We start from the raw sequence: 229,851 nt of genomic DNA, 5'->3' as shown, positions 1-229,851 counted from the left end.
CTGAAGACACTGTTTGTAGGCGTTTTTTCAGTTCCTCTTCGCTCTCGGCGATCGCAATTTTAAATGGGCGGCTCATGGTTCTGTTAACTTACCTAGTTTGCTTCTCCCCATTATATGCAGATTCATTTTTAATTGGTATTAGTTGAGCAGAGTATGGAGGAATTGCGATTAAAAACAGAAGCTCACAATAGTGCTTGGCGGCTCGGTGATTCGAGTTGGGATATCGATCAAGGCACTGGTACGGTTGTGTTCACCCGTCCAGATGGGATCGCGGCGAGATGTTCGGTGCAGATTATCGGCACTTACAACATAACAGACAGCAGTTGGTTGTGGGGTTGGAACCATCCATCTGTTGTCTCTGAATTACAGTCGCACGCACGTCTTCTCCGAAACTATGGAGAGGAGCATGGTATTGAATCTCTCACTACCCAGAAGCTCAGTTGTACAGAAAATCAAGCTTGGGAGTTTACAGCACTTGCTTGTAAGCTTTGTGAAGCAGAGGGTGCATATCGATGTCCAACAGGTTCAACTCTCGTTTTCATAACGTTTGATCGGGTGACATTAAGTCGGTTGTCAACCAAGCCAAGCATTACTCAATCAATCGCCCAAAGAGTCAATTCTCATGAGGCAGCAGTTGCAGCATACCAAGCTGGAGAGTTAGAGAAGCTATATCTTTTCCCGATTGAGTTAGGTGGGGTTGATGATGACGTTAACGTTGTTTACGTCCCATCGCCAGCAGTGGAAGAAAAAAGGGCTTTTGATGCAGAGGTAGGCAGACTGGCAGAACAAGGTAAGATTGGTCACTATGAGGCTTCTCCCGAATATGATGACGAGAGTTTTATTCCATCTAGAATAGTTGTTAAAGCATCTGGTGAAGAATCAATTCAAAAAACCATTGAAATAATCAGAATGAACGACGAATAAATCAGGCTTTAAAACAGTGGTTTGAATGCCAGCACCCACTGTCAAAATTTTATTAAACACTTAAACGTGCAGTAGTTTAACTCAACTGTGCCACAAGTTGATTTTCCAAAAGCGTGTCATTAGTTAACAAGTCTTCAACAGTGATTCGCAAAAAGCGTTGTTCATCAACTTGAAAGAGAATTTTGATGCGATCGCTTCCAGGATATCCGGCTGGTGTGAGTTGGGCAATTGTTTTCGCACCTTCTCGATCGTTGAGGGGTTTGACGCTGGTTTCATTACTGTCTAGACGGCGAGTAATCAAGCGATCGCCATCAAAATAAACTTCAGTACTACCCGTATCTGCTCCTAATTCTCCCATAATTAATTCAATGCTGGGCTGATTTTCTACAGAAGCGCCTAAGACTAATTCCACTGGCTGAGTCATTGGATATGCTTGTCCAGCTTTAATTAAAGAATGCCATTTGTGACGCTGGTTGCGGCGATCCCAGTAGCGGATACCATAACTATGGTAGAGAAAGTCTTTGATTTGCACACCTTGAGCTAACTGTAATGCACCTTGAGCGATCGCTTCAAAGGGACGTTCGCAACGGATTTTTTCTGGCTCAAAATACTGTTTGATCCATGTCTGCACTGCGGGTAATTGCACTGTCCCACCAACTAACAAAACTGCACTAATATCTGGAAGTTCTATTCCTTGCCGTCTTGCTTGCTGCAACAGTGTGGTCATCGACTCATCGAGTAACTCAAAAAATGCGTGTTCTTTGAGGATATCGTCAAAAGTATCGCGGTTTAGTTCCAGTTCATAGCTTTCAAATGTTTCATCGTCAAAATAAACTTCACTAGCTTGGTTTTGAGTTGATAGCTGAATTTTTACCCGTTCAGCCAATCGTGTTGTCAAGGGACTTACCGCCAATTCTTGAGTTTTAGCAAAGTAATCTACCAACCAATTATCAATATCAGTACCGCCTAGATTTTGCCCTGCTTTCGCCAGTACACGGGCAGTTTTGACTTTTTGTTTGGAATCTTCAGCCAAGGACTTATTACCCCATTTCAGGAGAAATCCCAAGGGCTTTGTGCTTGCCTGCACGCTTTGATCCAACCGAACAAGGGATAAATCCAAAGTACCACCGCCGAAGTCAATCACCAAAAGATTTTCTCGATCTGCCAAGCCATAACCCAAGGCGGCGGCTGTGGGTTCATCCAGCATTCGTACTTGTTCGACAGGGAGGCTTTGACATACTGTCCCCAACCAATGACGATAGGCTTCAAAACTGTCTACAGGTACGGTTAACACCAGAGAATCTAACCCACCTTCCAGGGGTGCTAGTTCTTCAATTACTTGAGTCAGGAACCATTGCCCTACTTGTTCAAAGGTGACAATTTGCCCATCTAGTTCGGGTAAGAAACCTTGAATATCTGCACCAATACCGCGTTTGAAGCTGCGGAAAAATCGCGTTTCGCCTTTGAGGTCAAAACCGCGATCGCGTACTTGTTGCCCGACTAAGACTTTATTTTCGGCTGCGTCTTCAACATAAACCAAGCTGGGAATCAGTGGCGGATTGAGACTTTGTTTAATTGACAAGCCTGGTAGAGTCAGGGTTTCTGGCTGCTGGGTTACAGGGTTCCAACGAGCAATGACTGTGTTGCTAGTACCAAAATCGATTGCGATCGCCATATTTTATATTTATTCTCTCGCACGAAGATGCTAAAGCTGCTTTATTTGTGATTATTCTCTATAAGCTACCCAGAAAGCAAATGCCCCTAGACGCAATTCTTCTACAGAATAGGCTACTAACTAATATTTCCGTTATGTTGCAGCTAATTTTTATCTGTTCTCTAATATCAAAACTAGTTTAGTCTGGCTTGCTTTGAAATCCGTCTAGTTATTTCAATTTCTTGCTTGATTTGATTTGCTTCATCTTGACATTCCTCTGCTAGTTCTTCAAGATTATTGGCTATTGATAATACCTCTTGCACCAACTGTTTTGTCTGTGCTGATTTTTGCTCATATTTTTGAGAGACTTCTGTAATTTCAGAAAAAATATCTTTGTATTCTTCCGGCGGATTTTCCAACCACTTCTCAAACTCGTCTTGTGGTTTTTGAAGAATAGCAAGAGTTTTTTCCCAGGAAGTTTTAAGACGCATATCTAACGTCTTAATCTCCTGATTTTTTGCCTTAAGTTGTTTGGTATTGTTTACTCCAGCTAACTCGTAGACTTTAGTTTTTAGCTCTTGAAGTTTCATGATTACTATCGAACATCCCAAATTTAGAGCATTTTATCAATTCAGTTATTTTAATTCTCGATTAAGTCTTTCATTCTCTTCACGAAGACGCTGACTCTCTTGAACTAATGTAGCAATTTGCTGTTTTTGCTGTTCAACTAAAACTCTTGCTTCATCTCTTTGCTGCTTATACCGTTTGGCATGGGCAACTCTTCCACCTAAACTCTTATTATTTTGAGCTAATTCCTGTCTTCGCTTCTCAACTTCATTGTATTTCTTTTTAAGCTGCTCCAGTTCTTTAACCAATTCCACCTGAGCTTTACTATTCTCGGCTTCAGATCGGAAGGCTTCATTTTCCGCTTTTAACGAGGCAATTCGTGCTTCTAATCTTTTAATTTCTTTGTCTTTACCAAATAGTTTCTCTTGTAATACTTTGATCAAACCCAGAAGCTTGGATTTTTGTTGTTCTTGTTCATTACAAGCTGCTTCAAGCTCATTAGCGCGATCGCGAAGACGACCAGCCCGATTCTGTAGAACTTGAGCTGTACATTCGTACTTAATAATAGCAATAACTCTGCTACGCTCTGGTTCATCCAGTTGTTGAACTTCAGGGCTACGCCAAAGATCATCATAGTTGGTACAATCATGGCGTAGATCCTGGGTTTTGACGTGTCCAGGAGATGCAATCAACTCAGAGTTTTTCAGCCGAACTCGGTCATGCCAGTAGTCAAACAATGCCCTGCTGTCTTCCATTAGTTTGCGATCGCTTGTAAAATAGCTATTTACCTTTAAACATAGAGTAACTGAAAGCTCAATAGGAGCCGTATTTACTCTGAACTGCTGTAAAATATCTTCACTTTGTTGAGTAATCTGCTATCTTCGCCATGATTTAGACGGGATTTGATAAAGCCTTACCCTGCAATTGAACTAGGAATTCTATTTTTGGGGAACGAGCTTAGGCAATACCTGCTCAAGGATTCGTTTTTGACCATTAGGAGTAAGAGCAACTTCATCCTCTGCAACAGGTCGAATATCCTTACTTTTGATTAGCCTAGATATAGCAACATTAACGTTTTGAGGGTTCTGGCTGACAGCATGTTCACGTAGTTCAGCCCGACTCAAGCGATTATTGGCGGCATGATACAGTAGCAACAGAACCTCATCCGTTGCATAAATATCCCTTGCCAGAACTAGAGGTTTTCCGTCCAATTCGTGAATTACTGAATGTTCTAGTTGAACAATTTGGGCAATGGTTTCTGCAACAATCTTTCGATCTCGATTCCAAACTAGGCGGAGAAATTCTGCAAAAATCCATTTGCTTGCATGAAGCACCAGCATTGAATCCATATAGTTTGCAGTGTACTCGGTTGATATGTGAACAGCACCGCGATCGGAGCGAAATCCATATACAACCTCAATCACTTTAGCCAAATGATAACGATCCTTCGAGCCAAGTTGATGAGGAATATTTTTGTTTAATAAATCCTCACGAATCTTACCAGGCAATTTTCGATGATCGATCTTTCCGGTATCCATTTGAAGCAAACAACGCGAAACCGCTTCACAAAACCGTCCACCGTCTAGTTCTGTTGGTTGCCAGTCGCCAGCTAGAAATCGTTGCTGCATTTCGACGTAGCATTCAACCACTGCATGAGCAAAGTGAGAGTCAATAATTGTCGAAAGTTCCTGAATTAGTTGCTCAGATGTCCTTCTCATGGTTACACCTCACCAGAATTTTCAGAAGATTCATCGGTGAATGTGTTACCTTGTCTGGAGCTTGTCAATCTCTCAACCTCAGACAAGCCTGGAGGTAGTAATTGGAAGCCACTTTGCACTTTAATCAAACTTCCTTGTCCTGAAGCTGCTTGTAAAGTGCGTTCTAAATGACGCTCATCTATCTTGATGCCAAATCCCAAATACAGAAATTGCTTTAGCTTGTAGCTTGAAACCACTATCTCAGGATTGCTTGTTGCCCTACCAATTGCCCACAGGCCAAACAATCCCTTCTGAATGACTGTGCAATCTTTAATGGCTGCATGAAAATCAATATTAGAGGCGAGTGGTTTCCAGTTGGCTACCCAAGACTCCACTTCTTTGGAAAATCCATTATTCTTGCGCTTGCTATTTTTTGTAGAATTTTCTGAATCCTCCTCGCTTTTGGCACTAGACTTCGAGCCTCGTGAACCTGAACCTGTAGTTAAATTCCACTTGTCTTCTATTGAGCGATCAAGCACCTGTGCAAGAACTTTTCGCGCTTGTTCTTGTCCCGACAGTCGCAGCCCAACCATATCTCTCTCAACAATCAAGTCAGCACTCTTGCCAATCCATGTAGCGGTATTGTTGTCATACAATCTGACGCTTTTGAGAGTTTCATTCAATTCAGTGCGGGGAACTTCCTCCCGCCCATCGACATCCAATGAGTACAAGAGAACTAGATAGGTTAGCCTGCGCGCAGCATCTAACCTGTTTGTAGCTTTGAGCCGCGTTTCCATTAGCTGTAATTGTTCACCGTTGTGTCGGAAAATCTGTTTTAATTTGTCAGCATCAATTCCATTAGCAGCAGAAAGTTGAGCAACTGTATCAATTGTAGATTTATTGTTCTCATCGCTAGATTCGTCGTTGAATAAGGAAAGTTGTTGAGTTTCGGCATTACTTAAATCACGAATCACAGGACGACCATTAGATGGTTTTCCTGGTGTCATTTGTCCACCAACGATCGCCGCGATTGCAGCACCACCCCAGCTAATACCTACTTCGTTGCTCAGAGATGCTTGAATCTCTCGTGAGTAGCCTTTGCTGGTTTCAACAAATTTTAATGTATTCATTACGGCAGGTAGAAGACCACTATTACTTGATGCTGATCCGTTATGCCCTTCACCTATTGGGGTTCCACACATTACACATCGTTTTGCGCCGGGAAGAAGTATTTCATAGCAGTCTTTGTTTTTACATCGAATCTGTTGAGGACAGTTAGAACAGTAGAATCCATTGCTAGACAAGGGATGTTGGCACGAGGGACATGTTTGCATATTTTTAAGTCTCCAAAACTCTATTTGAACTGCATTTTACAAAGACGTTCAGATAGAGCGCGACTATTTGGCAGTATTAGAGGCTATAAAATGAAATCTTTAGGAACTATACTTAGCAAAAGTTTTAAACTTTTTATAAATTACAGGTCAATACTTTTATATTATTGACTTTTCAGGGTGAAATATAGTTTATGGCGCATTCTTATGCTGCTCTTCCTGCCTTCGAGCGACTTTTACTATTAATTGCAACCTTTGTCCGATACCCTGGAGTTGGTTGTATTGATCCTATGCAATCTGACTCTAACAATCATGATACATTGCAATTAGTACAATTGTACCTACAAAAAGTAGCAAGCGAATTAAATGTAAAGCTACCGCCATATTCGCGTTATACCATCCAAAAAGATTTGAAGACTCTTCGTCGCTATGGACTTTTGGATAGGCGACCTTACCGATGGGGTTACTATGTTGGTAGAGGTCTAATGAATCGGGAGGAGTTACAAGTTGCGCTCAATGCCCTACACTCTCAGGCAAGATATCAGGAAGACCCTCAAATTAACCGGATCTATCAAAGACTAATGCGGCGATTAGGAGGGTTAAACCTGAAAGATGAGATGCTTTATCCGGTGAGAACCCAATTAGACCGAGTTATTGTCTACACCGATCCGGTGGAAATGATGGCCAAGGGCAAATATCAAAGCCGAGGTACGCTATTTGAAAAACTAGATACACTTGAAGCAGCAATTATTAAAGGACAAGCAGTTGAGCTTTATCGCTGTCGTAATCCGTATAATCCCAACAAAACCAGATATGAGCAAGTTTATCCTTTACAATTGATTTATGCAGACATTGCTTGGTATTTGTTGCTGGAAGATTATAACAATGGTCATCTCGTAGTGTCACGTATTGATCGCTTTAGCGATCACTTCAATGTTCTGGATAGCAAAGGCCGCGGCTTAGATAGCCAATGGAAAAGCTTACATATCGCTCATCGGCTCTTAAAGGCAGGTTGTGGCTTGAAGTTGGGTTTAAGGGAAGAGCAACAAAAAAAAATCCGTGGAGAACTGGAGCTTGTAGAAGTGAAAGTTCGATTTTTCTCTGAAGTAATGGGATTTATCCAAGAGGGAGAAAAGCGACATCTTCACCAAAAAATCAAACTAGGACCGAAGGGAAAAGATGGCAAACCTACTTACGTAGATTATATTGTTAAATTGCCTGAGCGATCGCTGGAGGAGTTTTGTCGCTGGGTGAACCGCTTCATGGGCAATGCTCAGTTTATCTATCCTCAACATCTAGCTGAACAACACCAGAAATCTGCTCGTGCATTAATAGATCGGTATTCTTCCAAAGCCATATAAATTAAGATAATTGACCCACATGACTTTAATGCTGGGCGACAGTCAAAGTGGAGGCACTGGCTAATTAGTACAAAAACCTAATCTAACCCGAAGTTTCGGGTTAGTAGTAGTTCATACTCAATCTTCATTGCGTAACTGCCAGACTGCACCAAAAGCAGCCCCAGCCCCAGCTAACAATCCAGTACTCATTCCTTGGATAGTTTTTTGGAATGGATCTTGGGTTAAGCACTCACTTGTAACCTTACTGTCTTCCAGGCAGAGACTACTTTCTGCCCAACCAGCAGTACCTCCTAAAATTACACCAGTAATACTACAAGAAACAATTAGCAGTAAAAGACGTTGTGTTTTTCTAGCCATAGATGGATGTTTTACTCAATTTTGTATTTTAGACTTTAAATTGGATCGGTATGTAAATACACTTGGGTCTAGATAAAAAATTTTAGATTTTTCCATACTTGAGCCACTGTTTAACCAGGCTGCTTCAGCAAAATTCCAAATCTAAAATTCTGTCAAAGGTTAGAAATTGTAGTTGACTTTAAACTACTTTACACATCAAGACAGCAAATGTCAGCTGGTTTATGGCTGGCGAGGTAAACTCATGTGCTTCGTCCTAGTAATCTATCTTTAAATTAATCGCTACACAATTTCGTAGCAAAGACTTTAGCTCTGAGAAAACAAGGACTAAAATCCTTACTACAAATCCTCAAAACTAGTTTGACGTAGTATTCGGTGAGTTGTTGCCCACTGATACTCAAAAAACATCTACTCAATCTTCAAGTTGAAAGGCAAGCGGGCGTAGACCCCTTGTGGATCGTTCATCTTTTGCAAAATCTCTACTTCCTGTTGCAATTTTTGGAATTCGGTGGTGAGGGGATTGGATTGTTTGAGTTGCGTCCCTTCAATCCCTAAAGCAGTCCGCACCTCTTCTGTTGCACGCCCAAAAAAGCGTTCTCCGAAGCTGCTAGTGCGAGGATATTCTTGCACTTCCCAGTTTTCTCCTAGTTCCGCCTCCTTGACAGCATAAGCGATCGCAGTATTCAAACCGCCAATTTCATCCACCAAACCAATTTCTTTGGCCGCTTCACCCGACCAAACCCTTCCTTGGGCAATTTCTGCTACTTTTTGTTCTGGGAGTTTCCGACCTTGAGAAACTTTATTCAGAAACATATTATAAATCCGGTTAACACTGCGCTGATAAATTTCTAACTCTTGAGGCGATTTCGGACGCGAAACTGTTTTACTGTCAGCATAGCGTGCGGTTTTCACCGAATCCCAAGTAATACCATTATTACTGGCCAGCTTTTCCCCATTGAATAAGATCCCAAACACTCCTATAGAACCCGTAATGGTATTTGGTTCTGCAAAAATGCGATTAGAGTCGCTAGCAATCCAATAACCACCAGAGGCGGCGACATCACCCATTGACACTACAACTGGTTTTACCTCACGAGTTAATTTCACTTCTCGCTGCATGACTTCAGCTGCGGTAGCGCTACCACCAGGACTATTAATTCGTAAGACAACAGCCTTCACATCTTTATCATGTCGCAGCTTGTTGAAGATTTTCGCAAAGCGATCGCCTCCTACTTGTCCATCTTCTCCTTTACCATCGACAATCTCACCCTCGGCATAAACAACGGCAATTTGATTTTTGGAGTTACGTTCTACACCCAAAGATTTACCAGAAACTTGTGCGTAGCTATTCAAGCTAATTTGTCGGAATGTTTTATCTTCTTTATCGCTATTTGTTAATTTTTTCAGGTCAGCGACAACTTCATCGGGGTATTGTACTAGATCGACTAAACCGTTAGTTTTAGCTTGTGTGGCTTCTAGTAAAGACTGATTATCTGCGATCGCTTGCAACTTGTTGGGTTCAATTTTCCGACTTGCGCCTATAGCAGTGCGCCACTCTCCCCAAACATCATCTAACAATTTCTGAGTTTGTTCGCGGTTTTCTGGACTCAACTTGTTGAGAATAAATGGTTCAACGGCTCCTTTAAATTTCCCAACTCGCACGACTTGAACGCCAATGCCATACTTCTGCAATGCTCCCGCTAAAAACATTGGTTGTGAACTCAAACCGTTGACTTCCATCATTCCTAGAGGGTTAAGGACAATGGAATCTGCCACTGAACTAACGTAATATTCCTTTTCACTCCAATCACTGCCGTATGCCACAATCTTTTTTCCCGCAGCGCGAAACTCTTCGAGCGCTTTCCGAATTTCTTTCAGGGAGGCATAGCCGACATTACCAGTTTGGCTTGTGTTCGTTGCATCCAGATAAATCCCGACAATGCGCGGATCGCGCCGTGCCTTTTCCAAAGTTTCCACAACTTTGCGGAGTGCCATTCTATCTCCATCCACACCTGAAATTGTGTTTTGAAACAGTTGGTCTGAACTAGGCTCGCCATCAGTAATTTTCATTGACAAGTCAAAAACCAACACTGACTTATTTTTCACATAAGGCCCAGTATCTTTAGAGGAGCTAGCAGCAAAAATCAGCAAGAACAGTCCAGTAGTTCCTAGACCAGCGAAAATAATTAGTCCTAATAAAGTGCCAACTAAACTAGCAAAAGTTTGTTTGATAAAATTACGCATTAGTTATTGGGAATGGGGAATGGGGAATTGGGCATGGGGCATTGACAAAGGACAAATGACTGATGACTAATGACTTACTTAATTTATTCTATGCGCTGTAAACTGCCAGAGTGCTTTAACTGATACAAGGTAGCATTGCCAGTACAGAATAAGACTGTGGTGATTTCAGCGATTAATACCTCAGCAAGTTCGGCTACTGCTGTCTCTGATATTACTGCTGCTTGCAAGAAAGGCATTGCTAAACCAGCTATATCTGCTCCCAAAGCGATCGCAGTTGCAACATCCAATCCATGACGCAAACCTCCCGAAGCAATTAAAGGCACATCTTTGGCGTAGGCGTAGCCCGTCGTAGACATCGCTCTAATAGTTGTAATACATTCTGCCGTCGGTAAACCCCAATCGGCAAACGTCCTCCCTAAACGACGTTGTAAGGGATTTTCTGCCCGTTCGCTTTCTACTTTTGCCCAAGAAGTGCCTCCTGCACCCGCGACATCAATTGCTGCTACCCCAGCAGCAAGAAGTTTTTGGGCGATCGCTGCTGAAATACCGTTACCAACTTCCTTCGCAATCACTGGTACTGGCAATTTTGAGCATAATGTAAAAATCTTGTCAAGCAAACCGCGAAAATTTGTATCACCTTTGGGTTGAATGCACTCTTGTAAAGGGTTAATGTGTAAAATCAAGGCATCAGCTTCTAAAATATCAACTACGCGCAAACATTCATCCAAGCCGTACTTGTAATTAAGTTGCACAGCCCCCAAGTTTGCAAGTAGCAGAACATCAGGGGCATACTTGCGGACAGCAAAAGTATCAGCCACCTGGGGTTTTTCCACTGCTACTCGCTGAGAACCAACACCCATTGCAATTTTGTAGTGTTGTGCGACTCGGGCCAAACGTTGGTTAATCATTGCGGCTTGTTCTGTTCCGCCAGTCATGGAAGAAATTAACAAAGGTGCGTCAAGGTGTTTCCCCAGGAAAGTTGTACTGATATCAATATCGTTGTAATTGAGTTCGGGTAAGCAAGAATGAGTGAAACGATAACGTTCTAATCCATTGGTGATGCGATCGCACTGAACATCTTCTTCTAAGCAGATGCGAATGTGATCGGCTTTGCGATTCTGAGTTTGTGCAGAGATATTGGTTGGGGCGTTCACTAGTGGGTATGGCTAAAAGTATTGGCTTGCGATCGCTATTGTTACATTGTCTGCAACCGTATTTGTATAACAAAAATATTTATTTTGCCTATCAATAGGGTACGTTACGCTATTGATAACAGAATCATTCCTTCATTTTATGAGTTAATTAATATGGTTTTACAAACAGAAAAGCGCTACACCCCAGAAGAATATTTGGAATTAGAAGAAAAGGCTGAATATAAAAATGAATACAGAAATGGAGAGATTATACCTATGACAGGGGGGACAACCAACCACAATAAGATTGCAGGTAATTTTTATAAAAGGTTTCCCTTGACAGTGCAAGGACAAGATTATGAGATTTACATAGGCGATGTAAAATTATCAATACCTCGTCATCGCATTTATACTTATCCTGATGTAATCGTCATCAAAGGTAAGCCTATTTACGAGGGAACAGGTACAACAATTATTACTAATCCCTTGTTAATTGTTGAAGTCTTATCAAATTCAACTAAAAATTATGACAAAACAGATAAGTTTAAATATTATCGCTCAATTCCTTGTTTTCAGGAATATATTATGATTGACCAGTATAGTTTTGCTGTAGAACAATTTGCAAAGCAAGCAGAAGGTCAATGGATTTTTAAGGAATATGAAGGTGAAGATGCAGTTTTAGTCTTAGATTCTATCGAATTTCAAATTACCTTGCGTGATATTTACGAACGGGTGAATTTTGAGTTGATTGAGGAATAATATCATATCCGCTTGCTGACGGGGCGACAAAATGGGCTAAAAAGCTTATCAAATAAAGAGTGCAGCAATATATGGTAAAAAAAGATAGGTCTACTTTTGTCAATAAGACCAATAAAATTGATAATTTTACCTAAATTTTACCAACACATCTGAAAAGTTAACTGAGTCTTGCCGAATATCTCTTACTGCAAATTTTGATTAATGTGCTGCAATCGATTAAATTGGGATTTCCAGAAAATAAACTATGCCATTAACAATTTGTTCAATTAGTCACTCAAACCTATGAAACTGGGGTCAAGCTGACAAAAAAATTTCTTCTTTGGAAGTCCCTGACATGAAACACCAAAAACATAACCCCTCTCCGCCACCGGAAAGGGGTTAATTACTGCTCAAATTCAGCAATCTCTAATAAGCGTCCTGCAACTCGTAGAAATCGGGTGAGACGTAATCTTTCCGCAAAGGCCAACCTACCCAATCTTCCGGCATCAAAAGCCGCTTGAGATTTGGGTGTCCTTCGTAGATAATGCCGAACATATCGTAAGACTCGCGCTCTTGCCAATCTGCGGTCTTCCAAATCCAGTACACAGAAGGCACTACGGGGTTTTCCCGTGGTAAGAACACTTTAACTCGAACTTCTTCGGGGCGATCGCTATTATCACCGACTTTAATCAAGTGATACATACTCACTAATTCTTGTCCTGGGCCAAGGTCAATCCCACCTTGACACTGGAGATAATTAAACCCATAAGCATAAAGGGCTGTAGCGGTGGGAAGCAAGAAATCTGCCGCTACCTTAATAATCTCTACACCATTCTTATCTGGTGCTAAAAACTCATGGTCAAAACCATTTTCCGTTAACCATTGGGAAACTTTACCCGCTTGTACCAATGCCTCTTCTTTCGCTGCTGGTACTGGTTTAGATTCTTCTTCAGCCACGGGTTTGTTCCTCCTTTTGCGCCTTTTCTGTCAGCAGTGCAGGTGGTATTGGCATACCTATTGCTTCCGCCAATTCCTTCGGTGGTGCAGAGCGAGTTGCTGACTGCAAATACTTACCAGTTAAGATTTCCTCTACTGGCTTCAGGTTATGAGTCGTGCTGTAATAGCGGTGAGTTTGCTTAATTTTACCCCGCTCTTGCATCGACTCGTTGGAGATTTTCTTCCGCAACTTAATGATTGCATCAATAATTGCTTCGGGACGGGGAGGACAACCAGGCAAATACACATCTACAGGAATTAGTTTATCGACTCCGCGCACTGCTGTAGGGGAATCAACGCTGAACATCCCGCCAGTAATAGTGCAAGCACCCATCGCAATTACATACTTTGGCTCTGGCATTTGTTCGTAAAGACGCACCAGTTGCGGAGCCATCTTCATCGTGATAGTCCCTGCCGTAATAATTAAATCGGCTTGGCGGGGGCTAGAACGGGGAATTAGCCCAAAACGGTCAAAGTCAAATCGAGAGCCAATTAAGGCTGCAAACTCAATAAAGCAGCAAGCAGTACCAAACAGCAACGGCCACAAACTAGAAAGCCGCGCCCAGTCGTAGAGGTCATCAACCGTCGTCAGAATGACATTTTCTGAAAGGTCTTGAGTGACATTGGTACGCTCAATGGGGTTGATGATTCGTTCTTTACCCTGGGTTGTTAAGTTAGAATTCAAGACCATTCCAAAGCTCCTTTACGCCATGCGTAAACTAAAGCGACTACAAGAATTGCAATAAAGACTAGCGCTTCAATAAAAGCCAATAGCCCCAAACGGTGGAAAGCTACCGCCCAAGGATACAAGAAAACAGTCTCCACATCAAAGACGACGAAGACCAGAGCAAACATGTAGTAGCGAATGTTGAACTGAATCCAGGCTCCCCCGATGGGTTCCATGCCAGATTCATAAGTGGTGCGACGTTCTGGGGCGTAACCACTGGGTCGTAGGAGCTTGGAAGCTGAGAGCGCTAAGGCAGGTACTAGGCTACAGATGATGAAGAAACCTAGAAGGTACTCGTAACCGCTGAGGACAAACACAATGAGTATCTACCGCTTATGGAGTATTTTAAGTAGTGAGTTTTGAGTGCTGAGTGCTGAGTGCTGAGTGCTGAGTGCTGAGTGCTGAGTAGGGAATCTCACTTCTTTACTCAGAACTTTCGGAACTCGGAACTGTTTTACCCAACGCCCAATCCCTTAACTGCGTAACTTTCTTTTACATTATATCTGTTTGGTTTTTCTGAAATCTGCGAAACAGACACACTTTAGGTATTTGATTCACTTTTGCTAGTGATAGAAAAGCCTAACAATTATGTCATAATTTTTAACGTATATTTAAGATTTCTCCTTTGCGAGGCCTTAGCCATGAGCGAACCAGCTGTTGAGACTACGGTGTTAGACCGCTACGAGTGTCGCGCCTGCGGTTATGTTTACGAACCCGAAAAGGGAGACGACAAAGATGATATTGCTTCAGGGACAAGCTTTGCAGAACTGCCCATAAATTGGCGTTGTCCAGTTTGTTCTGCTAAAAAGACTGCTTTTGCCAACATCGGCCCTGCCGGTACTGCATCCGGCTTTAAAGAAAATCTCGGTTATGGTTTGGGTGTTAACAACCTAACGCCAACCCAAAAGAATATCCTAATTTTTGGTGCTTTGGCTCTTGGCTTCTTGTTTTTTATCAGTCTTTACGGCTTACAATGACAGCCTTTAAGCAATTCCAAATAACGCTCTCTACCAGAGGCTTTACACTGCGCTAACAAAATTCAAAATGAAAAAGCCAGGACTTTACAGCATCCTGTCTGCCAACTGCTACCAAAATTTAGAAATAACTAAGAAATACTGATGCATTCAATTGTGAAAGGTTGGCAACGAATATTTGCCTTGTTAATAGTAGTCGTGATGTGCATAGGTTGTAGCCAAGTTCCCTCTGTTAGCTACAACCCTTGGAAAGTCATTTCTGTGCCAACAGACTCAAATTTATTGGATATTGCTTTTACTGATAACCTTGAGCATGGCTACTTAGTCGGTAGCAATGCCACACTATTGGAAACCAATGACGGTGGTAATACCTGGAAACCAATAACACTGCAACTGGATGAGCAAAAGTATCGTTTTGACTCAGTAAGTTTTGTCGGTAAAGAAGGCTGGATTGCCGGAGAGCCTGGACTTTTACTACATACTACCGATGAAGGTGCTTCTTGGTCGCGTATCCCCCTGAGCGAAAAGCTACCAGGTAGTCCGATCGCAGTTAAGGCGCTAGCAAACAATACAGCGGAAATGGCTACTAATGTTGGAGCCATATATAAGACCACAGACGGCGGCAAAAACTGGAAAGCCCAGGTGGAATCAGCAGTGGGTGTGGTGCGTAACTTAGAGCGTTCTGCTGATGGTAAGTATGTTGCAGTTTCGGCTAAGGGTAGTTTCTACTCGACTTGGGAACCAGGCCAAGATGCTTGGGTTCCCCATAACCGCAATAGTTCTCGGCGAGTAGAAAACATGGGCTTTGGTGATAATGGGCAATTGTGGTTGCTAGCTAGAGGAGGTCAAGTTCAGTTTAGTGACCCAACTAAACCTGAAGAATGGCAAGAGGCACAATATCCAGAGTTATCTACCAGTTGGGGTTTACTGGATTTGGCATATCGCACACCCAATGAAATTTGGGTAGGTGGCGGTAGCGGTAATTTGCTACGCAGTGCCGACGGTGGCAAAACCTGGGAAAAAGATCGTGAAGTGGAAGAAGTTGCGGCTAATTTGTACAAGATTGTGTTTTTGGAGCCAGAGCGGGGATTTATAATTGGCGATCGCGGCGTTTTGCTCAAATATCTACCAAACCCTGAAGCAACTTCCCCAGAAGCAGCTTAATGGGGACTGGGGACTAGGGACTAGGTAAGAGTTTTCTCAATGCCCAGTACCCAATACCCAGTACCCAGTACCCAATCCCCAATACCTATTTCTGAGAAGAACGTTGCAACTTGTAACTCTTTCTTAACTTTGTAGGATAATAAACTCAATAACACTCTATGTATAAGGTAGGGATCTAAATGTCAGGTACCACTGGAGAACGTCCGTTTTCGGACATCATTACTAGCGTTCGTTACTGGGTAATCCACAGCATCACCATCCCAGCATTATTTATTGCTGGTTGGTTATTTGTCAGCACCGGACTGGCTTATGATGCTTTTGGTACACCCCGTCCCAACGAGTATTTCACACCAGCGCGGCAAGAAGTGCCCATTGTGAAGAACCGTTTTGAAGCTAAAAAACAAGTTGAAGAATTTATTGGAAAGTAGTTTGAGATTATGACTAGCGGAAACAACATCAATCAACCAGTTACCTATCCAATTTTTACCGTTAGATGGCTGGCAGTACATACTTTAGGTGTACCAACTGTATTCTTTTTGGGCGCGATCGCCGCAATGCAATTTATTCAACGTTAGGAGCAATTATGGTAGAAAGATCCCCCAATCCCAATAATCAGCCGGTTGAACTAAACCGGACTTCTCTATACCTGGGATTACTAATGATTTTCGTTCTGGGTATTTTGTTTTCCAGTTACTTCTTTAACTAATTAGAAGTAGTGTTGTTAATCTTGGTTTATGAACGTGTGTTGATTTGTTGTTAAGGGAGGAGAGAAGCTGTGTCTGGAAGTGGGAGAATTCCCCTGTGGGTCGTCGCTACGATCGCAGGTTTAGGTATAATTACAGTCTTGGGCATTTTCTTTTATGGTGCCTACGCCGGACTCGGTTCTTCGATTTAACATTAGTTAGTTTGAACCGAATACTATAAGTTAGAACTTTCTAGCATTTGTTGAGAAATCAACGTTAAAAAAACCGCCTGTCTCTATGAGATGGGCGGTATTAATTTTGGTCATTTGTCCTTTGTCTTTTGTCCTTTGTCATTGTTTTTTACAAATGACTAATGACAATGACTAATGACTACATCAGTATCAGCTGATATCGCTGATATCGTCGCTTTCAATGTATAAAAACAGAAATGCGAAGACCACACCTGGCAAAATCCAACCAATTATGGGCACGAAGATCGCAGACAAGTACGAAGTACTAGCCAAGACAGTAGGCAAAAAAGATGCTGCCATAGTTAAAGGTTCCTATGAAATCACACTACAATTCAAGATGAGCTTACTGCAAATTCTGCCAAATTTTTGAAATTCTTTCATATTTTTAACACAGGGGAAATTGGGAGATGAGGAGCAGGGGAGCAGGGGAGCAGGGGAGAGCGGTAAGTCTTTTCTCCTCTGTCTCTTGTCCATGCCCAATGCCCCTCATACCTGAGTTACATACCCAGGAGTTCATCTAGCTGCAAGCTTGGCAAGTCTGGAGGAATCACGGTTCGCACTATTGTGACTTTGTGACTCTCCTGTTGGGTTGTTAGATCGAGTGCGATCGCTCCTAAACGAATTTCCAAACAGCCAAAGGGAATGTTTAATTGTGTCATCACTTCCAACTCTCCCGATGCATTAGGAAGTAAATTTGTCAATAAATGAGGCCCATCTAGTAAGCAGCGAGTTTGATAATCTTCAAGCCATAACTTGACAACAACTTGCAGAGGTACTTCTGGCAGTACTACGCGCACTATGACAGACTTGCCAGCAATTAATTCGCCTTCTGGCACATACAAATGTGGAGTTGGCAAAGGCTCAGTGGCTGCCGCAATTAGAGGTAAGGAAGAAAATGAATATAAAAGTGGTTGCTCCTTTTCTTCAAAGGTGTCACTCTTTTTTGCATCGCCTTCTAGTTCGGTATCTGTATCATCTACAACGATTTCTTGTGCCAACCAGGCTGACGCTATATTTATCTTTATCGGAGGAGGAGGGGGCGGTACTTGTGTTAACAGAGCCGATGAGATTGTTGATTCTTCTAGTACTTTTTCTATTTCCGTATTTTCTTTAATCCCCAGTTCCATTTCTTGCGCTGTGTCTATATCTTCCCCAAAGTTCTCCTGTTCAGGAGCCAATCCTTCGACTTCTTCCCATGTTTCTTGTCTCTTGGGCGTTTCAGCCAAGAGAAGTTGTGAACCGATCCAATCTTCGTTCAGATTATTTTCCGTGTTGGCATCTAGGTCTAATGGCAAGTTAACATCAACATTCGCATTTTCTGCACTAGGAGGAAGGGGTATTTGCTGTGGTGGAACATAGTTATTGTAATCTTGAGGTTGTAGATCGTTGATAGATTCAGGCAAGGAGTATCCTTGGCTCTGCATCCACTTCCTGAGCAGGGGAGATGAATAAAGGTTTCCGGTTGTAATTAATTGTGCATTTTGGGGGGCTTCGATTTCAGCAACAGATTCTTCCTGAAATTGTTCATTCTGCGGGGCTTCGATTTCAGCAACAGATTCTTCCTGGAATTGCGAATTTTGCGGGGCTTCAACTTCAGCAACAAATTCTTCCTGAAATTGTGCGTCACCTACTCCTAATTCAGGTATATTTTCATCTTCAGCCACAGTTGCGTCCAACTTTGGTAAGTCTTCAGCCGTTTTAACTTCCAATGTATCTGAAAGAACATTATTTTCTACTTTTTCTTCGGCATCATCTGGTAAAGCTTGTAGCCGTTTCAAGTATGGCAAAGTAGTCTCGATTATTGGGATTCGACGTTGCTTGATGACCAACTGCTCTAAATTGATGGTGGCTATAGTAGCATCCTTTTCTACAAGCTCCTCCGGTGTCTGTGGTTCTGCAATAACATCTGAGAGAATGTTGGCATCACTTTGAATAGGGGGCAGTTTCGGTAATTGAGGCAACGAAATACTTGAATTCTTGAGCTTAGATGTCCGCAAGTTAGCTTCTCGCAGAACTTGCAGGTTAATTTGCGGTGGTAAAGGTGTGTTTGGGGATGGATTAACTATCTGAGACTGGCCTGTTTTTGGAGTTTTGACCAGATTTAATAGTTTTAAATCGAGTTTAACAGGTGTCTCTGTTTCTGTGAAAGCAGCAGATGAGTCCGATGGTGTTATGAGGTCATTTAAAAATATGTTGGATTTTGCTACGGCTGTGATTGCCAGTAATTCTGTTACATCTGCTGTAATGGTGAAGGACTGGGTGGCTAACGGCATGACTTCACCAGCATCGGCGAATTTCCCATACAAACTGATATCTGCCAAAATTAGCTTAGATTCACAATCAGCAGGAATATCAATTGAGGTATTGATGGTAAAGGGCAACTCCTTATCTGATAAGGGTTGCCGTACTTTGGTCAATATTTTCGAGTTCTTGGGCGATCGCAGTTCAATTTCTACTGCAAGCGCTCGCAAGCTTTTTGAAGATGATGTTTCATCCCAATCTAGATTTGTCTTTTCTTGGAATTCTATGTACCCGTTGATTATAAGAGCTTGTCCCCAACGAGCAATATAATTATCCTGACTTAAAATTAGCAGTAATGGTGGCGGTAGTTGTGTTGCCGAAGAATCTGTAACTTTTTCATCTTGCGGCAGCAGTTCAGAGGTGGGTAAAGCTAAATCTATTAAATTTTGTAAAATCTGCTCTGCCGTCTCTCCTTTGAGCCATACAGGACTTACAGGCCGATCGATAACTATATCTTCATCTTCTTCCGTTTCATCTGGTGCAACAGTGGTAACAAGGTTGCTATCTGTAGTAACTGCCAGTCCTTCAGAAACTGCGATCGCATTATCTAGCTCAATTACAGTTTCTGCTGGGGCATTAGATTCCAAGTTTTCAGAAACAGTATCTAGGCGATCGTCGGGTGAACTCGATCCTAAATTTTTCCTCGGCTCTCTCTCTGCTAACAGCGAGAAGACTTGTACTTGCACGCTGTATTGCCAAGATTTACCGAGCAGATCCGACATCAAATCGCCGGAACACCGCAACTCCCAAACTCCCGGTTGGAAGTAGGTAAAAGGAATTACCGCCATTATGCCTTCTGAATTAGTGCGACGCGATCGCTTGAAAATTCGCCGCGTTGGTTGAACTTCCTCGGTTGAAGAGTGAGTTACCCGCACTTCCACGTCTGTATTAAGAAGGTTAGAACGAGCCAAAACTCTATACTGCCCTTCCAAAATTTCCAAATTTGGCGATTCTAGGATATGCCACGAGCGAGCGCCTTGTTTCTGTATCAGAAATTGCCAGTGTTCCATTGTAAGTGATGCCCAGACCGACGAGCCGCTGAGTAATATTGTGTATTAACTTGCTTGCAAGTTTACCTCAGTATTTTAGAAATGCCTCACTTAAATGACTATCAAGTTAACTCAATTTTACTGACTTGACTTCTCACACTTTAACTACTCACCTCAAGGGAATTTCGATAAGTCGCCGTGTTGCTTGTGCGTAAAGCTTTTGTTGTTTTCTAAATATTAAGTTTGATAGATCCTAGTGCTAAATTAACAGGGATGCAATGGATATCGTTAGTTGTCTTTGCTCAACTTAGTGCAAAAATTTTTGTATTATTTTTTACTAAAATTTCCACTTTGCAATAGACACAACGTACAATAAATTAAAATTCACTTGAGAATTGTTATTTAATCGTAATTACCCACATTTTTGCTACAAAGAGGTAGGATGTGATTCTTAAGTGTCCTCTGCGATCGCCCAAGTTAGGCGCAAAGCGAGATTGCAAATCACAACACTTAACCACAAAAAACGCATCCAATCTATCTGAAGTGGCTCTTTGAACCGCTACAAAACACGTCTTCCCTGGAGTGAAATGTGGGTTGACAATGAGAATTTACAGGAGGGATTCGATGCTAGTCATTTTAATGGACGAGCAAATCCTTGCCCCTGAGCAAGTTTGCCAGTCTTGTTTACTCGCTGACGGGAGCGGTCAACCTCGTTGGCGTGGGGGTCAACTGCGCTGTGGTCAAGCCATTCGCAAACTTACTCAACAGCAGCCAGACCAATATGAATGTATGATGGGCTTTCGCATTGCCCATATAGAATAGTTGAATTTCTCAGCAAGACCAGCAATTGCGTTATCCTATGCTCAAGTAACTATTAAAATTTAACCACAGGAGAACGCATAATGTCTTGGCGCGGGTCTACAACAGTTTCAGATCGGATTTTTGCTTCCTTGCCTTATTTGCTTCCTCTAATTGAAGTTTTTGTATTTGGTAGATATTTACTATCAGAGTTTCCACCGTTACAACTACTGTTTTTACCGCTTCTGCCATTATTAAGAATTTACTACGGCGTGCGTTATGCAGGAATGATTATTTTCTTTGCTTTATTTTTGCTGGTAGTAAGAAACGAAAAAATTAGTCACTTTATTCGTTTCAACACCATGCAAGCAATCCTTTTGGATATCATTATCTTTTTGTTTAGCATCCTAACTGATGTTGTGGGACTAGTTCCTTCCGGTGGTTTTGCAATCCAAACCCTATCCACAACCATTTTTATCGGCATAGTGGGAGCAGCAGCATATTCAGTCATCCAGTCTGTGAGCGGACGTTATGCAGAAATTCCAGCGATTTCCGATGCAGTGTATATGCAAGTGCGTTAGAAGTTAACGGGACGCTACGGTGTTTTCCAAGCGACCGATACCTTCAATTTCTACGCGGACGCGATCGCCTGGATGCAAAGCACTTACACCCTCCGGCGTACCTGTAAGCACCAAATCACCAGGTAGTAGCGTCATCACCTGACTGATATAGGAAACTAAAATATCGGGGGAAAACACCATCCGATCGATACAGGTAGATTGAACTGGATTAGCGTCGTCATTGACAAAAGTCTGCAATCTCGCTCCTGGATTTAATTCCCGGACAATCCAAGGGCCCAAGGGACAGAAAGTATCAAAACCTTTGGCTCGCGTCCATTGACCATCCTGTTTTTGTAAATCCCGCGCTGTTACGTCATTGGCGATGGTGTAGCCCCAAATTTTGGTTTGGGCTATCTCTGGCGTACATTCAAAGGCGTAATCGCCAATCACTAGAGCTAACTCTCCTTCATAGTCAACTCTATGTGACTGGGGAGGATATTTAATTTCCCTCTCAGATGGAATGATCGACGTAGGTGGCTTAAGAAAGATTAATGGCTCAGAAGGTACTGGAGTTCCCATTTCGGCTGCATGATCTGCATAATTCTTACCCACCGCCACAATTTTTGAGGGAGCGCAGGGAGCCAGAATTTGGTAATTTTCTGGTGTCAAAGTTAAATCAGTGGGTTGTCCTTGTAACCAGGGTGGAGCATCTAGCACCTGCACATTCAGGGATAGCTGTAGTAACCCATAGTAAATCTGTCCTTCTGGATTTTGAATTCGCACGTAGCGCTGCGCCATAACCTTGATGAATATCCTTTTTTCTGCTTTTTAGTTGCTGTGGGCAGGTAGCAATCGTCAGTTTGCTGTTTAGCAAACCGATTGAGCCTTGAGCAAAAAAGCGATCGCTATAAGATGCCCTTAAAGAAAGATACCCCTTAGCGAACCTGATAGCTCGATCAATCTTGTGAAAGAAATATCAGGCTTGCCTCCCAACCTAGTTTTCATTAGGGACATCCAAAAAATCCAAACTTCGGCGATTTGGCTAATGAAACAAAATTGAAAACTGGTAAGATTATAGTTCCTTGTTGCTTCAGATGTTGATTAATACTGACATTTTAAATAATAGTTAAGTATAAATTAATGTAAGCAGCCACTTTTGTCCATGAGGAAACTGAAAAATATGACTACAAATTACGAAACAATGTACATCCTCCGTCCTGACTTGGGAGAGGAACAGGTAGAGCAAGCAGTTACTAAATATCAGAATTTACTTCGCGATCAAGGCGCCGAGGAAATCCAAATTCAAAATCGTGGTAAGCGCCGTCTGGCTTACGAAATCAAAAAACACCGGGATGGCATCTACATCCAGTTAAATTACAGCGCGCCTGCAACTGCGATCGCCCCCTTTGAACGCGCCATGCGCTTAAGTGAAGAAGTGATTCGCTATTTGACAATTAAGCAGGACATTGAAGAAGAAAAACCCCCGAAAGAGGAAAAGGAAAAGCCCACTAAAGTAGCTGCACCTGCAACAGTGTAGGGAGGTGAGGGAGATGAGGGAGTAGGGGAAGCAGGGGAAGAATTCCTAACTCCTAACTCTCCACTCCCCAATCCCCACTCCCATTCAATAAAATTTTGTCTTTTTCTTTTTTCGTCACTTGTTTGGGAATGCTAAATTAACAAATACTTGCCAAAGGTAGTACTCCCGCAGTTATACCTAAAAGTGGACAAGATTCTGAATGGGAGCTTTAAGCTACTGTGAGCCAATCTGATACACCTAATATTCAAGTTCTCTCGACGGAAGTATCGCAGCTACGCCAAGAGTTGCAACTTCGCGATCAATTAGTGCAACAACTATCTCAAGAACTTTTCCGGCTGGTAAAGGGTAACACTAGTTTTATGCCACAGCAGCCGGAATTTGAGCGCGATCTGACCCAGTTACACGCTTTACAAGAACAACTCCAAGCTGTGGAACAGCAGGTGGCGTTCTACCAAGAGCAAATTACAACTCGTGACTCCGAAATTTATCAATTGCGACAGTCAGTTCAAGAACTTACCGATCGCACTCGGATGTTGGAGCAAGTAGTACAAGAGTTGCCTCAAATTTACCGTCGGAAGTTTGAAGAGCGGATGACACCAGTGAGAGAAAAGGTAGCAACGCTACAACGGGAAAACCGCCAACTGCAAGCAGAACTGCAAAGTGTGAGTTACCGTTTAGCACTCAAAACTCGCAATGCTAGTCACAGCGGTATTGATTTACCAAATTTTCCCCGCCCAGCATCCGAACAAACTAATATTTCAACTCCCCAGAATGCCTAAAATTATCATGATGGTGGAATCTAAGAGGTAAGAAATTGATGCATCAAAACATCTTGGAGGCATCCAAGTAGTAAATCGAGGCAAAAATAACTATAAAGTTAGAAATAATCTAAAAGCTGAGATTCTAACCTTTCTTACCTCCTGCTTCCTTTCACTAGTTACGTCCCATATAAAACAATTAGCTTAGAGTAATTTGCACAACCCTGGATTTAAAAGGCTGGGGAGTATCACAAACAGTTGCATTTGCTTTGATCGATTTTGGCAATTTCTGACTTTACTGCTTTAGGTAGATGACTTACAATAATGCAATTTATACTACCTAGCTCAAAGATATGAGTTTCCCTCAACATTCTTCTCTAGACAATAAAGAAAATCAGTCTGGTGCTAGCAGGCTGTTATTTTAAAGAGAATATGAAAGAATATGAACAAATGCAAATATTGCTTGACTCCGCCATCCTTCTGTAGGTAGATTTATTAGTTAGTCTGCTAGCATCAGACTGTTATCTTTAACGTTGGTAAAAATATCTTGGTAAGTGTTAAAAATTTCAAACACTGTATCGAGTTGGGTAAGTTCTAAAATCAACCGTACAGGAGCTTGTACGTTGCATAGAACTAAGCGGCAACCACTCTGACGTGCAGCTTTTAAGCCTTTTACTAAAGGAACTAACCCAGAGCTGTCCATGAAGTTAACTTCTGTTAGGTCGATAACCCAGAGTTGATAAGCTTGAGGGACTACTCCAGCCATCTGTTCGCTCAAAGCCTTACCGCCTTGCAAATCTATGCTTCCTTGGGGTTTAAACAAAATCACTTGAAGTTCTTGTGTGAAAGCCATGAATTTAACAGGGTAATTGGAACACTTGACAAAAAATTGAAAAAGACATCAATACTTCTTCTCTTTCAACGGTAAAATGACCTTTTACCCAGATATTTGGGCAATTTCAGTCCTACAGTTGAGAGAGATTATTTCAGTATTCATGTCGTATAATTTGTGATAACTTTCATCAATATAGGCATAAGCGCCTAACAATTTCGGTATCAACCGTATCTTTTACAAGATTTTCACAATTTAAACGGATATTTATAAATTTTCTATAAAATTTTTAATCTTTTTTTAATAAATTATGAACATGTGGTAACAATCCCAAAAATTGTATATTTAATAGTCATAAGTTAATAGTTACCATAGAGTAGAAGTTATGTATTAGTTTGATTGACACCCCACCCAAAAACAAGCAAAAATGTAAAAATATAGTAAAAGTAAAAATTTGTAAAGACGGCGGTGTGGAATGTCTTTAGAGCTGATTTCACTAGAAAATATCCAGGAAGTTGCTCATAATTACGGGTATTGGGCAATTTTTTTCGGAATTTTGCTAGAAAATTTAGGCATTCCCCTTCCTGGTGAAACCGTGACCTTAGTAGGCGGGTTTTTAGCTGGCAGCGATGAACTAAATTTCTGGCTGGTTCTCGGTGACGCAATTATGGGTGCTGTCATTGGTGGTACTTGTGGCTATTGGATTGGTAGAGTTAGCGGTTGGGCTTTTCTAGTAAAAGTTGGCAGCATATTTCGGATTTCTGAAGTGCGGCTGCTGAGTATTAAAGATCAATTTAGTCAAAACGCTGCTAAAGGGGTGTTTTTTGGACGTTTTTTGGCATTGTTACGAGTTTTTGCTGCACCACTAGCTGGTATAGCTGAAATGCCCTTTAGAAAATTCTTTTTATATAACTTTTTAGGAGCAGTTGCTTGGGCTAGTCTGATGGTGACATTAGCTTTTTTTGCTGGCAAAATAGTCTCTTTAGAACAATTGGTTGCTTGGGTGGGTCAATTTGCGATCGCAGCGTTACTAATCCTCGCTGCCTTAATTATTGTGCCCCTATGGCTGGAATCTCGCCAGGTTAAAGGTGCAGCAGAAGAGTAAGTCAAGCATAAACTAAGTCAGGAGTGAGGAGTCAAGAGTAAAGTCAAAAGTGAATTTTTTTTACTTTTGTATTTTGCTTTTTTAACTCCTAACTCCTGTACAGACAAGGGTTAATCGCGTCTCTACTTCTAACTTCTAATCTGCTTTGACCAAATGCGAGTCGGTAGTCCCCAAACGTAGATAAAGCCTTCAGCGGCTTTGTGGTCAAATTTGTCTTCGGCTCCGTAGGTTGCCAAATCGGGAGTATAGAGAGAATTATCGCTCGAACGCCCAACTATCGTAGAGTTGCCCTTGAACAACTTCACTCGTACAGTTCCAGAGACTTGCTCTTGTGTCTTTTGAATAAAGGCATCGAGTGCAACTTTGAGTGGACTGTACCACAAACCGTTGTAAACAATTTGGCTGTAAGTTTCTTCAATCCCACGCTTGTAATGGGTAACGTCTGCCGTTAAAGTCAAGCTTTCTAAATCTCTATGTGCCTGAATTAGCACCAACATTGCGGGTGATTCGTAGATTTCCCGCGATTTGATCCCCACCAGACGGTTTTCAATCATATCGATCCGTCCAATGCCATGATTTCCCACCGCCTGATTGAGTTCTTCAATTAGCTCAACTGGCTTTTTGGCTATACCGTTGAGGGTTGTAGGAATACCACCCTGGAAACCAATTTCGATGTACTGTGGCTCGTTAGGAGTCTGAGCGATCGCTTTGGTCATTTCATAAATTTCTTCTGGTGGCTCAAATGAAGGATCTTCGAGTAAACCAGCTTCAATACTACGACCAAGCAAATTTTTGTCAATACTATAGGGAGAAGATTTTTTAACTGGTGAGGGAATACCAAACTTTTCCCCATAAGCGATCGTTTCCTCACGACTCATTCCCCATTCTCTGGCTGGTGCGAGGATCTTCAGGTTGGGGTTTAAGGCGGTGACAGAGACATCAAAGCGAACCTGATCGTTACCTTTGCCAGTGCAACCGTGAGCGATCGCATCAGCACCATATTTTTCGGCTGTTTCTACTAATATTTTGGCAATCAGTGGACGAGCAAGAGCGGTTCCTAGAGGATAACGATTTTCATAAAGGGCGTTGGCTTGAATCGCTCCAAAGGCGTAATCTTTAACAAAGCTGTCTTTGACATCCGCCACTAGGGATTCACTTGCACCCGATTTCAGAGCTTTTTCTCTGATTGGCTCTAATTCATCTCCCTGACCTAAATCTGCTGCTAGGGTAATCACCTCTTCCACACCCCACTCCTGCTTGAGGTAGGGGATGCAAACTGAGGTATCCACTCCGCCAGAATATGCCAGGACAACCTTTTTGGCGCGACCCATTAATTTCTCCAGTTAGGACAACAAAGAATGAGTCATTATTATATCTAAACTAATCCACGTATATTTTATTCATACAATAACCTATAGGAGTCAAAATTACGGTTCACTCTCAATACGGTTTGGTTAAGCTCTAAGCAGTATTGAGTAGACCTCTTGCACAAATGAAATGTAAAATTTGCCCATCCTACGGGATCTTGCTACATCCCTCAACCCCTTCTCCCAATTTTGCATGAATAAAAAGTCTAGTTAAAGAAAATTTTCTTAGCTTGCTGCGCGTAGCATTGACCGTAGAAGAAGCCCCGATTATAAATGACAAACGGATTAGGGGGAGTTTACCTAAGTAAACTCCCCCTAATTTGTATTTAATATTAGCTCAGTTTTGAAATCCTTCTACAGGTTAAGGTTAGAGTATAGAGAAAATCTTACTGAGCTTAGATTGATATATTTAATGAGATTGTCTTACAGTTTGTAACTTCTCGTTCTTGCGCTTGCGTAGAAACATACCACCTACAGCCAGCATACCTAATGTAATACTAGGCTCAGGAACAGATTTAGGGTCAAAACCTGTAAATTTGTCAGTTCCTAGATGGAAAGAATGGTTGTCGCTTTCAAATCCACCACCACCTGTTTGGGTAATGACAATCTTGTTGAAAATATCGTTGCTACTATCTGAGTAGAAGTGAAGGTAGCCATTTCCTTCACCGCCATGCTGTGATGCACGAATTGGAGCAACGGGGTTCACATCCTCAGTTGTAAATGATTTGATTAGATTATCGCCATTGTAGAAGGAAAAAACGTTACCAGAACTAATAGCTCCCCAGTCAATACCGAAATAATTGAGGGAACTTGCAAGGTTAATTGTGACTTTATCGCCGTTGAAAACTGCCAAATACTTACCATTATTGACCTCACCATTTGCCCCAGCAGGTGCCCATACATCTGACCTCACACTGCTGGTTCCACTGTTATTTTCAAAAGAGTATTTAGCAAAACCAGTGGTTGGTGCTTGACCATTATTGAAGTTAACAGTTGTCGTACCAGGAAGTTGAGTAAACTCAGAAAAAGCACCTTGGTCAGTTTCTCCATTAGGGCCTGCAATGCCAGTAGTTATTTGGAAGGAAATAGCCTGGGCAGAACCTGCATAGATAAATGAGGAGATTGCAGATAAGGATAGAGCAGCGATACAAGCAATTTTTGTAAGAGACATAATCTTGAAATTCTGTATTTTTAATTGTTGAAAAGTTCGTTTGCGACTTGGATTCATTATGTAGTGTCTTCTAGAAGAAACAATAGGATGAAACTACTGGATTTGTATTTATCGAAAAATTCCTAGATTTAGCCAATAATTTGCCCTATTCTTGAACAGAAATCAGTAGTTTCACTTGCAGAAAAAGTGGATAGTATATCTGTTATTTATCTAAAAGTAAAAAAGTTGTAAAGTTAGCCTGTATATATTAAGAATTTGTATCTTCAGATGTTGTCCTGATTAAGGAACAATTAAGATAACAAACAAAATTTTTTTAAATTAGTTGTTTGCTGGTCAATATAAATAGATTCGTGGTATTGCTATTGGTTTTGAGATTCTTCTGTCGCTATATTTACTTTTTCTTCTGTAATTAACTATGCAACCTGAGTGTTTTGACATAGCTATTAACATGAATTAAACTAAACTCTTGCAATCAACAAAAGAATTTCGACCGATGCATTCAACTGAAAAAGCTGTTGTCCCTACTCACGTTATTGGTTTAATTAGTGGCACATCCGTAGATGGTATAGACGCTGCGTTGGTAGAGATTTCCGGTACAGAATTGGATCTCAAAGTTGAGTTGCTAGCCGGGGCAACATATCCTTATCCAGCCCAACTCAGAGAAAAAATATTAGCAGTTGGTGCAGGCGTTGCCATCTCAATGGCAGAATTAGCGGAAATAGATGATGCGATCGCCCAAGTCTTTGGCCAAGCCGCCCAAAATATTCAAATTGGTCATCAGCAGGCCACTCTCATTGGTTCCCACGGTCAAACGGTTTATCATCGACCACCTAAAGAGGGAGCAGGGGGAGCAGGAAAGCAGGGGAGCAGGGAGAGAGAAATGATCGCTACCCACGGACTAAACCCTAGCTATCCGTTAACAGCACTAGGCAGTCCCTTGGGTTACAGTCTTCAACTAGGGCGAGGTGCATTAATTGCACATCTTACGAACATTACGACTGTGAGCAACTTCCGCGTTGCTGATATTGCTATTGGTGGTCATGGTGCGCCTCTTGTTCCCAGAGTCGATGCTTATTTACTCAGTCATCCCCAAGAGGGGCGTTGTATTCAAAACATTGGTGGTATTGGCAATGTTGCTTATATTCCACCTCGGCATGGAGACTGGCTCTCAAAAATTCGTGGTTGGGATACTGGCCCTGGAAATAGTCTGTTGGATCTAGCGGTGGAGCATTTAAGCAGTGGTGCTAAAACTTATGATGAAGATGGCAATTGGGCAGCAAGTGGTACTCCTTGCTATCAATTAGTAGAACAATGGCTTAACCAAGACTACTTTCATCTACCGCCACCCAAATCCACTGGACGCGAATTATTTGGTATGACTTACTTGCATCAGTGTTTAAAAGATGCCCAAGCATACCAACTCAATCCTGCTGACATACTGGCAACTCTCACAGAACTTACAGCTGCTTCAATTTTTCATAGTTACCACACTTTTTTGCCAGAAATGCCACAACGAGTACTATTATGTGGTGGTGGTAGTCGCAATCTTTATTTGAAACAAAGGTTACAGTTGTTGTTAGGATCGATACCAGTCTCGGCAACAGATGAAGTCGGCTTGAATGCAGATTTTAAAGAAGCGATCGCTTTCGCAGTTTTAGCCTACTGGCGACATTTGGGTATTCCAGGCAACTTACCTACAGCCACAGGTGCACCTCAAGAAGTACTTTTGGGAGAAATTCACCAAGGACAGTCCTGAGTTAAGAACAATAAACAAGATAAAAAATTTCTTCATTCTTTTCTCGCAACTCATCACTGGCAACTTAGCACTGCTATAACTGTAGTTTTGGCGGCACTCGAGCAAGACAGGGAATAAAAGGTGGCTCATACTTTTTTATTGGAACCAGGACGCTGGGCAATGGAAGGAAATTGGCTGGAACGTAATGGTATGCCAATTAGCGTCAAGGGTATGACCTTGGTCGCTTGGAATCGAGATAATTGGTTTACTATGGCCACAAAACTGATTTTTCCAGGTAGCGATCGCTCTGAAATCTCTTTGCAATATAAGGGGCGGTTGCATGATGGAGAGCGTCAGTATACTTTTTTACTACAACATAATATTTTGGGGCAGGTTGAAGGCGAAGGCTGGATTGGTCTGGATACGATCGTACAGCGTTACTGGGTACTAGGCGATCGTCAGCGTCGTAGTGGTTTTGAAACCCTACACCGGATTTCGCAAGATACATATTACCTCAGTAGTGGTATCTTGGCTGGTCATTTTTTAACTAGCACAATGGAAGCTAGCCTAGAGCGTCAGTCAGCTTAAAAGCAGCCCTACCTCATCGCTTTGCTGTTCTTCTAAACCAAAAACTGCCGTTCAAAGAACTCTGGCAACGCACTGGTTTACCAACACCTAATATCTCCTACCCGACTTTAACCACTCATCGTATATTCTTACCGACCTACTGAGTTGTATAGTAAAAAAGAAACGATCAAATTATGGTTAGGATTTTAGTATTTTACCTAACCATGTAGTCAGGAGTTCAGTTTCGTGAATCCTAAAGTCTCCGTTATTATCCCTGCTTACAATACTGAAACTTATATTGGAAAGGCAATAGAGTCAGCCTTAAAGCAAACACTCACTGACATTGAAGTTATCATAGTCGATGATGGCTCAAGTGATAAAACTGTAGAAGTCGCTAAAAGTTTCACCGATCGACGTCTCAAAGTGATAGTTAATCAGCAAAATGTTGGAGCGGCGGCGGCACGTAATCGCGCCTTCAGAGCAGCCCAAGGAGAATGGATTGCTGTACTTGATTCAGATGATTGGTATGCTCCCAAAAGATTAGAAAATCTTGTGTCTCTGGCAAATCAAACAAATGCAGACATGATTGCTGATGATGTTTATTTGATCGAAGACGGTACAACAACTCCTTGGAGTACATTGATTCAAGAAAGTGGAGAACGTATAGATAAAACCTTCCAAATTGATATCGTTTATTTTGTAGAAACTGATGTCTATGGGCAACCAGGGTTGCATCTTGGCTTAAGCAAGCCTCTCTTCAAACGAGAATTCTTGATTAAGAACGGCATTGAGTACGATGAAGAAATTAGAATGGGTCAAGATTTTTGGATTGACATGAAATGCTTAATCAAAGGAGCTAGGTTTTTTATTGAGCCAAAACCTTATTATTTTTACCGTTCACGCCCTGGTTCTCTTGTATATCAAAGCCAATTACCACGTCTAAATCAATACTGCAAAACTACTACTTCTTTCATGCAACAAGACATTGTGAAAAAGAATTCTACTCTAATGCGTGCTCTATCTTATAATCTCTCAGTCTATAAAAAAAATTTAGCTTATCTTCAAGTTGTAGAACCTATAAAACAAAGAAAATGGTTAACAGCATTCACAGAAATCAGGAAATATCCGGGTTTCTTTTATGATTTTATGTCCCGATTTAATGGTATTGTCGAACGTCGAATTCAATACTATGTGATGAATAATAAATCAAGTTTTGATATATATCCTAATCAACAGAAAAAACGAAACAATCACACTTAAAGTATTACAGATTACCAATAAATAATGCATTATTACATAGTAATCATTAACTGGAAGGTGAGACAGATTGTTAGGCAATCAGAAAATGTTTTAAAAGTATTGGGTGAATGTAATTCGTTATTACATAAACTATGTCTACCTTCGTAAACTAATGCGAATTTAAGAGTTGGTTAATCTGTGAAAAATATGTTGCAAGGGCTTGTATATCAAGTTATCAAATTAAACATGGGTTGTTGTCAAATTATTTAATTGGGCAGTTAAAATGTCCAGATATCGCTATGTCAATAGCTTAGTTTTTAGGCAGTCGGCGCGCTCTGCACGCCATTGCTTATGCCAGTTGCGTAAGTCCTGGTGTAGCCAAACTAATGCAGTCTTCTCCCAACACAAAGCAACCTCTCGTAGAGAAGAGGAAATGCCAAGAGTGATAGCGCATTAGTCAAAATTGGGCAAACTAAAACTACACCACAATTTTTGAATGCACTTGTCCTCCCAAACATTTACAACCTGCTTTTGGAGTCGAATTTTCTATGTCAGACCCCAACATTGGTCGCTTACTCAGCAAACGCTACCAACTCCAAGAGTTAATCGGTACTGGAGCAATGGGTCGGGTTTATCGTGCTAAAGATACATTGTTGGGAGGTGTACCTGTTGCAGTTAAGTTTCTGGCTCTATCAATCCAAAATGAAAAGATGCGATTGCAAGACCGTTTTGAGCGAGAAGCAAAAACCTGTGCTTTACTAGGGCAAAAAAGTATCCATATTGTCCGAGTTATGGACTACGGCGTAGATGACAATAACACCCCGTTCTACGTTATGGAATACTTACAAGGACAAAGCCTGAACAATATTATTCGCAAGCAACGATTACCTTTAGCAAGATTCCTCAGTATGGCGCGTCAACTCAGCTTAGGGTTACAGTGCGCCCATGATGGCATCCCGGTTGATGGCGCTATTTGCCCAATTATCCATCGCGATGTCAAGCCAAGCAATATGCTGGTGATTCAAGATCCCAGTTTTGGAGAATTGGTCAAGGTTCTAGATTTTGGTATTGCTAAGTTATTACAGTCAGATGGCGACCATACAAAATTTTATTTGGGGACATTGGCTTATTCTTCTCCCGAACAGATGGAGGGTAAAGAATTAGACAACCGTGCTGATATTTATAGTTTGGGTGTCATGATGTTTGAGATGCTCACAGGCAAAATGCCACTGGTGGCACCAACTCACTCTTTTGGTGCGTGGTATAAAACACATCACTATCAAAAACCACGTTCTTTTGCTGAGGCTGTGCCTGGATTAGAACTACCAAAAGAAATTGAAAATTTGGTGATGAGTTGTCTAGCTAAAGTAGCACGCGATCGCCCCCAAAGTATTACTGAAATCCTCAGAGTTTTAGCATCTTTAGAAAAGCCTGAGCATACACGCAAAATTCAGCAAGCCAGCCATTCCCTCGTTCCTACTACTACAGCTAGCACTGAGCTTGAACAAAAGACCAAAGCCGATTTGCGGGTATCCTGGTCAAACGATGAAATCGCTCGTGCCATTTCCTGGCCCAAAAATAAACCAATTGCCGATATTGTGTTTCCCCAGCCCATTCATACCAATGGGGAGGTTTTACCAGCTTTGTGGGTGATGCTACCGCAAGAGGAAATTCAAAAACGCTTACTCTGTACCCGCTATAACCAATTTCTGTTCATCTCTATCCCCCATCCCATGCTGCTATGGATTACTGTCATCTACAATCGCAAGCATGGCGCTAAATGGTTGCCTTATTATCTCGATCTCAAAACCAGCCTCGGTCAAGAGATTGCCCGGTTACTACAGCACACAGGTTACTATCGCCTCTTATTCTTTGCACGAGAAGCACCAAATCCCTGTACCCACATTTTACTTTCCAGCGTTGCTTCTGCCCAGCGGCAACGACTGCAAGAGTGGGTCGCAATCAGCAATACGTTGATGTCCTCTGCCGACCCGCAAATTAGTAAAAGTTTACTCAAAAACGAGTACGAAAAGATTAAGCCTCAAATTATAACAAAACTGGAAAGTATAGATACAGATTCTCCATACGATCTTTCCAGCTAGGCATAATTTCTTAATGTTACGTGCTTCATCGGTGGTCGCTCTCAGAATGTAACGTTTTATAAACAAAAGATATATAAAGATGTAACTTCTAGTTATATGTATAAAGGGTGAAATCACTAGCTGCTAAAGCAGTGGTATATATAAATTATCTCTGAATCTTGCTCTGCAAATATTCCAGTGGATTGTTAATTTGTGTAGGTTTGATTCCCTCACTAGACGAAACAACAATAATTTTGGCTAAACCAAACAACAGTTTTAGCCTGCAATACTAAAGTTAGTCTAGACTCGATCGGATATGCCTTAGACAATGTTTACTCATTCTTAATTAATTTCGTGAATTGAACTTTTGCGCCATCTTGTGGAATTACTTATCGAAGTTGACGCCCCGGCATCCCCAGCTCTTTTCCTCCTTGGAACCAAGCAAGAGAAGGAGGTCGCCCACTGCGACATTAGAACGACTCTATGCCATAGTGGAACCTGAATCTAAGCCCCACTGGTGCTTCAGAAGCTCTTGATAAGTTGCCTCGCGCACGACCATTTGCTCATAGAGCTTGACTAAAAAATCTTTAGCTTGATCGTGGCTCATGTTTTGCACCTGAGTAGCAAATGAGCAGATGCTGAATTGCTGTTCCAAGGATAGTTTCATTGGTTGATTCATAATTACTCCGAAAAAACAAAGTGTAAAGGTGATATCGCTCACAGAAGTCCAAATGGGATAATATTTGGACTTATATCTGTCCAACATTTGTTCCTCCGTTATTACGAAAGATAACAATTGTTTGACAGATTGCCCACATCCAAAGTGTGGAATTTTTCTGCTTTGATATCTTGCACCTAATCCTACTGATATACCACCCAAGTCAGCTGAACCATATTCCGGAAAATAAGCTCTATTTGGTCTTAGATAGGTATAACTACCTCCCTAATTCCTTCCTGCTTTGCACAAATATCCTTTAAAAAGAATATTTGGTGCTATGCAAAACCCGTCTTAGTCTTTGTGTTTAAAAAGCCTAAGATGCTGTCTCCGCAAGCGTAGAAGAAGCTTCGGAGGAGGGAAATTGTAAGGAGGTTGGGGGATTAATGGTAATAAGCGTGAATTATAGTCGCTTTACCTTATTACGTGCAAGATGTCAATTTCCCAATTTATACAAATTTAGCCTCTTTGGGTGATTTTAGAGGCTAAAAATATTTGTATCAAATTGTAAAAAGGAAAAATGCTCACGCTGAACAAATTACTGAGTATATTTACCAGATTAGTTATTTGTCCTACCCTGCGGGAAGCTGCTGGCGCGTCTATGTCCTTTGTCATTTGTTTAAAGTTACTAAGCATTGACTAATGACCAATGACTAATGACCAATGACTAATGACTATTTTTTTCAAGCGAGACGATGACAACTGTGATGTTATCGTGCCCTCCATGCTCTTTGGCAGCCTCAACAAGAGATATGGCGGCTTTATCAAGCCAAAGACTATCTTGGAGGCAGTTAGCAATCTTCTGCTCGACAAGTTCTTCTGTAAGACCATCACTACATAAGAGCAAGCGATCGCCAACTTTTACATCTAGTGGTTGCACGTCAATTTGATGCAAGTCTTCGCGCCCCAGACAACGCGATAATACATGGCGAAAAGGATGTAATCGTGCTTCATCTAAGGTGATGTCACCGATTTTGATTGCTCGTGCTACCCAAGTGTGGTCTTCCGTCACCTGTTCTAAGTGTGACTCGCGGAAGCGATACAGCCGCGAATCGCCAACATGAGCGCACCAAGGCGACTCTGGGGAGCGAAAAATTACTGCTACAACAGTTGTCCCCATATCGGCGCGTTCGGGATGATTTTGCTGATCCTGCAAAATCGCTTCATTGGCACCCCACAAAGCTTGCTCTAGTAATTCTTGAGAAGATTTAGAAGTTTCCCAATTTGCTACCAAATACGCCTGAATTTCTTCAGTAGCAATCCGACTTGCCTCTTCACCTCCGGCATGACCACCCATACCATCGGCAACAACGAAAAATCGTCCTTCTGGGTCGATATAATAAGCATCCTGATTATTAGAACGAATAAGTCCCGGATCGCTAAAACCCGTGAAATTAAGTTTCATAAATTTTTTGCAACAATTAATACATACGATCGTAACGGTCGAGGCGTAAAAGTAATCGGATCATGATCGCTGAAAGCGCAACTGCAATTAAAGCAGGCAGCAGTGCTAACCATACATAATCCTTAACCACTAAAATAGTAGCTGAAAGCGTGAAACCGCTGATTAACAGAGCATAGCTGATTGAAAGCTGAATACTGCTCTGTCGCCGCAACAGGCGTTCGGTTTCTATAGACCGAACGCGCAAGCGCATATCTCCTTGCTCTAGCTTCTCTAATGTATCCTCTAATCTACGTGGTAGACCAAAGGCGGTACTACTTACCTGAGCTGCTTGGCGACTTAATTCGTTAAGAAAGCTATTCCCCTCAGAACCATTCATATCGGTCATAAGTTGCATTGCATACGGTTTGGCAACTTCCATAAAGTTAAACTCTGGATCTAAGCCTTTGCCTACCCCTTCTAAGGTAGAAAAGGCTCGCATCACGAAAGTGAAAGTTGCTGGAAATCTAAATGGCTGATTATAAGCTATTTCGTAAAGGTCGTCACTGATTGCTGCAACTGATTGATTTTCAAAGGGCTTATCCATAAAATGATCCAGCATATACTGGACGGAACGCCGTACTGGGCCCATATCATCAGTTGGGGCGATCGCACCTAAATTTATCAGAGATTGCACAACGCGATCGCCATCTTTTTGAGCAATGCCAAAAAGTGTTTCCATCAATCCTTCGCGAATGTTGGACTTAATCCGCCCCATCATGCCGAAATCATAGAATATCAAAGCGCCATTTGCACTGACGGCAATATTACCTGGGTGAGGATCGGCGTGGAAAAAGCCACTATTGAGTAATTGTAGTAAGTAGGCTTGAGCGCCTTGACGAGCGATCGCTTTTCGATCCAAACCCGCTGCTTCTAAAGCTTCGTATTGGCTAATTTTAATTCCAGGGAGATATTCCAAAGTCAGAACTCTGGAAGTAGCGTAACGCCAGTATATTCTGGGGACGCTCACCCAATCATAGCCGCGAAAGTTCCGGCGAAAAGTATCGGCGTTACGACCTTCGTTAAGATAATCAATTTCTTCCCAAAGAATGCGACAACATTCTTCGTAAATACCCAACCAATCTCGTCCACGTCCCCATTTGGGATGGTTTTGAAAGTAGCGAGTAATTCCTTTGAGAATTTGTAAATCTATTTCAAATAACTTCTTTAGCCCAGGACGTTGCACCTTAACAACAACTGATTCTCCAGTATGTAGTACAGCTTTGTGTACTTGCCCCAAGCTAGCAGCAGCTAAGGGAATAGGTTCAAAATTATGGAAAAGTTCAGGAATTTTCTTGCCTAGTTCTTTCTCAACGATCGCTTCTACTTGCTCATAACTAAATGCGGGTACTTTGTCTTGTAATTTGGCTAGTTCTTCTACATATTCACCAGGGAATATATCAGCACGGGTAGAAAACAGTTGCCCAACTTTGATGAAGGTTGGCCCTAAATCCAGTAGAGTATTGCGAATCCAGACTGCTTGGGTTTTGCGTCTTGCAGCTTGCTTTGCATCAGTCACACCTCCCGGATAACTCCAAGATTTGTTGTATAGCCAAAGTTTCAACAGTAAGGTCAAGACAAAAGACCAAATGTCCACAAAACGCCGTTTGCTAGAGTATTTTTCCCGATTCCAACGGTATGCCTTCTCTGAATAACCTTGTTCCATATACTTTGTTTACCGTTGGTTTGCGACCGAATCACTTGGAAGAAAAGACACTCTGATTCCTAAACTATTCTTTCTTAAGTGTCATTTGTCCTTTGTCCTTTGTCATTTGTGCATAATTCTTAGCCTAATGACTAATGACCAATGACCAATGACTAAAATTTATGCAGAAGTTCTACGATAATGTTGCAATTCTGTTCGTAACAGGGCAATTTCAGCTCGTAATTCATCAATCTCCGCTTGCAAGTCACCTGAATCAGAACTGGCTACCCCAGTACCTGGGGTAGGTTGACTGGCATTAGCTGTTTCTGCTGCCCGATTTGCTCGCTCTAAAACTTCTTCTGTAAATTGGCGCAGCTGCTCTCTAGCTTCTGCATCAAATTTGCCCAGATCGCTCAAAGCATCGGTCAAGGCGACCTCTAAACGCTCATTAACTACTTCTGCTACCGCTCTGCCTACGAAAAAGGCTTGTACAAGTGGGTTACTCATAAATTTTTGTTACGTTGCACCGCAAGAGAATTATAACTTGCCTGTATGCTTTACGGCTTCTATTGTTGAGGTAGAAATTTGCTAGAAATTTACATAAGGCGATCGCTCGATCGATCCTATTCCAGCAACTCTTGATAATATTGCTCTGGTGTACTTGGTAAATAAGTTGTCATTTGCAAAGTTTGTTCCCTTAACTTGAAACCTTGGCTAATGTTAATCCGGCTGAGGAAATCTATATCGTGGGAAATTACCCAAAGCGCTCCTTGGTAATCATTGATACCTAATACTATTTGTTCAACAGTTTCAATATCTAGGTTATTAGTTGGCTCATCGAGAATCAGTAAATCGATTTCTGAGATACTAATTATAGCCAGCGCTAATTTTGCTAATTCACCTCCACTCAGTACAGAGGCGCTTTTATGAACATCATCGTATTTAAACAAAAAGTGTCCTAACTGTTGGCGTAAAAGCTGATAGCTGAGATTGGGATTAGCTACTTGCATATTTTCCAGAATTGTGTATTTACGATTTACCAATTCATAGGTTTGATCGAGATATACAGCTTTCATGACTGGTGCAAGCAAAACCTCACCTGATTCTAAAACCGCCGTTTGGTTTTCCATCCCCAAAATTGCTTTGACTAAACTCGATTTACCAGAACCGTTTGCGCCGATAATGGCTATGCGATCGCCAGATGATATATGCAGTTGAATATTTTTAATCAATAGACGCTCTGATATTTTCAGATTTGCACCCTGAATATTAATTAAATTTCGGCGCTTGTGATTTTTTTCTTCTAGCTGAATACTCGTTACTTTGGTAGTTTTGACCTTTGTCTGTGCAACCTTTTGATTAGCTTTTGCTACTGCTGCTTCATGTTTCTTTTTTGCAGTTCCGGTAGACACCTCAGCTTTGGTTTTAATCAGTCCTGCTGCCATTATATCAATACTACCATTCAGAAACTTGGCGCGACCGTTGCGACTAGATTGGGCTGCGCGTTGCTGTTCTTGCATCGCTGTGATTTGGGTACGTTTGAGTTCCTTTCTGGCAACTTCGTGCGATCGCAATGCTGCCTCTAACTCTATTTCTTTCTGTTCTCGATAGTACGAGAAATTACCGCCATATATTTTCAAGCCAATAGGTGTAAGTTCCCAGGTTACTTCTGTTACTTGGTCTAAGAAAAAAGGCTTGTGAGAGACAATTACATACGCACCTGTGAAATTCAAAAGAAACTGTCTTAAGCTTTCTAAGGCTTGCAAATCCATGTGATTTGTTGGCTCATCGAGTAACAGCAAGTTTGGCTTTTGAGCTAAACCGATTGCCAAAAACAGTTTAGTAAGTTCTCCACCACTCAAGTTAGCAATTGGTAAAGATAAGTCAACTTTGGTGTGGAATTGTGTTTGCAAAATATCCTCAATCTTCCACCATTCATCAGAGATAGAAATCAAAAAATTAAGTACTGTATCTGCTGTAATTTTTTGTCTGATAGTGCTGATTTGTGGCAAATAATAGACAATACCATTGCAGCAAACTGAACCTGTATATCGGTTAATTTGACCTGCAAGTATCTTGAAAAGTGTTGATTTTCCTACCCCGTTGCGACCAACCAAAGCAATGCGATCGCCCGCGTCGATATTCACATGAACTCTTTGAAACAAAGTTCTATCTACGCTGAGGTCATAGGCTAAATTCTCAGCTAACAATATTGATTTTTTCGGCATTATTCTCAAACCTCAATTCCCAAACTTCCATCCGCATATTTCCAAAATTTACGGGTAAATTAGACACAAAAAAACTCAGCCGCAGACAATCGTCAAACGGTTCTAAATAGATAGGAATGATGACAATATTTTTAGTGCATGACTATGTGAAGTAACCCTGTCAAACTAGTTGCGTTTATTCTTCGTTGACATTTGTTGCTTTAGTGCAACAGGTGTTTGGTACTACTTCATTTGTGCTATCTCATTGGAGTTGTGATGAGGTTTTATATTGACTACAGTGTAGCACTAAGGTATTTCGGAACGGTAGCGATAATAATAGGCGATTACCTACAGTACACTAGGCCTAGTCAACCATAACACTGCTAAAATCAATCCATAACTACTTGATGCCGTATTTATTCTATGACTATTGCTCAAGAATTAGATTCTCAAGAAGGCATCTGTCAAGATGTTATATTCCCTCCTAGCGATTTATATAGCGATGAGCCTCCCTTGGAAAGCGAACTTCATCTAGAGCAAATCATGCTCTTACTCAAATGCTTAAAATGGCTGTGGCGAGATAGAAATGATTTCTATGCAGCTGGAAATCTGACTATTTACTACAGTCCACGCCAACGCAAATCAGAACACTTCCGGGGGCCAGACTTTTTTGTAGTACTGGGATGCGAACGTAAAACCCGTAAAAGCTGGGTAGTTTGGGAAGAGGATGGCAAATATCCGAATGTAATTCTAGAAATTTTGTCTGACTCAACAGCGAATACTGACAAAGATTTAAAGAAAACAATTTATCAAGATACCTTCCGCACACCCGATTATTTTTGGTTTGACCCTTACACACAAGAATTTGCGGGATTTCATTTAGTAGATGGAGAATATCAACCTCTACAAGCAAGCGAACAAGGATATTTGTGGAGTCATCAGCTAGATTTATATTTGGGAGTTTATGACGGTTTATTGCGGTTTTTTACAAGAGATGGGCAACTAATACCAACACCAGAAGAAACGGCAGAACAGGTACAGCAAAAGGCTGAACAAGCCGAACAAAAGGCTGAACAAGCCGAATACAAGACTGAACAAGCCGAACACAAGGCTGAACAAGCTGAACAAAAGGCTGAACGTTTAGCAGCAAAACTGCGGGAGTTAAATATCAATCCAGATACAATTTAGACCAGAGCTATTTCATTTAGGATAATGTCGCACTAAAAACTCCTTAGCTTCAGTCTGGTCTTTAATTACTCCATCTAAGGTAGCAGCAAGCATATCATCTAATATTTGCCGATATTGGGGGCCTGGTTTGTAACCAAGTTTCTTTAAATCATTACCATTCAATAGTGGCTGCACATTAGCCCAAACAGTTAAATATTCCCAAATTTGATGTCTAAGCGATCGCGGACTTTGCACAGCAATTAAAATCAGCATTGGTAAATCATACTGTCGCAACAACTGTACTACTTGACTAGGACTTTGACACTTAGGCAAAGATTCCATTACTTCAGTTTGGGCACAAGCCAAGTTTTGCAAGCGTTGAATGCCATCTTCTTGCAGTTGTAGATTCTTTGCAACTTTCGCCCGATATTGTGGTGTTAGATGGGCAATTAACGCTTCTAAACGCATTTCCCAATGAATCAGGGTTGGTTGCGGGTCAAATCGCCGCAAACAGCTTTCTAACAAACGTAATTTTCGCAGGAGTTCTGGGTCTAGCTTCAGGGTAGGATGGATGCATTGCAATGCCCCTAAGTTATCGAGTAACTGTAAAGCTGATTTCCAGTAGGTGGCTTCTAGGATATGTTTTAGTTCTGTTTTCAGTCGAGTTTGCAGGGCTGGAGTTTTGCTATTCTCTTGAGCAGTGCGATCGTAAACACCACTGTTGATGGCATAGCGGATAAACTCTTCAGTTTGCGGTTCTATCTCAAATCCGAAGCGCACCGCAAAGCGCACGCCACGAAAAATGCGGGTAGGGTCTTCGATAAAGCTGTTGGCGTGTAAAACCCGAATTTGTTTAGCTTGTAAATCTAGTAATCCACCAAAAAAATCGAGTAACTCACCAGTACGAGGGGAAGTCAGGCGCAAGGCGATCGCATTGATGGTAAAATCTCGACGATACAAGTCTTGACGAATAGAACTCGCCTCAACTTCTGGATTTGCCGCCGGATAAGGATAAAATTCTGTTCTAGCGGTGGCAATATCTACCCATAAAGAATCTAATTCTGGGTCTTTGTGCCACAATAAAGCCGCAGTTTGAAAAGCCCCGTGGATTTCTAAGCGGGCAGCAGGGTAAAGTTGTTGGAGTGCTTTGGCTAATTCCACACCAGCGCCAACATCTGCTGATTTGTGAAAGCCATCAACCACAAGATCGATATCTTTAATCATCAAAGTGCCCGATGTTGCCTCAGCTAACAGTAAATCCCGCACGGCACCGCCCACTAGATAAAGATGCCAACCCCGTTTTTCTGCTTCTTGCGATGCTGTAGTGAGTAATTGCCATAGTTGGGGAGCAAGGCGATTTTGCAATTCAGTGCTGAGAGGAATTTTAGATTTTGTTAGCGCAGCGTTAGCGAGTCTGTGAGCGTCATTTTGAATTTTGAATTTTTGTCCCTCTTGGTCTTCATCTCTTTCTTGATGTAATTCCCGTAAGACATCAGTACGGGTGACAATGCCCATTAACTGCTCATTTTCCAATACTGGTAAGCGTCCGATATCATAAGTCACCATCACCGACTCAATTTGTGGCAATGTCGTATCTGGTGTAATCGTTTTGAGATTCTTGGTCATGTAGCCCTTAACTGGCGCATGACTAAATCCGTGGTGTAAGGCGATATCAATATCCCGCCGCGAAATAATACCTACTAGTTGCCCTTGACTATCGACTACGAACAAACCAGAGTGTCCGTAGCGTAATAAAATGCGCTGGGCTTCGGCAATTGTCGTTTCAGGCAGAATCGTGCGGACAGGAGAAGACATCAAATCCCTCGCAGTCAGGGGATGGGGAATTTGTGCTTTTATCCCGTCAAGAAGTTGTTTTAATATTGCCTGCGAATCAACTTCTCTTAGATTTAAAGATGCGGCTTGCGAATGACCGCCACCGCCCAAGAGTTGGAATAATAGGTTAAGATTCGTTTTGGGAATTTGCGATCGCCCAATTACCGTTAAGCGTGAATCCTCTTCACCTAAAGGATACTCATTAGCCAATAGTAAGGCATCAATTTCAGTTAATTCCACAAGTTCCGAAGCAAGACTCGACAGCCCCGGCACAAAAGCCTCTGTTTTCAGAGTTACCCAAGCAACCGTATATCCATGTAGACAGAAAGATTCTAAACTTTCCAAAGATTCAGTTAATAGCTGCTGCAATTGCAAAGATAATCCGGGGTCGCGGTAGGTGGAAATTACTGATAAACTAGCCCCTTGTTGCATTAACCAAGCCAAAGCTAGGGCATCCCGTGCTGTGGACTGATCGTATGTCAAAGAGCCAGTGTCAACGTGGATACCCAAAGCCATCACAGTTGCTTCGGCAGCAGTCAAGGAAATTTCCTGTTGTTGCAACTGCTCGACGATTAAAGTTGTGGTGGCTCCTACCGAGTCAATATGCGATCGCGTCGCGGGAATATCTGATTCTTGTCCTAAGTGATGGTCATAAACTATAATCTCTTTTACAGCAGGTAAATCTAACCACTGGGCAGCTTTACCCAAGCGATCGCGGTGCTGTGTATCCACCACGGTTAGAGAGCGAATTTTTTCTGGACTCACCGAACGGCGTTCAATCAGCGGATATTCATCCCGATGCAATGCTAAAAAATCCCGTACAGGAGGATGAGAGCCGCCAGTTAGCACAATCTTGCTTCCCGATAGTAGGCGCGTCAACCCTACTGCTGCTCCTAATGCGTCAAAATCTGCTGTTGTGTGGCAAAGAATTAAATCCATAGTTATACAGTCATTGGGCACTTGTACTGACCGAACGCGAACAGCGTTTGGTAGAAAAGCCGTAAAGCCTGCGGCATAGCTTCGCTTAAGGCGCAGCCTCTCTAAGAGTTGTATTGGACATTGGGCATTGGTAACGGACAAATGACTAATGACCAATGACTAATGACTAAAATGTTGCAATTTCTGCTAGCTTAAAAATAATAAGAAAGTGTCAGTGTCGCCCTTTAGGATATTCTATCCTTAGTATTTCGCTGTATTGGGAGAAGCAAAAATGACCATAATATTCCAATTTGCCTTGATCGGTCTAGTAGTGTTGTCTTTTGTCCTCGTTGTAGGCGTTCCGGTTGCTTATGCCACTCCCCAAAACTGGAATGAATCTAAAAAACTGCTCTGGGTTGGTTCTGGGGTCTGGATTGGTTTGGTGTTTTTAGTTGGTTTGTTAAACTTTTTTGTCGTTTAGGCGACGGCTTCGCTCTGGCGCAGGCACATAATATAAGAACTAGAGGGGCAGAAAAGCCAAGGTCAAAGGTTAAGGGAAACAAAGGATTTTTTCTTTTTCCTACTAACTTCATTTTGACCGCGCTTTCCTGCTCCTCTACATTTAAATAAGAAATGTATATTGACCAGAAGTATAGTTGATAAAGAGGCAGTCATGGCAGTTTTCGAGGGAACTTTTACCCAAACGGAGCCTTTGCGGTTTGCAGTGGTGATTGGTCGATTCAATGACCTCGTTACCGGAAAGCTGCTAGAGGGATGTCAAGATTGTTTAAAACGCCACGGAGTAGACCCTAATCCCCAAGGTAATCAGGTGGACTATGTTTGGGTTCCGGGAAGTTTTGAGGTACCTTTAGTAGCTCGCCAATTAGCACTTTCCCATCGTTATGATGCTGTAATTTGTCTTGGCGCAGTCATTCGAGGACAAACACCCCATTTTGATTACGTATCCTCAGAGGTTTCTAAAGGCATTGCTGCTGCTAGCTTTCAAACTGGGGTACCAGTCATTTTTGGCATTTTGACAGTAGATACTATGCAGCAAGCCCTGGAACGGGCAGGCATAAAAGGTAATCATGGCTGGGATTACGCCCTGAATGCTTTAGAAATGGCTAGCCTGATGCGACAACTACGTTCTAACCTAGCAGAGCCATATTCTCGTAATAGCCAGTCTTTGCCACCCTCTTTTCCAAGTGCCAGCGTCGGCAATTTAACTGTCGAGTCAGAAGAACTCGGCTAATCCGTCATTAGTCCTCTCTTACAAAGTTCTGAACGGAGGAAACCTCCGTTCAGACTTTGCGCTTTGTCCTTTGTTATTCACTAATGACCATTGTACAGACGCGATTAATCGCGTCTGTACTGACCAATGACTAAATTAGAGGGTTGACAATTACAGATAAATCTGAGATATTGGTATTTGGGTGATGATCGCGGGTATAGCTCAGTGGTAGAGCGTCACCTTGCCAAGGTGAATGTCGCGCGTTCGAATCGCGTTACCCGCTTCCAACTAAAACCTCTTGAATTTAAAAATTCCAAGAGGTTTAGTGTTTTTAGGGTGCGTTGAAGTGTTCGTAGATTAGCTCTGCACTCTTGCAAACTGCTCTGAATGTGGACAGATCGGTTAAAATTAGCCACAATCTATATATTTGGACAAAGAGTTAGACACTAAATATGTTTTAGCAGTTTCGGCTCTGGAAACGCCTGTGAACTCCAAGGCATAGAGATTGGAGATAATCCCGTCTAACTTTGATAAATGATTGTAATATATAGTGACCCAAAGGGAAATTAGCGGGTTTGTTGATGCGTGTTGTTTACGAGCCTAGCCTTCCCAAAGGATTGGCTTTAGGAGTGGTCGCCACCTATGCTTAAAATTGTATCAGGTGTGTCAGCATACATAAATTCCCAAAAACGCAACCACATTACCTTGAAAGCGACAGATGAAGAGAAGGAAATTTTTAAACAAGATCGCCAGCTACGGGGAAAGATTAAAAATAGATAACTCCGTACTAATTTGGCAATTAGTAGAATACTTAAAGTTAGCTGCATCTACTGTTGGTAATCAGGGCAATGTTTGCATCACCTTTTTATGTATATAAAGACAGAAGCCTTTAAGGTGTTTACCAAGGCATTATATTCTCGTAGTTCGTGTAAAACACGCTCAAGTTATTAGAACGCTTGTGCAATCTCAAAAACCCGAAAAAATCGATTTCAATACCGAATACCCCTGTCCCTGTCGTCGCCGGGGTCAGTTAATTCCGATTACGCTGACAGAAGCATTTGGTTGCGATCGCTGTCAGCAAATCTTTGTTGTAGAAGATAATGGTCATGTCCTAGAACAGCTTTCCACCACCTATCCCTACAAACGGGCTTGGCGTTGGATGGGAAATAGTTGGCATGTTGTCCATCCCCGCTTGGGAGAAAGCTATTTGCCTATAGCGCTGGGGATTATTTTCGTGCTAGTGATTATATGGCTGCCATTAGCACTGCGATTGGCAAATGGTTCCAGCATCATTGCTTGGGCAATGGTGGCGGTGCTATTGGCTATCTTACCAGCACTAATGGTCTGGCTTACCTACAGACGTTAACTCAATGACTGTTGAATTGGATGACCACCCCGAACCGATTACTAGTGCCCAACGAGCCTATCAAGCTTCCCTAAAGCTGGCGCTCACAAAGGGAGCAGACCGGAGTCATGCAGTATTGGCAATGGCAAAGGCGATTGAGCGCTCATTTGACGACATTCTAGAAGCCAATACCTTGGATTTAGAAGCCAGTCGGGAAATGGCAGTGCCTGAGTTGATATTGGACTGGCTGAAGCTGACTCCCACAAGGCTAGAGATGACAGTAGACATTTTACAACGGTTGGGGGAATTATCAGATCCGCTGCGACGCGTCAGAACCGCTGATTATCAACTGGAAGATTCCCAAAGTTACACTCAGTTAATGCCTTTGGGAGTGATTGGATTTATTTATGAGGCCTTTCCCGATTTAGGAGCGATCGCAGCGGGTTTTTGTATCAAAACTGGTAATTGTATAATTCTCAAAGGCAGCACCGAAGCCAGCCATTCTAACGCGGTCATCGCTGAGGTACTGCAAAATGCGATCGCAGAAGTTGGTCTAGCTCCGGGTTGTTTAGAAATGATTACAGCAGAACATGGGGCTTCAGTTCGCGATCTTGTTACCCAAGACCAGTACGTGAATTTAGTTATTCCTTACGGACGTTCTAGCTTAGTGCAGCAAGTAGTCCGACAGGCAACTTGCCCAGTTTTAAAGTCGGCGATGGGTAACTGTTACCTTTATTGGTCGCCCAATAGCAGCTTAGAAATGGTACGCTGGATGATTCTTAATAGTCATCAAAGTGAACCCGATGGAGTTAACGCCATTGAAAAAGTACTAATTCATCGTCAAGCCTTGCCATCATCTTTAGCTGTCTTGTGGAACAGCTTGATAGAAAAAGGCTTTGAAATTAAAGGAGATGCAGAACTAGTCCAAGCCTTTCCTCAGTTGCAGCTGGTAAAAGAAGGCGAATGGGGAAACCCTTATTTAACGAGGACAGTAGCTTTTAAACTGGTGGATAGCTTAGAGAGTGCGATCGCTTGGATTAATGAATACAGCAGTGGTCATGCCGACTCCATCGTGACTGAATCTTATCAGGAAAGTCGGCAGTTTGTCTTGGGAGTTAACAGTGCCTCTACCTACATCAACACTTCCCCGCGTTTTTCCCGGAATCCTTCGCGGGGAGATTCAGTATTTCTCGGCATGTCTAATCAAAAAGGTCATCGTCGGGGATTTATCAGCCTGGAAACCTTGACCACCGTTAAGCACATTGTTCAGGGAAATGGTAGGTTTTAAATAATTCGTAATTTATACAGTGTAATTCTGAATTTTGAAGGAAAACTATCTCAAATCACCGTGAAAAATTAAATTCCCCACACCTCAACGGTGCTGTCTCCACTCCAAACAAATAGTTTCTGTCCATCTGAGCTAATTGCAAGGCGAGTAATTGACGATGAATGACTTGTGAGACTACAAAGTTCATGTCCTGTCCGAATATTCCACACTTTGATAATTCCATTTTCTCGACTACCACTAAGTAAAAAACGTCGATCGCGGCTGACAGTAATTACAGGCATATACCCTGAAAGACTTAAGGTACAAATTACTTGTTGGGTTTGCCAATCCCATATTTCATAGTTTTGGTCAAAGCCTTGTTCTTCAGTCACTAATATTTGCGAATTTGAGTAAATGGGATAACGGCGATGAATATTTTCGGAGATAAAAATAGAAGGTGTTATCTTGTGTTCATTAATATCCCAAAATGTTAGTTCATAGCCATCACGAGTACTTACAAAAGTTTGACCATCTGGGCTAAAAGAAACTCTCCAAAATTCCTCCGACTGGATATTTGTACTGAAAATCTTCTGCTCTATTTTTAAATCCCACACCTCAACCAAATCAAGACAATGCCAAAGTCCTAAAATGCGATTATTAGGTGCGATGTCTACGACGGGCTACGCCTACGCGATTCGATCAAATTCCTTCGTTGCTTCTGGCTGGAATGTGCATATTACCTGTTTTGTTTGCATATTACACACTTGAATTATGTTCTTATAATTACAAGTAACTAAGGTTTGTAACTCTTGGCTTATATCTACACAAAATATCCTACAAACTTCATCTGTATAACTCTCAATAGTAAAAAGATACTCAAAAAATAAATAGAAGTTGTATTCCCGTCATGCCAGTTTAGCTCTTGGCTCTGTACTTTCCTGAAGTAGCCAATAAGCTGCTTCTTGAACATCAACCTTTGAGTTTTGTAAAGCTTCAATAATCAAGTCTAAGCCAGCTTCTCTATACTCAAAAACATCTAGAAGGGCATCAATTTTTTGTTTAACCTTTCCATACGCCAGCAATTGCTTAACTCTTTCAATCTCTGCCAAAACTGTATTATTAACTGTCATAAATTCTTTAGTACTTTGGTGGTGGGTCTAAACGAGCCACAAAGTTTTTTTAGTCCCAATGCCCAATCCCCTAATTCAAATTTAAACTTAACAAAATCTTAATTTCTACTTGATCCTGGATTGCTAGGTTCCTTGTGTTTAGTTGAGCAGCAATTAGGAAACAAGTCAAATCAAGCCATTATTTGTGTTTTTGGCAATTGACCCTCCTGAATGCCAACTGTATTTACATCTGGGAAGGGGTGAATATGGAACTTATGGATGGTACACGCCTGCTAGCAAATCGGTGCAAACGGCGGAATTTTTTGTTAGGTGCAGGATTCTTAACAGGGTTAACAATCGCTAGCCAATGGCATCCGGTATTGGCTAAATCAAGGTTTTCTAGCTATCCGTTCAGTCTTGGTGTTGCCTCTGGCGATCCTTTGCCGGATGGTGTTGTTATCTGGACACGACTGGCTCCCAATCCACTCTCTGGAGGTGGAATGCCACTGGTAAATGTTCCAGTGCGGTGGCAAGTCGCCCTTGATGAAAACATGAGACGGGTGGTGCGGCGAGGAACAGTGCTGGCGACACCAGAGTTAGCACATTCAGTTCACGTTGATGTCTGTGGACTAGACCCTGACCGTTGGTACTGGTATCAATTTCAAGTGGGTAGCGAAGTTAGCCCCATTGGACGGACTCGCACAGCACCAGCATTTTATAGCTACACCCAACAGCTCAACTTTGCTTTTGTCTCCTGTCAAGACTGGCAAAATGGCTACTATACGGCTTATCAGCATTTGGCTGAGGAAAACCTCGACCTTGTGGTTCATCTGGGTGACTACATCTATGAATACGGGCCACAATCTGGTGGGCCCCGCCAACATAATAGTCCAGAAATTATCACTCTTAAAGACTACCGTGATCGCCACGCCCTCTACAAAACTGACCCAAATCTTCAAGCTGCTCATGCGGCTTTTCCGTGGATTGTCACTTGGGACGATCATGAAGTTGACAACAACTACGCTAACTTAATTCCCGAAGATAACCAAACTCAAGAGGCTTTTAGAAAACGCCGAGCTAATGCTTACCAAGCTTACTACGAACACATGCCCTTACGTCTGTGTTCATTGCCCAAGGGCCCAGACGCGCTGCTTTATCGGCGGTTGACTTTCGGTAATTTAGCTGAGTTCAATGTGCTAGACACGAGGCAGTATCGCACTAACCAACCTTGTGATGATGGACTTAAGCCTCGCTGTTCCCAAGCTTTCGATACAAATGCTACCATGACCGGCTCAAAGCAAGAACAGTGGCTACGAAAAGGGTTAGACCAATCGCGATCGCGCTGGAATGTGATTGCTCAACAGACCATGCTAGCCGAGTACAATTTCAATAGTAATCCAGGTGTTGGTGTCTTCAATGTGGATCAGTGGGACGGTTACGTGGCTGCGCGTAATCGGCTTTTGAGTTTTCTCAACCAGCGCCAACCTTCTAATCCAGTGGTAATTACTGGAGATATTCATTCTAGTTGGGTACACGACCTAAAGCTTGACTTTAATAACCCAAACTCACCGACGGTAGGCACTGAGTTTGTAGGAACTTCAATCACCTCTGACTTTCCCACCTCATTTATCGCTCCATCTCAAGCTGCCCTAACTAATAATCCCCATACTAAGTTCTTTGACGGTGCTTACCGAGGATACGTCCGCTGCAACCTGACTCCAAAACGCTGGCAAAGCGACTATCGTATTGTATCAAGCATCGTTGACTTGAATGCTTCAGTCAAAACCTTAGCTTCCTTTGTAGTCCAAAACGGACAACCAGGGGCGCATCCAAGTTAAGCAAATCTCACAAGTCATCAAACAAACCCTCCAAATATAATCTGGAGGGTTTCAATATAGTCTTAAATATAATTTCGACTATTAGAATATCTGAATTCGGAGCTTGTTATCCCACATTTTGCGGGTGTTCCGATAGAGTAATCCTATCTGAATTACTAAAACTGCAAAAGGCTTAAAAAGCTAGAGAATATGGGAAACTCAAAAGGAGTGTAGACTATATTAAGTGGGAAGCGAATCGCCTGTTAAAGGTTATACTAAATCAATTTTACTATAGAGTTATTTTGGCATTTATTTGCAATACTTAACTTATCTATAATTAATAAAAGTAAACATAGATTAAAAATAATAACTAACATCATAATTTATTAAGTTCATTAGACTAAGTTAAGAGTATGCTGAATAGTTGAAGTCTAGTTGAAAGTTTAAGTAACTAAGTGCAAATAAACTTAAATATTTGTTTAGTTTTTTATCCTTTGTCATTTATTTGAGTGTTAAATACTAAGAAATAAAGTTTATTTGTATCAACTTACTAACTAGGCTGTCAAACAAGGTGGTGAAAATCTGACCATAGCCAAGTACCAACAGCGAAAACAAAAGTAAACTTCACAAAAATTACGTAAAATGATCAGAAGAATTTTGCTGGCTGTATCGGGATTGGGACACGCAGAGGAAATGCTCAAAACCCTGAAAGAAATCCCTTCAATTCAATCTGCAAAAGTTACAATTTTGCATGTTGTTCAAGCACAAAGAACTGCTACTACCATGACAGCTAAATGGGAAAATGGTGGTAAAATTCTGGCGAATGCCATTCAAACCTTGAACTTAGATCCTAGCCAAGTTTCTTCAATTTTGCGTGAAGGCGACCCTAAAGATGTGGTTTGCCAGGTCGCTGATGAAATCGATGCTGACTTGATTATTATGGGTTCACGCGGACTGAAACGGCTGCAATCGATTTTATCGAACTCAGTTAGTCAGTATGTTTTCCAGCTATCTTCTCGCCCCATGTTGCTGGTAAAAGATGACATTTATGTTAAAAGAATTAAGCGCATTATGGTGGCAATAGACAATTCTGATTCAGCAAAAAATTGCTTGAAATTGGCATTGTTTTTACTGCGAGATATTCCAGGCGGCGAGTTAATTTTAGCAAATATTAGTACAGATTTTGGGGGTAAAAAATCGGAAATAACCCAGGTTAACCCAGCTAAAAATCCAGTTTTAGCAGCCGCTGTTGCAGAAGCTGAAAAACAAGGCATCCAATCTCGTTGTTATATCAGCAGTGGCAAACCTGGTGAAGAAATTTGTCGATTGGCAGAAGAGTTGAATATAGACTTATTATTGCTCGGTTCTCCAGATCGTCGTCCATCGATCGCTAAGAGTTTTGTTGATATAGATCGGCTCATCGGATCTTCTTTGTCTGACTATGTTCGAGTCAATGCCACTTGTCCTGTATTGTTAGCGCGGACAATCGCTTAAAGTAAACAGTGCTGAGTATAATAATTGTTGTCATAAAATAGTAAAGAAGTAAGATTTTTATTGTCTTTGCTATTGGGCACTCAGCACAGGCTACGCTAACAGCACTAAATGGATAGTTAATAAATAAAAACCCCTACACTATTGGCGCAGGGGTTATTTATTTTATACACAAACTCTTAACTATCTTTTCCACCTTCGCGGCTAGCAGTTTGGATGTACAGAATTAGTAAAAACACAGCCGGGACTAGTACGAACAAAATGCTCGCTATGAACCCCAGGTCATTAACTTGCATGGCAAGAAAGCCTCTCTTAAATTTCCAGTCAACAACATTAGGATAGCATTATCGATGACAGAGTTATACCAATTCAAAATTCAAAACTTGTACTGAGCTTGTCGAAGTATTCAAAATGTCCGCGTAGCGTCTCGTAGAGAGGAAACTCAATTTTGGTAAGTATTTTGACTACTGACTGGATACATAACAAGTTTGAGAACTTAAGGCTTCGTGACTACGCTGACTGAGCCATTCACTAAAGTTTGACAGGCAAGGCGGTAATTTTCTGGCTTTTTCTTGAATTTCCGGTTTTCTACATCTGTGCGGGGGGAAAGATTTTCTAGTCCTTCGACTATCTCCACAACACAAGTACCACACTGACCATAACCACCACAATTGGTCATCTTGCCAATCAATGTATATATGTCAATGCCATTTTGTATCGCCTTAAGCCGGAGATTAGCACCATCTGCTGCCACTACTTCTTTATTTTCTTTAACGAATTTGATATTACCCATAACTGATTCCTCCTTGACTGTAAGCTTGGCTTTCAAGGCTTCATATTGACATAGCTTGATTGATATCTTATTTATTATAATAATTCATTGCAAAATATTAATAAATATTAATTTTCTCAAATCCGAGGCTGCAAAAAAATAGGACAGGTAGTCTACCTGTCCTATAAATTGAACAATAGATTAACTTATCTAAATCCCACAGCTGCTTGCCAAACAAAAGCAAGCAACAAGAAGAATACAGGGATAACTGGGAGAACGTCTACCAAAGGATCGAAGATTTGGTAAGCTTCTGGCAGTTTTGCTAATAAAAGTGCTGCTTCCATGTTTGTTTAAATCCACCTATCCAACACAGCTTTCATAATTGAGAAGTATCTTAACATGGTTTGGTCATTGGTCATTGGTCATTGGTCATTTGTCATTTGTCATTTGTCATTAATCCTCTGCTCTTTGACTCTCTATTTCTCATCTTTGCTTTCTTCGGTGAGCCAGTGACCAAATTCTGCGACAAAGCGATCGCTTAATATTGCTTCTCTAATATGCTGCGTAAAGCGAATTAGTTCGGTGATGTTGTGAATGCTCAACAAGGTATAAGCCAAAATCTCCTGCGATCGCACCAAATGAGATATGTAAGCACGGCTAAAATTTTGACAAGTGTAGCACGGGCAAGTTTCATCTAATGGCGTAAAATCTTCACGAAACTTAGCATTTTTTAAATTCCAGCGTCCGCCTTGAACTATCGCTGTACCATGTCTTGCCCAGCGGGTGGGAATGACGCAATCAAATAAGTCTATACCAGATGCGATCGCGATCGCCATTTCCCGATAAGTACCTACACCCATCAAGTAACGCGGCTTTTCGGGGGGTAGAAGCGGTGCTGTTACTTTGACAATCTCAGCCATCAATTCTGGCGGTTCTCCCACACTCACGCCACCAATGGCATATCCGGGCAAATCTAACTTAGCCAAAGCTTCCGCCGCACGGCAACGCAAATCCAAATACACCCCCCCTTGCACAATTCCAAACAACGCCTGATCGGTGCGTTGATGAGCCGTTATACAGCGTTCTAACCAGCGATAAGTACGCTCAGTTGCAGTTTCAACCTCTTGGCGAGTGGCTGGGTAGGGCGGACACTCATCAAAGGCCATAATCACATCAGCCCCCAAAGTATTTTGAATCTGAATGGATAGCTCTGGTGTTAAGTTAATAATTTGTCCATCATGGGGCGAGCGAAAAGTTACGCCTTCTTCAGTAATTTTTCGCATCTCGCTTAAGCTAAAGACCTGAAACCCACCCGAATCTGTGAGCATTGGGCCGTTCCAACCCATAAATTTATGCAACCCACCACCCCCAGCCACGATCGCTTCTCCTGGTTGTAGGTGAAGATGATAAGTATTGGATAAGATCATTTGTGCCCCAGTATCTCGTAGCTGAGATGGAGTAATAGTTTTGACATTTGCCAGCGTTCCTACTGGCATAAATCTGGGGGTTTCTACAAGACCGTGAGGGGTGAAAAACACTCCTGCTCTAGCTTTTGTCTGACTACAGCAAGCAAGACATTGAAAAGAAAAATTCGCACTCATGCCATTTGGAATTTTAGATTTTAAATTTTGGATTGTGAAACACTAATCGGTAAAGAGTTTCAAAAATCCATAACTAGTACAACGCAGCAGAAATAAACCTACCATTTCATTACAGCCAGAAAACCCAAAATTCAAGCATGAGTGACTTTTGGCTTTTGCCTTGCGGTACTAGCAGCCATAAAACCAAATGGTATTAGGGCAAAATTAATAATATTTGGCTAAATTATGGACAAACATCAAGATTGGTAGTTGAGTTTTAGCGAACACTTAAGCATTCATTACTAACCTAGTTACCAACTTTACGAGTATATACTCTAAATAATTGTTATTTAGAAAGAATCAGAACAGTCATCGTCAATTTCTGCATCCCACTTGGCTGAGAGTACTTGTTCCATCATCGCTTCTATAGCGCTGACATTGAAGCTTCGCTCTCGTCGCTCTTGTAAAGGTGTCGATCGGGGAATCAACCGCAGACACAATCCTTCTTGCATCAAATCGAAGTAGGTTTCTTGTTGCGACGACTGTTTTAGTTCTAAGTAATCAAAACTACAAACATTCAGATATAGCGCGCGGTTAGCCACTAAGGTAGACCTTTGCGGATTGGCAAAAACTTCCATCACATCCCCTTCACCCTCGCTCAGTACCTTATCTTCTTGGGTGTAGATGTAGTGGACTCGACCTAAATCTGCCAGCAATCGCCGGATGTCGAGCTTATTCACAATGATGCCCGTGTTAATAATGCACGGAGCTGGTATCCTGGTGTCGGGTAGATGATGACTCATAGGAAAATTGCGATTGAGCTAAGGAGAGCAACAACATAGCTAAACTGTCATAATTGAATAGCTTGTTTACTCCCTACATTTAAAAAAATATCAATTTTATGGGGCAATCGTCTAATAATTTGGAGTAAGTTTTTAGTTAACGAATACAAAACACAAATTTTGCTCCTTGATGGAATTTTAACTTCCTAAGTTAATCATTTTTGTATAAAAACATACTCAAAATTATTTATTTACCACTTAGACCAGCATAACAAAATTTTCAACGAGAATGTTTAATAGAAGTAAATCTTATTTAAAGTTTTAAAGTCTACTGATGTCGGTTCTACCGAAATTATGACTATTATCCAGCAATTTCCCAAAAATTAATGTAATTCAGATGACGAAACAGCAACAGTGGTGGAAAAAGCTGCTGTTAAAGCTGGCAGCTAGTATTATTTTTTACACAGTTATTCCATTACCGTATTTGAACGGATTGGATTTTCAAAGAGTAGCACGTCTTGCTTCGCTTATCGGAGTGATGATTGGGGGAATTTTAGGGTTGCTAGATACGGGGATGAACTATATTAATATGCCCGTGTTAACTCGTAGTGCTTTAGTAGTAAGTGTCTGGATTGCCATAACTGGAGGATTGCACTTAGATGGGGCAATGGATACTGCCGATGGTTTAGCAGTGGGCGACCCAGATCGGCGACTGGAGGTGATGGCAGATAGTGCTACAGGAGCCTTTGGAGCAATGGCTGCGATCGCCTTAGTGCTACTGAAAATAACAGCTTTGACGGATATGCCAGAAAACCGTTGGTTATTGCTGATGGCTGCTTGTGGCTGGGGACGTTGGGGACAACAACTAGCGATCGCCCGATATCCTTATTTGAAAGCAACTGGTAAAGGCGCGCTTCACAAACAAGCCATTCGTTCTTACAAAGATTTGTTACCAGGATTGTTGTTGTTGTTTAGTTTGAGTGGTTTACTTTGGCTAATAGATAACCAGCAGCTATTTCTCGCACTGACAATCATAGTTGTTGGAAGTGCGATCGCCACTTTAACTGGTGCATGGTTCAACCATAAACTAGGCGGACACACTGGAGATACCTACGGCGCAGTCGTTGAGTGGACTGAAGCCTTATTTCTCTGCGTACTGACCGTTTTTTGACAAATGGGGAGCAGAGAGGAAAAAGGGAACAAAGAAGGACAAGGGGGAATTGTTAAATAAATCTCTCCCTTGTCTCCCTTGTCTCCCTTGTCTCTTCTCCATGCCCAATGACAAATGACCAATGACAAATGACCAATGACAAATGACCAATGACAAATGACAACTTTATTTAATCGGTTGCAACTTTGTCACTTTGAGTTTAAAAGCCCCAACTCCAGTTTCTCCAAAAGACCGGACACGAATAACATAATTCCCTGTCTCTACAATGCGAGTAAAGAGTAAGGAATTGCTACTACCATCAGGGCCATCATCGTTTTCTGCCAAAGTCGAACCATCAGGTGCCAGCAGTGTGATGATGCTGTCAAAGTTTTCCGATGACAGGTCAACTGCTAAATTATCGCCCTTCTGCAACTTCACAGTGTAATCACGGGCAAACCCACCTTGACCTGTGGGAATATCTTTGTCTGAAAGGCGATCGTCAATTTCAGTACTGTTAGATAAAGGAATTGGACTATACAATTTATTTTGAGCAAAAGCTGCACTAGTACTAATGCCTATTGCCAGCAATGTGGCAGGAATGATGATGAGTTGTTTTAAACCTGCCGCAAAAACTTTATTCATACATTTCAAGCAATTTTTCTACAAAAATAGGGTAATTAGGTCAATTTATGCACTTATCTGCCAAAGTTAGACTATTAACTCTTGATTTATCCGTCTTTGACAGCAGTAGCTACAGCTACTAATCCTAAGACCACAATTCCATACTGACGAAGTGTTTGCACAGCAGACCTGGCAGTAGCACCAGTAGTATAAATGTCGTCCACTAACAGCACTGGAACATTTGGAGGACGATGGCGAAATTCTTGCCCAATAGCAAAAGCTTGGTTCAAGTTTTTTTCTCGTTTAGATACCGACAAACCAAACTGCGCTTCAGTTTCTCGCACTCTTGCTAAACCGTTTAGTTTCAATTTTAATCCAGTTATTTCACAGAAACTTTGTGCTATCAGTGCGGCTTGATTGTATTTACGTTGTTTTTGTTTACTAGCGTGAAGTGGGATAGGAACTACTACAGGCTGGCTATCTCGCTTCGGTGAATTTAACAACCATGCTTCCCCTAACCATTGACCTAAAGGACGAGCGATTTGGGGTTGATTTTCGTATTTCATCGCTGCGATCGCTCGTTTCACTGGCCCACCATATTCCCCCCAGCCAAACACTGGTATAGGCTCTTGCCATAGAGAAATCGGGTCTTTACGTTGACATTTTTGCAGTTGTCTGGTGCAGTTATGACAGAATTCTTGGGAAGTTGTGCGTTGACATAGAGGGCAATGGGATTGAAGAAAAAGATTGAGTAAGCCTGTGAAATTTTTAATCCAAGCGTGCATTTAGAATTGTCCTTTGTCCTTTGTCATTTGTCATTTATCCTTTGTCCTTTGTCCTTTGTCCTTTGTTTTTAGCTAATGACTAATGACTAATGACTAATGACTATTGACCAATGACTTAACATAGATGCGATCGCACCTTGTTGTTTCCACTCCTGTTGCTGGAGTGTAGCCATTGCTTTCATACAGCTTGACTGCTTCCACCAAAACACTGGCGGTTTCAATCCAAATTTGTTGAAAACCACGCTTTGCGATCGCTGCTTCTAGCTGTTGTAACAAATATTTCCCTAATCCTAAACCCCTGATGCTGGGTAAAAGATACATTTTGCGGATTTCTACAGCTTTTTCACCTCGGTGTATGGGGTAGTATGCCCCAGTACCTACTAACTGACTTTGGTGTTCAATTACCCAAAACTCTCCCCCAGTAGCTAAATAACATTCCTCGACTTGCAGCACATCTTGGTCAGCACCCTTGGGTTCCCAACCCAGACCGTATTCTGATAATACATAACTGATGACTTCGGCGGCTCTTGTGCGATCGCTTTTCACCCAATCACGAATTAAAAAATCTTGATAATAGTTTTTCATTACCATTTGCTGGTCAAGTTTACCCAGAAAAATTTTCCGCATCTATATCCCAATTTACTCAGCAAATAGCAATTCTTGCAGAGTTCATTTCCAGCTGTAATCTCAAGGCGTGAATTATGTCCACAAATTCGGGAATTAATTCAGTCACTTTCCCAGGTGATTATTCAGGGAGATGGTATCGATCGGCAAGTGCAGAACCTAGCAATTTCACTTCTGCTGCAATTTAAAAGCACTTCTTGCAAAGTAGTTTCCTTTCCTAAATTCTAAATTAGATAATGATTCTGAAAGTTAGATTTATTTAAAAGTTTAAAAGCTATTTAGAATATTGAAGCAAACACCAATTGGCATTCATTTCTGGTGGCAAGGGCTGACTTTTCACAGTATTTGGAAAATTTTGATATTAAACAATCGCTTGCAACAGAATTTAAGAAATAAGAGGGGTAAAGGGAAAAAGGTTAATAATAGTCTCCCATTATTAGAGAAGCAATAGCTTTTTACTCTTTCCCTTGTCCCTTAGCGTTCCTGATAAATAACTGATGATACACTTCCTGCTCCTGCCTTCTTGTATTAAGGCAATGTTGCTTCAGAAATGCTCAAAGTTTTGTTGTCGTCGGCTTTCGAGGACTCATTTCCTGGAACGGATGCAGTTATCTCCCCAATGGCACTGTCATTTGTTCCGGTACCAGGACGCAAGGCACTTAAAGCAGTCTTAATCACAACAGCTGTAGGTACTGCCACAATTACACCCAACAGTCCGCCAATTCTTGCCCCTGTTAAGACCGAAATTAAAATCCAAACTGGATTTAAACCAGTAAAACTGCCTAAAATTCGGGGGGCAATTAAATTTTCGAGAATTTGCTGTACAATTACCGCTGCGATCAACACTCTCACACCCATTGAAAAATCTTGCAACGCTACCAACAGTGTAGTCAGGGCGATGCCTACAGAACCGCCAAAGGGAACGAGAGCCATCAGGCCAATAGTTAGTCCGAATAGCAATCCAAAGGGCACTTTCAGCCACAAAAAGGTAGGAATAAGGGCTGAAGCCATACAGGTAGATAAAATCAACTGGGTGATGAAGAAATTTTGGAAGCTGAGGCGGACTGTTTTGGAGAAAGGATCGCGGAATTTATTAGGTAGCCACTCCACTAAACTTTCCCAGAGTTCACCCCCATGCTGTAAAAGATAAAAAGTCAAAACCATAGTCAAAAGAATATCTAGCAGACTAGTAACTGTCAGTACAGCTAGATTTAAAACTTGTCCAGCGATCGCTTGTAATTGTCCTTTGACGCGATCGTTGATTTGCACCACTAAAGCATCGAGGTTAATCGGTATGCCAAAAGTCTCAGCTTTCCCGTTTAAGATCATTAACTGAGAGCGTCCAGAGTCGATTAAATCTGGCAAACGCGCCACTAGTTGTTGAGCTTGGGTAAGAGCCAAGGGAAAAAGTGTCACACCCAATGCCAATAAAATCGATAAAGCCAAGAGAAATACTAAAATAGCAACTTGCTCTCGCCTAGCACCATGATGCTCCATCCAGCTCACGGGGTAGTTGAGCAGAAATGCCAGCACTGAGGCTCCGACTAAAATGACTATGAGAGAATGGAAATAATTGAAAAATACCGAAATTGCCCAACCATTGAGAACTAGCAGCGGAGCGAATAGCGCGATCGCCCCGATTCGCGCTATTGGAGTAAATGTTTGCCACCAGTCGAGTAGCTTACGTGTCTGCATTTTGAGCTGATTGCGGAATAGAACTAAATGAAATTTTTCTTTACAGCTTATTATCTCTAACTATATGAGTCTTATTCATCCTTCTAGTTTAGGAGTTAGACTAACCCCAATGAAGAATTTTGAACCGAAAGACAATGGGGACTGGGGAATGGGGACTGGGGACTGGGGACTGGGGGAAGAAGAGGGACAAGGAGGACAAGGAAGAATTATTCCAGAAGTCTCTTTTTTGTCTTCTTCCAATTCCCAATCCCCAGTACCCAATCCCCAGTACCCAATGCCTAAAACACAGTTGCTTTTACATTTAGTTCCGATCGTCGGCTTTTTTCCATCCTTGTGGACGCTCTATCGAGGCCAGGGCAATCGGGAACAACTTGCTATTAGTCGTCTGTCTATTACTTTGGCACTTACTTGGCTGTTGAGTTATCTATTATTAGCTACCGGGGCAGCAACTTCAGATTTTTTTGGGCTACGTCTATTTATCCTCAATAGCTTTCTCACATCAGGTTACTTTTTAGTAAGTATTTGGTTGATTTTGCGCCTAATGCAAGGCAAATCTAGTCGTTTACCAGGGTTTAGTAGTTTAGCTGAACGAGTGCTTGGCAAGTATTTATCTTAATTTTTTCAGGCGATAAATTGTCGGTGTTTTTACTGAATTTTGGAAAATTTCTGGCAGATTTATTTATATATCTAGTCAAATCCAGTTTATTATTGCCATACTTCAGTAAAACATCTCCAGGTTGTCCCAAAAAAAGAATAAATGCTGCTATAAGTGTTGTGGTTGACACTACATTAAAAAAGTTAGCACCGATAATTAAGAGTTAGCTATTATGGGTTGATTTGTTTAGGTGTTTTTAGTCTGCAAAATTACTGAATTTGATTAGTGAGTAAGTGTGAGGAAGTCTGTGACCATTCAAAGAAGTTCGGCGGAAGAAAACCAGTCGGGAAAAGCCTCAAAGTCCAATAAAAAAATTCCCCAAAGCTCAACATCGGGACGGTGGCTGTGGTTTTGGGTAGGTATGGGTGGTATTGCGATGGTATCTGCAACTGCGGGGGCGCTTTTGGCAGTGTCTTTGACGAGTACGCCTTTGCAACAAGCGCAGCTAACTCCAAAGGATGAGGCGGCCTTTGATAGCGAGCGCATTTCTGGAGGTGTGCTGCGATTTTCAGAATTAACTCGTCCAGTGAATCTTTTGGTGATGGGAATGAGTGTACTTCCCCCAGATATCCAAAACCCTCCTGAAGATACCAAAAATCTCAGATACCTGCCCCAAGTCAACTCTTTTGATGGTCTTTCTGATGTGATGCTCTTGGTCAAATTCGATCCAGAGACGAAAAAAATAAATATGCTCTCCATTCCCAGAGATACCCGCACGGAAATAGAGGGGTATGGAGTGAAAAAAATTAATGCTGCCAATGTTGACGGTGGGCCAGCTTTGACTGCCAGAACTGTCAGTAATCTCTTAGGAGGAGCAGGAATCGATCGCTATGTCCGAATTAACGTTTTGGGAGTTGCCAAGCTAATTGATGCTTTGGGTGGCGTGACTGTCTACGTTCCTAAAGATATGAAATATCAAGATGATTCTCAGCATTTGTACATCAATTTGAAGGCTGGTAAGCAGCACCTCAATGGCGAGCAAACATTGCAATTGCTGCGTTTTCGCCATGACGAACTTGGTGATATTGGTCGGATTCAGCGCCAGCAAATGGTCATGCGTGCTTTGATGGAGCAAACACTCAACCCGGCTACTGTTGCTCAATTACCTAAAGTTCTTGATGTCGTGAAAGACCACATTGATACTAACTTGACGGTTGAAGAGTTAGTAGCGTTAATGGGTTTTGGGGTGCGGACAAATCGCTCTAATATGCAAATGTTAATGCTGCCAGGTCGCTTTAGCGAAAAGAATGAATTTGATGCTAGCTATTGGTTGCCCAACAAAGATGGGATTGCGAAACTGATGGCTCAACACTTTGGTGTGGAGTCAGAACAGGAACAGCTGGCAACTACAAGTAACCCACGCTCTTTGCGTGTAGCAATTCAAGATAGTACAGGTGGCGATCGCTCGAACCTCCAACCGTTAATTAGAGCCTTGGAAAAATCTGGATATCGCAATATCTATGTGGCCAAGGCATGGGGTGAACCTCTAGATGTAACTCATATTGTCGCCCAACAGGGAGATGGTGACAGTGCCGAATCAATTCGCAGCACTTTGGGATTTGGAGAAGTGCGAGTGGAAAGTACTGGCAACCTTGCATCGGATATCAGTATCCAAGTAGGTAAAGATTGGTTGGAACAAAAATCTATTTTGGAGAAGTCGTTGACACCCTAAAAGGTATATCTGCTGACACTGAATTTACTACCTGGCTCAGTTCTTGGAGTTTAGCTGCTGCTACACCATTGGTTAATAATTCTTCTGCTTTAGCTAAACCTCCTGCCATATCTGAACAAATACCACTGCGCCATAGATAAAATCCGCCATTCCACAAGGCTGTTTGCATCAATTCACCTGGTTTACCTGCCAAAACCTCTTGAATATCCGCCACCAGTTCTTCAGTAGTTCCAAGGGGTACGTTCTTGGTAGTAAAGCCGTAATCGCGCGGTACGAGGTGCAATCGTTCTACCTCTTGGGGTGCTACGGATGAAGATAAGCTGATGATTGCAGTGCGATCGCGCGGTAAGTCGCAACTACCTTCCAATCCTTTGATTAATGTAAATTTTGTTACTCCCCGCAGTCCTAGAGCGGTCTGAAACATCCCTTCTGTTGGTGGATGGACAAACCCAGCAATTACGTGAACATCACCAGCATAAGGACACCAAATTAGCTCCATTGTCGCCAACGGCGGACGTTTGCCAAGTTGGTCGCGGTATTCCCAAAGACTTGTAGTTAAGGGAAAATGCTGAGGTAGATAAATAAAGCCGATTCCTGTTTGCTCAAACACTTGTTGAGTTTGGGCTATGGGTAAAGTAGTCCAATCGACTCCTAAACCCTGCCAAATATCTATCAGAGGTAAGCCATACTTCGTTGGTAGGCGATCGCCACCATGCATTACCACTGGTTGTCCCACTGTGGCGAGTAGTAAAGCTGTGACGGGACTAATCGGTGCCGTGCGTGTTCTACCATCATAAGGGATGCCAAGAGCGATCGCTGGTCGCCCAGAGGCTATTGGTTGCAGTTTTGGCCCCAATTCCTCATAAGCATCCAACATTCCGGCTAACTCTTCTCCTGTAGGACGCTTGATTCGGTGAGCAATCAAAAAGGCTCCAATTTGGGCTGGTGTCGCTTCACCCAGCAGCATCATTTTAGTAGCGGTGGCTGCTTCAATACGAGTTAAATTCTTAGATGTGTGGTTTCCGCTGCCTACTTTTTGCAGAAATTCCCGAAATACATTGCTCATTTTTCCTTTGTCCTCTGTCTATCGTCATTTGTCCATTGTGCTTTGTCTTTGGGGATAACCGAAAATGACTAATGGCTGAATTTTAGATTTAAGAAGGTAAAAATGAGTCGTCAACAGCAGAGTTTACTAAATTATTTAGAGACCATTTATAAAGTAAATGTTTGAAATTTATCATCAGGTAAACCTGATTACGTTATTTCTGCAAACTCTGGTTATCCCAGTTCTGTCTCATTCAGTCTTGATGGTAAGATTCTAGCGAGTAATACCTATGAATACGAGATTCAATTGTGGGATATAGCAACAAGAAAGTTACTCTGTAATTTATCCGGCTATTCTGAACCAATAACCACCATATTATCTTTTCAAGATAAATTAATTAGTAGCAGTAGTGATAGTACATTAAAAATCTGGGCTAAGTCATAGTTGCTTCCGTTGAAGCAGCAAAGTTACACATTGCTCGGATTTAACTGCCGACATATTCTTACTTTTACTTTTTTTCAAACGCAGTAATAACAAACTTGGACATTTTTTGTTATTCTCGGTAGGATGATTGCTATTCGTTCACCAGAGGCAGAAACACGTTTCATCTGCTCTGTCAGACTTGCTCTGCGATTGAAGAAAAACAGGTAAGAAAGGGGGGAGCTTATTTTTGAAGAATTAGCAGAGTATAGGCAACAGCTTGGGCTTTTGCCAGCAGGTAGTGAAGATGACCGCTCCACAATCGCAAAGTTAGAAATAGGTGATAGTGTATTTTTTGGTATCAGTGCAGGCAGTAATCCCAATCGCAGAAAGATTACACTTAAAGTAAATCCAATTAGTCGCACCCACGCTGAAGCTGATGCCTTTCAACAAGCCTTTGATACAGGATTAAGAGGAGGAAAAGCCCGTTTAACAGTTGACCGGGATCTTTGTAGAGCGTGTGGTCAAAACGGAGGTGTGAAAGGAATGGCTAGACAGCTTGGTATAGAAGAAATAGAAGTTATTAGCCCTAGCGGTCGTCAGACAATTACACTGATGTGAGGTAATTATGTTTATAACAAAATTTTCAGTTGAAGATTGGATTGGTAATCAGAACAAGGATTTTGTCGAGCAAGCCCATAGTTGGCAAGAAATAGAATCAGCTATTAGAGAGTTAGACGGGCATCACAAAACACTTATTACCTTAGAAACAGACAGTGAAGCTCACATGGCTGTGGGTGGTGGTTTAGGAAAATATATAGTGTATTTGACATTTGACAATGAGAGTTTTCATTATCTTGTTGACCCATCTAAATCAGATATGGATGAATTCGTGATAGTTGGGGGGCAAGAAGGTGTTTATCCGGCTAAGTCCTGCGTTGACTTGAATACAACCCTTAAAGCTGCCAAAGCTTTTGCAGAGCTTGGGACAATGGAAGAATCAGTCCCTTGGGAAAAAGATGAAGTTTTTGAGCGAGTATAACAAAGTCCCCTGGAAGCATGTTCCATTGGCATCCCGTTTTCAAGTGATAGTAGATTGCATTGCATACTGCTCGCATATCAGTTGTGCGCGGATGTCCTCCTTCTTTGGGTGGTGGAATTAACGGAGCCAGGATTTCCCACTCCATATCATTTAAGTCTGTGGGATAAGACTTTCGTGCCATGAGTACCTATGTAAATATACTGTATATTAAGTATCTTACTCCTTCCGATAATCCCCTCCTACTCGCCTTTAGATTTACTTTATAAATAGCCTCTTAGCTCAGAAGTTTGTCTATCTTTAACAAAGGGCTTAAACTTCTTGTTAAGCCCCAAGTCTTGTTAACTAAAATTTATAAAATCAGCTTTCTACTACACAACATATACAGTGAAATTAACTAGATTATCCTGACCAAATCGCAGTGAATCACCGTTAAGTAGTCGATACTGCATACCGGGAGTCAAAGGATTGTTGTTTAAATAAATACCATTTGTACTCATATCAACAATCATATAGGAATTTTGCGACCAGTCCCAATCGACTCGCGCATGACGACGAGAGACTATTCCCTCACTGGGAATGCCGGTCAAGTCAATTTCTGGCGGCGCTATTCCTGGACTCTGACTGCGGCGACCGATATAACCTCCTTCTCCAATGAGGTGAAATTCCCTGCCGGTGCTATGAATCAGCTTTAAGGCTGGCGCTCTTTGAGGCGGGGGGGTATAAACAGGTGGTGTTGGTTGATAGGAAACTCGTGGCTGATAGACTGTTGAATAATCAATCGGGGCTTGTTGGGGAGTTTGGTAGTTAGGTTGGTCTGTAGGCGGCCGCTGATACTGAACAGGTGGTTGACTAGGTTGTTGTTGAATAGGTGGAGGTTGACTAGGTGTTTGTGGTGTAGGAGAAACTACATTACCCACTGGGGTAGAACACCAAGGACAAACCTTAGCATTGTTAGGCAGGGCGCGGTTAAAATATTCGCAACTAGGATTAGGGCACCGATTTGCAGGCATAAGACTTTATATCATCAGGCATAGGTTGTAAAGCTACAAGACCTACTTTACTAAGTAAACACTGACCCTGACGAGTAGTTAGCATCTGGGCAAATGTAGAACCACTAGGTAGGCGGTTGCTGTCTTTAGGGTACACTACAAAAATAGGGTATCCCAAGGGGTAGCTTTGGAAAGTTGTGACATCAACATAATAATCATCATGTTGACACAAATCATCTGAGGGATTAATTGAGCGCCGATCGCGTTTTTGAAACAGAGGTTGAATAGCAGACTTTTTAGCATCTGCGATCGCTAGAGGATAGCCAGTACACTGACTCGAAGTTTTACTGATAATCCCAAAACTGATAATACCAGTAGTTCGCCCATCTAAAGTTTCACTGCGTATCAGGTTTTGGGTTTTTGTTGTATCAAGTTTAGTAACTTTAGCTGCAAATAAAGCTTCGTCTTGAGGAGCATTTTGCAGAACTATTTGTTGAAATTTACTGATTGCTTCCGGTTCGGTTGGGGCAAAAGGTTTCACAGGCAGATTTGGAAGTTTAGGATTAATTTGCTGCCAATTAGTAATTTTACCTGTGTAAATTTGACGCAATTGCTCGAGATTGATTTGCCCCCCAAGAGCATTAGCAAGATTTGAGTCTCTTTTATTAAATGCGACAAAAACAAGTAACCCATCATAGGCTACTGCTTTTTTCGCAAGTTTATCTGTAATGTTGTCTACCAGACTAGTAATGGCAAAATCTTTTTTATTTGTTTGAACTTCTTCGATACTTTTAATCGGATTATTTATATTTGATGACAAAACAGATTTATAGTCAAATGTTGCTGTTGCATCTAGCTTTGGTCTGGTCAATAAATCTCCTAAACGGCTGTTGTCTACTAATTGCGTTAAAACAAAACTCCATGTACTATCTTTTTCTCCTGTGTAAGTAAATTGTCCAGAAGGAACGTTAGGGACTTCGGAAAAATTCTGCACAAGTTTAGACCATTGGATATATTGATTAGGATTATCTGTTTTCCTACCCCAAAGCCAATACCAAATTCCGCCACCAAGTAGTAATAAAAATAGGATTACTAGCAAGATTAAGGGCGTTGGCAAAGGCTTTTTTAGTTCTTGAGAACCTGGCGATGGCTGCGCCAACGTCTTTGACGAACGCACTGAACTTGAACTTTTAGCACGATCTTCTTGAGGAAGTTCTAGTAGTGCTTTACGAGCCGCTTCTGCACTTTCAAAAGGAGTTTCCAGCCCCATTAAGCGATAAATAAACTGCTTTAAATAGCTATCAGTATCCGGCCATTGTTGATGATCTCTAGGATTGAGAGGCTGGTTAGATGAAAAATTAGTTGTCCGTCCTACCCATAAATAAAAGGCTAATAATCCTAATGATTCTAAATCTTGCTCAGGTCTGGCGGCAGCAGGTTGAGGAATAATCGGGGGAATAAATAAGTTTTCCCAGATAGCTAAATCACAAAAATATATAGAAAACTTTTGATTATTTTCTACTTTAATTAAAATACTATCTAAATTGATATTGCCGTGAGTGATACCTAGTTGTATTTGATTGGAGGGAAAACGCAGTTTTTGAGTGTGGAGAAACTGGAGAGTTTGTAAACCTTGGTTTAGGACTTCACGCACCTCAAGAGATGTCATTGCGCCCTTTTCTATGAGATATTTACCTAAAGTTTGGGATGACTCTATGCCTTGAGTAATAAGATAACAGCGTTCTCCTTTTTCATCTGCGATCGCTTCTTTCGTTTCCACCAGACGGAAGTTTTGAATTCGACTATCGGCTAAACTTACCCCACCTACCCGTTTAAAAGTCTCTTTTCGCTTTTGAGTCTCACTTTCATTAAAAGAACGATTGGGGAGCAAATATTCTTTGATGATTACAGGTTGTTTGTCTTTAAGTTGAACACCTGAATATAAGCGGCCTAAACCGCGCACACCGACAAAACTAGTTATTTGATAAGTTCCCTGACTTCCTTTAATCTCACCCTCCTGTGGTAAAGTTGCTGGAAAACCACATTCCAAGCAAAACTTAGCACCCTTGATTTGCTGCGCCGTTTGGAAAGGGCGATCGCAACTTAAGGGAGAATTGTACGAGCAGGGGTATTCTTGATAAAAAGATTCAAATGAAGCCATATACACAGAGTTTCGTGAATTGCGCCGACTACTTCCGTCGCGCTCAAGCGTGAACTAATCCTAACTTGAGGGCAGTTACAATCGCTTGAGTCCGGCTAGTAACCTTTAATTTTTCAAAAATACTGGTGAGATGCGCCTTAACAGTAGCAACTGTTACATATAAATGTTTAGCGATTTTTTCATTAGAAGCACCTTGAGTTAACCAGTATAAAACCTCTTGCTCTCTTTCGGTTAAATGCACCTCATGACATGCTTTTACACAAGAATCTGAATAAGCCTGAAAAAAACGGAAAAATCGACTAGCAACTTCTGAAGGTAGATAAATTTCTGACCTAGTTACAGTATCAATAGCTTCACATAATTGGGTTGCTACACGATTTTTAAACACATAACCTGCGGCTCCTCCCTGCATCGCTCTAAAAATCCAGTCGTCTTCTTGATGAGCCGACAATACTAAAATTTTGCCACTGTAAGCAGCTTCTTTAAGACGTGCCAGAACTGTAATTCCATCACATCCTTTCAATTGCATATCCAGCAAAATTAAATCTGGACATTTCTGAGTTATAAACTTTAAAACCTGCTCAACAGAATCTGCATCACCAATAACTTCTACAGGTAAAGCAGAATTAATACTATAAAAATTTAGGAGAGTACGTAATCCTTGACGAAAGCGTTCTTCATCATCTACAAGTAAAACCGAAAGTTTATTATCATTAGCCATATCTTTAATTACGAATTACGAATTACGAATTATAAATTAATTCACGCTCCTTGGTCGAGGCAAAATCATCGAAAATTGTGCCCCACTTTCTGATAAAATTTGTGCCCAGATACTTCCTTGATGATCCAAAATAATTTTTTTAGCAATAGTTAAACCCAGTCCTGTACCTCCTTTACGTCGGGAATAAAATGGAGTAAATATTTTTTGTAAGTCTTCTTGAGACAATCCTGGCCCTCGATCGGAGATTTTAATTAAAACTTCATCTTGAAAAATTTGCCAGCTACAGGTAATAGTTCCTGAATGAGGGCTGAAATGAACGGCATTACTGAGGATATTATCAAAAACTTGTTTCATTTGTAATTTGTCTATCTTCAGTATTGTCGATGTATCGGGAATTAATATTTTAAGTTTTTTCTGATTAATTAGAGGTTGTAAATTTGTGATACTTTCAACCACTAAACTTCTTAAATCTTGAAGTGTTACTCTTAATTTTGCACTTTGACCGCAATCAATCAATTCATTTAAATTAGTATCTAAATCTTGTATACTTTCGCCAATGATTGTTGCTTGCTCTTGCCAAGGGCTATCTTCTAAACCTAAGCATAAATTATGTGCATACAATCCTATAAGTCCTAAAGAGTTACGCAATTGATGACCGACTCGATGTAAGATATCTTCTAAAAGTTTAATTTCAGTTTTTTGTCTGCCATAATCCAAGGAAATATCTACATACTTACTCAGTAGCATAGCAGAGCGTTTGACATATAGTTGTAAACTCGACGAGAGAGGTTCATGAGTAATGATTTGAATATATTCAGTTTTCTGATTTCTATAGGATATGGGGCAAATGTAAGAAATAGATGAAAAGTCCTTAAGCTGAAATTCCTGTAAAGTCAAAACAGGCGGAAAATCTGTAAGCCATGCTTCTGAACGCAAATAAGCTAAAGTTTTTGGGGAAAAAGGAACTTGGTCTTGACCATAATTTATTACCTCTTGATTAGCTCTTAATAATGAATCATGATAGACAATTCGAGCGAAAAAAATTGGATACTGACTAGTTAACTGCTCAGACTCAAGCTGACAAAAGCTTTGAATGTCAGAGGAACTCAAATAATTAGAGCCATTGTCTAGTTTTTGTACAGAAAAGCCTAGTGTCATAGCTTCACTCGCTTTTTGCAACTAAATGTTTTTACTCTTCTGCTGACCAGTATAAAATTATGCAGTCTCAGGAATGTTTATTTTTTTGTTAAGTTCTCTTTTAAGATAATTCATAGAAATAATTATTAAGGTTTGTATTCACACGTGTATTATCAAGCTAACTTTGCTGTGTAAACAAGTTTGTAGTAAAAACTTTAGTCCTAATGTTAAGCACTGAAATGCTTACTACGTACCCAAGCTTTCGTTAGCTTAATGGACTACTTGGGATGTCTTTTCAGCCATTAGTGTCAAGTTAAGATGAAATCACTGGGGTCAACTAGTATAGCTAGGGACACTTCGGCAAGCTCAGTGCATCGCTGGGGACTGGATGAAAAGTCTTTTTATGTTTAGGTTTTATCCTCCTCAATTTAAAATTGAACAAAAATAATAAACGACTGCCCGAATTCAATAAACGACTGCCGGAATTCGACGAACATACTTTTGACATTTGGGCTTCTGCCTTAACTTGACAACAATGCTTTTCAACCCACCCCACAAGAAAAAAATGTAGTGCGTCCAATTAAGAACTGCTCCAGATTAATCTACAAACTGAAGTTGCGACTTTACGGATTCTTGACCCAATACCCGATTTAAAAAATATCGACAAAAGTCTAATTAACTTTAGAAGCCCGATACATATACTGTAGATGCATCTGGATTAGCTACCAGCAGCACATCTTCATGCTTATCTTCGTTCTTCAAACTTTAGCCGAAATTCTCGCTGGAGGAACCTCACTTACCAGTACAGAGCAAATTGACTTTAGCCATCCTGGTAATCGTAGGGAAGAGGGAGCAGGCCCGACTCTCAATTTATATATTTTTGATATACGCGAGAGTAAGCAGGTACAACATTCTGGCAGGCAAGTAGAACGCAAGCTAACACGCGCTCTACAACCTGCCACTGTAAATTGGGCACCAGCTTGGTTTGATGTTTCGCTGCTATTAACAGCCTGGGATAGAACAGCTTTAGGTGAGCATCACTTTATTAGTGAGGCGTTGACTGTGCTGTTGCGCCATCGCACCTTGGAAGAGGAGTTTTTGGTTCCTGAATTACGGGGCTATGGTAATTTGAACATGACAGTTGCCTTAGAGCCGCCAATTGAGATTGGCTCTTTATGGAGCGCTCTCAATGTGCCATTGCGTTCAGCCTTATATTTGACAGTTACAATACCCTTCGAGCCACAACCAACTCCAGTGCCTTTGGTTTGGGAGCGAATTTTCAATTTGCGAAATCAATTGTCTCGCGATAGTGACAGTTTAGTATTAACTAGGCGAGTTGCGATCGCGGGTATTGTCAAAAGTGCGGTGACAAATTTGCCGCTGGTAGCAACAGAAGTAGCTGTGAGGGGAACTGACAAGTCCATATCAACTACTAAAGAAGGGCTGTTCTTCTTTGAAGACCTTCATTTAGGTAATTATGTTTTGACTCTGAATCATCCTGGCTATTTACCCCAAAACGTCAATGCATTGGTAGATAACCAAAGTAATACTTTCAAAGAAATATTTCTAACTCCTGAATAATTAGATTTTTACTGACTTGGAGAAACTTTCATGGCTAGACTTGATTACTTTGCTCCTGGTGTTTATATCGAAGAAATTGACCGGGGTAGCCGACCAATTGAAGGTGTTAGCACAGCAGTTGCCGGATTTGTAGGCTTTACAGAAGATGTTCGCGGTGGGGCTGAATTATACAAGCCCATGCTAGTAACCACTTGGACGCAATTTTTAAACTACTTTGCCCGTCCCAACTCTGACGGCTTCACCGACTTCAACGCCTATTTACCCTTTTCAGTCTACGGCTACTTTATGAATGGTGGCGGTCGTTGCTGGGTAACAAGTATTGGGACTCAGTTACCAGGCGCACCTAGACCTGCAACTCCAGAACCGGCTACCCTCAGAATCAACGCTCGAGGTAATCGTCCAGCCCTGCGCTTTACTTTGCGCCCTGAGCAAGCATCAGGTGGATTAGTAAATATTGTAATTATTGATGGTTCGCCCCGAGCTCTACCCGAAGGTACTGAAGGAGAAGCGCCTCCCAATACAGGCGAATATTTCACCATCGAAATTCGTCGGGGAGATGAGCTTTTAGAGCAATACGAGAACTTGAGCATGAACCGCGACCCTAATGCTCAAGTCGCAACTTATGCGCTGACAGCATTGAGAAATTCGATGTATGTCACTGTAGAAGACATAACTCAAAGCGGACAACCTTTAGCTCGTCGTCCGGTGAATGGTCAATATGAACTAGCGCCGCCCATTGTCGCCGCCACACCCGATAGATTTTCGCAAAATTTAGAAGGGGTTCGAGACGATCGCACCGGGGTACGCGGTATCTTTGAAGTTGATGAAATCACCATGCTGGCTTGTCCTGATGTGATGCGGGCTTATCAAGAGCAAGTACTGAATTTAGATCAAGTCCACGGTATCATCGAACTGATGATTAGTATGTGCGAGGGTTCTGCCAGTGGCGATATTCCCAATCCGCCCAACCGCATGGTTGTACTTGATTCGCCACCGGAAGCCGTCAAACCGCAACAAGTGGTGGAATGGTTGAATAGATTTAACCGTCGTTCGATGTTTGCGGCCCTTTATTATCCTTGGATTAAAGTACCGAATCCACGCGATCGCGGTAATCCAATTTTAGTACCTCCTTGTGGTCATGTGATGGGTGTTTGGGCCCGCACCGACGAAACCAGAGGAGTTTACAAAGCCCCAGCAAATGAAGTTCCCAGAGGCGTAATTGGTTTAGGCTATGACACCAACTTCCGCGAACAAGAACTATTAAATCCCTTGGGGATAAATTGTATTCGCAGCTTCCCCAATCGAGGTATCCGCATTTGGGGCGCACGCACTTTAGTTGAGCCAGATAAAACAGAGTGGCGTTACATCAGCGTGCGTAGATTAATTAGCTATATCGAGAAATCCCTAGAATTGGGGACTCAGTGGGTAGTTTTTGAACCGAACGACCAAGATTTATGGGCGCGTGTAACCCGCACTGTTAGCAACTTCTTAGAGCGCATCTGGCGTGAAGGTGCTTTATTTGGGGCATCTCCAGCCCAAGCATTTTATGTCAAGTGCGACGAAGAATTGAACCCACCAGAAACCAGAATTTTAGGACGTTTATATATTGAAGTCGGAGTTTGTCCCGTAAGACCTGCGGAATTTGTTGTTTTCCGCATCAGCCAATGGAATGGCATTGAAGATAGCGAATAGAGCATTGGGCATTGGGCATGGGGCATGGGGCATTGGGCATTGGGCATGGGGCATTGGGAAAAGAATTCTTATAACTCCTAACTCCTAACTCCTAACTCCCAAATCCCCATTTCAAAATTAATCACACACTAAGGAGTCTAAAAGCATGGCAGGCGAATTTTTAACCTCTTGTAAGTTTTACTTCGAGGCTGACGGAATTACTGATAAATTCATCAAAGAAATTAGCGGACTAGGCGTTGAAAATACACCAGCGCAAGAAGTTCACGGTTCATCTAAGGGCGCTAAACTCATGCGTCAAGCTACACCAACTGTTGTGAAATTTACCAATATTACAGTAAAAGTCATCGCCACTGATGATATAGACCTTTATAAATGGTATCAAGACTGTAACGAAGACATGGGAGACCCTCGCAAGTGGGCACAGAATCGTAAGACTGGTTCGGTGGTTGCTTACGACCAACAAGGCTCTGAAAAAGCACGCTGGAACATTGTCAATTGTTATCCCTGTAAATACACCGGGCCCACCTTAACAGCCTCTGGTGGTGATATGGCTAATGAAACAGTTGAATTGGTTCACGAAGGAATTAAACGAATCAAATAATTAGTATTTGCAGTAATTAACAGTGGTACAATCCGCAAGCCGAATTCCAGAAGTTCTGACAGCCCATCGGTTCTATTTAGAACTGACATTAGAAGGTCAAAACGATGCCAATTGTTTCTTTTTGGAGTGTCAAGGCTTTAAAAGAACACAAGAGGTTATTGAAATTACTGAAGTCACTTCTCAAACCTGGGGTACAAAAGGGCAATCAAAAGGTCAGGTAGTAAGAACCAAGCTTCCTAGCAATTCCAAGAGTGGTAATCTCATTCTGCGTAGAGGTACAACTAACTCTATGGATTTTTGGAAGTGGTTTGAAAAAGTCGAAAAGGGTAATTGGTCACAGCAACGTAGACTTGTTGCTTTGTCTATTTATAATCAGGCAAATCAAGAAGTGGCTAGATTTGAATTAGCCGGTGCATGGCCTGCAAGTTACAAGATTGCCGATGTCAACGCCCGCAGCCATGACATCGAAATTGAGGAGGTGGAGGTTGCTTTTGAGGAATTTAAACGCGTGAAATAATTAGGAGAATTATGTTTCCCACAGAGTTTGAATTTACACTGCCAAAGGGGTATCTAGACTCTGAAGGCAACCTCCACCGCAAAGGTGTAATGCGGTTATCAACGGCGATAGACGAAATTGCACCCTTGCGTGACCCCCGCGTTAAAGCGAATCCCGTTTATGCCACAATTATTATCTTGTCGCGAGTGATTACCTGTTTGGGTGCTTTATCAGAAGTTACTCCTGCAATCGTAGAAAACTTTTTTTCCCAAGATTTAAATTATCTCCAAGATTTTTACCGTCGAATCAATGGCTTGGAAGGCGAAACTTCCATACCGGAAGATACAGTAAATTCTCCCGAAGCACTTCTTCATAATTGAATTGGGCATTGGGTATTGGGGAATGAGGAGCAAGGGGCAGGGGAAAAAGTTCCAAGCTACGTCTGCAAGTATCAAAGACTCATTAAAGGAGTTCAAAGCTTCATTAATGAGTATCAAAGCCTCATTAAAGGAGTTCAAAGCTTCATTAATGAGTATCAAAGCCTCATTAATGAGTATCAAAGCCTCATTAAAGGAGTTCAAAGCCTCATTAATGAAGTTAGCCTCGTTCCCAGCCTGGAGGCTGGGAACGTATTCCCAGAGGTTCTACCTCTTGTCAACAAAGAGGAGGCAGAGCCTCCCAGAATGGGTTCCCAGCCTTCAGGCTGGGAACCAGTCAGAAAAGACTCATTAATGTAGTTTAAAGACTCATCCCCTATTCCCAATCCCCAATGCCCAATGCCCAATGCCCAAATAAAATTAACCTATGCGCCGTAAAAAGGATACTCTCTGCACAGAATTTGCTTTCACTCTTCCTAGAGGATTGAGTGATGGCGAACAACGAGTACATCGTCATGGAGTGATGCGTTTAGCCACCGCTAAAGATGAAATTTTGGTGCAACAAGAGCGCAAAGTTCAAGAAAATCCGGCTTACGGTGTCTTGGTAATGCTGGCACGGGTTATTACTCGCTTGGGCAGTTTCAATTCTGTTAGTCCTGATTTACTCGAAGGACTGCTTTTACATGACATTGCCTATCTTCGAGAATTTTACAATCGAATCAATCAACAAGGCAATGTACACATTCCGACACAATGTCCCCATTGCAATACTCAATTTTCAGTGGAGCTAGAACTAGCGGGGGAGTCGTAAGCTACCCCTCTGATACTTTATATGAGGAGGTAGCTTTTATTGCTTATCATTTCCACTGGTCACAAGATGATATTTTAAATTTAGAACATACTACCCGTCAGCGCTGGGTAGCAGAAATCAATAAAATTAACCAAAAATTAATATGAAAGTTAAAGTTAGCTACTCACCAAATTTAAGTGAAGTCAATGAAGTTGACCTGACCACAGAAACTCCAACGAGAGGAGAATGGGTAATAGGTCGTTCTCCTGATTCTGATTTAGTGCTAGACAGCCCTGATATCAGTCGGGTACATGCTAAATTTTTTGTTAAAAGTGGAAATTACTACTTTGCTGACCTTGGCAGTAGAAATGGTTCAATAGTTAATGGGAAACAGGCTGAAAAAGATCGACCATATTCTTTGAGTGATGGAGATATTATTCGGATTGCAGATTATGTTTTGATTTTGGAAGCAGTTGCTCCCGCTTATGAGCAACCAGAGACAGTCTTTAGAATTATAGATCCTTCACTGTTTTCTCGATCGCGATCGCCTGAAAATGTCAGCGCTGCCAATGTTGTTAATCCAGTCCCAGAGGTAGTTAGCGAAGTTCCACCGCCAATTAGTTCCGAAGTAGAAGCACCCCCTGCCTCAGAAATCAGCGAAATCTCAGAAGTTGTTTCCACTCAACCTGATGATGTTATCCCAGTTGTTGAGACACCAGAAGCAGTTAGCGAAGTTCCACACGATGTTCGTGATGATATTGTGGATTTGCGGACATTAGTTACACCAGAAGTCAGCGCCGATAGTGAAAAAGTTGAAGTTCCAGAAGTCAGCGAAGCCTCAGAAGTTTCTTTGACTGAACCTGATAACGGCATAGCTGCACCTGAAAACATCATTGAAACTCCTGAAGAGGAAAGTGTTCTTCCAGAAGCTAACCACGATGAGGCTGTAGATTTTGAAGCAACACCGGCGACAGAATCTACTTTCGTACAACAGCGTGATATAAGTGCTACTCCAGACACTACCTACGACGAGGATGCAGAGTTAGAGGCAGCACTAGCAGCAGAAGTTACCTTCGTACAGCCACGTGATATTTTGAACGAAGTTCCTGTACAAAGCGCCACTCCTGAAGCTACCTACGATGAAAATGCAGAGTTGGAGGCAGCACTAGCAGCAGAAGTTACCTCCGTCCAGCCGCGCGATATTTTCCACCATGTATCTGAGGAGGAAAGGGACATTCCCGAAACTACTCACGATGAAGTAGTGAATTTGGAGACGCCAGTAGTAGAAGAAACCAGTGAAGTTGTTGAAAACGAAGAGATTCAGCCACAAGCAGCAGAGGAGCAGAGCCAAGTTACACGGGATATCATTGATGAAGCAATAGATTGGGATAGTTCAGTTACAGCAGCAGACAGCGCAGATGTTGAGGAAGTAGAACCTACTTCTACGGCGGATGAAACAATAAGCGAAGTTCCTGAAGCATCAACTGCACCTGATGATGCCGTTGCGGAAGTTTTAAGCAATCAATACATTGATTTGAATAATGCAAGTGCTGAAGAAGTTAGTGTATATGTCGATGGTGTTGCTGCACAAATAAGTAACATTTCTGACTCAGCTGATATTCCATCTTTGGAAACAACAGAAAGTGGAGCTACTGATAGCATCAGTCAAACTATTGAAGAATTTCCGCAAGTAGAAGAAGCTCATTTTGATGAAACTCCAGAAGAAACAAATGTTAGTGAGTCTCCTCAAGCAATCATTGAAAGAAATATAGTACTGATTGCTCATGAAAGCAAGAAATCAGAACTTGCTGAATTGGTTTCTCAACATCAGGAATTTTTCTCGCAGAGTTTTACAATTACCTGGCCATCTGTTAGTGAAGTTTTACATCAGCAGGCAGGGATAACTATTAGTCAACAAACTCCCGCACCAACTTCTGGAGGATATCAAACAATTGCTTCATTGGTTGGAGCCGGAGAAATTGTAGCAGTTATTTTCTTGCGAGATTTGCTGCAACCTCAGCCTGGTCAAGCAAATGAAGAAGCACTGTTAAGATTATGCACTATTAATCAAGTTTTATTGGCTACTAATTTGTCAACAGCAGAGGCGATTGTGCATTATCTGAAACACATCTAGCAATTATAAATGAGTTATGAACAAAAAGATCCCCGATTTCGTAAAAGTTGTCGGGGATTTGAGTCTTTTGGGGTTTACAAGTAAAATATGATGACTATATTTTTTGAAAAGTTGCAAATTGCGTAGAATAATTTCGATATTAAAAATTAATCTTCAAATATACGTATATTTTAAAGTAAAATCTATTTAAGAAAATGGTTGTAACTTTTAAAAGTTTATTTAGACAGCCAGTTATTCTTTCAAGTGCGATCGCAACACTTCTATTAGTAGGAATTCAAAAACTGGGGGTTTTCGAGCCTCTAGAAATGAAAGTCTACGACCAAATGATGCAATTACGTGCCGACCCAGGTCCAGACACTCGTTTGTTGATTGTTGCTTTAAGTGAAAAAGATATCCAAAAATGGAATTGGCCCTTGTCTAGCGAACTTCTAGACCGACTATTAGGCAAACTTGAAGAATATCAACCGCGAGTCATTGGTCTAGATATTTTTCGTGACTTACCAGTACCGCCTGGTCATGACAAGCTACTGCAACGCCTCCAACAGAGCGATATCATCATTCCCATTTGCAAACATTCTGGTTCTAACAATCCGGGAATAGCGCCTCCAAAAGGCGTTGAACCAGAGCGAGTAGGATTTAATGATGTCGTCGAAGATACTGATGCCACAATTCGCCGCAACCTCTTATTAGTAAGTGCAGAGGAGTCTGATTCTTGTCAAAGTACCTATTCTTTTAGCTTACAACTAGCGCTCAAATATTTAGAAGTTGGAGGCATCCAATTAGAATTTACCCCCAAAAAAGAACTACAACTACGTAATACTGTATTTAAACCTCTGCAAAGTAACGCTGGCGGCTATGAAAAAGCAGATACCAATGGCTACCAAATCCTGTTTAATTACCGTTCTGGTCATCAGATTGCCCAGCAGCTAACTATTACAGAAGTGCTTACCAATCAAATTAAACCAGATTTAGTTAAAGACCGCATCGTTTTGATTGGTTCAACAGCTAATAGTTTAAATGATATTTTTAATACGCCCTTTGCTAGCGGTAAGTCAGATAATTCTGGCAAAATGGCCGGAATTGAAATTCATGCCCACAGCGTTAGTCAAATTCTCAGTGCTGTTCTGAACAAACAACCTCTATTTTGGTTTTTACCTGAGTGGGGTAAAGTTCTTTGGATATGGGCATGGACTGTAGTTGGTGGGTTGCTGGTATGGCGGATTCAACATCCGCTAGGTTTAGGATTGGCAGCATTAACAGCCCTAGCAGTATTATTTGGAGTTAATTTTGTCATTTTTACCCAAGCTGCATGGTTCCCAGTCATACCTCCGGCGTTGGGGTTAGTATTTACCGCCGGGAGTGTCCTTGCTTATAGTGCTTATCAAACCAAGCAAGAGCAAAAAGAAATTACCCAACGGGTTCAAGAACACCAACAATTAATTCTAGAATTGCAAAATCTTTTACGGCAGCGTGGCAACGCCTCAAATGAAGCGCCAACGGTAATTGTTGATTCCATCGGGCAAGAAATTGCAATAGGCACGGTACTAAATAACCGCTACAAAATTACTCAACCTTTGGGTTCTGGCGGATTTAGCAATACTTATTTAGCTGACGATATCCAGCGTCCTGGTAATCCGCAGTGTGTGGTTAAACAGTTGCGACCTCCCCGCCAAGATGCAGAATATTTAAATGTTGTCAGACGTTTATTCGACGCGGAAGCAGAAATTTTAGAAACTTTGGGTAAGCACCCACAAATTCCCCAACTGTTAGCTTTTTTTGAAGAAAATCGGCAATTTTCTTTAGTGCAAGAATTTGTTCGAGGGCACGCTATGGATAAAGAGTTAACTGCTGGGAAGCGACTAAAACAAGCTGAAGTTGTGGAGATACTCAAAGAAGTTTTAAATGTACTAGTTTTTGTTCACAGCTATGGCGTAATCCATCGAGATATCAAACCTAGTAATTTAATTAGGCGAGAATCAGACCGGCACATTGTTTTAATTGACTTTGGCGCTGTTAAGCAGATTCAACCTCAGCAGCAAGAAGCTCAGACTATTTCAATTGGCACTCCTAATTATGCACCTTCGGAACAAATGAGCGGGTTGCCAAAACTTAACAGCGATATTTATGCGTTGGGAATTATGGGAATACAAGCTTTAACTGGGGTAGAACCCAGAGAATTTCGCAGAGATACAAATACTGGTGAAATAATTATCCAAAGCCAAGCTGATGCTAATCAACAAATTTGGCAACATTGGCGCGAATTAACTGAGGCTACAGACGAGTTAGTGATGATTTTAAATAAAATGGTACATTTCGATTTCACTCAACGATATCAGTCAGCCGCAGAGGTACTTAAAAATCTTGAAAGTCTTTAGTACTTTTTTATCAACGCTAAATTACTTAGAAAAAAGCTTGGTCACTCGCATGACCAAGCTCTTAACTATTTCAATCAATCATTGCACGTAAAGTAGTGCGTAGGCGTAGCCCGTCGTAGACATCGCAAGCAAACCATTAATTAGCAGATTGTTCCAAATTCACCTTGACAACTTTGTTCTTTTCTTGCTCAGTTTTAGGCAGTGTCAGATTCAAGATGCCATCTTTATAATCTGCCGTAACGTCAGTATTTTTAATCCGAGCCGATAGAGGAATTACGCGTTGAAATTTACCGTAATGAAACTCACTTCTGGTAACACCTTTTTCCTCTGTTTTGGTTTCAGACTTCCGCTCACCGCTAACGTAAACAGCATTTTCTGTGACTTGTACATCCAGGTCTTTAGCTTCTATTCCTGGCACTTCTAGCTTTAGATGAATTGCATCTTCAGTTTCTTGGATTTCAGCAGCCGGAACTTTGCTTAAGCCTTTCTCAAACAATGCAGATGGTAGCCTGGTATCTTCAAATAAACTATTTATTTGGTGTTGTAGAGTGTCAATTTCTCTCCAAGGATTCCAACGAACTAGTGTCATAGCCTTTCCTCGCATCAGTTAATATTACTTAATAATTTTTGCACTTCAAATTGTGCTTACATATTCATATTATGTATAGTTAAAGCTGCTGTAAATTCGGTTTTTGACACCAGCTAATTGATGATTACCGCACAAAATTAGATAAAAAAATTTTCCAGTTTACTCTAATTTATCTGTTCGGTAAACTCGAATAGACAAATTAGATTCAATCAGACTAAATCAATAAATCTGCTGTTGAAGGGATAGCGTAGATATACGATGCCTCAGTTGAGCTATATCTACAACTGAGTAACAACACTGCATAAATTTTTAAATAATCTCAGTTAAATATATATCTGTTCAAGTTTGTCCTGAACTTAGCTCTCGATTTATTAACCAACACAGCATCAATGATGAAACTCTTTCCTTGGCTTAATTTTGCACACATTGTTGATTCTAGTGTCCTACCTAGAATCGCTAGGACTCAAGTAGCTACTTATCGCAAAAATGGCACATCAATCAACACAGCTGTCAAATCTAATACTTTACGCAACGATTCCACAGATATCAATTGCTTCAAAACCTTTGATACTGCTGTTCTTGCTTATCAGATGATGGGTCTTAGCAACTTTGAATGAACCGTAGGATGCAATCACCCGAATGGGTGAAGAGCAAATCAACCGTTCAGGTGAACTAGGTGCAGGAAGTTAAGACAAATAAAAAATAAGACTCTATTACTCAAGAATACTAATCGCACTTTACTATAACTAAGGATAATCCGATGAAACTCTCCATCTTGATTGATTCTGTACTCATTGTTACTTCTATTGCTTTATTGCCTAGAATGGGTGGCACGCAAATAGCTACTAACCATAATGGCGAACCTATAGCTATCAATTCTAACAATTCATCTAACCTCAGCTACATCAAACCCTTTGATGCGACATTTCTAGCTTATCAAAGTAATCTGAAAGCACAGGGTGGTCTTAGCAATAGCGCTTTGGTATCTCAATCCCAAACAGGAAACCTGACTGGATTAAATGTGGTTAAGACTGCTGTTAACGCTAAAAAGTTACCAGCACAAGCTTTGAATGATAAAGGTTATCTAAACGCTGTCGAGTTGCAGCTGATATCAGATGACAGCACTAATAATTTATCTTACTAAGTACAGACTTACAGAGGTTCGTAATGGATTTATAAAATGCTGTACTATCATTTGGTTGCTTTGATAAGAAAATGCGTAACCGAGCAGGAAAAGCTGCTGTCTCCCCCTAATTACCATCTCATTCGCAAAAATGACTTTAACCCCTCCAACACCTTGGAGGGGTTTTTAGTTGGTGCTACGGTTGCTACTTGCTCTAGCGTCGTCCCATGCATAGTAGCACTAGAATGCTTTCTGCTCCGACAACGGCGTGACTCATCACACTTTTAGAAATAAGGGACGAGTCATAAATTATTTACTGTTCTATCAAATTAACGTTGTTAAGTTACTCAGCAGGTGTAGTTTTCACCTCCAGGCTGTGTTAGATATTGTGACGCGAAACCGGAGTATAGATACGTTGCTAAAGCTTTCTCCCGAATCTCCTCTATTTATTGTATTAATCATTATTAGTTTTCTAGTAGTAACTTTGTCAACTTGGTTATCATCTAAACCATTCGTTTTAAAACCATTTGGAGTTAATGATATTGTCCAATTACTCACATTACAATTATTTATTTCTTTGTTATTAGAGCGTTCTTTAGAAGTTTTTATAACTACTTGGCGTGGCCCATTCGTCGAACAATTAGATATTAGTATTCAGCAAGAAAAGGCTCTAATCTCTGAGAAAATAAAACTTATGGAAGGACAACAGCAACAATTTCCTTCTTGGGAATCAAATCAAATCAGTGGACTCCCACCAGAAGGAATGAGTTTAGAACAGCAAATCATCCAAAATTTTACACAAAATCAACAAAATTCATTAAAAGTTTTCCAGCCACAAATGGATGATATAAATGAAAAAGAGCGCCAAAGAACAGCTTATAAATCTGATACACGAACAATTGCTCTATGGACATCTCTTTTATTCGGTCTTTTAATGAGCGCAATAGGTATTCGCTCAATCGAACCACTTGTAGTTATTGATTTAGATAATCCCATACAGGTAATTATTTTCCGTTGTTTAGATGCATTACTGACAGGAGGTTTAATTGCCGGAGGTAGTGAGGGAATTCATAAGCTTATAAAAGTTTTTATCGATTTTATGGAAGCTACATCTAAACAAATCAAAAATCAAGGCTCGTCTTGATGAAACTCTCAATGCAGGAGAATATTGCAAATATTATGAAAATTATAGTAATATCTATTCTGTTTATCTCTAACTATTTTTCCACTGGGAATTTTGATAATAAAATTGACTCAGATATATAAAACGGGTCGCAAAATCACAGGAAATTTCAAGCAAAGAAGAGAAATTGGATGAATGTAAATTCAGTACCAGTACAGCGATCGCGCCAATTTTTAGAACAAAAGAGAGCGACACTGAGCAGTACCTTAAAGTGGAGATCGCATACAAAAAAGCCCAGTCATCTCTAACTGGGCTTTTAGCTATCTCAATCAATTATTGAAAGTGAGTAGTTTTGCACTATGCAGCAGGTTGTTCTAGATTAACCTTGACAACTTTGTTCTTTTCTTGCTCGGTTTTAGGCAGTGTCAAATTCAAGATACCGTCTTTATAATCTGCGGTGACATTGGTATTTTGAACCCTAGCAGATAAAGGAATTACACGCTGGAACTTGCCGTAATAAAATTCACTCTTGGTAATACCCTTGTCTTGGGTTTTAGTTTCAGATTTGCGCTCACCGCTAATGTGAACAGCGTCTTGGGTGACTTGAATATCTAAATCTTTAGCTTCCAGTCCTGGCAGTTCTAGCTTGAGATGAATCGCATCATCAGTTTCGTGCAACTCAGCAGCCGGAACTCTGACAAAGCCTTTTTCAAGCCGTGCAGATGGGACTTTGGTATCTCCTAATAAGCTGTTGATGTGACGTTCCAAAGCGTTCAATTCTTGCCAGGGGTTGTAACGAACTAGTACCATAACTTTTTCTCGGAAAAATTCAGCTATTGTTTAATCGTTTTTGCACTTGGTTTTGTGCTTATGTATTCATAATAAGTATGGTTCCAACTCCTGTAAATTCGGTTATCATCACCTAATTAAATGATGATTACCGCACTTAATTAGACCTAAAAAAAGATTACGGTTTACTCTAATTTATTAGTTCGGTAAACCAGAATAAGAATTTTTAATATCAATAATCAACTACCTAATCTGCTGTTAAAGGAGATATGCAGTCAGGCGATCGCTTATATTTCCAAAACAATAGCCAAGCTCTACTCGCCTCACCATCGCACTATTCAATCAGCATTTCGATTTAGTCATCGGGAAACCATTAAGATGAAATACTCTCTACATCTTTGCGACTGCATTGAATACAAGTAACATCAAATGCTAAATTCATCCACTCATAACCGCAAGCACGACAATGACAGAAAATATTATTGCGATTGGGGTGTGGTCATTGTGCAGGAACTCACGGGAGAATAAATAAACTATTGCGCCGTGTATTCCTAAAACTTTAGACTAGAATCCCCTAATCTAAAGGCAAGGGTGTTGACAAGGGATTTATGATTTTTGGCTCATCTCACCTGATAATTCAGGTTTTATAATTAAAGTTAACAGGCTTAAAGCATTAAGCATAAATGAGGTTAAAAGCTGTGAAGAAAATAGTTGTTGCTGCAATATTTAGCTTAATCGCTGGCTCAACGTCTTTACTTTTTCCCCAAGCCGCTAAAGCTGATAGGGTTGTTTACTGTCGTCCTGTTATTGATAATAGGGTACTCAACTCGTCGGCTAACCATCCCAATGCTTATACAAATGGTTTTCGAGAAGGACAACAAAGCGCTCGGAATAGAGAAGCTTATAAACCTCGGACTGCGGGAGGCGAATTCGCTCGTGGTTTTCAGGATGGTTATTTGAATCTACCTTATGCTGGGCAAGAGAATGTTGTACCTAGAACAACTCAGATTTGTGATGATGATTACACCGTAGCGCCTTCTCCTGTTTACATCTACAACCCTTATCCCATCTATGTGTCGCCCTATCCTACTTATGGCATCAACTTCGGATTTGGAAGAGGGTTCCACTTCGGATTTGGCGGAGGGTTCCACGGATGGAGGCACCATCGAAGATGGTAGGGGTGGGAAATTTCGTCAAAGAAAGTTTTCTGCGCTGAAGGATACTTTGTATTCACCTTCGGAAGTAATCAGGGAAAAATTCGAGAGTATATCTGAAATGCGATCGCCCTTAGTTTTTAAAGACAAGCGATCGCACTGACAGCAGCTTTTAAGCAAACGTGAGTAGCATCTCGAAGATCGGAAAACTCAAGAGCGTAGTTTATCGCTCTCTGCATAACACTGCGCGGCAGTTGCTTTTCCCAAGGGGAGACGCTGCGCGAACAAGTCTCTTAACCGCAAGGGCGCACTGCCTTGTCTTTGTGGTTCGTTTATTTGGATAATTTATTTCTTGGAAATCCCTTATTTAATCCTCATTCCTTACCGCATAAAAGTTGAATTATCTAGATGAAATTAGTCAATAAGTTGTGGGGTGGGAATTTGCGTATCGATATCCGCTTGGGAAAAAGTGGGGAGCAACCAAGTACTCTCACCCGCCTTGAATACTTTGGCAGGTTCAACATTCAATTCAATTGCACCAGTGGCTGGATTGGTTCTAGCAACAGACTGTGTACCATCGACAAACTTAACGGCGATGGGTTGGGTCAGTTGTTGTGGTTGAGCGTTTGGGCCTAAAACCACTTGAGAACCTGCGGGTAAGTAAATACCATCGCAATCCCAATCATCATCGGTGATTGTTCCTGCGCCCAGGAAGTAAAGTTGGGTTGGAGATTTTTTTGGTTTATTGGCATAGACAGCTAAAGTCTTTCCAGTTTCATTGCGGCACTGCGCCCGCTTTCTAGCTGTTTCTATGACATTTTTCTGAAACTGCAATTGTGCTAGTCGCTGCTGGAATTGCTCAGGTGTATAGCCAGCTTGCTCAGGTGTATTCTTTACAGTTAGAAGTTGATTGAGTGCCTGAGTTACCTCAGCATAGTCAGCCCCCTTAGTGAAATCCTTACCTGCCCAAGAGGGTTGAGCAATTAGCAGATTTACCATCAATACGAGAGCAACAAGAGCAATTTTGAGAAACTGCATAAATTTCTCCTTTTTTTTTGGAATTAGTGTTCAGTACCACTGAAACTTTACCAGATTTCAAATCCTTGAAAATTTCGATCGCGATCGCACCACATACCCATAAGATTAATTAATAGCCCTATACAAGCTCTCCTCAATACCCACTAAAAGTTGGTGATAGTTAACTATTAACTGATGGCTGATATTAAACTCTTAACTGGGTGACGGCGATATTACCAGAAAAACATACATCTACATCGCTGCCAGGAGTGCGATCGCGTTTGCTATATTCCCCTACATAATAAAAATTATCGCCTTCAATTCGATAGTTCACGGGTAAAGGTTTGGTACAAGCTTGGCAAAACACTACATTCGGATCTGGTTCTCCTGGTTGCAGATGCGGTAGATTCACATTCCAGAAGCTTCCTGGCTCTAAGGGACGCTTGAGTAAATCCGCTAAAACTTCAGCTGTGAATTTGGCAGCCAGATCCCAATCAAAATTCTGCTTGGCTTTACGATAGTGAGAAATGGCAACTCCGGGAATACCGTGCATCGCAGCTTCTCTTACGGCGGCAACTGTGCCAGAAATATAGGCATCGACTCCCAAATTGCCCCCAGCGTTGATGCCTGAAAGTACAAACTTGACATCTGCGGTAATTTGTGTTATCGCTATTCTCACGCAATCAGCGGGAGTACCTGCGATCGCATACTCAGTCTCAGAACGTCGCTGGAGGTTAATAGCACGAGTAGTAGTAACTTGATGTCCACAGCCAGACTGATGATCGGCAGGAGCAGCGATAATAGAATTTTTGCCGTTTACAGCTTTGAGCAGCGCTTGGATACCGGGGGCATCAATGCCATCGTCGTTAGTTAAAAGTATAGTCATGTATATATGATATTGATTTAGCTAAAATATCAGAAAAATGCAGATATAAACCATCACATAGACATCTACAGAAACTAAATATGCATTGTCTAGAACCCTTGTAGAGACGTAGCAGTATAACGTCTTGACATTCTTTTTTACTCAGATGTCTAATCAGTACGTCAAGAAAAGCTACTTGCAGATATGAAAAAATATGGCGTTGTTGAACCAAAATATAAATCATGCGATATGATTTCTAGATGGTTTGCAAATTCCGCCCTCAGCATTTGGGTTAATTCCCAAAATGGGCGGTATTTCTTGTTACCGAGACAATTTTAGATTTTAGATTTTGGATTTTGGATTAAAGTCAAAATCTGTAATCTAAAAAAGGTTTCAAGCCTCTCCATTGATGGAGAATATTTAAAAAAATCATTATTGAAGTCTCTTCTTTAAAGGAGAAGTTAATCCTTGCATCGTAAACCTTTCATCCAAAATCGACGTGACTAGTAAGGGGTTTAACGTCAGATTAATGCTTGCAACCGCCCTCAGAAGTTTGTGTAATCAAAAATCCCGTACAATATACATATTTGCTGGGAATATCAGAAATTTTACACTGAAGAAAATCGGGAACGAGGTGATTTTTGCAGTGGTTCTGTAGTATTTTTGGTGCAGTCTGTCTTAGGGATCACACGATGAAACAGCTCCTCAAACAAGTTTTTAGCAGTCAAAAACACCTCATTCGGCTAATTCTACCTTTAGTGACGGTTATTTTCGCAGCCTCGCTATTTGTTACACCTGCTTTAGCCACAGGTGTGTATCAAATACCCAGCCTAACAGCAGGGAATGACACCTGGGTTTTGGATCGAGGTGAAGTCATCAGCCGTCTGAATGAAGGCAAGATTAGCAGCGCTTTTAAGGATTTGGCAAAGCAAACAGATAAGGAAGTCAGAATTGTTACTGTTCGCCGACTCGACTATGGCGAAACACCAGAAAGCTTTACTAAAGAACTGTTTGAAAAATGGTTTCCGACAAAAGCAGCCCAAGCTAATCAAACTTTATTGGTTATTGATACAGTTACCAATGGTACTGCCATTATTACTGGGGATCAAGTCAAGCCTTTGCTTACTGACTCTATTGCCGAGAGTATAGCTACAGAAACAGTAAGTGTGCCGTTACGCAATGGTGACAAATACAATCAGGCATTTCTCGATGCCAGCGATCGCCTTGTCGCCGTTCTCTCTGGCAAAACCGATCCAGGGCCACCCAAAATAACTGACAATGTGCAGGTTGAAGGCACTTACAAGAAAGCAGAAGAAACCAACCAAGGTAACGCTACTGCTTGGGTAGTAGGATTGTTAATTGCTGCCACCGTTATCCCAATGGCAACTTACTATATCTATCAGATAAATCAGCCCTCTTCTAATGGGTAATGACGGAGTTAGAAGTTAGGAGTTAGGAGTTAGGAGTTTCTAACTCTTAACTTTTAACTCCTCACTCCTAACTTTAATCTTGGACATACTCTTGCCCTGTAACTAAAGCTACCTCAGCCCGGACAAATTCTCGACCCAGATAAGCTGCATGATCTAATTGAGTTACAGGAGAAGGCTGAGTTTCTTCAAAAATTTTCACGCAAAGTTCTTTCGCTGTTCTGGCGCTAAAAACTGTTGTATGAGTTCGTTCTACCTTTTCTCGCGCTGGAATAACCTTTCCCGTTTCAGGATCGACAGCTAAACCGCGATCGTCAATCACATTTGTAAAATGCTTGGCATAAATTAACTTTGCGTCTCGATCTAAGTAAATAATGAAATATCCACCGGGATCGAGGTCAATATGACGCTGGGAAAGTTTATCATCAATTGCGGCTAAATCTTCAACTATTAAATCCATAAGCATTAGAAAAAGAAATTTTCTTTTTTCAGGGTTTTTACACTCTATATCAAGTGTAATTCGTCGTTCACCCTCTGCCTTGGCAAACTTTTAAGAATCTCGGTTACTAAATGGCAACTCTGCATTAATTGCCTCAATCTGCTGCTGTTCGAGTTGATTCACTTCCTTAATATAGGGAAGTAAAATTTTTCCTAAACGATTATTGTAAAAGCGATGCAGACTGTGATTGGGCATAGCGGGGAAACCGCGCCGTTTTTTGTGACGGCCACCCGCGCCAGGATCAAAAAGTTGGATATTGTTAGCGATCGCCCACTCAATCGGCGCATAATAGCAAGCATCAAAATGTAAGCAATCTATTTCTTGAAAACTTCCCCAATAGCGTCCGTAGAGTTTGTCACCTTTAAATAAACAAAAAGACATTCCTAAAGGATGAGAATCATCTTCTTCGCTATATGCAGCAATAAATAAGACTCGATGGCGATAATCGGTGTATAGCTGCTCAAAAAATCTTTGCGTGAGATACTTGCTACCCCACCAGCCAAATTTATCACAGGTGTCAGCATAGAATTGGTGCATCAAGGGAAACAAAGACTGAGGAATTCGATCGCCACTCAACGGTTGCAATCGTAAACCTGCTTTTTCCACAGCTTTGCGTTCCCGCTTGATATTGCGGCGCTGATTGGCGTTAAACACCTTCAAGTAATCATCAAAAGTTTTAAAACCAGTATTTTCCCAGATATAGCTGTGGTGCAGCCAAGTTGTAAAGCCATGCCGTTCTAACATCGGACGCCATTGGGGATCGACGTAGAGAAAATGACACCCAGAAATCCGATTTTTGGAGCAAAAAGTGTCAATTTCATGCACTATCAGCGCTGTGATTTCATCCTCGTCTTCTCCTGGGGCGATTAAGAAGCGATAACCTTCTGCTGGGGTAAATGGTGTCATTCCCAGCAATTTTGGGTAATATTGGACTCCGATGCGATCGGCTAACTCTGCCCATTGATGATCGAAAACAAATTCACCAGAACTATGTCCTTTAAGATAAAGTGGCGCAGCAGCAATCAGCGTTTTATCTCGCCACAATGTCAAGTGATTTGGCAACCAACCAGTTTTAGCCGTAACACTCTGGGAAGTTTCGAGATTATTCAGCCACTCCCATTCTAAAAATGGCGTTTTGAGTGGCATTGCCAAAGCATTCCAGGCATTTTGGGGTACTTCAGCGATTTTGTTCGTCCAAATGACACAATAGCGAGGCTTAAGTTGTTCCACTTTTTAGGGACTGGGGACTAGGGACTGGGGACTAGGGACTGGGGACTGGGAACAAGAAGGACAAGGGGACAAGGGGACAAGGGGAAATTATTGAACAAGCTTCTCCCTTGTCTCCCCCCTCTACCTTGTCTACCTTGTCTTTTCTCCATACCCAATCCCCAATCATCTTATTTAGCGTAATCTAATCTGCTGGTCGTTGCAGGCGATAGTGCAAAAACACCTCTTGCTCAACTGTATGAACTTCTATGAGTTGTAACTTGGGAGCCAAATCAGGTAAAAATCCTTTCCCTTCAACAGGTGTGGGTGCAGTATTACCACCTAAAATCAGCGGACAGACAGTTAGCCATAATTCATCAATTAAGTCTAATTCCACCAAAGAAGCGACTAATTCACCTCCACCCAAGATCGCCAAGCGTGTTATATGTAGAGTGGCTAGATACTTCAAAGCTGCGATAATGTCAATTTCTCGCGTTGGTGTTTCAAAAACCAGAATTTTCTCAAATTCTGGAGGGTACTCCTGTACTTTGATTCCCAGAGTTGAGTGAAGCGTCTGTAAACGTTCTTTCCACGAAAATTCTCCTGCTGTTGTGGTGAGTAGCCAGCGTCTAACTGGTTGCTTAAAAAAGTGAATTTCCGGATTCAAGTTTGCAGAGTTTGTAATCACTATATGAACTGGTTGCTGAGGCTTCCCTCCTTGCGCCCGGAGTTGCACTAAAGTTGGATCGGTTACAGTAAGTGTTGTTCCATAAGCTTCCAGAGTCCTAGCACCGAACAAAACGGCATCAGAGGCAGCAATTTGTTTTTCTAAGTGCGCTTTATCAACCCTTGAGCCAAACCTAGCAGGCGATCGCTTAAAATCTGCTATCTTGCCATCTGCACTCATTGCTAAAACAACTGTAGTATGAGGACGATGTTGCAACATTAAATTGATTTAATAGTTTTAATATTTACTTTATTCGTGTGTAGATTCTCTTTAAATTATACCTGCAAGCTACTGTTTGATATTTCACCACTGTATTGATATGCAACACAAATCGCTTTTACATCTAGCATATACGAGTTTTGGTATACCACGTTTCTTTTTGAATTATAGCAATTTGTTATTTTTAAACATTGAAAATAAAATTCTGATAATTTAATAAAATGTCTCATCTAGCTAGTTTAATTGCATATCTTTGGTGTTGTAGATTGCAGGTGCAAAGTGAGACACTTGATGACTAATTCCCGCCAATCTTCCTTCCGTCGAATTTTAGTAACGAGAATATTGTTGCTGTTTGTTCCAGTTTTACTAGTAGGGGAAATTGTTGCCTTGAATAAGGCACGTACTAGTATATTGAGAACTGCACGGCAAAATTTAACAGAAAGCGCTATCAGTAAAGGGGAGAGAATTGGAGATGCGATCGCAATCTTAAAAGCTAATTTGCAGAGTGTAAGCAAAACAACGGTTATTCCATCGGATTCGCCTATACAAGAGCAAGAAATTCTCACGCAGTTAAGGCAACAACTTCCAGCTAGTATTGAGTGCATCCAATTAACAAATCTCCAAAGCCACAAAATAATTGCCAGTAGCTGTGGGGATCGAGAAATTGGCGAATTGAGATTACCTTTCCCTAGTGAGGGAATTGATGTCAAAGCAATCTTACCGCCAAAAGCAGGAATGACTGGAAAAAGAAATGCACAAAATCAGCAACTGCAACTAGTTTTATCTGCACCAGTCTTTGATAGCCGAAAAAATTCAATTTACAGCTTAAGTATTCAGTCTGCATTATCCCAACAAACCAAAAATCCGCCGGGATCGCTCACGGGCGCTATGGTAGTGATTGCTGAAGATGGCACAATTTTGGCACACCCATTGACAGATTGGGTGGGAACTAATATCAATCAGCACCCTCATGCTTCCCAAATCAAAAGCATAATTAAAAATGCAATTACGGGACAAAACGATTCGATAAATTTCTCTTTTACCGAAGGAAAAGAATTAGTCGCTGGTTATACAGCAATTCCAAATCCACTCACCCAACAGCAGCAGCAAAAATGGATAGTTTTAGCTGTTACTAGCGTCGATAATGCGCTGTTTGGTTTAGAAGAAATCAAATTAATTCTGATCGTTTTGACAGTTGGTTTGATTGGCGCAAGTTTGTTAGCATCTCTATATTTAGCTCCTTACTTGGCCCGTCCTGTAGAAGAATTACGAGACTACGCTCTCAATATTCACTCTCACCATGCCGCACAACCAGTTCCGCACAATTTTCAAATTCGGGAATTCAATCAGCTAGCCCAAGCATTAGACCAAATGGTAAAACGGCTTAAAGCTGGATCGGAAGAATTAGAAATAGCTTGGAAAGAAGCAAAAAGCGCTAACCAAATTAAAAGCCAGTTTTTAGCTACGACTTCCCATGAATTGAGAAACCCATTAAATATTATTATTAACTGTATTCGCCTGGTTGAAGAAGGTTTATGTGATGACCGGGAAGAAGAAATGGAGTTTCTTAAACGTGCCGATGAAACAACGATTCACTTGTTAGGTATTATTAATGATTTACTCGACATTTCTAAAATCGAAGCAGGTAAGCTTTCAGTTGTTTCCACACCAATTGACCTCCGACAATTATTGTTAGAGGTAATTAATTTACAATCAGTTAATGTCCAACAAAAGGGCTTGCAATTGAAATGTGAGTTAACTTCCAAAGCGATCCCAATTAAGGCAGACGCGGGAAAACTGAAGCAAGTGCTGATTAATGTTATCGGCAACGCCACCAAGTTCACCGACACCGGGAGCATCACCATTGCAACAGAAATCCAATCTATTAATGGTAAATCTCAGGTGGTAGTAGCTGTGAAAGATACAGGTATAGGTATCGATCCGACTCAACAGCACAAATTATTTCGCCCCTTTGTAATGGTGAATGGCACTACAACACGCCAGTTTGAAGGTACTGGACTGGGACTAGCGATTTCACGAAACTTAATCGAACTCATGGGAGGTAGCATTACTCTTGAGAGTGCGGGACTTCATCAAGGTACGACACTGAAAATTACCTTACCTTTGATTGATATCTCGCTGTTAGCTATTCCAAATAAAGAAGCAAATGTCGGGGATCTTGGGTTCTCCTCTGGGAATGAGCCAATAAAAGCAAGCCGCTATCCCAGCCTACAGGAGTCTGGGGGAAGTTCCTCTTTGGGGATCAACAAATCTGTAAAAGTAGAGCTAGACAAAGAAAAGCTTCCAAAGTCTCAGTTGCTCTTTGGAAATGAGACTTGCGAAATTCGTCTTTCGCCCTTACAAACTATCTTGGTAAGTCTTCCAAAAGGAGGAGTTTGTGCAAATGGGACTTTCAAGACGTAATTTAGTCAAAAGTCCATATTCATCACTACTCCTGAGACTTTTGCTCCTTGACGATGCGATCGCTCAAAAAAACAGGTTTACCGCCTTGATTAAGAGATAATGTTAGAGCAGCAAGAATTTCTACTAACTCAGTGCCTACCCACCCAGACGAAATCTCTGAGGGAGTATTGTTAAGAATTGAGACAACAAAGGAGGAGCAAACCCGCCCCAATGGTTCTCCTGGCTCTAATTCCAGCACTATCTGCCTTTGATTAACAGGAATAAATTGATTCCCCTGTTGTTCAAACTCACCATGTAGCAGGGTTAAAGGTGATGATATTGACATTTCATCAAAAATCAAGCTGCCAAGACTACCCACAATCCCCAGCCGTCTCTGTTTATCAGAATTCAGCCAACACAAATGAATATAAGCTTGAAAGCCATCTGGGTATGTGAGTGTCAGCCATACTAAATCAGCCAAACCTTGAGGCACAGAATCTGTATATGAACCCACCTCTGCTCCCCTGCTCCTCTGCTCCTCTGCTCCCCCGCTCCCCTGCTCCCCTGCTCCCTGTAGCCACACTGTACCCGTTGCTTGCACTTGCACAGGAATTTGACCCAGCCAAGCGTTAAAAATAGCAATATCGTGAATAGCTAAGTCCCACAGTGCATCAACATCTTGCCTGACAGGCCCTAAATGGGTGCGCGTCGCGTAGCCATAGCGTAAATCACCTAATTTCTCCGCTTGTACTACAGTTTTTCCGCGCTCAACTGCTGGGTGAAATAAATAGGTATGGTCAACCATAAGTATTAAATGATGCTGCTCTGCCAACTGGCAAAGTTCCCGACATTCTGCGGGATCAAGAGTTAGGGGCTTTTCTGCCAAAACATGGTATCCCTGTTGGAGAGCGTCTTTAATTAAAGCATAGTGGGTGGTAGCTGGAGTTGCGATCGCCACTGCTGTCAACCCTAGCACTGTCTTTAAATTTTGCCACTGAGTTGTTAATAGTACATTTTCATCTAAATTAAACTGCTGTTTAACCGCCGCTAATCGTTCTGGATGGGGGTCTACTACAGCAACTACATCTACTTGAGGATGTGCTAAAAAATTCCGCAGCAGATGCACTCCCCAACGCCCAACTCCGATGACAGCAATTTTAATTTGATTTGTCATTTGTTATTTGTTATTTGTCATTAGTTATTTGTCATTAGTTATTTGTATACAAAGGACGAGGGACAAATGACCACTGACAATCAACTGATTATCGACTAATCACCCTTCTTTTTAGCTCAGGGTATTTGCGGCTTAGGTATTGCTAAAAAAGCTACTTTAGCTGCGGCTTGTTCGGCGGTTTTGATCGATCGCCCCTTACCAACTCCGAGTTTGTTTCCGTGCAGCCACACTTCAGCCAGGAAACGTTCTTGATTGCGATGCGGTTGAGTGATTTCCACAACCCGATACTCTGGTAAAACTTTAAATTGCGCCTGAGTCCATTCTTGGAGAGCAGCTTTGTAATTAAGTCTGGCAGGATCGAGGCGAATTTCTGTTGCTAGTTGGTGGAAGTGAGGATCTAGCCAAGAGCGAATCAATTCCAGATTTTGAGTACTTAAGTAAAGCGCACCCAAAACTGCTTCAAAAGCATCTGCCAGTCGTGACTCTAGACCAACTTTATCGGCGGTAGCACTACCAGCGACTAGTAAGTATAACTCCAAACCATAAACTCTGGCCAATTGGGCGAGAATGCGATCGCTTACCAATACCGAACGAATTGCCGCAAAATCCCCTACTGGACAATCGGGATAATTTTCCCATAACACAACAGCCGACACCAGCCGCACCACTGCATCGCCAACAAATTCCAGCTGTTCATAATTTGCCGAATCAGAGACAGTGGGATGAGTTAGCGCTAAATCCAACAGTTCCCACTTTATAGGTGCTTCTAGCGACAAACCAAATTTTTGGACTAAACTTTCAAGTTGCCGTTGACGGCGTGGATAAGCAAGGGGCATTACGTGATAAGGGGAAGGGGGAAGGGGGCAGGGGGCAGGGGGAAGGGGACAGGGGACGGAGGGGCAGGGGAGGCAGGGGAGGCCGGGGAAGGTAACTAGCTATCTATACTTATATATCTAAATCTCTTGGACTATTACTCTAACAACTTTTTGCTACTTCTCTCTATCTAGCTTCTCTTGGATAGCTTGACGGCAAAATTCAGGAGGATCGTCTTTAGCTTTTACCTCTTCCTTCATTTCTTTAGTGACATGCAAATGTAGATATTCAGTTAGTGGTCGCTCTCTGTCCGTGGTGAATGGCTTTAAGTTATCTGGATTACCTTTATTTTTAGACATTGTAGAGAAATACAAATAAATTTATTCTCCACGTGTATATCAGTAGAAAATGTTAACTAAATATACATGGATTTTATCGTGCTGACCTACTTACTTCCTTTTATTTCTATCTAGCTTCTCTTGGATAGCTTCTCTACAGAATTCAGGAGGGTTATCTTGTTGCTGCACTTCCTCTTTCATGGATTTTGTCATACGTAAGTTCATCTTCTCAGTCAGAGGTTCTTCCCTGTCAGTTTTGAAACCATAATTTTTAATATCTGGATTACCGCGATTATCTTTAGACACTTTCCGTTACTTAATAAAGCTGTAATAATGTGGAAGCGTATTGAATAATGATTAATTGGTGGATGAAACTTTCTGAGGGTATGCATCCACCGATTCCCACTTTTACAAGAGGTAACTCTATTTTATGTTTATGCGCACAGAATTAGAACTTAAAAGCTTGAGAGCATTACGCGATTTATGTCTGATACAGTACGGCATCCAAGCAATAGCAAACCCTGCCGATAAGGCATCCTACATTAATGCACTCCTGACCTTCCCTGTTATAGCCTGCAAGCAAGTGTCAGAAAATAAAGGATTGAAGTCTCCTATGCTTTCTCAAGTAGAAGCGCTAGAAGCGACACTAGAAGCTATGGGAACACCAACACCAGAGCAATCAGCATTGCTCAAGGTGACGATGGAGGGAAGGAAACTAGAGTATCCAGCACGGTACAGTCAAGAGAAACTGTTTGGACTCTATCGAGTTAAATGGCATTTGGATACAGCATTAGAGATATTGGGAATGCTTTAAATGCTTTAGATGATGAATTAGCGATGTCTATGACGAGCTTCTCTACGAGACGCACTCGCGTTCGCTTACGCACAAAACTCGTACAAAAAATAATAGAGTACAAACCGTGAAAGGTTCATACTCCATTAAAGGGGAGAGAGCAGGACATAAGCCGGGTTCTGTTCTCTTGCGAGGGCAGTTATCTATCTGGGACGTTTGTTACCAAACGCCTCAAGCGGCTCTCATTGAGCGGAACTGGTAAAAGACCAACCGTAGTTCCTATCGCCTTGCTCCCAACCGGGGTTTACCGAGCCAGCACCTCTCGATACTGCTGGTGCGCTCTTACCGCACCTTTGCACCCTTACCAAACAATTTTGAATTTTGGATTTTGGATTTTAGATTCAATCCAAAATTTAAAATCTAAAATCCAAAATTGATTGGCGGTATCTTTCTGTGGCACTATCCTCACGATCGCTCGCACTGGACGTTATCCAGCAAGTTTGGTCTTTCGGGAGTCCGGACTTTCCTCAAACCAGTAACTATGACCGATCTGCAACCGCCTGCGCCTACTCTCTCCTTAAATCCAGTGTACCCGGTTAACACAAGGGGTTGACAGGTTATTACTTTTTTTTATTCCAGGGTAGAGCGTAAGTCCAAGGTAGTTTCCTGACTGTGAAAGGACAATTGATAATGCTAATAGGAGGAAAATCACGACCTGGAGCTAGACCTAGACGCACTTCAGATATCCTCAGCACTAATTGCAGAGAAAAATCCAACTCTTTTTTTCTGTTAATAAAGTCGTTATACAACTTTTTTTGCCCTTTTTGTAGCCCATTAATATCAATTAGTGGTTTTTTTGCTAAATAGGTTCCAGCTACTTGATCGCGCTGGAAAACATCTTCTGCTGTCACTGTTTCCGAAAGTGTTTTCTTGGGAGCAATCAGGCTAGGACTTTGGGGTACTGCTAAGTCGCGGGTTAAGTCTGGTGATTTCCGAATTACGCGGCGCGATTGCTTACTATGTTCAACAACTAAAGAACTGTTATCCCAGTCAACGTATACGGCAACATTATCTGATTTATTTTCAATGCTAATTCCTAAATCTTTCAAATCGTCAATTGGGTATGAGGATTTGAGTTTAAAGGAAATTCCAATTTTATCGTCGAGATTTTGTTCTTTGAGTTGTTCGTCAACGGTTCCTTTTTTAAACTCAAATTTAACTTGGTCATCGATGGATTCAATCATGCGATTGAAAACATAAGAGACACCGATAATATAAATCGTCAAAACTACTAAATTCTGGTCGCTACTCCTCATAACTCAAAAATCTTAACTCCCGGTGCTAATGAATATATATTTAACTCATCGTTAATCTACAATTTTTAATTGCGCTTGATTACTACAGAATTTTGTAGCCAGCCTCTTCGCCAAAAAAAGAATAGCAAACTAACTGCGATCGCAGCCATCAATGCCCAGCAAAGTGGATAGCCCCAATACCAATTCAATTCAGGCATATTGTATGGTGATTTCTCTGTATTGAAATTCATACCATATATTCCGGCTACAAAAGTCAGGGGAATAAAAATTGTTGAAACTATCGTTAGTACCTTCATGATTTCATTCATTTTATTACTCACTGCCGAAAGGTACACGTCCATTAATCCAGATGATAGTTCTCGGTAAGTTTCTACCATATCCATCACTTGTACTGTATGGTCATAACAATCTCGCAGGTAGATTCGCACTTCCTCACAAATCAAATCGGGAGCATCTCGAATTAAGGAATTAATTGCATCCCGCTGGGGCCAGATAGCACGACGTAGTTGCAGTAATTCTCGTCTAATTTGATAAATATTTTGCAGTGTTTGAGGAGTAGGTTTAACTATTACTTCCTCCTCTAACTCTTCAATTCGTTCGCCATAAAGCTCTAGCACTGGGAAAAAGCCATCAATAATTGCATCTAATAGAGCATAAGCTAAATAATCTGCTCCCTGTTTACGGATGATACCTTTGTTTTTTTCAATTCGCGATCGCACCGCTTCAAAGCAATCATGTTCTGGTTCCTCTTGTACTGTCAGCAGATAGTTTTTTCCTAATATCAAACTCACTTGCTCGCTATAAAAACCACATGTTCTTTCCTTTGGCACTACCATCCGGGCAATGAAAAGTAATTGATCTTCATAATCCTCTGTTTTCGGACGCTCCGGTACATTAACTACATCTTCTAAAACTAGAGGATGTAACTTAAAAACCTTACCCAATCGTTGTAATATATCTTGACTACCTAAACCTTGTACATCTACCCAAGAAACCGATTCCGATTCCAGATAAGAGACACACTCCTCTGGAGTTTCTATTTGTTCGCGGATGAAATTGGTTTGGTTATAGTCAATCAAAAAAATTATTGGCGGTGGAGCATCTGCATCAATAAAAATAGTTCCAGGTATAGTTCCTGGTTGGTGATGGAACTCGTCTTCATACAGTTTGGTGAGTATTTTAGGAAGGCGACGTAGTTTTCGTGCCATGCAATATTACCTAATAGTCATTTGTCATTGGTCATTTGTCATTTGTCATTTGTGAATAACAAAGGACATAAGAATAACTTACACGTTCTTTCACAAAAATTAATATAAAGATGGTAATTTCTAAATTGTGTAATTATTTAGGTTGCTAATTTGGTCATTAGCCAGATTTAATCTGACGAGTTACGAATTACAAACTTGTACTGAGCGTAGTCGAAGTATTACGAATTACGAATTGGTATAACATATTGCCTCTGAATCAGCAATGCTACAAAAAAACAGTTTGCCTTGGCAAGACAAACTGTTTAAAAAATATTTATCTGGGTCAGCAGAAATTAGAACATACCCATGCCGCCCATACCGCCCATGCCACCCATGCCACCCATGCCGCCCATGCCGCCCATATCAGGGGCAGGAGCAGCGGATTTCTTCTCTGGCTTTTCAACCACGATCGCTTCGGTGGTTAAGACCAAACCAGCAATGGAACCAGCGTTTTGCAAAGCTGAACGCACAACTTTGGCAGGGTCGATAATACCAGCAGCAATCAAGTCTTCAAATTCGCCAGTAGCAGCGTTATAGCCAGTGTTGATGTCGCTCTCGCGGACTCTAGAGACGATCACAGAACCTTCAGCACCAGCGTTATCTGCTATTTGACGCAAGGGGGCTTCTAGCGCTCTTTCGACAATATCAGCCCCAATTCTTTCTTCGTCATTTTCTAGGGTGTTTTTAATCGCTTGTACTGCCTTAGCTAAGTGAATTAAGGTTGTTCCACCACCAGGAACAATACCTTCTTCTACAGCAGCTTTAGTAGCGTTGAGCGCGTCTTCAATCCGCAGCTTACGGTCTTTGAGTTCGGTTTCGGTTGCCGCACCCACTTTAATTACTGCCACCCCGCCAGCGAGCTTGGCGATGCGTTCTTGCAGTTTTTCTTTATCGTACTCAGAATCAGTTTCTTCCAACTGTCTGCGAATTTGACCAATCCGCTTTTGTACTTCTGGCTTGGTGACACTACCAGCAACAATTGTGGTATTTTCTTTGTCAATAGTGATTTTGCGGGCAGTTCCCAATGCTTCTAGAGAAGCGGTATCCAAGCTTAAACCGATTTCTTCCGAAATCAACTGTCCATCGGTGAGAATCGCAATATCTTCTAACAAAGCTTTGCGGCGATCGCCAAACCCAGGCGCTTTAATGGCAGCCACAGCCAGTACACCCCGCGCTTTGTTCACCACCAAAGTTGCCAAAGCATCACCTTCGACATCTTCAGCAATAATTAGCAAAGGCTGACCCGAACGGGCGACTTTTTCCAACACAGGTACTAAATCTTGGATGCTGCTGATTTTTTTGTCAGTAACCAAAATCCGAGCATTTTCAAATTCGACGATTTGCCGTTCGTTGTTGGTGACGAAGTAGGGAGAAATATAACCTCTGTCAATCTGCATCCCCTCAACTACTTCTAGTTCAGTTGTCAGGGATTTAGATTCTTCAACGGTAATTACACCATCTTTGGTGACTTTTTCCATTGCTTGAGCTAACATTTGACCAACTTCTTCATCGTTACCAGCAGAAACAGTGGCAACTTGAGCGATCGCACTTCCTTCTACTGGCTTGGCTATTTTGGCAATTTCTTCTACCAATGCCTCAATAGTTTTGTCGATCCCGCGTCTCAAGCTCACAGGGTTACTACCTGCCGCGACGTTCTTCAAACCTTCTTTAATTAAGGCTTGTGCTAAAACTGTGGCGGTGGTTGTCCCATCTCCAGCGACATCTTTAGTTTTTGAGGCCACTTCCTGGATGAGTCTTGCACCAGTATTTTCCAAAGGATCTTCTAATTCAATTTCCTTGGCAACAGTGATACCATCGTTGACAATTTGAGGTGCGCCAAATTTTTTCTCTAAAAGGACATTGCGACCTTTGGGCCCCAAGGTGATTTTTACGGCATCGGCAAGGGCGTTAACACCCCTTTCTAGAGATCGCCGCGATTCCTCGTCAAATGCAATAATTTTCGCCATGTTTGATTTCTCCAGCGCTTCCATTAGACAATTTAGCACTCACAGCGCCAGAGTGCTAATCTCTCAAGCGGCTCAAGTTACAAATGGAAATAAAAAAATTGATTAATATACAGGTGATGCTCATATTAGATACTGGCAGTAATGCTTGAATTGGGAGATGAATCTAGACAACTCCCTTAAGTCCCTTGGTATTGCCGACCCTAGCGGCACCGGCTGGTTGGCAGTAGTATTTACGTTCCTCTTGGCTTGGCTTGTAACTTGGCGTTTAATTCCGACAGTACGCAAATTCGCCTTGCGGGTAGGTTGGGCTGACCAACCCAACGCACGGCGACTCAACCGAGAACCTTTACCCAATGCCGGGGGGCTGGCTATCTACGCGGGCGTGATTGCTGCGCTGGTATTAGCTAGCCTTTTACGACCGATCGAACTCCAAAACGTATTGGCTCAGGTGCTCACTATTCTGTTGGGGGGTTCGATATTAGTCTTGGTGGGCTTTATTGACGATCAGTTTGGCTTACCGCCCTCTGTGCGATTGTGGGCGCAAATTGTCACGGCACTTTTGCTGGTAGCTAATGGCATCAGTGTCAAAGTCCTGTTTGGCACTCCCATCGATTCACTTCTGTCCATGTTGCTAACAGTATTATGGGTAGTAGGGATTACCAACGCCATCAATTTGATGGATGGTATGGATGGCTTGGCAGGAGGAATTAGCTTTATAACCGCCATGAGTTTATTGGGCGTTGCAGCTCAATTTAACAATCGTGCTGCGGCAATCTTAGTCCTCGCAGCTTTGGGAGGTGCTGCACTAGGATTTTTGCGCCATAATTTCCATCCATCACGAATTATTATGGGTGATGCCGGAGCATACTTTTTCGGTTATGTCCTGGCAGCAACTAGTATTTTAGGCAAACTGCAACAAAACACAGTTTATGCCCTAATTCCCACGGTTTTATTTCTGTTGTTACCGGTGTTAGACACCACTCAAGTATTTGTGCGGCGGCTACTAGCAGGAAATAACCCTCTGAGTACTCCTGGCAAAGACCACCTGCACCACCGCTTACTTGCTTGGGGACTCTCCCAGCGCCATGCTGCGTTTACGCTTTGGTCAATTACCTTAGTTTTCAACTTGCTAGCGATGAGAATACAAGGTATGAGTTTGGCTGTGATGCTGACAACCGCCAGTAGCATTATCCTGCTTTTGGGCTTTACAGTCTGGCAAAGGATACGCCAACAGCCTTAGTTGCTTGTAGGGTCGGCATTGCAGTGCTAGCCCTACTATGTTTATTCAGTCCACCAAAAATTCAAGCTTGAGTTAAATTGTCTTGCAGCCAAACAACTAAATCTCCTTCTGTGGAAAAATCCAACAGTGCCTCGGCTAGATTTTCAAGCTGTTCGATAGATAACTGGCTGATGCGGTCTTGCAATTGCGGACTCAAATTACCAATGCGTCGTTGTAACTGGCGCATGACTAGCTCTAGAGTTGTTTCCTGCTTGAGCTCCTCATAAAGTCTAATCGTTTTGATATCAAAATCACCTAGTCCAAACATTTTTATCAACTCCTGACGACTGATACGCGGTAGTTTGTAAACTACAATTGTTTCTATTAAATCTATCACTTTTTTTTGAAGTGCTTTATCGCTTACTTCTGAACGTGTCTTTGTAATCAAACTTTTGACTAATATGGGAGTTTGTTTTTTATTTACAACTACTAATTTAATGATCCCAACTCCCAAGGAATATTCAGTTACTTCTCCAAGCTCGTTTAGATATAGCCTCGTTACAAGTTGGCTTTCGAGTAAGACTCGATACGGTTGGACTTGGGTTGATTCAAAGCTGCGGCGAGGGAATATAACTACTGCTCGCCAATCTGAAGTAGGTGCGTAAAGTCATAAATACAGAAATATTTCTGAAAATAAACGAGCATAAAATTCATTATCTTTTTGAAATTGAACCTCCACAAAATAAATCGGCTGACGACTACTGTCAGCAACAGGAAGAAAGACTCCATTAATGCGAAATGCTGTTTGCTTTAATTTTACTGAAGCGAAATTATATGCATTTGCTTCTGATGGTTGCAGATTAATTAATTCAAAAAAAGCACTGGGGAAAGTTTGAAATAAACGATAAAAAATAGAGTCTGTTTTCATAATTAATCTGTCAAATTTTATTTAATAAGTTCGTAGTTGGAGCTTTAGCGCCAACTACGAAAAATAGCTACCCCTCAATTATTTAGCTCAACTATTTATGCCATTACCATACCGCCATCGACGTTAAAGACTTGTCCAGTGATGTAGGCGGCGGCGGGATCGGCGGCGAGGAAGCGCACCATTCCTGCGACTTCTTCGGGTTGACCGAAGCGGCCGAGTGGAATGTATTTCAGAATATCTTCGGGGTTGTTGAGATCGCTGGTCATATCGGTGGCGATGAATCCAGGGGCGACAGCGTTAACGGCGATCCCGCGAGTAGCTAGTTCTTTAGCAACGCTTTTGGTGAAGCCAATTACACCTGCTTTGGCGGCGCTGTAGTTTGACTGGCCTGGGTTGCCCATTTGCCCAGCAACAGAGGTAATGTTGATAATCCGCCCCGATCGCTGCTTGAGCATGATTTTACTGACGGCGCGTGTACATAAGAAAACACCAGTTAAATTAAGGTCTATGACAGCTTGCCAATCTTCTGGCTTCAAACGCAAAAGCAGGGTGTCGCGGGTAATTCCTGCATTGTTGACCAAAATATCCACACGCTTAAACTTTTCCATCACGGCGTTAACTAGTGCATCTACTTGCTCAATTTTAGAAACGTCAGCTTGGATCGCGATCGCCTGACCTCCTGCTGCTGTAATTTCTGTAACAACTGCCTCAGCCGCAGCACTAGAACTAGCATAATTGACAACTGCGATCGCTCCTTGTGAAGCTAATTCAATTGCGATCGCTCGGCCAATTCCTCTTGATGCACCTGTGACAATTGCGACTTTATCTTGTAATAGCGTCATTTAATGTTCCTCAATCTTAGAAATACCGCGCTAATTATCTTATGGCGATTTCGGGAACATCTGAATATTGTCTGGATAATATCTAACTCTTGCGGGGTGATAATCTTGCTGTCATGCTGCAAGTTAGATAGCTAATAGATAAAGTTATACGTCGTATTTTGCTAGATATAGCTATGCTGAATCAAACGCGCAAAAACCAGATCCCCGCCTTCATAAAAGTTATTGAGAAGCTGCGGTTTGCAATTCTCACAAATCAAATAAGATTCCTATATAACTCGAATAACAATAATTAACGTTTTACTCTGATTAAATATCTATAGTTACTTCTCTGTAAATAGATGAATAACTATAACTAATATATTTACCTGACTAGATAGACTAGAAAGTGTTGCATCTACAGCCTTCGTAGACATCACTCTTGTGAAAGCCTATATAATGATTTGGTCGATCGTGATAGGTTGAAACACATATTTAATACAGATGCACAACCTAACATAATATACGGATTTTATTATAATCATTTAAGATTTTTGGCTGCAAATCATCCTCATATTAACTAATCTAATCTTTTACTAACAAAAACCCATGAACCTATACCGATTTTATTTTATAAGAACTACTATTGAAACAAACAATTGAAAATCGGTGTGTGTCACATGGCAACCAAAAAGCAATTTAACAGTTTTGAAGATATGCTGTCTGCTTCTGATGTACCTGTATTAGTAGATTTTTATGCTGACTGGTGCGGCCCCTGTCAGATGATGGTGCCAATTTTAGAGCAAGTCAATGCCCAGCTTAAGGATCGCTTAAGGATTGTCAAAATCGACACGGAAAAATACACAGATTTGGCTACTGAGTATAAAATTGCTTCTCTTCCAACCTTAGTACTGTTTAAGCAGGGTCAGCCTGTGGAACGGATAGAGGGGGTGATGCAAGCACCGCAGTTAGTGCAATATCTCCAAACAAAGATTTAATAACACTTAGAATTTTGATTTTGGTTCTTAGAGGCGCGAAATATCGCGTCTCTTTCAATAGATAGATAATAATGTGCGTCTATATTAATCAAATCACTGTTTGGTTGAACTTCTAAAAGCTATAAGACTCCTATTTGATTGCGTGAAAAAACTCTGTATAACTAAGGCTGATTCCCTACTCCCTGCCTCTGGCGCTTACGCTGTACTTTGAGGAGCGCGTAAATAGGTTTAAAAATAAAATCGGATGGCGATAAAACCTTAAGTAAATATTAAGCATATTTACTTATATGTCTAGAGAAAGTAGTTTAGAAATTGAGAAGACTATATTGTATAGATATAACAAAGTATATTGACAAGTAAGACCATATATGGATAGAAGGCAGCTAAGACCTAACAAAGCCTATATTTGGGTAAATATCGATTTTGATAAGGTTAAAAATAGAATAGATGCGGTGACTTGCCAGATTGAGCGGGTTATACAAAAGCACTACCTTTCAAATCAAACTCCTAAATCAGGTAAAAGAAATAATTAGGTTATCTGTGCGGCGATATCGACGATGAGCTACACCTACACAGTTTATTTTTGATGTAGCCCGGACTTCGCCCATTTGGTAAGCTACTTCGACTGCGCTCAGTACAAGTCAGTCACCAACGTAGACATCAGATTAGTTTTGCACAATAAATTTTGGGCAATGGGACTATATTTTTGTCAAAAACCAAACAATATTATTCAATAGACCTCTTGCAAAAGTAATTTTTGCACTCTTGTGGGAAAAGGGGTTCATGTTAAAGGGAAAAGGTTTTTTATTATTCCTTTCCCCTTTCCCCCTTACCCTTTTCCCTACAAATGCCAAGAAGTCTAATAAACATCCACCGAATTTCTACGTATTTATTAGTCATTATTTTATCCTCAACACTTTTTTTAAAGATGTGACTAATGGATAGCCAAAGCATCGGGGTGAGGTTCTTTATTGTTGATTTATGCTGCAAGAGGTCTACTGTGAATTTTGTTATCTAATCTCAAAATCCCCCAATTTCTTAGGGGATTTTGACTGCTTAATCCCAATCTCTTAAAATGTAAAAGTAGTCCGAAGTACGCCTACAGTCGTAGTATCATTGTTGCTGTTACCTTCTGGGTTAAAGAGAACAAACGCACCAGGGGTAATGCTGATATTATCGCTAACTTGAAGGCGGTAATAGGCTTCCAAATGGTAAGGAGTCGCCCGATTGTCGCCTGTGGGGGTAAGTTGAGCAGAACCACCAGTATCGCTACGGAAAAGCGGCTGACCAAAAAGAATCCCGGCTGTGTTTCCTGACTTGAATAAATCTTTGAAGTGAATTCCCGCCATCCAACTTGTAAAGGTGGTGGAAGCATCCACGGTATTGGAAGCAGCATCAGCAAATATTGCTGCACCGTAGCCAGATAATGCTATTTTGGGAGACAATCGCCATGTTAGCGTACCGCCAACAGAGTTGAGTGTGAGCGGTGTTCCAACTGCAACTCCTGATAAAGCACCGATATCACTACTAACTAATCCTGTAGCCAAAATATTGATTTCGTGATAACTGTGGGCATAGTTTAAACCAATATCTATAGACGGACTTGGCTTGAAGGTTAACTGTGTGGCAATAATACTACTACCACTAAATAAACCTGCTCCCAAAGGTGTAGTAGAAACTCCTGGTACTGCTTCAGCCGCAGATTTTTCGGGTAAATTGGCATTTACACTCCCGTATAAAGCTCTTAAATCAAAATTTGGTGAAATGTTAAAAATAAATCCCGCCGCCGATGCTAAACCAGTACCGGAAGTTCCACCAGAAACCCGTAGTACAGGATTCAAGTTGCCAAAACGAGAAATTGATTCTTGTCCTTCACCATAAAAAGGCGTAATTACTGGGAAAGCATCTGATGTTTCCGCCGCAGTTCCTGCAAACAAGGTTAATTTATTAGCGACGGGAAAGACATACAGCAATTTGTAAACCTGAACGCTGTTTGCGCCAACACCCGACAAAGTATTGACATTTATCCCCGGAAATTGCGGCTCAAAACTGGTACGAGCGCTACTTGCACTTAAAAGTGGCGAAGCTAATCCTAAACCTTGTTGTAAGCTACCCTCTCCAGTGGCTCCACCCAAAAAATTATAGGCTTGCAATCCAGTAATTAATGAATCTTTACCAGTAAAGCTAGTGGTGAGATTTAACCGTACTCTATTGACTAGGATGATGTTCGGGTCACTCTGATTAGGAGCGCCACCGCTAGCACCAATACCAGCAATAATTGCCTCTCCAGTGAGTTTAGTCGTAGTAGAAAACCGATTTGCTTCTAGTTCTGCTGTGCGAGCTTCTACAGCATCTACTCGACCTCGCAATGTTGCCAATTCCGCCGCAAATTGTTCTTGTAGTTTCTGCAACGTGGCTAAATCTTCTTTCTTGACCAAATCACCAGTTGCAGTCGCAATCAGTTCGTTGATTCGCTCTAAACAAGCATTTAAGCCAGCAGCAAATTCATAGCGAGTCATCGCCCGATTACCGCGATAGGTTTGATTGGGATAACCTGCGATACAACCATAGCGTTCGACTAAAGATTGGAGTGCCTGAAAAGCCCAATCCGTCGGTTGTACATCAGACAATTGCGATACGGATGTTACTTGTGCAAGTTTGTATGAGGTTGGAGATGAACTTACAGGTTGTGGTGTGATTGGCTGCCACAAGTTAACAGCAGAATCTATTCCTAAATCTTGATTTTTTTGCTGTTCATTGACTGAGGGTAAGTTTTTTTGAGTTTCATTAGCTATCAGCAATTTACTGGAAAGATTATTTGTTAAATTGCTTTGATGAGAATAATTCTTTTCATAGCTGCCGTCATTTTGATTAACAGCTACGTTTTTATCTGCAATTTTTAAACTAGGAAGGGCTTGCACAGGTGATAACCCGACAATTAAACATAAAAATCCCATCCCACTAGCAAAAGCTAGTAGATATTTTGTCATCATGACTCCCAACACCTATAAAATAGTGGAAAAATTCATTGCGATTTTAAAATGGATTGATAAGTAAATTTAAAGTAGATTTAGCAAGAGAGTCTTGTTAACTTTAAATTTTGGATATCAGGATTTTTTCTGAATTAACTTATCAAAACGTCAGCTTATATCGCAGGTATTAAATTCTAGTAAATACTATTTTTGGAAAGAATTAACAAAAAATTATATTGATAGTTTTTATAGTTATTATAGCAAATAATGAATGGTTTTTAAACAATGGATTGCGTAAAATGCTTGATTCATAAGCGTTTCAGTTTTTCTCTGTTCAGAGATAAAATGGGATTGCTATATTGACAAAATAATAATTTCCATAAGTCTGATTTTGTGATAACGAATATAGGTATTAAGCCAAAATCCTCGGCTTAATACCTAACAAGAAATAATTTACTCAAAAAAATTAAGAGACTGCGATCGCTACTCAATTTAGGTGCAGGCTAAGATGGGAGAAAAACAGGAGATTATAGCACACAATTTGTTTTATTGAGATATTTCAAGTATTCAATCCCACCAATCTCACTTCTTCACCATCAAACTTATTGAACCGACGCTGCCAAACCAAGCCAGCGAAGAGTTATTGGGGAGAATAGGATTCCGCAATCGATTGGATTTTGCCTAAATCAAGCATCACATTTACGGTAAGTAATATTTTTAACAAAACATTTGTAACTACCCTTGCAGTTTATTTACCCAGAGCCTGCTATTCTTATAGTTACTTCGGTCTGTCATAGCAGATAGATTATCCTCGATAATGTTTTATTTGTGAGCGCTCATATACCATCGTGGTAATGTGAGTGCTTTTACTTTATCAAGCAAGGCAGAAGGCAGAAGGAATATCGCCCTCTGCCTCCTGCCTTCTTCAGGTGATATCTGGTGCTTGGTACATTAAGCTGATAATGAAGCTTTAACTTGACCAAAACGGCGATCGCGATTTTGATAGCTCAACAAAGCCTGATGAAATGCTTCTCGATTAAAATCTGGCCAAAGAATATTGGTGAAATACATCTCTGTATACGCCATTTGCCATAAGAGAAAATTACTCAATCGCATTTCACCGCTAGTACGAATCAGTAAATCGGGTTCTGGAGTATCTGCCGTGTAGAGATGTTGTTCTACAAGACTTTCATTCACTTCTTGGGCGCTAAGTTTGCCCTGTTCCACGAGTTGAGCTACTTGACGGCAAACTCTGGTAATTTCGTTGCGGCTACCATAGTTAACTGCAACAGTAAAGTGGATTGCTTGATTGTTCAATGTCTCTGTCATTGAACGTTCCATTTCTGTCTGTAGAGACTTGGGTAAAGCCGATAAATCTCCAATAAACGAGATACGTACTCCTTCTTGATGCATTTGAGCCAACTCGCGGTGTAGTAATCGTTCAAACAAATGCATTAGAAAATCCACTTCTTCAACAGGACGCTGCCAATTTTCTGTGGAGAAAGCGTAGGCTGTCAACGCTTTGATTCCCCAATCTTTGCAGCAACGCAATAGTTCTTTGAGCGTTTTTGCTCCTTGGCGATGTCCAGCAATGCGCGGTAATCCTCGACTGGTTGCCCATCGGCCGTTACCATCCATGATGACGGCGATATGTTGGGGGATTTTTTGAGGATTTAAATCTATGGGTAGTTTTGATTTGTCATTTGTCATTTGTCATTTGTCCTTTGTCATTTGTTTTTACTAATGTCTAATTCAAATAAATTTTGCAGATAGTCTGGTGTGAGGGTGTTGTTCCAACTCCACAAGCGATGCATTGTGTAAGTGAAGGTAAATAGGAGAGTTGTTTTGTTGGTTAATGACCAAGCATCCCAGTTGAGGATACCCATCATGCGGCGAAGAGTACGCATGAGGTTGTTACGCTGATAGTTTGGCGATCGCGTTTTAATCAGGGTGCGTCCAATTCGTATCAACCCAGTATCAGGGAAAGCCCAGACTCCAAACCCCCAGAATTTGGTCATGTGGTTGATTTCATCCTGCGCTAGTTCCTCTAGAACATCCTGGAGTGCGCCAGTGGTGTGAGCCATCAACCAAATATAAAGACAGGTTGCACCGTATTCTGTGGCAATGCGGTGTAAGCCGTGGCGATATAAGTCTTCTTTGGCGTCATCTGTGGGGAGATAGCCTCTAACAGTCCGAAGTTTTGGGGTAATTTTCTCGCCTGTTAATTGGGTGTAGATTTTGATTAATGCAGGTGTGTGCTGACGTTCTTCCTTTTCCCACAAACCAAGTTCCAGTAGTTCGCCATTTTTACGGACAGTTCCACCAACAAACCGAGCCATTTGAGGATGCAATTTTTCTAAATACTGGCGACTGGTTTGGGTATAGCCGCGAATGGGAGCTTCTGTATCCATCGCACCTATTAATATAGATAAAAATATATTTGCGTCTAAGCCGATAATTTGATTGCGATTAATTGTTTGCCAGTCGATGTGTTTCCAAGGACGCGGTTGAGGATTGACAAACTGTAGCGGTAAATCTTGTAGGCGATCGTCTAGTTTTTCGACTGCAAGATATTTGTCTATGAGGGAACGAATGCGCTGCTGTGTTTGTAAGTAATGAGGAGTGGGATAGCTTTGACCTGCTAAGTCTTCTGTGATTGGGCTAAGGGTATTAAGCATATTTTTATACTTAAGGTTTTATCTCTATGCCCAATAGCCTAAGCGATCGCACTTCCTTTTGTCAGTCGGCTGAAGTCGGCAATTTTATGCGATCGGGTTGCAAAAGTCGGGGAAAAAGTTGGTTTTCAGATGTATCTATTTTTGCCGAAAAAGTTTATTTAATGCGCTATTCTATGATTCAACTTTCTATGTAAATGATGTTTACAGGTATGTATATCAGTAGAAAATTGCTACAGACAAGATAGTTAGCATTATCGTAGTATATATGTATTGTGTATGGGTTTCTCAAGTATGAAAGTCTACGATATATACTCAAAACGCCACAAAATACTTATGGGAGAAGTTCCTGATGTTTATCAGTATGAAGATATCCCTACTCCACTTCGTGTACAGATTGTTCACATTATGAGTGATGCTCTGGGGGAGCAGGAAAATCAAGAAACTTTAAATATGTATAAGTTTATTCACGATACCCTATGCCGTGAATATGGAAAATTTTCACTGATACCTAAAATTAATTTACATCTAATAGATTACATTGAGGATGTCAGAAATTTTATTTTACAAAATGAAGATATAAATCAGGTTCTTGATGTTGTAGAACTAAGTTTTAAAGTTATTGATATATTTTACAGAGAAGAGGACACCACTGAATTAACTGAGCCACAAATTATACCTGATGATGCCATTGAGGAATTGAACTATAGATTTAGAGAACACGGGGTAGGCTATCAGTATGAGTCAGGTGAAATTATCAGAGTTGATTCTCAGATAATTCACTCTCAAACAGTCAAGCCAGTTTTACACTTGCTAAGTGATAGCAGATTTCAGGGAGCAAACGAGGAATTTTTGAAAGCACACGAACATTATAGACACGGGCGCTATAAAGAATGTCTTAACGAATGCCTTAAAGCTTTCGAGAGTACTATGAAAACTATTTGTGATATTCAAGGCTGGACTTATCAACCTGGAGATACGGCGAAAAATCTGATTAATCTTTGCTTCCAGAATAATCTGATTCCTACTTACTTACAAACCCAAGTTACCTCACTCAAATCAAGTCTGGAAAGTGGAGTTCCTACTATGAGAAATAAAAATGCAGGTCATGGTCAAGGTTCTCAGCCGCTTACTGTTCCACAATACTTTGCTGCTTACCAGCTTCACATGACGGCAAGTACAATTTTATTTTTGCTAGAAGCTGAGAAGGCACTGTCTTAAAGCTAATACTTGCCTTATTCTGGCAAATCTCCAAATTGCTGACGATAACGCTCAAGTTGTTTTTGCACTAATTCAAGCTGCTGGCGAGTTTGCTGTTCAGCTTCTTCTGGAGTTTGATAGCGATTTCCTTGTCGGTCATACCAATACAAAACCTGACGCTGGATATTACCAGATATGTATTGCCCTCTACCAATTCCCAAACCAATTTCTGGCATCCAAAAGGGTTCACCAATTTGCAGTTGATAGCCACCATCTACTAAGCGATAAACTTCAAAAGGTTGTTGGCGATCGCGTTGCCAATAATCTGGATTATAAATAATGTAGTACAGTACCCCTAACTTGGCATAAGTGTCTAATTTTTTGTCGTATTCTCCACCCGGAGTTAAGGAGACAATTTCCAAAGCCAGGATAGGCACTATGTTATTTTCTTCCCAGACAACATAGCTTTTACGAGATTTATCTGCTTTGCGGCGTTCTACACCTAAGCTCAAAAATCCGTCTGGCACAATCGGCACAAGTGGACTAACCCCTGTAGTATGGTAAACGCCCATATCCACACTGAAAAACCAGTCATTACGGTTTGCCCAAATATATTGCAGCAAAAAGAGAAGCAGGTTAGGAATAAAGTTCTGATCTTCGTTATCCACAGGGGTATCGTCTGAACAAGGAAGTTCAGCACTGCTAGGCAATTGACGAGGGTCTGATTTCACCATAAGTAATGATGGTGCTGATGTTACCTAATGAGTTTTATTCTAGACGATTCGACGCGGACGATATACTTTAGGTAAACGTTTCAAGTTAGTGGCAATGAAGAATATTGATATTCAGCTAGATGAAGAATATGCTCAAAAGCTTGCCTACATCCAACAGGAGGCTGACCAAGATACAGTAGAGGCAATTAAATCTTTGATTGAACTGCGCTATCAACAACTTCAGCAACAAAAAACAGATCCCTTAGCTAAACTTAAGCAAAGTAAATTTATCGGCTGTTTCAAAGGAGAAACTGACTTAGCTGCTAATTCCGAAACCATTGTAAGATCGCTAATGCAAGAAAAGTATGATCGTCGCTGATACTGGCTTTTTCGTGGCACTTGGGAACCAAAACGATCGATACCATCAATTAGCACTACAAGTTTTAAATGCTCTCAATGAACCACTAGTCACTACTTACCCTGTTATTACCGAAACTTGTTACCTTCTTCTTGCTAGAGGAGGTGGTAATAATGCTCAATGTAGTTTTTTGAGAGAGGTTGCACAGGAAGCATTTGAGGTGTTTGATTTACGAAGTCACCATGTTGTACGCATAGTTGAACTCATGGAAAAATATAACGATTTGCCAATGGATATGGCAGATGCTTCTCTAGTTGTTCTAGCAGAACATCTGGGACATGGGCGAATTTTGACCGTTGATGAACGAGATTTTAATACTTACCGTTGGAATAACAGCAATCTTTTCAATAACTTGCTGCTGAATTTTGAATAAAGTTTGCAAAAGTCGGGAAAAAAGTCGGGTTTACAGAATCTTATCCGAAAACTCCAGCAACAGAACTGTAAAGTAATTTATAGTTGTCCTTAAAATCTGAACTATCTTTGTCGTTACCCAATGGACGCTGAAGCAGCATTAGCATGGTTAGACGCCATAATTCCTCCTCAGACTGGGGAACGGTTGAGCGATTTGCAAAAAGTGATTCTTGTGCAAGTTTGGTTGGGTAGAAAATACTTGGATATCGCTCATGCTTACGGTTGTACGGAAGGACACGCTAAGGATGCTGGTTCTCAGTTATGGAAGCTGCTTTCTAAAGTATTGCGAGAAAAGATTACCAAAAGTAATTGTCGCGCTACTTTAGAGCGAGTTCTGAGAAAAACTACTGCGATATCATCAAGTCTGATTGATTACTCCAGAACGCCCCAACCTACCCCAAAATTAGAGGATAGCAATTTTATTGGACGAACAGAAGCGATCGCTCACCTGAATACTTTGGTAAATCAAGGCTCGAAAGTGATTGTGATCCAAGGTGAGGGAGGTTTAGGCAAAACTACTCTAGCGCAGCAATATCTTCATCAGGGGTTTGATTTGGTTTTGGAACTGCTGATGGCGAAGGAAACGCAAAACATCACACCCGCCGAACGAGTTGTAGAGGAATGGCTCAAACAAGATTTTGACGAAGAACCTGGGGTAGAATTTGGGGTAACTTTGGCGCGACTCAAGCGCCAACTCCACAATCGGCGGATTGGGGTGTTAATTGATAATCTCGAACCTGCATTAGATCGACATGGTGGGTTGATTGCTTCTCACCGCAACTATGTAGAACTATTGCGCGTTTTAACTGATGCCAGGGTGCAATCTGTTACCTTGATTACTAGCCGCGATCGCCTTTGTGAACCTGGGTTGAATGTGAATCACTATCGGCTTCCTGGTTTAGATGAAAGCGCATGGCAACAGTTTTTTAGCAACCGTGGGTTAACTATCAACTCGCCAACCTTGCAAATCATGCATCGCACTTATGGCGGTAATGCTAAAGCAATGGGAATTCTCTGCGGTTCGATTCAGGAAGATTTTGACGGTGATATGGTTCTTTATTGGCAAGAAAATCATGCCGATCCGTTAGCCGCAACCGACTTAAAAAATTTAGCCGTTAGTCAAATCAATCGTTTGCAAACTCTTGACCCTCAAGCATATCGCCTACTTTGCCGTTTGGGATGTTATCGTTACCAAGATATACCCACCATTTCATCACCAGGATTGTTTTGTTTACTGTGGGATGTTCCAGCCGAGCAACATCGCCAAATCATCGCCTCCTTGAGAAATCGGTCTTTGGTGGAGTGCGATAAAGGCGAATATTGGTTACATCCGGTGATTCAAAAAGAAGCGATCGCACGTTTACGCCTCACCGATGAATGGCAAATTGCCAACCACAAAGCCGCAGAATTTTGGACAATTAGTGTTAAACAAATTGAAACCTTTAAAGATGCTTTGCAAGCTCTAGAAGCATATTATCACTACATAGAAATTCATGAATTTGAGTTAGCAGGTAAGGTCATTTTAAAAAGCCGAAATAATCAATGGCAGCAGTTTTTACCTCTTGGTAGCACATTGTATCGGATGGGTTTAATTCAACCGATACTTGCGGCAATTGAGCGAGTTGTTAACAATCTAGAAGATGACCAAAATCTCAGCGAACTTTATAATATATTAGGCGATCTATACTGGATAACAGGTAAAATTAGTCAAGCGATCGCTTGTCAAGAAAAGACTATTACACTCGCAACCCAAGCACTCAAATCACTTGTACCTCAGCCAGAAAATAAACATACAGTTTACTATCTGAGGATGCTAGAGGTAGATTCTTTATTAAGTATTGGTCTTTACAAAATAGATTTGTGGGAACTAGAGGCAGCCGCAAAGTTATTTCAACAAGTAATTTATTTAGCTCAAAATACCGAGCATCATCGCTGGGCAGAGAAAGCTTCAGTCTGTTTAGCTTTGGTGTATTCTTATTTAGGTTTGTGCGATTTATCATATCAATTAGCAGATGTAGCATATCAAAATATTACGAACGAAAAACTGATAGAACAAACTGGTAGATTTGTCTATTTTATGCAAATTTTAGGTCAAACCTACGTCAATTTAGGCAAATTTTCTCAGGCAAATCAGATATTCCATCAAGCTTTGACTTTTGCTGAAGAAAGTCATTATATGCAAGTCAAAGCAAAAACTCACAATGGTTTAGCAGAAATCCATCGGCAACAAACAGATTTTGCATTAGCTATTGCTAATCATACAGAAGCAATTGAACTTTTGGATAAAATAGGTGCTAAATGCGATCTGGCTGAAGCTTATTTTCAATTGGGTTTAACTTATCAAAAAATGGTAAAGCTTAATGAAAGTCAAATAAATTTTAATCAAGCGATTCAGCTATTTACTGAAATAAAAGCTCCGAAGCAAGTCGAAAAAATTTCCAACTCGCTGCTCAAAGCTCTGTCATAGTAATATCAAGTCCGGCTAGTTATATACTTACGATAAAAAGAGAGTGTGCAAACATAACCAATGCCAAAACGCGTGTCATATCATGTCCGGCTGATTAGTTGTCAAGTTAGAGCGTAAATTCAAAGCAGTCTATTTTTTCTTAGATTTATACTTCCGAATTATTGGTAAAACTTTACTGCCGTATGTACCCTTGCGAGTGTCAAAATGCTGAATATCTCCTGATGCTCCTGCTAAGTCTATACCACCCCAAGCAAAACCCGCATCTGTCATGGCAATAACAAACTCTTTTGGCATATTCAAAAAACCTGTTTTAGGGTCGCCTTTACCCCCGCTAGACTTGGGTGCAAAAGGTCGGTCTCCTCCGCCGTTAACTGGTGACGGTTTATTGTTTTCATCTTTACCACCAAGAATCAGATAGTTATTCTTTATTTTATTTTGTATCTCTTTTACTTCTGCGTTTAATGTATCTTCATTTGGTGTCATTGTATTGTCTGGGTGTAATCTCTGCCAATTCTTCAATAAAAATTCTTTAAGTTTAGTCTCATCACTCATAAAGGCAAAATACTGTTTTTGTGCATCACTTTCTAATTTCAGCTGATCGTAAGCATTACCTACTGAGTTGCCAAATGCACTTCTACCTTGTTTGATCGAATTGATAGATGAAGAAGTACCAAGCATAAAATTAGCAATCTCATCGTAGGCTATGATTAACTCTTGATCGAGTTTTTGTTCGCCAGCTTCGTTGAGTATATAGGGATTGTGCAACACATCAAAATCAATTGCTAGCCCCCAACCATGCAAACTTTGTTTTCTTCTTAAGGTACTACTGACACCAATCTTATAATCATCTCCCAAAGCTTTTTTGATGTTTGGTTCAGCTTTCTGCAACATATCTATTAGTTCTGGATGTACCTGCTTAACAGATTGTCCCAAAAATGTCGTTTCTTTCAGATCAGCTGTACATTCATCGTAGCTATTTTTACCTAATTCTTGAGCCATCAAATCCCAAGGATCTTCCTGTTTGGCTGGTGCATCTTCTCGTTGTATTATTTTTGACTCATCATCGGCGGCACTTTTTAGCTGCAAGGATTCTTGCATAGGTTGCACACTAGAAACGTGAAGTTGCCTTGGCAAAACCTGACGCATGACTTGATTCGCCGCCCAAGGTGTTACCATACGCATTATCCGGTCAGAAACCCACTCTGCTTGCTGTTTGTCAGGATCTTCTGGCTGCCCAACCGTAAGTTTAGCTTGGGGACAACGCAAGGGTATGCGACTAATGTCGTGACTAAGGGGCTTTTCTTTAATCGCTTCTGGTTCCAAGGATTGCTCATCAGCAGACTGCACCTCTTGAAGGTCTGGTGCTACCTCAGTTACTGTTTGAGGCAGGACAGTATTGATTTGTGTACTAAAGCCGCGTATTGGATTCGCCAGTGTGGGAATACCTGGGGAGGCAAGTGATGGATTCGTAAAAGTTGATGCGGCTAATTTGTTGCGTCCAATTCGCTCGCTCATCTCACATCCTCAAGCATATTTTTGAATCAAATTATACAATTTATTTAGTGGCGATGGCCATCGACTTAAGTAGAAATTATTCTGTGCCAGCAGGTGTTTTGTGTGAGCGAGATTTATAATTCTAGAAAGCTGGGATGAAAAGCTGGGCGATCGCTTTTGGCAATAGCCTCTCGTAGAGAAGCGATCGCTTTTGCAGGTGAATGAATTGGGTTAAGTTAGATTTATCTTGTCAAACGAGAAATTATTATGTCTTCTGCTCAAGATTTAGGAATAATTTTAGAAGACACACCAGAAGATGTTATATTTCCTCCTGGTGATTTATACAGTGATGAACCACCTTTGGAAACAGAACTTCACTTGCGGCAAATACTGCTGTTGATTCAGTGTTTGGAATGGTTGTGGCAGGAGCGTCAAGATTTCTACGCTTGCGGTAACATGACGATTTATTACAGTCCGCGTCAGCGTAAGTCTGAGCAATTTAGAGGCCCCGACTTCTTTGTAGTTTTAAATACCCAGCGCAAAATACGCAAAAGCTGGGTAGTTTGGGAAGAAGATGGCAAATACCCAAATGCGATTGTAGAGATTCTTTCTGACAAAACAGCTGCTACTGATAGAGGGTTGAAAAAGGAAATCTATCAAGATATTTGGCGGACTCCTGATTATTTTTGGTTTGACCCGGTAAGTTTAGAATTTAAAGGATTTCATTTACTAGATGGTCGTTATCAAGAACTGCAAGCAAATGAAGCTGGTTGGTTATGGAGTCAGCAATTGCAGTTATATTTGGGAGTTTATCAATCGAAGTTGCGCTTTTTCACTCCCGATGGACAACTGACACCCACGCCAGAAGAAGTAGCACATCAAGAACAACAACAGCGTCAACAAGCCGAACAGCAACGCGAACAAGCCGAGCAACAACTTGCTCAAATGGAGTCTACGCTTGCTCGCTATCGGGAAAGATTTGGTGAATTACCAGAGTAATACCAATTCAAAATTCAAAATTCAAAAGTAAATTATGGATGGAGAAGAATTGAGAAGAAGATATGCTGCTGGGGAAAGAGATTTTAGCGGTCTCAATCTCAGGGGTATTAATATCAGCGGCTCCGAACCAATGGAAGATGTTTTTATTAATATTGACTTGAGTGGAATCAATTTGAGTGGAGCCAACTTGACTGATACTATCTTGGCTGGTGCTGATCTTACTGATGCCAATTTGAGTAACGCCAATCTGACTAGTGCCGACTTGGGCCAGTGCAAATTGATTCGTGCTAATTTGAGTGGAGCCAATTTGACTAAGGCTTGCTTGGATGCTGTTAAGTTCAGGGATACTAATATGAGTGGTGCTGAATTGCGATCTGCTTCTATCACCCAAACTCAACTGGGTAACACCAATATGACTGGTGTCAAGCACGCGGCTAATGTTGACTGGACTGGCACTACTGTCTACGGTCTTGTCTTGGAGGATGGAACCGTGATCAATGACGACCACGACTGGTGAGACTGTTGTTACTTGAGGATCGGCTAACAGGGATGCATTCAATCCTAAATTTTGAAAATCAGTAACATCCATTTCAAGATTGTAAAATCACATCCATCCACCAACTTCCGCATCAGTCAGGGGTTTCTCTAACTTACTATATTCTGTTTGAGCCGCCCGCAATACGTGTTTCATCTGCACTGGTTCCCCAGCATCGGCAGCGAGGAAAGCGGCATTTAAGGCGATGTTACGGATATTACCCCCAGCAACATTGAGCCGCGCTAGTTGCAGAGCATCTAAATCTGCGGTTGGGGTTTCGGCTGGAAAGACACGCCGCCAAATTTCGGCTCGTTGTGTTGTATCGGGGAAGGGGAATTGCACCACAAAGCGAATCCGCCGCAGAAAGGCTGTATCAATTGCACTCTTCAGGTTGGTAGTTAAGACTGCTAAACCTGGGTAGCTTTCCATCCGTTGCAATAGATAGCTAACTTCAATATTGGCATAGCGATCGCGCGCATCTTTGACTTCACTCCGTTTACCAAATAAAGCGTCGGCTTCATCAAATAACAAAATCACTCCACCTTGTTCTGCGGCATCAAATACCCGGCGCAAATTCTTCTCTGTCTCGCCAATATATTTGCTGACTACTGATGATAGGTCAATCCGATAGAGGTCGAGGCGTAATTTCTGGGCCAGTACTTCTGCCCCCAAGGTTTTACCAGTGCCGCTACTACCTGCAAATAGAGCGCTGATTCCCAATCCCCTAGCACTCTTGCCGCCAAAACCCCAATTGTTATATACAGTACTACGTTGGCGCACATGAGCCGCAATTTCCCGGAGAACTTGTTTCTGCGCCTCTGGCAATACTAAATCATCCCAATCGCCAGATGGCTCAATCCGTTGGGCGAGTTCATCTAAGCGTGGACGTGCTTGCACGCGGCAGGCATCCCATAAAATGCTAGTAATATCGCTTTCTGGTGTTTGTGCTAATTGTCCTGCGGCTTCTGCACAAGCAGCGCGAATGGTTGCAGCACTAAGGTTAAACTGATCCACTAGGGTTTTGACTTGCCCATTCATTTGCGATGCACTCGCCCCTAATGCATCTTGCCAAACTGCACTTTGTTCTTTGCTAGTTGGTTGATGTACGTCAAAATTAACTACTAGGCGTTGTGATAAGCCGATGCGTTCTCGACTCGTAACTATTAAAAAGCCCTTTGTGCGTTCGATGAAACGAGCGATCGCATTCAGCCGCGCTGTATCATTAGTATCCAGTTCGTTGCAGTCTATCAGTAAGGCACTTTTACTTAAAATCGTCTCACGAGTCCACAGACGAATGAGATTATCCAACTCGCCTGGTGCTAAAGGAATGACTTGTGCGGGCATTATCCACAAGCTTAAACCCTGAAGCTGACAAACTGTGGCGGCAATGGCATGTTTACTGGCAGTTTCACTACCAGATAACTGGACAATTGGCAAGCTATTAACCTTGTAAGCTTGCGACCAAACTGCTGCGATTCGCTCTGCTAAATCTTGATGCGAGGGTACTAAATCGCTAACCTCTGGTAATGGCTCAATGATACCAGCTAGCCGTTCGTCAAGATATTGAATACCCGTGAGATAATGTAGAATCCGCTCGTCAATTCTCAAGGGACTAAGAGTTAGGGAATGACCATCACCAATTTGAATTAACCGCCAATAACGTAAGGGAGCATTTGGAGCGATCGCATCCCAATGGACGTTAGGTAAAGCTGCCAAAGCTAAACCCAAAGTTGGGTAAGCTCGTTGTGAATCGTCGTGAACTATAGCACACAATTTGGCAAAATCTCCATTTAATTCCATACCTGCACACAACAGCAACAAATTACGTTCAAAGGATGAGAGGCGAAACATTTTGCAGACTCTCTCCAATGCCGATGGTGCAGGCATCGCAGCAGCAGCTTCCTGTAATGCTTGCTCTAAATGCTCTTGGTGGTTCTCTTCAGGTTGATTTTGCTCTTTTGCCGTGTGATTTTCCAAAATACCACGCACTACAGCTAGAGCTGCTGATAAGTAGCGGTAGTTTGCCTCATCCCAATTGTGATTAATTGTTGTAGCATTCATAAAATTGTCACCTGTGGCGAATCATATTCCCCTAACTGATTTTTGTGAAGTGGACTTTCGGCGCCATCTACTTGCACGCGGACAATATAAGTTCCGGGTTTAACATTTTTGACCGGAATCGCGATCGCATCAGTGTCTTGGGTAGGTGGTGCAGCCAAGAAAGAGTAAGCTACCGGATTCTCACCTGATACCTGATTGAGTAGCAAAACTACTCGCTGTTCTTTACCTACTTTGGGCTGGAATTTAACGGTAATTTCTGCTGCGCGTAAATTCTCACCGCTATTTTCTACTTGAGTGACGAATGCTGTAATTGTTGGATGTAAGACAAAAGCCGCCACGTTTGATTCAACTAGATGATTCGTTTGCTCTGCATTGCCCATTGTTAGATGTACAACTTGCACACCCTGTATACTTGCGTATAAATCTGGGGGGACTAATAAGCTGATTTGCGTTTCTTTGACTTCTTGAGGTACTAGTAATGTTTCCGTATTACTAAAACGAACTCGTGTGATTTCACCGCGTAACCGTTTACCACGAATTACTAATTTTGTACCTGCAACAATCATTTGTTCGGTTTTTGTTGAAGCTATAACTTGCTCTATATTCGGTTGAGACAAGGGCATCATGTAGAAATCTTCTTCTTTGTCAGATTTACTACTTTCAATCAATACCATTGATGCTAAATAGGTAGCTGAAGGTCGATAGTGTGTTTGTAAAGCAGACCATAACTTAGAAGTTTCTTCCATGTTAAAAAACTCTGGAGTCAGTTTGATCTGCCCAATTTGTTCTGCTAAATCGGATACAGACACACTTGCTACGGCTTGGGAAAAAGCACTTGAGGTATTGGTTGTAGACGCATTTATCAAAGTATTTTCAATAATATCAGATGCGATCGCTGGTGTTTTGTGTAATAAATGCATTGCATAGCCGAGTAAAAGCTCTGCCTGAAAATCTTTAGCTCCGTAGGCTGTGAGTAAGTAGTGGAGATCGAGAGCTAGTGGTGGAATTGGAGAGCGTGGGTTTCCATTAATCCGTGAGTGCCTGCTGCGAAATTCTTGAGATACCCAATCGACATTGCGATTCTGCGTCACTTGATAGAGAAAAAGGTTGATTTGGGCACGCTCGTCAGCTTCAACTGAAATTCGATCCGGTGGTAGGGCAGTTACAATCACATCACCAACACTAGCAGCGATCGGATCGCTGACTAAACCATTTTCCAGCAAGACTTTTAGTACTGCTGTCACTGCGGCTATAGATAGCACATTACTCATCCTGATTCCTCATGGCAATAGCACATATTAATCATGTACGCCAGAGTACATTAATAGAATAATCTATTTTGCAAAACTTTAAGTCCTGTTGTTGCCAAGACTATCAGCACGAACGCTTCAACTTAAACCTTTATCGGACAGTGGTTTTACTTTTTTCACATCACAGATTCTCGATGAAGTGAAAAAAGTATTTGTCAAAAAGCTAGGATTTTACCGGATAAAGAAAACCTAATTCTTAATTTGAGAGCGAGTCGAGCTTAATTAAGATTTTAAATGATTAAAACTAAAGTGCCGATGACTACTAACCCAGTTCCTAAAACGATCTTCCAGCTTAATGTTTCTCCCAAAAAAATGACTGAAAATAATAAAACTAATACCAAGCTTGATTTATCAATTGGTGCAACAAGGGAAGCTTTTCCTGCTTGTAAGGCTTGGAAGTAAAAAATCCATGATAACCCTGTAGATAATCCAGATAATAATAAGAAAATCATGGTTTTTTGGGGTATAGCTAAGATATTAACTACGTTTCCCTGAAAAAATACGATCCCCCAAGCAACTACCAAAATGACCACAGTTCGGATTGCTGTTGCTAAATTAGCATTCACATTTTCTATCCCAATTTTGGCAAAGATAGTGGTCAATGCTGCAAAGGCAGCTGACAATAATGCATATATCCACCATGTTGTGGTGTTGCTTTCCATCTTAGCCTCCTGATTAGCCAGTCAAAATTAGCAGTGTAATTTAATCAGAGTCTTAAATTCAATTACTTGTCTCGTAAAGTTTGACTTGCTAGATTCGTAGTTTGCGCTCTACCGTTTGACTCTTTTAGTCACTCAGTACTACTGAAGCGACGATTCTCGGCAACTCGCGCTAACTTAATATCAGGAACAAATTTCAACTGCTATTAGGTTTAAAGTTTAAACATTTTATCAAAATTATCATATTACTTTAAGTTACTAATATGTTAAGCTGAGTATAATTAGATAAGTACTAGTAGTATATATTACTAATATTCATCTAAGTTATGAAGCAATCATATTTGTAATACTAGTATTATCTCTGAATAAAGTTAACACTTAAAGTAACTAGGATGGGTTGCCCCAGATGAAATCCCCACCTTCTTCAAATTCTTGGAATGGTCGCTTCGTCGGTGATAACCAGCGATACCGTTTAGACAGACGGTTAGGCGGGGGTGGCATGGGAGAAGTTTTCCTGGCAACGGACACCCGTGTAGGTCAGCAGGTAGCGTTGAAGTTGCTCAAAGATACGCTAGTGGCATCACAAGAAATGAGAAAGCGTTTTGAGCGGGAGGTGGCAGTTTGTGCTGCTTTGCAAAGCGACCACATTGTTAAGATTAGTGATTGTGGTGTAACCCCGGAAGGTTTTCCATTTTATGTAATGGAATATTTGCGGGGGCAAACGCTCAGGCAATTACTGTTGCGCGAAAAGCGGCTGTCTGTTGAGCGGACGGTGAAGATTATGGCGCAAGTTTGTAAGGGTTTACAGCTTGCCCATCAAGGAGTGACTCTCCAACGGGATGGTGGCAAAACCACTGAACATATTCAGGTAGTTCATCGCGACCTGAAACCAGATAATATATTTTTGATGCCCACAGATTTGGGAGAGTGGGTGAAGGTTTTGGATTTTGGTGTTGCCAAAATTCGTAGTGAATCTTCAGAAAATTCCAATATTACAAATATAACTAGTACATTTATCGGGACATTTCGTTACGCACCTCCTGAACAAATTCAAAGCGATCGCAACCTGGATGCTAGAGGTGATATTTACAGCTTAGGGATTATCCTTTATGAAATGCTGAGTGCAGCCGATCCCTTTGGAATCAGTATTAAGGGTAGTCAAGTGAGTGAGGCTTCTTGGGTGTTAGCTCATGCTTACGAGCCACCAAAACCACTGTGCGAGCAACCAGGGTGTGAGCATTTACCCGAACAATTAGAAGCCGTGGTGATGAAATGCCTCCAAAAAAACCCAGCCAACCGATTTGCAACGGTAGAAGAACTAAATCAAGCTTTGCAAGCTGCTGCCAAATTTGCCACCGAATCTAGCGTACCCGGAGAAATTACTGGGCGATCGCAAGCTTCTTCAAATCTTGGCTCAAATCACGAAACCGTTCCCAGACAATCAAACGACGATACTGTTATTCGTCCTCCATCTGGTTTCAATCAAGGTTCAAATCACGAAACGGTTCCCAGACAATCAAACGACGATACTGTTATTCGTCCTCCATCTGCTTACAATCAAGGCTCAAATCACGAAACGGTTCCCAGACAATCGAACGACGATACTGTTATTCGCCCCCCATCTGGTTTCAATCAAGGTTCAAATCACGAAACGGTTCCCAGACCATTTAACCCGATTAAGCAAAACCAATCTGAGCAAAGCGTTCCTCCCATTCAGGCGGGACACAACCAAGGCTCAAATCACGAAACCGTTCCCAAACCATTTAACTCAGTTGAGCAAAATCAACAGAGTCCTGTGAATAATCCGAACGCCAGCAAACCTGATGTGACGTTATTTCAACCACGACCAGGATCGAATCAAAGCGGTCAACAAGTACCAGCAGATAAAACGTTGTTTCAACCACGACCAGGATCTAATCAAAGCGGTCAACAAGTATCACCAGATAAGACATTATTTCAACCACGACCAGGATCTAATCAAAATAGACCACCAGTTCCATCAGATAAGACGTTGTTTCAGCCGCGACCTGCGTCTAATCAAAGTAGACCGCCAGTGCAACCAGATGTGACGTTGTATCAGCCACGACCTGTGTCTAATCAAAGCAGAACACAAACACGAACGGATGATACTATTTACCAACCAAGGCTAAGTGAGCAGCTAACTACGAGAATTACTCCCAATTTCTTGCGAATCGTAGGCGTGGTGTTGGCTATTGGGCTAACTTTAGCCGTAGTAACCTATATATATACGCAATTGCAATCTGGTAAACAGCCAAGCAACCAGCAAAATTTACCTAACAGCGATCAGCCCATTTAGAACTAATTGGCGGGGCATAACATATGCCCCTACCCGTGTACTTCATTTACCTGAAATACGCTGTATATATAACTGGCAGACATAATATCATTGGGGCACAAGCCTTGCTGTGCCCCGATCGTGGTTACAAACGACATTCCTTAACTAAGCTGTTACGCAAAAAGAAAAGCACATCAACTGGTGAGGTTGTCCTTTGTCAATTGTCCTTTGTCCTTAGTAAACACAAATGACAAATGACTAATGACTAATGACTAATGACTAATGACTAATGACAAATGACTAATGACTAATGACGGTCTACACGAGTTTGTGCAATATGTAGGCGCGTTAGCTTATAATTCATCCCAAACTACAGGAAAGGAATAATCTGAAAATGCCGAGAAATCACGATTTTCGTTGCGGGTTTCTTCATCGAGAACTTTGACAACTTTGTTATAAATATCTCGTGCTTGTTGCGGTGAATCACCGATGCTGGTTAATCCCACCTTGCCAAACTGCGAAAGGCAGCCCATAAGATGAAACACTGTACCCGTCTCTGTACCGCTGTCAAAGTGCAGTCTGTGGTGAGCAATGATATCCATCAAATCATTGGGTAATAATCCCTGATAGCGCTCTTTTTGCAGATTATCAGTGGCAATGTAATATTTTGGACGACCTTGTTGACTATAAAATAAACCCGTGGAAAGGTCATAGCGGCCGTTCGTTAATAATTTCAGGGTCATGAATGGATGCGTTGTACCGCCTTTACGCAGGTTAATTTCGATCGCCTGAATATCCCAGTCTCCATTACCCTTCTCAACAGCGATAAAATCTACACCAAACCGCTCTAAAGTGCCTTTATCTGCTAGCTTTCTGCCAACTTGAAGTCCCAATTGCTGTAATTGCAATCGATATCTTTCATCAGCAGGAAAGCTGCAACCAAGATAAATCTGACCGTCTGGGCCTCCGAGAATTTGGTCGTGAGTTGACAGGATTTCCACTTCGCCTTGGGGGGTGATCCGTCCTTGAACGCTGGGCGATCGCTTAATTTCCCCTTCCACGAATGCTTCAGCGATTGCCCCTAACTCAGGCATTTTTCCCAAAAAACTATCCCAAGTTTCTTGTTTTGCTTGAAAGCGCATCGTTGATAAGCGATCGCTAATTGCTGCTATCCTTTCGGCATGAGTACCAGTGTTTGGTGCTAAATTCTCAATCGGTCTGAGATCCAACAATGCATTCCCCTCTCCAGAAATGCCCTCGTTAAGTTTTACTACTACCCGTTTTAATGTTGGTTGCCGTTCCCACAAGTTAACAGTAGCTTCTGTCAAATCTGTATGGTTCCAAACTTTTTCGCTGCCATCTGGATGCGGTACTTCGCTTTCCTTGAAGATTTCCCGACTGCCACTTTTTGTTCCCCAAATTTGTAAATCTGGTGCAGCCGCATACAGTGGTACACCCAATTTTAAAGACAATTCGCCTTCCCAGTGCGAAGAGTTGTAGCAGATCATAAATGATTTGTCTAGCCTCAAAGATTTCTGAATCCGCTCTAGCAAGCGGGGGCGTTCTAAAATCTTTTGGCTTAGAGGCTTAAAAGAGGAATCGTAAGTAGAAAGTAACAGCAAGCGATTGCGAGCATGAGAAAAGGGAATTCCTGGCAACAATTGCAGATAATAATCAATGATACTCGGATGCAGCGGTACTGATGTTACATAAATCAGTCGAGTTCGGGGATTCCGCAACCGAATTAAGGAAAATAGTAATCTTTCTTCATAATGCTCGCAGCCTTCGATCTTTTGGAGTTCTCCCTGGTCAAGACTCAAGGAGGGAATAATTAAAATATCCGCTTCACTATTGTCAAATATTTCGCTCGTTTTCCAGCGATCGCGCAGGGTTAATTGTAAGTGGCGAAACTTTTCAACTTGTTCTAACTCGGAAATATTTAATGTTGCCATAACCCATGCCCTCTAATAATCTCAATGTAGCGCACCACGCACCCTTTTGGACGATGTATAGTCGCTATGTCAAGATTCAGGTAGTTTTGTAAAAAATTTCCGGAAGTCTGCAAGGAGCGATCGAGCTATAGCAACTCGTAAATCGCTGACTTCTTTAATTTATTTTCCCTCTTAAGGTTGAGCTAATTGCAGCTTAGTTTACCTCTAGGGGGCGATAAAGTAGAGCAACATAATAGTTAATTTTAAAGCAGGTGAAAAAGAGAAATTCTCGATCGAATCGCAGTTGTGTACTTATTTCATGGTCAAGCGTGAGGATAAATAATGTAAGTCGCGTACAGTTGCTAGAAATAAGTAAGTTTGGCAAACATCCAGGATATAAATGCCTAAAATTGCAAATGGCTAGTGAGAGTCAAAGCAAAAAATAAACCTTGGGTTGAATTTTCGATCCAAGGTTTAGTTATGAAATAGGGAATAGGAGAAAGATAGAGTATAACTAGTGCCCAATTCCTCTTTTTCAACACCCATTCAATATTCAATTACCAAGGTAAAACAGATGGCTAAATCAAAAGAACCAAAAGAGAAAAAAGAGCAAAAATTACAACCGCCACAGCAACAAGAAACACCAGGTGTTGAATCAGAAATGACACCAAAACCCAAAGCTGAAGATGCTCAGTATCGCGGTAGTGGGAAGTTACAAGATAAGGTAGCATTGATTACGGGTGCAGATAGTGGGATTGGTCGTGCTGTTGCGATCGCATTTGCAAAAGAAGGTGCAGATGTGGCTATTCTTTACCTTAACGAACACGATGATGCCAAAGAAACAAAACATTTGGTAGAAAAACAAGGGCGTCGTGCAGTAACAATTGCAGGTGATATTGGCAATGAAACTTTTTGTCAGCAAGCCATACAACAAACAATTGGTGAGTTTGGCAAACTCGATATTCTCGTCAACAACGCTGCCGAACAACATCCGAAAGAAAGTATTGAAGAAATCACCGAAGAACAACTAGAGCGAACTTTCCGCACTAATATCTTCTCAATGTTTTTCATGACTAAAGCTGCACTCAAGCATTTACAAGCGGGCAGTACTATCATCAATACGACATCAGTAACAGCTTATAAAGGTAGTCCACAACTACTAGATTACTCCTCTACAAAAGGTGCGATCGTTGCTTTTACTCGCTCCTTATCGAAAAATTTGGTATCTAAAGGAATTCGCGTTAATGCTGTCGCGCCAGGGCCAATTTGGACACCTTTAATTCCCTCAACTTTCCCCGAAGAGAAAGTTGAAACTTTTGGCAAACAAGTACCAATGGAACGAGCCGGACAACCTGAAGAAGTTGCTCCTAGCTACGTATATTTAGCTTCTGATGATGCTTCTTATGTCTCTGGACAAGTGTTACACGTCAATGGTGGAGATGTTGTCAATGGGTAAGTAGAATAGTTAAGAGTTATGAGTTAAGAGTTAGGAGTTAGAAGTTATAAACAAGATATTTTAAACTTACAACTTTTACCTCCTAACTCTAAACTTATAACTTTTAATTTTTACCTCCTAACTCTAAACTTATAACTCTTAACTTTTAACTTTTAACTCCTAACTCTAAACTTATAATTCTACCCTCATGGTCATCCATTGGAGGGATGATTTAATGTAGAAATATTGATACTCTGTCTAACAGCGTACATTTAATAAATAATAACTACGTTTATGGCATCTCCTACACCACTGAATGGCAGAGAACTAGTAGATTGTGCTAGAGCAAATGCCCAGCAAGGAATTGAAACTGCTGCTTATCAATGTGGCTATGGTCAAGACCTCAACAAATTTGCCAGAGAACTTAGACAAGCTTGTGAAGACATGAATTTACAAGTGAAAGAACTTAGCGGATTGATTACTGACCAGGACATGATACTGCAATTGGGTACTGGCGAAATTGTTGCTCCAGATACAGAATCAGAATTGTAAAAGTTAAGTTAGTCATTTGTCCTTTGTCTTTTGTCATTTGTAGTTTGTTATTCACTAATGACCAATGACCAATGACCAATGACTCTTTTCATAACTTTAAAATTATCCGCGCCAAATTGAAGTAAATCAAAACACCTACAACATCAACTGCTGTGGTGATGAACGGTGCTGACATTAATGCCGGATCTAAACGCAGATAGCGAAATAGAAATGGCAGTGCTGAACCGGAGATCGAAGCTAAAAGAGAAATAGCTACCAGACTAGTGCCGACAGCGATCGCTACTTCTAGTCGTCCTTGCAGAAAATAAGCCCAGACAGTAGCGATCGTACCTAACATTGCTCCCAATAGGGCGCCTGCGATCGCTTCCCGGCCGATTACCTGTAATGCACCACGCGATCGGATTTCATCGGTATTCATCCCGCGAATCACCACTGTGGAAGATTGAGCGCCTACATTACCCCCAGTACCAGTCAACAAGGGAATAAAGGCCGTCAGTGTCACCACTTTTGCTAAAATATCTTCTTGCGACTTAATAATTGTGCCTGTAACGGTATTAGTTACAAGTAAAACCAATAACCAGACAACTCGTTTCCGAGCGATTTCCAGTAAATTCATTTGAAAATAATTATCGCCCCCCGACTGCACGCCACCACCCAAAGCATAGATATCCTCGGTGGTTTCTTGTTGCAGAATATCAATTACATCATCCACCGTCACAATACCTACTAGAAGCTGTTCTCGATCTACTACAGGCACAGCCAAAAAATCATATCTTTGAATTAATCTTGCAACTTCTTCTTGATCTGTATCAGTGTAGACAAACACCACATCACGGGTCATAATTTCGCCAATCATTTGCTCAGGCTGAGACGTTACTAATTCCCGCAACGATACAATCCCCGTCAAGCGCCTTGCCGCATCCATGACATAAAGATAATAAATCATCTCACTGGCATTAGCTAAGTTGCGAATTCGCTCTAGAGCTTGAGATACTGTCAAATTTTCTTTCAGCGAGATCAACTCTAGCGTCATAATTCGCCCAGCTGTATCAGCTTCATAACCCAATAGTTGGGCTGTAGCTTGACGTTCAGCTGGACTCAGTTGTTCTAGCAAGCGATTGACGACTTTTGCCGGTAATTCATCAAATAACCTAGCTCGGTCATCCGGCGACATTTGATCGACAATATCGCAGACTTCCTGGCTTTTAAGTTCTTCAATTAACCGTTCTTGAACACTGTAGTCGAGATATTCATAAACTTCGATCGCCTCATCCTTAGAAAGCAAGCGAAAAGCCAAAGCATGCATCGCTTCTGGTAAACCCTCAATCGCCTCGGCGATATCCGCAGGCTGCACGGGTACGAGAATTGATTTTGCTCCTTGCAAGTCTCCTGCTTCTAGGAGCATTTGCAGCTGAGTCCGCACTAAATTTCGCAATTCTCTGCGTGAGAGATTCTGGATGGTAGAGTTTAAATTGTTTGTCTCAGTCAAAGTCCACTTTCCTCAGCCAGTTTGAACAAGGTTGCTGCCCTTAGTCTAGGGGAAAGTGGGAATGTGCAACGTCAAACTTGTAATTTTTCTGACTTAAAGTAAATTGAAAACTTTTGTAAATGAACGAAAGAGTAGGGTTTTGGGGGGAAGGGAAAAGGTTAAAGGGAAAAAAACTTTATATATCGAGCCTTCCAATCCTTTTCTCCTTACCCTTTTCCCTTTAACCGAGCAGTATTGGATTGTGTTTTCTAGCTTAAATGCATGAATGGTAAGGCTTTTGCAAAAGTTTTTGTTCCACTGATTTTAGGTTATTACTAAATTTATGCTGGTTCTGGTAACAAAAAGATAAAGTAATAATCAAAATGAACTATAGATAAATATTAATTTTTCAAATCTTTAAATATTAAAATTTTTCTTTATACAAATTTTATATAGTTAATAAATTTGTAAATATACACATTAGATTATCCGGTATTTTGGCATTTTTTATTTAAATATCATCAAAACTTTTATATTCCTTTAAAAAAGGATAGATCAATATGAATATTTAAACAAAGTTCTATACAGAAGATAGACATAACACCGCCATCTATTGTCAAATGTGTAAGCACTAAAAGAATACTTAAGTAATTTATGTAAAGTTATTGCATTTGACTAATTACGCATGTATTTGCTTTCTTAAGCACTGCTTGCCTTGCTGATATGCATCTGCACATCAATAAAATTTAGAAGGTATCAAGAATTCAGTAAATTTTTGAAAGAAAACAAAGACTAACAAAGACTAATATATTCTTCAATTAATTATTCATGACTAGTAATTACTAAATATATATTTATAAGTTAATCAATTATTAGCTTGTCAGTATATTTATATCAAGCTTCATGATGCATTTTTGTTGGAATATTCAATGTTAAATTAATCCTGAAACACTAAATTATGGCATCAAATCAAAACTTATCAACATCTGTAAGTCCAGTAATTACTACTAAATCATCTCTAGAAAGTATCGATCGAGGACAAACCAGCATTTCTGCTCGCTCTAGCCTACTCTCTCAAGGAGATGGACTCAAGGCAGAGTATTACGACAACATGGACTTCACCAACCTGAAGGTAACTCGTACAGATCAGACGGTGAACTTTAACTGGCGTGCTGGTTCTCCCGATTCGTCGATTGATGCAGATACTTTCTCAGCGCGGTGGACAGGTCAGGTAGAAGCTAAGTACAGCGAAACTTACAAGTTCTACACCACTGCTGATGATGGTGTACGACTGTGGGTGAATGGTCAACAAATCATCAATCAGTTTATCGATCAACCTGCCACCGAATCTAGTGGCTCGATCGCATTGGTTGCAGGTCAGAAGTACGATATTAAACTTGAGTACTATGAAAATAAATCCAATGCTGTTTCTCAACTGCGTTGGTCAAGCGCCTCTCAGGCGAAGGAAATCATTCCCCAGTCTCAACTGTATAGTAATGTCGTCAGCACACCTAGTAGTGGCAATGGACTCAAAGGTGAGTACTACGACAACATGGACTTCACTAACCTGAAGATAACTACTACAGATCCGACGGTGAACTTTAACTGGCGCGCTGATTCTCCCGCTCCGTCGATTGAGGCAGATACTTTCTCAGTACGGTGGACAGGTCAGGTAGAAGCCAAGTACAGCGAAACTTACAAGTTCTACACTACTGCTGATGATGGTGTACGACTGTGGGTGAATGGTCAACAAATCATCAGTCAATTTGTCGATCAAGCTGCCACTGAATCTAGTGGCTCGATCGCATTGGTTGCAGGTCAGAAGTACGATATTAAACTTGAGTACTACGAAAATACAGGCAATGCCGTTTCTCAACTGCGTTGGTCAAGCGCCTCTCAGGCGAAGGAAATCATTCCTCAGTCTCAACTTTATTCACCAGTTCTTCCGACCACTATCACCTTAGGCTCGTCTTCGATGATTGTGAACGAAGACAGTGGTAGTGTTACCGTCAAACTAATTAGAACTGGAGATTTAAGTAGTACATCTTCAATTAAATATGCAACTATAGCTAATACTGCTACAAAAGGAGTTGACTATGGCAGTGAAGGCGTTGAAAGTGCTGGAGTACTGACTTTTGCGCCGGGACAAAGCAGCGCACAGATATCCATTCCGATCAATGATGATTCCTCGATAGAACCAGATGAAAGCTTTAATTTTGTCATCGATCAGGCAGAGGGGGCAACACTAGGAGTCCAAAGAACTCTCTCAATTACAATTCAAGACAACGATCGCTCCGGCCTTGATTTCAGTCAGCCAGTAGTTAATGAGGGTGACGGTACTGCCAAGGTGATAGTTACACGAGGCAATGCTTCGGCGGCGGCTAGCGTCAACTACACAACCCAAGATGGAACTGCTAAAGCTGGATCTGACTACCAGGCTGTATCTGGAAGCTTGAGTTTTGCAGCCGGACAAACCAGCAACACCATTGTTATCCCCATTCTGAATGACAACGTTGGGGAATCAAATGAAACATTTGCTTTGAAGTTCAGTAATCCAGTTGGAGTGCAGTTAACTAATCAACAGACAAGTATCACTATTATTGATAATGACTCTGGTAACTTTGCTTTAGATACGGTAGCTTCTGGCTTGAATCAACCCACAGCTTTTGAATGGGCACCTGATGGTAACAGTATGTTCATTGCCCAGAAAAATGGGGTAGTGCGAGTTATGAAAAACGGTACTTTATTATCAACCCCGTTTACTGATATTCGCGGACAGGTAAATGATACGCGCGATCGCGGTCTGTTAGGCATTGCCGTACATCCAGATTTTGGTAAAAGTCCAAACGGCAACAACTATGTTTACCTGTTGTATACCTACGATCCACCAGAAACTAATACAAGCAATTCTAAGAATAATCCCAATAGCACATTGGACGATCCCGATCAGAATGGGAATCGGACTGCACGCCTAAGTCGCTTCACAGCTGACCCCAATACTAATTACACTACTGCGATCGCTGGCAGCGAAGTTGTACTACTCGGCACAAATGGCACTTGGGCAAATATCAGTCACCCAGATGGAAATAGCACAAATGTTTCACTTGGCTATGCACCATCAGGAATTCTCAACAAAGATACTGGTAAGCCGTTTACCAGCTTGCAGGATTATCTGAATAATCTCGATAAAGTCCAAAATATCCAGAATTTTATCGCCAATGATAGTGAATCTCACTCAGTTGGTTCTGTGCGTTTTGGTACTGATGGTTCTCTATTTGTGAGCTTAGGAGATGGTACTTCCTACAATGGAGTAGACCCCCGAGCAATTCGCGTCCAAGATAAGAATAATCTATCCGGCAAGATTTTGCGGATTGACCCGATTACTGGTAAAGGCTTATCAAGTAATCCTTTCTACAACGGTGACGCTAATAGCAATATTTCCAAAGTTTATGACTACGGTCTGCGTAACCCCTTCCGTTTCACAATTGATAAAAAGACCAATACCCCAGTAATTGGTGATGTTGGCTTCGGTACCTACGAAGAGGTGAATATCGGAAAACCAGGAGCTAACTTTGGCTGGCCATTCTATGAAGGTGGCCTTGATGCAAATGGTAATGTCGTCAGTCTGAAACAACCAGCCTACGCTAATTTAGATGCAGCAAAAGCTTTCTATAATAGTGGCTCATCTGTTACAGAACCACTGTACACTTACAAGCATTCTGGTTCTAATTCGATCCTGGTGGGTGACTTTTACACAGGTAATACTTTCCCTGCAATCTATCAAGGTGCCTTATTCATTGGTGATTTCAGTCAAGGAACTATCGATGCTTTGATATTAGATAGTCAAGGTAAAGTTACCTCAGTTAAGCGGTTTGCTTCCCAAACAGACAGGCCTAATCTCGGACTGCCTACACAAATCACCACTGGCCCTGATGGTAATCTGTATTATGCAAACTTGACCGGAGGCGAGATCGATCGTTTCCGACCTGTTTAGAGATAAATACAGTTTAATGTGAGTTCGACAAGCCCTTTTTTGACCTCTCCCCCAACCCCTCTCCGACACAGAGAGGGGAGCCAAAACCCTAATTTCTCGTTGCTCCTCCCTTTCCCCGTGGGAGAGGGCTGGGGTGAGGGTTCATCGAACTCACGTTGGTTTAGAGATGACATAAAAATTATCAGCGATCGGCGAACAGTTATTTGACCGTTCGCTGATTTTGCTTAAGATAACTTTGTCACAAATCCCAACAATTTTTTGGTATTTGATGTGAGGAGTGTTCGACGATAAGTATCAGCGGCTTTTTTAATTGCTTCGGCTTGAGTGGGATAAGGATGAATTACACTGCTTAACTTGCTCAAGCCAATCTTGTTCACCATTGCCGTAGTTACTTCTGATATCATCTCACCCGCGTGACTGGCGACAATAGTTGCACCGATAATTTCATCAGACCCCTTTTTGTGGTGAATTTTGAGAAATCCTAACTCTTCACCATCTGCGATCGCTCGGTCTACACTATTAAAAGGTATGTTGATGGTTGTCACCTCAATACCCAATTTCTGCGCCTCGTGTTCGTACAACCCCACGTGGGCAATTTCTGGGTCAGTATAAGTTACCCAAGGCATCACCAAACTACTGAGTTTCGAGCGTCCCAAGCCAAAGGGAGAAAACAGTGTATTTTTAATTACAATCCGCGCTGCTGCATCAGCAGCATGGGTAAACTTCCAGTTCATGCAGATATCGCCAGCTGCATAAATTTTGGGATTGGTCGTTTGCAGGTAATCATTTACCTTTACGCCTTGGTGCTTGTCATATTCTACACCCACAGCTTCTAAATTTAGATTTTCGACATTTGGCGATCGCCCCGCACCGACTAAAATTTCATCGACTGTCACCGAATCTCGATGACCGTTAGAGGAAAAGTAAAGGCGTTTTCCCTCAGTCACAGTTACCACTTCTTCCAGTTTGGAATCGAGTACTAGGCGAATTCCTTCGTTAATCAAAATCTTTTGGAGAATTTTAGCGGCTTCAGGGTCTTCTTTATTTAGGAGATGAGAACCGCTATGGAAAAGCACCACCTCACAACCCAAACGCCGGAAAGCTTGCGCCAATTCGCAACCAATGGGCCCGCCACCAATTACCGCCAAACGTTCCGGTCGTTGAATTAAGGAAAAAACCGTTTCATTGGTTAGATAACCCGCCTGTTCAAGTCCCGGAATCGACAGTTGTGCAGGTCTTGCGCCAGTTGCAATCACAGCTTTTTTAAACTTGAGGGTTTTATCGCCAACTTCCACGGTGTTTTTACTTGCAAATCGACCGCTACCCAAAAAGACATCAACACCCAACTTTTGAAACCGTTCCGCCGAGTCGTTAGGGCTAATATCAGCTCTTATCTTCCGCATCCTGGCCATAACTTTGGGAAAATCAACATCAATATTATGTTGAGGAATATTAACTCCCAAGTCTTTAGCATCCCAGATTTCGCCAACGATGCGGGCAGAGCGAATAATAGTTTTAGATGGTACGCAACCAACATTTAAGCAATCTCCACCCATGAGATGCTTTTCAATTAACGCCACCTTTAAACCCAAATCTAGACCCGCAGCACCCGCCGCCACGACTAATCCCGCCGTACCAGCACCAATAACTACCAAGTCGTAAACATCGGCGGGTTGAGGATTAACCCAATTTGGCGGATGAACGTAAGACACCAACTTTTGGTTATACTCATCCGTTGGGCGAACAGTAACTCTCTCTAAATCTGAATTGGTCATTAGCAAAACCTTTTTTAAGAATTGAAAATAATACTAAATTCAACTGCCTTTTATAGGAATTCAAAATTAAAAATTAAGAATCCTGATAAATTTAGGCGGTTCAATCTTTTATTTTTTATGCTTGTTTAATAATTGGACTTTGAACAAAATTAATTATTTGTCGGCGCATCCAATTCAGGCAGTAACCGCCGAACGATTGAATTGACGCGGTGCAAAACCGCAACCAAGCCCGATAAAAATTAACGGACAATGTGATAAAAAAGCTGCTGTTTCGCGCTTGAGTACAACGACTTGTTAGGCGTAGCTTATGATTCACGAAGTCCTACGGCTTGAGATTAAGCGACGCTTTGCCTGTCTCCGGGTCGAAAGGCACTGATTGATGCTCATGCACAATCATCCACTTGCCGTCAATCTCACGCAAGCAAACAGTCGCCCGCACCCACATTTCGACTTTCCCTCCGTCTGTCAGTGTTCCGCTCACACGATAGAGGTAATGGCAGAAAGCCACCGTTTCGCCCGTCGTGATGCTCAGGTCTAGAATCTCATAGCCGATTGAGCCTTGAAATGAAGAAACCCACTTCTGGACGCGTTCTCTAACCGTATCTACTCCGATATATTGCAGTGGATTGATGACATCGAAAGACAGAATATCCGGCGCGTGATTGGACAAAAGCGCGTTGATGTCCTTGTTGGGTAATGCTTTGACGCGCTCCTCGATTATCGTGCGAATTTGGACTTCATCATTTGGTTTACTATTTTCAGTTTTCATATCACTTTCCTTTGTTCAGTTGTTATCCCATTTTCCGCAATTTATTTTGTAATATATGAAGATTACCAAAGATAGCGAAAGCATCTGTCCACCCTTATAATTTTTCTTCTAAAGCTTTGCGCGCAATCCGGGTTACATAAACTGTCACAGCTACTGTAGCAATCAAACCCAAGATGCGAATTGCCCATTGTAAAGTCGGGTTGGTAGGTTGAGCCTCAGTGCCAATCATGGCAAGATTACCTGCAAGGGAACCAATATAAACATACATAATGGTTCCAGGAATCATCCCTAGAGAGCCGATGAAGTAATCTTGAAGTGAAACTCCCGTGATGCCAAAAGCATAGTTCAACAAATTGAAAGGAAATATTGGGGACAGTCGCGTTAACAGGACAATTTTTAATCCTTCTCTACCTACCGCTTGGTCAATGGCGGCAAATTTTTTGTTATCTGCGATTTTACCAGCAACCCAACTCCTTGCTAAATAACGTCCGACGAGAAAAGCAGCAGTAGCGCCAAGGGTTGCACCGATAAACACGTAAAGAGAACCCCAAACTGCACCAAAAATCACACCAGCTCCCAAGGTGAGAATAGAACCTGGGAAAAAAGCAACGGTAGCAATAATATAAATAGCAATAAAAGCTATGCCTCCTACTGCGCCCAGGCTATCAATCCACTGCAAGGCTTCGCGTAAAATTGCTTGGGGATTGAAAGAATTTAAAGTTACCGATTCTTGTGCTAAAGCTGGGTCTGTATTTAATGAGAAACTACTTGCCAATATTAGTAATATTAATATACTGAGGCGAAAAAACTTCAGGAAGTTTCTGGTATTAATACTTTTAAATATCTGAATGATTATTAGTTTTTTCATGGGTTGTGATTTCTTCTACTGCCACACTTTGAGCTAATGCTTTCTGAGCAACTTTTGTGATATATACAGTTACAGCAACGGTAGCAATCAACCCAACTACTCGCATTATCCATTGCCAGACTTGAGTTTCTGGAGTAATTGGTTGATGAGAGGTGTTAATCGTGGCAAGATTACCAGCTAAAGAACCAATATAAACGTACATCACAGTACCGGGAATAATACCGAAGGAACCTAATATATAGTCTTTGAGAGAAACCTGTGTTATCCCAAAAGCATAATTTAATAAATTGAAGGGAAATATAGGTGAAAGACGAGTTAGCAAAACAATTTTCCATCCTTCTTTAGCAACTGCTAAATCAATTGCTTTAAATTTAGGATGTTTTTCCATTTGTCGAGAAACCCAATTTCGTGAGAGGTAGCGTCCAATAATAAAAGCCAAGGTTGCTCCGAGTGTTGCAGCAATTAGCACATATATCGATCCCCAAAATACTCCAAACAGACAACCACCTTTGAGGGTTAGGAGGGAACCGGGTATAAACAGCAATGTTGCCAAGTTGAAAATAACTATGTAAGCGATGGGGCCTAAAGCACCAAGACTGTGAACCCAAATGACTAAGGTTTGTAAAAGTCCCTGAAAGTTGAACTGTTTAGCGGCAATTATGAGAGTGACAATCAGGCAACTTAGGAGTAGCAGTTTGAGTTTGGAATTTAATAAACGCTTGTTCATTTTTATAAGTTTCACCCTCAGAGGCTCAATGTTGACCTTTTGAAGCTCAATGTTGACCTTCTGAGGCTCAACGTTGACCTTTTGAGGCTCGATGTTGACCTTCTGAGGCTCAATGTTGACCTTTTGAGGCTCGACTTTGACCTTCTGAAGCTCGATGTTGACCTTCTGAAGCTCGACTTTGACCTTCTGAGGCTCAATGTTGACCTTCTGAGGCTCAACGTTGACCTTTTGAGGCTCAAATTTAAAATTTACACCTCAAATCCAATGCCCCTAAGATATACTACTTAGATGATAAACAGCTTAAAGCCTTTTAAATTTTTCTCGGCGATACCAGCTACAAATTCGCTCAGGTGAAACGCCGAGTAAATAAGCAATAATTACTATCTGATTAAGTAGCGTAGTTTTTAATACTCCTTTTTGCAACCATCTACGCGCTGAGGTAACAACTGGTGTGGGAATAATTACAATGCGTCCGATGCGTTTTAAACGACGCATAAGTTCAAAGTCCTCCATGATAGGCAATTCGGGAAAACTGCCTATTTTTTGAAATGCTTCCTTGGTTAAAAAAATTGCTTGGTCGCCATAGGGCATTTGATAAAAATGCGATCGCACATTTACTCCCCACTCCACCCATCGTAAACTTAAAAGTGACGCATCAATCCGCAACTTAAAAGCACCAGCTACAATCCCAGGTTGTTGTAGCGCTGTGCGAATCATCTCATCAAACCCAGTTGGTAAACGGGTATCCGCATGGAGAAACAGCAGAATCTCACCGTTAGCCGCTACAGCACCCGCGTTCATTTGCACAGCACGACCGGGAGATGATGAAATAACTTTGACATTTAAAGATTGAGCGATCGCTACAGTATCATCACTAGAGCCACCATCGACTACAATCACTTCTATATTTGTACTGGCTTGAGTAGTAGCAATGGCTTTTTTAATATTCCCCGCTTCATTAATAGCCGGAATAATAATCGAAATTTTGGCTGCGTCAATACTTTGACTCATGATTGCTGAGTTTGTTTTTCCGGTTGGTCAGGAAATGAACACTCTACCGTTACCTTCAGATTACTTTCAGCCGTGCCTTTAGTTATGTAAGGTATACCTGCTTCACCGCCAACTTTGATCCCAAATTCTAGAGTGACTTTATCAATATTGGCAACAGGGATTTTCTTAAAAGCATTGAGTGAATAAACAGTGTAAGCCCGAATTGTACCTTCAATTGCTTGGAAATTTTGGACTATCTGTTTTTGTGCAGCATCAGCATTCCATCCCTTATCAATTAGCGCTTCTTCTTCTCCCTCTGGAGAAACTTCGGTAATGACTGGTGGTGCATCTACGTTATTTGTGGCTTCAATGTAAATAATAGTGCCATCTTCTAACTGAATAGGTGTGAGTTGAGTCATGGGATAAATCTCGCCTAAAAGAATTGCGTGTACGGTAGTGCAGCTGTGCATTGGTGTCAACTTAACGTGAAAGCCAGATGAGAATCAGCTTTTAGCAAATTGTCTCGTTCCTAGTCTCCGACTAGGAATGTCCTTCATTGAGGCTCCGCCTCCTAAACTCGCGGCAGAGCCGCCAGGAGTAGCATTTCCAGCCAGAGGCTGGAAACGAGGTTTTAAAGGAGTTTTAGCTTAAGTTGACACCTATGGCAGCTGTGCAACTCTACAAAATTTTACGGAAAATGCGGTAAATTTCTTGTAGAAGCTGGAAATAATTCGGCACAACTATCATAGGGCTTTGCAGGATGAGTCGAGACGCTTTGGTGGTGGGAATTAATACGTATGACCGCTTAAAGAGTCTTAATGCGCCTGCTGCCGATGGTGAAGCGATCGCTCAAATTTTACAACAATATGGTGAATTTCAAGTAACGCGGCTACCAGCAGTCAAAGATAAGGAAAACCAGACAATTCGCATTGGTAAGCAAACTAAAGTTAGTTTAACTCAGTTAGAAAAAGCGATCGTCCAATTGTTTAAGCCAGATGGGAAGCCGCCAGATACAGCGCTGCTGTATTTTTCTGGTCATGGATTGCGGAAAAATCTAGGGATTCAGGAAGGCTTTTTAGCGACGAGTGAAGTCAACCCCGATGCGGGGAATTGGGGACTATCTCTCCAATGGCTGCGGCGACTGCTGCAAGAAAGTGAAGTCAGACAACAAATTGTGATTTTGGATTGCTGCTATAGCGGAGAAGTGCTAAATTTTGCAGAGGCAGATCCAGGCGATCGCGGTAAAGGCAGAGACAGGTGTTTTATTGCGGCTTCTCGTGATTTTGAAGTAGCTTTTGAAGAGATTAATAGCCAACACAGCGTTCTCACCGCCGCACTGCTTCAAGGTTTGGAACCAAAACAAGACCGTTGGGTAAGTAACTACACCTTAGTAGACTTGCTCAATCAAGAACATCACCCGTTTCCCCAGCGTCCCATTTTTGCTAACTCTGGTGAAGCAATTAATTTCACCCGCAAATGGAATTCCTCTGTTGTTGACTCCACAGTACAGATATCAGCTATTTGCCCTTACAAAGGGTTGTCTTATTTTGATTGCACAGAAGCAGATGCCAAATTATTTTATGGCAGAACTGCGTTAACTGATGAATTATTAGAAAAAGTGCGATCGGGTAATTTCCTCGCTGTGTTGGGAGCATCAGGAAGTGGCAAATCTAGTGTTGTCAGAGCCGGTTTACTTTATCAATTAAAGTTAGGACGCAAGTTATCTGGTAGCGATACTTGGCAGTTGAAAATATTTCGACCGGGGATTAATCCCTTACAAAATTTAGCACTGGCATTTGTAGAATCAGAATTATCAGATATTGAACGCGCATCTCAATTAGCCAAAGCAGAAGAATTAATTGCCAAAGGCGCAGTTGGTTTACGACAGTTGATTACTGCTGCACAAACTCAGCGCGTAGTGCTAGTGATAGACCAATTTGAAGAAGCTTTTACTCAATGTCAAGACATTACAAAACGACAGCAGTTTTTTGAATGTGTGCTAGGTGCTTTACAACGGGATGACAATAAACTCTGCCTAATAATCACAATGCGGGCTGATTTTTTTGGTAAATGTCTGGAACAAGAGTATGGCGGACTAGCTAAGAAGATTCAAGAGCGTTTAGTAACAGTAACACCAATGAATCGGGAGGAATTAGAAACAGCAATTCTCAAACCTGCTGAACAGGTGAACTTAGCAGTAGAACCAGAATTAGTTTCTCAAATGATTGCAGATGTAGAAAATTCACCGGGGAGTTTACCGTTGTTGCAGTACACGTTGACAGAACTGTGGAAGCAAAGAACTGAAGAACGGTTAACCCTGACTACATATGGCAAACTAGGCGGAGTCAGGGGAACCCTGCAAACACGCGCTACACAAGTTTATGAGTCATTATCACTTGAGGAACAGCAAGCAACAAAGCAGATTTTTTTAGAATTGACGCAGTTGGGAGAAGGAACAGAAGATACGCGTAGACAGGTTTTGCAACAAGATTTAGTTACTTCACAGCATCCAGAAGTTGTGATTAATAGAATAATTCAACGGTTAGCTGATGAGAAACTAGTTGTCACCAGTACCTTATCTAATCAAATTGCTGTGGTAGATGTGGCACATGAAGCACTAATTCGCCATTGGTTGCTATTACGCAAATGGATTGAGGAAAGTCGGGATATACTGCGACAAAAGCGAAAAATTGAAGCGGCAGCTATTGAATGGCGAGATAGGGGAAAGGCGAAAGATTATCTGCTTCAGGGCAAGCGGTTGAGAGAAGCAGAAGATTTGCATAAACAACAAACTGAAAACTTAAGATTATCTGACTTAGCTATTGAGTTTATTCAAACTAGTGTCAGACAAAGACGGAATAATCGCTTTCAGTCAATTGCTTTTTTCTTAATTATCCCGCTGGGTTTATCAATATATGTGGGTATAGTTATTGAGAAACAGATTAGGATAAACCAACTTTGGCAAACTGTTGATGCTGCTAGAGAAAAGAAGAATAGTGACGCAAGAATTCAAGCACTTGAAAAACTAGTCCAAGCTCGTGAGAGTCTAAGTAGTAAAGATTTCAGCGGTGCCAACCTCAGCGGTGCCAACCTCATCGGTGCCAACCTCAGCGGTGCCAACCTCATGAGTGCCAACCTCAGCGGTGCCAACCTCAGCGGTGCCAACCTCAGCAGTGCCTACCTCCGCGGTGCCGACTTCAGCAGTGCCGACCTCAGCAGTGCCAACCTCATCGGTGCCAACCTCAGCGATGCCGACTTCAGCAGTGCCAACCTCAGCAGTGCCAACCTCAGCAGTGCCAACCTCAGCGATGCCAACCTCATCAGTGCCAACCTCAGCAGTGCCAACCTCAGCAGTGCCAACCTCAGCAGTGCCAATCTCATCAGTGCCAACCTGAGGGGTGCCAACCTCAGCAGTGCTTACCTCAGCGATGCCAACCTCAGCAGTGCCAACCTGAGGGGTGCCGACCTCAGCGGTGCCTACCTTAGCAGTGCCAACCTCAGCGATGCCGACTTCAGCAGTGCCAACCTCATCGGTGCCCACCTCAGCAGTGCCTACCTCATCAGTGCCAACCTCAGCAGTGCCGACCTCAGCGGTGCCGACCTCAGCGATGCCAACCTCAGCATTGCTGACCTCAGCGGTGCCGACCTCAGCTATGTTAGAAACCTTACTTCTGAGCAAGTTAAATCTGCTATAAATTGGGATAAGGCAAAATACGAAAACGATTTTCCTGCCTACCCTGATTTACCACCAGAACCAGCTAAGTGAATACTTTGGGGTTCCGTTTTTACTTCTAACCAATCCTGCAATGCAACTTTTTGCAAACTTTGTCTACATTATTATTCAACTAAAAGTAGTTGTTTTGCGGTCTTCTTTGCGTCTATGGGCAAAACAAAAAGATTTATTTGTCAGAGCGAGCAACACTCAAAGATTGCTTTGCTGGTAATGAGTTTTTATAATTAAGCGATCGCAGAGCTAATCTGAGAAAATGGCATCAAAGAGCGATCGCAATGATCGGAGATTGCTTTGCTGGCAATGAGTTTTTATAATTAGGCGATCGCAGAGCTAATCTGAAAAAATGGCATCAAAGAGCGATCGCAATGATCGGAGATTGCTTTACTGCCAATGAGTTTTTATAATTAAGCGATCGCACAAAACAAAGACGAACCCTACATCTAGTCTAAAAAATGGTGTTCAGGAGCGATCGCTCTTTTCAAAGATTGCTTTGGTGGCAATGAGTTTTTATAATTAAGCGATCGCACCAAACAAAGACGAACCCTGCATCTAGTCTGAAAAAATGGTGTTCAAGAGCGATCGCAATGATCGGAGATTGCTTTGCTGGGAATGAGTTTTTATAATTAAGCAATTCGCACTAAACAAAGACGAACCCTGCATCTGGTCTGAAAAATGGTGTTAAAGAGCGATGCCTGGGTTGGGCTACGCCTACGCTTGACTCTGAAATTCATTGCTAAGATGTCTTGATACAATTAGTTTGTAGTAAAAAGCTTCATTAAATTTTGATGTCATCCCCAATATAGTTACTATGACAGCGATCGCCATCAACTTAAACCCCATCATCCAACTCACCGACAATCAATTTTATCAGTTGTGTCGTGAAAACCCTGAAATCAAATTTGAACGCAATGCAAGGGGAGAACTTCTAATCATGCCACCCACAGGCGGAGAGACTGGAAATCGTAATATTGAAATTGCGGCAGATTTTGTGATTTGGAATCGTCAAACTCAACTAGGAATTTGCTTCGATTCTTCCACTTGCTTTAAATTGCCTAATGGTGCAAACCGTTCTCCTGATGTCGCTTGGATTAGAAAAGAACGATGGGATACACTTACACCTGAAGAGCAAGAGAAGTTTCCACCTATTGCACCAGACTTCGTTTTAGAGTTAATGTCACCCAGCGATTCTTTGAAAGAAACCCAAGATAAAATGCAGGAATATATCGATAATGGGGTTAAATTAGGTTGGTTAATTAATTCAAAATTACGTCAGGTAGAAATCTACCGTCTTGGTCAACCAGTGGAAATATTAGAACATCCAAAAGAATTATTAGGTGAAGATATTTTACCAGGATTTACTTTAAATTTAGCAATAATCTGGAGATAAATATTAATTTATGACAGCATCAAAAAGCGATGCCTGCGGTATTTGCTAGCCAACGCAACACTCAAAGATTGCTTTGCTGGCAATGAGTTTTTATAATTAAGCGATCGCACTAAACAAAGACGAACTCTGCATCTAGTCTGAAAAAATGGTGTTCAAGAGCGATCGCACTTTTCAGAGATTGCTTTGCTGGCAATGAGTTTTATAATTAGGCGATCGCAGAGCTAATCTGAGAAAATGGCATCAAACAGCGATCGCTTGACTCTGAAATTCATTGCCAGGATGTCTTGATACAATTGTTCTGTGCTACTAATGGTAATTTTGCCATCTACCTGAAGTTTCTTGATGACTGCTAAGGTTCCCTTAACATTTAATCCTAGTCGAGTTGCTTCTTTTCTAGCTGCGAAGTCATCTAAAATTATGTAATCTGTTTGTAATTCAGTGCCTAAAGCAATGGCTTCTGATTCTCCTCTCCCTAGTCGCATATTTAGGCGATTGGCTAAGGAAAGTAATTGAATTTCTTTGACTAATATTTTATCGGAATCAATTAAAGCTTTTACCTGCTGACTCGCTGCATCAGATTTAGCACTAATTTCTTCTGCAACAAAATTTGGCAAATAAAACTCATCAGAGGAATCTAGAAAAATATCGAGAAATTCCAGGCGCGATAAAAAGATTAATGGAGAAGAGTTAAAAACAACCTTTACACACCTTACCAATCCTTCTCTATAGCGATATCTTCTTCAGTCAAGTAGGAAAATTCCAGCCCCATCAAATCTAATAGTTTAAGAAATACATCAGGCTCTATTTCCATCATTTCTGCGGCTTTTTTCAAACTAATAACTCTCGAAAATAACGCCCCTATCACAAATAAAAACGTTTCTTTTTCCTCAATATTATTAAATAATGTAATTTCTGAAGCAACACTTCTTAATTCTTCCTTACTAGTCATAGATATTTCAAGCTACCGACTGAATATCCTTAGATATTATCCCAAACTTCTGTAAGCGATGTCTACTGACAAACAAAATGGGCAGTTAAAAACTGTACGTCAGTTGATTCCGATAAAGATTTTTGTACCAAGCTGGGTTTATGCCGCCTCAATATGTTTAATCTGAAAAAATGGCATCAAACAGCGATGCCTGCGGTATTTGCTAGCCAACGCAATGCTCAGAGATTGCTTTGCTGGCAATCAGTTTTATAATTAAGCGATCGCACCAAACAAAAACCAACCTTGAAGTCACTCCCATCAACTCTGTAGTGACTCCCGTCAACCCTGTAGTCACTCCCGTCAACTCTGTAGTGACTTTCGTCAACCCTGTAGTCACTCCCGTCAACCCTGTAGTCACTCTCGTTAACCCTGTAGTGACTTTTGTCAACCCTGTAGTCACTCCCGTCAACTCTGTAGTGACTTTCGTCAACCCTGTAGTCACTCCCGTCAACTCTGCATCTAATCTGAAAAAATCGTGTTAAAGAGCGATGCCTGCGGCGAGCTACGCCAACGCTTGACTCTGAAATTTGACAGTCGCTACTAGCGCGGCTGAAAGCACCCAAGAATTAGTAATAACTTGCGAGACCAAATTGAAAATAATGATAATTGCTTAAGTATTGCCAGTGTTTGGGAAATGGTAATCAAACACAGTATTGGCATCAGCTTTAATTTAAATTTTTTTGAATTTGTCGAACAACTTTGTCGAACAAGAAATAATTATTAAATAGCTTATTCTCACTCATGATTCCTAAGTTTTGCGTTGGTTTACCCAGCGTGCCGCCTCAATAGCAGATGTGAACCGCATAGACACTCCAAAAACTCGCACTTCTCCCGTATGCGGATTTGTTACTTTAAGGAACTGCTTAGGCCGGACATTAATTTTTTCTTCAACGGTACGTAACAATTTGTATTCTTCCCAAGAGTCAATTTCGACTGCGTTCATTTTTTCAAATATCTTTGTCCAGGTGATATCGTCGAGTTTACGGTTTCGTTGTAGAGTTATTTTACCGTGATGTGCATTCAGGCTATAATCATCTGCAAAGCCTACGGCAGGTGTATCTTCGCCGTGGAGATGGTTGTTGCTATCAATATTAATTGTAGTGCAATGGTTGGAAATAATCGCGATATTTTGAAAGAATAAAGTCCAGCCGCAATTTTTAACAAAATCTTCTAAAATGAATAGTTGGTTTTCAAATTGCTGGTAGTTGAAACTCTGAATACAAAAGTCAAAATAACTGCATCCTGCAATTAAAGTTTCCGGTTTGCGACAAGAAGAGAATATATTTTTAATCAACTGGCTATTGCGTTTACCAAAATGTTCCTCCAAAACATCTCCCCATTGTATTTCTAACTGTTCTTGGAGTAATTTGGCATATTCATTTGCTAGATGATTGTCAAACAAAGAATGTAAATTTGTTTGTAAATCAACGGGTAATCGCGCGAGCAAATATGATTGCAACTTACTGTAGATTTTACTCCAGTGGGAACTATCTATAGCATTACCCAGAATTGTCTGAGAATCAACTTTGAGCAAATTCCAGATGTACTCGAACCCAGCGTTAGGGCTATCAACGATAATTATTTCAGGTTCAGTGAGTTCGAGTGCAGTATATATTGCTCGAACTGCATTCGTAGCCTGTTGTTGGTTGATGGGTTCGGTAGATAGTCCAATGTGTTGCCATTTTTCTCGACATCGGGATATGAATGCACGTTGTTCTGGTGTCAGGTAGTCGGCGGACATAGCAGGTATGCGAAATAGTGGCTATCTTGTATTAAAGCAGATTATTTGATTTGGTTAATGAATCGAAAAGTGCTGTATGTATAATTACAATCCCTTAGACTGCCTACCTTCATCGGCGGAATTACGAGATTCTGATGATACCCCTGTGGATAACGAACTACAAATATTAATTCCTAATTTATTGTTAGCCATCTTAGCCTCGATTTGGCAAACCCGTGATGACTGGTTTTTCGGTATCAATATGGGAATTTACTATACACCATTACAACCTGCTATAGTCCCCGATGGGTTTTTGAGTTTAGGTGTTGAACGTTTTGTTGGAGAAAACGGACGTTCTAGTTACGTTTTCTGGGAAGAAGAAGGAATTGCGCCCATTTTAGCTTTAGAAGTGGTTTCTCAAACCTACAATGGCGAATACGAACAAAAGAAAATAGACTATGCTCAATTAGGCATTTTATATTACGTCATTTATGCACCAACGCGGCTACGTCGTAAGCGTCAACGTTTAGAAGTTTATCGCTTAGTTGAAGGTAAGTACACTTTACAACTCGGCGATCAAATTTGGATGAGCGAAATTGGTTTAGGGATTGGACGAGAACAGGGTACTTATCAAGGAAGAACACGAGAATGGCTGTTTTGGTATGACCAAGATGGTAACAGATACCAAACTCCAGAAGAGGTAAACGCACAACAGCAACAACAGCTAGAACAAACTCAGCAGCAGTTTCAAGAACTTTTAGCTAAATTACAACAACAAGGAATTGACCCAAATTTACTATAGAACTGCCTTAAAAATAGGGACTGGGGACTGGGGACTGGGGACTGGGGATTGGGAAAGAGATATTTTTATTGTTCCTTGTGAGTTCCGCTCATGGAGTCTCTTGCAAAAATATATTTTTGCAACTCTCAGGGTAAAGGGTAAAGGGAAAGGATTTTGAGTTTCTTTACCCTTTTCCCCTTCACCTTTACCCCGACAAATGCCAAGAAGTCTTATGAAATACCCCTGGCTTAAACTTTCGCACAGCCAGAGGTAGTTAATTATCTGAGGTGTATTTGCAGATAATTAACTACGATTATCTATCTGAGCGCGTTGCAAACTTCCAGAGAAGTCAACATAGACACTTTTCCATTCTGTGAAAACATCCATTGCAGTAGTTCCAGCTTCGCGGTGTCCGTTACCGGTTTGTTTCACGCCACCAAAGGGTAAGTGTACCTCTGCACCAATAGTCGGGCCGTTAATATAAGTGATACCTGCTTCGATGTCGCGCATAGCAGTAAAAGCCCGATTGATATCGCGGGTGTAAACTGAAGAAGAAAGACCATAATTGCTATCGTTGAGAATTGCGATCGCATCCTCAAAGGAGCTAACCTCAATTAATGCCACCACTGGCCCAAATATCTCTTCACGAGCGACGCGCATATCAGGAGTTACATTATCCAAAATAGTTGGTTGAAAGAAGTAACCGTTTTTTAATGAGCCTTCACTAGCAATTTCTCCACCAATTAAAACCTTTGCTCCTTCCTCACGAGCGATATCTAAATATTTACTCACCTGTTGGAGTTGCTTTTCATTGATTATCGGGCCAATATCTGTATCAGAGTCAGTGCCAGCACCCAAGCGTAACTTACTGGTACGCTCATAAAGCATCGCCGTAAATTTTTCCTTGATATCACGATGCAAAATCAGCCGACTGGTAGCCGTACACCGTTGCCCAGTTGTCCCAAATGCTCCCCACACTGCGCCATCGAGAGCAAGTTCTAAATCGGCATCTTCCATCACTATTTGAGCGTTTTTACCACCCATTTCCAAACAGACACGCTTGTGAGTGCGTCCGCAAGTCGCGCCGACAAAAGCACCTGTTTCTGAGGAACCGGTAAACGATACTAAATCAACATTGGGATGCTCAACTAAAGCTTTCCCCGCCTCCTCTCCCACACCATGCACCAAGTTAATTACTCCTGGTGGTAAACCTGCTTGTTGAAAAATCTCAATCAATTTAGTTGCACAGGCGGAAGTATCTTCAGCAGGTTTGAGAATAACTGTATTGCCACAAACCAAAGCTGGCATAGCTTTCCAGCAAGGAATTGCCACCGGAAAATTCCAAGGAGTAATTAAGGCACAGACTCCGATAGGCATCCGCACTGTCATGGCGAATTTATTGGACATTTCCGAGGGTGTAGTTTGCCCAAATAGTCGCCGTCCTTCGCCAGCACTATAAAAGGCGCAGTCAATTCCTTCTTGAACATCTCCCCTGGCTTCCGTCAAGGGTTTACCCATTTCCCGACTGATTAACTGAGCAAGTTCTTCTTTATGCTGGAGTAATATTTCCCCAACGCGAAAGATGTATTCTGCCCTCGCTGGGGCTGGGACTTTGCGCCAACTGTGGTAAGCTTGACGGGCGGCGGCTACCGCTGTATCTACATCTTTAACTTGGGAACGGGGAAATGTGGCCACCACTTCGGTTTTGTCGGCAGGGTTGCGACTTTCTAGGGTTGCTTCTCCTACAGCACTCAACCATTGACCGTCTATATAATTACGGCAAGATAGCGGAGTTGTCATTTTGAAAATCTCCGATGATCCACTGAAACTTGTGTATTAAGTTTGCTTGCTTTCTAGGTTATCCTCAAGTTTAGGAAATTGACGCGATAAGCAAATATCGATATAAAAATTAAGGCACGAAGGCCAACACGCCCACGGGCGAACCAGAACCACCACGTAATCTTAGAGGTGCGATCGCTAGAGTAGTACCTTTCGGTGGCAGTTGATCCAAATTTGTGAGATTTTCCAACACAATGCGCGGTTTTTCCAATACCAAGCGGTTAATCGCAAAACTGTTATCCTGTCCGGGGTCTACACCATGAGTATCAATTCCTACCCCAACTATTTGCCGTTCATCAAGTAAAAATTGAGTTGCATCGCTGCCAAATCCGGGGAAGTGGGGAATCCCTTGAGCATCATGATTGAGGAATGCACTTTTATCCAACCACTTTTTTTGCCAACCAGTATTCAATATAACTACGCAGCCAGCAGAAATTTCACCATATTCTGCTTCCCAAGCCAAAACATCAGCAACACTCAAGGCATAATCAGGATTAACTGCTGTAGCTTGGCAAACGTTTATAACCACCGCAGGTACAATTAAAGACTGGGCTGGATATTGGTCAATTCCCACAGCAGAACTATGAAAACTATTAGGGGCGTTGATATGGGTAGCACTATGTTCCCCTAAAGAGAAACGCCGCAAGTAATAGCCATCATTATTTAGTTCAGCCACAGTTTCAAATTCTACTGTGGGATCTCCTGACCATTGGGGAATATCTATGTCAATTACATGACTTAGGTGGATAACGCGTGTGTAGGTGATACTATTTTGACTTTCGGGTTGTATCATCCCAGCCTTCTATTTTACTTGTACTCAGATATTTTTTGTTCGGTGCGTAGGTGCAGTTCATTGTGTACATTGTCTGGATTGCCTATGCCTACGCAAAGATAGTACTACCATTACAACGTTTTTCAAATCTAATTCCCTATATTAGAATAAATAATCCCCTCAATTCCTGTAAATTTTAGGTTATTGAGGGGGTTAAAATGTTGCAGCAAAAAGTGAGTTGATCTTAGTTAACAACTATTAGGTTAAGTTTTGATTAAGTTTAGATTAAGATTAGGTATCTCTAGAAATTAAATATGCGTTATTCAGAACCCTTCTAAAGACGTAACACCGTTACGTCTCTACATTTTTTCACTTTTATCTCTATTGTGTGATATCTAGGTTGAGGGTTCTTGCTTTAGTGGAATCATTACAACAAACTCGGCTCCTTCTCCTGGTGCTGAAATACACTGGATCTTTCCACCGTGTTTTTGGACTAAAATTTGGTAGCTAATTGATAATCCCATACCTGTACCTTTACCTACAGGTTTTGTCGTGAAGAAGGGGTCAAATAAGCGTTTGCGTACTTCTTCATTCATCCCTGGGCCATTGTCAGCAATGCTAATGATTACATGGTCTTCTTGAATGAAGCTGCGAATGTAAATTTGTGGAAAAGTGATTTGTTCTTGAGAGATAGTGCGTTGGACGGGTTTGGCGGCTTGCACCTCTGCTCTTAAGCAAGCTACGCGCCGCGTCTTTGACAGGAGAAGCAACTGCCGTTCATTTGTCTTTTGTTCGGTGTTGTTTACTAATGACATAGGCACTTCACCTTTTTGCAGGGTATGACTATTGACATGGGCGCTTCGCCTTCCCGCAGAGTATGACTCTTCTAAAGCATCGATCGCATTTGTCAACACATTCATAAACACCTGATTCATCTGTCCGGCGTGACAGACTACTGGTGGTAGATTGCCGTAGTCTCGAATTACTTGGATTTCGGGATGTCCTGGTTTGGCTTTGAGGCGATTTTGCAATAGCAGTAAAGTGCTATCCATCCCTTCATGAATATCTACTGCTTTTGTACCGTCTTCATCAAGGCGAGAAAAATTGCGTAAAGATAGGACAATCTGCCGAATGCGTTCAGATCCCATCTTCATCGACTCCAGAATTTTGGGTAAATCTTGCTTGAGAAATTCCAAATCAATCGTATTGATTTGTCGATCGATCTCTGGTGTTGGTGGATAGTAGCTCTGTTGATAAAGTTCTACTAAGTGCAGCAAATCTTTAGTATATTCACTGGCGTGGCTAATATTGCCGTAGATGAAATTGACGGGATTATTGATTTCGTGGGCAATACCTGCAACCAATTGTCCTAAACTGGACATTTTTTCAGTTTGAATCAGTTGCGTTTGAGTTTGTTGAAGTTCTAGCAGTGCTGCTTCTAGTTGCTGGGCTTTGTCTTGGGCAGTTTGGGCGGTAATGCGACTTTGGGTGTAAAGTTTAGCTTGGTCAATGGCGATCGCTAGTTGCACTGTAACTGCTTGTAGTAATTCTACTTCGTTGTTCTGCCAAGGACGAAAGCCACTACAATAACCACAGCTAAATGCAGCAATTTCACCAGATTGAGTGTGTACAGGCAAGGCCATAAAGGCAGTAAAACCAAAATCCTGCAAAAATTGCTGTGCTATGGAATCGCCCACAGTCTTAGTATCATCAATGCGGATGATTTCTCCGTTCAAGGTTTTAGCTGCAATTAGTTTGATTTCGGCATGAGTTGCTTCTTGTTGGTTAAGTAGACACGGTAAAAAGGAACTTTTCGCCTCATAAACTCTTTCCCAGTATGGTACATCAGCGTCTTGCCGATACCAAAAGAAGACGCAGCGATCGATCTGGAATAAGTTGCGAATCTCCTGTACTGCGGTTTCCACAATGTAATTGAGATCCAAAGAAGCTCGAATTTGGCTAGAAAGACGATTGAGCAATGTTTCCCGCTGGACGCTTTCTCTGAGTGCAATTTCTGTTTGTTTGCGCTTGATGCCAATGGCAATCTCTTGAGCGGCAAATTCCAAGGCTTTGAAAGTTGATTCTGTTACTGTATGGCGGGCAAACATGGCTATCACCCCTACAGTTTCATCTTCAACAATCAAGGGATAGCCAGCGAAGGCGACCATACCCTCTCGCTGTGCCCACTCTTTGTTACCAACGTGGGGATCTGTTTGCACAGAATTAGTTAAGTGGGGTTTGCCCTCTTCGGCAATCAAACCAATTTTGAATTGACCGACTGGCACACATTTATGGGGCCCATTAATATGGGTGTACATCCCAGAACTGACTTGCAACTCTAATACATTGTCTTGTTCGTTTAGCGTCCAGATGCGAGCAAAGGCTGCATCAAGATGTTCAACTAAGGCGTCAGTGCAGCGGCGCATCATATTCTGTAAGCTGTCACTCTGGGTCAATGCCGCATCGACATCGGCACGAAAATTTGCTAAAAGCGCTCGTTCTGCTAGAGCTACTTCTGCTTCTTTACGGTCAGTGGTGTCATAGCAAATACCAACGAAGTACAAAATATTGCCATTAGCGTCTTTAATCGCAGATGAGTTGCTTGTATGCCATCGCCAACTACCATTTTTGTGTTGGACTCGATATTCAATTGCTTTTTGTTTTTCGCTTGTTGTCAAAATTCTTTGAAAATAATCGACACAAATATGCACATCGTCAGGATGTATAAAGGGAACAAAAGATTTGCCTTCAACCTCTGCAATCTCATGCCCAAAAATTTCAGTCCAGTTAGGAGAAACGTAGGAAAATATCCCTTCAAGTGTCAGTGCAAAAATAACGTTGTTGGCATTTTCTACAATGCTGCGGAACTTGGCATCATTTTCTATTAAAGCTGCTTGGATGTTGTCGCTGGTGTCGCGGACAAGAACTATAATTTGCTGGTCTGGTAATGGTAATAACCTAGCTGCAAAATTATTGTTTTTTCCTGGTTGCGGTAAGGTATATTCAAAACTGACTTCATATTGAGTTTCAAGTACTTGATTTATTGCTTGATGGAAGCGATCGCTTACAGCAGTCGGTAAGCATTCTCGCAAACTCTTGCCCTGACAATCTTCTGGTAAAATATACAGAGTCTCCATCTTCCCTTGCTTGTAATCCAGAATACTTCCAGCAGCATCAATGCGAAAGTAGGAATCAGGAAGTACTTGCAAAATCGCGGCAAATTCTGAGGTTTTTTGGCGTAACTCTGCTTCAATTGCTTGGCGTTTGCTAATTTCCGCTTGCAGTTGCTCCAATGCTTTTGCTAATTCTGTTGCCCGTTCTCTATCTGTAATTTTACGTAAGCGACAAGAGGAATTTGTCGATAGGGAGCTGTTTTCTGTTAGGGAAAATTGACCGATTCCGATCGGCACTTCTGTTAGATCGATACAATAACCGATGTAACCGACAAAGCTACCATCTGCCGCAAATCGTGGCGCGGCTGTATCTAAAATCCAGCGATACTCACCATCAGCTCGACGCAGGCGATATTGCCTCTGAAAGGAATCATACGTCGCAAATGCTCTCAGGTATATATCTTCACATCGCTGTATATCTTCTGGATGGACGCTGCCAGTCCAAATATTGCTTATTTCTTTTGCTCGCGCAGATGCAGATGCGGCTTTTGTGAGATGTATTCCAGTAAATTTCAGCCAATTAGAATTGAAGTAACAGTAAAGTGCATTACATCCAGACATCCAAATCATCAGAGGAGCAATATCCGCCTGCTGACAGAATACTTTTTCATCCTCTTCAACTATGATTTGCTTAACGTAGCTCTGCACCTTTTTAGAAAACACTTTTGCCTGCCTGCTCTGCCTAAATTATTAAGGTAATATGCTGAAAATACAATTTCTTAATACATGGATATAATCTTGTTTATGCCAATCTACTAACAATCTTAATACTTTATTTATTTTTATATATGCAGTAATTCCTCTTTTAGTGTAAATAAATTGAAAAAATGCTGAAGTTATCATTAAGATTAACTTCAGCATTTTGTGTGAAATTTAAACTATATATATCAGAGAGCTTGTTTGACTTTGTTTCTTTTTGAAATCACTGAGAAATTCATCTTAGCTATGTAATTGCATTGCTGAAAAACCTGATTTAGCTTTACGTAAACTATATGATTTTCTGCAAGGCATTTACATCTTTATAATAAATTTACAATAATCAAGAATTTCATCCAAAATAAATATTGATTTTTTATCAAGAAGAATTCAGCATGAATTAAAATCTGGCTGATGGCTCTATCTTGCTTAAAATAATGGAGTATAAAAAAGTTTGATAGCTACAGCTGTATCCAGCAGATTTGATTTAATTAGGGGTATAAAAACCAACCCTATTTATTTTTAATTTGGGATAATGATGAATGTATTATTTTTGATTGTTGTCAACAAAACCCAATTTTTCAAAATTGTCTTGACTAGTCAAAATGCCTTATATAGCAATCTTATCTGAGTGACGATCGATCTAGGTGATGACGAACTGTCTCTCTACGAGACACTACATGTAACTTGCTTTCTCGTAGGGTACGCGCAGCATCTTGTAGAAAAGTACGCCAATAAAAAGAGAACAAATCTCGATGGCTATAGCAAAATCACAAATTAAATGAGAGAAATGCTAAATGTGATATCAACTGGTTGTAACAATGCCTGGTAATCGCATTTTATATGTTATAAAGCTCACAGAAATTAATGTTAGGCGGAAACTACTTTATGGAACCAGATAAACTGGGCCGTTTTAAGGAGTACGGCGAATTCATCCTCCGAAAGATAGATTCTGTGCCCCAGTACCCTTCTAAACAAGAAGATTGGGTTCCAGCTAGTCTTGATGACTGTCTCCTGCGTTTGCGATCGGCTGCCCAGAAAACTGTAGACCTGGCAACTTCGCCTGTCAAAATTGGGGTGATGGGAGAATTTAGTAGTGGAAAAACCTTACTTTTAGGCAGTCTAATTGGATATGCAGATGCTTTACCAGTCAGTGAAAACCCCACTACAGGTAATGTTACCGCCATACATATTATCCCGCAAGACGATTTTGCAACAACGCAATTAAGTAACTTTACGGTAGAGTATCTTTCCCATGAGGGAGTACACGAGTGTCTCCGCTTCATGCTAGGGGAAGCCAATAAACGAACAACAGCAGCAGGGCTTCCTCCGATACCAGTATCGAAACTCAACTCTGCCACAGATATTATTGGCTGGTGTGAAGAAGCATGGAATAGCAGTAGCAATTTAGAGCTACGTTATTTACTCCGAGAGTTGGTATTATTCCTGCGGGCTTATCAAGCTTATGGGGAGGTTATGTGTGGTGGGCACTACCAAATTGATCCGGTGACTGCCCGCGAGGGGCTACAGCTAGTCGAGCAGCCAATGGCAATCCAAACTCTGAAATTCGAGGATCTACCCCCAGCGCACATCAGATTACCGAGTCCACCCCAGAGGCTACCAACAAAGTTATTGCAAAACAGTTTCCCACTGATACGCCGCGTCGATATTGATGTGAAAATCTCACGGGAAATTTGGGATTTTGCAGACGCAGCTAAATTTATTCTCATCGACTTTCCGGGATTGGGGGCTGCTAATTCTGGGGCTAGAGATACCTTTTTGTCATTGCGGGAATTGGCAGAAGTACAGACAATTTTGGTATTGCTAAATGGTAAATCTCCCGGAAGCGATCGCGCCAATAAAATCTTCACCATGATGCAACAGCAGCGACCGGGACAAGACCTGAAAGATTTAATTCTCGTCGGTGTGGGTCGTTTCGATCAACTACCTCTAGACAGCGAGGGTGGCGAAAGAGAACTCGATCATCTGATTGAAGATAGCCATTTAGAAGAGGAAACGGTTCTCCAAAAACTCAAAGTTCTGCAAACTACCATTGACGGTGCAGCAGCATTTACAACCCAAAAAGACCGCATCGTTTTACTGTCGCCACTGTTGGGATTAGCTGAATTGGCAAAACGTTCTAGTAAAGTCAAAGCTGGTTCGCCAGACTTTTTAGCTAACTTGGACTATCCTGATTATTTAGATCGGTCTAAACGGCTACAACAGAAATGGGAGCTATTAAGTGAACGGCTGATAGAATCTAACACCCGTAGCTATTTGGGCAGACAGTTGGGTTACTTTAGTCAAGATGGTGGACTTAGTAAGCTGCGGGAATTGATTCAAACCCACGTAGCTACTCATGGTCTGAAGCAACTGTATGAAGATACCAAAAGAGCTGCTGATGTGGTCAGTCAGCAACAAGATCGCTTGAAAGATATCATAGATGAAATTCACGAGCAAGGTATCCCCACAGGCGATAGTCCCGCTTTTATCGAATTGCGTTTTTTGGTCGAAAGCTTAGATAAAATCTACAGAAATTTTCAAAAAGATATCGGGAAAGAACCACTCAAAGATCGGCGCGGTGTTGTTGTCAGCGATGTAGTAAAAGACGAACTCACTTTTAGAATCCTCAATTGGAATCAATGGACTTTACTCTTCAACAAAGCCAATAATGGAGCGATCGCTCTGGCAGAATCTAAAGGTGCAGCTGGGAAATTATTCGATCGGGGAAACCGCGTAAATACTTCTCTTCCGACTAAGAGTGATGATTTTTATCCAGTATTTGAGAAAACCGTTAAAGAAGTAGAAGATTTTGCCCGCGATCGCATCCAGCAAGCCGTGGTAGATTTGTTGAACCAATTATCAAATCATATAGCCCCAGAACGCGAACAATTGCAGGCATTTTTCCACCCAGAAATGGAGCAAGAAATCGAAGAAAAATTTGGTTTTGAAGATGCCGATCTCTTTTACAAATTATTACTAGGATGCGATCCTAACGAATGGAAAGAAGCAATTATCGCTGAAATCAGTAGTAAAGACAAAACCGTTGCACCCGAAATTATCTTTCCTTTAGCACGTCAAGACGATAAACACAACGTTGGTCAAATCTTTGATTGGGCACCAGAGAAAAGCCAAGCCTTCGCCAAATCGAGCAATCACCAACTTTTAGTACTGCGACTGCGAGATGAAATTACAGCTAGCGCCAGTCTGCATCTTGTGCAGTATGTTAGCGAAGTTAATCAGCAAATTAATTCCGAACTAGAAGGTATTTTGGATCAAATTATTCCTAGCCTGCAAAACTTTTCCAAAAAAGAAACTTTGCTAAGATATTTGGCAGCTGGGGAATTGCCATCTGAGATCCAAATTCCGACTTGGTTGCAAATTATTGCTGAAATTGCGGCTGTTTCTCCCTCAGACGATTTGGATTTGAGATGACGCGATCGCGTCGAGATATGAGGATGTATTTATGAGACGTGATGCGATTTTTTATACAATTTTCAAGCGTGTCCCAGAATTGTTTTTCGAGTTAGTAGAACAGCCACCAGCAGAAGCTGCTAGCTATCGCTTTGAATCAGTTGAAGTTAAAGAACCAACATTTCGGATTGATGGGGTATTTTTACCTCCACCAGATGCAACATCTCAGATAATCTTTTTTGCTGAGGTACAATTCCAAAGAGATGAGTTACTGTACCATCGCTTTTTCTCAGAATCCTTGCTGTATATGTATCGCAATCCGTCGCTTTACGATGACTGGTACGGGGTAATTATTTTACAGTCTCGCAGCTTGGAACCAGAAAAAACCACTATTCATAGATCGTTACTGAACAGTTCTCAAGTACAACGAATTTATTTAGATGAGTTAGGTAGTCCTGATGAATACAAAGTAGGTATCAGTTTGATGCTGTTGACTATTGCCTCAGAGACTCAAATGGTTCGGGAAGCGAAACGTTTAATTGAGCGGGTGCAACAAGAGCAGATAACTGTTTTGGCTAAGAAGGAGATAATAGATGTAATCACAACAATTGCAGTTTATAAATTCGCAAACTTAAGTCGTGAAGAGGTAGAAGCAATGTTAGGAGTTAAGTTAGAAGAAACTAGAGTTTATCAAGAAGCTAAACAAGAAGGACTAGAACAAGGAGTAGAAATAGGGCGAGAACAAGGATTACAGCAAGGACTACAACAAGGGCGAGAACAAGCAAAACTTGAACTTGTACCTCAGTTCTTAGCTCTTGGTATGTCGATGGAAGAGGTTGCCCAATTACTTAATTTAACCATCGAACAAGTAAGACTTGCAGCTGAGTAATCACAACAATTACTGGTTATCAAATTGCAAACTTAAGTAGTGAAGAGGTAGAGGTGGTGTTTGAAATTACGTTACAAAAAACTAGGGTTTATCGAGAAGCTAAAGAAGAAGGACGACAAGAAGGACTAAAACAAGCACTAGAAGAAATACGAGAACAAGGACTACAACAAGGACGAGAAGAAGTAAAACGTGAACTTATACCTCGGTGTTTAGCTTATGGTATTTCTATAGAAGAGGTTGCCCAGTTATTTAATTTAACTATCGAACAAGTCGAACAAGTAAAAGTTACAGATGAGCAAGAATCTTCAACATCAACTTAATAACTGCTGCAATTTTCATAGCGATGTCTAGTTTGGACTACGCTTACGTCCTTTCTATATAAAAGCGTAGCCCAACGTAGATATCGCGCCAAATAAAAAAGCCAGTGCTAAAGAGAATCAATGGTACAAGACCAAAGATTCTCTAAATTTGTAATTTTATGATAGAACATTACAGTTTTTAGCCAGCTATAAAATAAACAACAGAAAGTGAATACTATAATGAACCCTTTCCAATTGAATAACTATAGCGATCGCGAACCAAGCGAGAAACAACAAAAAAGATTTCCGGGATGGTTTGCTTTAGATTTTGGTACATCGAATTCCACAGTCACACTTTTCGATCCAATTGAAGTACCGATCGCAGAAATTTTACCCAAAGAGCAAGAAATGCGGTTGCGCGATCGCTTATCGCAATGGCTTAGTTCTCCTGCCTCCGTAGCTTTACCGGATGTCAGCACTGATGATTGGGCGAAGTTTATCACAGAAATTAGCAAAAATTTGGAGATAGAACCCAGCCGATTGAGCGAAGTGTTTGAAAGTGATAATAAAGAGCGATTTTTGGAAGCAATTCGCCAAATTGAACTTTCTTTAGGGAACAGCGAAAGGTTCCGCCGGGCTGTTAGCAAAAAACTTTACCAAATTTATCATGAGGTGTTCCGCGTCCCTACCCTAGAGTCGCAAAATCTGATCCCAGTTGTGCTGGATATCGATCGCCGCGATACGGAAATTCCCAGCGAGTCGGAAATTTCACACTTAGAGGATTTAAAACTGCGGATGGGTAGGGAGGCTAGAGATAACCGAAAAAAAGCGATCGCTCAAGGTACAAGCGGTTCTTTAAAGGAAATTATCAGCAGGTTTCACCATTCACCCAAACGCTATTTTGGCCAGGAGCGATCGTTTTCAGTTATTTTGGATGGCGAAGAAGAAACAATTACCGCTAATCAGTTAATCCAATCTGCTTGGGCGCATTTAATCGAGTTAACTGAAGACTACCGCCAACACGCACGACGCAGATTTTCGGAAGGAGATTTTTTAACAGCAGTTGTCACCTACCCAACAGTCGCCCCACCAGTTGTTCGTAAGGAAGTTAGGGAATTAGTTGAGCAGTTGGGAATCGATGATGTCCAAACTGCTTATGATGAAGCCGTTTCTGTAGCAATATTCTTTTTATGGCGAGAATTTGGCGGTAATCTCAACATTGGAATCGAGTCATTCAAAACCCGTTGTCGCCAAGTAGGAAACAAATGGTCGCAAAATGTCCTCGTTTTGGATATTGGCGGGGGAACCACAGACTTAGCTTTAATTGAACTGACTTTAGAAGATAAAACTCCTAGTTTTGCCGATTATGAAGACCGGGGTTTAGGAGGACGTTACTATAAACTTACCCCCAAATTATTAGGTTCATCCGGTCATTTACAGCTAGGCGGTGAATTAATTACACTGCGAATTTTCAGATTATTAAAAGTTGCGATCGCAGACTTTTTGTTGACAGCAGTCACAATAGGCGACCTAGAAAACGAAAAGTTAGAAGATTTAATTAACTCCGAGTTAAACGAGCGTTTTTTAGAACAAGGCAAATTTAAAACTGGCAGTCTTTTAAAATGCCTAGATAAAGAGAATCCAGAAGGCGATATTGCTTACAAAGATGCCTTAGATACTGCCGATAAAGTATTACCCACCCGTTGGCAACAAGCACCTCAACGTCTGCAATCCTTTTATATTCTTTGGGATTATGCAGAAGCAGCTAAACTCAAACTTGGGCAAAAGCCACCAACAGAGAATTCTCTATTAACCTTTACACTTTCTGAGCAGCAAATTTCCGAATTGCTTACCCAAAGCGCCATTAAATTGCAAGTCAAAGATCCAAATAACATCTGTGTTACCCTAGACAACCAACAATTTGAACGAGCCGCCGCTTCAGGAATTAAAGAAGCGATCGGAATTGCCAAAGGATTAATGGAAAGTCGTTTGCGTTCCGACGATCTCACCAAAGATTCTTGGAATTCCCAAAAAGTTGATTGGTTAATTTTGTCTGGTAAAACTTGTAATTTAGACATAGTGCAGCGCCAAATCTACCAAGAATTTAGTAAATCTCCATATTTTGTCTGGAATCCAGAACGGATTACCTTTGTGTTGGAATTTACCAAGCTAGCTACTTCTGCCGGTGCTTGCTATGCCGAAAAGTTACGAAGATTGAGATTCGATCCAGAAGAGTCTAAAAGCTTGTTGCGTAAGGGAGCCAACCAGCTAGAAATTGATGTCAAAAACCTGTTTTATTATTTGCCCTGCAACTTCAAACGCAAAACACAAAGTAACGATTTACTAACTATATTCAAAGCTGGACAAGAACTTTATCAACTCGCACCTTGGGAAACTGTTGCTAAAGTTCGTACTCATTGGCAAGGGATACAATTAACTAATATTATCTACCGTCAAGATTACGAAGAGGGAGATTTACGACTATGGGGAAGCTTTGACGGCAAAAACCTGATGAATCAACTGGAAATGCCAGAAGTAGAATTTCTGAAAAAAATCAAAGTCCAGTTTGAGATTGACCAAACCCTCGAATTTAACGTATTGCTTTGTCAAGGAAACCCCCATTATTTGATTGATATTTCTGGTATTGATTTAGAATCGGTAGTTTCAGAAACTTCAGCGCTATTTGCTGATGGTAAATTGAACTGGAATATTGCTGTGGAAGGCTTCAATAAAAATTTAAATGATGGTGATATTGCCGTTAACGTGATTGAGTCAGCAACTGTCGATCAACCAGATGCCTATCATCTTGTATTTGAAGTCGGAAATGATGGTAGTAAAACGTTTCACAAATTTCATTATTTGCGCGATGGGGTGACGCAACCAGGAATTGGGTTAATTAGTAATCCCTTACCTCCATTCCCACAAACTGGCCAGCACACCTTCTATGTTTATCAAACAGATGCCGAAACCAACAGCAAAAAATGGATAAGAATTGGCGCACTCAGCAAACCAGATGTAACCACAGATTATCCTTGCCAATATCGTGTAACTCTCGACGATCGAGGTATTCTAAGAATGCACGCCGGTGAAGTCCCTTACTGGACATCACAAAATCAAGAATGCCTCAAAGAAGAAGGATGTGTTTACCGTGCTGAATTAGAATTGCAACCTAATGAAGTTGATAAAGAACGCGATCCCTTTTGCGGCATACATTAAACCTCTGCGTTCCTCTGCGCGAAACTTTGCGTTCCTCTGCGTTGAAAAAAATTAATATTTTTAAACGCAAAGGGGCGCGGAGTAAACGCAAAGGGGCGCAGAGGTTTGCCAAGTTTTATTCGCTTTGGAGGTGATATTTATGCAGCACTTGCGTCAATTATTAGAGATAGAAAACTCGGAGTTAGCCCAATTACTGCGGTTTAGTTTGTATGGACTAGAGGCTAGTTTAAATCAGGCTCGCGCCGAATTTCCACTAGATCCAGGATCTAAAATATGTGATGAGGTGCTGCAAGAACTTCATAACCTGTTACAACCTGCACCGCCACAGCAAAATACTGGTTGGGAAGATGCGCCAGATGAGTTAAAACTAAGTCATCTCCGAGAAGCTTTCGATTCTGACTCAGAACTTAGTTATTATTTGGGTAATTCCCAACTGCAAAGCCAAACAGACTCTGATTTGTGGAATGAGATTCAACGCAAACTGCTGCGAGTCCCAGAGGATTTAGCTGCAACTTGGCGACAGCGCACCTTGGATTTAGCTCAAGAAGTTGGTGCGATCGCAGATAATTCTAATCTTTTTCAACTTCCCTTTATCCGCGACGAAATTATCTACCCCGGACTTACTGGTACTGTTCAAGCTCAGGGATTGAGCTTGTATCAACAAGCACTTTCAAATTCTAAAATTCCCCAAGGTAATGCATCCGATTTACCAGCAGCATTTCTATTTTTATATATGAATTTTATCGAAATAGACCCAGATTTACATCATGCTTTAAAGAGCGTTTTTAGCTTCGATGTCATTTCCTTACACTCCAAACCAGAACAGCGCGATCAATATATTGATGCTTTAAGCGATCGCTTCCAACGCACCCAAAAAGCAGAGAAAAATACCGATCCCCTATCAATTCTTCGTGCTTGGATTGATATGGACGAAGCGATACATTCCCTAGTATTTGTACCACCGGCTGAACGCTATTCTTGGTGGGGAAAGCTACAACATGAATCACGGCGCATTTTGAAGAAAGTCGCTGATGAAGCTATTAATGCAGGTAATGAAGTCCGAATTCGCCAATTATCGGGACTTTATGCAGATATCTGTGCTTCATCCAAGGATGACTTGCAACTAGACTGTGGTGGTATTCCTGGCGAAGTCTTAACTTGTCTTCGAGTATATGCGCGAATCAATCAAGAAGAATTTCCAGGCCGTGTAATATTTCGCTCATCACGCTAGTTGCTGGCGAGTTTTCTAATTCTTGAGATTATGAGGCAAGACAGATAATTTTACTAATCCCCGCCTTGCCTCATAATCTAATGAAGGTAAAAACGTTTAAATCTAAAGGATGCCCCAGAAGTGTAAAATCCCTTGACCAGAAAACACTTCAAGCGCAACAGCAGATATAAAACCGATCATTGCAAAACGACCGTTCCAATTTTCGCTCTGAGGAGTGAAGCCCCAGCGCAAAGCATTAGGATCTTCTGAAACCGAAGGCGTAGTCTTCTTAACGTTTGCCATAAAAAATACTCCGAGCTTTTATGTTGTAACAGTTATAACTGCCTGTAAAGTAATGTAACAGACTTTTACGAAATTGCAACATAAACTCAAGAGAAAATTCAGTAAGAGGTATTACGGGTACGTAGTTTTATGATAGTAGGTTTGCGATCGCCTACGAGGGCAAGCTACGCCCCAACAGCTAACTACTTCAGAAAATTGTAGCTATTCAGGAGGAAATTAACTCTTGCTTGGTCATTTCTATGCTTTAATAACCAATGCTGAACTAAACTATGGCAAAAATAAATATTAAGAAAAATTTGGATATATGGCAGAAGTTCTTCATTTTACAGGATTTATCAAAGGAGTGACCTATAAAACTTACTTGGACGATAATTTAAGTAGGATTAGTTTAGATGTATTTGATATCAATAAAGAAAGGGGTTATGGATTAATCAAGTCACCTACAACTGAAATTGCTTATTCAAAATGGGTATCACCTAAGAGAACCAGAAGTTACCCATTTGCGAGAATTTATAACACATATAATTCCTCGAAAGTTATAACTATTATCCCGGTGATTAAAGATGAGGGCAAAGATGGTGATATAGACAAAATTCAATACTCTACAATTTCTTGGATGAATTTGCTTAATATCTATATAGTACTTGCTTATTACGAAACAGCAAAAAAAAGTACTAAAAAGGGGCAAATTAATAAGAACAAGTTGAGTAATCAGAAATTTTATAATGATTTTGTTAAATTTCAAATCAGCGAGATATTAGCATATCGCCAAAGCGCACTTCATTGGAATAAGAATCTATTTGAAGAAAGATTTACACAAACTTTTGAAAAAGCTCTAGATTCTTATGATTCTATTTTTCATCAAACTGGAGTAATAATTCACTCACGAGAAGGATTAGATAAATATTTACATAAGATCAGAGAAGAGTTTGAGGAATTTAAGAATATTTCTCTTAAAGGTTCTCATAGTGCTAGTAAGAGAGAAGCGCTGACTTCTCATAAGCTAGAATATTTAGTGGATGGATTAAAAGCAACTTTTAGTATTGAAAACTATCTTGGCGGAATTTACTATTTGACTCCTGATGAGATAATATTCGAGAATAACATGTATATTATACAAGAGTCAAAAAATACTTCAACAGCATCTTTGCCAAAGCTTCCTGATATTCAAGATGGTTTATTCAAGCTAATTTTATTTTCTAATTTAGATTCTTTAGTATTGAATGGGCAGGAAGTATTATTTGCTACAAAGCTCAAGCTTACAGGTAACAATATTATTGGTTCTATTGTCTTTCCAGATGCATCACTAGAAGAACTTAAGTATTTTTTAGAAGTTAATATTAAAAATTTTAATACAAATCAAAAAATAATTATTAAAAAATTGGCTTTAGAAGCTGAAAATAATCAGAAACTTCAAATAGAAGTATCCAGTAATTTTTAAACCTTATAATTTTTGGTTATGATCAAAAGTCCTCTGCGATATCCTGGTGGTAAGTCAAAAGCAATTAATCAGATAGTAGAATACTTGCCAGAGAGCTTTTCGGAATTTCGAGAACCTTTTGTAGGTGGTGGTTCTGTATTTATTTATTTAAGACAAAAGTTTCCGCATATCAAAATTTGGATTAACGATTTAAACCGCGAACTCTTCTTATTCTGGAAGGTTGCCCAAACTGATATAGGTCAATTAGTTAAAGAAATTCGACATATTAAAGTCAAATATACAAATGGTAAATTACTCTTTATAGAATTAACTAGTGTAAATGTAAATAATTTATCTGATTTAGAAAGAGCAGTTCGCTTTTTCGTACTCAATAGAATTACTTTTTCAGGAACTGTAGAATCAGGCGGTTTTTCTGAACAAGCTTTTCATAAAAGATTTACTGATTCTTCAATAGAACGGCTAGAAAAGTTAGAAAATATTCTCTCAGAAAATGTCCAAATTACTAATTTGGATTACAGCCACCTATTAAAATTAGAAGGGGAAGATGTATTTTTATTTTTAGATCCGCCATATTTTAGCGCTACGAAATCAAAGCTATACGGTAAAGATGGTGACTTGCACACTTGTTTTGAACATGAGAGATTTGCTAACCTGTTGCAACAATGTCATCATCGCTGGCTGATAACTTACGATGACTCATTGCACATTCGAGAAAATTTTCAATGGGCTAATATTTCAGAGTGGGAATTACAGTATGGGATGAATAACTATAAGCAGAGTGGTGCAGCTAAAGGAAAAGAGTTATTCATTACTAACTACAAAGTTAAACTTGATTTGAAGAAAAAATCACAAGTTCAGAATCTTGCTAATCCAGCTTTGCAATTAAGCCTTGAGATTTAAGCCTAACTTTGATAGCTTCCAATTTTCCGGTAGGATAACCCCATAGCTATCAATATAGCTACAACATACAAATCTTAGCTATGGCAACTTCTCCAATCCCTGCTCAAGAATCCTCTGCTAGCTGGTATGTCCTGCTGCAACAATTAATAGATGGACAATCATTGTCTCGCACTCAATCTGCTGAATTGATGAAGGGTTGGCTCAGTGAAGCGGTTCCCCCAGAATTATCGGGAGCAATTTTAACAGCACTGAACTTTAGAGGCATTTCTGCCGACGAGTTGACCGGCATGGCTGAAGTATTACAATCTCAATCAAAACTGGGGACTGGGGACTGGGGACTGGGGACTGGGCAAGAATCTACCCAATCCCCAATCCCTAATCCCCAATCCCTAATACCCTTAATTGATACCTGTGGCACTGGTGGCGATGGTTCATCAACCTTTAATATTTCCACAGCAGTTGCTTTTGTTGCTGCTGCATCTGGCATACCTGTCGCCAAACACGGTAATCGTTCAGCTTCAAGTCTCACAGGAAGTGCAGATGTATTGGAAGCATTGGGTGTAAACTTAAGTGCCTCTAGTGAAAAAGTACAAGCAGCACTACAAGAAGTGGGGATCACCTTCTTGTTTGCTCCTGGTTGGCATCCAGCACTCAAGGCTGTTGCCTCATTACGGCGGACTTTGAAAGTGCGAACAATTTTTAATTTGCTCGGGCCGTTAGTAAATCCCTTGCGTCCAACTGGGCAGGTGGTGGGCTTATTTACTCCCAAACTTTTGGCAACTGTTGCCGAAGCTTTACAGAATTTGGGCAAGGAAAAGGCGATTGTATTGCACGGGCGAGAAAAACTTGATGAGGCTGGGTTAGGAGATGAAACTGACTTAGCGGTGTTATCAAACGGCGAAGTGCAGTTAACTACTATTAATCCCCTAGATTTGGATTTAACACCAGCTCCCATAGGTATGCTTCGGGGTGGAGATGTCCAAGAGAATGCGGAGATTCTCAAGGCGGTACTCCAAGGTAAGGGAACTCAGGCGCAACAAGATGCAGTTGCCTTAAATGCGTCGTTGGCGCTGCAAGTCGCGGGTACGATCGCACTTCTCGATCACGCCGAGGGTATTAAAATCGCTAAGGATATCCTACAAAGTGGGGCTGCTTGGACGAAGTTGGAGCAGTTAGTTGAGTTTCTGGCGGATTGATTTGCGATCGCAATTGCGGGCGAAACTCTACCACATTACGCTTAATGGTGACATCGTAGTTGCCAAAAAAGTCATGTCCTAAAAGTCCAGTATCTAGTTCAGCACCTGCGATCGCTACTGCTACTCTATTCACTACTACCCCGCCAAGGGCCATCGAATTAACATAGCCTACAGGAAATTCTACCGCTCTGGAACTGGCGGTATTTGCTTTAGCTTTTCCCACTGTGACGATTCCCAAAGCATTAGCCATCTCTTGGGTGATGACAGTGCCACTTGCTCCCGTATCCACAATCATCTCAAATTGTTGCTGGCCATTAAAGGTAACTTCCACAATTGGCGTACCACCAATTCGTCTTTTTATCGGCGCTGTAAATACTGCTTCATCGGGAATCACCACTGCTGATGAAGGCAAAGCTGGCTCTGGTGATAACGGTTTTGTTTCTCGTGGAGGTAAAGTTAACTTTGGTGTGGTTTCTCTTTGAGGAACAACAACGACTATTTTTTGAGGTTCTCTAACTGCAACAGGGCGAGGATTAGCTTGCTGTTGGGCATATTTAACTTGGCGGCGATATTCCGTGATTTTGGTTTGAGCGATCGCAAATTCTGGGCTTTGTCGCCGCACTTTTCGCATTAGCGCGATCGCATCCTGATACTGACTCGCCACCAATTTCCAATCATCTGGAGATTGAGCCGATTGGCTGATACTCCAAGCGCCAACAGCTTTGTCTCGTCCCATCTCAAAAAGACTTGGTTCACTTTCAAACGGATCTAGCGGCTGCGCTTCTGGGGTAGCTGCTGGTCTTACTGGTTTAACGGTAGGCTGGACTGGTGCTAGATCCCCAATTGGCGTAGGTTGCTCATCGCCAACAGTAGCGGTGTTCAGTTTGTCTTCACTACAGGCAACGCACAAAACCGCTAGAGTGCTTGATACAAAAATTAGGGTTGCACGGGATAAAAAAGACTGAAGCATAATTAATTTTAACTGCCCAAGCTTTGCCAAATCCACTCCCGCTACTTTAATTCTTTTTTAATTTTAATTAACTATCTTTAAAACTCCCAATTGCCCAACTCATGGGATAATTAACAATCGCAGTATTGGGGACTAGGGACTGGGGGCTAGGGACTGGGGACTAGGGAATAAGATTAAAAATACTATTTTCCAATCTCCAGTACCCAATCCCCAATTCCCAATTCCCAATCCCCAATCCCTAATCTATCGCCTATGCCCCTGACTGACTCAATACCAGCTTTACTTGTCCTAGCAGATGGAACCACTTATCGCGGTTGGTCTTTCGGTGCGACGGGAACCGCGATCGGAGAAGTGGTGTTCAACACTGGTATGACAGGCTATCAAGAAGTTCTGACTGACCCTAGTTACCGCGGTCAAATTGTGATTTTTACCTATCCTGAATTGGGGAATACTGGCGTCAATCTGGAAGATGAAGAATCAGATGGGCCCCAAGTGCGGGGTGCGATCGCCCGGAATATTTGTCACCGTCCGAGTAACTGGCGATCGACACAAACTTTACCTGACTACCTCAAACAAAACCAAATACCAGGGATATACGGCATTGATACCCGCGCTCTCACCCGCAAAATTCGGATGTTCGGAGCGATGAACGGTGGTATTTCTACAACCATTCTCGATGAAGCGGAATTGCTAGAGCAGGTGCTAGCAGCTCCCAACATGGCAGGATTGAATCTGGTTGGTGAAGTCACCACCTCAACGGCTTATGAATGGTCCGATCCCACAATTCCAGCTTGGGAATTTAACTCTGAAACTGGGGAAAATCTTGGGAAAGCCTTTACTGTTGTTGCCCTTGACTTTGGTGTAAAACGCAATATCCTACGTCGCTTAGTCAGTTATGGTTGTCGGGTAATTGTTGTACCTGCTGATACACCACCAGAGGAAATTCTCAAATACAATCCAGATGGTGTGTTTCTTTCTAATGGGCCTGGCGACCCTGCTGCTGTCACTGAAGGGATTGCGACTGCCAAAGCTCTCCTATTAAGTGAAAAACCCATCTTTGGTATTTGTATGGGACACCAAATTTTAGGTCATGCACTAGGGGCAGAAACCTATAAACTCAAATTTGGTCATCGTGGTTTGAATCAGCCTGCCGGTTTACAACAACGAGTAGAAATTACTAGTCAAAACCATAGTTTTGCTATTGACCCAGATTCTTTACCTACGGCAGTTGTAGAAATCAGCCATCTAAACCTAAACGATCGCACTATTGCCGGGGTACGTCACAAATCTCTACCAGTGTTCTCCGTACAGTATCATCCAGAAGCTAGCCCTGGCCCCCACGATGCTGATTACTTGTTTGAGCAATTTGTTCAAGCCATGCGAACAGCACGTCAAGCCGTGGCAGAGGTGAGGTAAAAATAGGGAATGGGGACTGGGGACTGGGTACTGGGTACTGGGTGATAGGAAAGAAATTTCCTAATCCCCAATCCCCAATCCCCAATCCCCAGTACCCAATCCGCTATTCCAACAGATTGTAGACAACTTGCTCAAAAACCATCTATACTTGAGCGTTCACTTTAACTCATGAGGAGGGAATTATTGCTGAGCCACTAAATCTAACCGTTAGCCTGAGAGGCACTCGTGAAGTCCGGGATAACTGTCAGCTATTCCGCCTCACAGGTTTGTTAGATGCTTTTTCCGAGCCGACATTTCGCAAGACACTTGGCAGCAAGATAGACGAGGGCCCTAAGCACATTATTTTGGATCTCTCACAAATTGACTTTGTTGATAGCTCTGGCTTGGGCGCTCTGGTGCAGCTAGCCAAGCAAGCTCAAACTGCTGATGGCACTTTGCAAATTGTCACGAATGCCCGCGTAACTCAAACGGTCAAGCTTGTTCGCCTAGAGAAGTTTCTCTCCCTGCAAAAATCAGTTGAAGACGCTCTAGAAAACGTCAAGTAGTCTTGATTGCTCGATCTCAGAGGTAAATTTAGCTATCCAGATTCAAAATCGGATAGCTTAATTTTTAAAACTTCTGGCAGAAAACCTCTCTCCTTGTGGGAGAGGCATAAAGCCAGTTGAGCTATTATGTTTAAAGTTGAGTAATAACTAAAGATATAGAGACCCAATTTGTGGGTATGTAATCGTTGGCTAGAATATTGGATAAATAATCAAGTCTGAGATATTTGTTGTAAGAAATACAAAGTCAGCAGATTTGTTTATAGATAGATTTGACTTGATGCTGTATAGTTAAAAGTTGTCGTCTACTCAGTAAGTATGGCGATGCTACCAAGTACAAGGGTGAATTTGATGTTAAAATTTTACCCGATATTAGGCGCAGACCACAAGAAGTAGGCGAAGTTTGATTTATAGATGTTGACATCAGGGTGATTTTAAATGCCAACTCTCAATCAAAAAGATGAAATTAAGAAGTAATTTTGATAGTATTGATTATGCTAAGTATACTATCACGGCATACTTCAGAAAAATCAGTCTTTGCGAAGAATGCCTGCCAAATGTAGCCCGTCAAGGAATGATTTATTTGTGAAGTCACAGGAGGAAGAGCTATTAAATGGACAAGATGAAACTCCCAAACAGAGCTTGTCTTGGACTGAAGCACTCTTGGCAACCACAGGGCCATTCCAACAGATTTCTCTCTCACAAGTGCAACAAATTTCTCCTAGTGCTTTAGCATATTTGGGGGATGCAATTTATGAGTTGTATGTTAGAATGTTCTATCTGCTGCCATTGCAGCGGTCAGGAATTTACCATCGTCTGGTAGTGGAGCAGGTAAGAGCAGAAACACAAGCGCTACATTTGCGATCGCTGATTCCTCATCTCAGGGATACCGAATTAGAAATTGTCCGACGGGGTAGAAACGCCGCAACAGGACGCCCTAAGCGACTTAATCCCGAAATTTATCAACAGGCAACTAGTCTAGAAACTTTAATAGGCTACTTATATATCACCGATTACCAACGTCTAACCGAACTGTTGCAAATACTTCATCTAGAAAAAGAGTAAAAACTCAATTTCGCAGTAGCCACAGCACTAGATTAGATTCAAAAAATAGAGGTAATCGGAACGATCGACCATACGCTATATTCATAACTCAAATGCAGGATAAACCCAGAAAAGTCAATACTTCAAACGAACCAAATCGTGGACAACCCGTAAAAATTAAAGGTAAACGTGTTGTTACTAATCCGGCTCGCAATCCCAGGAAAATAGATAGCAACCCCATCTCTGGTGCGAATCCGACTCGCAAGCCCAGAAAAGTAGATAGTAACCCTATCTCTGGTGCGAATCCAACTCACAACCCCAGAAAAGTAGATAGTAACCCTATTTCTGGTGCGAATCCAACTCACAACCCCAGAAAAGTAGATGGCAACACCATCTCTGTTGTTAATCCGAATCGCAATCCCAAGAAAATAGATAGCAACCCCAGTTATAGCAATTCCCGACAACGAAATAGCAACTTTTCTCAGCCATCTGTATCTACACAATCTACAGAAGAAGATAACGATCTCATCTACGGTCGTCATCCAGTATTGAGTGCATTGCAAAATCAGCGCAATCTCAACCGTCTGTGGATTACTACCCGTCTGCGGTACGATCCCAGCTTTCACCATTTCCTTTTGCAAGCAAAGGAAAATGGCACAGTTATTGATGAGGTTGAACCCAAACGTTTAGACTATCTCACCAACGGCGCTAATCACCAAGGTGTGGCTGCACAAATTGCTCCCTACGCTTACATGGAATTGGCCGATCTAATTGAGCAGTGCAAATCTGTAACTGATGCTGTAATTGTTGTGGCTGACGGAATTACCGATCCCCACAACTTAGGAGCAATTATTCGCACAGCTGAAGCAATAGGCGCTCAAGGATTGGTAATTCCCCAAAGAAGGGCATCTGGGATCACTTCCACAGTCATGAAAGTGGCAGCAGGCGCTTTAGAAAATTTTGCTGTAGCTAGAGTTGTCAACCTCAGCCGCTCCTTAGAAGAATTAAAAGAAGCTGGCTTTTGGATTTACGGCACAGCTGCAAGTGGCAGCGAACCTTTGCATACAGTCAATTTCACTGGCCCCATCGTTTTGGTAATCGGCTCAGAAGGTGAAGGTCTGGGTATGTTGACTCAGCGCTCCTGTGATTTTTTAGTATCGATTCCTCTACAGGGTAAGACTCCCAGCCTGAATGCTTCTGTAGCCGCAGGTATGGCGCTTTATGAGATTTATCGCCAGCGATCGCTAAATACGCTGCACTTAGATAAATTGCAAAAATTCTCTTTGAAAAAATAACAGTAACAGAGTATAAAGAAATGTAAAAGATAATAAAGTACCCTATCGTTTAATACCCTGTAGACGTTTATAAATCAGCGAAAACCATGAAAACCATTTGGCATAACCTCAAGGAAGTGTTAATTAACACGTTCGACTATATCGGCTTGGCTTGGTGGGTAGAGATTGTGACGCAGAATCCCCGTTGCACGTATTACTTCGGGCCATTTCTAAATTCTTCTGATGCAAGATTAGCAAGCAAAGGATACATAGAAGATTTGGAGCTTGAAGGAGCGCAGGGAATTGTTGTGAATGTCAAGCGCTGCAAACCTAGTAACTTAACAATTGCTGACGACTTGGGGGAAAGATTTGACCGCAAAGTACAGCCTGCCTTTGGCGGTCAAATTTAAGTTAGGCCAGAGAATGAAAAGGATGCTCTGATGCGGGGACGCAAAGATATGGAGACACAGAAAATCCTTTTAAGAGGACTTTTTGCGTCTTTTTCACTCATTGCATCACCACATCTTCCTTCTCGATTTCTTCGTCAATAGTCAAAATTTTTTGACTATTTTGAACTATTAACAACTCCTAATTCGTAATTACGTTACGGGTGAAGATTTAGACCCCACCTGTAACGGCTAAACCTTTCATTGTCAATTCCTGTGATTCTCAGTTGAATTACGAATTACGAATTACGAATTACCTGCGGATGTTCTTCGAGCCAATGATCAATATCATTTAGCACCAACTGGGGAACTTCCCACGGAAAAAGATGAGCAGTGTTGGGATAGCACTGCCACTGAGAATTTTGGAGATGTCGAGCAGTTTCTAAGCTGGAATCAGATGTGATGTGGCGGTCTTTTTCGCCAGCAAGTACTAAACTAGGACATTGTATTTGTTCTAAATCTAGAAGCCGATTGTATCCTGATTGAATTGCACTATAGAGGGCGCGAGTAGCAGCTGGAGAGGTTTGCAAATAAGCTGGTACTGCTTCCTTGGCGATGTAATTGTAACTGGTAGATGTATGTTGTTGGATTAAGTAGCGGAAAAGCGATCGCTTACCAAAAGTTTCAATATTCCATTGCCAACTCGGTTTTATATAGTTCAACAAGGCAGCAATGCCAGTATATAAATTATCTTGCCAAGTAATAGGAGGATGACTGCCACGGGGTTTTGCAGCTGTCGCCACCAAAATCAGCCCAGTAACGCGCTCTGGCAAACGTAATGCCATCTCCATTGCCAGAATGCCCCCAAGTGACCATCCCAATACCAGGCACTTTTCAATCTGCAAACGGTCTAGCAGTGCTTCTAAATCAGTCAAATGGTCATTCATGTCAAAATTGCTGTTGTAGCGGCTTTTGCCGTATCCGCGCAAATCAGGGGCAAAAGTTTTGTAGCGTTTTGATAAATGATTGGTAAACACAGAAAGACTACGACCAGTACCAGGATGACCATGTAAGCCCAAAATTGGGAATCCTTGACCTTGAGTGTAAACATTGAGACGTGCAGCAGTGGTGGTGTGGCGATCGCTCATTACTCGCCCTTCTCCTGTCTATCGATACTGCCAACTGCATCGATCGCAGCTTCTAGGGCGATCGCTACATGAGTCCAATGAGTCCCACCCTGGCAATAAACTACATAAGGTTCACGCAAAGGCCCATCGGCTGATAATTCCAAAGTACTCCCTTCAATAAATGTCCCCCCAGCCATAACCACCTGGCTCTCATAACCTGGCATATCATCTGGAACAGGGTCTAAGTAGGAACCGATCGGAGAATGCTGTTGTATGGCTTTACAGAAAGCAATTAGCTTTTCGGCAGAACCAAGTTTAATTGCCTGAATTACATCTCCACGGGGAGCTAGGGGAGCGGGATTGACTGGATAACCGAGTTTATCAAATACATAACCAGTAAGATAAGTCCCTTTCATTGCCTCTCCTACCATCTGCGGCGCTAGAAATAAACCTTGGAACAGCAGGCGATTTTGGTCAAAAGTAGCACCGCCATAACTACCGATACCGGGAGCAGTAAGGCGACAAGCGGATGCTTCCACCAAGTCGGCGCGACCGGCGACATAACCACCAGCACTGACAATGGTGCCACCAGGATTTTTAATCAGCGATCCCGCTATTAAATCAGCACCTACGGCTGTGGGTTCTCTGGTTTCAATAAATTCGCCGTAACAGTTATCTACAAAGCAAACGGTGTTTGGGTTTTGCTGTTTGACTAAGTGGACGATTTTTTCAATATCAGTAATTGATAAACTAGGACGCCAAGAATAGCCACAAGAGCGCTGAATTAAGACTAAACGAGTGTTTTCAGCCACACTAGTACTTATTGCTTGCCAATCTATGGTTCTTTCTGGGGTTAGCTCCAATTGGCGGTAATTTATGCCAAACTCAATAAGAGAGCCTTGACCTTGACCCCGTAAACCAATAACTTCTTCAAGCGTATCGTAAGGAGAACCGACCACTGCTAACATTTCATCTCCCGGACGGAGAACACCGAACAAAGCACAGGCGATCGCATGAGTTCCGGAAACGTACTGAACCCGCACGGCCGCAGCTTCAGCGCCCATAACTTCGGCAAAAACTTTATCTAAAGTTTCTCGTCCTAAATCATCATGACCATAACCACTTACACCTGCAAAGTGGTGTGCGCCTACACGGTGATTACGAAAAGCATCCAGCACTCGTTTTAGATTATGCTTGACCTGAGCGTCAATACCAGAAAAAATTTCTAATAGTGCCTGTTCTGCTTGCCGCAGCTGTTCTAAGCTGTTCATCAGTTCCTCGTTCAAAAAAAAATTATCGATATGCGGATTTTGCGATCGCGCTGTTCTTAAGCTGGAAAATTAAAATTCAGGTTACTGCATGACAATTGCTACTTCAACCAAACCTCAAATTAACTGGGTCAATACCCTATTTTTCATTGGACTGCACATCGGCGCTTTATTTGCCTTTGTTCCTGGTAACTTTAGCTGGACGGCAGTTGGTGTGGGTTTCTTGCTGTACTGGATAACAGGTGGTTTAGGAGTTACTCTTGGATTTCATCGCCTTGTTACTCACCGCAGTTTTCAAACTCCCAAGTGGCTAGAGTATCTCTTGGTTTTCTTCGGCACACTCTCGTGTCAAGGAGGCCCAATTGAGTGGGTAGGGACGCATCGCATTCACCATTTACACTCAGATACTGATGCCGATCCCCATGATTCTAATAAAGGCTTCTGGTGGAGCCACATGGATTGGCTGATTCACTACTGTCCCGCTCACGCTGATGTTCCTCGTTTCACCAAAGACATTGCCGAAGACCCAGTTTATCAGTTTTTAGAAAAATATTTCATTTTAATCCAGGTTGCTCTAGGTGTATTGCTTTTGCTTCTAGGTGGCTGGCCGTTTGTTATTTGGGGAATTTTTGTTCGCATTGTCTGGGTTTACCACTGCACTTGGTTGGTGAACAGCGCGACTCATAAATTTGGCTATCAAAGCTATGATTCTGGCGATAAATCGACTAATTGCTGGTGGGTAGCCGTACTAGTTTTTGGTGAGGGCTGGCATAATAACCATCATGCTTTTCAATATTCAGCTCGTCACGGGCTGAAATGGTGGGAAATCGATTTAACCTGGATGACAGTTCAATTGCTGCAAGCAGTTGGTCTGGCAACTAATGTGAAGTTGGCCCCAACAAAAGTTAGTTAGGAGTAGAGACGCAATTAATCGCGTCTGTACAAAAGTTAGGATGTGTAACGTTTTTAACTCATAATTCATCACTTCTAACTCCTAACTTTTCAAAAAGCTATTTACTGGTGCGCTTGTGTCGGTTAGGTTGCTATAATCCGAAGCGCTAATGTGAAGAATTTTTACGGCAAGTTACTTTTTAGTGACTTGGTGGAGGAGTTTGTTGTTTTTTAGGTGTCCATGACTACATCAATAATTAATAGCCAGAAACTAAGTGACGAGCCTAGTAATTCCGACTTTCGGCTCAAAGATATTGTCAAAACCCTGCCACGGGAATGTTTTCAGCAGAACCGTCGCAAAGCTTGGACACAAGTAATACTCAGTGTCTTGGCAGTTGCCTTGGGCTATTACAGCCTGATTATCGCTTCTTGGTTTCTCTTGCCCCTAGCTTGGATTTTTACGGGCACTGCTTTAACAGGTTTTTTTGTAATTGGCCATGATTGCGGTCACAGGTCTTTTGCCAAACGTCGTTGGGTAAATGATTTGGTAGGGCATTTTTTCATGATGCCGCTAATTTATCCCTTTCACAGTTGGCGCATTAAGCATAATTATCACCATACTCATACCAACAAGCTGGATGAGGACAACGCTTGGCATCCAATCAGACCAGAAGTGTTTGAAGATTGGGATAAAACCCGACAGTCTGCTTTTGAACTGTTCATGCGTAAACGCTTCTGGTGGGTAGGTTCCATTGGACATTGGGCTGTAGTGCATTTTGATTGGCGGAACTTCAAAACGAAAGACCAATCGAGTATCAAACTGTCTGTGGCTGTAGTAGTTGTGTTTGCGGCGATCGCTTTCCCGACTCTGATCGCCACAACTGGTATCTGGGGCTTTGTCAAATTTTGGCTAGTGCCCTGGATGATTTACCATTTTTGGATGAGTACTTTTACTATTGTTCACCATACTGCCGCAGATGTTCCTTTTACGACAGCGAACAAGTGGAACGAAGCTCTAGCACAGCTATTTGGCACTATTCATTGCGATTATCCGCGTTGGGTAGAAATCCTGTGCCACGATATCAATGTTCATGTCCCTCATCATATTTCCACTGCGATTCCTTCTTATAATTTGCGGTTAGCTTACAGCAGCATCAAAGAAAATTGGGAGCCTTATCTCCATGATGAGTGTCAGTTTTCTTGGTCTTTAATGAAGCAGATTACAGACCAGTGTCAACTATACACAACTGATGTTGGCTATAAAACTTTCAACGAATATTATACAGAGCAATAAATAGCGCTGTGATTAGACTTACGCTCTTGAACTCAACGAGAGCGTTTATCATGCTGTGTTGAAATAGAATTTGGCGACTTTTTACTAACTAAAATTTGTTAGCTAAATTGCCAAAATTTATCTTCTTTGATGTTAGCGATCGCTACTTTCGTGGGCATCCTAGAGGTGAGATTATCTTGTCTCAAATAAAGTTCCGATTTATATCCAACAAAAGAATCCAGTGCAATCAAATATCGTCACGTTCAATAATCCTACTGGCTACGAAACGTCTGAGGATTCCACTAAATTACCTTTCACTCTTCAAGATTTAAAAGCTGCAATCCCTGCTGAATGCTTTCAGCCCAATGTAACAAAATCACTTTTTTACTTTTTTCGTGACATCCTGATTATCGGTCTGCTTTATGCCGTAGCTAATTACCTGGATTCTTGGCTTTTCTTTCCGATTTTCTGGCTAATGCAAGGAACAATGTTTTGGGCTTTGTTTGTAGTCGGGCATGACTGCGGACACCAATCTTTTTCTAAGCATAAATGGCTCAATGATTTGATTGGACATCTTTCTCACACACCAATACTTGTTCCTTATCATGGTTGGCGGATCAGCCACAGAACCCATCACAAAAATACTGGCAATATCGATAACGATGAAAGCTGGTATCCGGTGACAGAATCAGAATACAAAGAGATGCCTTTAGCCCAAAAGATAGTCCGATATTATATTTTTCTCTTGGCTTATCCTCTGTATCTGTTTAAGCGTTCTCCTAATAAAGAAGGCTCCCACTTTTTGCCCAGTAGTCCGCTTTTCAAAGCATCAGAAAAATGGGATGTCATCACTAGTACTGTACTTTTGATTGGCATGGTAGGCTTGCTTGGCTTCCTCACCTATCAATGGGGTTGGATGTGGTTGCTGAAATATTATGCTGTGCCCTACCTTGTATTCATAATTTGGCTAGATTTGGTGACATTTTTGCACCACACTGAGCCAGAGCTTCCCTGGTATCGTGGAGAAGATTGGACTTTCCTCAAGGGTGCAATTTCTAGTATTGACCGTGATTATGGTTTAGTTAATCATATTCATCACGATATCGGTACTCATGTTGCTCACCATATATTCCTTAACATCCCTCACTACAATTTGCTGAAGGCAACTGAGGCGATAAAACCAGTTATGGGTGAGTATTTCCACAAATCGGAAGAACCTATTTGGAAGTCGTTATGGAATTCATGTGTCAGCTGCCATTTTGTACCTGATAGTGGTAGTAAGGTTTACTACACATCCAACAAGAAGTTAGCTAAAGACTAAGATTTTTCAAACATCCTCTAAGACTACTAACACTTTTCGTAATTCTTAATTACCATTGTGTGAGAGTTTTAGACATTTTAAATAGGTGGCTTATTTACGCCGTACTGTACTAGCCCTGTCAAGGTAATAAAAGTAACCTTGGCAGGGCTAGAGTGTTATTTATGGACTTTTGGAAGAAATCTAATGACTACAAGCTGGCTTGCTTTTGATGTTGTTCGCCATGATGGTTACAGCCATCCTAATGATTATGGTGATGATGACCATGACCGTGGGAGCAGTTTTGCAAATCTTGCTTCATCAGCTTGTCGCTGATTTCTTGCAAGGATTCATCCACAGCTTGTAAGCCAATCCAAGTATCAATCTTTTGGACATCAAATCCTACCTCGCGGCGATCGCCTACTTCTAACAAAGGACGGCGAATTAACAGTGGCTCTTTTAGCATCAACGTCAAGGCGGTTTGGGCATCGATTTTTTCAGGAACCACCTCACCAGATTTTACCTTAGGGGCGGAAAGATTAAACCATTCGGCTACGGGGCGATCGCCAAAAAAAGAACGCAACCGCTCAACTGTCCAAGGTTCTGTTAGCAGATTCTCTGGTATCACTTCATGACCAGCAGCTGTGAGCAAAACTTTTTGCTTAGTACCACCTTTACAGCCTGGTTTGCTATAGAAAATTACTCTTGCCATTTAACTACCTCTTAGTAGAATACGATTCGTTTGTAGGGACGCACGGCTGTGTGCCCCTACTGCGTGATGCTAAAAGTTTTTAGCACTATACTTAATTGGGTCAAACTCAAATCTCTCATTGGGATCGGTTTCACCGTAGATATTAAAAGTCACAGTTGGTTCATCACCCACTGCTTCTACACAGTGAATTGCATCGGGAGTAAAGCTAATAATATCTCCTGGTAATAAAGTTAACTCTCCCGTTGCTTCGATTTTGTCCTGAAATTCTGGGCTATTAGTGCGTCGCCAAAAAGTATTTTTTTCCTGACCTTTTAACACCGCAACTATTCCCCATGTCCCATGATTATGAATGTTCGATCGGGTTCCCGGTGCAAATGTTACTGTTTGCACAGTTAAGGGAAAACCCAATTCATCGTATAGGAGTAAAACAGAGGTTCCCGTTTTGGGTGAAGGCTCTAAAGTTTGACTTCGTACCCAGTAGGAATTTACAATCAAGCGCCTTACGAGCATCCGAATTTCTGGCAGACAACTGACTCGATCATCTCCATTATTGAGAACATCTTCCACCTCAGTTAAAAACCGATAAAGGCGGTAATTTTCTCTCAATAAATCCCAGGCTCTGACAGATTTACAAGCTTGATGCTGACCATCTCTCGTTAGTAACCAATCCCTACCTTTCATAACTTTTAAATTGATAGTGGAGAAGATTGGATCACAATGATTGGTGAGACATTAGGAATGTTACCTACAGGAAGTTTAGTAGGTATGGTAATAGTAGGGATGATAGAGTTACTATCAGTACTTGCTCCTAATAAAGAATAGGATTTAGTAGATAACCAATTGTTCATGATTTTCACAAAAAGGGCATTGGGCATTGGGCACAAGAAGCAAAGGGAAAAAGGGGATGGGGGGCAGAGGGGAAAAACTTACTGTAACTTCTCCTCTGCTCGACGGCAGTTGCTCCTGGGGGAAACCCCCAAGACCGCACTGCCTCCTCTGCTCCCCTGCTCCCTCATCCCCTCACTCTTTTACAGAGAAGCGCATTAACTAATTAATCATCTTCTTCTGCTGGACGTGTCAAAATATCCAGCAGAATACCAGAACCAAAATCATTCTTTTCGTCTATCTGTTTGACTTTGGTGCTGATTTCTTTGGCTTGCTCGATTTCTCCTAACTTTGCTAGTACTAACCCAGAAGCAGCATAAGCATTTAAGTACAATCGAATTTGTGGTTCTTCTTTGCGATTGACTAGTATCGGCTTAAGTTGCTCCCAGTCATCAGGAAAATTTTCTAGTTCTTTAATTTTATCTAATAATTTGATTGTTGTTTGTAGTGCAAGAGAATAATTATTTTTATAATAGAAAAATCTATATGCTGCTACCAATACATCTGTATTTTTACCAGTTTGTGCTAAAGCTTGTTGAATATATTTTTCTGATTCTGATGTATTCTCCCAGTTTTGTGCAGCTAAAACTAATAAATTTTTAATGTCTTCTGGAACCTGGAACCATGAGAATTGGTTTGTATTAGCTTGCATAAGAAAGTCCTCGAGAGTTAGGAGTTAGGAGTTATGAGTTAGAAGTTGTGAATTACGAGTTAGAAGTGATAAATTCTTAACTCTTAACTTCTGGCTCCTCACTCCTAACTTTTGTTAAAACAAAGTGAGAATGTACACCAAGGTGAATAATACAATCCAAATAATGTCTACGAAGTGCCAGTAAATTTCTGTCATTTCGATGAAAGTATGATTGGTTGCAGAATATTCACCGGGAAGACGCGATCGCCACAATGCACGTAATATCAATAACAGTCCCACAAAAACGTGCAAACCGTGGAACCCAGTCATGATATAAAAGCAGTTAGCGAAGACGTTGGTAGTCAGTCCGTATCCTAATGTTGAGTACTCATAAACCTGACCACCTAAGAAAATTGCCCCCATGATTGCAGTAATTGCGTACCACAATTGCATTCCCTTGACGTTATTCTTTTTAATCGCCGTATCGCCGAAGTGAATCACGAAACTACTAGACACCAGAATAATGGTGTTAATTGTCGGCACAAGTAATTCTACTTCGCTTCCTTCTGGAGGCCAAACTGCTGTAGTACCCCGAAAAAACAAATAAGTGGCAAAGAATCCACCAAACATCAGGGATTCAGAGGCGAGAAACGTTAACAGACCCCAAACTCTTAAATCTGGATGTTCTTCGTGTCCTGCACTGTGTTCTTCGCTTGTCGTAGCTATGGTCATATTGTTTACCCTTAAAGGTGAAGCGTCGGGCAATTGAATTCTTCACAATCTTGATTTTCTTGTGGGATGGGTTTTCAGATGTCCAAGCCCACAAGAGTTCTTTTTTAACTAAGTACAGCATTTCATTAATTCGTAGCGAATTAAATTTGGCAATACCTGACAATGTGAATGCATCGGCTTGCATTGTGAATGCATCGGCTTGCATTTAAAACGCTACGTTTTTACGTAAACAAAGCTGTACTAAGCACTAGCTTCTGGCGTTGCTGATGACTGTAATTCAGTTTTATGTTCGTGACCGTAGTCATAAGGGCCATGAGTCACAACCGGCAACACTTCCCAGTTTTCAATTGCAGGTGGTGAGCTAGTTGTCCATTCTAAAGTCAAAGCTTGCCAAGGATTATCACCAGCCAAAGGTCCTTTCAGCCAACTGTAGATTATGTTGATGGCAAAAGGAATTACCGATATCGCCAAAACAAATGAACCAAAGGTACAAATTTGATTGAGGTCGATAAATTGGGGGTCATACATTGCCACTCTTCGCGGCATTCCTTTTAAACCCAATTCGTGCATGGGTAAAAAGGTCAGATTAGTACCGATGAAGGTAAGGGCAAAGTGAATGCGTGCCAAGTTTTCATTCAACATTCGTCCGGTCATTTTGGGGAACCAGTGATAAATACCGGCATAGATGCCAAACACGGAACCGCCAAACAGAACGTAATGGAAATGTCCGACTACATAATATGTGTCGTGGACGTGAACATCAAAAGGGGCTGTTCCCATCGTCACACCACTTAAGCCGCCCATCACAAACATGGACAACAAGCCAATGGCGAAAAGCATCGCACCTGTGAAGCGGATTTTACCACCCCAAAGGGTAGCAACCCAGGCAAAAATCTTCACGCCAGTGGGAACTGCAACGATAAGAGTAGAGATGGTGAAGAACATCCGCATCCAACCGGGTGTGCCACTGGTAAACATGTGGTGTACCCAGACGAACAAACCGACAACGCAGATGGCTACACTAGAATAAGCGATCGCTTTATAACCAAAGATTGGCTTGCGCGAGTGAACTGGAATTACCTCGGACATAATGCCGAAGATGGGCAGAATCATTAGATATACTGCCGGGTGAGAATAAAACCAGAACAAGTGTTGATAAATTACAACGTTACCGCCTGCATCTGGTTTAAAGAAAGAGGTGCCAAAGTTGAGGTCAAACAACAGCAGCACTAAACCGGCTGCTAATACAGGTGTGGAGAGAAGCGCCAGCAGAGAGGTTGCTAAGATTGCCCAGCAAAATAGGGGTACTTGATCCCATTTCATGCTAGGAACCTTCATCATCAAAATGGTGATTACAAAGTTCAGCGAACCCAAAATTGAGGAAGTTCCCACCAAAACGATCGCTAATATCCACATACTTTGAGCGATTGGTGCTGTCACTAAGCTCAAAGGTGGGTAAGCTGTCCAACCAGATTGGGAACCGCCGAAAATGAAACTACCTAATATCAGCGCACCTGCTGGTGGGTTTAACCAAAAGGCGATCGCGTTCAGCTTCGGAAACGCCATATCCCTGGCACCAACCATCAAGGGCACCAAATAGTTACCAAATCCCCCAATGGCGCTAGGAACAATCCACAGGAAGATCATAATCGTCCCGTGATTGGTCATGAAAGCGTTATACAGATTGGGGTCGAGTACGTCTGCATCTGGTGTTGCTAATTCCACACGCAGAGCAACAGCCATCAATCCGCCGATGAGATAAAACACAAACGCCGTCACCAGGTATTGAATACCAATAACCTTGTGGTCAACATTAAATGTAAAATAGTCCTGCCATTTCCACGCCTTCGGATGCGAAGTGTGGCCAGTCACCATTTCCGGTTTCTTTTCGTCTGGTGGAGTATTCCGGGGAAATTCTACCTGTGTCATATTTTTGTCCTTTGTCCTTTGTCATTTGTCTTTTGTCCTTTGTCATTTGTCCTTTGTCCGTTGTCATTTGTCCGTTGTCATTTGTCCGTTGTCATTTGTCCTTTGTCATTTGTCCGTTACCAATAACTAATGACCAATGACTAATGACTAATGACCAATGACTAATAACTAATGACCAATGACCAATGACCAATGACTAATGACCAATGACCAATGACTCTAGAGTTGCTGCACTAATTCCCATATCATGGGTGTGGGGCGCGAGAAACTCTGATGTTGATAAGTCGGCTGGATTAATTGCAACTACTTGATTTAAGTTTTGTTGTTGAGCAATCTGGTTTTCTGTCCGCCAGCTATCATATTCTTCTGGCGTGTGGACAATTACCTGTGTCCGCATTGAACCGTGATAACCACCGCACAACTCAGCACAAACTACGGGATATGTACCTGGTTTGGTGGCAACAAATCGCAGTTCGGTAGGGATACCAGGAAGTGCATCTTGTTTCAAGCGGAAGTTTGGCACCCAGAATGAATGAATTACATCTTGTGCTGAAAGGTTGAGTTGCACATCAGCACCAACGGGTATGTGTAATTCCCCAGAGGTAATGCCACTATCAGGGTAGCTAAATAACCAGGCGTACTGTATGCCTTTGACATCAACAACTAAATCGGCTGGTTTGTTTAGAGTTTGAGGAGACGCGCCAATACCGATTGTTGGGGCTATTGCTGGGGCAGTTGTTGCTTCAGTATCGCTTAATGTAGCTGCCAAAGCACTCCCCGGTATATGAGCAACATGAGCTGCTGAATGAGGATGACCAGCAGGCTCAAAGCCGCCCATTCGGTTAAAAACATCTACGCTGTAGATGCCCAAGCCGAGGACAATCACTGTGGGAATTGCTGTCCAAAAGATTTCTAAGGGAACGTTGCCTTCTATTGGCAAACCATCGGTATCATCACCGCGACGGCGACGAAACTTGACCAAAAAAACTATAATTGTTCCTTCTACCACCAAGAAGAGTGCGATCGCAATGGTAAACATGACGTTGAAAAAACCGTCTACCAAAGGCGCTTGTAACGATGCCTGCACCGGCATGAGAGTGTGGTTGTGACCGAGCCAAATACTGATTGCTGTAACTACTATCCCAGCAACCAGAGTCCATAGTGAAACAGGAACTTGTTGCATACATGCTACCTGTGTAAACAGTCTTTTATTGGTACTGGGTATTGGGTACTGGGGAAGGTGGGGCCCCCTCTGGGGATAAGGGGTAATGGGGATTAGGTATTAGGTATTAGAAAAACTATTCTTTGTCTTCCTAATTCCTATTCCCCAGTCCCAATTCCCTTCTCCCTTTTCACTTATTAACTTTCTAACGTGTAGCCATAAAAAATGGGGGAAACTTCCAGATTTTTTCCATATCTTTCCCCCAAAAAATGACAAATTATAGTTGAACTCATACCACAAAGTTAGCCCCCTGCTTTCAGACAAGCTAATTGTTCTAAAAGGGCACTGTTAGACCTAATATTGATTAGGCTATATTAGCAGCAAGTTTAAATTTGTTAATAGCTAACATTTTGCGATTTACGATTTGTTTACCGCGAACTTTTTATTAGTTCCAGTAAATATTTAGTATTCCCCTCAAGTTACCTTGCCTAGCGGATTTGCGCTTTATTCAAACAGTGCCTCTTGCAACGAACAACAATTTTGACTAACTCCAAAAACCTTAATTATTTAAAGCAACGTGTGTGTAGCAGTTCTTTGGACAAATCCGCGAACAAGCTTCACAACCAATACAGTTGTCTGGAGAAGTAACTGCCATTACTTTCCGTTCAATTTCTTCATCATCTTCATCTTCCACAAATTCGCCTTCTTCATTGAGTGCCTTCAAACCAAGCACATTGTATCCGCATACCTTAATGCATCTGCCACAGCCGATACATTTGTCCTTGTCGATTTCCTGAGCAAATTTTGGTGTCCATGCCTTACCGCCAAATGTCAAACCTGTTAGTTGTGCCATGAATAAATCCTCAGCAATTTTGCCTGTTAAGCTGTTTGTGCATTAATCATCATATTATCCTAATCTTTTATTGTTTTATATTCAAAATTTACTTTTATCACATTAACTTTCGATGACTCTGAACACAATGAATAATTGTTTTTTATATTAATTTATAGATAAAAGTTATTGCAAATAATTCTTATGAATATTTAGTATTCTTCGTTTACATGCCCTACATGGAAATGCATTGTCTGACTAGAGGCAGCAAGCAGCCCACGATCGGCAATTTCCATACCGAGGATAAGTAAAAAGTTGAGGATTTGAAACCTATACAGATAAGTAAAGCCTCATGTATATGTGATTTATACCTGCCGATTTAACTTTTATTTACAGCAAATGCAACTGTAGCTCTAAGAATAATGATATTTTTTTTCAAATATTTATAGGCTTGGGCAAATAAATTTGTCTAAACAGTATACAGCTATACCAAAACAAATGTTCATTATTGACATTTTGATATATGCAATATGTATTTTAGAAAGCAACAATTTTCAATTTTATTTGATTTAAATATTTAAATAAATGATGACAAAAGGAATATTTTCATTTAATCTGAATACACAAAAATAATTTATAAAGGAACTGTAAAGTTGATGGCAGAATCCGATCGTGCTTTAAATATTAAAATTATTAACAAATCAGAGGAAGCTCAAGTATAGGAGGCTCAAAGATTGAAGAAAAATATTTTGTGTAATATTTTATCGTCAAAACTAAAATGTTCATCAAGTACTAAATTAAATAAATGTAAAGATTTTTTCTAAGCTCAATCCGAACAAATTAATCATTTTGCTCATTAAATGTATAGTTAATAAGAAGTTTTATGAGGCTATTTTTTAAATCTTAAATAGCTTGCAGTTGAATATGAATTTAACAAGTGGATGTGGGAATTGAATGTGGTGAGAAAAGATTATTCTCACTAGAAATATCGTGTGGTAGCGAGTCATGAATAAACAGGACTCATCCAGGGGAGACCTGAGCCAGACATCTCAACGATTAGAGTGGGAAAAGAGCCAAATGCCTTATACAATTCCTAACAACAGTTGCGTTGGATGTGACAACTGCCGCCCCCAATGTCCTACGGGTGCAATCAGAATAGAAGACAATGAATACTGGGTCGATCCTGGTCTTTGTAATAATTGTGAGGGCTATTATTCAGAACCGCAATGTGTAATAGCTTGTCCAACTAATTCTCCGATTCCTTGGCAGGCGAAAAAAGGAAGATGCAAAGTTGAACCGAGAGATTCTACCAGTTTAGATTTGTTTTCTAACGGCAAGAATAATCCATTTGCTTCAGCGATCGCAATTTGGGAAGCTTGTAATGTATTAGCGCAGCGCACATCCCTACACTGGGAAATTGATGAAGAAGGGTACATCAGTTATAGCCGACAAGTTAACCAAGGGCGAGGTGCGATCGCTTTTCATATCCAAGATCCCTTCAAAGTGAACGACAAAGCCACAGATATCGCAGCAATTGAGGGGCTTGACATCAGAGCCGCTTGCATACATCTAATTTTTGCAGCTTATGCTACAGCTTTAGAGCAACCTTGGGAGCAAGAATTTGCGATCGATGAGCGACAAATTGAGAAATATTTGGGGATGGAGAAACGCAAAGACTTAAGCAAAGCTGCCAAGCTAGCTTTAATGAAAAATATCGTTCAGCAAGCTTGCTCCCTGATTATCTCCATTGACTGGCCACAACAAGGCCGAATTAACGGATTCTCTCTTGTCGGAAGCCGCTTATGGCACTTAGTAGATATTCAGCACCACTTCCAGGAAGACAATCTCGGATGCAAATATCTGATTGGGCTAACTTTTAAAGTCAAAGCAGGCTTATGGGCGCAATATTTCTTAAACAAACAAGCATGTAAAGAGCGAACTGCATTCTATCAATACGGCAGTCTCCCTAAAACGCTGCTAACCACAGTCATGAGTATTTGGCAGCAACATGAAGGCGCAGTTCGACTAATGCTGTGGTTGCTGTTTAAAACCAAAATGGGTAAAGAACAACGCATCACCATTCCTACCTTGCTGCGTATTGCTTACGGTGAAGAAAAAGTCGCCCTTGCATCCAGACAACGGGAAGAACGCAAGCGTCTGCTGCGAACCTTTGAAAGCGATTTAGAAATTCTCAATCACTATGGAATGAAACCACTTTTCGATCCAGTTACTTACCCACCAGAAATTCAACCTTTGTGGGCGAAATTAATCGATATTCCCGAAGATCCAGATGAAGCATTAGAATTTTGGACTAATGACGGTGGTGCTGAAACTCGCCTCACAGACACAGGCCCCCGTGGTAAATGGAATCTGCTAATGAATGCGCGGATTTTGGCTTTTGAACTCCCGCCAGAATGGGAACAGCAAATCTCAGAATCGGAAAAAAAGAAAACAAGAACTGCTAAAGCCAAAAAGAAACCCAAAGCTACAAACGATTTGCTAGGCGAACAGATTTTGCAGGCGCGAAAAAACTTGAATCTCTCCCAAAGAGAATTGGCAAAACTCACAGGTAAAAGCCAAAGCTGGATTCGAGATATCGAGAATGGTCGTTTAAAAGCCAAATTAGAAGACCAAATACTGTTACGAAAAGTCTTAAATATGGCTTCATCTTAATTTAGAATTTAAACGCAAAGAAGCGCAGAGGAACACAGAGATTTTATTAAGAATTTGTACAGCGTTATAGTAAATACAGTAATACTTTGCGTACCTCTGCGCTTCCCTTAGCGTCCCTCTGCGTTTAAAAACTCTCTCTCTCTACTTCTGTGTACTATAACTCATTACCTTACTAGAAGTGATCCAAAAACTACCGACAGCATATTTAGTAACTACTAACTCTCGTGTTGCATTGCATGAACTTTTCAGTTGTTGAGTCTTCGTTTCATCTTTCACAAGTTTAGCCTGGTAAGTATAGAGAGAACCACAAGGTTGTTCAAAACTAATTTCAGCTAAAATAGTATTATTATCTAAACTTTGCTCTAGAATTTTGCCTGCAACTTTGTAATTAAACCAATCCCATCCTTTATAGAGAATTAGCTCTCTTTCCAAAACTTGAAGTGCAGCAGGCAGAATTCCCCAGCCTCGATAGACTTGATGTAAGCATTGAATATCACCAGTACGAGTCAAAATCGATCTAAATGAATCTCGATCGAGACGACCATAGTATCTTCCTTCTGGCAAGTCTATAACTGTTGGTGCAAACCGATGTCCACCAAAGTGCGATGATTTCCAAATTCGGACATTTTCTAAGCACAAATCAGCATTACTAGCTGTTATTTGGAAATAAAAAGGAGCGCCATATCTTGCACAACACTTATCATGGCTGCCGTGGGTACAAACTAAAATATCTCTAGTTTTACTAGTTTCTACTTCCAAATTAGAATCGATACCCCATATCCATTTTTGGACAACTCCTGCTACTTGCTCAATATTTGCTAGCTGAAACTCCTGCTTATGGTATCCATTACTTAGCCCCTCTTGTTTTTGATAAATCAAAAGCGTAGTGTGATTTACTTTGTGTGATAAATCATTAGCAATTAAGAGAAATCTAATCGGCAGTTTTGCACGCTTCACTTCTTCTACCAAAATCCTCAAATTCTGAGGCACCCACTTGGAGTTCAAGGCTTCTGATGTCCAAGGTAAAGGACACTCAACTAAAATATAAGTTTGATAATTGGTGGCACTACCAATAACATCTTCTCCTACTTGCCGCGAATCATCAGAACAAAAAAAAGTATTCATCTCGCTGTACTCATTAGCATATTTTATGGACAAAAGGTATTACAAAATACAATTGTGTTCTTAGCTACAATATCCTTGATTCAAGGAGATAAAAAAGAACAATATTCATTTCCCAGTTAAAACTAGGTAGCCACTTTATAACATCATTATCGATTGAGGTCTTCCTGGTTAATAAATTCTCCACAATAAAGATAAATAGTGTCAAGAGATATTTTTCCGTATGAGTGGCGTTAATTTTGTATCTAGTTTTATTGTTATTTGGTATTTAATAAATTTTCATTACCGGAAACTCAGTTTTTCTGAATTTGGTCTCTTTGGCAAAATCAAATATATTAAACCTGGTACATAGACGCAAAGCGACTAGGAGAGTTACCGACGATTAACTTGCTTACAATATTGATGTAGCTGATACTACAATCAAAAATGTTCCTAGCAGCAACCTAGTTGTTTAAAGTTTTGCTGAAATTATCTACATAGCTAATTACATATCCTGTTTTTACATATAAAGATATAATTCTATACCGCTCATCTGGAAAATATATTCCTAAAGGGAGATGCGGAAACATTTAATAAACAGCGATCGCTTTGATAAGGCAATACTGTTTTAAGAGTTCTTCCACATTATCTGCTTTCAATTTATCTCTCGAATTCTCCATATTGCAAATAATTCTCAATAGGTCGAGAAAATAAAAAAAGTCAAATTAGGGGTAAATGCTTTACTTCCCCATACTCCATCTGCGATAAGTTAATAATTAAAAGTAGTGACTAATTATTAGCAGTGTCACTGACATTAACATTAACAAATTTGGTATTTAGCGTTTTACCTAATCTAACTTCCCGAAGATAGTGTCAGGGTTTGATGATAGGCATCTGCTTTGACTGTAACTGAAGTCAATAAGAAATGCAAGTTTTTAAGAATCTTTATGATTTCTTTATAGTTTGTTGCCTCTAGGACATTGCTTAAATCAAGGTGAACAGGTATTTCATAATAAGGATAGCCCACTACAAAAGGCATTGAGAGTTTCAATATAATAGATAAAGTTTTGCAATTGTGACAAATTGTTGCTAGTAAAGGCACACTTACTAGTTCAAATATCTCTAGCTATGGCGATCGCATATTTCTACTTTCATGCAGAATTGAATCATTTTTTACCACGGCATCACAAACAGGTGAGAATCTCTCATGTGTTTGAGGAAAAAGCCTCTATTAAAGACATGATTGAGTCGTTGGGTGTCCCTCATCCAGAGGTGGATTCTATAAATGTTAATGGTGAATATGTAAATTTTTCTTACATAGTTTCTGATGGAGACATTATCAATGTTTATCCAATTTCAGCTAGGAATGTTATTATACCAAACGTTTCTGTTCTGCCAAAACCACCCAGTATTATCCGCTTTGTTGTAGATATTCATTTAGGGAAGCTGGCGACATCTTTACGACTTTTAGGTTTTGATACTTTATACCGCAATGACTACGAGGACGAGAAATTAGCCCAAATATCTTATACTCAAGCGCGGATTCTCTTGACTCGCGATAAAGGTCTATTGATGCGTAGTTTGGTAACGTATGGGTATTATGTTAGAAACACTAACCCTGAACAACAAATCCTAGAAGTACTGCAACGCTTCGACTTGTTTGAATTAATCTCACCATTTAAACGGTGTTTGCGTTGCAATGGATTATTAGAAACTGTAGATAAGCAATCCATTATTGAACAAGTGCCAGAAAAAGTGCGATCGCAGATCGATCAATTCCAGCGTTGCCAAGACTGCGATCGCATTTATTGGAAAGGTTCACATTATGAACGATTACAACAGTTTATTGATGGAGTACTCAACTCACAAATAAATAAGTAACTATTTATCCAGCTGAAATATTCCCACTGATTATTTGACTACCCCCGATTCTGGGATCTTCATCTTCGCGATTCAAATCATCAGGAGTGGGATTTTGCTTACTCTCTCCGCTAACTTCTTCTGGTTCAATGGGATCTGCCTCTTGAGCTTTATCAATATCAAGAGAGCTAGGAGGTTCTTTGGCCTGAGAGAAATCGATAAGTGGATCGGGTTGATCGGAAGTCATAATTTACTAAATTAGTATGCCATTTTCTTTAGTGTTGAATTTATTTTGCTTGCAAACATCTTTCTTGAGAAAGAAACCACTTATAGGTATAAAAAACTATGACATTAATTTTAGCTCTCGATTTTGGCGGAACTAAGCTGGCAGCAGCAACAGTCAATATCGGTTCGAGAAAGTGGTTGCGTTACGAACGTCGTCTCTCGCCAGTAGGTGCAGATGCTAGCACTGACTTGGAAATTATGCGATCGCTCATTTACTCTCTGCTGCAAGACACAAAACCTGCTGCGATCGGTATTAGCTTTGGCGGCCCGGTTGATGCTTCCACTGGGACGGTGCGACTATCTCATCATGTGGCTGGATGGGAAAATATTCCTCTTAAAGCCTTGTTGGAGGAGGAGTTTGGCGTTGCTGTTGGTGTAGATAATGATGCTAACGTTGCTGCTTTGGGCGAACACCGTTTTGGTGCGGGACAGGGATACGATAGCCTATTTTACATTACTGTCAGCACTGGCGTGGGTGGCGGTTGGATACTTAACGGCCAGCCTTGGCGGGGTGCTAGTGGGATGGCTGGCGAAATTGGACATATCGTTGTCGATCCAGCTGGGCCAGTTTGTTTGTGTGGGAAGCGGGGATGTGTCGAACGTTTAGCTTCGGGGCCTTATATGGCGCAAAATGCTAAGGAAATTTTGGAAAAAGAACCGCAGAGGCGCAAAGGACTTAGAGATGGAGAGATTTTGAGGGGTTTGGTGGGGGATAATTTAACGTTGTTGACGGGACAGTTGGTAAGTGAGGCGGCGGCGGCTGGTGATGATTTGGCGAAGGAAGTTTTACACAAGGCTGCTTGGGCGTTGGGTGTGGGTATTGGCAATGTGGCGAATCTGATGAATCCCCAGCGCTTTGTGTTGGGAGGCGGTGTGACGAAAGCGGGGGAGGATTTTTGGCAGGTGGTGCGTCAGGTGGCGCGGGAGACGGCTTTGCCAGAAGTTGATTTTGAAATTGTGTCGGCGGTTCTAGGGGATGATGCGCCTTTATGGGGCGGAGTGGCGATCGCTTCTATGTTAGTCTGACACCTGCTGTAAGATATTTAATACAGCTACAGTTTTTACAAAATCTGATGACTGAACGAGTAATTATTCAAGAAATCATTGAACAACTTTATTCTAGTTGCGTTGAATACAACACATCTGAATTATCTTTTCTTGGACTTCTGGCAGGAGTGGAAAAACGCCTTTGTATAAAAGTACTTGAAGGCTTTGCAGAGCTTTTAGTAGATAAACCCGATCACTTTGCATGGTGTGAAAATGCTTTGAGATCAACTCATAGGGGGATTCATGGCCATGATTTCAACAGAGCCTTTTGTCAAGCTTGGGCAAAGGCCAGAAAAACTAAAGGACTGAAAGTTGAAAATTTTATGTCTCCCTTATACACATTAGACGATGTTAGGGCAATGATTAAACACTGGGACAGCCGTTGGGGAGTGTTCCCTGGAATTGAAAAAGCGTTGACAGACAATAGATTCCGTGAGAGCGTGCTATCTGAGGCGGAGTTACTCAAACAAGTTGAGCAAGCATCCATATAACCATCCAATCCAAGTTGACAATGCTTCGGCATACATAACTTAGTATAGCTTTGCATTAATTCGTAGCGGTATAGATAGATGTTATTCTGAACGTAGCCAAGCAAAGTGAAAAATCTCAATCTAGATTTGTTAAATACCCTGGCGAAACTCTCTAATCGCTTCCAAGGGAGAGGATAATAAAAGATAACGATTGAGTAGAGATAAATCTAATTCTGGTAATAGCTCACTTGTAACAACTTTCCCATATTCTTGCTCTCGTAAGCAGTAAACTTCAATTTTGCCATCTTCCCAAAACCAAACTTCTGGAACTCCCATTAATTTGTATTTCTGTAACTTTATGGGACTACCGCTAGTAATCACTACTTCAATGCACAAGTCTGGTACAGATTTGTCCGTTCCAAAGCAATAAGATAAATCTGCTTGATATTCAACTATCTTGGGAATAATCTGACTAAAACTATCACTGGGAAAAAATTCAATGCCTTTTACTTCAAAATAAGTAATCAACAGTGCAGCAATTAAACACTTAATCGCCTCATAAGGCTTACCAATAGTCACTATTTCTAAGACTCCATCACAATAAAATAAGCGCACCCCTGGTACATTTTCAAAGCTAGCTTGAATTGCTTTAAACTGTTCCCAACTTAACCCATGTCGAAAAAAGCGTTGTTCTTCGGGTAAGTTAACAGCATTTTCTAACGTTTGAGTCATAATATTTTTACTCTCTCAGTTAGTAGTCACAAAATTTATCTTATTTCCATTTTAAGTCAAAACCAAATTATCCCGATGAATCACGGTTTCTGCACCGGCATATCCTAGAATTGTAGAAATTTCTCGTGAATGACGCCCACAAATCTTTTGCAATTCATTGCTGTTGTAATTCACAAGTCCTCTGGCAATTTCGTTACCATTGGTGTCACATAATTGCACAGCATCTTGTGTGTCAAATTCTCCTTCTACCGCCTTAATTCCAGCTGCTAATAAGGATCTTCCTGCTAGAGAAATTGCCGCGATCGCACCTTCATCTAAATACAATTTCCCCGCAGGTACAAGTCCGTAAGCTATCCAACGTTTACGCGCGGAAGTTGGTTCGGGTTGCGGTTCAAAATGCGTCCCAATCAATTCGCCTTGGATAATTTTTTCGATATTCCGGGGAAATCGCCCTTGGGTAATTACGGTACGCACTCCTGCTGCGATCGCAATTCTTGCAGCCGAAATTTTTGTCACCATACCGCCAGTACCCCACTGAGAACCTTGGGAACCTGTTTGTATTTGTAATTGAGTTAATTCCTTAATGCTACTCACTAAAGCGATCGGCCGCGCATCTGGCACGGAACGGGGATCGGCTGAGTATAGCCGATCGACATCAGTGAGCAAAAATAGCCAATCTGCTTCTACTAAGCTGGCAACTAATGCCGAAAGGGTGTCATTATCACCAAATTTTAGTTCGTCTATGACTACGGTATCATTTTCATTGACTACAGGGATAACTCCCAGTCCTAATAGTTCCTGAAAAGTATTGTAGGCGTTGAGATAGCGGCTGCGCTGCACCAAGTCACTGCGAGTCAGTAATACTTGAGCGATCGCCTGTTGCAAGGTAGTAAATAAATCATCATATATCCGAATTAACCTGCCTTGTCCAACTGCTGCTACAGCCTGTTTGAGTGCGATCGCTTTCGGACGTTCAGTTAAACCCAATCGCGCACAACCCACGCCGACAGCGCCAGAAGAAACCAAAATCACCCGATGTCCTTGGCGTCTTAAATGGCAGAGTGTTTCCGCCAAAGTAGCGATGGTAGAAAGTGCTAATTGTCCCGTTTCTGGTTGAGTTAGGCTGGAAGTACCGATTTTGACAACAATTGTTTTAGCCATTAGTCATTAGTCATTAATCATTGGTTATTAGTCATTGGTCATTAGTCATTGGTCATTAGTAACTGACGAATGACATAGACGCTTCTGCGGCTTCCCGCAGGGTAGGACAAATGACAAAGGACAAATGACTAAAACAATTGTAAAGCGCCAATCCCTCTATAGTGAAGGTTGACGCTTTACGGAAGTATATTTACTTAGTATGAGTTAGGGTCTTTTTTGGCTGACCCCATGTTATTAATACTTATGATCCCCGATTTTTTGCTTCCAGTAAGATTCCTTAATTATTTCTTTAGATTTACTTTCCTGACGATTTTTCAACTTTTGTGAATCTTCTTTTTCTTGGGTGTAATAGAGGCTCCCAGAATTTCAGATATCCAAACTTCAAAGTTGCGGACGGGATGAGAGCGCAAAGCCGCATCGGCATGAACAATCGGTTCCACTAAAATGGTAAACATTCCCAAACGATTACCTGCTAAAACATCGGTAAATAAGCGATCGCCTACCATCCCCACTTGATGCACTGGTAGATCCATTCCCCTCAGTGCGGCTCGAATTTTGCGTCGGGAAGGCTTGGCTGCACCTAAGTAGTAAGGTAAATTGAGTGATCGCGCAATTCCACCAATTCGTGCTTCACTGAGGTTATTACTCACCAAGCACAGTGCAGTACAGGTACGGATTTGCTCTACCCACTCTCGTAGTTCTGGGGAAGCTATCCCGACTGTAAAGGGTACTAAAGTTTCATCTACATCCAATACCAGCCCTTTAAGCCCGTATTTTTGGATAATATCTGGTGTTAGGTTTAACACTGAACCCTCTAAAATCAAATCAGGCTGTAAAAGATTGTTCCAGAACATAGTCAACAGTCAAATGTAGATAGCTAAGACAAATGAGCATAACCCAATATAGTTTAGTTAGTCGAACTCCATCCTGGAATCTCTCCCTGAACATTTTGAAATAAAATCCCTAAAATCTGATCTATTTCTTTGATGTAATAATTACTCAAATCAATAAATATATTGTTTTCTTCTAACTTTAAAAATTTCCAAATATCGCCTGTTGTTACCGCACCATAAATTTTTCTGATTTCATTTCCTTCTTGTTGATTAAACAATTGGGCTGCCAACATTGCGGCTGCACATTGACCTAATCCACCTTTAATATTTTCATTTTTGGCTTCAATAATAACCACCACTGGCACATTAATTGTTAGCTGCTCTTTAGAACGACTGATGATAAAGTCACAGTATCCATTTAGACCTTTTTCTGCATCGACATTAAAATCTGTTCCCGAAAATAAGCTAATTGGATAACTCGCTCTGCGTCTTATCTCCAACAATATCGGAGTGATAATCATTTCTGAACGAGCTTTGTCAGTATTAATTGCTAAAGCCAGTTCTGTAGTTTCTTCTAAAGAATTTTTGAGTTTCTGACTTGCCTGTAAAGGTTGTATGTCAGCACATAAATCAGTTTCTTCATCAATGCGGATGCTGAATGACTTTTTAAATTTACTTAATGTAAAATCGCTATAAGTCATTTTCAGCACCTCATACCAATTTTAGATTTAGATAATGGAATTGAAAATCACGACCAAAATGCTTGTTTCATAATTTTAAACAATACTAATTGTCCCAATTTAGTGTCAATGTTTCATAGCTTCCACATTTTATGGGACATGGTAAAAGGTTTAGGTAGATTTTAATTACAATGAAAATTCTCAATGAAAAATTCAAAATGCAATATTTTCATTTTGAATTTTTCATCTTATTCCACTTCATTAAAAAGATGTTCTTCTAACAGAGGTTGTACTTTCCGAAACTCCTCTGGAGAAAGTAATTCCGGCTCACCTGTTTTTGTTATCCGTGCAAAAAACAACAGGGGATCCAGGGGTGTATAAATTGCATACTCCTGATCTTCCTCATAAAAGCTAGCAAGTAGCTGTAATTGCTCAGGCTCTAAATCTGCCTCTTCGTCTTCGATTTCTAAGGTGAAGAGTTCTGATTCTTCAACTGGTGGTAAATCACCTGCTACTGTCAGAGCATAGGCTGTGTTCTTCAGTACCAAGTTCTGCTCAGATAGTACAGCTTGGGCATTAGCAAAAATTTGCTCAATGATGGTGTCATCTTCTACCAGAACCGCTTCTTCTTCCTCACCATCACCTTCCCAAGAAAAAATTTCTACAGGTGAGTCTACAGGAAGAAGCAAAACGTATTCTTGTCCATCTACCTCTAGGGAATGCTCTATATAACAGTCGAGCGATCGCCCTTTGTCATCGGTTAAAGTGATGGAACCCGCATGAGCGTTATCATTTTCTTCAGGAAATGGAGAGGAAAACATAGCCGAAATGTAGAAATTTAATAAATACCAGCAAGTTTGAAAATCGTTTAACTATAGTAAATGACATATCATGTCAAACAAATAGCTTTATACGTAGATACAACTGCTGGCTAATCGTTTTCAGAATATCATGTTAAAAGGTATCAATATTCAATAGCCGCAACTGAGCTAAGAGAGTTAGCACGTTTAACATCCAGCCATTGTTGCAAAATTAAAGCGGCTGCTTTGCGGTCAATCAAACCTTTATGGCGTGATGGAGAGCGGTTTTCAGCTATCAGCAGTTGCTCTGCTTGAAATGAAGTTAATCGCTCATCCATATATTCCACAGGCAAGTTTAGTGCTTTAGCAAGTCTTTTAGTAAATTTCTGAACTTGACGAGCCTGAAATCCTAGTGAGCCATCCATTGAATAAGGTAAGCCCATAACTAGAATTTGCACCTCACGTTCATTAACGATTTGTCGGATTTGCTCGACATCCTGCTCAAAAGATGTGCGCTCAATTGTAGTGATACCCGTGGCAATTAAACCCGTGCGATCGCATCCAGCCACACCAATCCGCTTGCGACCAAAATCTAGTCCCAAGGCGGAAATAAAGGGTTTTGGTTGCTCTTGGGATATCACACTAATTCTCCTGCTGTCCATCTGCTGATTCAGTAATCGGCGATGTTTCTATGCCAGGGTTTTTTACCGGAAAGTTAATCGGTTCTGGCTTGATTGGCAGTGGTTTATCTGAGGATGGCAGCTTCCCTGGTTGTATCCATGACATTCCACCTGGTATAGGTTTACGAGTTGGTTGTAAACCTTGCAGCATATCAGTCCATTGGATTCCTTCTAAGGAGACGAATTTCGACTCTCGTAGCTTGTGCCACACAGAGCGAGACATCACTAATGTATGTTCTATGCGTTTTGCTCCAATTCGCTCCAAATATTCTTCTCGCTCTGCCTGATAGTCTGAGGAGGCTAGTTGTAACCCTTGCTGGGGAAAATCTTGGGCAATACGAGCCAGTTGAGATAGTAATTCTGGATAAAGCCAGGTGTAAGCAGGATGAACTGTCAGCGTTGCGGCATGGGGAACTTCACCCTTGCGATCGAGTTGCACCTGAAAATAGCCGATCGCAGCTTTGCGTTGCGGTTCAAATACGTAACCACTGACTACTTCTGTTTTGGTCAGCCATTGCTTCACTGCATCAGTTAAAGCGCCAAACAAACTGGTTTTAAAGTCGCGGGTATTGCGGTCAAAAACCTGACGTACCAAAGGTGGCATCGATGCCGTATCTAATTGATATAGCAACTGGGCATCAGCATTACTTATAGGCAAGAGGTTGGGCAAGTCTGGCTCTGCTTGTGCCAATTCAGCCAGTAATTCTGGCCCAATTTCCCAGTATGTCATTTCTGCTAGACGCTGGAATCCATTTTGTCGATATAATGCCAGCGCCTCTATGTCATTGATATTAACTTCCAGTAACCAAGTCCGAGCTTCCAGAATCGATTCAAAGCAATGACGCAAAAGTGGCGAACCAATTCCTTGTTTATCAACACCACGCTCTAGCAACACTCGATCGATTCGCCAAGTGCTACGTGTGCGGTTAAAGGGTGACACTTGAATCATTCCTAAAAGTATCCGCCCTTGCTCTGCAACAAAAGCACAAAGGCGATACTGTAGCGGGTTAGGAAACCAACTTAAAAATTTGAGTAATCCATACCAGCGACGCAGCCTTTGCATCTGGCTGATGGCAAAACCTGCTCCCTTCGGAGTAAAGGCTGCTAATGACTCTTGAGTTATGCGCTCAATTCCGTCCAGATCCCGATATTGGACTGGTCGGATAATAACGCTGAGGTTTCTAGGAAGTAATGAAGTCATTTTTATTCGAGCCGCCATTTAGCCTTAACTAACTGCTCTTCAAAGGAAGGAACTGCTGCAATAATCTTAACTAGTTTCTGCTCTCTACTATTGTGCCAAAAGGGTGATTTTAGTAACTTAATACTTAAAAAGCAGAAAAAGCAGACCTTGTGAGAACACCATTGGCATTGACCCAACAACATCTGCCCTTATTTTATTTGAATTTTGATTAAAATTTGTATATATTTTATAACCCTTGCCGAGAAACTAGCTTTTCAAAGTTGGCTTGGGTTTGATGGAGTAATTGGTGGCGACTATCTACCAGTGTTTGCTTCAGCGTTGGAACAAGATTACGAGCTTGCAGAGTCATGTGAAGTTGCAAGTTGGCAACATATTCACTGAAATCTTGATTCATTTCATCTGCGCCCGCATCCGTTAATAAATTTGATTCCATTGCCACTGTGTTCTCCTGTGTTAATCCTATGCTGTCTCTCTTCATGACCAAAAACTATCACGTTGTTTGGACTAACTTCTTAATTTGCAATGAAGTTTAACGCTTATAGCAGGATAGCATGTCCCTTAAAATCTTAAACCAACGCCACCTTGTACGGAGATAGCTGTACCACTGCTATCTCGGTAAGCATCAAAAGCAATAATGGCATTGCCAAAAAGGACAGTATTGCTATTTGGGATCATATAATCAATACCCGGTTGTAAAGCAAAACTAATTTTGTCGCCTACAGGAGAAGAATCACCACCACCAGCTAAAACTAATCCCGCACCCAGGTAGGCATCAGCTTGCCAGTTGAGGGGGATATCGTAAGAAACCGTTGGTACAACAGCCGTATTATTACCAATTAACACTTGAGCGCGGAGTGAAATTGGTGCTTCCAAAAGCTTGTAGCGCCCCGCGATTACTCCCCCCAATTGGATACCATCGGTAAAACCAACAGTGGGGCCAATACCAATATAACTGCCATAAGCTACTTGAGCTTGTGCTGGTTTCGTACTCGCCAGACTCAAGACCAAACCAGCCCCCAAAACTGAAACCAAAGATGGAATATACTTCATAACCAACTCCTCACACCAATTTGTCATTAGTCATTGGGCATGGGGCATGGGGCATTGGGCATAGGTTATTCTCCTTGTCCCCTTTTCCCCTTGTCTCCTCATCCTCCCCTGCTCCCTGCCCCCTGCTCCCTTTCTCATTCTACGGGCAACGGGGATGAATCCCTCCTTGAGTACAAATGTATGCTAATTGCTTGGCATCTAAATTTTTGGCTTGAGAAAAATCAACCCCTTGGACTACGGCAGATACTGAGCCTAAATCTGGGGTTTGGACAAATTGATCTGCTGGATCTTGTTTGCTAGGAGCGAGAATTGCTCCTTTAAAATCTGCTCCAGCAACATTTGCCCCTCGTAAATCTGCAAGACTCAGGTCAGCATTTTGCAAGTTAACGTTTTCCATTTGGGCAGAACGTAAAACAGCACCAGTTAAACGAGTAGCGCTGAAGTTAGCATTGCTGAGGTTAGCACGATCCAAATAAGCTCCTGATAAATCTGCCCCTTGCCAATCAGTGTTAATTAAGTTGGCAAAAGATAATTGCGTGCCGATCGCAGTGGCGCGACCTAAACGCGCTGCATACAGATTAGCTTCGTTCAATTTGGCATCGCCTAAATCAGCCCCAGTCAAGCTAGCTTTTTCCAAAACTGCGTTTCGCAGATCGGCTCCTACTAGTTGGGTGCTGTTGAGTTTAGCATCATATAGACGCGCGTTGGATAAGTTGGCTCTGTTAAGAGTGGCACGACTCAAATCGATGCGGTTCATCAAGACGCGACTGAGGTTAGCATCAGTGAGATTAGCTTGCTGCAACTGAGCTTGGCTTAAATCAGCCATTACATCGTCGTAGGTATCCCAGCGTCCATCTTCACCTACACTCCGAAAGCGGGTACCCTTAAAGCTGGCTTGGTTAAGATTTGCAGATTTAAACCTAACTCCTGATAAATCAAGATTGTCCAGTACCAAGTTGAAGAAGGAACTTCCTGGAGTACCGCTTTGACCTAATTGGGTTCTACTAAGGTCAACACCGTCGATTTTTTTACCGCTATAAACAGAGAGAATCTTGTTGATTGTTCGTTGGTTTCTTTGTAACCGACCTTGGCGTAATTCGCGCTCTTTGGTTGCAGTGCTACCTACAGATTCCAGTTCGCTCACCAAAAACTGATTCTTATTTTTAAGTTCCGGGATGGCTTGGGGCCCGACAGTTGTCAAAGCTTGTTGAATTGTATCCAGAAGGCTGGGGTCAGTTTCGCTAACTAATAAATCCGCCAGAAATTTAATGGATTGTGGGTCATTAAGACCACCCATAGCCAGAATTGCACTTTGGCGTTGCTCATTAGTCGCCCCAGAGTTGGGAGTCAATTGTTTGACAAGTTCGAGGAATTGTTGGCTGTTGATTTGCTTGGTTGCTCGCTGGGATTGTTGAATTTGGATATAAACTTGAGTGCCGATTAAAGTTGCCAGCACAGCAGTCATACTCGTCAGGCCTACCCCGAACAAAGTCAGATTGGGATTTTGCTGTATCCGCCGCCACAAATTAGGTGACTGGCTGGTTTGATCTGCCGCTAATTCTTCTCCCTCTTGCCATTCTGCTTCTTCATTACCGTCAGCAGACTGAGCTTGTTTGTTGCTAGCTAAGATTGCATCGATTGTATAAGTACCTGCGAGTCGATCGTGGAGTGCGCGACGCCCTTGACGTGACGGTAAGCCAATCCCTTCACCCACAATCATTAATAAAGACAAAAATGTGAATAATCCTAAATTGGGAAAAGCAAAGCTGTAGCGCCACAGTAGATAGGCAATGGAAATGGGTACAGTCCAACGTCCAACTCCTTCTCTGATCGCAACTGCCCCCAATCCGGGCGGCTTCCCTTGCTCGTTGACAACCCGCACTTTTAACCAACGTTTAGGAATTGTGCTACCAGTCTTAGCTAATAAATACAATTGCCACCAAGAGAGAGTTACAGGCGCTAACAAGGCGATTGTCCACAAAATATTAGTCGGCCATGCAACGTTACGGATGCCATAGCTCACAGGTAGAGCTAAAGGTCTGGCGATCGCTCTTTCTGTGACTACCAGCACGGGGTTAAGCGGCACTCGGTTCAGATCGCTTCTAGAATTGGCATAGACACCAATGCCGAAGGGAATCAACCCACTAGTCACCACTAGTGTGATTTCAGCCGCCCAAGCAGCAAAACGCCTACTTCCTAGCAGTAACGAATTGGCTCTTTCCGATTTTTTTGACTGACCAGATTGATTACTAGTTCTTCTGACAATTGGTGAGGTCATTGTATAATTTCCTTTGATATTATTTCTACGCCGCGATCGGCATAATTAAAATAGACTAAGCTCGTCAGCAAAAAGAAAAGCATATTGAAATAGGATTTAGGAGTTATGCAGCAGAATTTTGGAGTCTAAATGGGCTGCCCTAACAGAAATCAAATAGGCTTTATACCTAGTTTTGACACTTAGCTTGTGTACTTCAACTTCCTGGAAATCCTCTGTAAGTCAGAAGCCGTTTTTATTTCGGCTCCTGACTTTCATAACTTTGGGCAGAGTGCAAAGTAAATGCATATCAACTTATTGCTTACGTTGAAAGCTACCAGACACAAAAATTTTGTATCCAACATACACTAACACTGCCAAAAGTGCCAGACTGATTACAGATGCAACTAGTTTAAACACTGCTTGCAGTATCGCCAAGCCTACTAGCACCGTCACACCTGAAACTACCAGCTTTTTTGCTCCAGATAAGCTGTTGAACCAAATCTGAAATCGCTCCAGTTGCAAGTTGAAGCTGGCAAAAACAGACTGAGGCGTTTGTTTTTGTTCTTGTGAAACCACCCCAGGCGGGGAATTAATCTCTGCGTCTAGCTGATTGAGACGACGCTGTAAGTCTTCTTCTGGTTGAGGATTCATCAATCTTTCCTAACTCATTAGCATACTTATTCAACAATAGACTAACCAAATTCTATTTTTGGTGGTTGTCTTTGTGATTTTAGCTAATGTCTGTGGATGCAAGACCTTTCAGACATCAATTGTAGAGACGTTGCAATGCAACCTCTCTACATACACCTATCAAATCTTCACAAATAATCCTGAACTAACTAGTATTACTTTATACGGCAGCTTTTGGAACCAAGAGGAATTGCTGTCGTCTACATAGATCGGACTGTATAACAATATTGCTCTAAAAAAAATCTGGAGCATTAATTAAAATGAAGACTCTGAGGCTACTTGCAATTATTCCCACAGCTTTGGCGATAAGTTTGGCTTTCACTGAGGCTAATTTGGCACAGACACCAACAATTCAAATTGGTCGAAATTTACAACCAGATCCACTGGTTTTGAAGGGAAAGTCTGGGGGAGCTGTCAAAAGTAATTGTGGCAATATTACCACTGAACCTAGTCAAGTGATCCAAGTTACAGAGTCACTACCTTATTTGCGATTAACAGTAGAGAGTCAAGGAAAGCCGACACTCCTGATCGACGGGCCTGGAGGGCGCTTTTGTGTATTAGCAGATAGTTACTCTGGAGGTAAGTCAGAACTTTCTGGTTATTGGCAGGCAGGAAAATACTCGCTGTATGTGGGCGAACTATCCCAGCAACAGTTTACTTACAACCTCTCAATCTCACAAAAAAATAAATAATCATTAGTCATTAGCAAAGGACAAATGACTAATGACCAAAATAGACTCATGATACAAGCCCCTAAATTTATTTATGGGGATAAGAATTTTGAATGCGTGAATTTTGAATTTTGAATTCCCCGTTCGCGTAGCGTCCCGTAGGGAAGGGGTTGACTATTCTTCCAGTGATTTAGCGGGAACTTCGACAGCAGTGACATCAATTGTGCCTTCTGGTGTAAAGCGCTGAAAACGACTATTTTGCACTAACAGTAATTCCTTACAGTTAGGACATTGCAACTGAGTGTTATTTAAACCTGTAAATTCATATCCACAGACGGGACATTGATCGGCAACCAAGTTGCGTTGCAGCCACCAACGAAAGCCAAAAAAAGCCACAATAGGTGCCAACAACAGTAACCCGAAAATAATTAGCAATGAATTAACTAACCAACCCAAACCCACTGATGCTAGCAGCCAAACAACTGCCAGCAGGGTGAGCCAAGGGCGGAGATTTAAAAGATTCAATTGAAATGACTTAAAGCTCATTTTTAATAAATTTCGTCCTGCTCTCCTTCTAGGATAGCGATTTTAGTCATTGGTCATTTGTCATTTGTCATTTAGACTCAAATGGACTTTATTACTGAGGATAGCAGCATTTTGTGTAAGTGCTGTTGAAAGGCATTTAGGCCAAACAGAGCGATCGCTTGTTCTCTTAGCCATTCTCCATCACATCGCTGGTCATTCCCTTGAAGCATTTCTATACAAGCTGCTGCTACAGCATCAGGATTGCGGTGTGGGACTCGCCATCCCAGTTTACCATCTTGCAAGGGGTCAGCGGAACCATCATCGTCACCAGATAACACCGGCACTCCACAAGCCATTGCTTCTAGATAAACTATGCCAAAGCCTTCTTGCGAAGGCATAATATAGGCGTCAGCAAGGCGATAATGTTCCATTAATTCTTCTGTGGCAACGAAACCAGCAAACACGACGCGATCGCTCACACCTAAATATGCAGCAAGTTTAGCTAATCGCGGTTGGTCATCGCCGCGACCAATTACCAAATATTTCACTTCTGGGAAAACTTCAGCGATTTGTGGTAATGCCCGAATGGTGACATCTACACCCTTGTAAATATCTCCTGACCATAACCGCGCTACTGTCATTAACACTTTCGCGCCAGTTAAGCCATACTTCTGGATTAATTCTGGTTGTTTGGAGCCAGGAGTAAATTTATCCGCATCAATTGCACAAGGCATCATCTGTACCATATTTGGGTTTAGACTATTGGCAGCACAAGCGCGATCCCGGCTGTAGCGACTAATTGTCCAAATTCTCTCTGCTGATATCAGGGCACGACGTTCTTGATTTTTCAACGGTTCCCAGACTTCTTTGCCGTAAGTTAGCACGGTGTAAGAAATCCCCAAGGGCTGGCAAAGTGTTTGAATTAAAACTGCTAAGTTAATGTGACCGCAGAAAACCTGCTGCGGACGGCTCTGCAACAGACATTTCAGTAAAGCTGCTGCCATTTGCAATCTCCCCAAATAGGGAGACTGATTTTTAAAGTAATGAAATTTTAAGTTATCGTCTTCAAACGGATTTAAGCTATCAGCACTATCTCGCAGCAAAAATACTTCTGCTTTGTAGTCTTGACCCAATTCCAAATAGGCGCGGAAAATATCTTTTATATACGATTGAATACCACCTTCATGAGCAAAAATTTCTAAAAACACGAAGATATGGTTAGTTTGTTTATTAACTTTATTACCTAAATTCAGGTTTTTTGTCACTGTAGTGATTTGCATTTTAGATTATTTACACTTGCGGTAAGGGCGCGATGGCACCGCTTTGTAACCGCTCTAAATCTGTTTTTACCATTTTTTCTAAAAGTTCCTCAAAGCTTACTTGGGGTTCCCAGCCGAGGTTTCTTTTAGCTTTGCTGGGGTTAGCTACTAGTTGAAAATGCTCATCTTGTCGCAACAAGCTAGTATTTAAAACTACATACTGCTTCCAATCTAAGCCGACAGACTCAAAGGCTGTGGCAACTAAATCTCTCACACTGTGTAGTTTACCAGTGCCAATCACATATTCTTCTGGTTCATCAACTTGTAACATTAGCCACATTGCCTCTACATAATCACCTGCAAAGCCCCAATCACGTTTGGCATCCAGATTACCCATTTCTAAGGTGTCAGTTAAACCCAATTTAATTGATGCAGCTGCCAAAGAAACTTTGCGTGTGACAAACCCAGGTGCGCGTAGAGGAGACTCGTGATTATATAAAATTCCGCTACAGGCAAATAGTCCATAGCGCTGTCTATGATGCACCATCGTCCAGTGAGCGTGCATTTTAGCCGCAGCATAAGGATTTTTGGGACGAAAAGCGGTTTCTTCATCTTGAGGCGAGAGGAATACATCGCCAAACATTTCTGAACTACTAGCTTGATAAAATCTGGTAGACAAACCAACTTTTCGTACTGCTTCCAAGAGCCTAGTAGCTGTACCAGTTATTAAATCTAAAGTTCCTAATGGGTCGTTCCAGGAGTCGGGTACAAAACTGGGAGCCGCCAAATTGTAAATCTCTTGAGGACGCAGTTGTTCAACTGCGGTCAACAGTGCCGCATTATCCCTCAAGTCAACCGTAAAAATTTCTACCTGATTTGCCAGTATTCCCAGTTTTGTCAAATTAGGTTGTCGATCTGGGGGTACTAATCCGACAACTCGATAACCTCGATTGAGGAGCAAATGGCTGAGATAGTAGCCATCTTGACCAGTAATTCCGGTAATTAGGGCTGTCTTAGTCATATTTTGTCCCCTATTGTGTCTATCTCTTTAAGCACGAAATTGGCACTTGTTGGAGAACAAACATTAAGACTCTCAACACTGCTGACAAATCTTAACAAGGGAGCTAGTGTAACTCGAATGCTATTTTTACTATATTCACTAGTTCTTTTTATACAAAAATCTTATTTGGTATTTTACAAAAAAATCATAATGAATAAGCAATTTCACTGAAAAAACATATTACTCCTATTCAAATAATTTTGAAAAAGAAGTATACTTTTATCAATCAAATAACTATGTATTTCAACAGGAACTGCTCTATTTTCAAGTGAGTGGCTCAATTTTGAGCAAAGTTTTTGTTAGCTTGGTGATGACTATAGGAGAAGTTTTCTTTTCTGACTCCTAAGTAGGATCGACCTAGTAAGAGAGTGTTGTAGAGAAAACAAGTCCTCGAATTTTCTCGGTACTTCTTCCCTACACTTTGCTTATACTCACAAGCCAAAATTGACATCAGAATTATTCTTTCCTTTAGCTTTAACTATTTCACTGTGACTTTTGTGCTTCTACAGAGTACTTGACAATGAGTAGGCAATTTCTACCATCCGCACCACGTTCGTATACAACCTTGTCAGCCAACCGCCGGAGGAGAAACCATCCATACCCACCTACTTGCAGAGTACCTGGGGCTGGCTCTGCGATCGCATCAGGATTGAAAGGTTTTCCATAATCCCAAATTCTAATCTCTAGTCGGTCAATCCACAGATAAACGTTAATTTCAATGATTGTTTCTGGGGGTAAAGCATGATGAGCGTGACGAACAGCGTTGGTAAAGCCTTCTGCTAATGCTAAATTGAGGCGATCGAGTTGGGTTTTTGACCAGCCAAGTTGAGACAAGTGTTGCAGACAAAATTGCTCAAACCATTCTTGCACCTGGTTTAAGAGCCTGAGTTCGCTCTTAACCGTCAGATGGTCTTGCTGCACTATACTAAGCATTCACTGTGAGTTGAATATAAGTAAACCCAAGTTGCTAGTTATTAAATTCTGCGCTGTTGGCAAAATTTCTCTGACATAAAAAAATCTAAATTGACATATTCTATGTACCAAAATACAAAACATCAATGATTTTGGCATTGACGAGGGTTGTAACTAGCAACTTACGTTAAGTAAGTAAGAAATGTTTGTATTTGTTGACTTTTGATGATTTGAGATTTTGGAATAGCTTTTCTATCCAAAACTGCAAATCCCAGAAGCAATCTGAACTATTGAAGAAGAATACAGAATAAAGAATTCAGAATCGGCTAAACCTTAGCTATCCGCTAACAGAAGGAAATCAGTGAGGGATACACTGGGGGATTTGGCTACAGATCCAACACTATCATTGTTGACCGCTAAAAAAAGCATATTTAGTGGGGAACTTAAACCCATTTATGCAGACAGTATCTATAATACGCTATGCATAACTTGTTTTCCCGTAAGATACACGGACTCACTTTGGGTGGCGTTATCCGCTTTATCGTTCACAATTTAATTCTGTTAGCTCTCTTCGGGGCGTTTAACCCATTCTGGCTTCTGAATTCTGAATTCATTTCCTGTTAAAATTGACGCCTGTTGATTGTTTTCAAAAGCACATCTGCATCTGCTCTTGAAACTCACAGGCGTCAAAAAACTTTGTGGTGACTAATTTAGAATAGTCCCAAGGTCAAAGATTTATCCAATGGCAAAGCAGCACCAATACCTAGCCACAAGGTGACAAGGGTACCAAAGAGGAATACTGTGGTTGCGACTGGACGACGGAAGGGGTTTTGGAACTTATTCACGTTCTCAATAAAGGGAACGAGGATTAGACCTACTGGTACGGAACCCATTGCTAACACTCCTAAAAGTTTGTTAGGAAGCGATCGCAAAATTTGGAAAACTGGATACAAGTACCACTCTGGCAAAATTTCCAATGGTGTGGCGAAAGGATTTGCTGGTTCACCGGTCATTGCCGGATCTAGCACGGCTAGAGCCACAATTGCAGCGAAGGAACCCATGATCACAATTGGAAAGACGTAAAGTAAGTCATTTGGCCAAGCGGGTTCACCATAGTAGTTGTGACCCATGCCTTTAGCGAGTTTGGCTCTTAACTGAGGATCGCTCAGGTCAGGTTTTTTTTGTGTTGACATTTTGAAATGTGCTCTCCTGCTTAAGTTAAATTAAAGCATTTGTGAAAGCTATCAGCTACTAGGCAAGCAAAAGGCAGGAAACAGCGTTTCTATATCTACAGTCATCCGCCTGAAGTTTTCTATAGCTTTACGCTCCAGATACAAGTATTTGTTTTTTGGAACTTATGTGCAATTAATTTCTTGTGTTTCATAAGTTTAAAACAAACAAGCTCGATCTGAAAACTGACAAATGTTGCCTTTCGCTAATAGCTGAGATTACAAAGGCCCGGAAATGCCTTGCTTGCGGATCATCAAGAAGTGAAACAGCATGAATACTGCAATCAACCAAGGCAGTACAAATGTGTGTGCGCTGTAGTAACGAGTTAGTGTTGCTTGACCAACACTGGAACCGCCGCGCAATAGGTCGGAAATCAGAACTCCTACCACAGGAATTGCTTCTGGTACGCCGCTAACGATTTTCACAGCCCAGTAGCCAACTTGATCCCAAGGTAGAGAATAGCCGGTAACTCCGAAGGAAACGGTGATTACAGCAAGGATCACACCACTTACCCAGGTCAATTCGCGGGGCTTTTTGAAACCACCAGTGAGATAAACCCGGAAGACGTGCAAAATCATCATCAACACCATCATGCTGGCAGACCAGCGATGGATGGAGCGAATTAGCCAACCGAAGTTTACATCAGTCATGATGTACTGCACTGAGGAAAAAGCTTCAGTAACTGTTGGCCTGTAGTAGAACGTCATAGCAAATCCAGTAGCAAACTGGATGAGAAAGCAAACCAAGGTAATTCCACCCAGGCAGTAAAAGATATTGACGTGGGGAGGGACGTACTTGCTAGTAACGTCTTCGGCGAGTGCCTGAATTTCCAGGCGTTCCTCAAACCAGTCGTAAACGTTAGCCATACAATCTCAAGTTCCTAAAAGTCGGTTGCGGTTGATAAATCCCGAAGTTCTGAATCGGCAGAAGCCTTCGCTCAGACTTCTCTCCCAATTAATAATTTTGGGATTTTAGTAAAGAGGAGTTTTTTTTCTTTGCTTTTTAGCTTTGAGTGTGCTAATAGACTTCAGAAACTTTACACTCTGTAAAGATGGAATATATTGCGATCTCTTTACGCCCCTACACACAAAATGGTGGACACAAAGTAGATTTTATCCTTTGGTGAGTGGATACGATGCATCAGTTGACTGAACAACTTGATGAGAAAAATGCACCACTTCTATAAAAAAAGTAACATAATCGAGAGATAGATTTCATCAACAACAGAGGAAGTAGGCATTATCTAGGCAATTTGGGTTGAGGTGGAATTGATAATGGGGTTCATGAATAAACAAGTCTTTCGGGTTGGATTTTCATTGTTAATGGCGGTTTGCTTGGCGTTGGGTACGCTCACTCAGCCATCGCTGGCTTTGACTGGAGAACAAAAGCTGGTTTCGGAAGTTTGGCGAATTGTTAATCGTACTTATCTAGATGAGACATTTAATCATCAAAATTGGGCGGCTGTGCGGCAAAAGGTTCTGGAAAAACCACTGCCAGATTCAAATGCCAGTTATGAGGCAATTGGGAAGATGCTCAAGAGCCTCGACGATCCTTTTACCCGCTTTTTAGATCCAGAACAATACCGCAGCTTGCAGGTCAATACTTCTGGGGAACTGACTGGGGTAGGATTGCAAATTGCCTTGAATTCTGAGAATGGGAAGTTAGAAGTAGTGGCTCCCATCGCCGGTTCACCGGCGGATAAAGCGGGGATTCGACCACGCGATCGCATTCTCAAAATTGAAGGTGTTTCTACAGAAAATCTCACCCTTGATGAAGCTGCTACCAGAATGCGCGGGCCCAGTGGCAGCCTTGTGACTCTCGTAATCGAACGGGACGGAGAGGCAGAAACGGAAATTAGACTGACACGCGATCGCATTGCCCTTAACCCTGTGGTTTCAGATTTGCGTGTTTCTGCTGAGGGTACACCCATTGGCTACCTACGTCTTACACAATTTAATGCCAACGCTTCAACGGAATTGGCACACGCTATTTCTAGTCTAGAAAAAAAAGGCGCTGCTGCCTACATTCTAGATTTACGAAATAATCCTGGGGGATTATTGCAATCAGGAATTGAAATTGCTCGTCTCTGGTTAGATTCTGGCACTATTGTTTACACCGTTAACCGACAAGGTATTCAAGGTAGTTTTGAAGCCTTTGGGCCAGCTCTAACGAAAGATCCTCTGGTGATTTTGGTAAATCAAGGAACTGCCAGTGCCAGTGAGATTCTTGCTGGCGCACTCCAAGATAACGGTCGTGCCCAGTTGGTAGGCGAAACTACCTTTGGCAAGGGATTAATTCAATCCTTGTTTGAACTATCAGATGGTTCGGGTTTAGCAGTCACAATTGCTAAGTATGAAACTCCTGAACACCGAGATATTAACAAACTAGGTATTAAGCCAGATAAAGTTATTTCCCAACCAGCCATTAACCGCGAACAGATTGGTACTGAAGCGGATTTGCAATATCAAGCAGCGATGGAACTTTTGGTAAAAAACTCGGTGGTGGCTGCTGGAAAAGCGTAAAAAGTTTGGAGTTAGGAATTTGCTTTGTTCCCAGTCTCTGACTGGGAATGGCCGATTTCTAAGGTCGCAATCTTGTCAGTCCTTTTTCGTTTATGCCAACAACGGTAGCTGAATCACAAATTCAGTTCCTTCGCCAAGTTTAGAATTCACTTCGATCGCTTTGCCACGTTTTTATAGAATAATTTGGCCAGCGATGCCTGTGGCAAGCCGATGAAGCGTCTACGCCAATCCCAATCCTCCTGTAAGTAATTTGTAGAAAGTTACGCCGAGTGACAAGAGCTAAAAATTATACTGGAATTTCAATGATAAATTCTGTTCCCTTACCCAGAACTGAGTTGAAATGCAATTTTCCGTTGTGGATCTCTTCAACGATTTGACGAGCGATCGCAAGTCCTAATCCTGTGCCTTTACCGACAGCTTTTGTCGTAAATAAATGGTCAAACATTTTTTGTTTTACTTCTTCCTCGATCCCCTTACCATTATCAGCGATTGTAATTTTAACTAAATTATTTTCTACTGTAGTGGTAATTTTAATGCAGTTTGGATTTGCTTTAATTTCGTCAAAACTTCGATCGATATTCGATTCCTCCAAGGCATCAATAGCATTTGCTAGTAGATTCATAAACACTTGATTTAGTTGTCCAGGGAAACACTCAATTTGAGGTAAAGTGGCGTATTCAGTTATCACTTCAGTTGCTGGACGTTGATCGTTAGCCTTGAGACGATGTTTCAAAATTAAAATCGTGCTGTCGATGCCTTGGTGAATATTAAATGGTACTTTATAATCTTTATCGGCACGCGAGAAAGTTCGTAAACTGGTGCTAATATTTTTCAGGCGATCGCACGCCATCGACATGGCATCAATCATCTTGGGTATGTCTTCTAAGCTATAATCCAAGTCGATTTCTTCGGCATGGTCTTTGATTTCATCACTTGCATTGGGCAAAATTGATTGATACAGTTTTAAGTGTTCAACAACATCAGCGATAGTAGGTTTAGCTTGTTTGAGACTGGCAGCAATAAAACCGAGAGGATTATTCATTTCGTGAGCGACACCAGCAACTAAGTTGCCTAGTGCTGACATTTTTTCACTTTGCACCATTTGCAATTGGGCGTTTTGCAAATCGGTTAGCGCTTGTTCTAAGTCAAGTGATTTTTGCTGCAAGGCAAGTTCAGCAAGTTTGCGTTCGGCTTCAAGCCGCGCCCTTTCGCTAATATCTCGCATCACAACTACTGCACCGAGTTTGTTACCCGAAGCATCGAAGATTGCTTGTCCACTAGCTAACAAAATTCTCCTAGAGCTATGCTTCGGCGCAATTACCATTTCGGCATTTTCGACGATTTCTCCTTGCAAGGCGCGAAATAAAGGAATTTCCGTGGTTGATAGAGGTGTTTGACCATCAGGTTGATAGAGATCGAAGTGTTCTGCCCATTGTTTTGGTGGTAATGATTCTACTGGTAGACCATGAAATTCACAAGTTGCTTTGTTAAATAGAGTCAATTTGCCACTTGCATCGCAAACAACAATTCCATCGGTAATATTGTGAATGATGGCATTCAAAAACTCTCGTTCTTTGGCTAGAGAAACTTCAGCCTCTTTGCCATTGCTAATATCAATCACCACCCCATCCCAGATGATTGCCCCATCGGCTTGTAGCTCTGGTCGAGCCGCAGATTGAATCCATTTCACGGTTCCTGAAGGCAGGATAATCCGCCATTCTTCCTCAAATGGTGTAAGATTTTGAGCTGAGTAGGCGATCGCTTCGGCAATAGCTGGGCGATCGTCAGGATGATTCATGGCGTAAAGGCTATGCGTCCCTGCCATCACCAATTCTGGCTCTAATCCATATAACTCGAAACAGCCAGAGCTAACATAGGGTGTTGAAGTTGAACCGTCTACCGCCAGACGGAATTGGTACACCATCCCAGGAATATTATTTGCCAAATTTTGGAAGCGGATTTCACTAGCCTGCAATTTGATTAGAGATTGTGCCAACTGTTGAGCATAGTTTTGAGAATTTTCGTAAATTCGGGCATTTTCCAAAGAAATTGCGGCTTGGGCACAAAGTAAGTTCAGCAGTTCAACGCGATCGCTTGTAAAGGCTCCGGTTGCTGAGTTATTTTCCAGGTACAATATGCCCAACAACTTACCCTGATTCAAAATCGGGCTGCACAAGATACTCTTGGGTTGCTGTTGCTGAATATACGGGTCATTGATTAATTGCGGATGCACCGTAGCATCAATAATTACTGCTGCTTGTAAGTTGCGTTTGACGTTATTAATTAAGCCAACTGGTACATCAACTGAGTCTTCAACAGGCTGTGGGTTGAATAACATCGGGTAAAAATCAACTCTGGCAGCCTGGTTCTGTAGACTGCTCAGGGAAAGCTGTGCTAAAGCCTGAACTAGCAACCGATCTGACTGCAAAAGTATGAATACACATTTATCAGCTCCAGCATTTTCAATGACGATATGCAGCAAAGCTGAAAGCAGTTTTTCGAGTTCGATTTCCCTAGAAAGAGTTTGGGAAGCTTTGAGAATGGTAGCTAAATCTAAAGCAATAGAGACGCTGTTACTATTGGAAGTGGCGGAACTGGTGGAGGTGACACTCCCCAATGTGAAGATAGTTTCGTTGGTTGAGAGGGGAGAACGGGTTTGCTCTAAAATGGGGGCGAGGAGTTGGGGATAGCGTCGTTCCAAATCGGCGACTTTGGCTTTAGCGCCCCAACGAGCATAGCCATAGTAGGCTTGGGTCATATATGACTGAGCAATTCCCTCTTTGTGCCAATTGAGGTAGAATTTAGCTGCCAGTTCATTGGCAATTGCTTCTTCTTGGATGTAGCCATGTTCTTTGGCTAAAGTTATGGCGCGATCGTACAAATCTATTGCCTCTGATTTCTGCCCTAAGGCTCGGTATCGGTCGGCTTCAACTAAATAAAATTTGTGCAGGTAATTTTCTGGAGCATGGTCAGCCCACTTTTTCATTTTTTCCTGATTTTTAGCTACCCGTTGCAGAATGTTTTGCTGTTGTGCCTCACAAACCTGAGAATAGATTGCCAGATGCGCTAGAGAATCATAAGTGTAGCAGAGCGGAACTATGAATAAGCCTGTAGCACCACCTATATAGTTTTCAGCAGCGATCGCCGCTGATACCGCCAACTCAAACTTGCCAAACATATAACACAGACCAAGTTGGTTGGCATAGAAATAATACAGCGCAGTCTGATCGCCCGATCGCTGGAGAACTGGCACAATTTCCTCTCGATTAAAGGCATTTCCAGTTAGCTGCCAAGGTTCAGCAGAATCGCCAAGCATATTCAAAATTGGTTGCTGAAAAACGGTCAGATGGCTGGTAAGACCTTCTTGGTTGAGCTGTCCAAGCTGATCTCGGAAAGCAGCGCTCTCTCGGTTGAGATCGCTTAATTCTTTGCCCAGAAACCAACAATATGAGATGTAAATGAATCCGCAAATAGCAGCCGACTCTAAATCTCCCGTTTCCAATCCAACTTCGTAGCCTTCCCGGAGAAACGCTAAGGAGTTCTTGAGCGGTTCTTTCCAATGCCACACGCAACAGTAAATTCCGACATAGACTCTAGATTTCAGTTCTTTGGCATTGAAATGTTCGAGCAACAAGTGTGCTAGTTGTGCAAACTCATAGCCAGAGTCAATCTCTCCTGTCATCCCACAAAGTATCATTCCATAGTAGCCATAGCCAATTGCCGAAAATGAGCTATTGCCATATTGAACTGATAAATTGACCTGTTCGACGACAATAAACGGTAACAGCGCTGGAGTGACAACAAAAGCAGCAGAAGTGACAGCAGCAAGAATCCGTACAACTGCTAACTTGTTAGGATCTGTCATTTGGGGCAAATTGATTAAATCCAGCGGTTGCCTTCCAGCCAAAATGGATTTAGTCGTCTCGAATGCTTTGGCAATATCTGATTGACTGGGTTGCTTTGGAAGGCTGTTTCCTAGACGCTCTACAATCTTGAGGGCAATCTCCACTGCTTCTATAAATTGATGTTGGGCTTGAGCAGCTTGAATTTGAACTTCATAGACCTTGACCGTATCCAACAGATTTCTAGAGTGTTCGATTATGACTGCGGCTAATTGTGTCATCTGTTCAAAGTTGCCGCTCAGGTAAGCGGCTTCAGTGGCAGCTTCATAGAGGGCTAAGGTTAACTCATACTGCGTTTGCCACATATCTTCAGCTAACAAGGCGATGCCTGTAGTGCAATATTCAGATGCGGCTGTATAGGCAGTTGTGGCTCTGGCTTTTTGTCCAGCTTTCAGATTGAGTTGGGCGAGTTCTATTTGCTTAGATAGATCGACAATTAGGGATTTGCCGATATTAAGTTGGTTAACGATTTCAAATAATTTTTCGTCTTGTTTGGCAACAGGTGTATGAGTCAGTAATAGTTGCCCAATTTTGAGGTGAGCGATCTGTTTTTGTTCGTCTGGAATCAGGAAATAAGCAGCTTGCTGGACGCGATCGTGCAAGAATTTGTAAACCGTCATTTGTCCTTTGTCATTTGTCATTTGCAAATGACCAATCGCCAATGAGGAATCTTGATAAAACTTGTAAATTTCATTGGTAGGAATGATAAATCCTTCTTGCAATGCTTTCCACAAGTCTGAAGCGGTTTCTGCTTGCGATTTTTCATAAACGATCGCTAACGTCGCCAAATCGAACTGATTGCCGATACAGGCTGCCAGTTTCAGAACATCTTGAGTGATGTTGGGCAATTTTTGAAGTTGTTGTGCCATAAATTCCACCACATCATCAGTTAGAGCAAGCGATCGCACTTGCGCTACATCACACTGCCAAAAACCTGCCTCCCAATTAAAGGTAATCAGCCCATCCTCATGTAGCGCTTTCAAAAACTGAGTTGTGAAAAAAGGATTGCCTTTGGCTTTTTGATAAACCAACTCTGTCAACGGCAGTGCTTGTTTTGTTGCACAACTGAGCGAGTCGGCAATCAAATGGTTCACATCTGCTTGACTCAAGGGAGCTAGGCTCAAGGTTTTGACGCCAGAAGAAGTTTTTTCAATTTCATCTAGCGTCAACATCAGTGGATGAGCCGCAAACACCTCGTTGTTGCGGTATGCGCCAATAATAAATAGATGGCTGCAATCGCTCTGAGCCATCAACAACTTCAGCAAATTCAGCGATGCCGAATCAGCCCACTGCAAGTCATCGAGAAACATCACTAACGGATGCTCTCTTGTCGCAAACACCTGAATGAACTTTTGGAACAGCAGATTGAAACGGTGTTGTGCTGCACCACCGGATAGTTCAGCGATCGCAGGCTGTTTGCCGATCAGCTGCTCTAGTTCAGGAATCACCTCGATCAGGACTTGCCCATTCTCTCCAAGTGCCGCTAAAATCTTGCTCTGCCATTGCTCCAGTTGAGTATCGCTTTCCCTAAGCAACTGTGCCATCAAATCGCAAAAGGCTTGGACAAAAGCAGACAGAGGAATGTTGCGGTTGAACTGGTCGTATTTGCCCTTGATGAAGTAGCCGTTCCAGCGCACAATCGGTTTATGCACTTCATTGACGACTGCGGTTTTGCCAATACCAGAAAAACCTGCCACTAGCATCAGTTGAGAGCCACCATTGGCCACATCACCAAATGCTTCTAATAAGGTCTTTACCTCCGATTCCCGCCCATAGAGTTTTTCGGGTATGAGAAAGCGATCGCTAATATCTCGCTGTCCTAAATCAAACCAGGTGTGTTTGCCTGTTTCTTGCCACTGTTCTAAGCAGGTAACAAGGTCATGTTTAAGTCCTAGCGCACTTTGATAGCGGTCTTCGGCGTTCTTCGCCATTAGTTTGCGGACAATTTCGCCCAGCATCAAGGGCAATTTGGGGTTGAAATCGCACAAGCTAGGTGGAAGTTTCGCAATGTGGTAATGCACCAACTCCATCGGTTCATAGGACTCAAAGGGCAATTTTCCACTCAGTAATTCAAAGAAAGTCACACCTAAAGAATAGAAGTCACTGCGGTAGTCAATGCCTCTGTTCATCCGTCCGGTTTGCTCTGGCGACAGATAGGCTAACGTTCCCTCTAGTCCATTGAGGCTCTGAAGTTCCTGGGTTTCTCGTGGTAAGAGCGAGGCAATACTAAAGTCAATCAGCTTGATTTGGTTCGTGTCAGGGTGAATCAAGATGTTGGCTGGCTTGATGTCTTTGTGAATGACGCGCTGTTGATGTAACTGGTGTAAAGTGTTTAGTAGTTGCAGAGCAATGGGTAAGAATTGCTCTAATGTCAGTGTTTTTCCTTGAGTAAATTGCCGCAGGGAAACACCACCAAAGTCTTCCATGACTAGGGCATAGCCATTATGATGGGCTTCTAGGCTGTAGGGTTTGATAATGCCGGGAATATCTAGGTTTTTAGCGATCGCATATTGGTTGCGAAACTGGACTAATTCGCTAAAAGTTGGGTATTTTCGTTTTAAGAGTTTGATGACAACTGGTAGGCGATGCCTGCGGCTGGCTGCGCCTACGCATTCTCGAATTGCCCGATACACTTGAGTACGAGAACCTGAATAAAGCTGCTCGATGATTTGGCAGCCGGCAATCCTTAAAGTTCCATCAACTTTTGCGCTCATAAACTTTTACGAAAATCTCTTTATACTAGTGTTATAATTCCCGCTACCATAAATTGGGTAACAACCATTAGAAAAGTTACATTGGTATAGGGCACTGGAGCCAAAAAGTAGGAATGCAAACACCTTTATATCGATGTGGAGAACGCATTTTGATGATTTCCCAAAGTAGTATCAGAACTCCGTCAAAGAGTTTTTGACCTGACAAACAAAGGCATGAGGCAACATGAAAAAAGTATTAAGAAACTTCCAAATAAAAATATCTCAAAACTGACGCAAAAATTCTCTCTTCTTCTCTTTTTGTGTTCTCTGCGCTTGGAGTGGTAGCCTGCGGCTTCGCCTTTGGCGTTTTCGTAGAGTAGCCGCTTTTCTACGAACGCGAACAGCGTGTCGCAGACAGACACTTTGCGTAGCTTGCTTCTTTGTAGGAGTATGCGTCTGCGTTTATTTGGATAATTTATTTCTTGGAAATCTCTAATTTAGTTTGTGAGTGGCAGTATCTAACGCGCGATCGCATTTTTCAGTAACTATGTGCTACTCCCATAAATCATATTGACTGCGCTATTTTCGTCTGGTTTAAACTCAAAGATTTAGCTTATAAAACTGGTTAAACAATTTATCAAATTATTTATCTTTGCAATTAAAAGTCAAGACGTTATCATGTTTATCGCCTAGTTGTTTGGCGCGCACAACATAGCCGCGCCATTGCTTGTGACACTTGCGTAAGTCCTGTTAAAAATCAAATAGATTTCCTAATTTTTACTATTTTAATTTAGATTTAATTTGGTGGTAATTCTAAACTCATTTCACCCAACAATCCCTTACGAAAATCTGTTAAAAGTTGCCTTGCTGCTCGCTCTACATCACCTTTGTAACGATGCTCTGCCAAGGCGTGTAAATAGGTATCTCCGGTGTCTGATGTTGAATCGAGTTGGTAACGAGATTGTAATGGTTTTTTTGGTAATAAATCTCCTGCTACAGCTTCTAAATAGTTGAGTAAATCCACTAAGGCTGCTGCTACTAACTGGTTATCGTAAGATGCTTCACCGATATCATCACAAATAGCTAATTTCAAGGCTGCGTCTTGGTCTTCTAATCTTAAAGGGATGACACCAGGAGCATCAAGCAATTCTAAATGTTCGGAAATTCGCACCCAGCGTAGTTGGCGAGTTACCCCAGGACGAGCTGCACTTTCCACAACTCGCTTTCCCAACAGGCGGTTAATCAAAGCTGATTTACCGACATTGGGAAAACCAATCACCACAGCTCGCACTGGACGGGGTAACATCCCGCGATCGCTTCTTCTTTGATTGAGTTCTACCCCAGCAGCTTGCGCTGCCCGCGCTACTTCTGCTATACCTTTACCATGTTGAGCGTTGGTAAAATAAGGGACTTCTCCTTGACGTTTAAACCAATCGATCCACAGCGATCGCATTTGTGGTGTAATCATATCTACTCGGTTAAGTATCAACACCCGTTTTTTACCTTCTACCCACTCACCTATTTGGGGATGGTGAGTTGCTAAGGGAATCCGAGCATCTCGTACCTCAAACACCACATCTACACGCTTTAGCTGTTCTTTGAGCTTCTTTTCAGCTTTCGCAATGTGACCTGGATACCATTGAATCAGGTTTAATTTATAGTTTTGAGTTATAGCCATTTTTTTATTTGTCCTTTGTTATTTGTCCTTTGTCATTAGTCATTTGTCGTTTGCAAATGACTAATGATTTTCTATAGCAGCTTGATGTAAAATCAGACGATTGCCATCAGGGTCATAAGCATATATTTCTCTGCCGTGAGAAGCAATGGAAATGTCTCCTGGTGGAGGATAGCCCAAAGCAGTGAGGTGAGCGATCGCATCTTCTAAGTTACTTACTTCTAAACACAAACTTATCTTACTTTTGGCAATCGCTTCAAATTCCGACTCATTTGTGTTCTTTGGTTTAAAAATACCTAATCGCATACTAACTAAATTAAACTCAGCATAGACTTTTGGAATCAAAATAACTGGCTTTTGCTCCAGAAATCTAGTATAGAAATTCACTAACTCCTCACAATTAACAGATGCTATAGTAACAAATGCATTAGTGTACTGGAAAACCATATAATCAGTCTATCTATGCAAAAATCTGCTGTAAATTTAAAATAAAACCAGGGAGAACATCTTCACCCGATAAACTTGTGGGAGATTGTAAAACTTCAGGTACCAGATTTGGGCGATAAATTATTACTTGTTTCTCTTTAGGATTAATTAACCAACCGAGTTGTAAGCCATTTGCTAAATATTCTGTCATTTTGGTTTTAGTATCTTCTACATCATCAGTTTCAGAGACTAATTCCACTGCAAAATCAGGACACAAAGGAATAAATTTCTTTCTTTGTTCTGGGGTAAGAGCTTCCCATCTTTGTATCCTTATCCAAGAAGCATCAGGTGAACGAGTTGCCCCATTTGGCAGTTTAAACCCAGTAGAAGAATCAAAAGCTTTTCCGAGCTTATTTTGATTGCTCCAAAACCATATCTGACCTAATAAATCAAAATTACGGTTTCCCGTTTCTCCCCCAGTGGGTGACATGATAATTAATTCCCCTTCAGCAGTTAACTCTAGTCGTAATTCTTTATTCACAGCGACAATTTGTGCAAATTCCTCATCAGTAAATTGCAGATTAGCAGGTAATTGTAAGGTTAAAGCAGTCATAATTAATTGCGCTCCACAAAAATCCTAGTTGCATCAAACCCATGTGCTACTAATCGGGAAGATTTAGCCTCTACCTCTACTTTAAGAATTTCTCCAACAAATGCCCTGTTGTTTGATTTTTTAAAACAATTTTGAGGTAGGTAATTGGGGTGAGAGACTAATGGCACTAAGAAAAGATACAGCCCTTGCTCTGACTGGTTAAGAGCCTCTAGGCAGGAAACCCATTCTGGAAGGGCTACCGCCTCCAGTAGTTTGACAAGAGGCAGAGCCTCTTTTAAAAGATTCCCAGCCTCCAGGCTAGGAACAAGACGATACAAGCCTTTGGGCTTTTCTTAGTGCCATTCGGGTGAGAGACTGAATGAGAAAACAAAACCTGTAGTGTAGCGTTATATCAATCACCACATACGTACAGTAATTTTTGTATTCCAGACTATCCATTCCGATTCTGTCTCATAGGATAAATTAGGTTTATCCTATGAGAGAAAATAAGCTCTCGATTTTGTGGTTAGTCTGTAAAGGTAACGAGCGCGGAGGGATTTGAACCCCCGACCCACAGAACCGGAATCTGTTGCTCTATCCACTGAGCCACGCGCCCTCATTCTTCAATATTATAGCACGTCTGCAATCAAATTCGCAGCTTTAAAGATAATTAGCTGGGTCTACGGGTGTACCATTGCGACGAACTTCAAAGTGGAGGTGAGGGCCAGTTGAGAAACCTGTGGAACCGACAGATGCGATCGCTTGTCCGCGTTCAACTGCTTGTCCTTCAGAAACATACAACTCGCTGGTATGACCGTAGAGTGTAGTCATGCCATTGCCGTGGTCGATAATTACTGCTCTACCATAACCACCATACCAGCCAGCAAAAATTACTGTTCCAGAATCGGCTGCCCGAATTTTACTACCATAGCTGGCGGCAAAATCTAACCCGGCATGAAAGCGACGATAGCCAAGAATTGGGTGTATCCGCCAGCCGAAAGGACTGCTAGTAGGAGCATCGCTAGGATATGCCATTACACCAGTTCCCCGAATGATGATACCTGTTCGGCTGTTGGTTTTTTCTTGGGCTTCTGCTACCTTTTGTTGAATCAAAACTTCCAGATTTTTGGATTCTCTTTCTAGCTGATTTTGTGCAGCTTCTAAGGCGAGGCGATCGCTATTCAGGCGTTGAATTAATTCTGATTGCGATTGCGCCTGGGTTTGATAATCAGCTTTTTGTGCCAACAGTTGCTCGCGAATTAAGCCAATTTCGTTTTTTTGCTGTTCTACTTCCGTTTTTTGTTTATCAATCGAGTTTGCTTGGGTGTTGAGTTTTACCAAAATTTTCTGATCTGCTTGAAACACTAACTTCAACTGATGACGACGGCTGAAAAAGTCGCTGATATTTTCACTTTCGAGCAAAACTGCCCATCCCGCAAAAGCAGGCGATCGCTGGAGATAACGCAATCGTGCTACTGTTGCGATTTGCTGCTCCTGATACGAACGTTCTGCCACATCTAAATCAGCTTCTAACTGCTGGAGGCGTTGGCTAGCAAGTTGTAATCGTGATTCGCTCTCTAGAAGATAGCTATCTGTAGTTTGCAGATTTTGCTTTAAACCAGTGAGGTGTTTCTGGGCCTCTTGTTGGAGATTAGTTAAGCGATCGCGCTCTCCAACTACACCCTGACGCTGCTGGTTCATTTGTTGCTGCTGTTGTCGCAGAGTATCAATAGACTCTGTAGACGTTGCGTCGGCTGGAATTAATGCTAAACATATCCACAAAATACAGCAAAATGCAATAGATAAACAGCAATAAATCTGCTTTTTTTCTAGAAATCGCCCTCTCATAGTGCGAACCTAACTAAAACGATGCTTTCAAACACTATGAGGATTATTCCCAAAATCTGATTCACTCACTCCAACGCATTATTAAATTGGCCTGCCAAGTTGTAACACAAGGATTCTAAGTATGTCAGCATTGAGCAGGTTTATTAGCGGGTGAGATGTATGAACGCACGCATAGCAATTCTTTTAATTACCTTAGTTTTTCCAGGTTTGGCGGTGGTGGGAGTATCGTTGTATTGGTTTAATCTCGATTATGCAGCACTGATCAAAGCTGAAAACTATGTGGAAAACGTGGTAGAGGTCGGAGGAATAGTAAATGATAGACAGTTAGAGTATGCCTATCATCGCACCTACATTCATCGCATTAACGTATTTGCCGATGGTACCTGGGGATTGCTAGGAGGTGTAATTACAGCGCTAGGCATACACGGATTAGTCACTATTAAAAAATAGATAGAGGTGGGGAGATGGGGAAATGGGGGGACAAGGGGGATAATCAATGCCCAATGCCCATTAATTACAATTAGCTTTCCAATTTGCCAAATCAGCTAAAGAGCGATCGCGGTAACGTCCATAACGCTCTGGTTTACTTTTGATTTTCATTCCTAAATCGGGAAAAATCCCAAAGTTAGGCGGCATTGGTTGGAAATGCTTCGGCGAAGCGGAACTAATAAATTCTAATAACGCACCGATCATTGTTGTTGGTGGTAAAATCAAAGCTTCTTTACCCAAGGCTAATCGCGCTGCATTAATTCCTGCCAAGCAACCACCCGCAGCCGCAGCAGTATAACCTTCAGTACCAATCAATTGTCCAGCTGCTAACAATGTCGGACGCTCTTTAAATTGCAAGGTAGGATGCATTAACTGAGGAGCATTAATAAAAGTGTTGCGGTGCATCACTCCCAGCCTGACAAACTCTGCTTTTTCTAAACTGGGAATTAATTGAAATATGCGCTTTTGTTCGCCCCAACGCAGATTAGTTTGAAATCCTACCATGTTCCATAGTTGACCAGCTTTATCTTCTTGTCGTAACTGCACCACAGCATAAGGGCGTTCTCCTGTGCGAGTATCTGACAATCCCACTGGCTTTAGGGGGCCGTAACGCATGGTATCTTCCCCGCGCTGTGCTAGTTCTTCTATGGGCAAACAGGCTTCAAAAAATTTCGCTGTTTCTCGTTCAAAACCCTTGAGTTCTGTTTGTTCAGCTTTACAGAGTTCTTCTCGAAAGTGCAAGTACTGCTCTTTATTCATTGGGCAGTTGAGATAAGCGGCTTCACCTTTGTCATAACGTGATGCCATAAAAGCAATGTCACGATTAATCGATTCTCCGACGATAATCGGACTGGCTGCATCAAAAAAGCTGAGGTATTCCATCCCCGTAAAGCGGCGCAAATCTTCTGCTAAATCGGGACTAGTTAAAGGCCCGGTTGCTAAAACCACAATCCCTTCAGGAATCGCAGACACTTCACCCCGACGGAATTCAACTAAAGGATGACTCGCTAAAGTTTCTGTTAAATCTTGGCCAAATTGTCCCCTGTCTACGGCTAGCGCCCCACCAGCCGGTACGGCGTGTTCATCAGCTTTTGATATGACAATCGAACCGAGTTGGCGTAACTCTTCGTGCAATAATCCCGCCGCGCGATCGCTTGCCATTGCCCCAAAGGAATTACTACACACTAATTCTGCTAAATGTTCTGTATGATGAGCCGGACTAAATCGCTTTGGACGCATTTCATGCAGAATTACTGGCACTCCAGCTTGCGCTATTTGCCAAGCTGCTTCTGTCCCAGCTAGTCCACCTCCAATTACTTGTATCGGTTGTGTTTCCATAGTTAAATTTTAATTCCTATATTATAAGTATCCATCAGCATTACAGAAGTAAAATTAAATCAAAAGTGATGTTAAACCACAACAAGTGCAAATAAAGTATTGGGCCAATTGTAACGTTGAGACTACACTTTCAAGGTTTTTTACAATCGTTTTTGCCATAATATGAAAAGCCACCGACAGCGTTGGGCTAAACATTTTTCAACTGGCACACTGCCAAAAAGCGCGATCGCGTCCTCAGAGGATGTTTTAAAAGTATTTTTGGTAACTTCTAGACTTCTGAAACCTAACCCCCCTAGCCCCCCTTCCCTACAAGGGAATGGGGGTTTTAAAGCCTCTCTCCGTTTCGGGGAGAGGTTTGGAGAGGGGTCTATGGTATACTTTACGACTTTTCAAACAACCTCTCAGCCCTTGCCTTATTACATTAATCCAAAAAGTAGCAAAATTAGTTATAAAAGTAGGTTTTTTCGATATCAACCCTTGATTTTTGCTTTTTTGAAATGATACATTAAGTATGCATTCAATAATTAGCTAACAATGCGTAATTCGGATGTGATTTATGACTAAAAACAAAATTAAAAATAACGTCGATTTAAATCAAGCTCCAGTTATGTTTATTGAGGAAGTAACAGATGATGAGGAATTGAAAAGTGTATACGGTGGCGAAACGCCTCCTGATTCAGTACTAAACAGTAGGATTAATTCTGCTCTTGTTAATCGCGGTATTGTATTGCCTAACGATCCTAACAACCCAAATACATTAACAGAAGACGTGTTGTCTGCTTTCAAAGAAGTTTCGGGTAATGAGACGTAAGTCTCTAGGCAGAAATAAATTACAAGTTTGTAGTCAGGACTTTAGTCCTGATAATCCTTACTCTGAGCGATAAATCGCTCACTACAAACTAGGAGTTTATTTTATATTATGTCTACCTACTTAGGAGATACAAACGATTTCCATTAACTATAGCGATATGCAATACTGGGGCGTGTTTGAAAACACGCTCTCTTCTCAAAAATAGACTAATATAAGTAATTCTGGAATTATACAAATGGCTTATTAAAATCATTTGATATTGTAATCAAATCTTTGGCACTACCAAATAACAGCAGTTTTCACTCCTTCCATGCTTGGGCGTGCGTTCAACTTTGGCAACAGATAATAGACTTCTTGGCATTGTGGGGAAAAGGGTAAAGGTATGGAATTTTCCCAAACCCAGTAACCTTTCTCCAATATCTTGGCATTTGTTACTTTTGCGAGATGTCTAATCAACCCAACAGATGAATAAACACAAGCTTGTCTGAAAGAAAAGCGATCGCTATCCCCAAAAAAAATTAACATTAACCTTAGAAGTGTTAATTTTTCATCACATAAACTCATGGGTTACTACATCGCTCCCCGCTTTTTGGACAAACTTGCTGTCCACATTACCAAAAACTTCCTGAAGCTTCCTGGCGTGCGAGTTCCCGTGATACTGGGTATTCATGGACGCAAAGGAGAAGGTAAAACATTTCAATGTCAATTAGTCTTCGAGAAAATGGGTATCGAAGTCACTAACATATCTGGTGGCGAATTGGAAAGTCCAGATGCGGGAGATCCAGCGCGGTTGATTCGGTTGCGCTATCGGGAAACAGCAGAACTGATCAAAGTACGCGGCAAAATGTGCGTACTGATGATTAACGATTTAGATGCTGGTGCAGGACGCTTTGATGAAGGGACTCAATATACTGTAAACACGCAGTTGGTGAATGCCACACTGATGAATATTGCTGATAATCCCACAGATGTGCAGTTGCCGGGAAGCTATGATTCCACACCTTTACATCGTGTGCCGATTATTGTCACAGGTAATGATTTTTCCACCCTCTATGCACCGTTAATTCGGGATGGACGGATGGAGAAATTCTACTGGGAACCAAATAGAGACGATAAAGTGGGAATTGTCAAGGGGATTTTTGAACAGGATGGACTGTCACAGAAGGAAGTTGAACAGCTAGTTGATACTTTTGTCAATCAGTCCATTGACTTTTTTAGCGCTTTGCGATCGCGCATTTATGACGAACAAATCCGCAACTACATTCATAAAGTAGGTTTTGAGCAGATATCCTTGAGTGTGGTTAACAGCGCTAAAGGCCCACCAGAATTTCAAAAGCCAGATTTCAGGCTGTCTCACTTAATCGAGTCTGGAAACTTCCTGGTTGGCGAACAAAAACGGGTAGAAAATTCCCATTTGGTTGATGATTACAATCGTCTCAATCGAGGTAGAAATTCTCAATCCACACCACCTGCTGTTGTAACACCAATTAAACCAATTAGTCAGCCGTTAAATAGCCCAACCCAAGAAGTAAAAACAAATGGATTTCAGAAACAGGAAGCATCCAGTCCACATTTGACTCTAGATACACAAGCTCAAATTAGGGAATTATTGGCTCAAGGTTACAAAATTAGTATTGAACACGTAGATGAGCGCCGCTTCCGCACAGGTTCTTGGCAAACTTGTGTTCATAGCCACATTGATGCTGAGACTGATGCCATCTCAAATTTGGAGGCAACTCTGGCAGAATATAGCGGTGAGTATGTGCGCTTAGTAGGTATCGATCCCAAAGCCAAGCGGCGGGTGGTGGAGACAATTATTCAGCGTCCAAATGGGAACAATTAGGAACAGATGCAGCAAAATCTGGGTGTTTAACGACCAAACTCACCGGACGCAGACAACCTTGGCAACTCAACCGACCAACTTGTGGCGTTCCGGTGCAGCAACTTGTTAGGCGACGCTTTGATAGTGCACCTAGCGAGAACATTGTCGGGCATTTCTACACAGCCGCACGCTGCGCGTACAAAAAGCATCCAGCAATCATTTCTAGTAGGGACTCGAGGCAGGTTCTCCCGCACCGTTAGTCCAAATGTCGTCTGGCAGCGATCGGTCACGGTGACAAACCCGATCGTGGTCAGGATACGTGATTGTGTCTACTTCCGCTCGAGTGCCGACTATCAGGCATTGCGTTGCCTTGGAGCTACGATTCTCGAGAAAGTGGCCTATCGGCACTCCTGCTTGAAAAGTTGCGGCGTCGCCAGGACGTAGTACAGTCTTTGCGTCTCCTTCGATGAGCACGATCTCGCCTTCGAGGACATAGACCATTTCATCCTCAGCACTATGCCAATGTTTGATTGACGAACGAGAGCCAGGCTGCAAGACTTCGATAAACGCGCCGAACTGGGTAAGTCCTCCTGCTTCGCTGATCCAGAGCATACGATTTGGTTTATGCGCGGCGTGAGAGGGGCTTTCCTCCACGATGAGACTATCAGGAGTGATAACAGTCATGTTGGTACCTCTGGGAATTCTGGAGCAATAGCTATTCCATTGTGTCTAGGGCACGAATCGACGCAAAACTTCGTTCGTGTCCCTAAATGAAGCGTTACTTTCAATTCGGTTAAGGCAAGAGACGCGATGAATCGCTGTTTCTACAAAGTCAATTTTAAATCATTTGCGAACAACAAGAAAACCTTAAATCCATAAGAAGTTGGGGATTTAAGGTTGTAAATTCGATTCGCCAGGGTTGTTGTTAATTCTTAAACAACTGGAAACAATATGTTTCCTTAATTTGAAAGCTAAATTTTTCCTTTTACCAACAAGTACTGGCTGAAGCTGAGGTCATCGTTCTTAAATCGCTTGTAAACGTGGCTGTGTATTGATAAGGTGATAAACCAGAGCAATTCATGGAATTTGTATTAGTGCCACGAGGAGTCCACCATGACTGAGCTTTCACAGTTAAATTTGTGCCATTCCATGATAGATAATTGACAAGTAAAGAGTTAGTTTGTCCATTATCTGCCTTTTTAGAAGATAAAAATGTGGCATAATCAACCTGGCCATTAGCTGGATTAATCCGGGCTATCACTGCGACTTTTGGCCCGCCTCCATTACCATAGCTAGACAACCACCGACCACTGGCAAAACGGCTAAAATTGTTACCTGTCTGACTGCCTGTAGAAGAGTAAATGCCATATAAAACATCACTTCCATTCCAATACAATCCGTAACCTGTACCATCATCGCCTGTTGTCTCGTAATCATCACGACACCATGCTTTTATCCCATTATTAAAGCGGATAGTTATAGGGTTTTTGTTATTTGAGAATTGCTGATAACCAATGTAAATTCTTGCTGTCCCATTAGCTACTTTGGGACCATTTTTAGCTGCGATTGTCGCTTCACTATCATTGCAACTGAATGTCACAGGTTCGCCGACCGATGTATTTATAGTTTCAGCTAAAACTGGAGCAGTTTTTTGTATGAGAACTAAGTCACCTACTAAAATTACAGACAAAGAAATGCCCGCAAAATACTTGTGTAATTTGCCAGAATAAATCATGTTATGAATCTGCCGAGACAAGGAACGGAAAACACCGTATCACTATAAACTCTAATCAGTATTTAGACAAGTAAAATGGTTGAAAACACTATGCAGTAAGAGTCTCAGTATTCTAAAATATTAGATATAACTACAAAATGCCCGATTTAATATGCATGATGATGCATGATAGTAGCTGTATATAACTATTGTTTATCAAAGACCGTTAGTAAATATAAAAAATTGCAATAGGTTATGCTTTACCATAAACAATTGCAATAATTGAGAAAATAATTGTAATCAGCCAAGTGCCTTTGTTCCTTCCCTAGATCCCTTGTAAGAACATTGCTTTCCCTGCTGTTTTATGCTTTTATCCGGGCTGTATTAGGTATTTTTAGGATTTTTATCTGATGCTTCTCCACCAGCAGCTTTCAAGCGACTCAATCTGCTTTTGCGAATCCGTTCACTCTCGCGAATCCCACCCGCCATTTCATATTCGCTGCTATCTTTGCCATATTTAAAAGCAACTCCTCTGACCATCTTATCTGTAAGATTACTGAGGGTTTTCTCCATCGCATCAATTTTAGTTTTAGAAGAATCAATTACAGTTAAGGCAGTGTTATAAGCATCAAGCATGGTTCTTAACTGTTCAATTGCTTGACTCAAGTTTTGCAAATCGCAATCATCACCAAAACTCATATTTGAATCAATTGCTTTTAGTCCAGCGGATCTCAACTCAGCTTTTTCAAGAACACGGGATGTACGTTTTTTACGGGACATCAATATATTCCTTAGAGAGGTTTCTAAAGCTACTTTGGCTTACTAAAGCTGTTTTTTGGTTCAGTAAAATTAGCGATAATTAGACATCTCCGAAAACCGCCCAAGTGTCTCTGTGACTAACTTATAGGGTGCGATCGCCAGTGAGAGCAATTAGCTAGTTTCGACGAGAGAATAGGAGTTTGAGATATTTGTTGTTAATAATCCGACAAAAAAACGTGGCTATGTGCATTCATTTTCTCTCAGGTAAACGCGTATATTTCTGCTGGTAATACAAGTGCCCCAATTCGGAATCTTACTACTCCACAAATTGTCAAAATTACTTCAGCATACTTTTTAGGATTT

General features: G+C 41.5%; 209 protein-coding genes, 2 tRNA genes, 1 other RNA gene and 2 pseudogenes. 93 read left to right on the top strand and 121 right to left on the bottom strand.

Going from position 1 to position 229,851, the window contains the following annotated elements; translation table 11 throughout:
• Positions 1-132: 132 nt before the first annotated feature.
• Positions 133-924 carry a DUF6882 domain-containing protein gene (locus RMY32_RS25205; RefSeq protein WP_409883952.1) on the top strand — a complete coding sequence of 264 codons (792 nt, stop codon included), beginning with the start codon at positions 133-135 and terminating at the stop codon, positions 922-924.
• A gap of 76 nt (positions 925-1,000) precedes the next feature.
• Here the strand turns inward: RMY32_RS25205 and RMY32_RS25200 are convergent, their stop codons facing one another.
• The 5 genes from RMY32_RS25200 to RMY32_RS25180 form a co-directional block, all read right to left on the bottom strand.
• Positions 1,001-2,599, bottom strand: coding sequence for an Hsp70 family protein (locus RMY32_RS25200; protein WP_322714186.1), 1,599 nt, complete (start codon positions 2,597-2,599; stop codon positions 1,001-1,003).
• Positions 2,600-2,772: 173 nt separating this feature from the next.
• Complete coding sequence (locus RMY32_RS25195) at positions 2,773-3,168, bottom strand: hypothetical protein (protein ID WP_322714185.1); 396 nt, start codon at positions 3,166-3,168, stop codon at positions 2,773-2,775.
• A 45-nt stretch (positions 3,169-3,213) separates the two neighbouring features.
• Entirely contained in the window at positions 3,214-3,900 is a 687-nt protein-coding gene (locus RMY32_RS25190) for a hypothetical protein (RefSeq protein ID WP_322714184.1), read from the bottom strand.
• 183 nt (positions 3,901-4,083) lie between these two features.
• Positions 4,084-4,863: a hypothetical protein gene (locus tag RMY32_RS25185; protein ID WP_322714183.1), complete on the bottom strand. Its 780-nt coding sequence runs from the start codon at positions 4,861-4,863 to the stop codon at positions 4,084-4,086.
• A gap of 2 nt (positions 4,864-4,865) precedes the next feature.
• Positions 4,866-5,972, bottom strand: a complete 1,107-nt coding sequence (locus RMY32_RS25180) for a hypothetical protein (protein WP_322714182.1) — start codon at positions 5,970-5,972, stop codon at positions 4,866-4,868.
• 395 nt (positions 5,973-6,367) lie between these two features.
• Between RMY32_RS25180 and RMY32_RS25175 the strand changes: the two genes are divergently transcribed.
• The gene (locus RMY32_RS25175) at positions 6,368-7,534 is read left to right on the top strand and encodes a helix-turn-helix transcriptional regulator (RefSeq protein ID WP_322714181.1); all 1,167 of its coding nucleotides are present in this window, start codon (positions 6,368-6,370) and stop codon (positions 7,532-7,534) included.
• Positions 7,535-7,651: 117 nt separating this feature from the next.
• Here RMY32_RS25175 and RMY32_RS25170 read toward each other — a convergent pair whose 3' ends face one another.
• The 3 genes from RMY32_RS25170 to fni form a co-directional block, all read right to left on the bottom strand.
• A complete protein-coding gene (locus tag RMY32_RS25170) occupies positions 7,652-7,891 on the bottom strand; it encodes a hypothetical protein (RefSeq protein ID WP_104909601.1) in 240 nt (79 codons plus the stop codon).
• A gap of 405 nt (positions 7,892-8,296) precedes the next feature.
• On the bottom strand, positions 8,297-10,132 hold the full coding sequence (sppA, locus tag RMY32_RS25165) for a signal peptide peptidase SppA (RefSeq protein WP_322714180.1): 1,836 nt from the start codon (positions 10,130-10,132) through the stop codon (positions 8,297-8,299).
• An 83-nt stretch (positions 10,133-10,215) separates the two neighbouring features.
• A complete protein-coding gene (gene fni, locus RMY32_RS25160) occupies positions 10,216-11,286 on the bottom strand; it encodes a type 2 isopentenyl-diphosphate Delta-isomerase (protein ID WP_322714179.1) in 1,071 nt (356 codons plus the stop codon).
• Between the two features lie 153 nt (positions 11,287-11,439).
• Here fni and RMY32_RS25155 point away from each other — a divergent pair, with 153 nt between their 5' ends.
• The gene (locus tag RMY32_RS25155; protein WP_322714178.1) at positions 11,440-12,024 is read left to right on the top strand and encodes a Uma2 family endonuclease; all 585 of its coding nucleotides are present in this window, start codon (positions 11,440-11,442) and stop codon (positions 12,022-12,024) included.
• Between the two features lie 405 nt (positions 12,025-12,429).
• Here the strand turns inward: RMY32_RS25155 and RMY32_RS25150 are convergent, their stop codons facing one another.
• Genes RMY32_RS25150 through ndhC form a run of 3 tightly spaced genes read right to left on the bottom strand, consistent with a single transcriptional unit; the run spans position 12,430 to position 14,043 of the window.
• Entirely contained in the window at positions 12,430-12,960 is a 531-nt protein-coding gene (locus tag RMY32_RS25150; protein ID WP_322693831.1) for an NAD(P)H-quinone oxidoreductase subunit J, read from the bottom strand.
• Positions 12,953-13,690, bottom strand: a complete 738-nt coding sequence (ndhK, locus tag RMY32_RS25145) for a photosynthetic/respiratory NAD(P)H-quinone oxidoreductase subunit K (RefSeq protein WP_322670283.1) — start codon at positions 13,688-13,690, stop codon at positions 12,953-12,955. The genes RMY32_RS25150 and ndhK overlap by 8 nt, the downstream gene beginning before the upstream one ends.
• On the bottom strand, positions 13,681-14,043 hold the full coding sequence (gene ndhC, locus RMY32_RS25140) for a photosynthetic/respiratory NAD(P)H-quinone oxidoreductase subunit C (RefSeq protein ID WP_012411797.1): 363 nt from the start codon (positions 14,041-14,043) through the stop codon (positions 13,681-13,683). Before ndhC ends, ndhK begins: the two co-directional genes overlap by 10 nt.
• A 324-nt stretch (positions 14,044-14,367) precedes the next feature.
• Here ndhC and RMY32_RS25135 point away from each other — a divergent pair, with 324 nt between their 5' ends.
• The 6 genes from RMY32_RS25135 to RMY32_RS25110 all read left to right on the top strand — a co-directional run bounded on the left by RMY32_RS25135 (position 14,368) and on the right by RMY32_RS25110 (position 16,759).
• Positions 14,368-14,703 carry a rubredoxin gene (locus RMY32_RS25135; protein ID WP_094348032.1) on the top strand — a complete coding sequence of 112 codons (336 nt, stop codon included), beginning with the start codon at positions 14,368-14,370 and terminating at the stop codon, positions 14,701-14,703.
• 141 nt (positions 14,704-14,844) lie between these two features.
• Positions 14,845-15,864, top strand: coding sequence for a photosynthesis system II assembly factor Ycf48 (locus RMY32_RS25130; RefSeq protein WP_322714177.1), 1,020 nt, complete (start codon positions 14,845-14,847; stop codon positions 15,862-15,864).
• Between the two features lie 179 nt (positions 15,865-16,043).
• Complete coding sequence (gene psbE, locus RMY32_RS25125) at positions 16,044-16,292, top strand: cytochrome b559 subunit alpha (RefSeq protein ID WP_094348030.1); 249 nt, start codon at positions 16,044-16,046, stop codon at positions 16,290-16,292.
• Positions 16,293-16,301: 9 nt separating this feature from the next.
• Positions 16,302-16,439, top strand: a complete 138-nt coding sequence (psbF, locus tag RMY32_RS25120; RefSeq protein WP_015115279.1) for a cytochrome b559 subunit beta — start codon at positions 16,302-16,304, stop codon at positions 16,437-16,439.
• Positions 16,440-16,447: 8 nt separating this feature from the next.
• Complete coding sequence (locus tag RMY32_RS25115; protein ID WP_322670285.1) at positions 16,448-16,570, top strand: photosystem II reaction center protein L; 123 nt, start codon at positions 16,448-16,450, stop codon at positions 16,568-16,570.
• Between the two features lie 69 nt (positions 16,571-16,639).
• Positions 16,640-16,759: a photosystem II reaction center protein J gene (locus tag RMY32_RS25110; RefSeq protein ID WP_012411803.1), complete on the top strand. Its 120-nt coding sequence runs from the start codon at positions 16,640-16,642 to the stop codon at positions 16,757-16,759.
• A gap of 189 nt (positions 16,760-16,948) precedes the next feature.
• Here the strand turns inward: RMY32_RS25110 and psaI are convergent, their stop codons facing one another.
• Positions 16,949-17,098, bottom strand: coding sequence for a photosystem I reaction center subunit VIII (gene psaI, locus RMY32_RS25105; RefSeq protein WP_322693829.1), 150 nt, complete (start codon positions 17,096-17,098; stop codon positions 16,949-16,951).
• 197 nt (positions 17,099-17,295) lie between these two features.
• On the bottom strand, positions 17,296-20,109 hold the full coding sequence (locus RMY32_RS25100) for a hypothetical protein (RefSeq protein ID WP_322714176.1): 2,814 nt from the start codon (positions 20,107-20,109) through the stop codon (positions 17,296-17,298).
• A gap of 603 nt (positions 20,110-20,712) precedes the next feature.
• Here RMY32_RS25100 and RMY32_RS25095 point away from each other — a divergent pair.
• Positions 20,713-20,910, top strand: coding sequence for a hypothetical protein (locus tag RMY32_RS25095; protein ID WP_094348028.1), 198 nt, complete (start codon positions 20,713-20,715; stop codon positions 20,908-20,910).
• A gap of 80 nt (positions 20,911-20,990) precedes the next feature.
• Complete coding sequence (locus tag RMY32_RS25090; protein WP_322670288.1) at positions 20,991-21,467, top strand: Tic20 family protein; 477 nt, start codon at positions 20,991-20,993, stop codon at positions 21,465-21,467.
• A gap of 3 nt (positions 21,468-21,470) precedes the next feature.
• On the opposite strand, the gene RMY32_RS25085 is transcribed toward RMY32_RS25090, so the two are convergent.
• A complete protein-coding gene (locus RMY32_RS25085; protein ID WP_322714175.1) occupies positions 21,471-22,244 on the bottom strand; it encodes a fumarylacetoacetate hydrolase family protein in 774 nt (257 codons plus the stop codon).
• A 382-nt stretch (positions 22,245-22,626) separates the two neighbouring features.
• Between RMY32_RS25085 and rpsF the strand changes: the two genes are divergently transcribed.
• Positions 22,627-22,983: a 30S ribosomal protein S6 gene (rpsF, locus tag RMY32_RS25080; RefSeq protein WP_322714174.1), complete on the top strand. Its 357-nt coding sequence runs from the start codon at positions 22,627-22,629 to the stop codon at positions 22,981-22,983.
• 218 nt (positions 22,984-23,201) lie between these two features.
• Positions 23,202-23,762, top strand: coding sequence for an Npun_F5560 family protein (locus RMY32_RS25075; protein WP_094348024.1), 561 nt, complete (start codon positions 23,202-23,204; stop codon positions 23,760-23,762).
• Between the two features lie 478 nt (positions 23,763-24,240).
• Here RMY32_RS25075 and RMY32_RS25070 read toward each other — a convergent pair whose 3' ends face one another.
• Positions 24,241-24,594 (bottom strand): STAS domain-containing protein, encoded by a 354-nt coding sequence (locus RMY32_RS25070; protein WP_322714173.1) that lies wholly within the window; start codon positions 24,592-24,594, stop codon positions 24,241-24,243.
• 454 nt (positions 24,595-25,048) lie between these two features.
• Between RMY32_RS25070 and RMY32_RS25065 the strand changes: the two genes are divergently transcribed.
• On the top strand, positions 25,049-25,678 hold the full coding sequence (locus tag RMY32_RS25065) for a DedA family protein (RefSeq protein WP_322670292.1): 630 nt from the start codon (positions 25,049-25,051) through the stop codon (positions 25,676-25,678).
• Between the two features lie 128 nt (positions 25,679-25,806).
• Here the strand turns inward: RMY32_RS25065 and RMY32_RS25060 are convergent, their stop codons facing one another.
• Both RMY32_RS25060 and RMY32_RS25055 read right to left on the bottom strand, forming a co-directional pair.
• A complete protein-coding gene (locus RMY32_RS25060) occupies positions 25,807-27,009 on the bottom strand; it encodes an argininosuccinate synthase (protein ID WP_322714172.1) in 1,203 nt (400 codons plus the stop codon).
• 445 nt (positions 27,010-27,454) lie between these two features.
• Positions 27,455-28,216, bottom strand: coding sequence for a PEP-CTERM sorting domain-containing protein (locus tag RMY32_RS25055; protein ID WP_322688400.1), 762 nt, complete (start codon positions 28,214-28,216; stop codon positions 27,455-27,457).
• A 493-nt stretch (positions 28,217-28,709) separates the two neighbouring features.
• Here RMY32_RS25055 and RMY32_RS25050 point away from each other — a divergent pair, with 493 nt between their 5' ends.
• From RMY32_RS25050 to RMY32_RS25035, 4 genes are all read left to right on the top strand, one after another.
• On the top strand, positions 28,710-29,972 hold the full coding sequence (locus RMY32_RS25050; RefSeq protein WP_322714171.1) for an anhydro-N-acetylmuramic acid kinase: 1,263 nt from the start codon (positions 28,710-28,712) through the stop codon (positions 29,970-29,972).
• 120 nt (positions 29,973-30,092) lie between these two features.
• Complete coding sequence (locus RMY32_RS25045) at positions 30,093-30,539, top strand: hypothetical protein (protein ID WP_322705831.1); 447 nt, start codon at positions 30,093-30,095, stop codon at positions 30,537-30,539.
• Between the two features lie 225 nt (positions 30,540-30,764).
• Complete coding sequence (locus tag RMY32_RS25040) at positions 30,765-31,778, top strand: glycosyltransferase family 2 protein (protein WP_322714170.1); 1,014 nt, start codon at positions 30,765-30,767, stop codon at positions 31,776-31,778.
• 527 nt (positions 31,779-32,305) lie between these two features.
• Positions 32,306-33,859: a serine/threonine-protein kinase gene (locus tag RMY32_RS25035; RefSeq protein ID WP_322714169.1), complete on the top strand. Its 1,554-nt coding sequence runs from the start codon at positions 32,306-32,308 to the stop codon at positions 33,857-33,859.
• A 460-nt stretch (positions 33,860-34,319) separates the two neighbouring features.
• On the opposite strand, the gene RMY32_RS25030 is transcribed toward RMY32_RS25035, so the two are convergent.
• From RMY32_RS25030 to abc-f, 5 genes are all read right to left on the bottom strand, one after another.
• Positions 34,320-34,517, bottom strand: coding sequence for an NblA/ycf18 family protein (locus RMY32_RS25030; protein ID WP_041565841.1), 198 nt, complete (start codon positions 34,515-34,517; stop codon positions 34,320-34,322).
• Between the two features lie 703 nt (positions 34,518-35,220).
• Positions 35,221-35,958, bottom strand: coding sequence for a Stp1/IreP family PP2C-type Ser/Thr phosphatase (locus RMY32_RS25025; RefSeq protein WP_322714168.1), 738 nt, complete (start codon positions 35,956-35,958; stop codon positions 35,221-35,223).
• A gap of 16 nt (positions 35,959-35,974) precedes the next feature.
• Positions 35,975-37,660: an AarF/ABC1/UbiB kinase family protein gene (locus RMY32_RS25020; protein ID WP_322714167.1), complete on the bottom strand. Its 1,686-nt coding sequence runs from the start codon at positions 37,658-37,660 to the stop codon at positions 35,975-35,977.
• A gap of 159 nt (positions 37,661-37,819) precedes the next feature.
• A complete protein-coding gene (locus RMY32_RS25015) occupies positions 37,820-38,146 on the bottom strand; it encodes a DUF6825 family protein (protein ID WP_322705836.1) in 327 nt (108 codons plus the stop codon).
• Positions 38,147-38,262: 116 nt separating this feature from the next.
• A complete protein-coding gene (gene abc-f / locus RMY32_RS25010) occupies positions 38,263-39,867 on the bottom strand; it encodes a ribosomal protection-like ABC-F family protein (RefSeq protein ID WP_322714166.1) in 1,605 nt (534 codons plus the stop codon).
• 402 nt (positions 39,868-40,269) lie between these two features.
• Here abc-f and RMY32_RS25005 point away from each other — a divergent pair, with 402 nt between their 5' ends.
• Positions 40,270-41,034, top strand: a complete 765-nt coding sequence (locus RMY32_RS25005; RefSeq protein WP_322714165.1) for a Uma2 family endonuclease — start codon at positions 40,270-40,272, stop codon at positions 41,032-41,034.
• 12 nt (positions 41,035-41,046) lie between these two features.
• On the opposite strand, the gene RMY32_RS25000 is transcribed toward RMY32_RS25005, so the two are convergent.
• Positions 41,047-43,785 (bottom strand): CBS domain-containing protein, encoded by a 2,739-nt coding sequence (locus RMY32_RS25000; protein ID WP_322714164.1) that lies wholly within the window; start codon positions 43,783-43,785, stop codon positions 41,047-41,049.
• A gap of 271 nt (positions 43,786-44,056) precedes the next feature.
• On the opposite strand from RMY32_RS25000, the gene psbZ reads away from it, so the two are divergent.
• The 6 genes from psbZ to RMY32_RS24970 all read left to right on the top strand — a co-directional run bounded on the left by psbZ (position 44,057) and on the right by RMY32_RS24970 (position 47,628).
• On the top strand, positions 44,057-44,245 hold the full coding sequence (psbZ, locus tag RMY32_RS24995; RefSeq protein ID WP_099103014.1) for a photosystem II reaction center protein PsbZ: 189 nt from the start codon (positions 44,057-44,059) through the stop codon (positions 44,243-44,245).
• A 192-nt stretch (positions 44,246-44,437) separates the two neighbouring features.
• Positions 44,438-45,016, top strand: coding sequence for a 6,7-dimethyl-8-ribityllumazine synthase (ribH, locus tag RMY32_RS24990; RefSeq protein ID WP_322714163.1), 579 nt, complete (start codon positions 44,438-44,440; stop codon positions 45,014-45,016).
• 190 nt (positions 45,017-45,206) lie between these two features.
• Positions 45,207-45,278, top strand: a tRNA-Gly gene (locus RMY32_RS24985).
• Between the two features lie 359 nt (positions 45,279-45,637).
• A complete protein-coding gene (locus tag RMY32_RS24980; protein WP_322714162.1) occupies positions 45,638-45,775 on the top strand; it encodes a hypothetical protein in 138 nt (45 codons plus the stop codon).
• A 178-nt stretch (positions 45,776-45,953) separates the two neighbouring features.
• Positions 45,954-46,361, top strand: a complete 408-nt coding sequence (locus RMY32_RS24975) for a hypothetical protein (protein ID WP_094348002.1) — start codon at positions 45,954-45,956, stop codon at positions 46,359-46,361.
• Between the two features lie 4 nt (positions 46,362-46,365).
• A complete protein-coding gene (locus RMY32_RS24970; RefSeq protein ID WP_322714161.1) occupies positions 46,366-47,628 on the top strand; it encodes a glutamate-5-semialdehyde dehydrogenase in 1,263 nt (420 codons plus the stop codon).
• Between the two features lie 68 nt (positions 47,629-47,696).
• Here RMY32_RS24970 and RMY32_RS24965 read toward each other — a convergent pair whose 3' ends face one another.
• Together RMY32_RS24965 and RMY32_RS24960 are read right to left on the bottom strand one after the other, a co-directional pair.
• Complete coding sequence (locus RMY32_RS24965; protein ID WP_322714196.1) at positions 47,697-48,221, bottom strand: hypothetical protein; 525 nt, start codon at positions 48,219-48,221, stop codon at positions 47,697-47,699.
• A gap of 291 nt (positions 48,222-48,512) precedes the next feature.
• On the bottom strand, positions 48,513-48,737 hold the full coding sequence (locus tag RMY32_RS24960) for a hypothetical protein (RefSeq protein ID WP_322714160.1): 225 nt from the start codon (positions 48,735-48,737) through the stop codon (positions 48,513-48,515).
• A gap of 245 nt (positions 48,738-48,982) precedes the next feature.
• Between RMY32_RS24960 and RMY32_RS24955 the strand changes: the two genes are divergently transcribed.
• The gene (locus tag RMY32_RS24955) at positions 48,983-50,554 is read left to right on the top strand and encodes an alkaline phosphatase (RefSeq protein ID WP_322714159.1); all 1,572 of its coding nucleotides are present in this window, start codon (positions 48,983-48,985) and stop codon (positions 50,552-50,554) included.
• A 621-nt stretch (positions 50,555-51,175) separates the two neighbouring features.
• Entirely contained in the window at positions 51,176-52,027 is an 852-nt protein-coding gene (locus RMY32_RS24950; protein WP_322714158.1) for a universal stress protein, read from the top strand.
• A gap of 176 nt (positions 52,028-52,203) precedes the next feature.
• Here the strand turns inward: RMY32_RS24950 and psbM are convergent, their stop codons facing one another.
• From psbM to RMY32_RS24925, 5 genes are all read right to left on the bottom strand, one after another.
• Entirely contained in the window at positions 52,204-52,320 is a 117-nt protein-coding gene (gene psbM, locus RMY32_RS24945; protein WP_084227279.1) for a photosystem II reaction center protein PsbM, read from the bottom strand.
• A 200-nt stretch (positions 52,321-52,520) separates the two neighbouring features.
• Positions 52,521-52,817, bottom strand: a complete 297-nt coding sequence (locus RMY32_RS24940; protein ID WP_322676274.1) for a 2Fe-2S iron-sulfur cluster-binding protein — start codon at positions 52,815-52,817, stop codon at positions 52,521-52,523.
• Positions 52,818-53,002: 185 nt separating this feature from the next.
• Positions 53,003-53,140: a photosystem II reaction center protein K gene (locus RMY32_RS24935; protein WP_006195022.1), complete on the bottom strand. Its 138-nt coding sequence runs from the start codon at positions 53,138-53,140 to the stop codon at positions 53,003-53,005.
• A 132-nt stretch (positions 53,141-53,272) separates the two neighbouring features.
• On the bottom strand, positions 53,273-54,397 hold the full coding sequence (gene tgt / locus RMY32_RS24930) for a tRNA guanosine(34) transglycosylase Tgt (protein ID WP_322714157.1): 1,125 nt from the start codon (positions 54,395-54,397) through the stop codon (positions 53,273-53,275).
• A gap of 329 nt (positions 54,398-54,726) precedes the next feature.
• Positions 54,727-55,179 (bottom strand): hypothetical protein, encoded by a 453-nt coding sequence (locus RMY32_RS24925; protein WP_322662022.1) that lies wholly within the window; start codon positions 55,177-55,179, stop codon positions 54,727-54,729.
• A 376-nt stretch (positions 55,180-55,555) separates the two neighbouring features.
• Between RMY32_RS24925 and cobS the strand changes: the two genes are divergently transcribed.
• Positions 55,556-56,329 (top strand): adenosylcobinamide-GDP ribazoletransferase, encoded by a 774-nt coding sequence (gene cobS, locus RMY32_RS24920; protein ID WP_322714156.1) that lies wholly within the window; start codon positions 55,556-55,558, stop codon positions 56,327-56,329.
• A gap of 165 nt (positions 56,330-56,494) precedes the next feature.
• Here cobS and RMY32_RS24915 read toward each other — a convergent pair whose 3' ends face one another.
• The 4 genes from RMY32_RS24915 to RMY32_RS24900 form a co-directional block, all read right to left on the bottom strand.
• Complete coding sequence (locus tag RMY32_RS24915) at positions 56,495-56,950, bottom strand: PPC domain-containing protein (protein ID WP_292749628.1); 456 nt, start codon at positions 56,948-56,950, stop codon at positions 56,495-56,497.
• Positions 56,951-57,036: 86 nt separating this feature from the next.
• Positions 57,037-57,714: a ComF family protein gene (locus RMY32_RS24910; protein WP_322714155.1), complete on the bottom strand. Its 678-nt coding sequence runs from the start codon at positions 57,712-57,714 to the stop codon at positions 57,037-57,039.
• Positions 57,715-57,807: 93 nt separating this feature from the next.
• Positions 57,808-58,299, bottom strand: a complete 492-nt coding sequence (locus RMY32_RS24905; protein ID WP_322714195.1) for a GNAT family N-acetyltransferase — start codon at positions 58,297-58,299, stop codon at positions 57,808-57,810.
• A 567-nt stretch (positions 58,300-58,866) separates the two neighbouring features.
• Positions 58,867-60,033, bottom strand: a complete 1,167-nt coding sequence (locus tag RMY32_RS24900; protein ID WP_322714154.1) for an AI-2E family transporter — start codon at positions 60,031-60,033, stop codon at positions 58,867-58,869.
• Positions 60,034-60,307: 274 nt separating this feature from the next.
• On the opposite strand from RMY32_RS24900, the gene RMY32_RS24895 reads away from it, so the two are divergent.
• Positions 60,308-60,649 (top strand): hypothetical protein, encoded by a 342-nt coding sequence (locus RMY32_RS24895; protein ID WP_322714194.1) that lies wholly within the window; start codon positions 60,308-60,310, stop codon positions 60,647-60,649.
• Positions 60,650-60,935: 286 nt separating this feature from the next.
• On the top strand, positions 60,936-62,360 hold the full coding sequence (locus tag RMY32_RS24890) for an LCP family protein (RefSeq protein WP_322714153.1): 1,425 nt from the start codon (positions 60,936-60,938) through the stop codon (positions 62,358-62,360).
• Here RMY32_RS24890 and RMY32_RS24885 read toward each other — a convergent pair.
• Positions 62,332-63,426 carry an anthranilate phosphoribosyltransferase family protein gene (locus RMY32_RS24885; protein WP_322714152.1) on the bottom strand — a complete coding sequence of 365 codons (1,095 nt, stop codon included), beginning with the start codon at positions 63,424-63,426 and terminating at the stop codon, positions 62,332-62,334. The two genes, RMY32_RS24890 and RMY32_RS24885, sit on opposite strands and share 29 nt — an antisense overlap.
• A 285-nt stretch (positions 63,427-63,711) precedes the next feature.
• On the opposite strand from RMY32_RS24885, the gene RMY32_RS24880 reads away from it, so the two are divergent.
• The 3 genes from RMY32_RS24880 (at position 63,712) to RMY32_RS24870 (ending at position 64,867) form a co-directional block, all read left to right on the top strand.
• Entirely contained in the window at positions 63,712-63,849 is a 138-nt protein-coding gene (locus RMY32_RS24880; RefSeq protein ID WP_409883932.1) for a hypothetical protein, read from the top strand.
• Positions 63,850-64,071: 222 nt separating this feature from the next.
• Complete coding sequence (locus RMY32_RS24875) at positions 64,072-64,446, top strand: deaminase (RefSeq protein ID WP_322714193.1); 375 nt, start codon at positions 64,072-64,074, stop codon at positions 64,444-64,446.
• Between the two features lie 7 nt (positions 64,447-64,453).
• On the top strand, positions 64,454-64,867 hold the full coding sequence (locus RMY32_RS24870) for an Imm1 family immunity protein (RefSeq protein WP_322714151.1): 414 nt from the start codon (positions 64,454-64,456) through the stop codon (positions 64,865-64,867).
• A gap of 1 nt (position 64,868) precedes the next feature.
• Here RMY32_RS24870 and RMY32_RS24865 read toward each other — a convergent pair.
• The 5 genes and pseudogenes from RMY32_RS24865 to RMY32_RS24845 form a co-directional block, all read right to left on the bottom strand.
• Positions 64,869-65,048, bottom strand: a pseudogene (locus RMY32_RS24865) (transposase); the annotation flags it as partial.
• 187 nt (positions 65,049-65,235) lie between these two features.
• Complete coding sequence (locus RMY32_RS24860) at positions 65,236-65,877, bottom strand: FHA domain-containing protein (protein ID WP_322714150.1); 642 nt, start codon at positions 65,875-65,877, stop codon at positions 65,236-65,238.
• Positions 65,855-68,017, bottom strand: a complete 2,163-nt coding sequence (locus RMY32_RS24855; RefSeq protein ID WP_322714149.1) for a substrate-binding domain-containing protein — start codon at positions 68,015-68,017, stop codon at positions 65,855-65,857. The genes RMY32_RS24860 and RMY32_RS24855 overlap by 23 nt, the downstream gene beginning before the upstream one ends.
• 43 nt (positions 68,018-68,060) lie before the next feature.
• Entirely contained in the window at positions 68,061-68,738 is a 678-nt protein-coding gene (locus tag RMY32_RS24850) for a response regulator transcription factor (protein ID WP_322714148.1), read from the bottom strand.
• A gap of 36 nt (positions 68,739-68,774) precedes the next feature.
• A complete protein-coding gene (locus tag RMY32_RS24845) occupies positions 68,775-69,896 on the bottom strand; it encodes a HAMP domain-containing sensor histidine kinase (protein WP_322714147.1) in 1,122 nt (373 codons plus the stop codon).
• Positions 69,897-70,616: 720 nt separating this feature from the next.
• On the opposite strand from RMY32_RS24845, the gene RMY32_RS24840 reads away from it, so the two are divergent.
• From RMY32_RS24840 to RMY32_RS24795, 10 genes are all read left to right on the top strand, one after another.
• Complete coding sequence (locus RMY32_RS24840; RefSeq protein WP_322714146.1) at positions 70,617-71,456, top strand: Pvc16 family protein; 840 nt, start codon at positions 70,617-70,619, stop codon at positions 71,454-71,456.
• A gap of 30 nt (positions 71,457-71,486) precedes the next feature.
• The gene (locus RMY32_RS24835; protein ID WP_322714145.1) at positions 71,487-73,148 is read left to right on the top strand and encodes a phage tail sheath family protein; all 1,662 of its coding nucleotides are present in this window, start codon (positions 71,487-71,489) and stop codon (positions 73,146-73,148) included.
• Positions 73,149-73,293: 145 nt separating this feature from the next.
• Positions 73,294-73,749, top strand: a complete 456-nt coding sequence (locus RMY32_RS24830) for a phage tail protein (RefSeq protein WP_094331970.1) — start codon at positions 73,294-73,296, stop codon at positions 73,747-73,749.
• Between the two features lie 22 nt (positions 73,750-73,771).
• Positions 73,772-74,266, top strand: a complete 495-nt coding sequence (locus RMY32_RS24825) for a phage tail protein (protein ID WP_322688382.1) — start codon at positions 73,772-73,774, stop codon at positions 74,264-74,266.
• A gap of 11 nt (positions 74,267-74,277) precedes the next feature.
• Positions 74,278-74,625, top strand: coding sequence for a hypothetical protein (locus RMY32_RS24820; protein ID WP_322688381.1), 348 nt, complete (start codon positions 74,278-74,280; stop codon positions 74,623-74,625).
• A 15-nt stretch (positions 74,626-74,640) separates the two neighbouring features.
• Complete coding sequence (locus RMY32_RS24815) at positions 74,641-74,982, top strand: hypothetical protein (RefSeq protein WP_322714144.1); 342 nt, start codon at positions 74,641-74,643, stop codon at positions 74,980-74,982.
• 67 nt (positions 74,983-75,049) lie between these two features.
• The gene (locus RMY32_RS24810) at positions 75,050-75,433 is read left to right on the top strand and encodes a hypothetical protein (protein ID WP_094347971.1); all 384 of its coding nucleotides are present in this window, start codon (positions 75,050-75,052) and stop codon (positions 75,431-75,433) included.
• Complete coding sequence (locus RMY32_RS24805) at positions 75,376-75,579, top strand: DUF6760 family protein (RefSeq protein WP_313931140.1); 204 nt, start codon at positions 75,376-75,378, stop codon at positions 75,577-75,579. The genes RMY32_RS24810 and RMY32_RS24805 overlap by 58 nt, the downstream gene beginning before the upstream one ends.
• Positions 75,576-77,546, top strand: coding sequence for an FHA domain-containing protein (locus RMY32_RS24800; protein ID WP_322714143.1), 1,971 nt, complete (start codon positions 75,576-75,578; stop codon positions 77,544-77,546). The genes RMY32_RS24805 and RMY32_RS24800 overlap by 4 nt, the downstream gene beginning before the upstream one ends.
• Positions 77,547-77,740: 194 nt before the next feature.
• The gene (locus RMY32_RS24795; RefSeq protein ID WP_322714142.1) at positions 77,741-79,921 is read left to right on the top strand and encodes a CHASE2 domain-containing serine/threonine-protein kinase; all 2,181 of its coding nucleotides are present in this window, start codon (positions 77,741-77,743) and stop codon (positions 79,919-79,921) included.
• Positions 79,922-80,057: 136 nt separating this feature from the next.
• Here RMY32_RS24795 and RMY32_RS24790 read toward each other — a convergent pair whose 3' ends face one another.
• A complete protein-coding gene (locus RMY32_RS24790) occupies positions 80,058-80,510 on the bottom strand; it encodes an Hsp20/alpha crystallin family protein (RefSeq protein WP_322714141.1) in 453 nt (150 codons plus the stop codon).
• A 389-nt stretch (positions 80,511-80,899) separates the two neighbouring features.
• On the opposite strand from RMY32_RS24790, the gene RMY32_RS24785 reads away from it, so the two are divergent.
• The 3 genes from RMY32_RS24785 (at position 80,900) to RMY32_RS24775 (ending at position 82,777) form a co-directional block, all read left to right on the top strand.
• Entirely contained in the window at positions 80,900-81,127 is a 228-nt protein-coding gene (locus RMY32_RS24785) for a hypothetical protein (RefSeq protein ID WP_322714140.1), read from the top strand.
• Positions 81,128-81,270: 143 nt separating this feature from the next.
• Positions 81,271-81,654 carry a hypothetical protein gene (locus RMY32_RS24780; RefSeq protein ID WP_322714139.1) on the top strand — a complete coding sequence of 128 codons (384 nt, stop codon included), beginning with the start codon at positions 81,271-81,273 and terminating at the stop codon, positions 81,652-81,654.
• Positions 81,655-82,117: 463 nt separating this feature from the next.
• Positions 82,118-82,777, top strand: coding sequence for a hypothetical protein (locus RMY32_RS24775; protein ID WP_322714138.1), 660 nt, complete (start codon positions 82,118-82,120; stop codon positions 82,775-82,777).
• A 336-nt stretch (positions 82,778-83,113) separates the two neighbouring features.
• Here RMY32_RS24775 and RMY32_RS24770 read toward each other — a convergent pair whose 3' ends face one another.
• Entirely contained in the window at positions 83,114-83,566 is a 453-nt protein-coding gene (locus RMY32_RS24770; RefSeq protein WP_322714137.1) for an Hsp20/alpha crystallin family protein, read from the bottom strand.
• A gap of 677 nt (positions 83,567-84,243) precedes the next feature.
• Here RMY32_RS24770 and RMY32_RS24765 point away from each other — a divergent pair.
• Positions 84,244-84,723 (top strand): hypothetical protein, encoded by a 480-nt coding sequence (locus tag RMY32_RS24765; RefSeq protein WP_322714136.1) that lies wholly within the window; start codon positions 84,244-84,246, stop codon positions 84,721-84,723.
• A gap of 390 nt (positions 84,724-85,113) precedes the next feature.
• Here the strand turns inward: RMY32_RS24765 and RMY32_RS24760 are convergent, their stop codons facing one another.
• A complete protein-coding gene (locus RMY32_RS24760) occupies positions 85,114-85,737 on the bottom strand; it encodes a hypothetical protein (protein ID WP_322714135.1) in 624 nt (207 codons plus the stop codon).
• Between the two features lie 184 nt (positions 85,738-85,921).
• The gene (gene surE / locus RMY32_RS24755; RefSeq protein ID WP_322714134.1) at positions 85,922-86,602 is read right to left on the bottom strand and encodes a 5'/3'-nucleotidase SurE; all 681 of its coding nucleotides are present in this window, start codon (positions 86,600-86,602) and stop codon (positions 85,922-85,924) included.
• A gap of 671 nt (positions 86,603-87,273) precedes the next feature.
• On the opposite strand from surE, the gene psb32 reads away from it, so the two are divergent.
• Entirely contained in the window at positions 87,274-88,011 is a 738-nt protein-coding gene (gene psb32, locus RMY32_RS24750; RefSeq protein WP_322714133.1) for a photosystem II repair protein Psb32, read from the top strand.
• 73 nt (positions 88,012-88,084) lie between these two features.
• On the opposite strand, the gene RMY32_RS24745 is transcribed toward psb32, so the two are convergent.
• From RMY32_RS24745 to RMY32_RS24735, 3 genes are all read right to left on the bottom strand, one after another.
• Positions 88,085-88,468: a DUF4346 domain-containing protein gene (locus tag RMY32_RS24745; protein ID WP_322714132.1), complete on the bottom strand. Its 384-nt coding sequence runs from the start codon at positions 88,466-88,468 to the stop codon at positions 88,085-88,087.
• Between the two features lie 90 nt (positions 88,469-88,558).
• Entirely contained in the window at positions 88,559-89,737 is a 1,179-nt protein-coding gene (locus tag RMY32_RS24740; RefSeq protein WP_322714131.1) for a GNAT family N-acetyltransferase, read from the bottom strand.
• A 181-nt stretch (positions 89,738-89,918) separates the two neighbouring features.
• On the bottom strand, positions 89,919-90,659 hold the full coding sequence (locus RMY32_RS24735) for a RibD family protein (protein WP_322714130.1): 741 nt from the start codon (positions 90,657-90,659) through the stop codon (positions 89,919-89,921).
• Between the two features lie 291 nt (positions 90,660-90,950).
• Between RMY32_RS24735 and RMY32_RS24730 the strand changes: the two genes are divergently transcribed.
• The gene (locus RMY32_RS24730; protein ID WP_322714129.1) at positions 90,951-93,083 is read left to right on the top strand and encodes an ATP-binding protein; all 2,133 of its coding nucleotides are present in this window, start codon (positions 90,951-90,953) and stop codon (positions 93,081-93,083) included.
• A gap of 25 nt (positions 93,084-93,108) precedes the next feature.
• Here RMY32_RS24730 and RMY32_RS24725 read toward each other — a convergent pair whose 3' ends face one another.
• The 4 genes from RMY32_RS24725 to RMY32_RS24710 form a co-directional block, all read right to left on the bottom strand.
• Complete coding sequence (locus RMY32_RS24725; protein ID WP_322714128.1) at positions 93,109-94,236, bottom strand: Gfo/Idh/MocA family oxidoreductase; 1,128 nt, start codon at positions 94,234-94,236, stop codon at positions 93,109-93,111.
• A gap of 116 nt (positions 94,237-94,352) precedes the next feature.
• Positions 94,353-95,072 (bottom strand): ribonuclease III, encoded by a 720-nt coding sequence (gene rnc, locus RMY32_RS24720; RefSeq protein ID WP_322670349.1) that lies wholly within the window; start codon positions 95,070-95,072, stop codon positions 94,353-94,355.
• 153 nt (positions 95,073-95,225) lie between these two features.
• Positions 95,226-95,408, bottom strand: coding sequence for a hypothetical protein (locus RMY32_RS24715; RefSeq protein WP_322714127.1), 183 nt, complete (start codon positions 95,406-95,408; stop codon positions 95,226-95,228).
• Between the two features lie 90 nt (positions 95,409-95,498).
• Positions 95,499-95,693, bottom strand: a complete 195-nt coding sequence (locus RMY32_RS24710; protein WP_322693778.1) for a hypothetical protein — start codon at positions 95,691-95,693, stop codon at positions 95,499-95,501.
• Between the two features lie 124 nt (positions 95,694-95,817).
• On the opposite strand from RMY32_RS24710, the gene RMY32_RS24705 reads away from it, so the two are divergent.
• The gene (locus RMY32_RS24705) at positions 95,818-96,201 is read left to right on the top strand and encodes a hypothetical protein (RefSeq protein WP_322714126.1); all 384 of its coding nucleotides are present in this window, start codon (positions 95,818-95,820) and stop codon (positions 96,199-96,201) included.
• Positions 96,202-96,332: 131 nt separating this feature from the next.
• On the opposite strand, the gene rnpB is transcribed toward RMY32_RS24705, so the two are convergent.
• The 4 genes from rnpB to groL all read right to left on the bottom strand — a co-directional run bounded on the left by rnpB (position 96,333) and on the right by groL (position 100,710).
• Positions 96,333-96,754: RNase P RNA component class A (rnpB, locus tag RMY32_RS24700), an RNA gene on the bottom strand.
• Positions 96,755-96,800: 46 nt separating this feature from the next.
• Entirely contained in the window at positions 96,801-97,496 is a 696-nt protein-coding gene (locus tag RMY32_RS24695; RefSeq protein WP_322670351.1) for a hypothetical protein, read from the bottom strand.
• A gap of 65 nt (positions 97,497-97,561) precedes the next feature.
• Positions 97,562-98,704 carry a magnesium/cobalt transporter CorA gene (gene corA / locus RMY32_RS24690; RefSeq protein WP_322714125.1) on the bottom strand — a complete coding sequence of 381 codons (1,143 nt, stop codon included), beginning with the start codon at positions 98,702-98,704 and terminating at the stop codon, positions 97,562-97,564.
• Positions 98,705-99,036: 332 nt separating this feature from the next.
• On the bottom strand, positions 99,037-100,710 hold the full coding sequence (gene groL / locus RMY32_RS24685) for a chaperonin GroEL (protein ID WP_322714124.1): 1,674 nt from the start codon (positions 100,708-100,710) through the stop codon (positions 99,037-99,039).
• Positions 100,711-100,867: 157 nt separating this feature from the next.
• Between groL and RMY32_RS24680 the strand changes: the two genes are divergently transcribed.
• On the top strand, positions 100,868-101,950 hold the full coding sequence (locus RMY32_RS24680; RefSeq protein ID WP_322697197.1) for an MraY family glycosyltransferase: 1,083 nt from the start codon (positions 100,868-100,870) through the stop codon (positions 101,948-101,950).
• Between the two features lie 61 nt (positions 101,951-102,011).
• Here the strand turns inward: RMY32_RS24680 and RMY32_RS24675 are convergent, their stop codons facing one another.
• From RMY32_RS24675 to fabG, 3 genes and pseudogenes are all read right to left on the bottom strand, one after another.
• The gene (locus RMY32_RS24675; RefSeq protein WP_322714192.1) at positions 102,012-102,257 is read right to left on the bottom strand and encodes a DUF4351 domain-containing protein; all 246 of its coding nucleotides are present in this window, start codon (positions 102,255-102,257) and stop codon (positions 102,012-102,014) included.
• 6 nt (positions 102,258-102,263) lie between these two features.
• Positions 102,264-102,857, bottom strand: a pseudogene (locus RMY32_RS24670) (Rpn family recombination-promoting nuclease/putative transposase); the annotation flags it as partial.
• Positions 102,858-102,952: 95 nt separating this feature from the next.
• On the bottom strand, positions 102,953-103,699 hold the full coding sequence (gene fabG / locus RMY32_RS24665; protein ID WP_322714123.1) for a 3-oxoacyl-[acyl-carrier-protein] reductase: 747 nt from the start codon (positions 103,697-103,699) through the stop codon (positions 102,953-102,955).
• Between the two features lie 656 nt (positions 103,700-104,355).
• Here fabG and trxA point away from each other — a divergent pair.
• Complete coding sequence (gene trxA, locus RMY32_RS24660) at positions 104,356-104,673, top strand: thioredoxin (protein WP_322670357.1); 318 nt, start codon at positions 104,356-104,358, stop codon at positions 104,671-104,673.
• A gap of 1,070 nt (positions 104,674-105,743) precedes the next feature.
• Here trxA and RMY32_RS24655 read toward each other — a convergent pair.
• The 3 genes from RMY32_RS24655 to RMY32_RS24645 all read right to left on the bottom strand — a co-directional run bounded on the left by RMY32_RS24655 (position 105,744) and on the right by RMY32_RS24645 (position 110,323).
• Positions 105,744-107,663 (bottom strand): iron uptake porin, encoded by a 1,920-nt coding sequence (locus RMY32_RS24655; RefSeq protein ID WP_322714191.1) that lies wholly within the window; start codon positions 107,661-107,663, stop codon positions 105,744-105,746.
• Between the two features lie 933 nt (positions 107,664-108,596).
• A complete protein-coding gene (locus tag RMY32_RS24650) occupies positions 108,597-109,355 on the bottom strand; it encodes an isoprenyl transferase (protein ID WP_322714122.1) in 759 nt (252 codons plus the stop codon).
• 17 nt (positions 109,356-109,372) lie between these two features.
• Positions 109,373-110,323, bottom strand: a complete 951-nt coding sequence (locus RMY32_RS24645) for a ferritin-like domain-containing protein (RefSeq protein WP_322714121.1) — start codon at positions 110,321-110,323, stop codon at positions 109,373-109,375.
• A gap of 26 nt (positions 110,324-110,349) precedes the next feature.
• On the opposite strand from RMY32_RS24645, the gene RMY32_RS24640 reads away from it, so the two are divergent.
• Together RMY32_RS24640 and RMY32_RS24635 are read left to right on the top strand one after the other, a co-directional pair.
• A complete protein-coding gene (locus RMY32_RS24640; RefSeq protein WP_322714120.1) occupies positions 110,350-110,517 on the top strand; it encodes a hypothetical protein in 168 nt (55 codons plus the stop codon).
• Between the two features lie 97 nt (positions 110,518-110,614).
• Complete coding sequence (locus RMY32_RS24635) at positions 110,615-111,541, top strand: STM4504/CBY_0614 family protein (protein ID WP_409883915.1); 927 nt, start codon at positions 110,615-110,617, stop codon at positions 111,539-111,541.
• 14 nt (positions 111,542-111,555) lie between these two features.
• Here the strand turns inward: RMY32_RS24635 and RMY32_RS24630 are convergent, their stop codons facing one another.
• A complete protein-coding gene (locus RMY32_RS24630; RefSeq protein WP_322714118.1) occupies positions 111,556-112,254 on the bottom strand; it encodes a Uma2 family endonuclease in 699 nt (232 codons plus the stop codon).
• A 94-nt stretch (positions 112,255-112,348) separates the two neighbouring features.
• On the opposite strand from RMY32_RS24630, the gene RMY32_RS24625 reads away from it, so the two are divergent.
• From RMY32_RS24625 to RMY32_RS24615, 3 genes are all read left to right on the top strand, one after another.
• On the top strand, positions 112,349-112,612 hold the full coding sequence (locus tag RMY32_RS24625) for a CopG family transcriptional regulator (RefSeq protein WP_322661935.1): 264 nt from the start codon (positions 112,349-112,351) through the stop codon (positions 112,610-112,612).
• Complete coding sequence (locus RMY32_RS24620; RefSeq protein WP_322714117.1) at positions 112,599-113,024, top strand: type II toxin-antitoxin system VapC family toxin; 426 nt, start codon at positions 112,599-112,601, stop codon at positions 113,022-113,024. The genes RMY32_RS24625 and RMY32_RS24620 overlap by 14 nt, the downstream gene beginning before the upstream one ends.
• 120 nt (positions 113,025-113,144) lie before the next feature.
• Entirely contained in the window at positions 113,145-115,529 is a 2,385-nt protein-coding gene (locus RMY32_RS24615; RefSeq protein WP_322714116.1) for a tetratricopeptide repeat protein, read from the top strand.
• 129 nt (positions 115,530-115,658) lie between these two features.
• Here RMY32_RS24615 and RMY32_RS24610 read toward each other — a convergent pair whose 3' ends face one another.
• Complete coding sequence (locus tag RMY32_RS24610; RefSeq protein ID WP_322714115.1) at positions 115,659-117,044, bottom strand: M15 family metallopeptidase; 1,386 nt, start codon at positions 117,042-117,044, stop codon at positions 115,659-115,661.
• Positions 117,045-117,290: 246 nt separating this feature from the next.
• On the opposite strand from RMY32_RS24610, the gene RMY32_RS24605 reads away from it, so the two are divergent.
• Entirely contained in the window at positions 117,291-118,022 is a 732-nt protein-coding gene (locus tag RMY32_RS24605) for a Uma2 family endonuclease (protein ID WP_322714114.1), read from the top strand.
• Positions 118,023-118,056: 34 nt separating this feature from the next.
• A complete protein-coding gene (locus tag RMY32_RS24600) occupies positions 118,057-118,539 on the top strand; it encodes a pentapeptide repeat-containing protein (protein ID WP_322714113.1) in 483 nt (160 codons plus the stop codon).
• Between the two features lie 87 nt (positions 118,540-118,626).
• On the opposite strand, the gene RMY32_RS24595 is transcribed toward RMY32_RS24600, so the two are convergent.
• The 3 genes from RMY32_RS24595 to RMY32_RS24585 form a co-directional block, all read right to left on the bottom strand.
• A complete protein-coding gene (locus RMY32_RS24595; protein WP_322714112.1) occupies positions 118,627-120,618 on the bottom strand; it encodes an ATP-binding protein in 1,992 nt (663 codons plus the stop codon).
• Positions 120,615-121,889 carry a DUF4255 domain-containing protein gene (locus tag RMY32_RS24590; protein ID WP_322714111.1) on the bottom strand — a complete coding sequence of 425 codons (1,275 nt, stop codon included), beginning with the start codon at positions 121,887-121,889 and terminating at the stop codon, positions 120,615-120,617. The genes RMY32_RS24595 and RMY32_RS24590 overlap by 4 nt, the downstream gene beginning before the upstream one ends.
• A gap of 269 nt (positions 121,890-122,158) precedes the next feature.
• Positions 122,159-122,590, bottom strand: a complete 432-nt coding sequence (locus RMY32_RS24585) for an EamA family transporter (RefSeq protein ID WP_322714110.1) — start codon at positions 122,588-122,590, stop codon at positions 122,159-122,161.
• A 403-nt stretch (positions 122,591-122,993) separates the two neighbouring features.
• Here RMY32_RS24585 and RMY32_RS24580 point away from each other — a divergent pair, with 403 nt between their 5' ends.
• Positions 122,994-124,904, top strand: a complete 1,911-nt coding sequence (locus RMY32_RS24580; protein ID WP_322714109.1) for a serine/threonine protein kinase — start codon at positions 122,994-122,996, stop codon at positions 124,902-124,904.
• A gap of 332 nt (positions 124,905-125,236) precedes the next feature.
• Here RMY32_RS24580 and RMY32_RS24575 read toward each other — a convergent pair whose 3' ends face one another.
• Positions 125,237-126,835, bottom strand: a complete 1,599-nt coding sequence (locus RMY32_RS24575) for a peptide ligase PGM1-related protein (RefSeq protein ID WP_322714108.1) — start codon at positions 126,833-126,835, stop codon at positions 125,237-125,239.
• A gap of 553 nt (positions 126,836-127,388) precedes the next feature.
• Between RMY32_RS24575 and RMY32_RS24570 the strand changes: the two genes are divergently transcribed.
• Together RMY32_RS24570 and RMY32_RS24565 are read left to right on the top strand one after the other, a co-directional pair.
• Positions 127,389-128,270, top strand: coding sequence for an SDR family oxidoreductase (locus RMY32_RS24570; RefSeq protein WP_322714107.1), 882 nt, complete (start codon positions 127,389-127,391; stop codon positions 128,268-128,270).
• 273 nt (positions 128,271-128,543) lie between these two features.
• Positions 128,544-128,801 (top strand): hypothetical protein, encoded by a 258-nt coding sequence (locus RMY32_RS24565; RefSeq protein WP_094352695.1) that lies wholly within the window; start codon positions 128,544-128,546, stop codon positions 128,799-128,801.
• Positions 128,802-128,889: 88 nt separating this feature from the next.
• Here the strand turns inward: RMY32_RS24565 and mgtE are convergent, their stop codons facing one another.
• The gene (gene mgtE / locus RMY32_RS24560; RefSeq protein WP_322714106.1) at positions 128,890-130,290 is read right to left on the bottom strand and encodes a magnesium transporter; all 1,401 of its coding nucleotides are present in this window, start codon (positions 130,288-130,290) and stop codon (positions 128,890-128,892) included.
• Between the two features lie 937 nt (positions 130,291-131,227).
• Between mgtE and RMY32_RS24555 the strand changes: the two genes are divergently transcribed.
• Complete coding sequence (locus tag RMY32_RS24555) at positions 131,228-134,263, top strand: PA14 domain-containing protein (protein ID WP_322714105.1); 3,036 nt, start codon at positions 131,228-131,230, stop codon at positions 134,261-134,263.
• Between the two features lie 224 nt (positions 134,264-134,487).
• Here RMY32_RS24555 and RMY32_RS24550 read toward each other — a convergent pair whose 3' ends face one another.
• The 4 genes from RMY32_RS24550 to RMY32_RS24535 form a co-directional block, all read right to left on the bottom strand.
• Positions 134,488-136,038: a mercuric reductase gene (locus tag RMY32_RS24550; protein WP_322714104.1), complete on the bottom strand. Its 1,551-nt coding sequence runs from the start codon at positions 136,036-136,038 to the stop codon at positions 134,488-134,490.
• A gap of 322 nt (positions 136,039-136,360) precedes the next feature.
• A complete protein-coding gene (locus RMY32_RS24545; RefSeq protein WP_322674068.1) occupies positions 136,361-136,807 on the bottom strand; it encodes a YybH family protein in 447 nt (148 codons plus the stop codon).
• A 94-nt stretch (positions 136,808-136,901) separates the two neighbouring features.
• Positions 136,902-137,675, bottom strand: a complete 774-nt coding sequence (locus RMY32_RS24540) for a TVP38/TMEM64 family protein (protein ID WP_322714103.1) — start codon at positions 137,673-137,675, stop codon at positions 136,902-136,904.
• Positions 137,644-138,402, bottom strand: a complete 759-nt coding sequence (locus RMY32_RS24535) for a TVP38/TMEM64 family protein (protein ID WP_322714102.1) — start codon at positions 138,400-138,402, stop codon at positions 137,644-137,646. Before RMY32_RS24535 ends, RMY32_RS24540 begins: the two co-directional genes overlap by 32 nt.
• 39 nt (positions 138,403-138,441) lie before the next feature.
• Here RMY32_RS24535 and RMY32_RS24530 point away from each other — a divergent pair, with 39 nt between their 5' ends.
• On the top strand, positions 138,442-138,690 hold the full coding sequence (locus RMY32_RS24530) for a hypothetical protein (RefSeq protein WP_322714101.1): 249 nt from the start codon (positions 138,442-138,444) through the stop codon (positions 138,688-138,690).
• Between the two features lie 12 nt (positions 138,691-138,702).
• On the opposite strand, the gene RMY32_RS24525 is transcribed toward RMY32_RS24530, so the two are convergent.
• Both RMY32_RS24525 and RMY32_RS24520 read right to left on the bottom strand, forming a co-directional pair.
• Positions 138,703-139,413 (bottom strand): TIGR04283 family arsenosugar biosynthesis glycosyltransferase, encoded by a 711-nt coding sequence (locus tag RMY32_RS24525; protein ID WP_322714100.1) that lies wholly within the window; start codon positions 139,411-139,413, stop codon positions 138,703-138,705.
• Positions 139,410-139,862, bottom strand: coding sequence for a CU044_2847 family protein (locus tag RMY32_RS24520; RefSeq protein WP_322714099.1), 453 nt, complete (start codon positions 139,860-139,862; stop codon positions 139,410-139,412). Before RMY32_RS24520 ends, RMY32_RS24525 begins: the two co-directional genes overlap by 4 nt.
• 290 nt (positions 139,863-140,152) lie before the next feature.
• On the opposite strand from RMY32_RS24520, the gene RMY32_RS24515 reads away from it, so the two are divergent.
• Together RMY32_RS24515 and RMY32_RS24510 are read left to right on the top strand one after the other, a co-directional pair.
• Complete coding sequence (locus RMY32_RS24515; protein WP_322714098.1) at positions 140,153-143,158, top strand: pentapeptide repeat-containing protein; 3,006 nt, start codon at positions 140,153-140,155, stop codon at positions 143,156-143,158.
• 775 nt (positions 143,159-143,933) lie between these two features.
• Positions 143,934-144,512 carry a Uma2 family endonuclease gene (locus RMY32_RS24510; RefSeq protein ID WP_322714097.1) on the top strand — a complete coding sequence of 193 codons (579 nt, stop codon included), beginning with the start codon at positions 143,934-143,936 and terminating at the stop codon, positions 144,510-144,512.
• Between the two features lie 221 nt (positions 144,513-144,733).
• Here RMY32_RS24510 and RMY32_RS24505 read toward each other — a convergent pair whose 3' ends face one another.
• Together RMY32_RS24505 and RMY32_RS24500 are read right to left on the bottom strand one after the other, a co-directional pair.
• On the bottom strand, positions 144,734-145,126 hold the full coding sequence (locus tag RMY32_RS24505; RefSeq protein WP_322714096.1) for a DUF3368 domain-containing protein: 393 nt from the start codon (positions 145,124-145,126) through the stop codon (positions 144,734-144,736).
• A gap of 95 nt (positions 145,127-145,221) precedes the next feature.
• Complete coding sequence (locus RMY32_RS24500; RefSeq protein WP_322661888.1) at positions 145,222-145,461, bottom strand: hypothetical protein; 240 nt, start codon at positions 145,459-145,461, stop codon at positions 145,222-145,224.
• Positions 145,462-145,691: 230 nt separating this feature from the next.
• Between RMY32_RS24500 and RMY32_RS24495 the strand changes: the two genes are divergently transcribed.
• Positions 145,692-145,982 (top strand): hypothetical protein, encoded by a 291-nt coding sequence (locus tag RMY32_RS24495; protein WP_322714095.1) that lies wholly within the window; start codon positions 145,692-145,694, stop codon positions 145,980-145,982.
• 266 nt (positions 145,983-146,248) lie between these two features.
• Here RMY32_RS24495 and RMY32_RS24490 read toward each other — a convergent pair whose 3' ends face one another.
• On the bottom strand, positions 146,249-147,241 hold the full coding sequence (locus RMY32_RS24490; protein ID WP_322714094.1) for a DUF6745 domain-containing protein: 993 nt from the start codon (positions 147,239-147,241) through the stop codon (positions 146,249-146,251).
• A 76-nt stretch (positions 147,242-147,317) separates the two neighbouring features.
• Here RMY32_RS24490 and RMY32_RS24485 point away from each other — a divergent pair, with 76 nt between their 5' ends.
• Complete coding sequence (locus tag RMY32_RS24485) at positions 147,318-148,022, top strand: Uma2 family endonuclease (RefSeq protein WP_322714093.1); 705 nt, start codon at positions 147,318-147,320, stop codon at positions 148,020-148,022.
• Positions 148,023-148,304: 282 nt separating this feature from the next.
• Here the strand turns inward: RMY32_RS24485 and RMY32_RS24480 are convergent, their stop codons facing one another.
• The 3 genes from RMY32_RS24480 to RMY32_RS24470 form a co-directional block, all read right to left on the bottom strand.
• Positions 148,305-149,801, bottom strand: a complete 1,497-nt coding sequence (locus RMY32_RS24480) for an aldehyde dehydrogenase family protein (protein ID WP_322714092.1) — start codon at positions 149,799-149,801, stop codon at positions 148,305-148,307.
• Between the two features lie 109 nt (positions 149,802-149,910).
• Entirely contained in the window at positions 149,911-150,633 is a 723-nt protein-coding gene (locus RMY32_RS24475; protein WP_322714091.1) for a cyclase family protein, read from the bottom strand.
• A gap of 374 nt (positions 150,634-151,007) precedes the next feature.
• Positions 151,008-154,448, bottom strand: a complete 3,441-nt coding sequence (locus tag RMY32_RS24470) for a PAS domain S-box protein (protein WP_322714090.1) — start codon at positions 154,446-154,448, stop codon at positions 151,008-151,010.
• Between the two features lie 921 nt (positions 154,449-155,369).
• On the opposite strand from RMY32_RS24470, the gene RMY32_RS24465 reads away from it, so the two are divergent.
• The 5 genes from RMY32_RS24465 (at position 155,370) to RMY32_RS24445 (ending at position 163,530) form a co-directional block, all read left to right on the top strand.
• Positions 155,370-157,916, top strand: a complete 2,547-nt coding sequence (locus tag RMY32_RS24465) for a proteasome protein (RefSeq protein WP_322714089.1) — start codon at positions 155,370-155,372, stop codon at positions 157,914-157,916.
• Positions 157,917-157,947: 31 nt separating this feature from the next.
• Positions 157,948-158,784, top strand: coding sequence for an Rpn family recombination-promoting nuclease/putative transposase (locus tag RMY32_RS24460; protein WP_322714088.1), 837 nt, complete (start codon positions 157,948-157,950; stop codon positions 158,782-158,784).
• Positions 158,785-158,837: 53 nt separating this feature from the next.
• Complete coding sequence (locus RMY32_RS24455; RefSeq protein WP_409883900.1) at positions 158,838-159,104, top strand: hypothetical protein; 267 nt, start codon at positions 158,838-158,840, stop codon at positions 159,102-159,104.
• A 219-nt stretch (positions 159,105-159,323) separates the two neighbouring features.
• Positions 159,324-162,299 carry a molecular chaperone gene (locus tag RMY32_RS24450; protein WP_322714086.1) on the top strand — a complete coding sequence of 992 codons (2,976 nt, stop codon included), beginning with the start codon at positions 159,324-159,326 and terminating at the stop codon, positions 162,297-162,299.
• Between the two features lie 139 nt (positions 162,300-162,438).
• Positions 162,439-163,530: a hypothetical protein gene (locus RMY32_RS24445; protein ID WP_322714085.1), complete on the top strand. Its 1,092-nt coding sequence runs from the start codon at positions 162,439-162,441 to the stop codon at positions 163,528-163,530.
• 102 nt (positions 163,531-163,632) lie between these two features.
• Here the strand turns inward: RMY32_RS24445 and RMY32_RS24440 are convergent, their stop codons facing one another.
• On the bottom strand, positions 163,633-163,812 hold the full coding sequence (locus RMY32_RS24440) for a high light inducible protein (protein WP_322714084.1): 180 nt from the start codon (positions 163,810-163,812) through the stop codon (positions 163,633-163,635).
• A 304-nt stretch (positions 163,813-164,116) separates the two neighbouring features.
• On the opposite strand from RMY32_RS24440, the gene RMY32_RS24435 reads away from it, so the two are divergent.
• From RMY32_RS24435 to trpD, 3 genes are all read left to right on the top strand, one after another.
• Positions 164,117-165,253 (top strand): hypothetical protein, encoded by a 1,137-nt coding sequence (locus RMY32_RS24435; protein ID WP_322714083.1) that lies wholly within the window; start codon positions 164,117-164,119, stop codon positions 165,251-165,253.
• 18 nt (positions 165,254-165,271) lie between these two features.
• Complete coding sequence (locus tag RMY32_RS24430; protein WP_322714082.1) at positions 165,272-166,153, top strand: DNA adenine methylase; 882 nt, start codon at positions 165,272-165,274, stop codon at positions 166,151-166,153.
• 80 nt (positions 166,154-166,233) lie between these two features.
• Positions 166,234-167,349: an anthranilate phosphoribosyltransferase gene (gene trpD / locus RMY32_RS24425; protein ID WP_322714081.1), complete on the top strand. Its 1,116-nt coding sequence runs from the start codon at positions 166,234-166,236 to the stop codon at positions 167,347-167,349.
• Here trpD and RMY32_RS24420 read toward each other — a convergent pair.
• Positions 167,279-168,319: a retropepsin-like aspartic protease gene (locus RMY32_RS24420; RefSeq protein ID WP_322714080.1), complete on the bottom strand. Its 1,041-nt coding sequence runs from the start codon at positions 168,317-168,319 to the stop codon at positions 167,279-167,281. The genes trpD and RMY32_RS24420 overlap by 71 nt on opposite strands.
• A 252-nt stretch (positions 168,320-168,571) precedes the next feature.
• On the opposite strand from RMY32_RS24420, the gene carA reads away from it, so the two are divergent.
• From carA to RMY32_RS24395, 5 genes are all read left to right on the top strand, one after another.
• Positions 168,572-169,735 carry a glutamine-hydrolyzing carbamoyl-phosphate synthase small subunit gene (gene carA, locus RMY32_RS24415; RefSeq protein WP_322714079.1) on the top strand — a complete coding sequence of 388 codons (1,164 nt, stop codon included), beginning with the start codon at positions 168,572-168,574 and terminating at the stop codon, positions 169,733-169,735.
• A 179-nt stretch (positions 169,736-169,914) separates the two neighbouring features.
• Positions 169,915-170,280: an STAS domain-containing protein gene (locus RMY32_RS24410; RefSeq protein WP_084227153.1), complete on the top strand. Its 366-nt coding sequence runs from the start codon at positions 169,915-169,917 to the stop codon at positions 170,278-170,280.
• Positions 170,281-170,862: 582 nt separating this feature from the next.
• Positions 170,863-171,342, top strand: coding sequence for a Mini-ribonuclease 3 (locus RMY32_RS24405; RefSeq protein ID WP_322714078.1), 480 nt, complete (start codon positions 170,863-170,865; stop codon positions 171,340-171,342).
• Positions 171,343-171,434: 92 nt separating this feature from the next.
• Complete coding sequence (gene rlmB, locus RMY32_RS24400) at positions 171,435-172,616, top strand: 23S rRNA (guanosine(2251)-2'-O)-methyltransferase RlmB (RefSeq protein WP_322694755.1); 1,182 nt, start codon at positions 171,435-171,437, stop codon at positions 172,614-172,616.
• Between the two features lie 86 nt (positions 172,617-172,702).
• A complete protein-coding gene (locus RMY32_RS24395) occupies positions 172,703-173,005 on the top strand; it encodes a DUF1816 domain-containing protein (protein WP_322677628.1) in 303 nt (100 codons plus the stop codon).
• 275 nt (positions 173,006-173,280) lie between these two features.
• Here the strand turns inward: RMY32_RS24395 and RMY32_RS24390 are convergent, their stop codons facing one another.
• Both RMY32_RS24390 and RMY32_RS24385 read right to left on the bottom strand, forming a co-directional pair.
• Entirely contained in the window at positions 173,281-174,129 is an 849-nt protein-coding gene (locus tag RMY32_RS24390; RefSeq protein WP_322714077.1) for an alpha/beta hydrolase, read from the bottom strand.
• Positions 174,129-175,379, bottom strand: coding sequence for a methionine gamma-lyase family protein (locus RMY32_RS24385; protein ID WP_322714076.1), 1,251 nt, complete (start codon positions 175,377-175,379; stop codon positions 174,129-174,131). The genes RMY32_RS24390 and RMY32_RS24385 overlap by 1 nt, the downstream gene beginning before the upstream one ends.
• Positions 175,380-175,467: 88 nt before the next feature.
• On the opposite strand from RMY32_RS24385, the gene RMY32_RS24380 reads away from it, so the two are divergent.
• From RMY32_RS24380 to RMY32_RS24370, 3 genes are all read left to right on the top strand, one after another.
• A complete protein-coding gene (locus RMY32_RS24380; protein ID WP_322677631.1) occupies positions 175,468-176,289 on the top strand; it encodes an acyl-CoA desaturase in 822 nt (273 codons plus the stop codon).
• A gap of 219 nt (positions 176,290-176,508) precedes the next feature.
• On the top strand, positions 176,509-177,561 hold the full coding sequence (locus RMY32_RS24375; RefSeq protein ID WP_322714075.1) for a fatty acid desaturase: 1,053 nt from the start codon (positions 176,509-176,511) through the stop codon (positions 177,559-177,561).
• A gap of 220 nt (positions 177,562-177,781) precedes the next feature.
• Positions 177,782-178,861 carry a fatty acid desaturase gene (locus tag RMY32_RS24370; protein WP_322714074.1) on the top strand — a complete coding sequence of 360 codons (1,080 nt, stop codon included), beginning with the start codon at positions 177,782-177,784 and terminating at the stop codon, positions 178,859-178,861.
• Between the two features lie 238 nt (positions 178,862-179,099).
• Here RMY32_RS24370 and RMY32_RS24365 read toward each other — a convergent pair whose 3' ends face one another.
• From RMY32_RS24365 to fdxB, 7 genes are all read right to left on the bottom strand, one after another.
• Positions 179,100-179,549: an ArsC/Spx/MgsR family protein gene (locus RMY32_RS24365; protein WP_322714073.1), complete on the bottom strand. Its 450-nt coding sequence runs from the start codon at positions 179,547-179,549 to the stop codon at positions 179,100-179,102.
• Positions 179,550-179,618: 69 nt separating this feature from the next.
• The gene (locus RMY32_RS24360) at positions 179,619-180,230 is read right to left on the bottom strand and encodes a cupin (protein WP_322714072.1); all 612 of its coding nucleotides are present in this window, start codon (positions 180,228-180,230) and stop codon (positions 179,619-179,621) included.
• Between the two features lie 370 nt (positions 180,231-180,600).
• Positions 180,601-181,086 carry a hypothetical protein gene (locus RMY32_RS24355; protein WP_322714071.1) on the bottom strand — a complete coding sequence of 162 codons (486 nt, stop codon included), beginning with the start codon at positions 181,084-181,086 and terminating at the stop codon, positions 180,601-180,603.
• 114 nt (positions 181,087-181,200) lie between these two features.
• Positions 181,201-181,797, bottom strand: a complete 597-nt coding sequence (locus RMY32_RS24350; protein ID WP_322714070.1) for a heme-copper oxidase subunit III — start codon at positions 181,795-181,797, stop codon at positions 181,201-181,203.
• 240 nt (positions 181,798-182,037) lie between these two features.
• On the bottom strand, positions 182,038-183,726 hold the full coding sequence (gene ctaD / locus RMY32_RS24345) for a cytochrome c oxidase subunit I (RefSeq protein WP_322714069.1): 1,689 nt from the start codon (positions 183,724-183,726) through the stop codon (positions 182,038-182,040).
• Between the two features lie 196 nt (positions 183,727-183,922).
• Positions 183,923-184,909, bottom strand: a complete 987-nt coding sequence (locus RMY32_RS24340) for a cytochrome c oxidase subunit II (RefSeq protein WP_322714068.1) — start codon at positions 184,907-184,909, stop codon at positions 183,923-183,925.
• A 538-nt stretch (positions 184,910-185,447) separates the two neighbouring features.
• Positions 185,448-185,741, bottom strand: a complete 294-nt coding sequence (gene fdxB, locus RMY32_RS24335) for a ferredoxin III, nif-specific (RefSeq protein WP_322694743.1) — start codon at positions 185,739-185,741, stop codon at positions 185,448-185,450.
• 1,056 nt (positions 185,742-186,797) lie between these two features.
• Between fdxB and RMY32_RS24330 the strand changes: the two genes are divergently transcribed.
• Positions 186,798-188,393 carry a helix-turn-helix domain-containing protein gene (locus RMY32_RS24330; protein ID WP_322714190.1) on the top strand — a complete coding sequence of 532 codons (1,596 nt, stop codon included), beginning with the start codon at positions 186,798-186,800 and terminating at the stop codon, positions 188,391-188,393.
• Between the two features lie 141 nt (positions 188,394-188,534).
• Here RMY32_RS24330 and RMY32_RS24325 read toward each other — a convergent pair whose 3' ends face one another.
• Positions 188,535-189,518 (bottom strand): sucrase ferredoxin, encoded by a 984-nt coding sequence (locus RMY32_RS24325; RefSeq protein WP_322714067.1) that lies wholly within the window; start codon positions 189,516-189,518, stop codon positions 188,535-188,537.
• Positions 189,519-190,622: 1,104 nt separating this feature from the next.
• On the opposite strand from RMY32_RS24325, the gene RMY32_RS24320 reads away from it, so the two are divergent.
• The gene (locus RMY32_RS24320) at positions 190,623-191,375 is read left to right on the top strand and encodes a Mut7-C RNAse domain-containing protein (protein ID WP_322714189.1); all 753 of its coding nucleotides are present in this window, start codon (positions 190,623-190,625) and stop codon (positions 191,373-191,375) included.
• Between the two features lie 4 nt (positions 191,376-191,379).
• On the opposite strand, the gene RMY32_RS24315 is transcribed toward RMY32_RS24320, so the two are convergent.
• Positions 191,380-191,601, bottom strand: a complete 222-nt coding sequence (locus tag RMY32_RS24315; protein ID WP_322714066.1) for a hypothetical protein — start codon at positions 191,599-191,601, stop codon at positions 191,380-191,382.
• 98 nt (positions 191,602-191,699) lie between these two features.
• On the opposite strand from RMY32_RS24315, the gene RMY32_RS24310 reads away from it, so the two are divergent.
• Positions 191,700-192,665: an ROK family protein gene (locus RMY32_RS24310; protein WP_322714065.1), complete on the top strand. Its 966-nt coding sequence runs from the start codon at positions 191,700-191,702 to the stop codon at positions 192,663-192,665.
• Entirely contained in the window at positions 192,629-193,177 is a 549-nt protein-coding gene (locus tag RMY32_RS24305) for a hypothetical protein (protein ID WP_322714064.1), read from the top strand. The genes RMY32_RS24310 and RMY32_RS24305 overlap by 37 nt, the downstream gene beginning before the upstream one ends.
• A gap of 129 nt (positions 193,178-193,306) precedes the next feature.
• On the opposite strand, the gene RMY32_RS24300 is transcribed toward RMY32_RS24305, so the two are convergent.
• From RMY32_RS24300 to RMY32_RS24250, 11 genes are all read right to left on the bottom strand, one after another.
• Positions 193,307-193,888, bottom strand: coding sequence for a Uma2 family endonuclease (locus RMY32_RS24300; protein WP_322714063.1), 582 nt, complete (start codon positions 193,886-193,888; stop codon positions 193,307-193,309).
• Between the two features lie 51 nt (positions 193,889-193,939).
• Positions 193,940-195,049, bottom strand: a complete 1,110-nt coding sequence (gene proB, locus RMY32_RS24295) for a glutamate 5-kinase (RefSeq protein WP_322714062.1) — start codon at positions 195,047-195,049, stop codon at positions 193,940-193,942.
• Positions 195,050-195,363: 314 nt separating this feature from the next.
• On the bottom strand, positions 195,364-195,903 hold the full coding sequence (locus RMY32_RS24290; protein WP_322700613.1) for a YqeG family HAD IIIA-type phosphatase: 540 nt from the start codon (positions 195,901-195,903) through the stop codon (positions 195,364-195,366).
• Between the two features lie 53 nt (positions 195,904-195,956).
• Positions 195,957-196,583, bottom strand: a complete 627-nt coding sequence (locus tag RMY32_RS24285) for a hypothetical protein (protein ID WP_322714061.1) — start codon at positions 196,581-196,583, stop codon at positions 195,957-195,959.
• Between the two features lie 227 nt (positions 196,584-196,810).
• Positions 196,811-197,383: a DUF3727 domain-containing protein gene (locus RMY32_RS24280; protein WP_322682818.1), complete on the bottom strand. Its 573-nt coding sequence runs from the start codon at positions 197,381-197,383 to the stop codon at positions 196,811-196,813.
• Positions 197,384-197,526: 143 nt separating this feature from the next.
• The gene (gene ruvX, locus RMY32_RS24275; RefSeq protein WP_322714060.1) at positions 197,527-198,024 is read right to left on the bottom strand and encodes a Holliday junction resolvase RuvX; all 498 of its coding nucleotides are present in this window, start codon (positions 198,022-198,024) and stop codon (positions 197,527-197,529) included.
• Positions 198,005-199,261 (bottom strand): GNAT family N-acetyltransferase, encoded by a 1,257-nt coding sequence (locus tag RMY32_RS24270; RefSeq protein WP_322714059.1) that lies wholly within the window; start codon positions 199,259-199,261, stop codon positions 198,005-198,007. The genes ruvX and RMY32_RS24270 overlap by 20 nt, the downstream gene beginning before the upstream one ends.
• Before the next feature lie 208 nt (positions 199,262-199,469).
• Complete coding sequence (locus RMY32_RS24265; protein WP_322690484.1) at positions 199,470-199,676, bottom strand: hypothetical protein; 207 nt, start codon at positions 199,674-199,676, stop codon at positions 199,470-199,472.
• Positions 199,677-199,801: 125 nt separating this feature from the next.
• Positions 199,802-200,293 carry a hypothetical protein gene (locus RMY32_RS24260; protein ID WP_322682820.1) on the bottom strand — a complete coding sequence of 164 codons (492 nt, stop codon included), beginning with the start codon at positions 200,291-200,293 and terminating at the stop codon, positions 199,802-199,804.
• 139 nt (positions 200,294-200,432) lie between these two features.
• Positions 200,433-202,571 (bottom strand): pentapeptide repeat-containing protein, encoded by a 2,139-nt coding sequence (locus RMY32_RS24255; RefSeq protein WP_322714058.1) that lies wholly within the window; start codon positions 202,569-202,571, stop codon positions 200,433-200,435.
• 291 nt (positions 202,572-202,862) lie between these two features.
• Positions 202,863-203,201, bottom strand: a complete 339-nt coding sequence (locus RMY32_RS24250) for a hypothetical protein (protein WP_322675433.1) — start codon at positions 203,199-203,201, stop codon at positions 202,863-202,865.
• 299 nt (positions 203,202-203,500) lie between these two features.
• Here RMY32_RS24250 and RMY32_RS24245 point away from each other — a divergent pair, with 299 nt between their 5' ends.
• Positions 203,501-203,932: a hypothetical protein gene (locus tag RMY32_RS24245; protein ID WP_322714057.1), complete on the top strand. Its 432-nt coding sequence runs from the start codon at positions 203,501-203,503 to the stop codon at positions 203,930-203,932.
• Between the two features lie 153 nt (positions 203,933-204,085).
• On the opposite strand, the gene RMY32_RS24240 is transcribed toward RMY32_RS24245, so the two are convergent.
• From RMY32_RS24240 to petB, 6 genes are all read right to left on the bottom strand, one after another.
• Positions 204,086-204,457, bottom strand: coding sequence for a hypothetical protein (locus RMY32_RS24240; protein ID WP_322714056.1), 372 nt, complete (start codon positions 204,455-204,457; stop codon positions 204,086-204,088).
• A 77-nt stretch (positions 204,458-204,534) separates the two neighbouring features.
• The gene (locus RMY32_RS24235; RefSeq protein ID WP_322714055.1) at positions 204,535-205,716 is read right to left on the bottom strand and encodes a glycosyltransferase family 4 protein; all 1,182 of its coding nucleotides are present in this window, start codon (positions 205,714-205,716) and stop codon (positions 204,535-204,537) included.
• 10 nt (positions 205,717-205,726) lie between these two features.
• The gene (locus RMY32_RS24230; protein ID WP_322714054.1) at positions 205,727-206,716 is read right to left on the bottom strand and encodes a GDP-mannose 4,6-dehydratase; all 990 of its coding nucleotides are present in this window, start codon (positions 206,714-206,716) and stop codon (positions 205,727-205,729) included.
• A 522-nt stretch (positions 206,717-207,238) separates the two neighbouring features.
• On the bottom strand, positions 207,239-207,688 hold the full coding sequence (locus RMY32_RS24225; protein ID WP_322714053.1) for an anti-sigma regulatory factor: 450 nt from the start codon (positions 207,686-207,688) through the stop codon (positions 207,239-207,241).
• Between the two features lie 689 nt (positions 207,689-208,377).
• On the bottom strand, positions 208,378-208,860 hold the full coding sequence (gene petD / locus RMY32_RS24220) for a cytochrome b6-f complex subunit IV (protein WP_069068452.1): 483 nt from the start codon (positions 208,858-208,860) through the stop codon (positions 208,378-208,380).
• Between the two features lie 255 nt (positions 208,861-209,115).
• The gene (gene petB, locus RMY32_RS24215; protein ID WP_322675438.1) at positions 209,116-209,763 is read right to left on the bottom strand and encodes a cytochrome b6; all 648 of its coding nucleotides are present in this window, start codon (positions 209,761-209,763) and stop codon (positions 209,116-209,118) included.
• 408 nt (positions 209,764-210,171) lie between these two features.
• On the opposite strand from petB, the gene ctpA reads away from it, so the two are divergent.
• Positions 210,172-211,419, top strand: coding sequence for a carboxyl-terminal processing protease CtpA (gene ctpA / locus RMY32_RS24210; RefSeq protein ID WP_322714052.1), 1,248 nt, complete (start codon positions 210,172-210,174; stop codon positions 211,417-211,419).
• A 286-nt stretch (positions 211,420-211,705) separates the two neighbouring features.
• On the opposite strand, the gene RMY32_RS24205 is transcribed toward ctpA, so the two are convergent.
• From RMY32_RS24205 to RMY32_RS24180, 6 genes are all read right to left on the bottom strand, one after another.
• Entirely contained in the window at positions 211,706-218,035 is a 6,330-nt protein-coding gene (locus RMY32_RS24205) for an AAA family ATPase (RefSeq protein ID WP_322714051.1), read from the bottom strand.
• Between the two features lie 775 nt (positions 218,036-218,810).
• Complete coding sequence (ylqF, locus tag RMY32_RS24200) at positions 218,811-219,692, bottom strand: ribosome biogenesis GTPase YlqF (RefSeq protein ID WP_322714050.1); 882 nt, start codon at positions 219,690-219,692, stop codon at positions 218,811-218,813.
• A 60-nt stretch (positions 219,693-219,752) separates the two neighbouring features.
• Complete coding sequence (locus RMY32_RS24195; RefSeq protein WP_322714049.1) at positions 219,753-220,136, bottom strand: VOC family protein; 384 nt, start codon at positions 220,134-220,136, stop codon at positions 219,753-219,755.
• A gap of 13 nt (positions 220,137-220,149) precedes the next feature.
• Positions 220,150-220,728 carry a Uma2 family endonuclease gene (locus tag RMY32_RS24190; protein WP_322714048.1) on the bottom strand — a complete coding sequence of 193 codons (579 nt, stop codon included), beginning with the start codon at positions 220,726-220,728 and terminating at the stop codon, positions 220,150-220,152.
• Between the two features lie 522 nt (positions 220,729-221,250).
• Positions 221,251-221,323: transfer RNA gene (locus RMY32_RS24185), tRNA-Arg, on the bottom strand.
• A 44-nt stretch (positions 221,324-221,367) separates the two neighbouring features.
• Complete coding sequence (locus RMY32_RS24180; RefSeq protein ID WP_322714047.1) at positions 221,368-222,555, bottom strand: murein hydrolase activator EnvC family protein; 1,188 nt, start codon at positions 222,553-222,555, stop codon at positions 221,368-221,370.
• Positions 222,556-222,714: 159 nt separating this feature from the next.
• On the opposite strand from RMY32_RS24180, the gene RMY32_RS24175 reads away from it, so the two are divergent.
• Positions 222,715-223,005 (top strand): hypothetical protein, encoded by a 291-nt coding sequence (locus RMY32_RS24175; protein WP_322675103.1) that lies wholly within the window; start codon positions 222,715-222,717, stop codon positions 223,003-223,005.
• 60 nt (positions 223,006-223,065) lie between these two features.
• Here the strand turns inward: RMY32_RS24175 and trmFO are convergent, their stop codons facing one another.
• Entirely contained in the window at positions 223,066-224,382 is a 1,317-nt protein-coding gene (trmFO, locus tag RMY32_RS24170; protein WP_322714046.1) for an FADH(2)-oxidizing methylenetetrahydrofolate--tRNA-(uracil(54)-C(5))-methyltransferase TrmFO, read from the bottom strand.
• A 556-nt stretch (positions 224,383-224,938) separates the two neighbouring features.
• On the opposite strand from trmFO, the gene RMY32_RS24165 reads away from it, so the two are divergent.
• Both RMY32_RS24165 and RMY32_RS24160 read left to right on the top strand, forming a co-directional pair.
• Positions 224,939-225,193 (top strand): hypothetical protein, encoded by a 255-nt coding sequence (locus RMY32_RS24165; RefSeq protein ID WP_322714045.1) that lies wholly within the window; start codon positions 224,939-224,941, stop codon positions 225,191-225,193.
• Positions 225,194-225,755: 562 nt separating this feature from the next.
• Positions 225,756-227,036: a ribulose bisphosphate carboxylase small subunit gene (locus RMY32_RS24160; protein WP_322714043.1), complete on the top strand. Its 1,281-nt coding sequence runs from the start codon at positions 225,756-225,758 to the stop codon at positions 227,034-227,036.
• Here RMY32_RS24160 and RMY32_RS24155 read toward each other — a convergent pair.
• The 4 genes from RMY32_RS24155 to RMY32_RS24140 form a co-directional block, all read right to left on the bottom strand.
• Complete coding sequence (locus tag RMY32_RS24155; RefSeq protein ID WP_322690450.1) at positions 227,008-227,178, bottom strand: hypothetical protein; 171 nt, start codon at positions 227,176-227,178, stop codon at positions 227,008-227,010. The two genes, RMY32_RS24160 and RMY32_RS24155, sit on opposite strands and share 29 nt — an antisense overlap.
• 59 nt (positions 227,179-227,237) lie before the next feature.
• Positions 227,238-227,627 carry a cupin domain-containing protein gene (locus tag RMY32_RS24150; protein ID WP_322714188.1) on the bottom strand — a complete coding sequence of 130 codons (390 nt, stop codon included), beginning with the start codon at positions 227,625-227,627 and terminating at the stop codon, positions 227,238-227,240.
• 373 nt (positions 227,628-228,000) lie between these two features.
• On the bottom strand, positions 228,001-228,750 hold the full coding sequence (locus RMY32_RS24145) for a hypothetical protein (RefSeq protein WP_322714042.1): 750 nt from the start codon (positions 228,748-228,750) through the stop codon (positions 228,001-228,003).
• A gap of 363 nt (positions 228,751-229,113) precedes the next feature.
• Positions 229,114-229,509 carry a hypothetical protein gene (locus RMY32_RS24140; RefSeq protein ID WP_322714041.1) on the bottom strand — a complete coding sequence of 132 codons (396 nt, stop codon included), beginning with the start codon at positions 229,507-229,509 and terminating at the stop codon, positions 229,114-229,116.
• Positions 229,510-229,851: the final 342 nt, after the last annotated feature.

The sequence above is a fragment of the Nostoc sp. ChiSLP03a genome, assembly GCF_034531215.2.
In the GTDB taxonomy this organism is placed as follows: Bacteria; Cyanobacteriota; Cyanobacteriia; order Cyanobacteriales; family Nostocaceae; genus Nostoc.
This window is presented reverse-complemented; position numbering and strand designations above follow the sequence as displayed.

Excerpts from the sequence above, each read along its gene's own strand:
- RMY32_RS24770 (WP_322714137.1), bottom strand. The coding sequence starts at position 83,566 with ATGGTACTAGTTCGTTACAACCCCTGGCAAGAATTGAACGCTTTGGAA.
- RMY32_RS24150 (WP_322714188.1), bottom strand. The coding sequence starts at position 227,627 with ATGCTCTGGATCAGCGAAGCAGGAGGACTTACCCAGTTCGGCGCGTTT.
- RMY32_RS24600 (WP_322714113.1), top strand. The coding sequence starts at position 118,057 with ATGGATGGAGAAGAATTGAGAAGAAGATATGCTGCTGGGGAAAGAGAT.
- RMY32_RS24320 (WP_322714189.1), top strand. The coding sequence starts at position 190,623 with ATGGCGATCGCATATTTCTACTTTCATGCAGAATTGAATCATTTTTTA.
- RMY32_RS24940 (WP_322676274.1), bottom strand. The coding sequence starts at position 52,817 with ATGGGTAATATCAAATTCGTTAAAGAAAATAAAGAAGTAGTGGCAGCA.
- RMY32_RS24255 (WP_322714058.1), bottom strand. The coding sequence starts at position 202,571 with ATGACCTCACCAATTGTCAGAAGAACTAGTAATCAATCTGGTCAGTCA.
- RMY32_RS24570 (WP_322714107.1), top strand. The coding sequence starts at position 127,389 with ATGGCTAAATCAAAAGAACCAAAAGAGAAAAAAGAGCAAAAATTACAA.
- RMY32_RS24795 (WP_322714142.1), top strand. The coding sequence starts at position 77,741 with ATGGTTGTAACTTTTAAAAGTTTATTTAGACAGCCAGTTATTCTTTCA.
- RMY32_RS24375 (WP_322714075.1), top strand. The coding sequence starts at position 176,509 with ATGACTACATCAATAATTAATAGCCAGAAACTAAGTGACGAGCCTAGT.
- RMY32_RS24830 (WP_094331970.1), top strand. The coding sequence starts at position 73,294 with ATGGCAGGCGAATTTTTAACCTCTTGTAAGTTTTACTTCGAGGCTGAC.
- RMY32_RS24805 (WP_313931140.1), top strand. The coding sequence starts at position 75,376 with ATGTCCCCATTGCAATACTCAATTTTCAGTGGAGCTAGAACTAGCGGG.
- RMY32_RS24900 (WP_322714154.1), bottom strand. The coding sequence starts at position 60,033 with ATGCAGACACGTAAGCTACTCGACTGGTGGCAAACATTTACTCCAATA.
- RMY32_RS25050 (WP_322714171.1), top strand. The coding sequence starts at position 28,710 with ATGCATTCAACTGAAAAAGCTGTTGTCCCTACTCACGTTATTGGTTTA.
- trmFO (WP_322714046.1), bottom strand. The coding sequence starts at position 224,382 with ATGGAAACACAACCGATACAAGTAATTGGAGGTGGACTAGCTGGGACA.
- ylqF (WP_322714050.1), bottom strand. The coding sequence starts at position 219,692 with ATGGCTATAACTCAAAACTATAAATTAAACCTGATTCAATGGTATCCA.
- RMY32_RS25085 (WP_322714175.1), bottom strand. The coding sequence starts at position 22,244 with ATGGCGCAGCGCTACGTGCGAATTCAAAATCCAGAAGGACAGATTTAC.
- psbE (WP_094348030.1), top strand. The coding sequence starts at position 16,044 with ATGTCAGGTACCACTGGAGAACGTCCGTTTTCGGACATCATTACTAGC.
- RMY32_RS25185 (WP_322714183.1), bottom strand. The coding sequence starts at position 4,863 with ATGAGAAGGACATCTGAGCAACTAATTCAGGAACTTTCGACAATTATT.
- RMY32_RS24950 (WP_322714158.1), top strand. The coding sequence starts at position 51,176 with ATGATCAGAAGAATTTTGCTGGCTGTATCGGGATTGGGACACGCAGAG.
- psb32 (WP_322714133.1), top strand. The coding sequence starts at position 87,274 with ATGAAACAGCTCCTCAAACAAGTTTTTAGCAGTCAAAAACACCTCATT.
- RMY32_RS25135 (WP_094348032.1), top strand. The coding sequence starts at position 14,368 with ATGAGCGAACCAGCTGTTGAGACTACGGTGTTAGACCGCTACGAGTGT.
- RMY32_RS25195 (WP_322714185.1), bottom strand. The coding sequence starts at position 3,168 with ATGAAACTTCAAGAGCTAAAAACTAAAGTCTACGAGTTAGCTGGAGTA.
- RMY32_RS24800 (WP_322714143.1), top strand. The coding sequence starts at position 75,576 with ATGAAAGTTAAAGTTAGCTACTCACCAAATTTAAGTGAAGTCAATGAA.
- RMY32_RS24340 (WP_322714068.1), bottom strand. The coding sequence starts at position 184,909 with ATGCAACAAGTTCCTGTTTCACTATGGACTCTGGTTGCTGGGATAGTA.
- RMY32_RS24540 (WP_322714103.1), bottom strand. The coding sequence starts at position 137,675 with ATGAAAAAACTAATAATCATTCAGATATTTAAAAGTATTAATACCAGA.
- RMY32_RS24905 (WP_322714195.1), bottom strand. The coding sequence starts at position 58,299 with ATGAAAAACTATTATCAAGATTTTTTAATTCGTGATTGGGTGAAAAGC.
- RMY32_RS24545 (WP_322674068.1), bottom strand. The coding sequence starts at position 136,807 with ATGAAAACTGAAAATAGTAAACCAAATGATGAAGTCCAAATTCGCACG.
- RMY32_RS24615 (WP_322714116.1), top strand. The coding sequence starts at position 113,145 with ATGGACGCTGAAGCAGCATTAGCATGGTTAGACGCCATAATTCCTCCT.
- RMY32_RS24300 (WP_322714063.1), bottom strand. The coding sequence starts at position 193,888 with ATGACTCAAACGTTAGAAAATGCTGTTAACTTACCCGAAGAACAACGC.
- RMY32_RS24420 (WP_322714080.1), bottom strand. The coding sequence starts at position 168,319 with ATGCTTCAGTCTTTTTTATCCCGTGCAACCCTAATTTTTGTATCAAGC.
- RMY32_RS24265 (WP_322690484.1), bottom strand. The coding sequence starts at position 199,676 with ATGGAATCAAATTTATTAACGGATGCGGGCGCAGATGAAATGAATCAA.
- psbM (WP_084227279.1), bottom strand. The coding sequence starts at position 52,320 with ATGCAAGTTAATGACCTGGGGTTCATAGCGAGCATTTTGTTCGTACTA.
- RMY32_RS24250 (WP_322675433.1), bottom strand. The coding sequence starts at position 203,201 with ATGAATCCTCAACCAGAAGAAGACTTACAGCGTCGTCTCAATCAGCTA.
- RMY32_RS24195 (WP_322714049.1), bottom strand. The coding sequence starts at position 220,136 with ATGGTTTTCCAGTACACTAATGCATTTGTTACTATAGCATCTGTTAAT.
- RMY32_RS25170 (WP_104909601.1), bottom strand. The coding sequence starts at position 7,891 with ATGGCTAGAAAAACACAACGTCTTTTACTGCTAATTGTTTCTTGTAGT.
- RMY32_RS24330 (WP_322714190.1), top strand. The coding sequence starts at position 186,798 with ATGCCTTATACAATTCCTAACAACAGTTGCGTTGGATGTGACAACTGC.
- RMY32_RS24980 (WP_322714162.1), top strand. The coding sequence starts at position 45,638 with ATGCTTAAAATTGTATCAGGTGTGTCAGCATACATAAATTCCCAAAAA.
- RMY32_RS25155 (WP_322714178.1), top strand. The coding sequence starts at position 11,440 with ATGGTTTTACAAACAGAAAAGCGCTACACCCCAGAAGAATATTTGGAA.
- RMY32_RS24760 (WP_322714135.1), bottom strand. The coding sequence starts at position 85,737 with ATGCAGTTTCTCAAAATTGCTCTTGTTGCTCTCGTATTGATGGTAAAT.
- RMY32_RS24810 (WP_094347971.1), top strand. The coding sequence starts at position 75,050 with ATGCGCCGTAAAAAGGATACTCTCTGCACAGAATTTGCTTTCACTCTT.
- RMY32_RS24725 (WP_322714128.1), bottom strand. The coding sequence starts at position 94,236 with ATGACAAATCAAATTAAAATTGCTGTCATCGGAGTTGGGCGTTGGGGA.
- RMY32_RS24245 (WP_322714057.1), top strand. The coding sequence starts at position 203,501 with ATGAAGACTCTGAGGCTACTTGCAATTATTCCCACAGCTTTGGCGATA.
- fabG (WP_322714123.1), bottom strand. The coding sequence starts at position 103,699 with ATGACGCTATTACAAGATAAAGTCGCAATTGTCACAGGTGCATCAAGA.
- RMY32_RS24575 (WP_322714108.1), bottom strand. The coding sequence starts at position 126,835 with ATGGCAACATTAAATATTTCCGAGTTAGAACAAGTTGAAAAGTTTCGC.
- trpD (WP_322714081.1), top strand. The coding sequence starts at position 166,234 with ATGGCAACTTCTCCAATCCCTGCTCAAGAATCCTCTGCTAGCTGGTAT.
- ruvX (WP_322714060.1), bottom strand. The coding sequence starts at position 198,024 with ATGGACAGCAGGAGAATTAGTGTGATATCCCAAGAGCAACCAAAACCC.
- RMY32_RS24365 (WP_322714073.1), bottom strand. The coding sequence starts at position 179,549 with ATGGCAAGAGTAATTTTCTATAGCAAACCAGGCTGTAAAGGTGGTACT.
- RMY32_RS24500 (WP_322661888.1), bottom strand. The coding sequence starts at position 145,461 with ATGACTAGTAAGGAAGAATTAAGAAGTGTTGCTTCAGAAATTACATTA.
- RMY32_RS24235 (WP_322714055.1), bottom strand. The coding sequence starts at position 205,716 with ATGCAAATCACTACAGTGACAAAAAACCTGAATTTAGGTAATAAAGTT.
- RMY32_RS24590 (WP_322714111.1), bottom strand. The coding sequence starts at position 121,889 with ATGAGTAATGTGCTATCTATAGCCGCAGTGACAGCAGTACTAAAAGTC.
- RMY32_RS24565 (WP_094352695.1), top strand. The coding sequence starts at position 128,544 with ATGGCATCTCCTACACCACTGAATGGCAGAGAACTAGTAGATTGTGCT.
- RMY32_RS24395 (WP_322677628.1), top strand. The coding sequence starts at position 172,703 with ATGAAAACCATTTGGCATAACCTCAAGGAAGTGTTAATTAACACGTTC.
- RMY32_RS24840 (WP_322714146.1), top strand. The coding sequence starts at position 70,617 with ATGCTTATCTTCGTTCTTCAAACTTTAGCCGAAATTCTCGCTGGAGGA.
- rlmB (WP_322694755.1), top strand. The coding sequence starts at position 171,435 with ATGCAGGATAAACCCAGAAAAGTCAATACTTCAAACGAACCAAATCGT.
- RMY32_RS24285 (WP_322714061.1), bottom strand. The coding sequence starts at position 196,583 with ATGACTTATAGCGATTTTACATTAAGTAAATTTAAAAAGTCATTCAGC.
- RMY32_RS24165 (WP_322714045.1), top strand. The coding sequence starts at position 224,939 with ATGACTAAAAACAAAATTAAAAATAACGTCGATTTAAATCAAGCTCCA.
- RMY32_RS24515 (WP_322714098.1), top strand. The coding sequence starts at position 140,153 with ATGAGTCGAGACGCTTTGGTGGTGGGAATTAATACGTATGACCGCTTA.
- RMY32_RS24140 (WP_322714041.1), bottom strand. The coding sequence starts at position 229,509 with ATGTCCCGTAAAAAACGTACATCCCGTGTTCTTGAAAAAGCTGAGTTG.
- RMY32_RS24190 (WP_322714048.1), bottom strand. The coding sequence starts at position 220,728 with ATGACTGCTTTAACCTTACAATTACCTGCTAATCTGCAATTTACTGAT.
- RMY32_RS25005 (WP_322714165.1), top strand. The coding sequence starts at position 40,270 with ATGACTATTGCTCAAGAATTAGATTCTCAAGAAGGCATCTGTCAAGAT.
- RMY32_RS24695 (WP_322670351.1), bottom strand. The coding sequence starts at position 97,496 with ATGAGGAGTAGCGACCAGAATTTAGTAGTTTTGACGATTTATATTATC.
- groL (WP_322714124.1), bottom strand. The coding sequence starts at position 100,710 with ATGGCGAAAATTATTGCATTTGACGAGGAATCGCGGCGATCTCTAGAA.
- RMY32_RS24315 (WP_322714066.1), bottom strand. The coding sequence starts at position 191,601 with ATGACTTCCGATCAACCCGATCCACTTATCGATTTCTCTCAGGCCAAA.
- RMY32_RS25055 (WP_322688400.1), bottom strand. The coding sequence starts at position 28,216 with ATGTCTCTTACAAAAATTGCTTGTATCGCTGCTCTATCCTTATCTGCA.
- RMY32_RS24310 (WP_322714065.1), top strand. The coding sequence starts at position 191,700 with ATGACATTAATTTTAGCTCTCGATTTTGGCGGAACTAAGCTGGCAGCA.
- RMY32_RS24280 (WP_322682818.1), bottom strand. The coding sequence starts at position 197,383 with ATGTTTTCCTCTCCATTTCCTGAAGAAAATGATAACGCTCATGCGGGT.
- RMY32_RS24620 (WP_322714117.1), top strand. The coding sequence starts at position 112,599 with ATGATCGTCGCTGATACTGGCTTTTTCGTGGCACTTGGGAACCAAAAC.
- RMY32_RS24645 (WP_322714121.1), bottom strand. The coding sequence starts at position 110,323 with ATGCTTAATACCCTTAGCCCAATCACAGAAGACTTAGCAGGTCAAAGC.
- RMY32_RS24355 (WP_322714071.1), bottom strand. The coding sequence starts at position 181,086 with ATGCAAGCTAATACAAACCAATTCTCATGGTTCCAGGTTCCAGAAGAC.
- RMY32_RS24820 (WP_322688381.1), top strand. The coding sequence starts at position 74,278 with ATGTTTCCCACAGAGTTTGAATTTACACTGCCAAAGGGGTATCTAGAC.
- RMY32_RS24580 (WP_322714109.1), top strand. The coding sequence starts at position 122,994 with ATGAAATCCCCACCTTCTTCAAATTCTTGGAATGGTCGCTTCGTCGGT.
- ribH (WP_322714163.1), top strand. The coding sequence starts at position 44,438 with ATGGCAGTTTTCGAGGGAACTTTTACCCAAACGGAGCCTTTGCGGTTT.
- RMY32_RS25035 (WP_322714169.1), top strand. The coding sequence starts at position 32,306 with ATGTCAGACCCCAACATTGGTCGCTTACTCAGCAAACGCTACCAACTC.
- RMY32_RS24895 (WP_322714194.1), top strand. The coding sequence starts at position 60,308 with ATGCCTAAAACACAGTTGCTTTTACATTTAGTTCCGATCGTCGGCTTT.
- RMY32_RS24480 (WP_322714092.1), bottom strand. The coding sequence starts at position 149,801 with ATGACAACTCCGCTATCTTGCCGTAATTATATAGACGGTCAATGGTTG.
- carA (WP_322714079.1), top strand. The coding sequence starts at position 168,572 with ATGCCCCTGACTGACTCAATACCAGCTTTACTTGTCCTAGCAGATGGA.
- RMY32_RS24630 (WP_322714118.1), bottom strand. The coding sequence starts at position 112,254 with ATGGTGAAATCAGACCCTCGTCAATTGCCTAGCAGTGCTGAACTTCCT.
- RMY32_RS24780 (WP_322714139.1), top strand. The coding sequence starts at position 81,271 with ATGAAACTCTCCATCTTGATTGATTCTGTACTCATTGTTACTTCTATT.
- RMY32_RS24860 (WP_322714150.1), bottom strand. The coding sequence starts at position 65,877 with ATGCCTGCAAATCGGTGCCCTAATCCTAGTTGCGAATATTTTAACCGC.
- RMY32_RS24855 (WP_322714149.1), bottom strand. The coding sequence starts at position 68,017 with ATGGCTTCATTTGAATCTTTTTATCAAGAATACCCCTGCTCGTACAAT.
- corA (WP_322714125.1), bottom strand. The coding sequence starts at position 98,704 with ATGGCACGAAAACTACGTCGCCTTCCTAAAATACTCACCAAACTGTAT.
- cobS (WP_322714156.1), top strand. The coding sequence starts at position 55,556 with ATGACGAAACAGCAACAGTGGTGGAAAAAGCTGCTGTTAAAGCTGGCA.
- RMY32_RS24835 (WP_322714145.1), top strand. The coding sequence starts at position 71,487 with ATGGCTAGACTTGATTACTTTGCTCCTGGTGTTTATATCGAAGAAATT.
- RMY32_RS25060 (WP_322714172.1), bottom strand. The coding sequence starts at position 27,009 with ATGGGTCGCGCCAAAAAGGTTGTCCTGGCATATTCTGGCGGAGTGGAT.
- RMY32_RS24325 (WP_322714067.1), bottom strand. The coding sequence starts at position 189,518 with ATGAATACTTTTTTTTGTTCTGATGATTCGCGGCAAGTAGGAGAAGAT.
- RMY32_RS24475 (WP_322714091.1), bottom strand. The coding sequence starts at position 150,633 with ATGATACAACCCGAAAGTCAAAATAGTATCACCTACACACGCGTTATC.
- sppA (WP_322714180.1), bottom strand. The coding sequence starts at position 10,132 with ATGCGTAATTTTATCAAACAAACTTTTGCTAGTTTAGTTGGCACTTTA.
- RMY32_RS24385 (WP_322714076.1), bottom strand. The coding sequence starts at position 175,379 with ATGAACAGCTTAGAACAGCTGCGGCAAGCAGAACAGGCACTATTAGAA.
- RMY32_RS24845 (WP_322714147.1), bottom strand. The coding sequence starts at position 69,896 with ATGACACTAGGCTTTTCTGTACAAAAACTAGACAATGGCTCTAATTAT.
- RMY32_RS24525 (WP_322714100.1), bottom strand. The coding sequence starts at position 139,413 with ATGAGTCAAAGTATTGACGCAGCCAAAATTTCGATTATTATTCCGGCT.
- RMY32_RS25015 (WP_322705836.1), bottom strand. The coding sequence starts at position 38,146 with ATGAGTAACCCACTTGTACAAGCCTTTTTCGTAGGCAGAGCGGTAGCA.
- surE (WP_322714134.1), bottom strand. The coding sequence starts at position 86,602 with ATGACTATACTTTTAACTAACGACGATGGCATTGATGCCCCCGGTATC.
- RMY32_RS24585 (WP_322714110.1), bottom strand. The coding sequence starts at position 122,590 with ATGGAAAGCAACACCACAACATGGTGGATATATGCATTATTGTCAGCT.
- rnc (WP_322670349.1), bottom strand. The coding sequence starts at position 95,072 with ATGCCCCTTGCTTATCCACGCCGTCAACGGCAACTTGAAAGTTTAGTC.
- RMY32_RS24970 (WP_322714161.1), top strand. The coding sequence starts at position 46,366 with ATGACTGTTGAATTGGATGACCACCCCGAACCGATTACTAGTGCCCAA.
- RMY32_RS25180 (WP_322714182.1), bottom strand. The coding sequence starts at position 5,972 with ATGAATACATTAAAATTTGTTGAAACCAGCAAAGGCTACTCACGAGAG.
- RMY32_RS24290 (WP_322700613.1), bottom strand. The coding sequence starts at position 195,903 with ATGTTCTGGAACAATCTTTTACAGCCTGATTTGATTTTAGAGGGTTCA.
- RMY32_RS24160 (WP_322714043.1), top strand. The coding sequence starts at position 225,756 with ATGGGTTACTACATCGCTCCCCGCTTTTTGGACAAACTTGCTGTCCAC.
- RMY32_RS24360 (WP_322714072.1), bottom strand. The coding sequence starts at position 180,230 with ATGAAAGGTAGGGATTGGTTACTAACGAGAGATGGTCAGCATCAAGCT.
- RMY32_RS24440 (WP_322714084.1), bottom strand. The coding sequence starts at position 163,812 with ATGGCAAACGTTAAGAAGACTACGCCTTCGGTTTCAGAAGATCCTAAT.
- psaI (WP_322693829.1), bottom strand. The coding sequence starts at position 17,098 with ATGGCAGCATCTTTTTTGCCTACTGTCTTGGCTAGTACTTCGTACTTG.
- RMY32_RS24460 (WP_322714088.1), top strand. The coding sequence starts at position 157,948 with ATGAGACGTGATGCGATTTTTTATACAATTTTCAAGCGTGTCCCAGAA.
- RMY32_RS24935 (WP_006195022.1), bottom strand. The coding sequence starts at position 53,140 with ATGGAAGCAGCACTTTTATTAGCAAAACTGCCAGAAGCTTACCAAATC.
- RMY32_RS24680 (WP_322697197.1), top strand. The coding sequence starts at position 100,868 with ATGAATCTAGACAACTCCCTTAAGTCCCTTGGTATTGCCGACCCTAGC.
- proB (WP_322714062.1), bottom strand. The coding sequence starts at position 195,049 with ATGGCTAAAACAATTGTTGTCAAAATCGGTACTTCCAGCCTAACTCAA.
- trxA (WP_322670357.1), top strand. The coding sequence starts at position 104,356 with ATGGCAACCAAAAAGCAATTTAACAGTTTTGAAGATATGCTGTCTGCT.
- RMY32_RS25100 (WP_322714176.1), bottom strand. The coding sequence starts at position 20,109 with ATGGAACACTGGCAATTTCTGATACAGAAACAAGGCGCTCGCTCGTGG.
- RMY32_RS25070 (WP_322714173.1), bottom strand. The coding sequence starts at position 24,594 with ATGGCTTTCACACAAGAACTTCAAGTGATTTTGTTTAAACCCCAAGGA.
- RMY32_RS25095 (WP_094348028.1), top strand. The coding sequence starts at position 20,713 with ATGCTAGTCATTTTAATGGACGAGCAAATCCTTGCCCCTGAGCAAGTT.
- RMY32_RS24745 (WP_322714132.1), bottom strand. The coding sequence starts at position 88,468 with ATGGATTTAATAGTTGAAGATTTAGCCGCAATTGATGATAAACTTTCC.
- ctpA (WP_322714052.1), top strand. The coding sequence starts at position 210,172 with ATGGGGTTCATGAATAAACAAGTCTTTCGGGTTGGATTTTCATTGTTA.
- RMY32_RS24705 (WP_322714126.1), top strand. The coding sequence starts at position 95,818 with ATGTTTATGCGCACAGAATTAGAACTTAAAAGCTTGAGAGCATTACGC.
- RMY32_RS24640 (WP_322714120.1), top strand. The coding sequence starts at position 110,350 with ATGCCCAATAGCCTAAGCGATCGCACTTCCTTTTGTCAGTCGGCTGAA.
- psbZ (WP_099103014.1), top strand. The coding sequence starts at position 44,057 with ATGACCATAATATTCCAATTTGCCTTGATCGGTCTAGTAGTGTTGTCT.
- RMY32_RS24910 (WP_322714155.1), bottom strand. The coding sequence starts at position 57,714 with ATGCACGCTTGGATTAAAAATTTCACAGGCTTACTCAATCTTTTTCTT.
- tgt (WP_322714157.1), bottom strand. The coding sequence starts at position 54,397 with ATGAGTGCGAATTTTTCTTTTCAATGTCTTGCTTGCTGTAGTCAGACA.
- petB (WP_322675438.1), bottom strand. The coding sequence starts at position 209,763 with ATGGCTAACGTTTACGACTGGTTTGAGGAACGCCTGGAAATTCAGGCA.
- RMY32_RS25000 (WP_322714164.1), bottom strand. The coding sequence starts at position 43,785 with ATGGATTTAATTCTTTGCCACACAACAGCAGATTTTGACGCATTAGGA.
- RMY32_RS24145 (WP_322714042.1), bottom strand. The coding sequence starts at position 228,750 with ATGATTTATTCTGGCAAATTACACAAGTATTTTGCGGGCATTTCTTTG.
- RMY32_RS25030 (WP_041565841.1), bottom strand. The coding sequence starts at position 34,517 with ATGAATCAACCAATGAAACTATCCTTGGAACAGCAATTCAGCATCTGC.
- RMY32_RS24260 (WP_322682820.1), bottom strand. The coding sequence starts at position 200,293 with ATGAAGTATATTCCATCTTTGGTTTCAGTTTTGGGGGCTGGTTTGGTC.
- RMY32_RS25190 (WP_322714184.1), bottom strand. The coding sequence starts at position 3,900 with ATGGAAGACAGCAGGGCATTGTTTGACTACTGGCATGACCGAGTTCGG.
- RMY32_RS24960 (WP_322714160.1), bottom strand. The coding sequence starts at position 48,737 with ATGACAGTTAATAATACAGTTTTGGCAGAGATTGAAAGAGTTAAGCAA.
- RMY32_RS24380 (WP_322677631.1), top strand. The coding sequence starts at position 175,468 with ATGACAATTGCTACTTCAACCAAACCTCAAATTAACTGGGTCAATACC.
- RMY32_RS24550 (WP_322714104.1), bottom strand. The coding sequence starts at position 136,038 with ATGACCAATTCAGATTTAGAGAGAGTTACTGTTCGCCCAACGGATGAG.
- RMY32_RS24605 (WP_322714114.1), top strand. The coding sequence starts at position 117,291 with ATGTCTTCTGCTCAAGATTTAGGAATAATTTTAGAAGACACACCAGAA.
- RMY32_RS24850 (WP_322714148.1), bottom strand. The coding sequence starts at position 68,738 with ATGGCTAATGATAATAAACTTTCGGTTTTACTTGTAGATGATGAAGAA.
- RMY32_RS24450 (WP_322714086.1), top strand. The coding sequence starts at position 159,324 with ATGAACCCTTTCCAATTGAATAACTATAGCGATCGCGAACCAAGCGAG.
- RMY32_RS25130 (WP_322714177.1), top strand. The coding sequence starts at position 14,845 with ATGCATTCAATTGTGAAAGGTTGGCAACGAATATTTGCCTTGTTAATA.
- RMY32_RS24270 (WP_322714059.1), bottom strand. The coding sequence starts at position 199,261 with ATGGCGGCTCGAATAAAAATGACTTCATTACTTCCTAGAAACCTCAGC.
- RMY32_RS24655 (WP_322714191.1), bottom strand. The coding sequence starts at position 107,663 with ATGACAAAATATCTACTAGCTTTTGCTAGTGGGATGGGATTTTTATGT.
- RMY32_RS24430 (WP_322714082.1), top strand. The coding sequence starts at position 165,272 with ATGATCAAAAGTCCTCTGCGATATCCTGGTGGTAAGTCAAAAGCAATT.
- RMY32_RS25020 (WP_322714167.1), bottom strand. The coding sequence starts at position 37,660 with ATGGAACAAGGTTATTCAGAGAAGGCATACCGTTGGAATCGGGAAAAA.
- abc-f (WP_322714166.1), bottom strand. The coding sequence starts at position 39,867 with ATGCCGAAAAAATCAATATTGTTAGCTGAGAATTTAGCCTATGACCTC.
- RMY32_RS24390 (WP_322714077.1), bottom strand. The coding sequence starts at position 174,129 with ATGAGCGATCGCCACACCACCACTGCTGCACGTCTCAATGTTTACACT.
- RMY32_RS25065 (WP_322670292.1), top strand. The coding sequence starts at position 25,049 with ATGTCTTTAGAGCTGATTTCACTAGAAAATATCCAGGAAGTTGCTCAT.
- RMY32_RS24485 (WP_322714093.1), top strand. The coding sequence starts at position 147,318 with ATGTATAATTACAATCCCTTAGACTGCCTACCTTCATCGGCGGAATTA.
- rpsF (WP_322714174.1), top strand. The coding sequence starts at position 22,627 with ATGACTACAAATTACGAAACAATGTACATCCTCCGTCCTGACTTGGGA.
- ctaD (WP_322714069.1), bottom strand. The coding sequence starts at position 183,726 with ATGACACAGGTAGAATTTCCCCGGAATACTCCACCAGACGAAAAGAAA.
- RMY32_RS24225 (WP_322714053.1), bottom strand. The coding sequence starts at position 207,688 with ATGCTTAGTATAGTGCAGCAAGACCATCTGACGGTTAAGAGCGAACTC.
- psbF (WP_015115279.1), top strand. The coding sequence starts at position 16,302 with ATGACTAGCGGAAACAACATCAATCAACCAGTTACCTATCCAATTTTT.
- RMY32_RS25025 (WP_322714168.1), bottom strand. The coding sequence starts at position 35,958 with ATGAAACTTAATTTCACGGGTTTTAGCGATCCGGGACTTATTCGTTCT.
- RMY32_RS24730 (WP_322714129.1), top strand. The coding sequence starts at position 90,951 with ATGACTAATTCCCGCCAATCTTCCTTCCGTCGAATTTTAGTAACGAGA.
- RMY32_RS24445 (WP_322714085.1), top strand. The coding sequence starts at position 162,439 with ATGCAGCACTTGCGTCAATTATTAGAGATAGAAAACTCGGAGTTAGCC.
- RMY32_RS24885 (WP_322714152.1), bottom strand. The coding sequence starts at position 63,426 with ATGAGCAATGTATTTCGGGAATTTCTGCAAAAAGTAGGCAGCGGAAAC.
- RMY32_RS24240 (WP_322714056.1), bottom strand. The coding sequence starts at position 204,457 with ATGAGCTTTAAGTCATTTCAATTGAATCTTTTAAATCTCCGCCCTTGG.
- RMY32_RS24350 (WP_322714070.1), bottom strand. The coding sequence starts at position 181,797 with ATGACCATAGCTACGACAAGCGAAGAACACAGTGCAGGACACGAAGAA.
- RMY32_RS25115 (WP_322670285.1), top strand. The coding sequence starts at position 16,448 with ATGGTAGAAAGATCCCCCAATCCCAATAATCAGCCGGTTGAACTAAAC.
- RMY32_RS24650 (WP_322714122.1), bottom strand. The coding sequence starts at position 109,355 with ATGACAAATGACAAATCAAAACTACCCATAGATTTAAATCCTCAAAAA.
- RMY32_RS24595 (WP_322714112.1), bottom strand. The coding sequence starts at position 120,618 with ATGAATGCTACAACAATTAATCACAATTGGGATGAGGCAAACTACCGC.
- RMY32_RS24230 (WP_322714054.1), bottom strand. The coding sequence starts at position 206,716 with ATGACTAAGACAGCCCTAATTACCGGAATTACTGGTCAAGATGGCTAC.
- RMY32_RS24535 (WP_322714102.1), bottom strand. The coding sequence starts at position 138,402 with ATGAACAAGCGTTTATTAAATTCCAAACTCAAACTGCTACTCCTAAGT.
- RMY32_RS24555 (WP_322714105.1), top strand. The coding sequence starts at position 131,228 with ATGGCATCAAATCAAAACTTATCAACATCTGTAAGTCCAGTAATTACT.
- RMY32_RS24490 (WP_322714094.1), bottom strand. The coding sequence starts at position 147,241 with ATGTCCGCCGACTACCTGACACCAGAACAACGTGCATTCATATCCCGA.
- RMY32_RS25090 (WP_322670288.1), top strand. The coding sequence starts at position 20,991 with ATGTCTTGGCGCGGGTCTACAACAGTTTCAGATCGGATTTTTGCTTCC.
- RMY32_RS24520 (WP_322714099.1), bottom strand. The coding sequence starts at position 139,862 with ATGCACAGCTGCACTACCGTACACGCAATTCTTTTAGGCGAGATTTAT.
- RMY32_RS24435 (WP_322714083.1), top strand. The coding sequence starts at position 164,117 with ATGGCAGAAGTTCTTCATTTTACAGGATTTATCAAAGGAGTGACCTAT.
- RMY32_RS24305 (WP_322714064.1), top strand. The coding sequence starts at position 192,629 with ATGGGGCGGAGTGGCGATCGCTTCTATGTTAGTCTGACACCTGCTGTA.
- fdxB (WP_322694743.1), bottom strand. The coding sequence starts at position 185,741 with ATGGCACAACTAACAGGTTTGACATTTGGCGGTAAGGCATGGACACCA.
- RMY32_RS24675 (WP_322714192.1), bottom strand. The coding sequence starts at position 102,257 with ATGTTTGGACTAGGTGATTTTGATATCAAAACGATTAGACTTTATGAG.
- RMY32_RS24955 (WP_322714159.1), top strand. The coding sequence starts at position 48,983 with ATGGAACTTATGGATGGTACACGCCTGCTAGCAAATCGGTGCAAACGG.
- RMY32_RS24625 (WP_322661935.1), top strand. The coding sequence starts at position 112,349 with ATGAAGAATATTGATATTCAGCTAGATGAAGAATATGCTCAAAAGCTT.
- RMY32_RS24510 (WP_322714097.1), top strand. The coding sequence starts at position 143,934 with ATGACAGCGATCGCCATCAACTTAAACCCCATCATCCAACTCACCGAC.
- RMY32_RS24915 (WP_292749628.1), bottom strand. The coding sequence starts at position 56,950 with ATGAATAAAGTTTTTGCGGCAGGTTTAAAACAACTCATCATCATTCCT.
- RMY32_RS24925 (WP_322662022.1), bottom strand. The coding sequence starts at position 55,179 with ATGAGTCATCATCTACCCGACACCAGGATACCAGCTCCGTGCATTATT.
- RMY32_RS25200 (WP_322714186.1), bottom strand. The coding sequence starts at position 2,599 with ATGGCGATCGCAATCGATTTTGGTACTAGCAACACAGTCATTGCTCGT.
- RMY32_RS24870 (WP_322714151.1), top strand. The coding sequence starts at position 64,454 with ATGTTTATAACAAAATTTTCAGTTGAAGATTGGATTGGTAATCAGAAC.
- RMY32_RS24785 (WP_322714140.1), top strand. The coding sequence starts at position 80,900 with ATGATGAAACTCTTTCCTTGGCTTAATTTTGCACACATTGTTGATTCT.
- RMY32_RS24790 (WP_322714141.1), bottom strand. The coding sequence starts at position 80,510 with ATGACACTAGTTCGTTGGAATCCTTGGAGAGAAATTGACACTCTACAA.
- RMY32_RS24155 (WP_322690450.1), bottom strand. The coding sequence starts at position 227,178 with ATGTTCTCGCTAGGTGCACTATCAAAGCGTCGCCTAACAAGTTGCTGC.
- RMY32_RS24735 (WP_322714130.1), bottom strand. The coding sequence starts at position 90,659 with ATGTTGCAACATCGTCCTCATACTACAGTTGTTTTAGCAATGAGTGCA.
- RMY32_RS24610 (WP_322714115.1), bottom strand. The coding sequence starts at position 117,044 with ATGAGCGAGCGAATTGGACGCAACAAATTAGCCGCATCAACTTTTACG.
- RMY32_RS24175 (WP_322675103.1), top strand. The coding sequence starts at position 222,715 with ATGAACGCACGCATAGCAATTCTTTTAATTACCTTAGTTTTTCCAGGT.
- RMY32_RS24180 (WP_322714047.1), bottom strand. The coding sequence starts at position 222,555 with ATGAGAGGGCGATTTCTAGAAAAAAAGCAGATTTATTGCTGTTTATCT.
- RMY32_RS24715 (WP_322714127.1), bottom strand. The coding sequence starts at position 95,408 with ATGTCTAAAAATAAAGGTAATCCAGATAACTTAAAGCCATTCACCACG.
- RMY32_RS24205 (WP_322714051.1), bottom strand. The coding sequence starts at position 218,035 with ATGAGCGCAAAAGTTGATGGAACTTTAAGGATTGCCGGCTGCCAAATC.
- ndhK (WP_322670283.1), bottom strand. The coding sequence starts at position 13,690 with ATGGTCTTGAATTCTAACTTAACAACCCAGGGTAAAGAACGAATCATC.
- petD (WP_069068452.1), bottom strand. The coding sequence starts at position 208,860 with ATGTCAACACAAAAAAAACCTGACCTGAGCGATCCTCAGTTAAGAGCC.
- RMY32_RS24635 (WP_409883915.1), top strand. The coding sequence starts at position 110,615 with ATGAAAGTCTACGATATATACTCAAAACGCCACAAAATACTTATGGGA.
- RMY32_RS25175 (WP_322714181.1), top strand. The coding sequence starts at position 6,368 with ATGGCGCATTCTTATGCTGCTCTTCCTGCCTTCGAGCGACTTTTACTA.
- RMY32_RS24465 (WP_322714089.1), top strand. The coding sequence starts at position 155,370 with ATGGAACCAGATAAACTGGGCCGTTTTAAGGAGTACGGCGAATTCATC.